Below are 230,686 nucleotides of genomic sequence, written 5' to 3'. Positions count from 1 at the left end.
ATTCCTCCGCCACCGTGAAGATGCCCGGATGCGCGCCATAGACCGCGCGGTTCATCGACTGGAGGAAGGACGCCGCCTCCCAATTCTCCCGGCCCCCTTCGGCATTGGGGATCCACTCGCCCGGCTGCCGGCTGTAATCGCGGTACAGCATGGACGCGACGGCATCGACGCGCAGCCCGTCGACGTGAAACCGCTCGGCCCAGAACAGCGCATTGTTGACGAGGAAGGCCGACACCTCGCGCCGGCCGAAATTGTAGATCGCCGTGTTCCAGTCGGGATGGAAGCCCAGCCGCGGATCCTCATGCTCGTACAGCGCGGTGCCGTCGAAATGGATCAGGCCGAATGCGTCCATCGGAAAATGCGCCGGCACCCAGTCCAGCAACACGCCCAGCCCCGCGCGATGGGCGCCATCCACGAACCGGGCAAAACCCTCGACGTCGCCGAACCGCGCCGACGGCGCATACAGGCCCGTCGTCTGATATCCCCATGACGGATCATAAGGATGTTCGGAAATCGGCATGAACTCGATGTGGGTGAACCCCATGTCGACGACATAGGGGATCAGCCGGTCTGCCAGCGCGTCCCAGGTCAGGAACCAGCCATTCTCGTCCCGGTCCCACGACCCGGCATGCACCTCGTAGATGCTGATCGGCACGCGGCGCGGATCGACCTGCGCCCAATGCGCGACATGGTCCGCGTCGCCCCATTCATGGGTCAGCGGGGTCGCGGTGATCGATGCGGTGCCGGGGCGCAATTCCGTGCGAAAGGCGTAGGGGTCGGCCTTCAGCGGCTGCAACTGCCCATCCGGGCCGACGATCTCGAACTTGTAATGCCGCCCCTCGGCGATGTCGGGGATGAATATCTCCCACACGCCGACGTCCGCGCGCCGCCGCATGACATGGCGCTTGCCGTCCCAGTCGTTGAAGTCGCCGACCACGGAGACACGCTGCGCATTGGGCGCCCAGACGGCGAAATGCACGCCCGATGCACCTTCATGCTCAATCAGATGCGCGCCCATCTTGTCGTGCAGGCGGAAATGCGTCCCCTGCGCGATCAGCAAATCGTCGACGGGACCCAGCACGGGGCCAAAGGTATAAGGGTCGGTCACCCACCATTCGGCGCCCCCGCCCTGCGCATGATAGCGCAGTGGCTGCGGCTCGCCGGCGATCACGCCCTCGAACAGCCCGCGCTCATCGACACGAACCAGCGCGCCGAGCGCCGTCTCCGACAGCGTCTGCGCCTCGACCCGCTCGGCCCCTGGGATCAGCGCGCGGGCAAAGGTCCCGGTCGGGCCGGCATAGACGCCCAGCAGCGAGAAAGGGTCATCGTGGCGCCCAGCGAGCAAGGCGGCGATCGCGCTGGGCGGCGGCTTCACATCACGTTCCAGATGTCGCGCGCATATTCGCCGATCGTCCGATCGGACGAAAACCAGCCGACATTCGCCACGTTGCGGATCGCCGACGCCTGCCATCCGCCGCGGTCGATCCAGCGGGCATCCACCGCGCGCTGCGCCGCCGCATAGGCATCGAAATCGGCCGTCACCATGAACCAGTCATGGTCGTAGAGGCCGCTCATCAGGTCGCGGTATCGGCCAGGATCGTCGGGCGAGAACACGCCGGAGGCGATCGCGTTGATCGCCTGCGACAGCTCCCGGCTGTTCTCGATGATAGACCGCGGCGAATAGCCCGCGCGTCGCGTTTCGGCGACCTCGTCGGCCGTCAGGCCGAAGATGACGATATTGTCGTCGCCCACCCGGTCCTTGATCTCGATATTGGCGCCGTCCAGCGTGCCGATCGTGATTGCGCCGTTGAGCGCGAATTTCATGTTCCCCGTCCCCGACGCTTCCATCCCGGCGGTGGAGATCTGTTCGGACAGGTCGGCGGCGGGAATGATCCGCTCCGCCAGGCTGACATTGTAATTGGGGATGAAGCCGACCTTCAGCAGCCCGCCCACGGCGGGATCGCTGTTGATCCGCTTGGCGACGTCATTGGCCAGTTTGATGATCAGCTTGGCGTTGTGATAGCTCGACGCCGCCTTGCCGCCGAACAACTTCACCCGCGGCACCCAGTCGCGCTCCGGATGGCTGCGGATCTGGTCGTACAGCGCCACCGTCTCGATGATGTTCAGCAACTGCCGCTTATATTCGTGGATCCGTTTGACCTGGACGTCGAACAGCGCATCGGGGTCAACCCGCAGCCCCTGATCTTCCCTGAGATAATTCGACAGATCCACCTTGTTGGAACGCTTCACTTCACCAAAACGCTCCCGAAACGAGGCGTCGTTCGCAAAAGATTCTAATAACTTGAGTTGCTCGGCATCGTCGCAGAACGCCGGTCCGATCGCATCGCGGATCAGGGACGTCAGGCGCGGGTTGCACTCCATCAGCCAGCGGCGCGGCGTGATGCCGTTGGTCTTGTTGTTGATCCGGTCCGGGTACAGGCGGTGCAGGTCGGCGAACACCGTCTGCTTCATCAGCTCGGTGTGCAGCGCGGCGACGCCATTGACGCTGTGGCTGCCGACAAAGGCGAGGTTGGCCATCCGGATGCGCCGCTCGCCATTCTCGTCGATAAGGCTGATCGCGGCGATCGCCCCGCCGTCAGCCGCCCCGCTTCGCGCCGCCTCGCGCAGCACCTGCGCATTGATCGCATAGACGATCTGCATGTGCCGCGGCAGCAGCCGCTCGAACAGCGGCAGGGGCCAGCTTTCCAGCGCCTCGGGCAGCAGGGTGTGGTTGGTGTAGCCGAACGTCCGCCGGGCGATATCCCACGCCTCGTCAAAATCGAGTTCGTGATGGTCGAGCAACAAGCGCATCAGTTCGGCGACCGAGATCGCCGGGTGCGTGTCGTTGAGCTGGATCGCCGCCTTCTCCGGCAGCAGGCGAATGTCCCCGAAATATTGCATGTGCCGGCGGACGACGTCCTGGATCGAGGCGGAGGAGAAGAAATACTCCTGCCGCAGCCGCAATTCCTGGCCGGCGGCACTGGCGTCCGACGGGTAGAGGACCCGCACCAGCGCCTCTGCCCGCACCTGCCCTGCAAGCGCCCCGGCATGATCGCCGGCGTTGAACGCGTCCAGCCGGATGGGATCGAAGGCGCGCGCGCTCCACAGCCGCAGCGTGTTCACCCTTTTCCCGCGCCAGCCGACCACCGGCGTATCGAAGGCGACCGCCTCCACCGCTTCCGCCGGGTTCCAGTCGACACGCCCGGCGGCATTGCTGGTTACCTCGCCGCCGAAGCCGATGAAATAGGCGCTCTCGCGCCGCTCGAACTCCCAGGGATTGCCATGGGTCAGCCAGGTTTCGGGAAGCTCGACCTGCCAGCCATCGTCGATGCGCTGGCGGAACATGCCGTTCACATATCGGATGCCATAGCCATAAGCGGACAGCTCCAGCGTCGCCATGCTCTCCATGAAGCACGCCGCCAGCCGCCCCAGACCGCCATTGCCCAGCGCAGCGTCCGGCTCGATCTCCTCGATCTCGTCCAAGTCCACGCCCAGCGACGCGAGCGCCGCCTTCACCTCGGCATTGCGGCCAAGGTTGGACAGCGCGTCGCGCAGCAGCCGCCCGATCAGGAACTCAAGGCTAAGGTAATAGACCCGCTTGGCGCCGCTCGCGTGCGCCGCGCGGGTCGATTCCATCCATTTGTCGATGATCTCGTCGCGCAGCGTCAGGATGGTGGCGTCCAGCCAGTCGTGCTTGCGCGCGGCGCGCTCATCCTTGCCGATGCGATGGATCAGCGTGTCGACGATCCGGTTCGCCAGCGGCGAACGGTCAACGGCGGGCGAAGCTGCGGCGTCGGTCATCAACCACGAAGCTTAGCGCCGGCGCGCGTAGAGTCACGCGCCATGCTGCAGTGCAGCTTGTCTCACATCAGACGGTGAAGCTCTCGCCGCACCCGCAGGCGCCCTTCGCATTGGGGTTGTTGAACACGAAGCCCGCGGTGAAATCGTCCTCGACCCAGTCCATCGTCGATCCGATGAGATACAGGATCGATCCGCCATCGACATACAGCGTGCCGCCGGGCGTCTCGATCTTCTCGTCGAACGGCTTGGCTTCAGTCACATAATCAACCGAATAGGCAAGGCCGGAACAGCCGCGCCGCGGTGTCGACAGCTTCACGCCGATCGCTCCCTCCGGCGCCTTGGCCATCAGCGAGGCGACCCGCGCCTTCGCCGTGTCGGTCAGGATCAGCGCCGCGGGGCGCTCACGAACAGCCGTCGCCATCACAACATCCCCAGTTCGAGCCGTGCCTCGTCGGACATCTTGGCCGGGTCCCACGGCGGATCCCAGACGAGGTTCACGTCGACGATCGACACGCCCGGCACCGATCCGACGCGCAGCTCGACCTCGGCCGGCATCGATTCGGCGACCGGGCAATGCGGCGTCGTCAGCGTCATGGTGACCACGGCATGCCCGCCATCGGTCACCTCGACATTGTAGATGAGGCCCAGCTCATAGATGTTCACCGGGATCTCGGGATCGTAGATTTCCTTCAGCGCATCGATGATCGCCTCATACAATGCGCCGCCCGGTTCATGTCCCGCGTCACCCTGCGGCTTTTGCGCAAGGAACCCGTCGAGATAGTCGCGCTGGCGACCACCCGTCTCCACCGGCGTTTCCACCGCATCCTCGACGCGCGCGCGGGGCGGCTTCGTCTCGGCTTCCACTTCCTCGATCCGGATCGGCTCGCTCATCCGAAAATCCTCGTTACTCTTTCTATGCCCCTGGCCAGCGCCTCGACGTCGGCCGGGCCGTTATAGACACCGAAGCTCGCCCGGGCGGTCGCCTCGACGCCCAGCGTCTCCATCAGCGGCTGCGCACAATGATGGCCGGCGCGGATCGCGACCTTCGCCTCGTCCAAGATGGTGCCGATGTCATGCGGATGCACCCCCTCCATCGCGAAGGAGACGATCCCGGCGCTATCCTCCGGCCCGAACAGCCGCACCGAATTGATCGCCGACAGCGCCTCGCGCGTCTGGCGCACCAAAGCGGTCTCATGCGCATGGATGCGGTCAAGCCCGATGCCCTCGACATAGTCGATCGCGGCATGAAGCCCCAGCACACCCACGATATGCGGCGTCCCGGCCTCGAACCGCGTCGGCGGCGGGGCATAGGTCGTCTTCGCGAAGGTCACGCGGTCGATCATCGACCCGCCCCCCTGATAAGGCGGCATCGCGTCGAGCAGTTCCGCCCGGCCCCACAACACGCCAAGCCCGGTCGGCCCGTACAGCTTGTGCGCCGAGAAGACGTAGAAATCGCAATCGAGCTCAGCGACGTCGACCGGCAGCCGCGGCACCGCCTGGCACCCGTCGATCAGGATCTTCGCGCCAACACCATGCGCCAGCGCCGCGGCACGCTTCGCATCCAGCACCGATCCCAGCACATTCGACACATGGCCCAGCGCGACCAGCTTGTGCGCCGGCGTCAGCATCGCCGCCATCGCGTCGAGGTCGATGCGATGGTCCGCGGTCAGCGGCACCACGTCGATCGCCGCGCCGACCCGCTCGGCGACCATCTGCCACGGCACGATGTTGGAATGATGCTCCAGCGCCGACAGCAGGATGCGGTCGCCCGCCTTCAACTGTGTCCCGGCCCAGCATTGCGCGACGAGGTTGATCGCCTCCGTCGCGCCGCGAACGAACGCCACTTCCTCTTCCGCGCCGCCGATGAAGGCCGCCACGCGCCGCCGCGCCGCCTCATAAGCGAGCGTCATGTCCGCCGAGCGCTGGTACACGCCGCGGTGAACCGTCGCATAGGTCGTGTCATAGCCGCGCGTGATCGCATCGATCACCGGCCGCGGCTTCTGCGCCGTCGCGGCCGTATCGAGATACGCCCAGCCCGCGGGGACCGCCGGAAAGTCGGCCAGCACGTCGAGCGGACGGGCAGCGTCGAGGATGGTGTCCGCCCGGGTCACTGAAGCGCCGCCTCGAGCCACGCATCGGCATCCGCCTCGAACGCCGCGCGCACCGTCTCGTCGCCGATCCGCTCCAGCGCATCGGCCACAAACGCCCGCGTCAGGATCGCGTCGGCACGCGCCCGCGGAATGCCGCGGCTTTGCATATAGAACAGCGCGCGCGCATCGAGCTCGCCCACCGTGGCGCCATGTGCGCACTTCACATCGCCGGCGAAAATCTCCAGCTCGGGCTTCAGGTTCACCGTGGCGGTGCGATCGAGCAGCAGGCCGCGCAGGCTCTGCTCGCCGTCGGTCTTCTGCGCATGACGCGCCACCTCGACCGCCGCCGCCAGGCTCACCTGCGATCGATCCGCCGCCACCGCACGCCACACCTGGCGCGACGAGCCATTGGGATGCGCATGGTTCACGCGCACCGCACATTCCTGCTTCTGATCGGCCGAGGTCAGCAGCGCGCCGCCATATTCGGCGAAGGCACCATCGCCCGCCATGGTCAGCTGCGCGTCGATCCGGCTGCCCTGCCCGCCAGCGCCGAGGAACACGGTGACGAGGCTCGCCGCCTCACCGATCTCCGCCGCCTCGCGCAGCGACACGAAGCCCGCCGGCTGAAGCAGCCGCACCGATCGCATCAGCCGCGCGCCCTTGCCCAGCCGTGTGCGGGTGAAGCGGTTCTGCCAGCCCGCACCAACGAACGTCTCCACCACCTCGGCCGCCGCGTCATCGGCGAGGATGATCTCGGCCGGCACATGATTCTGCTGCCCGGTGGCGACATGGACGATCTGCACCGGATCGGCAGCCGCCTGCGCATCGAGGCGGAGCGACCAACCGGTGCCGTTGGCGCGACGACCCAGCGGGTGATCGTCGGCAGTCAGCGCGCCGATCGCCACGCGATGAAGGTCGCTGCGCCCCTCATCGAGCACGCCGTCAACGAACAGCAGCTTCGCGCCCGGCAGATCGAGGAAATCGGCCTCCGGCGCCGCGATCGGTGCCAGCGCCGCTGCCGCCGCCAGCCCGCCGAGGTCGGCCCAGCGCCACGCCTCTTCTCGGGCCGAGGGCAGATCAAGCACGGCGTCGCTCACGCCGCGATCTCCGCATAACCCTCACGCTCGAGCTGATGCGCGAGCTTCGCGCCGCCCGAACGGGTGATGCGACCATCGGCAAGGACGTGAACGAAGTCCGGCTTCACGTAATCGAGGAGGCGCTGATAATGGGTGATCAGCAGCACGGCCTTTTCGGGCTTGCGCATGATGCGGTTGATGCCGTCGCCCACGATCCGCAGCGCGTCGATGTCGAGGCCGCTGTCGGTCTCGTCGAGGATCGCGAACTTGGGATCGATGATGCCCATCTGCACCATCTCGTTGCGCTTCTTCTCACCGCCCGAGAAGCCGACGTTGACCGGACGCTTCAGCATCTCCTGGTCGAGGCCGAGCGCATCGGCCTGCGCCCGCGCCAGCTTCAGGAACTCGCCGCCCGACAGCGGCTTCTCATTCCGGCCGGCGCGCTGGGCGTTCAGGCTCTCGCGCAGGAACTGGACGTTCGACACGCCCGGGATCTCGACCGGATACTGAAAGCCGAGGAACAGCCCCGCCGCGGCGCGCTCATGCGGCTCCAGTTCGAGCAGGTCGATCCCGTCAAAGGTCACGCTGCCCTCGGTCACTTCATAGCCTGGCCGACCGCCCAGAACATAACCGAGCGTCGATTTGCCCGCGCCGTTCGGCCCCATGATCGCGTGGATTTCACCCGCATTCACGGAGAGGTTGAGTCCCTTGAGGATCGGCTTGCCGTCGATCTCGGCGTGGAGGTTTTCGATTCTGAGCATGGTCATTCCGAAATGAAGGCGGTCGGAGCGGCCGACCCGAAAAGGTGAGTGACGGAAGCGCCAGTCATCCGACCGAGCCCTCGAGACTGATGCCGAGCAGCTTCTGCGCCTCGACGGCGAATTCCATCGGCAGCTGCTGAAGCACCTCGCGCGCGAAGCCGTTGACGATCAGCGCCACGGCGGCTTCCTGATCCAGGCCGCGGCTCATCGCATAGAACAGCTGGTCCTCGCTGATCTTCGACGTCGTCGCCTCATGCTCGATCTGCGCGCTAGGGTTGCGCACCTCGATATAAGGCACGGTGTGCGCGCCGCACTGGTCGCCCAGCAGCAGGCTGTCGCACTGGGTGAAGTTGCGCACGCCCTCCGCGGTCGGCGCGACGCGCACCAGCCCGCGATAGGTGTTGTCCGAACGCCCCGCGCTGATCCCCTTCGAGACGATGGTCGACCGGGTGTCCTTGCCGAGGTGGATCATCTTGGTGCCGGTGTCCGCCTGCTGGCGATTGTTGGTCACCGCGACAGAGTAGAACTCGCCGACGCTGCCATCGCCCAGCAGCACGCAGCTCGGGTATTTCCACGTCACCGCGCTTCCCGTTTCGACCTGGGTCCAGCTGACCTTGCTGTTCTTGCCTTGGCACAGCGCGCGCTTGGTGACGAAATTGTAGATACCGCCAAGGCCATTCTCGTCGCCCGGGTACCAGTTCTGCACCGTCGAATATTTGATCTCGGCATCATCCAGCGCGACCAGTTCGACCACCGCGGCGTGCAGCTGGTTCTCGTCGCGCATCGGGGCCGTGCAACCTTCGAGGTACGACACGTACGCGCCCTTGTCGGCGACGATCAGCGTGCGCTCGAACTGGCCGGTATTCTCGGCATTGATGCGGAAATAGGTGCTGAGCTCCATCGGGCAGCGCACGCCCTCCGGAATGTACACGAACGTCCCGTCGGAAAAGACCGCGCTGTTCAGTGTCGCGAAGTAATTGTCATGCTGCGGCACGACCTTGCCCAGCCACTTCTTCACCAGCTCGGGATATTCGCGGATCGCTTCCGAAATCGACAGGAAGATGACGCCCGCCGCCTTCAGCTCCTCGCGAAACGTGGTCGCGACGGAGACGCTGTCGAACACCGCGTCGACCGCGACCTTGCGCGCGCCCTCGACCCCGGCGAGCACTTCCTGCTCGGCGATCGGGATGCCCAGCTTCTCATAGGTGCGGCGGATTTCCGGATCGAGCTCGTCCAAAGACGCAATCGTCTTCTTCTGCTTGGGCTCCGCGTAATAATAGGCGTCCTGATAGTCGATCGGCGGGATGTTGAGCTTTGCCCAATCCGGCGATTCCATCGTCAGCCATTTGCGGAATGCCTTCAGCCGCCAGTGGAGCATCCACTCGGGCTCGCCCTTCTTGGCGGAGATATAGCGAACGGTGTCTTCGTTCAGCCCCTTGGGCGCGAAATCCTGCTCCACCTCGGTGGCGAAGCCCCATTCGTACTTCTTGGATACCGCGGCGAGCGCCTCGGCGTTCTTGGTGGCCATGTCAGGCGTCCACTTTCATGTCGGTCATTGCGCGTCCGCCGGCAGCGCCGGTGACGATCGGAGTAGTGGCGGCAAGCTGGGTGAGCGTGATGCCGGCAAGCGCGCCACGCACCGCATTGTTCACAACCGCCCAATGCGGCTTCACGCGGCAACTGCCGTCGAGCACGCAATCATGCTGCGCCGTATCGACGCAGGTGGTGAGCGCGATCGGCCCCTCCACCGCCTCGATGATATCGGCCAGCGTGATCGCCGCCGGGGGCCGCGACAGGCGGAAGCCGCCACCCGTGCCGCGCGTGCTTTCAATCAGTCCGGCGGACGAGAGCCGGCTCACCAGCTTCTGCGCGGTCGGCAGCGGCACGCCCGTCTCCTGCGCCAGGCTGGTCGCATTGACGCGCGCCAGCCCGCCGCAATGGCGCGCCGCAGCCGTCATCATGACGACAGCATAATCGGCAAGGCTGGACAGACGCATATTGCGAGCGGTTCTCAAATCAGACTAAATCGTTCTGATTGCCAGATGGGCTTCCGTGACGCGGAAATCAACCGGCGATTTTGCACCCGCGAAGAGCATTCACGCCCTTGATCTCGCGGGTGGTTCGGGGGCACCGCCCGGCCATGAGCTTTCCGATGCGCCCCGCCCTGTTCGCCCTCGACGCCGAACGCGCCCATCGCCTGACCATACGGTCTCTCGCGCTGTGGGGCCGGCTGGGCGCGCCCGGCGGCCGATCCGTATCCGATAATAGGCTGGCGACCCGCGTGGCGGGGCTGGATTTCGCCAACCCGCTCGGCCTCGCGGCCGGCGTGGACAAGGATGGCGAGGCGGTGACGGGGCTCCACGCGCTCGGCTTCGGCGCGGTCGAGGTCGGCACGCTCACCCCTCTGCCCCAGCCCGGCAACCCAAAGCCCCGCCTCTTCCGCCTGGTGGAGGATGAGGCCGTGATCAACCGAATGGGTTTCAACAACGGCGGGCTCGATGCCGCGCTGAAGCGCTTGCCGGCGCAGCGTGCTGGCGTGCTCGGCCTCAATGTCGGCGCCAACAAGGACGCTGCGGATCGCGTCGCCGATTATGTGGCCGGCGTCTCGGCCGCGGCGCGCGTTGCCGATTATGTCACGATCAACGTCAGTTCGCCCAACACCCCCGGGCTGCGCGATCTCCAGCATGGCAGCGCGCTGCGCGACCTCCTCGCCGCGACCCGCGCCGCCGCCGGCACTCTCCCCCTCTTCCTCAAGGTCGCGCCTGATCTCGACCATGCCGCGATCGACGATATTGCCGCCGCGGTCATCGACCACCGGCTCGATGCGCTCATCATCGGCAACACCACTATCTCTCGCCCCGCGCTGGTCTCGCCGAACGCCGGGGAAGCGGGCGGCCTGTCGGGCGCTCCACTGGCCGCGCTCGCCCGTCAGAAGCTCGCCGAGTTCCGCACCGCCACCGGCGGCGCCATCCCGCTCATCGCCGTCGGTGGCATCGGCAGCGGGGCCGAGGCCTATGCCCGGATCCGCGCCGGCGCCAGCCTGGTGCAGCTCTACAGCGCGATGGTCTATGCCGGTCCCGGCCTGCTGGTGCGCATCCTCAAAGACCTCGCCGCGCTGCTCGGGCGCGATGGCTATGGCTCGATAACCGAGGCTGTCGGCGCCGGTTGACGCCGCCGCCGCCGCCGATAGGGTCGCGCGCCATGAAGAAAATGCTGGCGCTTGCTGCGCTGATCGCTCCCGTTCCCGCGCTTGCCCAAGGAATGGTGACCTCCGCCGATCCCCGTGCGACCGAAGCCGGAAGGGAGATCCTGCGGGCCGGTGGCTCGGCCTCTGATGCTGCCCTCGCCATGATGCTCGCGCTGACCGTCGTTGAGCCGCAGTCGAGCGGTATCGGCGGCGGTGGCTTCCTGCTGCACCAATCGGCCAAGGGCCCACTGGAGACGATCGACGGACGCGAAAAGGCGCCGATGGCCGCCACGCCCGATCGGTTCCTCGGTTCCGACGGCAAGCCGATCCCCTTCGTTCAGGCATTCCCGGGCGGTAAGTCCGTGGGCGTGCCCGGCAACATTCGCCTGGCGGCGCTCGCCAGCAAGAAATGGGGCAAGCTGCCGTGGAAGGCGCTGTTCGCACCGGCGATCCGGCTCGCCGAGAACGGCTATACCGTGACCCGCCCGATGGCTGCCGCCAGCACCAATCTCACGCCGATGTGGAGTGGTGGCAGCACCGCTGTTGCCGGGCCGGAGGGTGGCACCTCCACCGGCGTCGCTGATTCAACCGGCCGCTTCCCGCAGATCGCCGCCATGTATTCGCGCAACGGCAAGCCGCTAGCGGAGGGCGAGACGATCAAGAATCCGACGCTCGCCAAGCTGCTGCGAAAAATCGCGGCGGAAGGCCCCGACGCCTTCTACACTGGCGAGAATGCCAAGGCGCTGCTGACCGCGGTGACCACCTCGAAGGTCGCGCCCGGCGACATGACTGCCGCCGATCTTACCGCCTATGAGGCAAAGGAACGCGCCCCGGTGTGCGGCACCTATCGCAGCTACAAGGTGTGCGGCATGGGCCCACCCTCGTCGGGCGCCACCACGGTGCTTCAGATCCTGGGCATGCTGGAACGCTTCGATCTGGCGAAGCTGGGCAAGGATTCGCCCGAATCCTGGCACCTGATCGCTGAGGCGATGCAGCTCGCCTATGCGGATCGTGAGAAATACCTCGGCGACGCCGACTTCGTCGACGTGCCGGTCGCTGGCCTGATCGACAAAGGCTATATCGCACAGCGTTCCGGGTTGATCTCGCCGGCGCGCGCGCTCGGCCGCTACGAGCCGGGCACGCCGCCGGGTGCCCAGCCGCGGACCCTGGGCAGCCAGCCCAACGAACATGGCACGACCCATTTCATCGCCGTCGACGGCAAGGGCGATGTCGCGACGATGACCTCGACGATCGAAATGCCTTTTGGCAGTCAGCTGATGGCGAACGGCTTCGTTCTGAACAACGAGCTTACCGACTTCAGTCTCGCGCCCGAAAAGGACGGCGCACCCGTCGCCAACCGCGTGGAACCCGGCAAGCGGCCGCTGTCGTCCATGTCGCCGACGATCGTCTATGACCAGAGCGGCGCGCCCGTGTTCACCGTCGGCGCCGCCGGCGGCAAGACGATCATCATGCAGGTCGCCAAGGCGATCATCGCGCATTTCGACTGGAAACTGCCGGTGCGCGATGCGCTGGGCCTGGGCCTCGTTTTCTTCAACAATGACGGCATCGTGCTCGAACAGGGCACAATTCTCGCGCCGATGAAGCCGGCGCTGGAGGCTAAGGGCCACAAGGTGTCGGTCGCCCGCCTGGGGCTGAAAGCCAATGCCGCGGAAAGGACGGCGTCCGGCTGGGTCGGCGCGGCCGATCCGCGCGGGGTTGGCAATGCGCTTAGCGAATAGCTAGCGGGGGCGTAAGGAACGGCGAGGAAGAGGATCCCAATGCGCCAGCTTGAGCATTTCCCCAATCTCGTCACGATGTTCTTCACGCGCGCCGCCGAGCTAGGCGACGCCCCCTTTCTCTGGGCAAAGCACAGCGGCAGCTGGCAGGCGATCTCGTGGAGGCAGGCGGCCGAACAGGTCGCCAGCCTTGCGACCGCACTCAGGTCGCTAGGCTTGAAGCCGGGTGAGCGCGTGATGCTGGTCAGCGAGAACCGGCCGGAATGGTGCATCAGCGATCTCGGCATCATGGCCGCCGGCTGCATCACCGTGCCCACCTACACGACCAACACCGAACGCGATCATGCCCATGTGATCGAGAATTCCGGCGCACGCGCCGTGATCGTGTCGAACCAGAAGCTCGCCGACACCCTGTTAAAGGCGGTGCTGCGCACCACCCATGTCGAAACCGTCATCGCGCTGGACCATCTGCGCCCGCGCCCGCTGGGCGTCCGCAGTTGCCACTGGGCGGACCTGATCGAGGAGCATCGCGCGGATCCCGACATCGTCGCAGCGCAGGCGAACTTCACCCGCGCCGACACCGCCTGCATCATCTACACCTCGGGCACCGGCGGCGCCCCGCGCGGCGTGATGCAGCATCACGGCGCGATCCTGCACAACATCGCCGGTTGCGCTGATGTCATCTCGGAGGATCTCGGCTGGGGCGACGAGGTGTTCCTGTCGTTCCTGCCGCTCAGCCACGCCTATGAGCATACCGGCGGGCAGATGCTGCCGATCGCGATGGGCGGCCAGATCTATTACGCCGAAAGCCTGGAGAAGCTTGCCGCCAACATGGAGGAGGTGAGCCCGACGATCATGTTCGTCGTGCCACGATTGTTCGAGGTGCTGCGCGCCCGGATCACCCGCGCCATCGAAAAGCAGGGCGGCATGTCGCAGCGGTTGCTGAACGCTGCGTTGAAGGTCGGCGCGCGGCGCGCCGCGGGCACCCTGCGGCTGCGCGATCGCCCGACGGCGCTGATCGTCGATCGCATCTTCAAGCCGCGCATTGCGGCCAAGTTCGGCGGCCGTATGAAGGCGATGGTCTCGGGCGGCGCGCCCCTGACGCCGGAGGTCGGCATCTTCTTCCAGTCGCTCGGCGTCACCTTCCTGCAAGGCTATGGCCAGACGGAGGCAGGACCGGTCGTCTCCTGCAACCGGCCCAAGGTGGGCGTCACGGTCGACAGTGTCGGCCCGCCCCTCCCCCATACCGAAGTGCGCATCGCCGAAGACGGCGAGATCCTGGTCCGCGGCGAACTGGTGATGCACGGCTATTGGCGCAACCCGACCGAGACCGAGCGGGTGCTCCGGGACGGCTGGCTGCACACCGGTGACATCGGCGTCATCGACGAAGCGGGGCGCATCAAGATCACGGACCGCAAGAAGGACCTGATCATCAACGACAAGGGCGACAATATCGCCCCGCAAAAGGTCGAAGGGATGCTGACCCTTCAGCCGGAGATCATGCAGGCGATGATCGCCGGCGATCGCAAGCCGCACATGGTGGCGGTGATCGTGCCAGATCCTGAATGGATGCAGGAATTCTGCGCGACGACCAACACGCGTTGCAACCTGCCCTCACTCTCCAAGGATCCGGACTTCCGCGCGCTCGTCGGCGCAGCGGTGGAGCGGACCAACAAGGAGCTTTCGGTCATCGAACGCGTGCGGCGCTTCATCATCGCGGATGAGCCGTTCAGCATCGAGAACGAACAGCTGACGCCCAGCCTGAAGATCCGCCGCCACATCCTGCGTCAGGTCTATGGCGAGCGGCTGGACGCCCTTTACAAGGGCTGATCAAGCAAGAGCCGCTCCGCTGTCCGGCTGCCGGAGCAGCAGGGCGCTGATTGGTCGCCCCGCCCCGTGGAACGGGGCAACCAATCGGATCAGGCAGCCTTCTTCAAATGCCGCCGGCCGAGCAGCTCGGCGATCTGCACCGCGTTCAGCGCCGCGCCCTTGCGCAGGTTGTCGCTGACGCACCACAGCGCCAGGCCATTTTCCACCGTGGAATCGTCGCGCACGCGACTGATATAGGTAGCATATTCACCCACGCATTCGATCGGGGTGACGTATCCACCGTCCTCACGCTTGTCGACGAGCATGACGCCCGGCGCCTCGCGCAGGATGCGCTGCGCGTCCTCGGCCGACAGCTCCTTCTCGAACTCGATGTTGATCGCTTCCGAATGGCCGACGAACACCGGCACGCGCACACAGGTGGCGGTCACCTTGATCTTCGGATCCATGATCTTCTTGGTCTCGACCACCATCTTCCACTCTTCCTTGGTGGAGCCATCCTCAAGGAAGCTGTCGATGTGCGGAATGACGTTGAAGGCGATCTGCTTGGTAAACTTCTTGGGCTCCGCCTGGTCCCCGACGAAGATGTTGCGGCTCTGCTCGAACAGCTCGTCCATGCCCTGCTTGCCCGCACCCGACACCGACTGGTAGGTCGCGACCACCACGCGCTTGATCGTCGCGGCATCGTGCAGCGGCTTCAGCGCGACGACCATCTGCGCGGTCGAGCAATTCGGGTTGGCGATGATGTTCTTCGCGCGATAGCCGTCGATTGCCTCCGGGTTCACCTCCGGCACGATTAACGGCACGTCGGGGTCCATCCGATACAGCGACGAATTGTCGATCACCGTGCAGCCCGCCGCAGCGAATTTGGGGGCATAAACCTCGGTCGCCTCGCTGCCGATCGCGAACAGCGCCATGTCCCAGCCGGTCGGATCGAAATGCTCGATGTTCTGCACCTTGAGCATCTTGCCGGTGTCGCCAAATTCGATCTGCTCGCCGACGGAGCGCGATGACGCCAGCAGCGCCACCTCATCCGCCGGAAACTCGCGGTCGGCGAGGATGTTGACCATCTCTCGTCCCACATTGCCAGTCGCCCCAGCAACAACCACCCGGTAACCCATTACAACCGTCCTTCATTCACGTCGGCGGGCGCCTTACGCCCGCGCGACACATTGTGCCAACGAAGCTTTACTTCACGCCACTTTTCTTCACGTGGCGATCAAGGAAGTCGAGCATCATCGTCCAGGGATGGATCTCCCGCGCCGCGCCATGCGCCTTGCCGGGATACAGCATCATCTCGAACGGGCGGTTCGCCGCCTGCATCTTCGCCGCAAACGCCGTGGCGTTGTCGAGGAAGACGTTGTCATCCGCCATACCATGCATCAGCAGCAACGGATCGCTGATCTGCGTCGCGTCAGGCAAGGCGCTCGCCGCGGTATAGGCTGCCGCATCGCGCGTCGGATCACCCATATAGCGCTCGGTATAATGCGTGTCATACAACGCCCAATCGGTGACCGGCGCACCGGAAATGCCCGCCGCGAACACGCCAGGGTGCTGCTGCATCATCTTCAGCGTCAGATAGCCGCCGTAGGACCAGCCATAGATGGCGATCTTCGCCGGATCGACAAACGGCAGCGTCTTCAGATAGGCCGCGCCGGCGAGCTGATCGTCCACCTCCACGCTGCCCATCGCATGCCAGATCGCATCCTCGAACTTCTTGCCGCGGTTGTCGGAGCCGCGATTGTCGATCTGGAACACGATCCAGCCCTGCTGCACCAGGAACTGGCGCAGCGGCATGTTGCCCGGCCAGTCGCGTGAGACATCCTGGCTGCCCGGTCCGCCATAATGCATGAAGAAGACCGGATAGCGCTTCCCCTTTTGCAGCGCCGGGGTGATCATCTGCCAGTGCAGCGTCGTGCCGTCATCGGCCTTGATCGTGCCGAACTGCGTCGGACGATGCAGCGGCAGATACGGCGCATAGGGATGGTCCCCCGTCACCGCATTCTCGTTGACCCAGGCGATCCGCTTGCCGTTTGCGTCCGCCAGATACGTCTGGCGCGGCTGCGTGGGATTGGAGCGGCTGATGATGAAGCGCGTGCCGGTGCTGTCGGCCGTGGCGCCGCTCAGGGTCCAGCCCGGCTCGGTCAGCCGGATGATCGCACCCGGCGCAGTCATGTTCACCGAATACAAATGCCGTTCCAGCACGCCGTCGCGATTGCCGGTGAACACAAGGCGACCGGATGCCTCGTCCATAGCCACCAGCGCATCGACCACCCAGTCGCCGGAGGTCAGCTGGGTCCACTTGCCATCCTTCCAGCGGTACAGATGGCCGAAGCCGTCCCGTTCCGAGCGCCAGATGAGGCTGCCGTCCTTCAGCGGGCGGTAGGCATCGGACAGATTGACCCAACTCTTCTCGCCCGACCGCTCGGTGAACATCAAGCGCGACTGGCCGGTCGCGGGATCGACCACCAGCATGTCCAGCGTCCTTTGGTCACGCGACTGGCGCTGGACCAGCAGCGCCGACCCGTCCGGCGTCCAGTCGACCCGCGCCAGGTAGATGTCGCGGTCCGGCCCCAGATCCACCTTCACCTGCCCCGAACCATCAGGCTTCATGATGAACAGATCCACCAGCACGTTTGGCGTGCCGGCCGCGGGATAACGCTGTTCGTAGATGCTGGTCCCCGTCGCGCCGATCGAGGCGCGGGTGAAGACGCGCACCGGTGCCTCGTCGAACCGCTCGACCGCGATCAGTCGATCATCGGGCGACCACCAATAGCCGGTCCGACGATGCATCTCCTCCTGCGCGACGAACTCCGCCTCACCGAAGTGAACCGTGCCGCCGCCCTCGGTGGTGATGGCGCGCGCAACACCATTCGCGTCCCCGACCCACAGGTTCTGGTCACGCACGAAGCTGACGAAACCGCCCCGCGGCGACACGACCGGGTTCAGCGCCCCCTTGGATCCGTCCAGCTTGCGCACGTTGCCGTCCAGCGTCGCGACGAACAGCTCGCCATCCACCGGCACCAGGATCGACTTCCCGTCGGGCGCCCAGCCGTAATCGAGGATGCCGGTCTTGCCCGTCTTGGAGCGATCCCGCTCGCGCTGCATCTTCTCGGCCTCGGACAATTCCGCGCCGCTGCCGATCCGCTTCGAATCGACCAGCATCCGCCACTGGCCCGTGCGCGTATCCATCGCCCACAGGTCGAAGCGGTTTCGCTCATCCTCGCGGGGCCGCACCGACGTCAGCAGCGTACCGTCGGGCGACAGGCGCAGCGCCTGCGGTTGCCCGCCACCCAGGTCGGGGCTCGCAAACACTCGCTCCAACGTCAGCGGCATGCCCTTCTTCACCGGCTCACCCACAGCGGTCGCCGCATATAACGCCAGTCCCACGCCGGCCGCCGCCATCCATATCCGCATTCATTCTTCCCGCTCGATTGTTCCCAGCGGGTTAGCCGCCCGCGCCGCGCAGCGCAAAGTCCGTAGCGCCCTCACTGGCTAAGCCACCGCCGCTTGCTCTACAGCCATGTCATGCGTCTGAAGAATCGCGACGAGGAGCTTCACCTGCGTCGACGCAGCGGCCTGCCCGATTGGGCGAGCCTGGGCCTGCGTATCCTGCTCGCGTTTCTGCTCGTCGGCATCGCACTCGTCGGCCACTGGCTCGATCGCGAGGGGCTGCGCGACAATATCGACGGCCACATCAGCTTCATCGACCTTCTGTATTTCACCATGATCACGGTGACGACGGTCGGCTATGGCGATATCGTTCCGGTGACCAACAGCGCTCGGCTGTTCGACACCTTCGTCGTCACGCCAATCCGCCTGTTCGTCTGGTTGATCTTCCTGGGGACGGCCTATGACTTCCTTCTTCGGCGCACATGGTATCGGTGGCGCATGAAGGTCATCCAGCGCCGGCTCACCGGCCATGTCGTCATCGCCGGCTACGGCACGAGCGGAACGGAGGCGCTGCGCGAACTGCAGCGGCGCGGATGCGATCCGGCGAACATCGTCGTCATCGACCGTGACGAGCGCGCGCTGGCCGATGCCGAACAATGCGGCGCTGTCGTCCTTGATGGTGATGCCACCCGCGACAAGACGCTGGAAATCGCCCACGTGGCGCAGGCGTCCACCCTCATGGTCTCAGCCGGGCGGGACGACACCACGATCCTGATCGTGCTGACCGCGCGCCGTTTGTCGGAAAATGTGCGCATCAGCGCGGTGGTCCGGTCCGACGACAATGAGCCGCTCGCGCGGCAGGCGGGCGCGGATGTCGTGATCAATCCGGCGAGCTTCGCCGGGCTGCTCCTCGCGGGCTCCACCAACGGGCCGCATGTGGCGGAATATCTGACCGATCTCGCCGCCGCGCACGGCCGGGTTGCGCTGCGCGAACGGGATGCGACGCCCGAGGACGTCGGACGACCGCTCAGCGCGCTCACGACCGGCCTTGGCGTTCGCATGTTCCGCAAGGGCGAATGCATCGGTTTCGACCAGCGCGAGGCGGAGAACATACAGCTTGGCGACCGGATCGTGGAGATCGTTCGCGGAACAGGGCAGAGCTGAGTTAGAGCGCACGGCCCTGCCCTCCGGCGGCCGCTCCAACAAAAAAGGCGCCGGCAGATTGCTGCCGACGCCTTCCTTGAACGTGTTCCGAACCGCTTATTCGGCGGCCTCGGCCTTCGCCGGACGATTGTCGCGACGCTCGGCGATACGCGCCGACTTACCCGTACGACCACGCAAGTAGTACAGCTTCGCACGACGCACGGCGCCCTTGCGGACGACCTCGATCGAATCGATGTTCGGCGAGTAGAGCGGGAAGACGCGCTCGACGCCCTCACCGAAGGAGATCTTGCGAACGGTGAACGAGGAACCCATGCCCTTGTTCGACCGCGCGATGCACACGCCTTCGTAGTTCTGGACGCGGGTACGCTCACCCTCGACCACCTTCACGCCGACCTTCAGCGTATCGCCAGGGCGGAATTCCGGGATCTTCTTGTTCGCGGTCAGCTTCGCGATCTGCTCGGCCTCGAGCTGCTGGATCAGGTTCATCTCAACTTTTTCCCACATCGTCGCCGCGCGCCAGAGGGCGGTTGACCCGAGCACCGACGTGGCGCTCCCACAGGTCCGGCCGCCGTAGCCGTGTATCTTCCTCCGCCCGGCGCTGGCGCCAAGCGGCAATTTTCGCATGATCCCCCGATCGCAGCACTTCAGGGATCGTGCGCCCTTCCCATTCAACAGGTCGGGTATAATGCGGATATTCGAGCAGGCCACTTTCGTGGCTTTCCTCGACCTCGCTTGAAGCGGCGCCCATTACGCCGGGAAGCAGCCGAACGCAAGCATCCAGCAGCACCAGCGCCGCCGTCTCACCGCCGGAGAGGACATAGTCGCCGATCGACACTTCCTCTATCTCGCGGCCTTCAAACAGGCGTTCGTCAAACCCCTCGAACCGCCCGCACAGCACCACGGCGCCTGGCCCCGCCGCCAGTTTGCGCACCCGCGCCTGGGTCAGTGGCTTGCCGCGCGGCGTCATCGCCAGCACCGGCCGCCCCTGCCCCTGCGCGTCCACGGCCGCGGCCAGGATGTCGACCCGCAGCACCATGCCAGCGCCACCCCCCGCCGGCGTATCGTCGACGGTGCGATGGCGATCGGTGGTGAAATCCCGGATGTTGACGGCGTCGAGCGACCATCGCCCCTCCGCCAGCGCCCGGCCGGCAATGGCAAAGCCAAGCGGCCCGGGAAACATCTCGGGATACAGCGTCAGGACGGTCGCATGAAAGGTCACTTGGCGGCGGTAAAGCTCAACACCTGAAGACTCAACGCCGGTGTCGGCGCGCGCTGTACCCGTCCCGCGACATTGCCGTTGGCGCACGCCCAGGTGAAGGTTCCCTCCATTGCCGAGATCGGCTCGATCGCGGCATCGGTACGACATGCGCCAACCTGCTTCTTCAGCTCGGCAATATCCTTGCGCCGGCGGTTGAGATCACGATCGGGCACGACATTGTTGGCCAGCGGCGCCCGCGCCGGATCCCCGCTGCGCCACACGTCACGCATGATGTCATAGGCCCGCGCCAGATCGGGCGATACCGGCACCGTACGCTCCTCGGCCAGCCCCGCCTGCCGCAGCGCATAGAGCGTCTGCGATACGGGCAGGCCAGGCCCGGCATACGTGCGATTGGCGAAGGCGAACACACCAACGCCAGCATCCGGCAGCAGCATCACGATCGAACCATAGCCGGGGTAGCCGCCCGAATGGGTCACGATGCGCCCCACGTCGCAGTCGTTCATCACCTGCCAGCCCATGCCATAGGCGCTCGCAACCCGGCATGGGCGGCCTGACGCGCCGGGCCGCTCCACCGTGTTGACGAAGTTCGACCCCTCGACGATCTCGCGCACCGTCGCACGCTTGATCGGCCCCTTGTCGGGATCGTCGCGTGCCGGCCACGCCGACAGCAGGAACGCCACCCAGCGCCAGTAATCGTTGGCGGTCGTATGTACGCCGCCCATCGCACCGAAAGCGCCATCGGCCATGTCCGGCTCACGCACCCAGGCATTGTCCTGCCAGCGATAGCCCAGGGCACGCAGGTCCTGCGGCCCGTTCAGCACGTCATAGCCGGTCGATGTCATGCCCAGCGGGGTCATGATGCTGCTACGGATATAATCCTGATACCGCTGCCCGGAGACGTTGCTGACGATCCGCCCCAGCGTCGCATAGCCAAGGTTGGAATATTCCATGCGCAGACCCGGCGCCTGCGCCAGCGGCACGCCGGCCTTCAGCATCGCGGTGAAGGCGGGCTCCGACAATGGCTGCTGCCGGTCGCCCCAGGGATTATCCTCCACCAACCCCGCCGTGTGATGCAGCAGGTCCGCCACCCGCGTCCGCCGGCTGTCAGCGGTTGGATAGCGCCAGTTGCGCAGTTCGGGCACGTATCGCTCCGCCGGCGCGTCGAGCGACACGCGCTCCTCGTCGCGCAGCTTCAGGATCGCCATGGCGGTGAACGCCTTGGACATGGACGCAATGCGGAACCTGCTGTCGGCGGTCACCGGCTTCTTGCTGGCGATATCCTGAACGCCCAGGCCCCGGACCAGCACCAGCTTGCCGTCCTTCACAACGCCATAGACTAGACCCGGCACATGCGCGTTCTTCATCCAGCTGTCGAAGAAGCCCGTGATCTGCGGCTCAATCGCCTCGATCGACGTGGCCGCCGCAGGCTTCGCCTCAGGCGTCGTCGTCGCGGATACGGCGTTGTTCTGCGCTGCTGCGGCCACTGGCAGCGTCAGGAACAAGGCCGCAGAAAGCGCGCGGATCTTCATCGTCATCCCCCCGGTTAGTTGCCGAAGCGATACCGCACCCCCGCGCCGCGTCAATCGCCGAGCCAGGGAACCAGAAAGCGACCAATGCGCTCGGCAGGCCATGCACGACTGCGTCATCATCGGCGGCGGCCCGGCAGGTCTGACCGCCGCCATCTACCTCTCCCGCTTCCACCTCGACATCGCCCTGTACGACAGCGGCGAGAGCCGGGCCGCGCTGATCCCCTGCACGCACAATCACGCCGGCTTTCCCGGCGGGATCAGCGGCAAGGATCTGCTCGCCCGCATGCGGCAGCAAGCCGCCTCGTTCGGCGTTCGCTCGCACGACTCAAAGGTCACCGCGGTTGAGCCGGTGGACGACCATTTCGTCGTGCGTACAGGGGAAACGACCGTGGAGGCATGCACCGTCCTTCTCGCCACCGGCGTGGTGAACAACCGGCCAAGGATAGAGGCGGCGTTGCACGACGAGGCGCTGCAGCGAGGCCTCCTCCGCTACTGCCCGATCTGCGACGGCTATGAAGTGACCGACAAGCGCGTCGGGGTCATCGGTACCGGCACGCATGGGATGCGCGAGGCGCTGTTCCTCCGCGGCTATACGCGCGATGTCACGCTGATCGCTCCCGATGCCGAACACATGCTCGACGACGCTTGTGCCGATGCGCTGGACGCCGCCGGGGTGACGCGGGTGGATGGTCCGTGCGGCCATTACGCGATCGAGGGCGACCAGCTCGCCTTCGACACCGCCCACGGTCGCCTCCGCTTCGACAGCGTCTATCCGGCGCTTGGCTCACAGATCCGCTCGGAACTTGCGCTGGGTGCCGGCGCACGCGGCACCGACGATGGCTGTATCGTCACCGACGAACATCAGCGCACCACCATTCCCGGCCTCTATGCGGCCGGGGACGTGGTGAAGGGGCTGGATCAGATCAGCCACGCCATGGGTCAGGCCGGCGTGGCAGCAACCACGATCCGCAACGAACTCAGCGAGCGCCGCCCTCTCCGCAGATAAGGAAACGCCGCCTCATTCCCGGGAATGAGACGGCGCCTGTCGCATCACTTCGCTGGCGTTTTCGGCAGCACCTTCAGCGTCCAGTCCTTCTCCGGCCGCAGATATTTGGCGGCGGTTGCCTGCAACGTCTGGGGGGTGATGCCCATGTAATCGCTCACCAGCGTGCGCGCGCCGTTCAGCCGATTGGGGTCATAGGCGCCGCCGTTCACCAGCAGCAGCCAAAACTGGTTCCCCGACGATGCGCGCGCCAGATACTGCATCATCGGCCCGACCGCGCGGCGCAGCTCGTCCTCGCTGACCGGCGTTGACACCAGCTCCGCCGCAATCTCGCGGCTCAGCTTGTAGAACAGGTCGACATTCTCCGGCGCTACCTGGCCGACTGCGATCATACGCCCGCCCGACGTAAGCCCCATCGGCCACTGGCTGACCGCACTGGGGCTGTAGCTCGCGCCGGCCACCGACCGCAGACGATCGAACAGGCGATCACCGAAGATTGCAGACAGGATGTCGAGGCGTCGGCTCTCCGCGATACCCGCGCTGCCGCCACCGGTCGGCCAGGCGATCACCGCCGCCGCCTGCGTGTCCGCGCCCTCATGGGTAAGCGTCACGGGCACGTCATTGTGCGCCGGGAAAGCCGCGCCGGGCGACAACGCCGGCGCTTCCGTGCGGGCCTTCAGCGCGCCGAACGTTTTGGCGACGGCGGCAATGGCCTCGTCACCTGTCACGTCGCCGAACACATCGACCTCGATCGGGCCGGTGGCCAGAAGCGGCTCCCACAGCTTGCGGAACCCCTCCGGCGTCAGAGCATCGATCTCCTCGCGCGTCGGCGGGCCCCAGCGCGGATCGCCATTGCGCAACAGCCGCTCCAGATCGCGGGACAGCACGCCGTCCGGCGACGAATTGAACCCGGCATAGCCCGCCACCGCAGCGGCCTTGGCGCGCAGAACCGGCGCTGCATCCCAGCGCGGCGCCGCCAGCTTGGCCGCCATCAACGCCAGATTGTCGGCATAGTCGCCCGGGGTCGTCATGGCGCTCATGACGAATGCATCGTCAGTGATATCGAAATCCAGCCCCATGCGGCGGCCCGTGGTCAGGGCGTCGAGGTCGCTCTGGTTCCACTTGCCGATCCCGCCAGGAATGAGCGCGCTATCCGCCGCCCAGGCCGCCGTCGGCTTGTCAGCTGGGAGCGCACTATATCCGCGGCCAAAGCGGACCCGCAGGTATACGCGACCCGTCTCGGATGCATTCGGGTACATCAGCATCCGCACACCGTTGGAGAAGGTCACCTTCTCGATCCCGGGGTCCGCAATCGTCTCGCGCGCCGTCACGTTGCCCGGCTTGCCCAGCTTCGGCAGGTCCTTGAAATCGACCTTCGACTGACGATCCCGCCGTCCGGCCAGCTTCGACACGTCCGCCGTCAGCGCCGACGCCAGCTTCGCGGCCGCACCGGGGTCCGCCATGCGCGTGTTGACGATGGCGCGCTGCGCGTCGCCCTTGAACACACGCTGGGTGGACTCAAGCACGCCAGCCGCGGAGAACATCCCCTTCTTCTTGGCGTCGAGGAAGATGTTGTACGATTCCTGCGGCCCGGCCACCGTCTCGCGGATGTCGAGCGCCTGGACCATGTCGTCGGCCTGCTTGGCGCCGGCTTCGACCCGTGCGGTCTCCACCTCATTGCGCATCGCGCCTTCGAACTCTGCGGTCTCGCGGTCGACGTCGGCCTGGCTCGGCGCATTGGCCATCGCGTCGGCAATCACCGCCCGCACGTCCTTCAGCGCCGCTTCCCAATCGTCGCCGATCGGCACGATGCTGACGAAGGTGCCGTTGGTGGATCGCGCCACATCCTCCAGGTTCACGCTCGCCTGCAGGAAGCTGCCACCGGCGCGTGCGCGATCCTCCAGCCGCCGGTTGATGACCCGCATCGCCACCAGGTCCACCAGCCGCTTCTGGTTGAAGATGATCGTATCGTCCTGATAGGTCCACGGACGCAGCGTGGCGCTGATCACCAGCGGCGGCAGCGACGGCTCGTTGATCGCCGCGGTCGGCGTCGCCTTCGGATCAGGCTTGCCGAAGTCGGGGTCCGCCGGATCAGGGCCAACACCCTTCCAGCCGCCGAAGTTCTTCACCACCAGACGGGCGGCGACTGCCGGGTCGATGTCACCAGAAATGATCACCACCGTCCGCGCAGGGCGATACCAGCGCTGGTGGAATGCTTGCACGCTGGCCGGCGTCGCCGCTTCCAACGTCTTCACATTGCCGATTGGTGAGCGGTCGGCCAGCGGCTGCCCGGCAAAGAACAAGGCATTGCGCGCGTCCGACAGGCGCACCTGCGGTCCCGGCGCCTCGCGCTGCTCGGCCAGCACCGCCGGCCGCTCGGCGGCCAGCCCCTGCGCATTGATGCCCGGTTCGGACATCATCCCGGCAAAGATCTTGAGACTCTCGTCGAGGTTCGCCTCGGTCGCGGCCGGTAGGTCGAGCTTGTAGACCGTCTGGGTCGGCGTGGTCTGCGCGTTCGAATCCGACCCGAAGGTCGCGCCGAACCGCTGCCACACCCGCTTCGCCTCGCCGTCGGGCACGTATTTGGATCCGCGGAACGAGAGATGCTCAATTAGATGCGCGTAGCCGCGTTCCTCATCGGTCTCGTTCAGTGATCCGGCATCAATGCGCACCCGCACTGCAACCTGTCCCGGGGGCACGCCATTCTTGCGGACGGCATAACGCAGGCCGTTGGGCAGCGCGCCAAAGTTCCACGCCGGGTCGGGCGGAATGTCCGATCCTTTGAACAGCCAGGGCGAGGTATCGACCCTTACCGTTGCAGGATCGATGATCGTCCCCTGCACAGGCGCGGCAGTGGCCGCCACTGCCCGGCTAGCGCTGGCAGCTGCCTTCTGCGCTGCCTGCTGTCCGATGGCCGGAACGGCCGCCAACGCGACAAGGGAACCAACGGCGAACGGCGCAGCAAGCGCGCGCGAAAATGCGGTCATGCGGCTGCTTCTAGCTTGCCCGACACGCTGCCGCCACACCCCCCGGCGATCTTTCGATCACCCTTTCCTCGCCATGTTTTGGACCTGATCCGCCCCTAGTCGGTCACCATGAACGTCCTGGCCTGCTGCGCGCACGCCAATATCAGAAGACGGATAGGCATCGTGAACACCATCTCTCCCGCCCGCAACTCCCTGGCACCTGACAAACGAGCAATTGCGCCGGTGCTGGTCCCGGATGTCTGCGCGATCTCGGGCGCGCCCGCCCCCTCGGCGGAGATGAAGGCTGATCCGAACCGTCCCTTGATCATCCGGGTGGGCAAGCATCTTCGCGGCGTCTTCGACCGGCTGATCGCCTCGTCATCTTTGGTCTCGAACGATCCCGTGCTCGACGTGCGCACCTTCCCCTGGACGCAGCTGCTGCGTGACAATTGGGACGCGATCCGCGCAGAGGCGATCGAGGTCGCGCTGCGCGGTCAGGCCGCGCCCAGCCTCGCCACCATCTCGCCCGACCACCGGTCGATCGCACGGGTGAACATGTGGCGGTCGTTCTTCATCTGGGGCTACGGCTATCGCATCGACGAGAACGCCGACCGCTGCCCCACCACTGCCCGCCTCGTCGAGCAGATCCCCGGCCTGAACAGCGCCTTCTTCTCGATCCTGGCGCCCGGCACACACATTCCCGCGCACCGCGGCGTTTCGAAGGGGCTGATCACCTGCCACCTCGGCCTGATCGTGCCCGATGACGGCGACGTGCGCATGCGCGTCGACAACCGCATCGTGCGTTGGCGCGAGGGCGAAACCCTAGTGTTCGACGACACCTATGATCACGAAGTGTGGAACGAGACCAGCGGCACCCGCGTGGTGCTTCTCGTTCAGTTCGAACGGCCGCTGCGCAATCCCGGCAAGTGGCTGGCGGATTTCTTCCTCGGCTTCGTGCGCCGCTCCGCCTTTGTGCAGGAGGCCCGCAACAACATCTCAATGTGGAATGCGGCGGTGAAGCAGATGGACGTCTGATCGCCGCCGGCTAACCCGCCCGTATCAGGCGTCGGCGAACGCCGCTGCGATCACCAGCCGCTTGTCATCCCATTCCGGAACCGCCTGCGGCGTCATCGGCACCATGAAACGCTTGCCGGTCGGGCGTTCGACCTCGATCACATCGCCGGCGCCGAAATTCTCGACCGAAACGACGAGGCCCAGCGTCTCGCCAGCGTCGGATACCGCTGGCAGGCCGATCAGGTCGGCATGATAATATTCACCCTCTTCCAACGGCGGCAAGGCGGCGCGCGGAACCGACAGTTCCAGCCCGCGCAATCCTTCCGCGGCCGTGCGGTCTTTCACTTCCGCAAACCGAGCGATCGTTCCGCGCACGCTTTTCAGCGTCAGCGCGCCATTGTTGAAGGAGGTATAGCTGGCAAGATCATCGGCGAAGAGCTTGAGCTTCACTTCGCCGCCGATGCCGTGCGCCCCCGTGATGACCGCCAGGACGACCTGCGGTTCACCCGTTGGGGGAGCCTTCGCCGCCTGTTGGGGCGTCGTCTGCGCCTTCGGCGGGCTCACTCGCAGAGACTCCTTCGTTGCTGGCGACCTGTTCGTCGTCATCGCTTGCGGTCCTGGGGTCTGGCGCGTGAGGCTTGGGGTCTACAGTCATGGCACGTTCCTTTCGCTGCCGAAGGAAAACGCGCCATGACCCGATTTGATGCTTACTGCTCGGCCGTCGCGTCGGCGACCTTCTCGGCCTCTGCGGTCGGCGTCTCCGTCGCTGCGTCGACTTCCGCGGCCATCACGGCCTCGGTCTCTGCCTGCGACGCTTCCTCAGCGGCCTTCAGCTTCTCGGCACGCTCCTCGGCGCGCTCCTTGGCCTTCTCGCCCGGCTCGGCCTTCTTCGGGTTGTTGCGGGCTGCACGCTCGCGAACGCCGGCGAGGTCGAGGAAGCGGGCGACACGATCAGTCGGCTGCGCGCCATTGCTCAGCCAGTGCTTCGCACGCTCCGCGTTCAGCACGACGCGCTTCTCGTCGTCCTTGGCGAGCAGCGGGTTGTAGTTGCCGATCTTCTCGATGAAGCGGCCGTCACGCGGGCTGCGCGCATCGGCCACGACGATGCGATAGTACGGACGCTTCTTGGAGCCGCCACGCGACAGGCGAATGCTGAGTGCCATTGTAGTCTTCCTTGCCTTCTGATTTCACGCCCCCGCGCCGGCGGGGACCTTTGTTGATCATCGTGCCCCAGCGGGGCGGTTGCTTACTTCTTGAACTTCGGAAATCCGGGCGGCAGGCCGCCCGCACCACCCGGCAGACCAGGGAGCCCGCCGCCGGCCTTGCCCAGCATGTCGCCAAGCTCCGGCCCGCCCAGCGCGTTGCCGATACCGGCCATGCCGCCGCCAGGGCCACCCTTGCCCAGCATCGCCAGCATGCCCTTGATACCGCCCATCTTGCGGATCTTCTTCATCGCGGTGGACATTTCCTGGTGCATCTTCAGCAGCTTGTTCACGTCCTGAACGGTCGTGCCGCTGCCCTTGGCGATACGAATCTTACGCTTGGCGTTGATCAGTTCGGGCTTCGATCGCTCCTTCGGCGTCATCGACGTGATCATCGCGTCCATGCGCAGCAGAATGCGTTCGTCGACCGCGCCGTTGGCCATCGCCTGCTGCGCCTTCTTCATGCCGGGCATCATGCCGGCGAGCGCGCCAAGCCCGCCCATGCGGCGCATCTGCGCCAGCTGGCCGCGCAGGTCGTCCATGTCGAACTGGCCCTTGGCCAGCTTCGCCGCCATGCGCTCGGCGTCTTCCTGCTGGATCGACTCCGCCGCCTTCTCAACGAGGCTGACGACATCGCCCATGCCCAGGATTCGGCCAGCGACACGCTCGGCATGGAACGCCTCGAGCGCGTCCATCTTTTCGCCGACGCCGGCAAACTTGATTGGCTTGCCGGTGACGGCGCGCATCGAAAGCGCCGCACCGCCGCGCGCATCACCGTCCATCCGGGTAAGCACGACGCCGGTCAGCGGCACCTGCGCCGAGAAGCTCTGCGCGACATTGACGGCGTCCTGGCCGGTCAGCGAATCGACGACGAGCAGGATTTCCTGCGGCGTGGCGATTTCCGCCACTGCCTTCATCTCGTCCATCAACGCCTGGTCGACGTGGAGACGACCGGCGGTGTCGAGCATCAGCACGTCGAAGCCCTGCAGCTTCGCCGCCTGAAGCGCGCGGCGGGCGATATCGACCGGCTGCTGCCCGGCCACGATCGGCAGCGTCTGCACCTCGATCTGCTTGCCCAGCGTCGCCAGCTGTTCCTGCGCCGCCGGGCGATTGACGTCGAGCGACGCCATCAGCACCTTCTTGCGATCGCGGCCCGCCTTGCCGCCCGACAGGCGCTTGGCGATCTTCGCGGTCGTGGTCGTCTTGCCCGACCCCTGCAGGCCGACCATCATCACCACCGCCGGCGGCGTGACGTCGATCTTCAGCTCGGCCGCTTCGGGATCGTCGCCGCCGAGCATCGCGACCAGCGCGTCATTGACGATCTTGACGACCTGCTGCCCCGGAGTCACCGAGCGCAGCACGTTCTGGCCGATCGCCTTTTCGGTGGCCTCTTCGACGAACTGCCGCGCGACCGGCAGCGCGACGTCAGCCTCCAGCAACGCGATGCGCACTTCGCGCATGGCCTGCCGGACATCGGCCTCGGTCAGCGCGCCGCGGCCGCGAAGACGGTCGAATACACCGCCAAGACGGTCGCTCAGGCTGTCGAACATCGCGTCAAAACTCCTTTCTTCCGCCCAAACGCAAAAGCGCCGGCGGGCGAAACCTCGCCGGCCAGCGTGCACCACAATGGGCGCTTGTCTTCAGCGTTCAACTCGGAACGTTGCACGGCCTGTACGGCAAACGGCGCCTCAGGGCAAGCATCGGGCAGTTAACAAATTATACATGGCCCCGCCGCATCATGGGGCGAGATGGAAGACTCGGCGCCCCCCGCCCAGGTCTCGCATGGTTCTGCTGAACCGCGCGCTACCCCTGCAGGCCGTATCACGATCGCCGCGATCGGGCTGTTCGTGGCGCTGCTCGGTGCGACGGCCGCCACCCTTCTGCAGCGCAGGTTCGGCGGCGCGGTCGACGAATTGATGGTCCTCGCGCTTCTCCTGAACGTCGCGCTCATTCTTCTCGGGTGGCACCGCCATCGCCAGATCACTCAGCTGGTCGGGCAGCGGCTGGCGAACAGCGCTCGTACCCGTCTGACGCCGACCAGCGATCCGCTGACCGGCCTGCTCAATCGTCGCGCATTGACGGAGCAGGGCAGCGCCATGCTGCTCGATGCGTCGCGCAGGCACCGCGCCACCGCGCTCCTGCTGGTCGATCTCGATCGCTTTCGCGCGGTGAACGAACTCCATGGCCACGCCACGGGTGACAAGCTGCTCGCCCGCGTTGCCAGCCAGATCCAGGCCGAGCTGCCACCTTTCGCACTGGCCGGACGGCTCGGCGGGGACGAATTCGTCTGCGCCTTCGTCTTCGATCCGCGCGATCCCAATACCGTACAGCGTATAGCCGAGCGCCTCGTCAGCCACCTCGCGCAGCCGATCGAGATCGACGGCGCGGGCATTCAGATCACGGCTACCATCGGCCTTGCACGGTCGGACGTGGAGCGTGGCTCGATCGACGCGCTGACGCGCGCGGCCGAAATCGCGATGTGCGCCGCCAAGGAAGCCGGGCGAAACCGCGTCGGCTGGTTCGATCCGGCGATGGCGCGTGCGCTGCAGGCGCGCAACGAACTGGAACAGGCGCTGCGCGACGCCATTCCGGCGGGCCAGATCATCCCCTATCTCGAACAGCAGATCGACCTCGCCACCGGCCAGTTGTTCGGGTTCGAAGTGCTCGCCCGCTGGGACCACCCGGTCCACGGCATCATCCCGCCAGACCGGTTCATCACCATCGCCGAACAGACCGGCATGATCGCCGACCTGTCGCTGGCCGTGATGCGTCAGGCGTTCCATGCCGCGCGCGACTGGGATCCCTCGCTCAGCCTGTCGATCAACATCTCGCCCGCGCAGTTGCGCGACGCCTGGCTGCCGCAGAAGATCATCAAGCTCCTGCTCGAAACCGGCTTCCCCGCGCATCGGCTGGAGATCGAGATCACCGAAGGCGCGCTGTTCGAAAACCTGCCGCTCGCTCAGTCGATCGTCGGCAGCCTCAAGAACCAGGGCATCCGCGTCGCGCTGGATGATTTCGGCACTGGCCATTCCAGCCTCGGCCACCTGCGCGCGCTGCCGTTCGACCGGATCAAGATCGACCGGAGCGTGGTGAAGGCGGTCGCCAGCGACAGCGACAGCGCCGCTGTGGTCAGCGCCATCGCCGGCCTTGGCTCCAGCCTGAACCTGCCGGTAACCGCAGAAGGCGTCGAGGACATCGAGACGGAGGGCTGGCTGCGCAACCTCGGCTGCGCACGCGGCCAGGGCTATCTCTACGGGCGGCCGATGAACTCGGCCAACACGCGCAGGCTCCTGGCGGAGCGGCGCCTCCTTGCCCCCGGCGCGCCGCTGCTCGATCCCGATCACCGCCTCGCCGGCTGACCCCTCAATTCGTCGGCGCTCGCCGGCGATAGCTCAGCGCCTCCGCCACATGGATGCGTCCCACGGTGTCGGAACCCGTCATGTCGGCAATCGTCCGGGCGACGCGCAGGATGCGGGTATAGCCGCGCGCTGACAGCCGCATCGTCTCCGCCGCCTGCGCCAGCAGTGCACGTCCCGCCGCATCCGGCGCGCAGAACGCCTCCAGCACATCGCCATCGGCTTCCGCATTCGTCCGTATGCCGCGGTCGCGATATCGCTCCTGCTGGATCGCCCGCACCTGCGCCACGCGGGCGGCGACCTGCGCCGACCCCTCCACTGGCGGCGGCAGCATCAGGTCGGCGGCGCTCACCGCCTGCACTTCGACATGCAGGTCGATCCGGTCCAGCAAGGGGCCCGATACCTTTGCCTGGTAATCGGCGGCGCATTTCGGCGCCCCGGCGCAGGCCAGCCCGGCGTCACCCAGATAGCCGCAGCGGCAGGGATTCATCGCCGCCACCAACTGCACACGCGCCGGAAAGGTCACATGCGCGTTGGCGCGCGCCACGCTGACCGTGCCGGACTCGAGCGGCTGGCGCAGCGAGTCGAGCACCGCGCGCTGGAACTCGGGCAGCTCGTCGAGGAACAAGACCCCCAGGTGCGCCATGCTCACCTCGCCCGGCCGCACCTTCAGCCCGCCGCCGGTAAGCGCCGCCATCGAGGCTGAATGATGCGGTGCGCGGAAGGGTCGGGTGCGGGTTAGCCGCCCGTTCTCCAACACCCCCGCCACCGATTGCACCATCGACACTTCCAGCGCCTCGGCTGGATCGAGCGAAGGCAGGATGCCCGGCAGACAGGACGCCATCAGCGACTTGCCGGCACCCGGCGGTCCGACCATCAGCAGGTTGTGTCCGCCCGCCGCTGCGATCTCCAGCGCGCGCTTGGCCGTCTCCTGCCCCCGCACCTGCCGCAGGTCCGGCCCCTCACCACCAGCGACGACCTCACCCGGCGCCGGGGCCGAGAGCAACCCGTGGCCCTTCAGGTGATTGATCAGCGATAGCAGGTCGGGCGCGGCCAGCACCTCGATCGAACTCGCCCAGGCGGCTTCGGCGCCCTGCGCGGCCGGGCAGATCAATCCACGCCCCAGTTCCGCGGCATGCAACGCGGCCAGCAGCACCCCAGGTGACGCGGCGATCCGTCCGTCCAGCGTCAACTCACCGACGATGACATAATCCGCCAGCGCCTCGGCATCGACCACGCCCATCGCAGCCAACAGCCCCAGCGCGATGGGAAGGTCGAAATGCGATCCTTCTTTCGGTAGGTCGGCCGGCGACAGGTTCACCGCGATCCGCTTGGGCGGCATGGCAAGCCCCATGGCGGCAATCGCGCCGCGCACGCGCTCGCGACTTTCGCCGACTGCCTTGTCGCCCAGCCCGACCAGATTGAACGCCGGCAGGCCAGCTATCAGTTGCACCTGAACCTCGACCGCGCGCGCCTCCAGCCCCAGATACGCCACCGTCGCGACGATCGCCGCCATGCATCCCCCGCCCCCGTTATGACATTGTTCATAGCCGCTTTGTCAGCGCTGCAAACCATTCATCACCGTCTTGTCTTCGCAACACACCGGAGCCACATGCGCCGCATGCGTGATCGCCACCCTGCCATGAGGATCCTGCAGCTCTCGCTCGGCGGCGTGCTGCTCGTGGGCGCGGCGGCGATGGGGCCGTTGCCGGGGCCGGGCGGCATCTTCCTGTTCGCCGGCGGCATGATCCTGATCCTCCGCAACTCGCGCCGCGCGCAGGTGCGCTGGGCCCGTGCCAAACGTCGCTGGCCACGCGTCGGCAACATCGCGGACCGGGCAATGCGCCGCCGCAGTGCGCTGCGCCGCCGCGCGCGGGATCGCGTGATCGGCTCGCGTTGACTTACCCGTCACCTTCACCTATGCGGCGCCATGTTCGGGCTGCCCCTCGTGGCGGCCCTTCTTTTTCAGATTCGGGAATGAGCAATGAAGCGGACCTTTCAGCCGAGCAACCTGGTGCGGGCACGCCGTCACGGCTTCCGTGCGCGGATGGCGACGGTCGGCGGCCGCGCCGTGATTCGGGCGCGTCGCGCGCGCGGTCGCAAGAAGCTGTCGGCCTAACGGCCGGTCAGCCTCGCGCAGGCGACTCGATCATTCAGACGCTTACCCGCCGCCGGGATTTCCTGGCGGCGAACGCGGGCGAGCGCGCACCCATGCCCGGCTTCGTGCTGCTGGTGCGCCCCCGCAATGATGGCGACGCGACGATCCGCGTTGGCTATACCGTCACCAAGAAAATCGGCAACGCGGTGGTGCGCAACCGGATGAAACGCCGGCTGCGGGCGCTCGCGCGTGAGCTGCTGCCGTCAGATGGCGTGCCGGGTGCAGATCATGTCCTGATCGGCCGTATGGGCGGAATCGAGCGTGATTATGCCAGCCTGCGTGCCGAATTCGGCAAGGCGCTGCGAAAGACGGCTACGCGTGTCCGCGGCAAGGTGCCGGGATGATCGCCCGCCTGCTGATCCTGGTGGCTCGGCTATGGCAACTCGGCCCGTCGCTCATCCTGCCACCAACCTGTCGTTACCAGCCAAGCTGTTCGGCCTATGCAATCGAGGCCTTGCGCCGCTATGGCGCAGCACGAGGCAGCTGGCTCGCGGCAAAGCGCATCGCGCGATGTCATCCGTGGGGCGGGCACGGCTATGATCCAGTCCCATGATGGATTGGGCCCTAAGGGAATAAGGCGCTCGTGAACAAAGAGAACAAGAACTTCGTGCTGTTCGCGGTCATCGCGGCGCTGATCCTGTTCGGCTGGCCGGTGGTGCAGAACCGCTTCTTCCCGACCGCCAATCCGCCGGTGACGAAGATCGAGGACGGCAAGACCGAGGTTCTGCCGAACAAGAACGCCGATCCGACGGCCGATACGCCGGCCGCCAATCGCGACCGCGCCGTCGTGCTGCGCGAAACGCCGCGGGTGCAGATCGACACGCCGACCATGCACGGCTCGATCAACCTGAAGGGCGCGCGGATCGACGATCTCGTGCTGAAGAATTACAAGGTTACGGTGGCGAAGGATTCGCCGCCGGTGCGCCTGCTGTCGCCAGCGGGCGCGCCCGAGGCATATTTCGCTGCGTTTGGCTGGCGTGACGACGGCCTCTCGCCGCCGTCCGCCGACACGGTCTGGACCGCCTCGTCCAACCTCCTTGCCCCCGGAAAGCCGGTCACGCTGACCGCCACCAACGACAAGGGCCAGCGCTTCACGATCGAGCTGACCGTCGACGACGGCTATATGTTCGGGATCAAGCAGACGGTCGCCAATGCAGGCACCGGCGCCGTTCCGGTCGCCGCCTACGGCCTGGTCAACCGCGCCGGCGTGTCGAAGGATCCGGACAGCTGGACGATCCACGTCGGCCCTATGTCGGTCCACAACGACAAGGCCGACTATGACGTCGATTTCAAGGATCTGGACGAAGCGCCGCAGCGCTTCTCCACCACCGGCGGCTGGCTCGGCTTTGCCGACAAATACTGGCTGACCGCGCTGATCCCGGATCAGGTGCGTCCCTTCGACGGCCAGTTCCGCGCCGGTGCCAACAAGGCCTATCAGGGCGATTACACCACCAACGCCCAGCTGCTGCCCCCGGGCCGCCAGATCACCCAGACGAGCCGCTTCTTCGCCGGCGCGAAGGAAGTTCGCCTGCTCGATCATTACACCGACAAGGAAGGCGTCACCCGGTTCGACTATGCACTCGACTGGGGCTGGTTCCGCGTCGTTGAGAAGCCGATCTTCTACTATCTCGACTGGCTGTTCCGCCATGTCGGCAACTTCGGCGTCGCGATCATCCTGCTGACGCTGACGATCCGCCTGCTCATGTTCCCGATCGCGCAGCGCCAGTTCGCGTCGATGGCCAACATGCGCGCCGTCCAGCCGAAGATGAAGGCCATCCAGGAGCGCTTCAAAGACGACAAGCCGCGGATGCAGCAGGAGATCATGGCGCTGTACAAGACGGAGAAGGTCAATCCGCTCGCCGGTTGCCTTCCCACCCTGTTGCAGATCCCGATCTTCTACGCGCTGTACAAGATGCTGATGCTGACGATCGAAATGCGGCATCAGCCGTTCGTCGGCTGGATCAAGGATCTGTCCGCGCCCGATCCGCTGACCCCCGTCAACCTATTTGGCCTGCTCGCCTTCACCCCGCCGTCATTCCTGGCGATCGGCGTGATCCCGATCCTGCTCGGCATCAGCATGTACTTCCAGTTCAAGCTGAACCCGGCGCCGATGGATGACGCACAGAAGCAGATCTTCGCGCTGATGCCGTGGGTACTGATGTTCGTGATGGCGCCGTTCGCGGTCGGCCTCCAGGTCTACTGGATCACCTCCAACGTCCTCACCATCCTGCAGCAGAAGCTGCTCTACGCCCGCCATCCGGGCCTGAAGGAAGCACCGTCGAAATGAGCCAGTCCCCCTCCGACACCGGCAATACGCCCGGCGATATGCCGGTGCCGGAGGTGGCAGGCCATCTCGCGCCCGACGTCAGCGAAGCGGCAAGCCGCTCCGCCGAGGAGATCGAGACCGCGCGAAAGATCTTCGCCGGCCGGATCGAGTTTCTGAAGTCAGCCCCCGCGCTTCAGTTCCTGCCCGATCCGCTGGTGCCCGAAGTCGCTTTTGCCGGTCGCTCCAACGTGGGCAAATCGTCGCTCATCAATGCGCTGACCGGGCGCAAGACGCTGGCGCGCACCTCGGTCACGCCGGGGCGAACGCAGGAGCTGAACTTCTTCGATATCGGCGATCCGCTGCTGTTCCGCCTCGTCGACATGCCCGGCTACGGCTTTGCCAAGGCGCCCAAGGACATCGTCAAGAAATGGCGCTTCCTGGTGAACGACTTCCTGCGCGGGCGTCAGGTGCTGAAGCGCGCGCTGGTGCTGATCGACGCGCGCCACGGCGTGAAGGACGTCGATCGCGAGATCCTGGAGATGCTCGACAAGGCGGCCGTCAGCTACCGCATGGTGCTGACCAAGGCGGACAAGATCAAGGCGAGCGAGCTTGCCGAGGTCACGGAACGCACCGTCGCTGAGGCACGCAAGCGCCCCGCCGCGCATCCGGAGATCATCGCCACCTCCGCCGAGAAGGGCATGGGCATCCCCGAACTGCGCGCCGCGGTGATCGAGGCGATCGGCTGACCGATCGCCCCCACCTGCACCCTCAGGCGATCGCTGCGACCTGATACAGGAAATCGGCGAACACGGCGGTCGCCGCATCATAGCCCATCACCTTCGGATTGGTGCTTTCGATCAGCAGATATTCGTCAGGAGCATGGGCGCCATTGCCATGCCCCAGCCCGAACTGTCCCGCGGGTAGCGACACGGGTGCGCCGGTGAAGATGTAGCCGGGCCAGCTTCCTGCGAGCCGCGGATAGACCGTCGTCTTCACCCCTGCCCGCTCGCACGTCGCGCGTTCGGCCTTGATCAGCGCCGAGTCCTCCGCCGTCTCGGTCGGGTCGTAGCCACCACCCACCTTGACGGCGATGTCCTTGAACCCGCGCTTGTCCAGATGCGCGCGCACCTTGGCGACGCAATCGGCATAGGTCTGGTTGGGCACCAACCGGAAATCGAGCTTCGCCGTCGCCCTGGCCGGCAGGATCGTCTTGCCGCCTGGGCCGGTATAGCCCGCGACCAGCCCCTCGATATTGACCGTCGGCATCGCCGCCAGCCGCTCCAGCGTCGCCTGCCAGCTCTCCTCGCCGATCCACTTCTTCACCCCGGCCTGCCGCAACGCATCAGCCGAGTCGCTCACCCGCGCGTTCTCCGCGATCAGCGCCTTCTCGCGCGCGGTCAGCGGGCGAACCTTGTCGAACCAGCCGTCGATCGTCGGCGTATTCCCGTCCTCGGACACCAAGGTGTCGAGCGCCTTGACCAGCCGCCACGCCGGCGCGTCGATGATCGCCTTCTGGCTGGAATGGATGTCGCGAGTAGGCCCGCGGTCCCAATTGTCGGCCGAGGCGATCAGCTCCAGTTCAACAATACCCTTGGCGCCCAGGTTGATCGTGAAGTCACCCGTCGTCGGGTCTTGCCACATCGCCGGGATGATCACGCCGCTGCATTTCTTCAGCGCCGCCAGCACCTCGGGCCGCTCGACGATCTGCTTGAAATGAGGCGAGCCGATCTCCTCCTCCCCCTCCGCCACCAGCACCAGATTAACCGGCGGCTTCACGCCGGCGCGCTTGAACGCATGAAGCGCGGCGAGCATCGCGCTTTCCGGCCCCTTCTGGTTCACCGCGCCGCGCCCGACCAGCACCTTGCCCAGCCCCGGCTTGTCGACGATCCGCCCCTCCAGCGGCGGCGAGGTCCATTCCGCCGGGTCGAACTGCTTGACGTCATACATAAAATACAGGCCCAGCGTCTTGGCCGCGCCATTGTCCATCGTGGCGAACACGCCCGGCGCGCCATCGGTGGGAACGATCGTCGCCTGCTGGAACCCGGCATCGCGCGCCATTTGCGCCATCATCGCCGCGCCCTTGTCCATGTCGCGGTTCTCCGCCGCGATCGAGGGCAGCGCGATCCACTGGCGCAGCCGCGCGATCGCTTCGTCATGGCCGGCGGTCACCGCGCGGCGGATCTTGTCCATGTCCCCGCGCTGTGCCGTTGCCGCTCCCGGCGCCAGCAACGCCGCCCCCGCCACTGCGCCGCCCAGCAGCCCGCGCCGATCCGTCTCCATAATCCCCCCTCGTTCTGTTTCGCCCGGCGAATGTTGCATGGGGTCGCGCGCGGCTCTACCCCTTGCAGCTATGAAATTGATCATCGGCAACAAGGCCTATTCCTCCTGGTCGCTGCGAGGCTGGCTCGCCTGCAAGCAGTCGGGCGTCCCGTTCGAGGAAGTCGTGGTGCCGCTCTATGATCAGGATTGGGACAAGCGCCGTGGGGGCGCAGAGTTCGCCCCGTCATCTGGCAAGGTGCCGATCCTGTGGGATGGTGACGCGGTGGTGTGGGACAGCCTCGCCATCATCGAATATCTCGCCGACAAGGTCGGCCGCGACGTGTTCTGGCCCAAGGACGATGCCGCCCGCGCCATGGCCCGCTCAATGGCGGCGGAAATGCATTCCAGCTTCGTCTCGCTGCGCCGCGAGCACAGCATGAACATCCGCCAGATCTATCCGCCCGCACCGCCATCTGCTGGCGTGGTGGCCGATCTCACCCGAATGATGGAATTGTGGGCGCAGGCCCGCGCCCGCTGGGGTGGCGATGGCGAGTTCCTGTTCGGGGAGTTCAACGCCGTCGACATCATGTTCGCGCCTGTCTGCACCCGCATCGTTACCTATTCGCTGCCGGTCGCGCGGTTCGCGCAATCCTATATCGCGGCCGTCCTCGCCCATCCGTTCATGCAGGACTGGATCGCCGGTGCGCAGGAAGAGGATTGGGTGATCGAACAGTTCGAACAGCCGGCCCGGCAATGACCGATGTTCTCGCGCTGGCGCAGGCCTTGCTCGCCTGCGAAAGCGTTACCCCTGCCCGCGGCCCGGTGTTCGACGTGCTTGAGGCGGCCTTGCGCCCGCTCGGCTTCGACGTCGATCGCTTCGTCGTCGGCGAGGCGCCCGACGGCCCGGTCGAAAACCTCCTCGCCGTCCGCGGCAGCGGCGGGCCGCACATCGCCTTTGCAGGCCACCTCGACGTGGTCCCGCCGGGTGACGGCTGGACCAGCGGCGCCTTCGAGCCGGAGGTCCGCGGCGATCTGCTCTATGGCCGCGGCGCCGTTGACATGAAGGGCGCGATCGCCGCCTTCGTCGCGGCCGCATCGCAGGTCGATGGCCTTGGCACCACCAGCCTGCTGATCACCGGCGATGAGGAAGGCCCGGCGATCTACGGCACCCGCGCGTTGATCGATCGCATGGCGACACGCGGCATCCGCCCGGACGCCTGCCTCGTGGGAGAGCCGACCTCGACGACCCGGCTCGGCGACATGATGAAGATCGGCCGGCGAGGATCGGTCAACATCTGGATCGATATCCCGGGCCGCCAGGGCCATGTCGCCTACCCGCACCTCGCCGACAATCCAATCCCGCGGCTCATCGCGGCCTTGGCCGAGATCGAGGGAATCGTGCTGGACGCGGGCACCGACTGGTTCCAGCCGTCCAATATCGAGGTGACCGATATCACCGTTGGCAACCCCTCGACCAACGTGATCCCGGCGCGCGCTACTGCCCGCCTCTCGATCCGCTTCAACGACCTGCACCGGGGCGAGGAGCTGGGGCGACGGATCACCGCCATCGTCCAGCGCCACGCACCCGACGCGATCGTCACACCCAAAGTGTCCGGAGAGGCGTTCCTGACCGAGCCCGGCGCTCTTTCGGCCACCCTCGCCACCTCGATCGAGGCCTGTACCGGGCTGGTGCCCGAACTTTCCACCTCGGGCGGCACGTCGGACGCGCGCTTCCTCGCTGCGGTCTGCCCGGTGGTGGAATTCGGCCTGCTCAACGCGACCATGCACAAGCTTGATGAGGCGGTATCGGTGGCCGACCTCCACACGCTGACCAGCATCTACGCCGACTTCCTCCAACGGAGCTTCGCCCGCTAGCGCCGACGCCCAAAACGACAAAGGCCTCCCCGGATCCGATCCGGGGAAGCCTTTGACAATGTCCGCTAAGGACGCGTGAGCGAACCGCCCTTAGGCAGCATGCTCCGCCAGAACGGTCAGGCCGTTGGCGTTCACTTCAGCAAAGCCGCCGCGAATGGCGATCGTTTCCGGCGCGGCGCCCGCGGTCTTCTGGACCAGCAGATTGCCGTCGCGGATCGTCGACATCAGCGGTGCATGGCCTTCCAGCACGCCGAAGTCGCCTTCGGTGCCGGGAACGGTGACCATGTACACGCTCTCGCTGCGGACGAGGCGTTCAGGCGTGACGAGTTCGAAGTGCAGCATTTCTTCTTCTCACTCCCTTCCACCCGGGAAGGGGCTGGGAGGACCGGGCGGTCGGGGTCGATCCTCAGATCAATCCCCGCCCTGCGGCCCTCCTGTTAGGCAGGAGGGAAACGTGCTTACGCTTCCTGCGCCAGCTTCTCGGCCTTGGCGACGACTTCGTCGATGCCGCCGACCATGTAGAAGGCTGCTTCCGGCAGGTGATCGTACTCCCCGTTCACCACCGCCTTGAAGCTGCGCACCGTGTCCTCGATCTGCACGAACTTGCCCGGGATGTTGGTGAACACCTCGGCGACGTGGAACGGCTGGCTGAGGAAACGCTGGATCTTGCGGGCGCGGCTGACGGTCAGCTTATCCTCTTCGGACAGTTCGTCCATGCCAAGGATGGCGATGATGTCCTGCAGCGACTTGTACTTCTGCAGGATCGTCTGCACGGCGCGCGCCGTCTCGTAATGCTCCTGGCCGACAACGCGCGGCTCGAGAACGCGGCTGGTCGAATCGAGCGGGTCCACCGCCGGATAGATGCCGAGTTCAGAGATCGCGCGGTTAAGCACGGTCGTCGCGTCCAAGTGGGCGAACGAGGTCGCCGGCGCCGGGTCGGTAAGGTCGTCCGCGGGGACGTACACGGCCTGCACCGAGGTGATCGAACCCTTGTTGGTCGACGTGATGCGCTCCTGCAGCGCGCCCATGTCGGTCGACAGAGTCGGCTGATAGCCCACGGCCGACGGAATACGGCCGAGCAGTGCCGACACTTCCGCGCCCGCCTGGGTGAAGCGGAAGATGTTGTCGACGAAGAACAGCACGTCCTGGCCCTCAACGTCACGGAAGTATTCCGCGATGGTCAGGCCCGACAGAGCGACGCGGGCACGCGCGCCCGGCGGCTCGTTCATCTGGCCGAACACCAGCGCCACCTTCGACCCTTCGGTCGTCGGGTTGCCGTCGGCATCCTTGGCGATAACGCTCGCGTCGAGGAACTCGTGGTACAGATCGTTGCCCTCGCGGGTACGCTCACCGACGCCCGCGAACACCGACGTGCCGCCATGGCCCTTCGCGATGTTGTTGATCAGCTCCTGGATCAGCACGGTCTTGCCGACGCCGGCGCCGCCGAACAGGCCGATCTTGCCGCCCTTTGCATAAGGCGCGAGCAGGTCGATCACCTTGATGCCGGTGACCAGGATCGAGCTTTCGGTCGACTGGTCGATGAACTCCGGTGCCTTGGCGTGGATCGGCGCGTGATGCTCCGAGTTGACCGGGCCGCGCTCGTCGATCGGCTCACCGACGACGTTCAGGATGCGGCCGAGCGTTGCCGGGCCGACCGGCACGGTGATCTGCGCGCCGGTGTCGGTCACGCTCTGGCCGCGGGTCAGGCCCTCGGTCGAATCCATCGCGATCGTGCGAACGGTGTTCTCACCCAGGTGCTGGGCGACTTCGAGCACCAGGCGCTGGCCGTTGTTGCTCGTCTCCAGCGCCGACAGGATCGCCGGCAGGTGGGTGTCGAACGTCACGTCGACCACCGCGCCGATCACCTGGCTGATGCGGCCCACATTGTTGCTGCCCGAAGTGGTCGGGCGATCCTCGAGGACGGTGGCCATCTTGCTTCTACCTTCTTCGTCGTGCCTGCGGGTGCAGGATTGTGTCGTTGGTCGTCGTGCGGGGCGTTGCGGCGGCTCAGCTAGCCGTCGGGTCGGTCCCGTTCAATATAGGGTCGCCGGGCGTGAAGGTCACGGCCAGCAACCGATCCTTGTCGGTCGTCTCGCGATCAACGGCGTAGCGCGCACCGCCCGGCACCTTACCGGTCGCGCTCGCTTCGCCATGGATCGCCTTCACCGCCTGGTCGCCACCGGCCACGCCAAGCTGGGTAAGCGCCTGGCTCATCCACTTGTCGAACTGGTCGCGCGCCTGCTGGTCGTTCGACGCAAGCGGCTCGACCAGCGTGAAGGTGACTCGCGACAGCTTCTTCTCGTCTCCGGCGGCGACGAACATCGCCATCACCGGGCTGGGCGCCGACGGATCGGTCATCGCCGTTGGCACGGCCTCTGATCGCCATTCGCCACCGACCTTCTCATATGCGCCGGGGCGAAGCCCGATGCGTGCGAAATGGTCGATCGAGCTTGCCGGATCGTCGAACACCCCTTGCCAGGTTCCCCCGGCAAGATTGGGCGAGACGAAGCTGTTGTTGTAAGCCGCCTCTGCCGTATCATTCCCGGCAGGCGCGCCGGAGCAACCCGCCAGGGCGAGCGTCGCCGCCGCCAGCAGGATGCCCGACTTCATCACAGCGCCTCGGCGCCCGAGATGATCTCGACCAGCTCGGTCGTGATCGCTGCCTGACGCGCGCGGTTGTACTGGATCGACAGCCGCTTGATCATGTCGCCGGCGTTGCGCGTCGCATTGTCCATGGCGGTCATGCGGCTGCCCTGCTCGGACGCGGCATTTTCCTGCATGGCGCGGAACACCTGAATCGCGACGTTGCGCGGCAGCAACTCGGCGAGGATCGCTTCCTCGTCGGGCTCGTACTCCACCGCCGCATCGCCATCGTTGGCGGTATCGACGGCAACCGTCGGCACCGACACCGGAATGATCTGCTGCCCGGTCGGGATCTGCACCAACGCCGACTGGAACTTGGCGTAGAACAGATGCGCGACGTCGAACTCGCCCGCCTCGAAGCGTGCGATCAGGTCATCGGCAACTTCGCGTGCCTGGTCGAAACCGAGCACCTTGTGCTGCCCGAGCTCATGATCGGCCAGGATCGCGTCCGGGTAGAAACGGCGCAGAACGCGCCCCTTCTTGCCCGCGAGATAGAAGCGGACCGTCTTGCCCTGGCTTTCGAGCTCCTCGGCCTTCTTGCGCGCGGCACGAACGATGTTCGTGTTGAACGCGCCCGCCAGGCCGCGCTCCGACGTCGCGACGACGAGCAGGTGCACCTGGTCCTTGCCGGTGCCCGCGAGCAGCTTGGGGCTGTTCTCGCTGACCGTCACCTTGGACGCGAGGCTGGACATCACCGCCTCCAGCCGCTCCGCATAGGGGCGACCGGCGATCGCCGCTTCCTGCGCACGGCGCAGCTTCGCGGCGGCGACCATCTTCATCGCCTTGGTGATCTTCTGCGTCGACTTCACCGAGCCGATGCGGATCTTGAGGGCCTTGAGGCTTGCCATTCTAGTTCTTCACCGTCCCCTCACCCGTCATGCCGCGCCTGCGCGGCCTCCCGCCTTTTCCTGCCGTGGCAGCAGCGGGACCCCGGCCAGACGCCGGGGTGACGCGATGTGTTGCCCTATCCGTTACGCGAACGTCTTGGCGAATGCGTCGAGCGCCGCGACGACCTGGCCCTTGGCCTCGTCGCCCAGGTCGCGCGTGTCGCGGATCTTCGCCAGCGTCGCGCCATGCTGGTCGCGCATGAAGGCCAGCATCGCCGCCTCGTAACGGACCACGTCCTGCACCGCGACATTGTCGAGGTAACCGTTGGTACCGGCAAAGATCGACACCGTCTGCTCCTCGAACGGCAGCGGCGAGAACTGCGGCTGCTTCAGCAGCTCGGTCAGGCGCGCACCGCGGTTCAGCAGCTTCTGCGTCGAGGCATCGAGGTCCGAACCGAACTGAGCGAACGCCGCCATCTCGCGATACTGCGCCAGCTCCAGCTTGATCGAGCCCGACACCTTCTTCATCGCCTTGGTCTGCGCGGCCGAGCCGACGCGGCTCACCGACAGACCCACGTTGATCGCCGGACGGATGCCCGCGAAAAACAGGTCGGTCTCAAGGAAGATCTGGCCGTCGGTGATCGAGATCACGTTGGTCGGGATGTAGGCCGACACGTCGCCCGCCTGCGTCTCGATGATCGGCAGCGCGGTCAGCGAGCCACCGCCATTGGCGTCGTTCATCTTCGCCGCACGCTCCAGCAGGCGCGAGTGGAGATAGAACACGTCGCCGGGATAGGCTTCACGGCCCGGCGGACGGCGCAGCAGCAGCGACATCTGACGATAAGCGACTGCCTGCTTGGAAAGGTCGTCGAACACGATCACGGCGTGCATGCCGTTGTCGCGGAAGAACTCGCCCATCGCGGTGCCGGTGTACGGCGCCAGGAACTGCAGCGGCGCCGGGTCCGAAGCGGTCGCGGCGATGATGATGGAATATTCCATCGCGCCATTCTCTTCCAGCGTGCGGACGAGCTGCGCGACGGTCGAACGCTTCTGGCCCACTGCGACATAGACGCAGTACAGCTTCTTCGATTCGTCGTCGCCCTTGTTCACTTCGCGCTGGTTGATGAACGTGTCGATCGCGATCGCCGACTTGCCGGTCTGACGGTCGCCGATGATCAGCTCGCGCTGGCCACGGCCAACCGGCACCAGTGCGTCGATCGCCTTCAGGCCGGTCTGCACCGGCTCATGCACCGACTTGCGCGGGATGATGCCCGGCGCCTTCACCTCGACCCGGCGGCGCTCGGCTGCCACGATCGGGCCCTTGCCGTCGATCGGGTTGCCCAGGCCATCGACCACGCGGCCGAGCAGGCCCTTGCCGACCGGCACGTCCACGATGGTGCCGGTACGACGAACGGTGTCGCCTTCCTTGATCTCGGCGTCCGAGCCGAAGATCACGACGCCGACGTTGTCGGCTTCGAGGTTGAGGGCCATGCCCTGCACGCCATTGGCGAACTCGACCATCTCGCCCGCCTGGACGTTGTCGAGGCCATAGATGCGCGCGATGCCGTCACCGACGCTGAGCACCTGGCCAGTCTCGCTGACCTGGGCCTCGGTGCCGAAGTTGGCGATCTGGTCCTTGATGACCTTGGAGATTTCTGCGGCGCGAATATCCATTGTTCTTAGCCCTTCATCGCGCTGGCGAGCGCATTCAAGCGGGTACGGATCGACGAATCGATCATCTGGGAACCGACGCGGACGACAAGTCCGCCAAGCAGCGCAGGATCGACCGACAGGTCGACCGACACCTCGCGGCCGACGCGCTGGCGCAGCTGCTGCTTCAGTTCGGTGACCTGATCGTCCGTCAGCGGGTGCGCGCTGGTGACGTCAGCGGTGACTTCGCCGCGATGGTGCGCGGCAAGCATGCGAAAGGCGCGAATGATCGCGGGCAGCTGCGCCAGCCGGCGATTCTGCGCCAGCACGCCCAGGAAGTTGCGCGTGACGGGATCAACGCCGAGCTCGTCGGCGGTCGCCAGCACGGCCTTTCCTGCCGCTTCGCGCGCCACGACCGGCGAGGTCGTCAACGCGTTGAAATCGTCCGACTGATCCAGTGCGGCCCGAACCTTTGCCAGGCTCGCCTCCACCGTATCGATCGTCTTCGCCTGTTCGGCGAGGTCAAACAGCGCAGTCGCATACCGACCGCCCAGGCTCGCCTGGATGCTGCCACCTAGATTACCGCTGGAACCATCCACGCGAGTCGAATCCCCGTTCGCACTAAGGTTAAACCCCCATGCGAAAACACGACGCGCTAACGGCGCCGACGCTTGGGTTGGCCGCCGCGTAGCAAAGGGGTAGCGTGGATGCAACAATCGGAAACGGAGGGATTGCGATGCTTGATGGCCCGACGGGCAAGATGATGCGCATGACGATGAGCGACGGCGCCGACATCGCGGTCTATCACGTCGCTCCCGCGGGCGAGCGGCGCGGCGGGGTCGTGCTGGTGCAGGAAATCTTTGGCGTCACCGATCACATCCGCGACATGGCCGATGATTATGCCGCCGAGGGATATGAAGTGCTCGCCCCCGCGCTGTTCGACCGCGAGCATCCGGGGTTCGAGGCGGACTATACCGGCCCCGGCTTCGAACGCGCCGTGGAGCTGGCGCGCACGCTTCACCCGTTCGACCTGTCACTGAAGGACACGCAAAGCTGCATCGACCGTCTCAAGGACCAGGGGCCGGTGTTCGTGGTCGGCTATTGCTACGGTGGCTCCGTCGCCTGGGCGGCCGCGACGAAGCTCGACGATGTGGCCGCCGCCTCGGCCTATTATGGCAGCATGATTCCCGCCTTCGCCGCGGAAGCCGCCCCACGCGTTCCCGTTATCGCGCACTTCGGCCGCTATGATCGCGGCATCCCGATGGAGGGCGTCGAGGCGACAATCGCCTGCGCGCACCCGCTCGCCGAAGTTCATGTCTATGAAGCCGGGCACGGCTTCAACTCCGACCGGCGCAAGGATTATCACGAGCCCTCGGCCGAACTCGCGCGCGACCGGACGCTGACCCTGTTCCGCGAAACCGCCGGCTGATCAGCGCCAATCAGGGGCCGCGCGCCCTGCCGCCCCGGCAGAAGGTCTGCGGCGGCCGGGCGCGCCGCTCACGGCTGCTCGGTCGTCGCTTCCGTTTTCACCTCGCCGACCGCCCGGATCTCGCTCCCCGTCTTCCCCGCTTCGATTGCGGTCAGCATGGCCAACGCCAGATTATCCTCGGGCGCGTGGGGATGATAGGCGATCGGCCGCAAGAGCCGCTTGGCCTCGGCCCACTCCTTTGCCTCGATCCGCCCCACTGCCGCGGCCATCCTGACCCCCCAATCCTGCGGTGTCAGTTCCTGCGCGCGGTACAGCCCCTTGATCGCCGACGGCGTCGGCTCGCGCGCCTGCATCTGGAAACTCAGCCAGAACCACCAGAGCGGCTCGGCATCGTCCGGATCGCTGCGGTTGGCCGCGATGATGCTGCGGCGGGCGCGGTCCCACTGCGCGGCATCCTTGACATTGCCTTGCTTCAACTGGCGCAGCAGTGCCGCGCCGCGATACATATGCGCTTGGACGGATCGGGCATCCCGCGCGATCGCCTGGTCCGCCGCCGCCACCGCCGCGTCATATTGCTCGGCATCAAAGGCCATTTCGGCCAGCCATCCCTGAACCAGCGCGTCATCGGCATATTTGGCGGCGATCGGCGCCGCCCTGGCGTACAGCTTCGCCGCCTCCGTCTTGGTGACGCCACGTATCGATCGCATCCGCAGGTCGATCATGTCCGCTTCGCCCGCTGACAAACGCCGCACACGGGCCGCCGGCAACACATTCCCATCGTACATCATGGTCATGGCCGGCATCCGCGAGCCGGCAAGGTACCGGTCCACCTCGATCGACAATGCGCCAAGGTCGCCGAATGACTGTTCGGCCGCCGCCACGCTTGGCGTGCCGCTATTCAGCAGCCTCAGATATTGCTGGAACTGCCGGTACCGCTCGGGCTTGAACGTCAGGTAATGGGTGAGCAACCAGCCACGCCCATAGAACGCGTCCTGCCGCTCGGCGCTGCCCAGCCGCGATCGCAGCGTCGAATCGAACATCTCCGGCACCCGAAAGCGCTGGCCCTGGAACAGCCCACGGGCGCGGTGCTGCGCCGGGACGCCGATCTGCGCCGAATCGTCCTTGATCCGCATCGTCGACGCGAACTCGGCGAAGCCTTCGGTGTACCAGGCGGGAAAGGCAAGGTCGTAGGACGCGAACATGAAATGGTGCGCATATTCGTGGAACAGCACCATCTGCCCGATGCCATTGTCACCGAACGACGACGCCTTGCCGCTGAACGCGATCGATCCACTCACCCGCGTTTGGTAGAAGCCTCCGACATTCTGGCATCCGCACAGCGATCGCACCTGCGAATCATCGATCAGAAAGACGGTGACCTTGCGCGACGCAATCTCGGGCTCGTCCTGCACCTTGGCGAACCGGCGCAGCCCCCAGTCGAGCCGTTCCAGCGCCTCCGACTGGCGCCGAATCATCTTCTCGCTAGTGTCCGAATACAGCACGAAGTGCCGCGACGACGCCTCCAGCCATTCGGCTGCGGCAGGCGTCGCCGCCAAGATCGCACCGCACAGTGCGGCCAGTTTCCCCCAGGTCATCCATCCCCCGTTTTCATCCCCGTTCCATGAACTTAGCGGGGATATTTGGGAAGAAAAGCGCTATTGCGACCGCCCCCAGGCCTGTACCGCCGCGCGCCGTGCCTCGACCGCTTCCGGCGTCACCGCCCGGTTCGCCGCCGACGAGCGCTCATGCTCCAGCGTCATTGCCTCGCCGAACGGCCGCGCAAAGCCATCGTCGATCAGCTTCTTGTACGCCGCGATGAAGCCTGCATCGGCAGAGGCAATGTCCGCCGCCAGCTTGCGCGCCGTCGCCAGCAGGTCACCCGCCGGCACCACGCGATTGACCAGCCCCCAGCGCTCGGCGGTCGCCGCGTCGATGAAATTGCCGCTCAGCGACAATTCCTTGGCCCGCGAAATGCCGATCAGCCGCGACAGTTTCTGGCTCAACCCCCAGCCCGGCATCACGCCGACCCGCGCATGGGTGTCGGCAAAGCGCGCATTCTCGCTCGCGATCAGGATATCGCATGCCAGCGCCACCTCGAACCCGCCGGTGATCGCCACCCCGTTGATCGCGCCGATCACCGGCTTGCGGCACAGTTCGATCGCCTTGACCGGGTTCTCGTCCGCGCCGCGCGCATTGGCGGAGCCGAGTGCGCCGGCCTGCGATCCCAGCTCCTTCAGGTCCAGCCCGGCGGTAAACGCGCGCTCGCCCGCCCCCGTCAGCACCACCGCCCGCACGTCATTGTCGGCGTCGACCTGCTTCATCACCGCGTAGAGGCGCGCCCGCAGCGCGGTCGACAGCGCGTTCATCGCCCCCGGCCGGTTCAGCGTCACCGTCGCCACGCCATCGGCCACGTCCAGCAAGACCAGATCGTCCATTCACCCTCTCCCGTTCATTGTTCTGTTTTGATCGCAAGCCATGGGATGCCTGCGTCCGCGCGGTGTCGTACATCAGGGTCATGAGCGATGCCATCGACACCGACGCCGCTTGGGCCGCCTTCGCCAGCCGCGATCGTGGCGCCGACGGCCGGTTCGTGGTCGCGGTGCGCACCACCGGCATCTATTGCCGGCCAAGCTGCCCCGCCCGGCACCCCCGGCGCGAGAATGTGTCCTTCTACCCCGCCCCCGATCAGGCGCGCGCGGCCGGCTATCGCGCCTGCATGCGCTGCCGCCCGGACGAGATCGCCCGTGATCGCCTCGCCGTCGCCCGCGCACTGACGCTGCTCGACACGGCTGAGGTTCCGCCGCCACTGGAAGAACTCGCCGCCACCGTCGGCTACGCCCCGCACCATTTCAACCGCCTGTTCAAGCGCGCGACCGGCGTGACGCCCGCCGCTTATGCGCGCGGGCTGAAGGCAAGCCGCGCCGCCGAGGCACTCGCCGCCGGCGCCTCCGTCACGACGGCCATCTACGAGGGCGGCTATTCCGCGCCGAGCCGCTTCTACGACCACGCCGCCCCACGGCTCGGCATGAGCCCCAGCGCCTGGAGCCGCGGCGGCGCCGGCGTCACGATCCGCTGGACCATCGCGGCGACCAGCCTTGGCCCACTGCTGGTCGCCGCCACCGACCGCGGCATCTGCCGCCTCGCCTTTGACACCGGGCCGGACGACCTCGACCGCCTGTTCCCCAAGGCGCAGATCATCCCCGGAGACACGACGCTCGCCCACCTCGCCCAAGAGGTCGTCGCGCTTGTCGAATCCCCCGCCCGTGACCACAACCTGCCGCTCGACGTGCGCGGCACCGCCTTTCAGGAGGCGATCTGGCAGGCATTGCGCACCATCCCGCCCGGCGAGACGCGCAGCTATGCCGATCTCGCGGCGCTCGCCGGCCGGCCCGGAGCGGTACGGGCCGCGGGAAGCGCGTGCGGCGCCAACCACGTCCCCATCCTCATCCCCTGCCACCGAGTCACCCGCAGCGACGGTGCAACTGGCGGCTACGCCTTTGGCCCCGAGCGCAAACAGGCGCTGCTTGCCCGGGAAAAAGACACCGCCACCGCCCGCGCCCCATCGCGCGACTGATCCCGCCAGACGCCCGTAATTAGGCAAATATAAAGCCTTGCCGCTTACCAATTCTCCGGTGTTAGCAGGACGGATGGCATGAGCGCTTTTGGGCGTCGTAACAACGTAGGTACGGCCGCGCGCCCCGGGTTTGGCGTGGCGCGCCCGATGCAGGGTGGCGCCCCGGCGCCCCGCCCCGATGGCGGTGACCAATTCCCCGCGCTCGACGCCTTGCCCCTCCCCGGCGAGCTTGCGGCGCCCGACATCGTCGGCACCATGCCGGGGCTCCAGATGGACGCGATGCAGCGCCTCGCCGAACGTCAGGCCACCTCGGGCGACGCCGGCAACAGCCGCATGGAAGGCTTCGAGGCGTCGATCCACAAGATCAAGGAACAGGTGCTCCCGCGCCTTCTCGAACGCGTCGATCCGGAGGCCGCGGCCACGCTCGGCAAGGATGAGCTGGCGGAGGAATTCCGCCCGATCATCGGCGAGGTGCTCGCCGAACTGAAGCTCACCCTTAACCGGCGCGAACAGTTCGCGCTGGAAAAGGTGCTGGTCGACGAGCTGCTCGGCCTCGGCCCGCTCGAGGAGCTGCTGGCCGATCCCGAAATCTCGGACATCATGGTCAACGGCCCCGACCAGACGTTCATCGAAAAGAAGGGCAAGCTCCAGCTCGCGCAGATCCAGTTCCGCGATGAGGAACATCTGTTCCAGATCGCGCAGCGCATCTGCAACTCGGTCGGTCGCCGCGTCGACCAGACGACGCCGCTCGCCGACGCGCGCCTCAAGGACGGCTCCCGCGTCAACGTGATCGTCCCGCCGCTCTCGCTTCGCGGCACCGCCATCTCGATCCGTAAATTCTCTGCCAAGCCGATCACGCTCGACATGATGGCCGGGTTCGGCTCGATGTCGCCAAAGATGGCAACCGCGCTGAAGATCGCCGGCGCCTGCCGCTTCAACATCGTCATCTCGGGCGGCACCGGCTCGGGCAAGACGACGATGCTCAACGCGCTGTCGAAGATGATCGACCCCGGCGAGCGCGTGCTGACGATCGAGGACGCGGCCGAACTCCGCCTCCAGCAGCCGCACTGGCTGCCGCTCGAAACCCGCCCCGCCAATCTTGAGGGTCAGGGCGAGATCTCGATCCGCGATCTCGTCAAGAACGCGCTGCGTATGCGCCCGGACCGTATCATTCTCGGCGAAATTCGCGGCGCCGAGTGTTTCGACATGCTCTCGGCGATGAACACCGGCCACGATGGCTCGATGTGCACGCTCCACTCCAACAGCCCGCGAGAGGCGCTGGCGCGTATGGAGAACATGGTGATGATGTCGGACATCAAGGTGCCGAAGGAGGCGATCAGCCGCCAGATCGCCGATTCGGTCGACATGATCATCCAGGTGAAGCGCCTGCGCGACGGCTCGCGCCGGGTCACCAACGTCACCGAGGTGATCGGCATGGAAGGCCCCGTGATCGTCACGCAGGAGCTCTTCAAGTTCGAATATCTGGACGAGAGCGCCGACGGGAAGATCATCGGCGAATATCGCGCCATGGGCCTTCGCCCCTATACGATCGACAAGGCCAAGCAGTTCGGCTTCGATCAGGCGTTTCTCGAGGCGTGCCTCTGATCCGCCATCGTTGATCTTTGACGACAACGAAGGGGCATCCGCCGACCGATCAGGCCGACGGATGCCCCTTTCGCATTCAGAAGCTCAGCCGCGCCGCGACCCGGATGTCGCGCCCGGCGAGCGGCACATAATCCTTGGTGAACGACGCATGGCGCCGCGCGTCCACGTCGAAGATGTTGTTCGCCGACACGATGAAGGTCGTCTCGCTCTCGCGCCCGAACGGCTTGAACGACAAGGACGCATTGACCAGCGTGAAGTCCTCGGTCGGCGTTTCGAATGCCGCGACGCGGTTCTGCGCCGTGACATGCTCCACCTCGACCCGGCCACCGAAATCGCCCGCCCGCGCGCTCAGCCCGCCCAGCACGCGCAGCGGCGGGATACGCGGCACCGGGCCACGATCGTTGGTCAGCGTCGCATTGACGTAATCGGCGACGATATTGGCATCCAGTTCGAACCCGTTGGTCCGGATCAGGTCCGCGGTCAGCTCGCCTTCGACGCCGTAATAGCGCGCCCCGGCCTGGAAATACTGGAAGATCGGCAGGCCGTCGCGCGCGCCGCCGACCGCATTTTCATAGATGTAATCGTCGAACCAGGTGGCGTAGCCGCTGACCTGGAAGCGGACCGGCCCGGTCCGCCCGCGCCCATACAGCTCCAGTCCCCAGCTCTTCTCGGTCTTGAAATTGGGGTTGCCGATTTCATACGCCTGTGTCGCGACGTGCGGCCCGTGGGAAAACAATTCCTCCGCCGACGGCGCGCGCTCGGCGCGCGATCCGTTGATCCCGATGCGCACTTCCGGCGCGACGGCATAGGACAGGCCAAGCGCGCCGGAGAAGGCGTTGAAGTTGCGGCTGACGCCAACGACCGGCGCGTCTTCTTCCGGGCCGACGCGCACTGCGCTGGATCGCACCGCCGCATGTTCGTAGCGGCCGGCGAACTCGACTTCCCAGTTACCGCGGTTGATCTCCTGCAGCGTGAAGAGGCCATATTGGTCGGTCACGTTGGGCGGAACGAACGCTTCTGCGCCCACCGCTGAGAAGTCACGCGTAAATCCCTGGAATCCGGTCACACCGCGCCAGCCGCCGCGATCCGCCTGGACCAGCTCGACACGCCCCTCGAAGGCCTGCGAGTTGAACACGGTGCCAACCTGGGCGCCCTCGAATTCGGTATGCTCATAATCAGCAAAGCCGGCGCGGACGCGGATGCGATCGAGGAAGTCGCCGCCCGCGATCACCTCGCCGCGCATGTCAGCGCGGAACTGCTTCATCGCGATCGTCACGTCGCCGTGATCATGCCCTTCCTCGCCATGATCGTGGTCGTGGTCGTGGTCGTGATCATGATCGCCGTGATCGCCGCCGCCGTGCAGGTGCGACGCCCCGGGCCGCTCCGGCACGCCATATTTGCTGTCGTAATAGCCAACGGAGAAGCCCAGGCTCCCCCCCTCGTTGATCAGCGCCAGGCCAGCGCCCAGCGTATAGGTCTCGGTCCCGCTGTTGGGCAGCCGCCCGCGCCGATTGGCCAGCGCCCGCGCCTCGGCGGCCTCCTCCATATGCCCTTCGGCCGCTTCCTCGGCGGCGATGGACAGCTGCTCGCGGCGAAGCGTCGGCGACAATTGATAGCCGCCGATGCGAAGGTCGTCGGACTTGCGATAGCTGCCATCGACATGCGCCACGATCTGCGACGACAGCGCCACGTCGACGCCTGCGCCGCCGCTCCGCTCGTTCGCCGCCGAGCCATAGGTGCCGATCGCATCGACGTGATAGCCATGTTCGGGCACGCCGCGCGGGATGCGCCGATCGATCACGTTCACCGCACCGCCGATCGCCTGGCTGCCGAACAGCATCACCGCCGGGCCGCGCAGCACCTCGATCCGCTCCGCCGTCAGCGGGTCGATCGTCACGCCATGATCGGTCGAGGTGTTGGACACGTCGAGCGACCCCAGCCCATCGGTCAGCACCCGCACGCGCTCGCCCTGGAAACCGCGCAGCACGGGGCGCGACGCGCCGGGGCTGAACGAGGTGGCGGAGACGCCCGGCTGGCGCGTCAGCGTGTCGCCGATCTGCGGCCGCAGATCGCGGACAAGTTCATCACCAGCGACAACAGATTTGCCCGCCAACAGGTTGAGATCCCGGACGAACGGCGCGCTCACGACAATGTCATTGTCGGCTTCCACATGGCCCGTCCGGGTCGGCGCACTGTCATTCCTGCCGCCTGCGGTGCCGGCGGTCGGTGCCGGCGCATCGGCCGGCTGATCAGTGGACTGGGCAAGTGCGGGGGTGGCGGCAAACGCGGTACCGGCCAGCAGAACGGCAAAGATCTTCAACGTGGTCCCTCCCTGGATCGCCCGCTCCCTAACCGCGACGTGATAACATCACAAGGGGTGATTTGCGCCATCGACGATCCGCTTGCGCGACCGGGGCAAAATTCCCAATTACCGCCGCATGACCGATCCGCAGCCGCCCGAGGATCACGCGCGCGCCGCCGATGCCACGCCCGGCCGCGGAATGATCGCGCGCGCGCCGCGTAACAGCGTGTTCCTCGGCGCCACGGTAGAGCGGTTCGGCGGCGGCGCCCCCACCCGCCACCGCGTCCGCGACCTGTCGACCGGCGGCGTCCGGCTCGATCAGGCGACGGGGTTGCAGGCGGGCGCGACGATCCTCGTCAGCGTCGGCGCGCTGCAGGCGGTCGCCGCCACCGTAGTCTGGGCACGTGACGGACAGGCCGGGATCAAGTTCGCCGAGCCGATCGATCCCGATGCCGCCCGCGCCCGCGCCGCCGTCGCGCCTCGCCCCGCGGCGTCCCCCAGCGCCGCCCCCTCAGGCGCGCCGTCCGCTGGCTGGATCCCCGCGCTCAAGAACCCCTACGGCCGCTGATCGCCCCGCATCGGCGGCTTTTTCCTGCCAAACCAAGATTTTGTTCCCAACCTCGCGTCGTTTCCCCGCGCGGCGCGTTGGAGGGCGATCAGATGGGGAGAATGATCATGGCGGACGACCGCGAAGAGCTGATCCGGCAGCGCGCCTACCGGATCTGGCAGGAGGAAGGTGAGCCCGAGGGGCGCGCCCACGATCACTGGTCGCGCGCCGAGCAGGAGCATGCGCCCGCCGCATCGGAGGAGGATGCGCTGCTCCCCGGCACTGCGGCCGACCTCCCCTTCGGCGAACCTGCCGATACCGGCGTCGAGGATCGCGCGGTGGCGGCGCCTGCATCTACCAGTCCCGCCTCCACCGAACCCGCCCCGGCGCGAAAACCACGCCGCGGCAAAGGCCTGATCAAGGCGGTGACCTGAAGCCTCGGGCGGCGCACCCGCCCCACTTCCCGGCCGCCCCTCAACGGCCACCGGCGCGTGCCCCACGCCCCTGCGGCGCGGCACGATCGGCCGCATTCGCCTGTCACTCCCGCGTCCATCACCGTCCTGCAGCGAGGCTCGCGCATTGCTTCCTTCGATCGACCGGCTCCAGCCCGGCTCTCCCCACCCGCTCGGCGCCACCTTCGATGGCCTCGGCGTCAATTTCGCTGTCTTTTCCGCCAATGCCGACGCGATCGAGCTGTGCATCTTCGATCCCGCCGGCAAGCGCGAGATCAAGCGCTTCTGGCTCCCTGAATGCACCGATGAGGTGTTCCACGGCTATCTGCCCGACGTCGAACCCGGCCTCCTCTACGGCTATCGCGCGCATGGCCGGTACGAGCCTGAGGCCGGGCACCGCTTCAATCCCAACAAGCTGCTGCTCGATCCCTATGCGCGAAAGCTCCACGGCCAGATCCGCTGGACCGACGCGCTCCACGGCTATCGCATCGGCTCCCGGCGAGAGGATCTCTCCTTCGACCGGCGCGACAGCGCCGCCGCCATGCCCAAGGCGGTGGTGGTCGACGATCATTGGGACTGGTCACGCGATCGCCGCCCCAACACGCCCTGGTCGGAAACGGTCATCTACGAGGCGCACGTCAAGGGCCTGACGAGGCTGATGGAGGAAGTGCCCGCGCGCGATCGCGGCACCTATGCGGCGCTCGGCCACCCCGCCGTCATCCGCCACCTCCAGCGGCTCGGCGTCACCGCGATCGAACTGCTCCCGATCCAGGCCTTCATCCAGGATCGCTTCCTGCAGGAAAAGGGCCTGCGCAACTATTGGGGCTATAACACGCTCGGCTTCTTCGCCCCCGAACAGGCCTATATGGCGCGCGAGCAGCAGGACGAGCTTCGCCGCGCGGTCTTCCGCCTCCACCAGGCCGGGATCGAAGTCATCATGGACGTGGTGTACAACCACACCTGCGAAGGTTCGGAAAAGGGCCCGACGCTCTCATGGCGCGGCCTCGACAACGCCAGCTACTATCGCCTCGTCGCCGACAACCCGCGCTACACGATCAACGACACCGGCACCGGCAACACGCTCAACATGAGCAAGGCGCGCGTGATCCAGATGGTCGCGGACAGCTTGCGCTATTGGGCGACCAGCTTCGGCATCGACGGCTTCCGCTTCGATCTCGGCCTCACCCTGGGGCGCGAGGCAACCGGCTTCGATCCCGGCGCCGCCTTCTTCGATGTGGTCCGGCAGGATCCGGTGCTCAGCCGGCTGAAGCTGATCGCCGAGCCCTGGGATGTCGGCCCCGGCGGCTATCAGCTCGGCCACTTCCCCCCGGGCTTCGCCGAATGGAACGACAAGTACCGCGATACGGTGCGCAGCTATTGGAAGGGCGATCCCGGCACCCGCGGCGATCTCGCCGCACGCCTGTCGGGCTCGGGCGATCTCTTCGACCGCCGTTCGCGCCGCCCTTGGGCCAGCGTCAATTTCCTCGTCGCGCATGACGGCTTCACCCTCGCCGACACGGTGATGTACGAACATCGCCACAATGAGGCGAATGGCGAGGACAATCGCGACGGCCATGACAACAATCATTCGCGCAACTGGGGCGTGGAGGGGCCGACGGACGATCCCGCGATCAACGACGCGCGCGGCCGCGTCATGCGATCGATGCTGACCACGTTGCTCGCCTCGCTCGGCACGCCGATGCTGGTCGCCGGCGACGAATTCGGCCGCACGCAGCAAGGCAACAACAACGCGTATTGCCAGGATAATGAGATCAGCTGGCTCGACTGGGCCGCCGCCGCCACGCCGGAGGGCCAGCAGCAGATCGATTTCACCGCCCGCCTGGCCGAGCTTCGCCGCCGCTACCCCGTGCTGCGCGCGCCGACCTTCCTCTATGGACAGGATTCGCCCGGCCACGGCGTCAACGATGTCGAATGGTGGGACGAACGGGGTGAGCGGCTCAGCGACGAGGATTGGCAGAACCCCGAAGGCCGCGCGCTGATGATGCGCCGCGCCGCAATGAACGACGCGGGCGAGGTGGAGGCAGTGTCGCTGCTCCTCAACGCCAGCAGCGATCCCGTCGTCTTCCACCTGCCGAAGCCCGACACGAAGCGCACGGTTCTGATCGACAGCGCCAGGCCCGATCAGGGCGAAATCGACATCGGCAGTGAATATGAGGTAGCGCCGCAGGGCGCCGTCCTCCTCAGCTGGACCAGCGCATGGGAGGATTGAACGCCTGGGGTCCGGAGCCGCTGCCCGGCGGCGCCACGCGCTTCCGCCTCTGGGCGCCCGGTGCGCCGCAGGTCGTCCTCGACTGCGATGGCACGCATCTGCCGATGACGCCGCAGGACGATGGCTGGCACGTCGCCGATCACCCCGGCGGCCCCGGCACCCGCTACCGCTTCCACATCGGCGACACGCCCGCCCCCGATCCCGCATCGCGCCGCCAGCATGGCGGGGTGCACGGCTGGAGCATCGTTCCCGATCACAGCCATGACTGGCGGGTACCCCATTGGCGCGGGCGGCCGTGGCACGAGATGGTCATCATGGAGCTTCACGCCGGCACGCTCGGCGGCTTCAGCGGCGTTACCCAGCGGCTCCCCGTCATCGCCGCGCTCGGCGTCACCGCGATCCAGCTCATGCCAATCAACGCCTTCGCCGGGGACCGCGGCTGGGGCTATGACGGCGTCCTGCCCTATGCCGTGCATGAGGCATATGGCTCCCCCGCCGAGCTGCGCACGTTGATCGACGCGGCGCACGAACTCGGCCTCAGCGTCTTTCTCGACGTCGTGTACAACCACTTCGGCCCCGACGGTAACTACCTCGGCCTCTATGCCGATCGCTTTTTCCACCGCGACGTGGCGACCCCCTGGGGCGGAGCAGTGGCGGTGGACGAGGCTCCGGTGGCGCGCTTCTTCATCGACAATGCCCTGATGTGGCTGCGCGACTATCGCTTCGACGGCCTCCGCTTCGATGCCGTCCACGCGATCGACAACCCCGCCTTCCTCGATGCCATGGCTGCCGAGATCCGCGCGTCCCTGCCCGATCGCCACGTCCATCTCGTGCTCGAGAACGAACATAATGACGCAGCCCGGCTCCACGCCGACGGCTATGACGCGCAGTGGAACGACGATTTCCACAATGTCATGCATGTCCTGCTGACGGGCGAGACCAGCGCCTATTATGCCGACTTCGCCGATCGCCCGGCGCAGCGGCTCGCCCGCGCGCTTATTGAGGGCTTCATCTATCAGGGCGAACCCTCGCCCAATCAGGACGGCCGCCCGCGCGGCACGCCTAGCGCGCACCTCCCGCCGACCCGCTTCGTCAGCTTCCTCCAGAACCACGATCAGGTCGGCAACCGCGCGCTGGGCGAGCGGCTCACCCGGCTCACCGATCCGTCAAAGCTGCGTGCCGCCACCGCGCTGATGCTGCTCGCTCCGCAGATCCCCTTGCTCTTCATGGGCGAGGAGGAGGGCAGCGACAGCCCGTTCCTCTTCTTCACCGATTTCCATGACGAACTTGCCGACACGGTTCGCGAAGGCCGCCGGCGCGAATTCGCCAAGTTTGCCGCCTTCGCCGATCCCGAAGCGCGCGAACGCATCCCCGATCCCAACGCGCCGGACACGTTCGCGCAATCCCATCCGCAACCCGGCAGCGATGCCCTCGCCTGGCGCACCTTCTACCGTGACCTGCTCGCGCTGCGCCACGAACATATCGTGCCCCATCTGCCCGGCGCGGTTGTCTTGGGCGCGCAGGTGCTGGGGGATGCGGGCGTCATCGCCCGCTGGCGTCTCGGCAACGGCAGGCAACTGACGCTCGCGATCGACCTCGCCGACGCGCCGGCGCCCTTGCCGCAGGACGCTGGATCACCCCCGATATTCACCACCGACGAACGCTTCGCCGCGTGGGTCGAATGAGCGACCTTCACGCAGCCGCTGCCGCCGCCGGGCTCAAACGCAACTGGACCGACGCCAGCGGCCGCGCGCAGCGCGTCGACGATGCGGTGCTTGAGGCGCTTCTCGCCCGTCTGGACCTGACGCCCTCCGACACCCCCTTCGTATCGGTAACGGCCGGCGCGCCCCTCTCGCTGCCCGATGCGCCCGCCGGTACTGCCGAACTGGTGCTGGAGGACGGGACCACGCGTCCGTTGACGATCGCTCCGGATGGTATCGCAGCGCCGGTCGACACGATCGGCTACCACACGCTGATCGCCGGACATCGTCGTTACACGATCGCTGTCGCCCCGCCCCGCAGCCCCCCGGTTCCCGCCCGTGGCTGGGGCGCGTCGGTACAGATCCCCGCGCTCCGCGACGACCGCGCGACCTTTTATGGCGATTACGGCACCCTCGCCGCCGCCGCAGCCGCCTTCGGCCACGCCGGTGCCGCGGCGCTCGCGATCAGCCCGACCCACGCGCTCTTTCCGGCCGATCCCAATCGCTTCAGCCCCTACGCGCCCTCCTCGCGGCTGTTCCACAATGTGATGCTGGCCGATCCGTCGCCGCTCGGGATGCCCTTCCCCGACGAACCTTCCGGCGACCTCATCGACTGGCCCGGGGCTCTCACCGATCGCCTCGCCCATCTGCGCCGCGTCTATCTGGCCGATCTGAGCCGCCACCAGGCCATCGCCGCGGCCTATGAGGCCGAACACGGCCCGGATCTCACCGCCCACGCGCTGTTCGATACCCTGCATTTTCAGTTCAGCGGCATCGGCTGGCCCGACTGGCCGACCGCCTATCACGATCCCGCCGCCCCCGCCGTCGCCCGCTTCGCCGCCGAGCATCAGGACGACATTTCCTTCTTCATCTTCCTTCAATGGCTCGCCGACCAAGGTCTTGCGAAGGCGCAGCAAAGTGCCCGCCGCGACATGTCGATCGGCCTCATCGCCGACCTCGCCGTCGGTACCGATCGCGCCGGCAGCCACGGCTGGAGCCGCCGCGCCGACCTGCTCAGCGGAGTATCGATCGGCGCGCCCCCCGATCCGCTCGGTCCCGACGGCCAGAATTGGGGTATTTCCGCGCTGGATCCCTATGCCCTCCGCCGCAGCGGCTTTGCCCCATTTATCAAGACGATACGCACGGCTCTTCGACATGCGGGCGGCCTGCGCATCGATCACGCCATCGGCCTTGACCACCTGTGGATCGTTCCCGACGGCGGCACCGCGGCGGACGGCGCCTACCTCACCATGCCCGGCGACACACTCAAGAATATCGTGGCGATCGAGGCATATCGGGCCAACGCCATCGTGATAGCGGAGGATCTCGGCACCGTCCCGGCCGGCCTGCGTGCGGACCTCTCCCGCCGCGGCATGCTCGGCATGCGCGTCCTCCCCTTTGAGCGCGACCAGCAAGGCGCCTTCATCCCTCCCTCGCGCTGGGATGCCGATGCGGTCGCCATGACCGGCACCCATGATACGCCGACGCTCGCCGGCTGGTGGGTGGGGCGAGACATCGATTGGCGCGCGCGCATCGCTGGCATGGTCGATACCGCCGCGACGTCGCACCGCGCAAATGAACGCAAGTCTCTCGTGCAGATCATTGATCTAGCGCCATTACCCGCTGCCGCGCCGGTCGATGAAATCCTGCACGCGGTAGCGGACGCCCCCGCCCCGCTCGCCATCTTCCCGCTGGAGGATCTCCTCGGCCTCGAGGAACAGCCCAACCTTCCCGGCACGATCGACCAGCACCCCAATTGGCGCCGCCGCATGCCCGGCGCGACCGACACGCTCCTCGCCCGCCCTGACGTACAGCGGCGCACCCATATGCTGTCCGAAAAGAGACCTGGATGATCCCGCGCGCCACCTATCGCCTGCAATTTCACCGCGGCTTTACCTTCGCCGATGCGGAGGCGATCGTGCCCTATCTCGACCGGCTCGGCATCAGCCACATCTACGCGTCCCCGATCACCACCGCCGCGCCCGGATCGACCCACGGCTATGACGTGGTCGACCCCACGCGCATCAATCCGGAGCTTGGCGGCGAGGCCGGCTTTCGCCGGCTCGTGGCCGCGCTTCGCGCGCGGAACATGGGCGTCATCATCGACATCGTCCCCAATCATATGGGCGTCGCCGGGGACACTAACGCATGGTGGAACGACGTCCTTCTCCGCGGCCAATCAAGCCCTTACGCCGCGATCTTCGATATCGACTGGTCCCGCCCCATCCTGCTGCCCGTGCTCGGCGGCCCGCTGGACGAGGCACTGGCGGACGGCGCCATCACGCTGGACCGTCACGACGGCCGCCACTGGCTGAGCCTCTATGGCGAACGCCGCCTCCCCTTGCGCGATGAGGATCAGGCGAGCGCCGGTCGTGAACCACTCGCAGCCTTGCTCGACCGCCAGCATTACCGCCTCGCCTCGTGGCGCACCGCCAATGACGATCTGAACTGGCGCCGCTTCTTCGCCATCAACGAACTCGCCGGCGTCCGGGTGGAGGACCCCGCGGTCTTCGCGATGACTCACGCCTTGTATTTCCGGCTGCACGATGAGGGTCTGATCGACGGCGTGCGGATCGACCATGTGGATGGGCTCACCGATCCGCTTGGTTATTGCCGCGCCCTGCGTGCCCGGCTGGGCGAGGACGCCTGGATCGTGATCGAAAAGATCCTCGGCGTCGGTGAGGTGCTGTCGCAGGATTGGGCGGTAAATGGCACCAGCGGCTATGATTTCATGGAGGATGCAGCCGCGCTGCTTCATCATCCATCCGGCGCCGCACCGCTCGCTTGCCTATGGCACGACATCAGCGGCCGGCGGCCTGATCTGGCGGCGGAGGAGCTGCTCGCCCGCCAACAACTTCTCGCCTGGCAGTTCAGCGGCCAGCTCGAACAGTGCGTCGACGCCTTTGCCGCCGTTGCCCCGGAGGGAATCACGCGCGGCATGCTGCGCCGTGCGCTGGAACGCCTGCTATGGATCTTCCCGGTATATCGCACCTACGGCCCGACACCCCCGGCAACCGACGCGGAGGTGCGCGCCAGCGTGCGCCTGCGCGTCGCGCCGCACGTACCGCCAGGCGAAATGCCGGTCGTCGATCTGGTCCTGCGCTGGCTCGCTGGCGAGGGAAATCACGCGGACCCCGTCCGCCGCTTTCAGCAGCTCTCCGCCCCGATCGCCGCCAAGGCGCTCGAGGACACCGCCTTTTACCGCTACGGCCGCCTTCTCTCCCGCAATGACGTCGGCTTCGACGCCGGACACATGGCGCTGGAGCCGTCCGCCTTTCACCTGCGCATGCAGGCCCGCGCACGCGACTGGCCAACCGCCATGCTCACCACTGCGACACACGATCACAAGCGCGGCGAGGATAGCCGCGCGCGCCTGGCGGTGCTCAGTGCGATCCCCGACCGGTGGGGTGCGATCGTCAGTGACTGGGAGGCCATCGCAGAGCCGCTGTCGCATGGCGTCGATTGCGGCGATCGCTACATGCTGTTCCAGACGTTGCTCGGCGCCTGGCCGGACAGCCTCGACGCATCGTTCGGCGGTCGCATCACCGCCTGGCAGACGAAGGCGCTGCGCGAGGCGAAGCTCCGCTCCTCGTGGGAAGCGCCGAACGAAAGCTACGAGGCGCGTTGCAACGACCTCGCGCTCACCTTGATCGACAGCCCGGCGTTCCGCGCCTCGATCACCGCCTTTCTGGCGGAGATCGCCCCCGCGGCGACCCGCAACAGCCTCGTCCAGGCCGCGCTTCGCTGCACCATGCCCGGGGTGCCCGACCTGTATCAGGGGACGGAGTTCGCCGACCTCAGCCTGGTCGATCCCGACAATCGGCGTCCGGTCGATTATGACGCGCGCATCGCGGCACTCGATCACCCACCCGCCAAGTTGCGGCTGATCGCCACCCTCCTGAACCTGCGCCGGGAGCATCCGGATGTGTTCGCCGGGGGCAGCTACGATCCTGCGAGAGTCGACGGCACCGACCGCCTGCTCGCATTCGAGCGGCGGCACGGCGATGTGATCTTCCGCTGCGCACTGGCGCTGGACGGGGGTCAGTCGACCGGCGCGATTCGCTTCCACAGCGGCGCAGAGCGCGATGTCGCATCGCTGTTCGCGGACTCACCGATCTGGTTCGAAATGGGCTGATCGGTCACGCCGCTTGCGGCACGCCGAGCGGCGACGACCGCGGCATTGGCCTGCAAATAATCCTGGACCCGCCCGCGCCCGCTGCGCAGCGCGGTGCGCAGCGTCGCCACCTCGTCCAGCCGCTGCATCGCGGCGACCAGCCGGGCGCCAGCCGGCAGTCCCTCCTCCACGGGCGCATGCGCCAGCGAGCACGAGGGCGCAATCTGCACCGTCACCTTGCCGACCAGCGGCTCCAGCTGGTCGAGGATCGCCGACAGGTGCGCCGGCTCGCCATCCCGCCCGTCGACCACGCCGAGCGACAGGACAAGGTCAAGCCGCCCGCCCCGCATCACCTGCGCCAATTGCCCGGGTGCAGCCACCAGATCGAGGTGCAGCCCCGCGACCGGCAGCCCCAGCGCCGCATCCAGATTGTCACCGATCGCACCGAAATAGCTCGCCAGCATGATCTTCGGCGCGCCTCTCCCGGCCAGCGCCCAATAGGTCGTGCGCAGCGCCGCGCGAACGGCCGGCGATGAATCCAGCACCAGCACCGGCTCGTCGATCTGCACCCAATCGGCCCCGGCGAGCTTCAATTGAAGCAGCAGCTCGGCATAGACCGGCAGCAATCGGTGCAGCAGCGACAATGGCTCGACGCCCGGCTCGCGTGACTGCGCGAGGTGCAGGAACGTCACCGGCCCGAGGATCACTGGCCGGCAGTGATACCCCAGCGCCTTGGCCTCGTTGAACGCATCCAGCACGTTGCTGGTCGAGAGACTGAAATGCTGGTCGGCCGACACTTCCGGGACGGTTCCCGGACCGTCGCTGTCAAACCATCGCGCCCGACCGGGTCCGCGCTCCACCGTCGGCAGCGCAGCCCCCTCGCCTTCAAGAAAACCACTCGCCATTGCGACATACAGGTCCAGCGACCCAGGTTCTCCGGCCGCACGGAACCGCTCAGGCACGGCGCCCAGCATAATGCTGGTATCCAGCAGCTGACCGGCAAAGGAGAAATCGTTGCAGGGGATGACTTCGATCCCCGCCTGCCGCTGCCGCTCCCAGGCGGCCGCGCGCGCGCAGCGGCCGAGATCGATCAAATCCGCCGCGCTGATCCGGCCGGCGCGATAGTCCTTCACCGCTGCCGCCACGTCGCCATGCTGCGCCTCATGCGGGAAGCCGAGGCAAGCGGCGGCTATGGTCATCGCGCGTAATCCCCCATGGTCACAAACGCCGGATCGAACCGAAACGCACGAAATGGCAAGAAAGGGTCACGGGTCGGTGACACCGATGCTGAGCGGATACGTCGCGGTCGCGCCAGACGCCCACTGGCGCGATGCCGCATGGCGGGACCAGCTATCGGGCGCCCGCCTGCGGCTCCCGCCGCTAGCGACCGACGCCGCGCCCTCAAATCGCCGCGCCGGCTCAGGACGGTTCGTCAGCCCCGTAGAACAGCTTCCCGATCTCGATCTCGGGCCGCCCCTGCGACACGCGATGCGCATTGGTGTCGCGCAGCGAATAGACGCAGCCGCAATATTCCTGCTGGTAGAAATGCTCGCGTTTGGAAATCTCGATCATCCGCGCCGCGCCGCCGCCCTTGCGCCAGTTGAACGTCCAATAGCTGAGGTCGGGATAATGCGATGCTGCGCGCTCGCCGCAATCGTTGATCTGCGCCATGTTCTTCCAGCGCGAAATGCCCAGCGACGAGGTGATGACGGGGAAGCCATTCTCATGCGCATATAGCGCGGTCCGCTCGAACCGCATGTCGAAGCACATGGTGCAACGGATGCCCCGCTCAGGCTCCTGCTCCATGCCCTTGGCGCGCTTGAACCAGTTCACCGTGTCGTAATCGGCATCGACGAACGGCACGTCATGCTTCTCCGCGAAGCGGATATTCTCCTCCTTGCGCAGGAGGTACTCTTCCTTGGGATGGATGTTCGGGTTGTAGAAAAAGATCGTGTAATCGATCCCGCTCGCCGTCATCGCTTCCATAACCTCGCCGGAACACGGCGCGCAGCAGCTGTGCAGCAGCACTTTCTTGTGGCCCTCAGGCGGGGTCAGCAGGGGGCGTTCGATCTCGGTCATGGCGCGACGATATACGGGAAGTCGCGCCGGAGGGCAAAAGCGCGATCTTCGCAAAGTTCGCAGCACCAGCAGCACGCGTCCGCCGATCTTCGCCCTTTAGGCGCGGCGCGTGGGTTGCGTCTTTGCGGATAATGCACAAATGAAGGGACCGTGATCGTACGACGCGACGCGCACGCCCGGGTTAGAGCCTCGTTCCTGTGCGCCGAGCAACGCCAGGTAGAGATTCGCCCATGAACAAAGCATTCCGCAAACAGCTTCCCGGCACGCCCCCCGGCACCAGTGTCGATTTCTTCGACACGCGCGAAGCGATCGAGGCGATCCGCCCCGGTGCCTATGACGGTCTGCCCTATGTCTCGCGCGTCCTCGCCGAGCAGCTGGTGCGCCGCTGCGATCCCGCCTTGCTCACCGATGCGCTGACCCAGATCGTGGAGCGCAAGCGCGATCTCGATTTCCCCTGGTATCCCGCCCGCGTCGTCTGCCACGACATTCTCGGCCAGACCGCGCTCGTCGACCTCGCCGGCCTGCGTGATGCGATCGCCGACAAAGGCGGTGATCCGGCCAAGGTGAACCCGGTCGTCCCGACCCAACTGATCGTCGATCACAGCCTCGCGGTGGAGCATGGCGGCTTCGATCCCCAGGCGTTCGAGAAGAACCGCGCGATCGAGGATCGCCGCAACGAGGACCGCTTCCACTTCATCGAATGGACCAAGGAGGCGTTCCAGAACGTCGACGTGATCCCCGCCGGCAACGGCATCATGCACCAGATCAATCTGGAAAAGATGTCGCCGGTGATCCAGCTGCGCGACGGCGTCGCCTTCCCCGACACCTGCGTCGGCACCGACAGCCACACGCCGCACGTCGATGCGCTTGGCGTCATCGCCATCGGCGTCGGCGGGCTCGAGGCCGAAACCGTGATGCTCGGCCGCGCGTCGATGATGCGCCTCCCCGACATCGTCGGTGTGAAGCTCACCGGCAAGCGCCAGCCCGGCATCACCGCGACCGACATCGTCCTCGCCATCACCGAATTCCTCCGCAAGGAGCGGGTCGTCGGCGCGTGGCTCGAATTCTTCGGCGACGGCGCGGAAAGCCTGACGATCGGCGATCGCGCGACCATCTCCAACATGTGCCCGGAATATGGCGCCACTGCCTCGATGTTCTACATCGATCAGCAGACGATCGACTATCTCCTCCTCACCGGGCGTGAGCCGGAGCAGGTGAAGCTGGTCGAAACCTACGCCAAGCACACGGGCCTGTGGGCCGACGCGCTGAAGACCGCGCAGTATGAGCGCGTGCTCGAATTCGACCTGTCGACCGTGGTGCGCAACCTCGCCGGCCCGTCCAACCCGCACCGCCGCCTGCCCACCTCCGCGCTGGAGGAAAGCGGCATCGCCGTCGGGCTTGAGGCTGCGCAGGAAGAGGAACGCCAGGGGCTGCTCCCGGACGGCGCGGTCATCATCGCCGCGATCACCAGCTGCACCAACACGTCGAACCCGCGCAACGTCGTAGCCGCCGGCCTCGTCGCGAAGAAGGCCAACGACCTCGGCCTCATGCGCAAGCCCTGGGTGAAGACCAGCTTCGCCCCCGGGTCGATCGTCGCGCGCCTCTATCTGGAGGAGGCCGGCCTCCTGCCAGAGCTCGAGAAGCTCGGCTTCGGCATCGTCGGCTTCGCCTGCACCACCTGCAACGGCATGTCGGGCGCGCTCGATCCGAAGATCCAGCAGGAGATCATCGATCGCGATCTGTATGCCACCGCGGTCCTCTCGGGTAACCGCAACTTCGACGGCCGCATCCATCCTTATGCCAAGCAGGCGTTCCTCGCCTCGCCGCCGCTGGTGGTTGCCTATGCGCTCGCCGGCACCGTCCGCTTCGATATCGAGCAGGACGTGCTCGGCGTCGTCGACGGCAAGGAAATCCGCCTCAAGGATCTGTGGCCGACCGACGAGGAAATCGACGCGATCGTTTCCGCGCACGTGAAGCCGGAGCAGTTCCGCAAGGTCTATGAGCCGATGTTCGGCGCCCGCGCCCGCTCGGCGGAAAAGATCAGCCCGCTTTACGACTGGCGCCCGATGTCGACCTACATCCGCCGCCCGCCTTACTGGGATACCGAGGGTGTCGGCGCGCTCGCTGCACACCCGCGCACGCTGAAGGGGATGCGTCCGCTCGCCATCCTCCCGGACAACATCACCACCGACCACCTCTCGCCCTCGAACGCGATCCTGCCCTCGTCAGCGGCGGGCGAGTATCTGGCGAAGATGGGCGTGCCGGAGGAGGACTTTAACTCCTACGCCACCCACCGTGGCGATCACCTCACCGCCATGCGCGCTACCTTCGCCAACCCGCAGCTCGTCAACGAGATGGCGGTGGTCGACGGCCAGGTGAAGCGCGGCAGCCTCGCCCGTGTCGAGCCCGACGGTGTCGTCATGCGCATGTGGGAGGCGATGGAAACCTACCACCAGCGCAAGCAGCCGCTGATCATCATCGCCGGCGCCGATTACGGCCAGGGCTCGTCGCGCGACTGGGCGGCGAAGGGCGTCCGTCTCGCCGGTGTGGAGGCGATCGTCGCCGAAGGCTTCGAGCGAATCCACCGCACCAACCTCATCGGCATGGGCGTGCTGCCGTGCGAGTTCAAACCGGGCACCACGCGACTGACGCTCGGCCTCGACGGCACCGAAACCTATGATGTCGTCGGTGAGCGTCGTCCGGGTGCCGAGCTGACGCTGGTCATCCACCGAAAGAACGGCGAGACGATCGAGGTGCCCGTCACCTGCCGCCTCGACACGGCGGAGGAAGTCTCGATCTACGAGGCCGGCGGCGTGCTGCAGCGCTTCGCGCAGGATTTCCTCGCCTCGGAAGCGGAGGCCGCTTGATGGCGGGCCAGGTCCGCATCCCCGCCACCTATATGCGTGGCGGCACCAGCAAGGGCGTGTTCTTCCGGCTGGAGGATCTGCCCGAGGCCGCCCGAGTTCCGGGGCCCGCCCGTGACAAGCTGTTCCAGCGCGTCATCGGCAGCCCCGATCCCTATGGCGCGCAGATCGACGGCATGGGCGGCGCGACGTCCAGCACCAGCAAATGCGTCATCGTCTCGCCCAGCAGCCAGCCGGATCACGACGTCGACTATCTTTACGGTCAGGTGTCGATCGACACCGACTTCGTCGACTGGTCGGGCAATTGCGGCAACCTCTCCACCGGCGCAGGCGCCTTTGCGATCCACGCCGGCTATGTCGATGCGAACCGCGCCGAAAACGGCATGTGCACGGTCCGTATCTGGCAGGCGAACATCAACAAGACGATCATCGCCCACGTACCGGTTGCCAATGGGGAAGTGCAGGAAACCGGCGATTTCGAGCTCGACGGGGTCACCTTCCCGGCGGCCGAGATCGTGCTCGAATTCATCGACCCCGCCGATGACGGCGACGAAGGCGGCTCGATGTTCCCCACTGGCAACCTCGTCGACGAACTCGACGTGCCGGAGGAAATCGTGCCCGGCGGCAAGCTCAAGGCGACGATGATCACCGCCGGCATCCCAACGATCTTCGTGCAAGCCGCCGACATCGGCTTCACCGGGACCGAGCTGCGCGAGACGATCAACAGCAATCCCGACACGCTGCGCCGGTTCGAGACGCTGCGCACGATCGGCGCGCTCAAGATGGGCCTCATCAAGTCGCCCGAGGAAGCCGCCAAGCGGCAGCACACGCCAAAGATCGCCTTTGTCGCGCCGCCGACCGACTATCCCTCCTCCAGCGGCAAGATCGTGAAGGGCGAGGATATCGACCTCCTCGTCCGCGCGCTATCGATGGGCAAGCTGCACCATGCGATGATGGGCACCGCCTCGGTCGCCATCGCCACCGCGGCCGCCGTGCCGGGAACGCTCGTCAACCAGGCGGCCGGCGGCGGTGAGCACCAGGCGGTCCGCTTCGGCCACCCTTCCGGCACCTTGCGCGTCGGCGCGGAGGCGAAGCTGGTCGACGGCCAGTGGACCGTGACGAAGGCAATCATGAGCCGAAGTGCGCGCATCCTCATGGAGGGCCATGTGCGCGTGCCGGAAGGCAGTTTCTGACACCCGCCCCGTCTCATGTCGCACGGCGTCCGTCGATGCCGGCGACCGGAACGGTAGCGCTTGTAACACGCCCGCCGCAGGGCGACCGAACAAGAAGAAAGAGGACCGAAAGAGCATGACCGACACCGCCACCGCTCCCACCTTCAAGCCGAAGAAGTCCGTGGCCCTGTCCGGCGTCACCGCCGGCAACACCGCCCTGTGCACCGTCGGACGCACCGGCAACGACCTGCATTATCGCGGCTATGACATCCTCGATTTCGCCGAGACGGCGGAGTTCGAGGAAATCGCCCACCTCCTCGTCCACGGCTGGCTGCCCAATGCGGCCGAGCTCAAGGCGTACAAGGCGAAGCTGAAGGCGCTGCGCGGCCTGCCGCTCGCCGTGAAGGAGGCGCTCGCCGCCCTCCCCGCCGCCGCTCACCCGATGGACGTGATGCGCACCGGCGTCTCGGCGCTCGGCTGCGCGCTGCCGGAGAAGGACGATCACAACGCACCGGGCGCGCGCGACATCGCCGACCGGCTGATGGCCAGCCTCGGCTCGATGCTGCTCTATTGGTATCACCTGTCGAACAACGGCGTGGAGATCGAGGTCGAGACCGACGATGAATCGATCGGCGGCCACTTCCTCCACCTGCTTCACGGCGAGAAGCCGTCCGAGAGCTGGGTGCAGGCGATGCACACCTCGCTGATCCTCTATGCCGAGCATGAGTTCAACGCCTCGACCTTCACCAGCCGCGTGATCGCCGGCACCGGGTCGGACATGCATTCGTGCATCACCGGCGCGATCGGCGCGCTGCGCGGTCCCAAGCACGGCGGTGCCAACGAAGTCGCCTTCGAGATCCAGAAGCGCTACCAGAACCCGGACGAGGCAGAGGCTGACATCCGCAAGCGGATGGAAGCCAAGGAAGTCATCATCGGCTTCGGCCACCCCGTCTATACGATCAGCGATCCGCGCAACGTCGTCATCAAGCGCGTCGCCAAGAAGCTGTCGGACGAGGCCGGCTCGACCAAGATGTACGACATCGCCGATCGCCTCGAGGCGGTGATGATGGAAGTGAAGAAGATGTTCCCGAACCTCGATTGGTTCTCGGCCGTCTCCTATCACATGATGGGCGTCCCCACCGCGATGTTCACCCCGCTGTTCGTCATCGCCCGTACGAGCGGCTGGGCGGCGCACGTCATCGAGCAGCGCGAAGACAACAAGATCATCCGCCCGTCGGCCAATTACACCGGCCCGGAAGATCTCCAGTGGGTGCCGCTGGCCGAGCGCAAGTAAGCGCCCGCTGACGAAGTGAGAGGATCGGAGGCGCGGCCAGCGTCAGAAATGGTCGCGCCAAGCTGCAAAAGCGCGAAAGCGTACCCAAATCAGACATTGAATAAACAAGGACGACCAATGCCTTACCTCCTCGCCTCCGACCTCCCCACCGAATCCGCCGGCAAGCGCTTCCGCGCCGGCCTTGAGCGTCCCGGCATCTTCCAGCTGCCCGGCGCGCACAACGGCCAGGCCGCGATCCAGGCGCGCAACGCCGGCTTCGACGGCCTGTACCTCTCGGGCGCGGCGATGACCGCCTCGATGGGCCTGCCCGATCTCGGCATCATCACCGTCGATGAAGTCGCCTTCTTCATCCGCCAGATCGTCCGTTCGTCGGGCCTGCCGCTGCTCGTCGATGGCGACACCGGCTATGGCGAAGCGCTCAACGTCATGCACATGGTCCGCACCTTCGAGGATGCCGGCGCCGGCGCTGTCCACCTCGAGGACCAGATCCTGCCGAAGAAGTGCGGCCACCTGAACGGCAAGAACCTCGTCTCGGCGATGGACATGGCGACCAAGGTTGCCGCCGCGAAGAAGGCCGCACGCGACATCGTCATCGTCGCCCGCACCGACGCCGCCGGCGTTGAGGGCTTCGACGCCGCCGTCGAGCGCGCCAAGATGTATGTCGACGCCGGCGCCGACGCAATCTTCCCCGAGGCGCTCAACACCCGCGAGATGTTCGAGAAGTTCGCCAAGGCGATGCCGAACGTGCCGCTGCTCGCCAACATGACCGAATTCGGCAAGACGCCCTTCTACACCGCGAAGGAATTCGAGGAGATGGGCTACAAGATGGTGATCTGGCCGGTTTCCAGCTTGCGCGTCGCCAACAAGGCGCAGGCAGAGCTCTACGCCTCGATCAAGGAACATGGCGGCACGCACAAGTACGTCGACCGGATGCAGACCCGTCAGGAGCTGTACGACACGATCGGCCTGCACGATTTCGAGGAACTCGACGCCAGCATCATCAAGACGGTGGTGCCGGTGATGCCGCAGGAGGGCTGATCCCTCTCGTCCACCCGGCTGGCCACGCGCCGGCCGGGCAGACACCTGCCTTTTCGCAACATCCGCAAGGCGCTAAGCTCCCCATCCGGTAACGCTGGCTCCCCGCCGGCCGCTGGATGCGAAAGGTGCAAAGGCGCACATGCGGAAGACCTTCATGGGCGTGCGGCTGCGGCGGCTGCGCGAGGAACGTCGGCTGAAGCAGGTCGAGCTCGCCCATGCGCTGGGGATCTCGACCAGCTACCTCAATCAGATCGAGCAGAACCAGCGCCCGCTCACCATGCCGGTGCTGCTGAAGATCAACGCCGTCTTCGGCATCGACGTGCAGCTTTTCTCGGAGGATGAGGAAGCGCGCCTCATCACCGAACTGCGCGACAGCCTCGCCGAGGCGCCCGAGCCGATCTCGCTCGCCGAAATCCGCGAACTCGCCACCAACATGCCTGCGGTCGCACGGACCCTGATCGGGCTCCAGCGCCGCCACCGCGAGATGATCGAACGGACCGAGGCGATGGCCGATCAGCTCGGCAACCAATGGCTTGCCGGCGGCTCGGCACGGATGCCCTTCGAACAGGTGCGCGAATTCTTCCACGCGCATAACAACCATATCGAACCGCTCGACCAGGCGGCCGAGCGCCTCTATCGCGAGGCCGGCTTCGCCCCGCGCATGGTTCATTCCGGGCTGATCGAGCGGCTCCAGCGGCTGCACGACATCCGCGTCGTCCATGCCCAGCCCGGCTCGGTGCAGCGCCGCTACGATCCCGACACCCGCATCCTCCACATTTCACCCGACCTGCGGGCCGGGCAGCAGGCGTTCCAAATGGCGACCCAGTTGGCCTTCCTTGAGGTCGGCGACCTCATCGACGATCTCGCCAGCAGCCCCGTCCTCACCGGCAGCGAGGCACGCCGCCTCGCGCGGATCGGCCTCGCCAATTACTTCGCCGGCGCGCTGCTCCTCCCCTATGCCGATTTCCTGGCCACCGCGGAGGCGCAGTCCTATGATATCGAGCGGCTGGGCCGCCATTTCGGCGTCGGGTTTGAGACGATCTGCCACCGTCTTTCGACGCTCCAGCGTCCCGAGGCGCGCGGCGTCCCCTTCTTCTTCATCCGCGTCGATCGCGCGGGCAACATCTCCAAGCGGCAGTCGGCGACCGACTTCCACTTCTCGCGCGTCGGCGGCAGCTGCCCCTTGTGGAAAGTGTATGAGGCGTTCGCCCAGCCCGGCCGCGTGCTGCGTCAGGTCGCGCAAATGCCCGATGGCCGCACGTACCTGTGGGTCGCGCGCACCGTCCGCCGCACCGCCGGCGCCTTTGGCGAACCGGGCAAGACCTTCGCCATCGCGCTCGGCTGCGACATCCGCCACGCGCATCGGCTGGTCTATTCGCGCGGTTTCGACCTCAGCGATCCGTCCGCCGCCACCCCGATCGGCGTCGCGTGCAAGGTGTGCGAGCGCACCGCCTGCCCGCAGCGCGCCTTCCCGATGATCGGCCGCGCAGTCGCCGCGGACGAGAACCGCGCCACGCTGACCCCCTATCCGGTGGCGCTTCCGGGCAGCGCCGACCCGCGCTAGCCCCGCATCGCCTCCAACGCGTCGGACAGATTGCCACCATGACGTGCCAGCAACGCCGCTGCGTCCGCCGCGGTCGCGCCGCGCGCGATCAGCACCGCGCGCCGTACATCGTCCCCGCCAGCGGCGAGTGAATCGCGCGCCGCTTCCGCCCCAACCCCGGCGATCGTCATGATCATCCGCTCCGCCCGGGCGCGCAGCTTGGCGTTGGACACGCGCATGTTGACCATCAACCCGGCATGGACCAGCCCGCGGCGCACCATGATCGTGGTCGAGAACATGTTGAGCGCCGCCTTCTGCGCCGTGCCCGCCTTCATTCGCGTCGACCCGGCGACAATCTCGCTTCCCGTATCCGCCAGGATGGCATGTTCTGCGGCGGTCAGCAGCGGCGCACCGGCATTGTTGGCGATCCCGACGGTCATCGCGCCCGCTGCCCGCGCGGCCTCGATCACCGCCAGCGTGTAGGGCGTGCGCCCGCTCGCCGCGACGCCGATCACCACGTCCTCGCGCGTCAGCGAGGCGGCGGCGACGGCGTCACGCGCCTCCTGGGGATCATCCTCCGCCCCTTCGGCGCTCTCGATCAGCGCGCGCGTGCCACCCGCCATCAGGAACAGCAGCCGCTCGCGCGGCCAGTTGTAGGTCGGGTACAGCTCCACCCCGTCCTGAACGGCCACCCGGCCCGACGTGCCCGCCCCCGCATAGATCAGCCGCCCGTGATCGCCGAGCCGCCGGGCGGCCGCATCGGCCGCGGCTGCGATCGCCGCCACCTGGTTCTTCAGCGCGGCAATCGCGGCCAACTGCCCCTCCAGCATCGCCTCGACGGCGCTCGACGCGGGCCAGCGGTCGATCGCGGTGTAACGGGGATCGGCGGTTTCGGTACTCACGATTGACGCTCCTCCGCCCAGACACCGGCAAAGCCCGCCAGCCGCAACGCCCCGTGCAATGCATCTCCCTTCGGCTCGCTCAGTCTGGCGGACGTGCGCTCGCGCAGCCACGGACGAAGATGCGGGGCAAGCCCGCCGAGCAGCGCGCAGGCGGGCGCGCCACGCGCAAAGATCGTGTCGATGAAACACTCCACATGCCCCACCGCATCGGTCACGATCAACCGCGCAATCGCATCGTCCCGCTCGGCATAGTCGATCACGATCGGCGCCAGCGCGGCGTAATCTGCCGGCCCCGCCTGATCCATCCAGGCGATCGCGCGCGGGATCGCTTCGTCGAAGCGCGCGGTGATCGCACGGGTCAGCGGCGTACGCTCGCTGCGCCCGTCCAGCGCGCGCAACGCATGGCGCATCGCCGACAGGCCCAGCGCCGCGCCGCTCCCCTCGTCTGAAATCGGAAAGCCATATCCGCCGATCGAGGAATCCTCCCCACCGACGCGAAGCTGAGCGATGCTGCCAGTGCCCAGGATCAGCGTCGCGCCGTCTCCCCCGTCATGCGCACCGATATTCGCGATTACCGCGTCGGACGTCCAGGCGACCTGGCCCAGGCCAAGCGGCATCGCCTGGAGCGCGGCCTCGCTGCCCGATCGGGATATCCCCGCGATGCCGACCCCAGCCGCCACATCGGCGCGCGCCTCGCCGGTCAGTCCCGCCGCCGCCATCGCCTGGTCGATGACCTCTTCAAGCGCGGCGCGCACCGCCTCCATGCCAAGGCGCGTGCTGGCCGGGCCGCTGTGACCCGTGCCGACCACCCGCCCGGTCGGATCCACCAACCGCGCGCGGCAATGACTGCCGCCCGCATCGATGCCGAGATACCATTTTACCATGGCGGGCAATGTGTCTCTCCCGGGGCACGAGGGCCCATTCCCTTTGACCCCGCCGGTATAACCGCCAGTGATGCAGCCCGCCTATCGGGCGTGTCGCGGGATTGACGCGAGCGCCGTCGCGTAGAACGATCCCGCCATGACGCATATCGCCGCCGCTGCGGCGCCCGACCAAGCCGACATCACCCGCGCGCCCGTCAACCGGCGCGGCATGGCGTTGTACGGGCTGCTGGGCTTTGCCGCTGGCCTGCCCTTCTACATGTTCTCCACCGTGCTCGCGCTGCGCTTGCAGGCGCATGGCGTGGCGCTGGCGGTGATCGGCTTCTTCGCCTGGGTGCAGCTTCTGCCGACGCTGAAGTTTGTCTGGGCGCCGCTGCTCGATCGCTATGCCGTACCCGGCTTCTCGCGCTTCTATGGCAAGCGGCGCGGCTGGCTGATGCTGGCGCAGCTCGGCATTTTCGCCTCGATGCTCGGCATGGCGCTGACCGCCGGCGACGGCAGCCTGGCGGTCACCGCCCTGTTCGCGGTGCTGCTCGCCTTCTGGACCACCACACTCGAAATCGCCGCCGACGCCTGGCGTATCGAGCTGTTTCCATCGCAGGACGAACAGGGGCCGATCGTCGCCGCCAACCTGTGGGGCTATCGCAGCGCGATGGTCGCGGCCGGAAGCGGCGCGCTGCTGCTCGCGGACTGGAGCGGCTGGACGCTCGCCTATCTCGCCATCGCGCTCGCCGCTTTCCTGCCCTTCCCTGTGCTCGCCGCGATGCGGGGCGCGGATGATCGCGACGTGGAGCGGGTCACCTCGCTCGCAACCGGCATCCTGGCGAGCGTTATCATCCTGGCGCTGACCACCGTGGCCACCATGGCGGTCGGCTGGGTGATCCTGCGCGCCGCGGAAGGGGCAGGCATCGACGCCGGCTCCAACGTCACCCCCTGGGTGCTCGGCCTGTGCATGTTGCCCTTCCTCGCGATGGCGGCGGCGCTCCCGCGCATCCGCCGCGCGCCGCCCACCTCTGCCTTGCGTCGCTCGGTCGCGCTCGGCCCGTTTGTCAACTTCTTCTGGCGCTTCGGCTTTGGCGCGCTGGTGCTGATGGCGTTCGTCTCGCTCTACCGAATGGGCGACGTCCTCGCGCTCAACCTGTCAAAGCCGATGATCAAGGATCTGGGCTATTCGCTCACCCAGATCGGCCGCGCGGACAGCCTCGTCGCACTGCTTTCCAGCATCGTCGGCGTCGGCCTCGCCGGCTGGCTTGTCACCCGCTGGAGCATGACATGGGCGCTGGCGGTCGGCGCGCTGCTCGCGGGCATCGGCAACTTCGCCTTCGTATGGCTGGCGCAGCAACCGGTGGATGAGGTGCTGCTCTACGTCGCGACCGGCCTTGACCAGTTCGGCAACGGCTTCGCAGGCACCGTCTTCGTCGTGTACCTGTCGCTGCTGGTCAATCCGCGCTTCGCCGGCGCGCAATATGCCTTTCTCACCGGCTTCGCCTTCATGCTCCCGCGCCTCCTCGCCGGCGCTGGCGGCACGATCGTCGGCGCGATCGGCTATGACAATTTCTTCCTTCTCTCGGGCGCGCTCAGCGTGGTGACCATCGTGTTCCTCCCCGCGCTCGCCCGCATCCATTCCCGTCCGGACGATGACGCATGATCGATACCGTTGTTGAACAAGCCTTCCGCCCAGCCGCCAAGGCCGTGGCTTCAGGGCGGATCCCCGGCGCGGCGCTGGGGCTGGTCACGGCAAGCGGCGAACGCGCTGTCCGCCTGACGGGCGCTGCGCAAAAGGTGCCGGTGGAACAGGCGCTGACCCGCGACCATTGGTTCGATCTCGCCTCGCTGACGAAGGTGATCGCCACCACCAGCTTCATCCTGCGCCTCGCCGACGAAGGGCGGATCGACCTCGATCGCCCGTTGACCGACGCGATCCCGGACCTGCGGCAATATGACGTCGCCGGCGCGCCCGAACGGCGGCTCACCTTCCGCGACTGTCTCGTCCACCGCACCTTCCTGCCCGCGGTGGAGCCGATCTACACGTACGGCGATGATCCCGCCCGCCTGCGCGCCTTCGTGCTTCAGCGCGAATGGCGCCACGGCCCGCCGGTCTATTCCGACATCAATTTCATCCTGCTGGGCATCGCGCTTGAGCGGCTGACCGGCGCCGGGATCGACGCCCTCCCGATCGGCAACGGCCTCAGCTGGGGCCCACCGCCGGGCCCTGCCGTGGCGACCGAATATTGCCAGTGGCGCGGGCGCGTCCTCGTCGGCGAGGTGCATGACGAGAATTGCTCCGCCATGGGCGGCACGATCGGCCACGCCGGCCTGTTCGGCACGATCGACGGCGTGCTCGACTTCGCGCAAGGGCTGCTCGACGGCACCGGCGCCAGCCCCGCGATGCTCGACGCGATCAGGACGCCGGTGGAGGGACATCGCACGGCGGGCTGGGAAATCCGCTTCCCCGGCTGGTCGGGCGGGCAATCCTGTTCGCCCGGTACGATCGGCCACACCGGCTTTACGGGCACCGGCCTGTGGGTCGATTTCGATCGCGGCCTCGCCTGGACCTTGCTCACCAACCGCGTCCACCCGACGCGCCACTTCGACAGCGGCATCTTCACGCTTCGCCCCGAGACGGGTGAGGCGCTGATCGACGCCTTCGACGCCGCCTGATCCCGGGTCGGATCCGGCCGGGGCTTACCGCCCCGACCACCCGATCAGTTCGCTTCCGCCACCGCCACCAGCGCCGCGTCGATCGCCTTGGTCGCGCTGACATCGCCCGGCATGTCATTGGCATAGGCCGCAAAGGTGAACGTGCGCCCGCTCGCCGTGGTCATGTAACCGGCCAGCGCGTTGGACGCGTTCAGCGTCCCCGTCTTGGCGAACAGCCGCCCGGCGAGCAGCGTCCCCTTGAAGCGGTTGGACAAGGTGCCATCGACCCCCGCCACCGGGAAGGTCTCGCGCCACGCCGGGCCCCATTTCTGCGTCGCGCCCCAGCGCAGCAGGGTCACCGTCCCGCGCGGCGTCACGCGATTGTAGTTCGACATGCCCGACCCGTCGGCAAAGTCATATTGCCATTGCGACAGCCCCGCCTGGTCGAGCACCCGGCGAACCGCGCGCTGCCCGTCCGCCACCGATCCGCTGCCCTCCACCGCGCCGACGCGCCGCAGCAGCAATTCGGTGTGAAGGTTCTGGCTCACCTTGTTGGTGTGGATCAAATCCTCGTTCAGCGGCGGCGGCGACAGCTTGGCCAGTACCTGCGGCTGCGGCGCGCGTGCCGCCGGCGCGGTGCCGCGAACGTCGGGATCATCGCCCGGCATCAACGGGCGGTGCCGCACCGCCACGTCGCCGGTCACCGTCACGCCCTGCTCGCGGAGTAGCCCGGACAGCAGCCACGCCGCGCGATGCGCTGGATCGTCCAGCCCCACCCGCATTTCGTATGGCGCCGTCCCGGCCGGGATCGTTCCGGTCAGCCGCAGCAGGTCACTGCCCGGCTGGCGTGTCGCGCTGATCGACCTTTTGCCCCCGGCCGGCACCGTGATCACCCGGTTGTCGATCGCGAAATATCCGTCGCCGGCCACGACTGCCGATCCGCCGACCGCACCCGGCGCGACCGACAGCGCCACTTCATTGTCATCGATGGTCAGCGCGGAAACGGCGGTGCCATATTTCCCGACCATGTTGTTCCAGCTCATCCCCGCCGGCCAACGCTCGTCGGGAAACGCGGTGTCGTCACCGATCACATGGCGCACCCGCCGCGTCTTCTGCGCCACGGCGGCCGCCAGATCCTTCAGGCAATCGCGCGTGCAATCCGCCGCGCTCGACAGCCGCGCATCACCCGCGCCGCTGAGGATCACGTCGCCATCCTCCAGCCGGACGCTCGCGCCCGCCGCCTCGTCGGCGCCGCTCGTCTCCAGCAAGGCAAAGGCCGCCGCCGTCGTGTACAGCTTGGTATTGGACGCCGGGACAAATCGCTCGTCCGGCCGGATCGCGACCACCTCGCGCCCTTCCTCGTCGACCACCAGCAACCCTAGCCGCGTCCCCTGTGCCGCCTGCGCGATCGCACTGGCGACCGGCGCCTCAACGGGGGGCGCAGCAGCCGCAGGACTGTGGGCGATCGCCAGCAACGGCAGCAGGACGAGCATCATTCGGCGTCAATCTCCTCTTTCAGTACCGCCAGGAACTCGCTCGCCAGCGCCGAGGGTGGCCGGTCGAGCAAGTGGATCGCATGGAGGTCGAACGTCAGCGACGGGCGCAGCGGCCGCATCGCCAAGCCGGGGCACATCCATGCTTCGGCGGTGAAGCTGTCGACCACGGTCACCCCCACGCCCGCACGCACCAGACCGGCGGCGATATAGAAGGTCCGCGCCGCGACCACCTCGGTCAGTTCCAGTCCCAGCCGGTCGAGCTCGTCGGTCAGCAGCGTCCCGATCGGGCCACTTCCGGCCAGCGAGATGAACGGGCGGTCGGTGAGCTCGGACAACTCCACCCGCGCCGGCGCGTCCGGCATGTCGGCCTCGCGATACAGCACGACCAGTTCGCCCTCGCCCAGCCAGGTGGTGTTCAGCGCCGCGCCGCGCGGCGGCTCGCTCGCGATCGCGATGTCCGCCTCGCGCTCGTACAATTTGCGCAGCAGATCGTCGTGATGGACGGTCTGCAGGTCGAAATGGACCTTGGGGTGCTTCTGCAGGAAGCGCGATACCGCCATCGGCAGCACGCCCAGCGCCAGGCTCGGCAGCGCGGAGATGCGCAGCCGCCCGCCACCACCGCTGCGCATGTTGCGCCCCGCCTCGCGCAGCGCACGGACGCGCTCCTGGATCTCGGCGACGTCGGCAAACAGGTTGCGCGCGTCCTCGGTCGGGACCAGACGCCCGCCGGTGCGCTGGAACAGGTCGAAGCCGAGCAGCGTCTCGGCGTGGCGCAGCGTCTTGGAGACGGACGGCTGCGACACGTTGAGCGCACGCGCGGCGGCGGAGACAGAGCCGTTGACGTACACGGCATGGAAGATTTCGATATGGCGCAGGTTCACCGGCAAGGTCCTACCGCTGATGCCATCACTCTACCACCCGCCCCCTGAACCTGGCTTCGTCCAGCGCCCCTTCGGCCTTCGCCACCAGCGTCGCGACGGTCAAATTGGCGGAGGCTGACGGCACGGTGCGCGTCATGTCGAGCAGCCGGTCGAACGGCAGCACCAGTCCGACGACCAGCGCGGTCTGCTCGGGCGATACGCCCACCGCCGACAGCATCGCCGCCAGCATGAACAGCGAGGCGGAGGGCACCGGCGCCGTGCCAAACGCCGCCAGCGCCCCCGTCGCCAGCATCACCACCAGCATCTGCGCATCGGGAATGATGCCCAGCGCCTGAAGCGCGAACTGACCCAGCAGCCCGACGTACATCGCCGTCCCGTCCTTGCCGATCGCCGCACCCAGCGGCAGCACCGTTGAGGCGACGGGCCGCGCAACGCCCAGATTGTCGTGCGCCACGCGCAGCGCCACAGGCAGCGTTGCGGAGGAGGATGCCGTCGAGAATGCGATCGCCAGCGCATCGACGATGCCGCGGAAGAACCGCACCACCGGCAATCGCGCGACCAGCGCGATCAGCCCCGCATGCACCACCAGCATCTGCGCCAGCGAGGCGACGATGACGCACAGCGCCAGCCAGCCAACATTGACGAACACCGCCGCGCCGTTGGCCGCCACCGCATTGGCGATCAGCGCGAAGACACCGAACGGCGTCACTTCCATCACGATCCGCACGATATGCATCAGCACCGCGGCCAGACCCTGAAGCAAGGCGACGACCGGCTTGCCCGCCTCCCCCGCCAGCACGCTGCCGATCCCCAGCAGGATGGCGGTGAAGATGATCGCCAGCATGTCGCCGCGGGCCAGCGCCTCGATGATGTTGGCCGGCACGATCGACAGCAACTGGTCGCTTGGCGACACCGCCGCGCCCAGTACGTGCGGCGCGACACCCGCCAGCGCGATCCCCTCGCCCGGCTGGACCAGCAGGCCGACCGCCATGCCCAGCGACACCGCGATCAGCGTCGTCAGCGCGAACAGCCCGATCGTGCGCCCGCCGATCGGCCCCAGCCGGCGCGGGTCGCCCAGGCCGGCAATGCCCGCGGCGATGGTGATCAGCACCACCGGCACGACCAGCATCTTGATCAGCCGGACGAACAGGTCGCCGACGATCTTCACCGCCGGCGCCGCGTCGGGCCAGAACATGCCGAGCAGCGCGCCGAGCACCAGCCCGGCCACCACCCGCTTCCACAAAGTTATCGCGAACCATCCACGCAGGATGGTCACGCGGGCGTTCCCCAGAAACCGGGCGCCGGCGGCTGCATCCAGCCGGCCTCGTCACGCACCCCGCCTTCGCGATCAGCGGCCAGCCACAAGGGCCCGTCCAGATCGACGAACGACGCGCGCTCCGCGACCAGCATCGCAGGCGCAATGCCCAGCGACGACGACACCATGCACCCCACCATCAGGCCAAACCCCATCCCCAGCGCCGCATCGGCGAGCGCCAGCGCTTCGGTCAGACCGCCCGTCTTGTCGAGCTTGATGTTGACGTAATCATAGCGGCCACGCAGCCGCGGCAGGTCCGCACGGGTATGCAGCGCCTCGTCGGCGCAGATCGGGATCCGGCTGCCCAGCCCTTCCAGCCCGGCGTCATCATCCGCCGGAACCGGCTGTTCGAGCAGGTCGACACGGTGCGCCAGCAACATGTCCTGCCATCGCGCGACATCCTCGACACGCCAGCTTTCATTGGGGTCGACGATCAGCCGCGGCAGCGGCGCCACTGCGCGCACGGCGGCCAGCTGCGCCTCCGCTTCCTCGCGGTTCAGCTTCACCTTCAGCAGCGGCACCGACGTGTGGCGCTGCGCCACCGCCGCCATCGCCTCGGGCGTGTCGATCCCGATGGTGATCGCGGAGGCCAGCGCCTCGGGCGCCCGGCATCCCGCCAGCGCCGCGACGCTCGTACCCGCGCGCTTCGCTTCAAGGTCCCACAATGCGCAATCGATCGCATTGCGCGCCGCCCCCGCCGGCATCGCCGCGGCGAGTTCCTCGCGGGAGGCGCCTGCCTCCACCAGCGCGCGCATCCCGGCAATCGCCACCAGCGATCTGTCGACCGTCTCGCCATAGCGCGGATAGGGAACACCCTCGCCGCGCCCGACCAGCTCGCCCTCGCGCACCGTGACGGTCACCACATCGGCGACCGTCTTCACCCCCCGCGAGATGCGGAACGGGGTGTGCAGCGCAAAGCCGTCGTGGCGGGCGTCAAGCGTTCGGCGCATCGGTCGCCAGCAGATGATCGATGATCGGGTCGGCACCAAAGCGGAACGGGTCGGTGCACGGCAGGCCATGCGCCTCGCTCGTCGCCGCCAGCAGGTCGCGCGCCTCGCCCTCGCCCAGCTTGGCGGTGTTCAGCGCGATCCCGACGAAGCGCACCGCCGGGCTGGTCAGCCGCGCGACGCGCAGGTTCGCGTCGATGCACTCGGCAAGGTCGACCAGCGGATAATGCGGCAGGCCGCGCATGTGCGGGCGGGTCGGATCGTGGCACATCACCAGCGCCTGCGGCTGCGCACCATGCAGCAGCCCGGTCGAGACGCCGGCGAACGCCGGGTGGAACAGCGAACCCTGCCCCTCGATCAGGTCCCAGCCATCGTCGCTGCGCGCCGGCGACAGGTCCTCGATCGCGCCCGCAATGAAATCGGCCACCACCGCGTCGAGCGGCACGCCGTCGCCGGCGATCAGGATGCCGGTCTGCCCGGTCGCCCGGAAATCGGCGGCGATCCCGCGCGCGCGCAGCGCATCGCGCAGGCACAAGGTGGTGTACATCTTGCCGACCGAACAATCGGTACCGACGGTCAGCAGCCGCTTGCCCGCCCGCTTCTTGCCGTTGCCGACCGGAAGGTCCGGCCGAGGATCGCGGATGTCGAACAGCTGCACGCCAGCGGCCTTGGCCGCCTCCACCAGCCGGGGCTCATCCTTCAGCCGCTGGTGAAGCCCGCAGGCCAGGTTCATCCCCGCCGCGATTGCGGCCAGCGCATCGGCCATCATCCACTCGGGGAAGCGTCCGCCCGCATTGGCGATGCCCAGCACCAGCGTGCGAGCGCCCGCCGCCGCCCCGGCCGCCGCGTCCATGCGCGGCAGGTCGAAACTGAACGGGCAATCGTCATGCCGCCACTCGCCGACGCAATCCTCGCGTCGGAACGTGGCGAGGCCGCGCGAGGTTTTCAGGCCGAATTCGTCGTCCGAATGGCCCAGGTACAGCAGATATGGTGCCGGAATGGTCATAGCGCAGGACGATAGATGCCGCTGACGGTGCCCCGCCAATCATGCTCGCAGCTTTGCCTATAACGCAAGGCTATTCCCCGCAATTTGCCGGGCGCGGCCGCAGCAGCGCGCGCCCCGCCGCCGCCCCGGTGACGGCTCCGTCCTTCAGCGCCAGCTTGCCGTTGACGAACAAGGCGCTGACGCCGGCACTCGGCTCGCGCGGGCGGATGTAATCGGCCCGCGGGGTATAGCCGACGGGATCGAACACCACGACATCGGCAAAGGCGCCGGGCTTCAGATAGCCACGATCCTTGATGCGATACATGTCGGCGGTCGCCCCGCTCGATCGGCGGATGAACTGCGCCAGCGTGATCACCGGCCGCTTCACGACATAATCCTGATACAGTTTGGGGAAGGTCGCATATTGCCGCGGATGCCCGTTTGATCCGTCGGAGGAGGTGACGACCCACGGCTGCTTCATGATGAGGTCGACGTCGCCCTCCGCCATGTTGAAACTCGCAACCCCAGCGCCGGCGGGATCGGTGCCCTTGGCATTGGCCACCCGCAGGATGCGGATCGCGGCATCGATCGGGTCGAGCTTCCACGCCGCCGCCATCTGCGCCAGCGTCTTGCCGGTCCAAGGCTGCCCCTGAGAGATCAGCAGCAGCGATTCCGCCCCGCCGCGCCGACGCAAATTCTCGCGCATCTCAGTCCTGATCTTCGCCATCGTCGCGGGCGTGTCGAACCGCTTGATCATCGCCTGATAGCCGCCATCAACCGCCCAGGCCGGGACCAGCGAGGCATCGACGCTCGAACCGCTCGCAAGCCAGGGATATTGATCGGCGGTCACATCCTGCCCCGCCGCACGCGCTTCCTCGATCGTGCGGATCAATTCGGGCGCTTTGCCATGCAAATCGACGCCCAGCGCCTTCAGATGCGCGAAATGCACCGGCGTCTCGGCGCGCCGCCCGATCTCGATCGCTTCCTTCGTCGAGGCGATCAGGCCGATATTATAGTTGGATTCGTCGCGCTGGTGGCTGTCGTACATGCCACCGCGCTTGCCCACCTCGGCCGCCACGGCCGCAACCTCGTCGGTCTTGGCAAAGCTCTGCGGCGGATAGAACAGCCCGGCGGACATGCCATAGGCACCCTCGCACATCGCCTTCGCCGCCAGCCTTTTTTCCTCCGCCAGCTCGGCCGGCGTCGGCGCGCGATCGGCCTTGCCCAGCACGCGCTGCCGGATCCCGCCAAAGCCGACGAACGGCACCACATTGGTCCCGATCCCGCTCGCCTCCAGCTTGCGCGCGTCATCACCCACGTCGGGCGTGCCATAGCCGTCGACCCCGATCACGATCGTCGACACGCCCTGCGCCAGCCACGGCAGGTTCAACCGCACCTTGGGATCATCGGAACGGATATAGCTGTCGGGATGGGTATGCGCGTCGATGAAGCCGGGCGCCACGATCTGCCCCTTGGCCTCCACGATCTGCCCGGCGCGCGTACCCCGGCTCGGGCCGACATAGACGATTCGGTCGCCGGCGATCTCGACGTCGCCGGTGATCGGCGGCGTCTCGGCGCCGGTATAGATCGTCCCGCCGCGGATCACGACATCGACGTTCGGCCCGCTCGCGGCGCCCAGCGCCAGCAGCGATCCGATCGCCACGCCGGCCTTCAATGCCACGCGCATCACTTGCCCTTCCCCTTCGTCGCCGGCCCCTGCGGCATCAGCGTCGACCGGCTGGCCGCCACCGCATCCACCGCCGCGCGGCTGAACGGCATCGGCTGCATCTCGCCCTTGATCCACGGCGCATACTGATCGCGATAATGCGGCGAGCGCGGGTCGTTCGACTGGCCCGGCAGGTTCAGCATCACCGATTTGTCCCAGTCGCCCACGTCGATGACATGGAGGTAGCTTGCGCCGCCACCCGTGCGCCAGCCAGGCCCGTTGCCCAGCCACCGCGCCATGACGGTGTAGCTGTCGCCGCCCGATCCCTCGCCCTCGATCGGCGGGAAGGCCGCGGCGATCGCCGGGATGCTCGACAGCGGGTGCGCGATCCGCACCTGATGCAACGTGCCCCAGCGCCACCCCGCGGGATCGCTGCCCATCAGCCGCTGCGCCTCGGCCCAGCCGCTCGCCAGCGCGGCGTCCACCATCGCCGGACGGCTCGCCGCGCGGCGCAGCAGCTCGGACGGCGCGATCTCGTCGACCAGCCCCTTGGCCTTTTCCGGCACGATCTCTGCCAGCATCCGCTTGCCCAGGTCACGCCACACGATCTCGTACAGCGCCGCCGCGCCGCTATCCCGGTCGAGCTTCGCGTCCCATCCGGACAGCATCTTCACCGCCGGCGCCGCGCCAGCGGATGGCTGCTTGGGCAGCAACGCCAGGAACTGCTTGGCCGGGGTCGACAGCGTGTCAAACTGCAACGCCACGCTGCTGGCGACCGAATGGCGCTGGTGCGAGCCAAGCACCTCGGCGACGCGTTCGTAGCGATAGGGATCGCGGAACGAGTAGGCCGGGATCTTTTCGCGCGGCCAGTCCGCCGGCAGATTGTTCTGGTTGGCGGAGGCGAACCAGCCCTTCTGCGGGTTGAACTCGCTCGGCAGCGCGCGGAAATCGCGATAGCTGTTCCAGTCATACCGCCCGTCACCCGGCACCGGCATCAGCCCGTCGCCCTTCTTGCGCTGGGGCACGAAGCCGATCACCTGCCAGCCGTGATTGCCGTCCACATCGGCATAATGGAAATTGGTCGGCGACGGGTGCAGCTTGAACGCTTCCTTCAGGCTGTTCCAATCGCGCGACAGGTTGATCGCCACCATCGCGAACGATCCGGAACCGCCCGGCTGCATCCCGATCGAGCCGAGCGCGGTCGCCCGCCCCTTGGCCGGATCGTGCATGATCACCGGCCCCTGCACGGCATAGCGCAGCACGACCTTCTGCGCCGGCCCGCCCTTGACCGGGATCACTTCCTCGACCCGCTCGAACCTTTTCCATCCGCCCTCGTGGCGATACCGCTCGGGATCCTTCGGATCGAGCTCGAGCACGAACAGGTCCTGCTGGTCGATGTGGAAGTTCGTCCGGCCAAAGGCGAAGCGATCGGTATGCCCCTGCATGATGCCCGGCAGCCCCGGTGCGCCGCCGCCAATCACGTCCAGCCCCGGCGCGGTCAGGTGCGCCACGTGCCGCGGGCCAAAGCCGCCGATGCCCAGATGCGGGTCGTTGGCCAGGATTGGGCGCCCAGTGGTGGTGCGGCTGCCCGCGATGGTCCAGGCGTTCGACCCCGCCTGCGCCCGGTCCAGATCCTCCTCCGGCTCGCGCGTCGGCGTGTCCGGCCCGAACGGCAGCCGGCCGAGCTGAAGCACGCCGAGGTCCGCGTCGCTCACCTTGGACGTATCCAGTCCCTCTGGCACCGCCAGCTTCCAAGTGGGACGGAGCGGTGCGATCACCGCGTCCAGCTCCAGCATCCCCAGCGCGGCCAGCTTCGCGCGGCGGATCTCGTCATCGGCATTGCCCATCGAACTGCCACGCGCGCGCACCAGGTCGCGGATGTCCCAGCGCAGCGGCTTGACGCCCAGGATGCGATATTCCGGCGGCAGCAGCGCGGGGTTCTTCTCCACCTCCGCGATCCGCGCGTTGATCCCCGCGATATAGCCGGCGACGGCGTCGCGCACCTCCTTGGGCACCCGCGCCAGCTCGGCGTCCAGGTCGCCGCGGTAATGGAACAGCCGCGCCACCGCATCGTGCTTGGCGAACTCGGGGCCGAACGCTTCGGCCATCCGGCCCAGTTCGCGGCGATGCGCCAGGTCGATCTGGAACAGGCGGTCGCGCGCCACGACATAGCCCTGGCCGAAGAACGCGTCCGGCTTCGTCTGCGCGCGGATATGCGGCACGCCCCAGCGGTCGTCGATGATCTCGACCGGTGCGGAAAGGCCGGCAACACGGCTGGTCCCTTGCACCGGCGCCGACTGGCCGTGGCAGGCAGCAGACACCAGCACGGTCGCCGCCGAACCAAGCAGAAATAGGCGCCGGTCGAGCATTGCTATCCTTTCCTTGTGGGTATGCCGCAGGCTAACCGCGTGAGGCGGGCCGCGTCCATGACAAGCAGGTCACGCCTTATAGCGGCCGGTTATGCGCCGCCCTAAGGCTCGCACCCATATGCCTGATCTATGGATCAACAAACACAGGTAGGCCGATCTTCCCTTGACGGCTTTCCGCTCCTACCGGCACGTTCCACCCTATCGGCGATCTGCGACAACAGCATGACGCATGCAGGTAGGCACAGGTAACAAAAGCTTTCGGGGGACGGCACGTGCGTGATATTATCTTGTCCAGAACAATGCTGACGGGAACGGCGCTGCTCGCGCTCGCTTCGGGGCTCGCGGCGCCTGCCGCTGCGCAGACGCAGCCTTCAAGCACCGCCACGGCGCAGATCGGCGATCCGGCACCCGGGACCAGCAACGACGGCAATGGCCCGGACGTCATCGTCACCGGCACGCGCATCGTCCGTGATGGCTTCCAGGCGCCCACCCCGCTGACCGTCCTGACGCAGCAGGAAATCCAGAATTCCTCGCCGTCGAACAACGTCGCCGATTTCGTCAATCAGCTGCCGTCGCTGGCGGGCTCCACCCGCCCGGCGAACTCTCGCCTCAACCTTTCCAGCGGTCAGGCCGGCATCAACGCGCTGAACCTGCGCAACCTCGGCGAAACGCGCACGCTGGTGCTGCTCGACGGCCGCCGCTCGGTCGCCTCGACCGTCACCGGGCTCGTCGACGTCAACACGATCCCGCAGGCACTGATCAAGAGCGTGGAGGTCGTCACCGGCGGCGCCTCGTCGGCCTATGGTTCGGACGCCGTCGCCGGCGTCGTCAACTTCGTCCTCGACAAGAAGTATTCGGGCCTGAAGGTCGCGATCGACAGCGGCATCACCGACAAGGGTGACGGCGGCAATTACTCGTTCAGCGTCACCGGCGGCCTCTCCTGGGGCAGCGAGGGCCGCGGCCACCTGCTGCTCAACGCAGAGCTCGCGCATCAGGACGGCATCTTCCGCGTCGATCGCGACTGGAACGCCACCGGCTACGTCCGCATCCAGAACCCGAACTGGTCCGCCAACAGCACCGAGCCGCAGTTCCTGATCCGTCGCCAGGTCGGCGCGGCGAACTCCACGCCGGGCGGCCTCATCACCGCCTCGACCGGCGCGCGCGCGAACAGCCTGCGCGGCACCTATTTCGGCTACAACGGCGCGATCGGCCAGTATCAATATGGCGCGCTGACCTTCCCGTCGCCGACCGGCACGGCCCCGCCGACGCTGACGCAGGGCGGCGACTGGCGCCTGAATGACTCGGGCCGCCGCATTGGCCTCAGCCCGGAAGACGACCGTCGCGGCATCTTCGCACGCGCCAGCTACGAAATCGCCGACGATATCGAGGTGTTCGCCGAGGGTTCGTACAACACGCAGGAAATCTTCTTCAACGCCGGCCCGAACCTGCAGACCGGCATTGCGCTGAACGCAACCGGCTGCACCACCGTGCCCGTCGGCCCCAACTGCAACGCGTTCCTCTACAACACGCTTGGCCCGGCGGCGCTGACCGGCATCACCGGTGTGACGCTCGCCACCACCGCGGCTGACCTGCCGTTCCGCGCGATCAACAACAAGCGCGAGGTGCAGCGCTACGCCATCGGCGCAGAGGGCAGCACCGAGGTGTTCGGCAGCAACGCGGTGTGGAACGTCTTCGGCCAGTACGGCCGCGCGGACCTGCGTGAACAGCTGCGCAACATCATGAACATCAGCCGGATGGCCAATGCCACCAACGCGGTGTTCGCGCCCGCCGGCAATCCGGGCAACTTCGCGACCGGCTCGATCCAGTGCGCGATCAACGTCGACAGCAATCCCAGCAACAACGACCCGAACTGCGTTCCGCTGAACCGCCTGGGCCTTGGCGTCGCCAATCCGGCCGCCTTCAACTACGTCCTCGGCGATCCGTACCGTGACGAAGTGGTCGAGCAGTACAACGCCGGCTTCAACGTCTCTGCCTCGCCGTTCCGCACCTGGGCGGGCGAGGTCAGCGTCGCGATCGGCGCCGAATATCGTGAGGAAAAGATCCGCGGCTTCGTGCCGACCGAGTTCCAGCCGATTGCGACCACCAACGCCGCCGGCAACCCCACGACGTCCAACGCCTGGTCGGTCGGCAACTACCTGCCCACCAACGGCAGCTACAATGTGAAGGAGGTTTTCCTCGAAACGGTGGTGCCGCTCGGCGCCGGTCTCGAGTTCAACGGCGCAGTCCGCGCGACCGACTATTCCACGGCTGGCTATGTCACCACGTGGAAGGCCGGCGCCACCTGGCAGCCGATCGACGACTTCCGCGTCCGTGTCACCCGCTCGCGTGACATTCGCGCACCCAACCTGAACGAACTGTATCAGGGCGGCTCCGCGAACAGCGATTCGGTCCGCAACCCGGCCTATACCGCCGACGGCGCCAATGGTCCGGCCAGCTTCGGCTACTCGGGCCTCGTCACCGGCAACCCGCGCCTGGGCGTGGAAAAGTCGGACTCGTGGAATGCCGGTGTCGTCCTGACGCCGCGCTTCATCCCCGGCTTCGCGCTGTCGGTCGATTACTTCGACATCGACATCAAGGACGGCATCACCACGTTCAGCGCGCAGGACATCGTCAACCTCTGCGACTCCGGCAATACGGCCCTGTGCGACGCGATCTCCGAGGATCCCGCGCGCTCGGTCCCGGGCCAGCCGTACCTGCTGATCCGCAGCCAGCCGTTCAACGCGGCGAGCCAGGTCGTGCGCGGCGTCGACATCGACGCATCCTACCGCCTGCCGCTCGACCGCCTGTTCGGCGACACGGACGGGAACCTCACCCTGCGCGGCGTCGCCACCCGCTATATCGACAACATCCTCGACAGCGGCGTGCCGCAGGCGGTGATCACCAACTCGGTCGGCGTGAACGGCGGCCAGTCCACCACGCCGGACTGGATCTATCGCTTCACGGCAACCTACGACACGCCGAACTTCGCGATCACGGCAACGGGTCGCGGCGTCAGCGCGGGCAAATATGTCGCCACCGGCATCGAATGCACCAGCGGGTGCCCGATCTCGACGCCGCAACAGCCGACCTATGACGTGAACCGCGTGTCGGGTGTGTTCTACGCCGATCTCAACCTGACGCAGAAGGTCCGCTTCGGCGACGCGGACGCTCAGTTCTTCGTCAACGTGACCAACCTGTTCGATCGTTGGCCGCTGTTGCTCCCGGAAACGGGCCTGGCTGCGAACAGCACCTATTCGGACCTGCTGGGTCGTCAGTTCCGCATCGGCCTGCGGATGCAGACCCGCTGATCGCAGATGCGCCGCTACGCTCCTCCGGGGGCGTGGCGGCCGCTGCTCCCAAGGCAACGCAACGTGACAGCATCACCTCCGCCAGTTCGGGGGTGATGTTTTGCATCAGGGCTTCGCCCCACCCAGCGACCGTCTCCAGGTCCAGCGTCCACCAGCGTGACCGGGCGATCCGATCCGCCACCTCGGGCGAAAAGCGCCGGCCGATCACCCGCGCGGGCACGCCGCCAACGATCGAGAACGGCGCCACGTCACGCGTGACCACTGCCCCCGCCGCGATCACCGCGCCGTCGCCGACCGATCGGCACCCGCCGACGATCGTCACGCGATCCCCGATCCACACGTCATTGCCGATGGTCAGCGGATTATCGGCCTCCGCGCCGATCGTGTCGCGCGGCACCAGCCCCAGCTTCGCATTGTAGAAGAACGGATGCTGCGTGATCCGCCCGATCGGATGGTCCCGCCGCCGCACGATCAGCCCCTGCCCGACCGAACACCATCGCCCCACCTGCGTTCCTCGCGGCAACAGGCCGGGGCGCAGGATGGGCCCATAGGAATAATCACCCACCGAAACCCCGTGCTGCCGTTGCAGCATCGCGCGCAAATGACGGGAGTGGAGCTCGCCCCCCTCCCAGCGCTTGATCAGCCGCAGGTACCAGCGATGCATCCGCCGGCCGCCGTACAAACGGCGCAGCAACATTTCGCGCAGATCCACGATCAATGCCCCCTCCCGGCCGACTGTCTGCCCCGCTGAATATCGGCCATTCGCTCCGACGCGGTGCGAGGTTGATCCGTTCCTGCGCTAACTCCTGCCGGCAGTGGCGCGGCGCGGTTAGAGACATCCCCGGATCTGCGAAGGGGGGAAGGGTCGAGCGTTCATGTCGGCACATGTCATCCCGCCCCTGTTCGGTCTGGCGACGATCTTCCTCGCCAGCACCTCGGTCGTCACCGCGCCCGATAAGCGTGAACTGATCGTCAGCACGGCGCCGCAACTGGTCGCCGCGGTACGCCAGGCACGGGGTGGGGAGCGCATCCGGCTCGCGCCGGGGCTTTACCCGCCCGTCACCCTGCAAAACATCAGTCCGGGCCGCGTGGTGACGCTCACCTCGCGCGATCCCGCCGACCCGGCGATCCTCACCGGGCTCTTCCTGCGCAACAGCGGCAATCTCACGCTCTCCGGCCTCACCCTGCGCAGCGCGGGATCACCGGTGCAGCATGGCTTCACCCTGCACCGGGTGCACGATGTGTCGCTCGATCAGGTTCGAGTCACCGGCCGCCCCGGTCCGATCGGCCGCGCGCAGGACAAGCTTCTGCTCGTCCGCGACAGCCGGGATGTCGGCATCACCCGGTCGGAATTCACCAATTCCTTTACGGCCATTTCGCTGCTCGACACGCATAACGCGACGATCACCGGCAATTACCTTCACCATCTGCGGATGGATGGCGTGCGCGGCGGCGGCAATTCGCACATCGTCATCGCCGAGAATGTGATCACCGATTTTGCCCCGGCGCCGGGCGATCACCCCGACGGCATTCAGATGTGGACCTCGCGTCAGGGCAGCGCCGCATCGAACATCACGATCCGCGGCAACATCATCGATCGCGGGGCCGGCGCTGCAATGCAGGGCATCTTCCTGCGCGATGAAAAGTCCGGCCTGCCCTATCGCGACGTCGTGATCGCCGACAACATCGTCATCGGCGCGATGTACAATGGCATTGCCGTCCTGTCGAAAAGCCCCTCGCTGGTGGTGAAGGACAATGTGGTCGCGCGCTTCCCCGATCAGAAAAGCTGGATTCGGGTTCAGGAGGGCGCTCGCCTCACCGGCAATGCCGCGCCGCTCTACCTGATCGGCACGGCCGCCCCGGTCACGCCGCCCAGCAACACGGTCATGCCGGTCACCGGCGACCGCGGCCGTTCCGCGCTGCGCCGCTGGATCAGCAACCGCTCGATGGCCGGTTATCATGCGACGTGGCGGCAACAGGCGCCCGGCCTGTGACGCGCCGCGCGCCGCCGGGATGGCAGCCCGCCAGTGACTGATCTGAACCGGCCGCTCGCGCTCCGCCGCCCTATGGTGACGCCCGCTTCCCGTGCGCGTGGGCCTCAGCGCAAGGGGCCGCTCGTCCGCGTCCACAATGGGCGGCTCGTCCGTACCGACACCGCAGTGGAGCGGCAGCCGCTCGATACACCCTTGCTGCCGACGGAGATGGCGGCAGCACCTGCGCATTCGTCGCTTGCCCGCCGGCTGATGATCATCGGCTTCATCGCCACTCTTTTCCTGCCGTCGCTCTACGATGTCGGATCGATCCGGCTCTCGCCCTCCTTGATCCTCCTGATCGTCACCTTGCCGGTAATGTTGGGCCTGTGGGCAGTCGGCCGCGCGGGGCAGCGGTCGGTGATCGACGCCCTCGTGCTGGCCTTCGCCATCTGGGCCGCCGCCACCCGCTTCCTCCTGCTCGACCCGCGCGACGCGATCGAGCCGGCCGGCGTCGTATTGTTGCAAAGCGCCGGCGCTTATTTTGCGGGCCGCGTGCTGGTGCGCGACGCACCCTCGATGCGCTACACCTTCGCGGTCGCGATCGTCGGCGTCATCCTGCTCGCCCCCTTCCTCATCTGGGAATCGGTCAGCGGAACGAAGCCGCTGCTCGATCTGGCCGGCCGCTTCGGACAGGCACTCGCACCCACCTATATGGAGGAACGCTGGGGCTTCAGCCGCGCGCAGGGCGTGTTCGAACACCCGATCCTCCTCGGCGTCTTCTGTGCAACCTTGATGGCGCCGGCAATCTACATCACCGCCGCCCGTCGCACGCTCGCGTTCCGCAGCGGCATCGCGTCGACCGTGGCCATAGCCACGCTGACCTCGCTGTCCACCGGCGCGCTGCTCAGCATGAACGTCCAGTTCGCGCTGATGACCTGGAACCTGCTGCTCCGCCGCGTCCAGCGCCGCTGGATCATCCTCATCGCCCTGTGCGTCGCCGCCTTTGTCGTGACCGACCTGCTGTCGGATCGAACACCGTTTCACCTCTTCGTCGACTACGCCACCTTCAACACCCGCAACTCCTACAACCGCATCCTGATCTGGGAATTCGGCACGGCAGACGTGATGCGCAGCCCGCTGATCGGCCACGGCACCGACGAATGGGAACGGCCGGCGTACATGAGCAACAGCATGGACAATTTCTGGCTCGTCATCGCCTACCGTTACGGGCTGGTCGGCCTCGCCCTGCTGGCGTCCGTGTTCATGCTCACATTGTTCCGCGCATCAAAGGGCGGCACAGCCGGGGACGATGAGGCGGCAATCCGCCTCGGTTACGTCTTCGCCGTCGTCGCGACGATGGTCGCCATCGTCAGCGTTCACCTGTGGAACAACAGCTACATATGGCTGATGTTCGTGCTCGGCACGGGCGGCTGGCTGGTCGAGGCCGCTCGTCCTCGGAACGAGGCCAAAGTGCGCCGGGGACAGGCCGCTCCCCCCGTTGCCGCTGGCCATTTCGCGCCACTGCCATCCTGATCCAAGGCAAGGAATCCATCACCGTGCGCTTATTGCGATCAGGATCGATCGTGCTGTTCAGCAACTGCGTGGATGTCGCCGCGGTCCTCGCGCGCAACGTCCTGCTCGCCCGCTTGCTCTCGGTGACGGAGTTCGGCCTCGCCGCCACCTTCGCCATATTGATGACGATTGTGGAAACATTTCAGAACGTTGGCCTGAACCGTCTGGTGGTGCAGGATCCCCGTGCCGGCGATCCTGCCTTCGTCTCCAACCTCCACGGCGCGCAACTCGTGGTCAGCTTCATGGCGTCCACCCTTCTCATACTGGTCGCCCTCATCTTCGCCGCGGCCACCAATACCCTCAGCCAGACCGGCGACTACCTGATCCTCACCGTCGTTCCGCTCATCAACGCCTTCACAAACCTAGATATTTTTCGAATGCAGCGCGATGGACACTTCGCCCCGCAAGCGCTGCGGTCGCTGCTCTCGCAACCCATAGGCCTGCTCGCCATCCTGCCAGCCTATTGGTTTCTCCACGATCACCGCGTCGCCCTAGCCGCCATCCTCACGCAACAGGTGAGCGCGGTCGCCCTCTCCCACGTCGGTGTCCAGCATAGCTATCGGGTCAGCTTCGACGGCACGATCGCCCGGCATGCCTTCCGCTTCGGCTGGCCGCTGGTGGTGAACGGCCTGTTGATGTTCTTCATCCTCAACGGCGACCGGATGATCGCCCTCAATAGGTTCGGCCCGGAATCCCTGGGGTGGTTCAGCGCGGCGCTGATGCTGACGATGATCCCCAGTAATCTCGCCGCCAAGTCCCTCCAGACGCTGGCGCTGCCCGCACTGGCGAAAACACAGGCAAGGCCGCAGGATCATGCACATCTCTACACCGTCCTGATCACCCTTTCCGCGCTGTTGGCAATGACCTTGACGGTGGGCGCACTGCTTCTCGGAGCGGTCGTGCTCGACCTCCTGTTCGGCGCCCGCTTTCATGCCGCGGCTGCGTACATCGTGCCGCTCGCTTGCCTGAACGCCTTGCGACTATTTCGCGCCGCGCCCGCGATTGCTGCCCTTGCCTCTGCCGAAACGCGCAGCCCGCTTTACACCAATATCGTGCGGCTCGCCGGCGTGCCGGCCGCACTGGCGATCGCCGCAACAACCGGCAGGATCGACGCCATGATCCTCGCGGGGATCGGCGCGGAACTCGCCGCTGCCTACTGTGCTGGCCTGTTCACCAACGTGCCCCATGGCCGCATGCACGATGGCTATTATGCCACGCTGGCGCTTCTTGCTGCCTCGATCACGCTCGTCCTGCTCGCACACTGTGTGAACGGCTATTATGCGCTGTTGCTCGCCGCCCCTTTCGCAATTGTCGGGCTGCGGCTCGCGGGATTGACGGCAAACCGCTCCTCAATCCTCGCTGCAATCCCTCGGCTCGGCCAGCACAAAGCGGCGGAACAAAGCAAGATCTATCCATAACGGACCAGCCCGCTTGCCGGAACCCGCCCCCAGCATCACCGATGCTGCACGGTAAAATGAGCGGAATACGATATGCGATGGTGGTCTTCCCTGTTCGGCCAGGCACAAGAGCAGGCGAGCACGCCGGAACTCGGATCGGCGCCGCACATCGAGCAGCCGGTCGCAACGCCGCGCCGCACGGCGCATGTCCTTCCCCGTTTCCGCGGCACAGCGGTCGATCGCGTCGCCCCCAGCACCAGCAGCTACGACCAGCTTCGCCTCCGGCTAAGGGCGGCCTTCACGCCCGCCCGACCCGTCATGGAGCCAACGAGGTTCGCTGGACGGGGTGAATTGCTTCGAACCGTCATACGGGCGGTGGAGGATCAATATTTGCACGTCGTGCTCTTCGGTCCGCGGGGCATCGGCAAGACATCCACGCTGCACGTCCTGTGCGGTATCGCCCGCGAATCCCGTTATCTCGTACGCTACGTATCCTGCGGTGAACGCAGCAATTTCGACGCCTTGTTCCGCGCGATCCTGGCGGACACGCCGCTGTTGTTCCACGACAGCTATGATCCCACCGCCAATGAGATCGAATCCGGCCTCAGCTTCAAGGACCTGCTCGACGATCAGCCGCTGACGGTGGATCTCGTATCCGACATCTTCGATCGGCTTGCCGGAACGAGGCTGCTTGTGGTCCTCGATGAATTCGACCGGGCGGGCGATGCCGATCTGCGCCGGTCGATCGCAGAGCTCATCAAGAACCTGTCCGACCGCGGCAGCCGTGTTCAGCTGATCATCGCGGGCGTCGCGCAGAACCTGACCGAGATCATCGAGCATGTACCCTCGATCCGGCGCAACATCCTGGGCCTGCTGCTGCCCAACATGACGCAGGACGAGATCGCCGACTTGATCAACGCTGGACAACAAGCCAGCGGGATGAGCTTCACGCCCAAGGCGCTGCAGCTCATCAGCCTGGCGGCACTGGGGCTTCCTTATCTGGCCAGCCTCATCGCCCAGCATGCCGGGTTTGCGGCGCTCGAGCGACGCTCCGACCGGGTGGATCACAATGACGTCGAACGAGGAATGGGTCAGGTGCTTGACCATCTCCAGCTACGCATCGCGCCGGGCACCAGATTGCGTGTGGACGAAGCGATACGGGACGGTCACGAGCGGGCATTGGGCAGCCTCGCGCAGGTGTCCCTGATCAACAGCTTTCGACTGCCCGTGGCGCAGATCCCGCGTGATCCGGCCGGCCAGCCGAATACGTCAGCCCTCCTGCAGCCGCTTCATGACAGATATGGCCTGATCGTTCCCGTCGTCGACGAACCAGACACTTATGTGTTCAGCGACGATGGCGTACCCCTGTTCCTGTGGGTACGACTGATGCTCGCTCATGCGCGCAGCTGCAGCGACGCCGCAACCTGACCGACCAATGCTCTCGCCAACGTAGCGCGCGTAGGCCGTCTTAGCCCAGCTTGTTCACTTTCTCCTGAAGGCGGGACAATTCCGCCTTCAGCGCGGCGATCTCATCATCCTTGCTCGCGGGCGGCGCTGCCGTCGCCGCCGGCTTGAACGCGCTGGTCGCGGCTTCGAACATCGCCATGTTGCGCTTGGCCATTTCGGCAAAGGGCGATCCGGCAAAGGCGCCCTCGACCGCCGACTTGAACTGCGCCTGGTTGCGGCGGAAGCTTTCCATCGACGCTTCCAGATAGCCGGGCACCATGGCCTGCATCGAATCGCCGTACATCGAGATCAGCTGCCGCAGGAAGTTCACTGGCAGCATCGGCTGATCGCCGCGTCCCTCCTCCTCCATGATGATCTGGGTGAGGATGCTGTGGGTGATATCCTCGTCGGTCTTGGCGTCGACGACCTTGAACTCGCGGCCGTCGCGGGTCATCGCGGCGAGATGCTCGAGCGTGATGTAGGAAGAGCTTTCGGTATTGTAGAGGCGCCGGTTGGCGTATTTTTTGATGATGATCACGCCATCTACGCTATGCTGCTTCTTCATCGCGCTGCCCCGCTAATGATGTTTTTCCGCGGTACAGCATCCCATATGGCGCTGCAACAAGTCTGACCTTTGAGACATCGGTGTCATGCTGCGCAAAAGCGGTGCAGCATGCAGAAACTTAGCTTCGCTCGATCCTTGCAAAGCCGGACCGCAGCTTGGCGGCAGGCGCGGAATTCATTCCCCGCCCTCACGGCAGCGGTTTTCGCGTGATTGCTCATGCTGCGCAGCATTACCGAGTGACCAATATGCTAAGGCCTTGCCCCGGCTCGACCCGCGTACGGCAAGGCGTCCTGAAAAGCCTCCACATGCGGCAGGCCACCAGACCCGGGCCGCCGCGGGTCAGTCCGGGCGAACGTCCAGAATCGTGATCGCATCCTCGCGTCCGTTGAACGCCACCACCTCGTCCGCAGCACCGCCGATCAATGCGCGGGCGAGCGGTGCCGAGAACGCGACCTTCCCCGCTGCCGGATCAGCCTCGTCATCACCGACGATGACGATCTCCTGCTCCTTGCCGTTGAGCCTGAAGCGGACGCGGCTGCCAAACGCCACCTCGTCCTCCGGCGGCCGCGGGGCGAGCACCGCCGTCACGCGGCGCGTATTCCAGTAGCGAAGCTCGCGCGCGATCTCGGTCGCGCGCATCTCGTCCGCGCCGGATTGTTCCTCGGTCAGCGCCGCGATCCGCTCCTCGATGAGCGCAAGGCCGCGCTCGGTGACGAGATTGGGTCCGCTGGGCAGCGGCAGTTCGAACCGCGGCTCCCGATGCTCCTCGTCGCTCTCCCGGCGAAAGGCGACGCTCACGGCTTGCCCTGAAGCGTGCGGATGATCCCGGAGAAATCGGTTCCCGCGTTGCCGCCATTGACGAACGAGGAGTACAGCTCGGTCGCGTGCGTGCCGAACGGCAGGTCGACGCCCGCCTGCTCCGCCGCCCCCATGGCGAGGCGAAGATCCTTGAGCATCAGAGCAGCGGCGAACCCGCCCTCATAATTGCGGTCGGCGGGACTCTCCGGGCCGACGCCCGGCACCGGGCAATAGGTGTTGAGCGACCAGCTCTGCGCCGTCGCCTTGCTGGCGATGTCGTAGAAAACCTGCAGGTTCAGCCCCAGCCGCTCGGCCAGCGCCAGCCCCTCGCAGGTCGCAATCATCGTACCCGCCAGGATCAAATTGTTGCACATCTTCACGGCCTGTCCCGCGCCGCTGTCGCCGGCATGGATGACCGCTTTGCCCATCGCTTCCAGATAGAGCTGCGCCTCTTCGAACCCCTTTGCGGTGCCGCCGACCATGAACGTCAGCGTGCCGCCATTGGCGGCGGCAATCCCGCCCGATACGGGCGCATCGACGGCCTCAAGCCCGCGTGTCGCCGCCGCCGCGGCCAGCTCGCGCGCGGTTGCGACGTCGATGGTGGAACAGTCGATCAGAACGGCCGACGGCGCCGCATTGCTGAACACGGCCTCCTTGTACGTCGCGGCGACATGGGCGCCAGCGGGGAGCATGGTGATGACGGCCTCCGCGCCGACCACGGCCTCTGCCGCGCTCTGAACGGGCAGGCACCCCGCCTGCTTCGCCCGATTGAGCGCTTCGGCATCGAGGTCAAAGGCGCGCACATCATGGCCGGCTTTGGCCAGGTTCGCGGCCATGCCGCCGCCCATGTTGCCCAGGCCAATGAATGCAACGCGTGCCATATTCTTCTCCTTAGCGCCGCGCCGCTGCGGCAGGCGCCTTGTCCCGCGGAGCTGAGATCACCCGCCCCGCTGTTCAATGGTGGTTCGTGCGGATGAGCCGGCGGGGGCTCAGCGCCCCTTCCAGACCCCCTGCCGCTTCTCGACGAAAGCGGCCATGCCCTCGGCCTTGTCCTCGGTCGCGGTCAGGATCTGGAACAGTCGACGCTCGGTCAGGATGCCCTGCGCCAGCCCGGTCTCGAAGGCCGTGTTGACCATTTCCTTGTTCACCATCGCGGCCATCGGCGGCATCGAGGCGATCAGTTCCGCGGTCTTCAGCGTCTCTTCAAGGAGCGAGGCGAGCGGCACCACTTTGGCGACGAGGCCCGAGCGTTCCGCTTCGGCAGCATCCATCATTCGGCCGGTGAGGCACATTTCCATCGCCTTGGCCTTGCCGATCGCACGCGTCAGCCGCTGCGAGCCGCCCATGCCCGGCGCAACGCCAAGCTTGATCTCGGGCTGGCCGAACTTCGCCGTGTCGGCCGCGTAGATGAAGTCCGCCATCATCGCGAGCTCGCACCCGCCGCCCAGCGCAAAGCCGTTGACCGCCGCGATCCACGGCTTGCGCGTCGCCACGACGCCGGTCTGCCAGCCGGCGAAAAAGTCCTGCAGGAAGAAATCGGCTGCGGCCATGTCGGCCATCTGCTTGATGTCCGCGCCGGCGGCGAACGCCTTCTCGCCCGATCCGGTGAGGACGAGGCAACGCTGGCTGTCGTCCTTGTCATACGCACCGAACGCCGCCGACAGATCGGCGAGCACATCACTGTTCAGCGCATTCAGCGACTGCGGGCGATTGAGCGTGACGAGCGTGACGGCACCGCGCTGCTCGACGAGGATGTTGGCGTAGTCGGTCATCATTCTCTCCCCATCCCTCGCCGCGGCACTGCCAGCGGCGAAGGGTTCATTGGTCAATCGTGCGGCGTCCACGCCTCGGCATCGGGCAGCGGTGCGAAGATCTGGTCGATCACATGATCGCTGACGCCTTCAGGTGTCGCCGGATCCCATTTCGGCGCATTGTCCCTGTCGACGATCACCGCGCGGACACCTTCGAGGAAGTCGTGGCGCTGCACCACGCGCGCGCCGACGGCATATTCCTGGCGCATCTCGTCGGCAAAGCTCGCCATCCCCTTGCCGTCCTTCAGCAGCTTCAGGCTGACCTTCATCGTCTGCGGCGACTTGGTCTTCAGCGTCGCGAGCGTCGCGGCGGCGAACTCACCGCCATCCGCCTCCAGCGCGGCGTAGATGTCCTCGAGCTTGTCCGATGCGAACAGCCGGTCGATCTCGGCGCGCTTGTCGAGCAGCGCCGCCGGCCCCGGCTCGGCGGACAGCGTATCCAGCGCCTCAACGATCGCGCCGGGATCGGCAGCGATGCGGCGCTTGGCCTCCTCGACCTGATCCGCCGGCAGGTAGTGCGTGGCGAGGCCCAGCGCGAAGGTCTCCGCGCCGTCGAGCCGGTGGCCGGTCAGCGCCAGATATTGTCCGATCCGCCCCGGAAGGCGCGACAGATACCAGCCGCCACCGACATCGGGGAACAGGCCGATGCCGGTTTCGGGCATGGCGAACTTCGTGTTCTCGGTCGCCACGCGATAGCGGCATGGCTGCGAAATGCCGACGCCGCCGCCCATGGTGATGCCGTCCATGAAGGCGACCGTTGCCTTCACATAGGTGAACAGGCGGTGGTTCATGCGATATTCGGTGTGGAAGAATTCGCGCGCCTCCGCGCCGTCCTTCGCGCCGCTTTCGGCGAGCATGCGGATGTCGCCGCCGGCGCAGAAGCCGCGGCCTTCCGCGTGATCGATGATGATCGCCCGGACGCCGTCGTCACCGCGCCATGCCTCCAGCGCGTCGAGCACGGCGACGCACATCGGGGTGGTGAGCGCGTGGATCGCCTTCGGACGGTTCAGCCGGATGCGGCCGATCGGCCCGTCGACAAAGGTGAGAACGTCACTGGTCATCCGCAAAATTCCCGAAACTTGTGCGTGTGAGAGAGAAGATAAAGACGTTCGTTTCGCCGGCGATCCTATCTTCTCTCCCACGTACCGCGTGTAGGACAGTTACTGGCGCGTCAGCTCACGCCCCACGATCATCCGCATCACCTGGTTGGTGCCCTCCAGGATCGAATGGACGCGCAGGTCACGCCAGAAACGCTCGATCGGATAATCCATCAGATAGCCATAGCCGCCGTGCAGTTGCAGCGCGCGATCGACCACCGACGAACCGGTGTCGGTCGCCAGTCGCTTGGCCATCGCGGCAAAGCGCGTCTTGTCGGGCGCGTTGGCCGTCACCTTCGCGGCGGCGACGTAGAGCAGGTAGCGCGCCGCCTGAAGCTCGGTATCCATGTCAGCGAGCGTGAACTGGGTGTTCTGGAAATCGGCGATGCGCTGGCCGAACTGCTGGCGATCCTTGGTGTAGGCGATCGCCTCGTCGAGGCAGCGCTGCGCGCCACCGAGCGAACATGCGCCGATGTTGAGGCGGCCGCCGTCGAGGCCCATCATGGCGAAGCGGAAGCCCTCGCCCTCCTGCCCGACGCGGTTCGCCACCGGGACCTTCACATTGTCGAACAATACCTGCCGGGTCGGCTGCGCATGCCAGCCGAGCTTGCGCTCATTCGCGCCGAAGGAGACGCCCGGCATGTCCTTGTTGATGACGAGGCAGGAAATGCCCTTGGGGCCATCGGCGCCGGTGCGCACCATCGTCACATAGACTTCATTCTCACCCGCGCCGGAAATGAACTGCTTCGATCCGTTGACGATATAATGGTCGCCCTCCAGCCGCGCGCTGGTCTTCAGCGCCGCCGCGTCGGAGCCGGAACCCGGCTCCGTCAGGCAATAGCTCGCCATCTTGTCCATGGTGACGAGGCTGGGCAGATAGCGGCCCTTCAGGTCATCGGAGCCGAAGCGGTCGATCATCCACGATGCCATGTTGTGGATCGAGATGAAGGCGCTGGTGGCCGGGCAGCCATAGGCCATCGCCTCCATGATCAGCGCGGCTTCCAATCGGCCGAGATTGATCCCGCCGCTTTCCTCGCTGACATAGATCGCCGCAAAGCCAAGCTCCGCCGCGGCCTTGATCGTGTCGCGCGGGAAGATGTGCTTTTCGTCCCATTCGGCAGCGAACGGGGTGATGCGGTCCGCGGTGAAGCGGCGCGCGAGATCCTGAATCTCGCGCTGGTCGTCGGTAAGATCAAACTGGTCAGTCATTTTCCGGCTCTAGCGAAAGACAACGGTGCGTGCACCATTGCGCAGGACGCGGCGCTCCGCGATCCAGCGAACAGCCCGCGCGAGCACCTGCGCCTCGATATCGCGCCCGATGCCGATCAGTTCCTCCACGGTCGCACGATGGTCGACACGCTCCGCCGCCTGTTCGATGATCGGCCCTTCATCGAGGTCGGTGGTGACGTAATGCGCCGTCGCACCGATCAGCTTCACCCCGCGCGCATGCGCCTGATGATAGGGCTTGGCCCCCTTGAAGCTCGGCAGGAAGCTGTGGTGGATGTTGACGCAGCGCCCGGCGACCTTGGCCACCAGGTCCGCCGACAGGATCTGCATGTAACGCGCCAGCACCAGCAGCTCGGCCCCGCTCCGCTCGAACAGGTCGAACAGCGCCTGTTCCTGCTCCGCGCGGTTGGCGGCCGATACCGGCAGGTGATGGAACGGCAGGCCATGCCATTCGGCCAGCCCCTGCAGCGTCGTGTGGTTGGACACCACGCCGACCGGCTCGATCGGCAGCGCGCCGATCGACCAGCGGTGCAGCAGGTCGTTCAGGCAGTGCGAGGTGTTGGAACAGGCGATCAGCACCTTGGGGCGATGATCGGCCGGCACCAGCGTCCAGTCGAACCCGAACCGCGCCGCGACGCGCGACAGCCCCTTTCGGCAGTCCGGCCCGCGAAACACCAGCCGCATAAAGAAGCGGCCGCTCTCAAGATCGGCATATTGCTGGCTGTCGAGGATGAAGCCGTCCGCCTCCGCCACGCAGCCGGCGACCGCGGCCACGATCCCGCCGCGGTCCTCGCAGGAAAAGGTCAGGATCCAGCCTGTCGCGCTTCCCCCGCTCATGCGCCGCACCGCGTATATTGCAGCTTGCGACCATCGACGAGGCGCGTCAGCGTGACGCCATCCTCACCGAGGATCAGCGGTGTTTCCTGCGTCCACTCCTGCCCCTCGCCGGTGAAGGTCAGCGTCACGCGGACTTCCGTCGGGGAGATCGCCTGAAGACCACGCACCGCGGCGCGCGATTCGTAGAAGGTCAGGAGGTCCGGCGCGATCACCATCAGCCCGGCGTTGTTCCCGGCCGTGCCCGTGCAATCCTCCGCCGTCAGGCCCCAGCGCCCGATGAAGGGCTGGGACAGACGGTTCACCGGCGGCTTGATCTCGACGGGAACGATCGCAGCGATATTGTCGACCGCCACGATGTTCTCCGCCGCTTCCAGCGCATTGTTGCGGATCTCCTCGACCGGCGTGCCGCAGGCGGCGAGTGACGCCGCGGCTGCGGCAGCAAACAGGAAGTTACGCGCCAAGGTACCTCAGCCCATCGTCGGGATGACGAACGCATCCTGCACGCGCGACGGGCCGCCGTCCTCGCTGCCGCGCGGCAGGTCAGCGGAGCCGTCCGGCCAGCGCTGAGTCACGGTCTTCACCTTGGTCCAGAACTTCACGCCTTCCATGCCGTGCTGGTTGGTGTCGCCATAGGCGGACCTCTTCCAACCGCCGAAGGTGTGATAGGCGACCGGCACCGGGATCGGCACGTTGATGCCCACCATGCCGACATTGACGCGCGCCGCAAACTCGCGCGCGGCATGGCCGTTGCGGGTGAAGATCGCGACGCCATTGCCGTATTGATGATCGCTCGGCAGGCGAAGCGCGGTCTCGAAGTCGGGCGCGCGGACGATCTGCAGCACCGGGCCGAAGATCTCTTCCTGATAGGCCTTCATCTGCGGCGTCACGCGGTCGAACAGCGACGGGCCGACGAAGAACCCGTCCTCATGCCCCTGCAGCGTGAAGCCACGCCCGTCGACGACCAGCTCCGCGCCCTCGTCGACGCCCGTCTGGATCCACTGTTCGACGCGCTGCTTGTGCGCGGCGTTGATCACCGGGCCGTAATGCGCCTCGGCATCGGTCGACACGCCGACACGCAGCTTCTCGATCGCGGGGATCAGCTTCTCGCGCAGCGCATCGGCGGTCTTGTCGCCGATCGGCACCACCACCGGGAGCGCCATGCAGCGTTCGCCAGCCGAGCCGAATGCCGCGCCCGACAGGTCGGCGACCACCTGGTCGAGGTCAGCGTCGGGCATGACGATGCCGTGGTTCTTCGCGCCGCCCATCGCCTGCACGCGCTTGCCCGCCGCGACACCGCGCCGATAGACGTAATGCGCGATGTCGGACGATCCGACGAAGCTGACCGCGCCGATCGCCGGATGATCGAGGATCGCGTCGACCATCTCCTTGTCGCCGTTGACGACCTGGAAGATGCCCTCCGGCATCCCCGCCTCGCGCATCAGTTCGGCAAGGCGCACCGGCACCGACGGGTCACGCTCCGACGGCTTCAGGATGAAGGCATTGCCGCAGGCGGTGGCGACCGCACCCATCCACAAGGGGATCATCGCCGGGAAGTTGAACGGCGTGATGCCGGCACCGATGCCGATCGGCTGGCGCATCGAATAGACGTCGATGCCCGGCCCCGCGCCCTGGGTGAACTCACCCTTCAGCACATGCGGGATGCCGCAGGCGAATTCGACCACTTCCAGCCCGCGCTGAATGTCGCCCTTGGAATCGGCGATCACCTTGCCGTGCTCGGACGAGAGGAGGTGCGCCAGCTCGTCCATGTTCGCCTCGACCAGCGCCTTGAACGCGAACATCACGCGCGCCCGGCGTTGCGGGTTGGTCGCGGCCCAGGCCGGCTGCGCTGCCTCGGCAGCCGCGACGGCCCGATCGAGATCGGCCTGCGTGCCCAGCGTCACCTGCGCCTGCACGCGCCCGGTATTGGGGTCGAACACCTCCGACACGCGCCCGCCGGCGCCACCCTGATGGCCGACGATGTGATGGTCGATGACGCGCATGATACTCTCCGTTGTTCTGTCGGGCCTTTAGCGTCGGCGCCTCCGCACCGACAACCCATCGCTTGCAATCTGGACGCGCCGCCGGCCGGTCAGGCAGGCGCGGAATCGCGCACCACTTCCGGCAGGATCGCGTCGAGCAGCAGCATCCCCTGCTCGTTCACCGTCAGGCGACTGCCGTCGAGCCGGATCAGCTCGGGCAGCCGAGCGATCGCGGCAAGATCGACGATGTCGGCCATGTCCCGCCCGGCGAGCGCCGCGATCCGCGCCAGATCCACGCCTTCGCGCAGCCGCAGCCCCATCAGCAACGCTTCCGACGCCTGCGTCGCGGGGGCGAGCGGCTCCTCCGCCTCCATCCCGTGCCCGTTGCGCTCGATCGCGGTCAGCCAGTTCTCCGGCTTCTTGCGCCGCACGGTGGCGAGCCCCTGCCGCCGGCCATGCGCGCCGGGGCCGACGCCGGCATAGGTCTGGTAGCGCCAATAGGCCAGATTGTGCCGGCTCTCCGCACCCGGCCGGGCATGGTTGCTGATCTCGTATGCCGGCAGGCCCGCCGCCGCCGTGATCGCGCGCGTCATCTCGAACAGGTCCGCCGCGTCGTCACCATCAGGGATCGTCAGCCGCCCCGCCGCCGCCTCGGTGGCAAAGCGCGTGCCGGGCTCGATCGTCAGCTGGTACAGCGACAGATGCTCGGTCCCGAACGACAAGGCACGGCGAAGCTCCGCCTCCCATTGCGCCAGCGTCTGCTCGGGCCGGGCATAGATCAGGTCGAAGCTGACGCGCGGGAACACCGATTGCGCGATGTCGAGCGCGCCCAGCCCCTCCGCCACGTCATGCGCGCGGCCAAGAAAGTGAAGCGCCGCATCGTCCAGCGCCTGCAGGCCCAGCGACACGCGGTTGATCCCCGCCACCGCCAGATCGGCGAAGCACGCCGCCTCGACCGATGACGGATTCGCCTCCAGCGTGATCTCGATCCCCTCGTCGAACCCCCAATGCCGCTCCGCCGCGTCCAGCAACGCGGCGACGGTCGCCGGCGGCATCAGCGAGGGCGTGCCCCCGCCAAAGAAGATCGAGCGCAGCTTGCGCCCCGGCAGCACCGCGGCCTCATGCGCAAGGTCGATCAGCAGCGCCTCGCGCCACTTCTCCTGGTCGACGGAGGCGCGCACATGGCTGTTGAAGTCGCAATAGGGGCATTTGGAGACGCAGAACGGCCAATGAATGTAGAGCGCCAGGGCATTGTCGAAGGGCATGGTGCCGCCGATATGGCCGCGATGCTCCTCCGACGCCACCTCGCCGCGCTCGTTCTTTTTCTTTCCGGCTGCCTTTTTCTTTCCGGCTGCGCGCAAGGCCCCGAACGGGTGTATGAGGAAAAGGTATCGCAGGCGCCCGCCCCCCGTGGCGGCGCATTGCTGAGGCAGGTCATGCTCTCCGCGCACAATCGCGCGCGGGCCGAGGTTGGCGTCCCGCCGCTCACCTGGGATCCGGCGCTGGCCGCATCGGCCAGTCGCTATGCCCGTGAACTGGCGCGCACCCGCCGCTTCGCCCACGCCAGGCAGCCGCAGGGCCCGACGCGTGAGGGGGAAAATCTGTGGACCGGCACGCGCGGCGCCTATCGCTTCGACGAAATGTCCGGGCATTGGGTGGCCGAGCAGCGCTATTTCGTGAACGGCGTCACGCCCGCGTTCAGCCGCACGGGCAAGTGGCGTGACGTGTCGCATTATACCCAGATCATCTGGCGCAACACGACGCGCGTCGGCTGCGCGATCGCGTCCAACCAGCGCGACGATTATCTGGTTTGCCGGTACAGCCCACCCGGCAATGTGGTGGGCCAGCGCACGCTCTGACGCGCGCCGGCCCGCCACTGTCAGAAAACGGCGGCAACCATCTGGCGGAACGCATCGGCGCGGTGGCTGATGGCGTGCTTCGCCTCTTCCTCCATCTCGCCGAAGGTCAGGTCATGGCCGTCGGGCAGGAACATCGGATCATAGCCAAACCCCTTGGTCCCGCGCGGCGGCCAGACGAGCGTGCCGTCGACGCGCCCCTCGAACCATTCGACATGGCCGTCGGGCCAGGCCAGCGCCAGCGCGCAGACAAAATGCGCGTCGCGCGGCGCATCCTCGATCTCCGACACGCGCGCGTGGACTCGGCGCATCGCCTCGCCGAAATCCTTCGTCTCGCCCGCCCAGCGCGCGGAGAAGATCCCCGGCTCGCCGTTCAGCGCATCGACGCAGATGCCGCTGTCATCGGCCAGCGCCGGAAGGCCCGACAGGTCGGCCGCCGCCTGCGCCTTCAGCTCGGCATTCATGACGAATGTCGTGCCGGTCTCTTCCGGCTCGGGGAGGTCGAGCTCGGCGGCCGACACCACTTCCAGGCCGTGCCCTGCCAGCAGGGCCGCGATCTCGCGCACCTTGCCGGGATTGTGGCTGGCGATCACCAGCTTGCCGGGCTGCAGCTTGCGGATCGCCTGCGGCTCGTTCCCCTCGCCGCTCATGCGCCGATCGCCCGATCCTGCGCGGCGAAGATCTCGTTGCAACCGATCCGGGCCAGCCGCAGCAGGCGCAGCAGCGCTTCCTCGTCATAGGTCGCATGTTCGGCGGTCGCCTGCGCTTCCGCGATATGCCCGTTCTGCAGCAGCACGAAATTGGCGTCCGCGTCCGCGTTCGAATCCTCGTCATAATCGAGGTCGAGCACCGGCTGCCCCTGGAAGATGCCGCAGCTCACCGCCGCGACCTTCTGGGAAATCGGGTCCTTCTCGATCTTGCCCGCCGCCATCAGGCTGTTCACCGCCATGCGCAGCGCGACCCACGCGCCGGAAATGGACGCCGTGCGCGTGCCGCCATCGGCCTGGATCACGTCGCAATCCAGCACGATCTGCCGCTCGCCGAGCGCCTGCATGTCGGTGACGGCGCGCAGCGAACGGCCGATCAGCCGCTGGATTTCCTGCGTCCGGCCGGACTGCTTGCCCTTGGCCGCCTCGCGGCTGCCGCGGGTGTGGGTGGCGCGCGGCAACATGCCATATTCCGCCGTCACCCAGCCCTGGCCCTTGCCGCGAAGGAACGGCGGCACGCGCTCCTCGACGCTGGCGGTGACCAGCACCTTGGTGTCGCCGAAACCGATCAGCACCGACCCTTCGGCATGACGGGTGAAGTTCGGCTCGATGGTGATGGCGCGCATCTGGTCGGGCGCACGGCCGCTGGGACGCATGATCATTATTCTCCGCAGATCATCCGACACCATCTGCATGGGCGCTGGTTTCCGGGAGGAAGGCGACCATCGGCAAATGTCATCAGGATGTTGATGTGCAACCGCGGTAGCCGCTTGGCAATTGTCGCGCCAGCCTGTCTTCCCTAGATTTGCGTTGTGAGTGCATCCCCTCCCATCGCCGAATTGTCGGATCGTGCGCGCGACATCTTTCGCCGCGTGGTCGACGGCTATCTCCACAGCGGCCAGCCGGTCGGGTCGAAGACGCTGGCGCAGGCCGGGCTCAACCTCTCGCCCGCCTCCATCCGCAGCGTGCTGGCGCAACTCGAGGAGGTCGGGCTGCTGGCCGCGCCGCATACCTCGGCCGGGCGGATGCCGACCGATCTTGGACTGCGCCTGTTCGTCGACGGCATGATGCAGGCGCTGGAGCCATCGGCCGAGGAGCGCGCGACGATCGAGGCGCGCGCCGGCCTCGGCGGCCCGGTGGAAGAGGCGCTGGCGGCGACCACCGCCGCCCTGTCGGGGCTGTCGGCTTGCGCCGGGCTGGTCATGGTGCCGAAGCGGGAACAGGTACTGCGCTCGATCGGCTTCGTGCCGCTGTCCCATGGTCAAGCGCTGGCGGTCCTCGTCAGTGAGGATGGCGCGGTCGAGAACCGCGTCGTCGACCTGCCCCCGGGCGTCGGGCCAGCCGCGCTGATCGAGGCGGGCAATTACATGTCCGCCACGCTGTCGGGGCTGACGCTGGCGGCGGCGCGGGCGCGGATCGACCAGGAACTGGCGCGGGACCGCGCGGCGCTCGACAGCGCGGCCCGCACCCTGATCGAACGCGGCATCGCGGTGTGGAGCGAAGACGGCGAACGCCGGCCGGTGCTGATCGTGCGCGGCCAAGGCCGGCTGCTCGACGATGCCGCCGCCGCCGATCTCGACCGGGTGCGCGACCTGCTCGACGATCTCGACGGCAAGCAGGAAATCGCCGCGCTGCTCGATTCCGCTCGCGCGGGCGATGCGACCCGCATCTTCATCGGCGCGGAGAACAAGCTTTTCGCGCTGTCCGGCTCCTCGGTGATCGCAAAGCCCTTCCGTGGCAGCGACGGGCGCGTGGTCGGCGTGGTGGGGGTGATTGGCCCCACGCGGTTGAACTACGCCCGCGTCGTGCCCATGGTGGATTTTACGGCAGCAACGCTCGCTCGCCTGATGGGTTGAGCAGCCAGATGATGACAGGGAAACAATGACCGACACGCAAAGCAACACGCCGGCCGAAGATCTGCGCGAGGAAACCGCTGCGGAGGCACCGGAAGTCGCCGAGCATGATCGCACGGCGGAACTGGAGAACCAGCTGGCGGAGGCGAAGCAGCAGACGCTGTACGCGCAGGCCGAGATCCAGAACGTGCGCCGCCGTGCCGAAAAGGACGTGGCCGATGCCCGCGCCTATGCCGCGACCAACTTCGCGCGCGACGTGCTGAGCGTGAACGACAACCTCGAACGCGCTTTGTCGTCGATCCCCGCCGAATTGCGCGAGGATGAGCGGGTGAAAGGGCTGATCGCCGGGATCGAGGCGACCGGGCGTGAACTGGTCAACGTGTTCCAGCGCAACGGCCTGACCCGGATCGAGGCGATGGGCCAGCCGCTCGACCCCAACCGGCACCAGGCGATGATCGAAGTGCCTTCGGACGCGGAGCCGGGCACGATCGTGCAGGAAATGCAGTCGGGCTGGATGATCCGCGACCGGCTGCTGCGCCCCTCGCTTGTCGGCGTCGCCAAGAAGCCGGCCTGAGCTCCCGGCCCCCGCGGCCTGCCCGCCGTCAGGCGGGCCGCTACCGGCTGGTGCCCTGCCGCACCGCCATGCCGTCGACCAGATTGGCCAACATCAATGGCGCGCGCTCGCGCACGCCCGCCGCAATTTCCTTCAGCCACGCCTGATCGCGTGACGCCGCGGCTCGGGTCGCGGCAATCGCCTCGGCCGCGCTGACCAGCTCGAACCGCACCGCCTCGCCGGGGGGCAGCTGGGCGAGCGCATCGATATCCGGCTCTATCACCACCGCGATGCGCGGGTAGCCGCCCGTCGTCTGATGGTCGGCAGTCAGCAGGCTGACCCGCCCCTCGCCATCAACCTGCAGCGCGCCGCGCACCGCCGGCCCGCTCGGCATGTCGATCCGCAGCGGCTGGAGCGCCGGCCCGTCGAGTCCCCGCCCCATGCGATCGAAGCGGCTCGTCGCGACAAAGCTGGCCGACGTCAGCAGCGCGAGCGCCTGCTGGCCAAAATGATCCTGCTGGGGGCCGAGCACCGCGCGAAAAAGGCCGCGCACAGGCCGATCCGGCGCCGCCGGCAACATCGCAAAGGCCAGGTTTTCGCGCGCCTCGGTGATTTCCACCACGTCGCCCGCGCCCAGCCGCCCGCCGCCCAGCGCGGCGATCAGATGCGTCGACTGGCTGCCGAGCCACGACGGCGCCTGCAGCGTTCCGGCGAAGGCAACATAGCCCCAGCACGCCTGCTCGACCCGCACGACGCATGTCGCCCCCTGCGGCAGCGTTAAGCGGCTCCATCCCCCAAGATCGACCCCGTTGACGGTGGCCCGCGCAGCGCCAGTGACCACCATGGCCGCCGCGCCCTCCTCGCACACGAACGTCAGGCCGCCGGGCGCGACTTCGATGCCGCTGGTACTGCCTCCGCACGCCGCCATCCCAGCGGCAAAGGCGCGCCGGTCGACCGGTCCCGAGGGCGGCACGCCGAAGCGGCGCCAGCCGGGCCGGCCGCCATCCTGCACACTGGTCATCGGGCCGGCATCAACGATCCTGAGACGCGCCCGGCTCACCCGAACATATCCCCATGAACCCGCGTGAAGCGCACGCGATCGCCGGGGTCGAACAGGAACGGGCGCTCGGCATCGGCATCCAGCACGCGCAACGACGTGCGCCCGATCACCCACCAGCCGGTCGGCATCGGCAGCGTCGTGATCAGGCATTGGGCGCCCGCGATCATGACGCTTCCCACCGGATAGCCGCGTACCGCAGCCGGCTTGCGCGGCAGGTGAATCGCATCGGGCACCCCGCCGAGATAAGCGTATCCCGGCGCGAAGCCGTACATATACACCCGATAGTCGCCCGCCAGATGCTGCTCGATCAGCGCCTCCGGCGTAATTTGCAGCGCCTCCGCCGCCGCCACGAGGTCGGGTGCCGCCTCCCCATCATAGCAGACCGGCACGTCATGGACGCGAGGTGCTGCCGTCAGCCTTTCTGCGTTCGTCACCAGCCGGAGTGCATGGCGCCCCACCGCTTCGTGGTCCGTCACCAGCGGATCGAACACCAGCAGGAGGCTGGCGTACGCCGGCACCGTCTCGCACAGGCCCACCGGCGGGTCGGCCTGCACGGCCTGATCGAGCGCCACGACATGCGAGTAGACCGCATCGTCGATAGTTTCGCCGAAATCGACCAGCAGCGCCGCCGCACCTGCCGGCCGGAGCACCGGGCTCGTCATGCGTCGTGCACGAAGGAGGTGATAGCGATGCCGTGTTCGCTCAGCGCCGTGCGGATCGATCGCGCCATGTCGACCGCGGAGGGATTGTCGCCGTGCACGCAGATCGAATCCGCCTGTAGCGGGACCTGCCCGCCATCGACGGTGAGCATGGCGCCGGTTTCGAGGAAGCGCAGCAGGCGATCGGTCGCCTCCGCCGGATCGTGAATGATCGCGCCGGGTTGATCGCGCGGCACCAGCAGGCCCGCCGCGGTGTAGCCGCGATCGGCGTAGATCTCGCGGTACACCGTCATTCCGAGCGCCCGGGCCGCCAGCTCAAGCTGCGTGCCCGCGATGGCGAGGATGCCGAGCTGCGGATCGATTGCCTGAACCGATCGCGCGATGGCATCGGCCGCGTCGCGCTCCACCGCCGCGACATTGGCGAGCGCGCCATGCGGCTTCACGTAGCGGACGCGATGCCGAGCGAGCGCGCCGATCGCCACCAGCGATCCTACCTGCGCGGCGACGAAGCGGCCGATCTCCTCAGGCGGCGCGATCAGCCGACGACGCCCAAAGCCGGCCATGTCGGGATAACTCGGATGCGCGCCGACCACGACCCGCCGATCGCGGGCCATCTCCAGCGTGCGGAACATCGTCTCCGGGTCGCTCGCATGGCCGCCACAGGCGACATTGGCACTGGTGACGAGCGACAGCATCGCCGCATCATCGCCCATCGTCCAGGGGCCGAAACCCTCCCCCAGATCGGCATTCAGATCAATCGTCCGCACCGCGCCTGCTTACGCGTCCGGCGCCGGATTGTCGAAGCCGCGTGGTTCAGAGTGACTGGCCGTCGTCGATGTCGATCACCGACCCGGTCACCATCGCGCTCGCGTCCGAGGCGAAATACAGCAGCTGGGGGTCGAGGACGTCGATCGGCATGAAGCGGCGGCGATGCCAGCCCGCGACCTGCCGGGCGCCGCCCTCGGTCTCGAACCAGTCGCCGGCGATCTCGGTCTGGATATAGCCGGGCTGAAGCACGTTCACGTTGATGCCCAGCCGCACCCATTCGCGCGCCAGATTGCGGCCGAGATGCGCGACGGCCGCCTTCGACGCGGCATAGGCGCTGTCGCCATGGCCGGTGACGTGCGCGGTGATCGACCCGATCAGCACGATGCGGCCGCGGCCACTCTCACGCGAGCCGGCGGCGATCATCCGCCGCGCCCCCTCTCGCGCGGTCAGCAGCACGCCGGTGAAATTGGTATCGATCGTCTGGCGCAGCTTGTCCGCGGGGATGTCGATCGCGCGGCCACCATTGGCAACACCGGCATTGGCGACAACCGTGTCGATCGCGCCGAAATGCGCTTCGGCGGCATCATAAGCGGCGGTGATGGAGGCTTCATCCAGGACATCGATGGCGACCGGCAAGGCACGATCCCCGAGCCGGTCGGCAAGGTCGCGCACCCGATCGACACGGCGCGCGCCGATCACGACCCGCGCACCCGCAGCAACGAAGATTTCAGCGAAGTGAGCGCCCAGGCCCGACGATGCGCCGGTAATCAGCGCGGTGCGCCCCGTGAGATCGAAACTCATCTCGCCCCTCCTGACGCCCATCATGGCGCCAGTCCGGCGAAGCGGGCTTTTAGCTGGTGACCCCTACGGGACTCGAACCCGTGTTTCAGCCGTGAAAGGGCCGCGTCCTAACCACTAGACGAAGGGGCCAGCGAGGGGGCTGCTAGAGGGGCCAAAGCCGGCTGTCAACGCCCCGATGCATCAATCTGCCCATGCAGCATCATCAATATGCAATTCTGCGGCAGGCCGCTGCGCCCAGTCATCCACCTTGGCGCGCCCGGCGAGCCACAAGCGACGGTGCGAGGGCGCGCCGAGCAATGCGGCGCCGAGCGCGGTATCCGCCGCGCGGAACGCCATCGCCTTCAGGCTGCGCCCGTCATCCCCGGCGACGATCGCACGGACATGGCCGTTACCGACGACATCGACGCGTACCGGGCGGACGCGGCCGATGGCGACACGCGGGCTCGGCCACCCGGCGCCATAGGGCCCGCCCGCCTCCAGCGCATGGACCAGGTCGGGCGTCACCCCGCCGGGGGCGTGAACCGAATCAACCAGCAGCGCGCGGTCAGCCACGGCCGCGGCGATCCGGTCGCGCAGCAATTCTTCGAGGAAGTCGGCAAAGGCCGGAATCTGGTCCGCCGCAATCGTCAGCCCGGCTGCCATGGCGTGGCCGCCGCCAGCGACGATCAGCCCGGCCTCCTTCGCTGCGTGGATGGCCTGCCCCAGATCGACGCCGGTGATCGAGCGTCCGGAGCCCTTGCCGACGCCGTTCTCGTCGATGGCGATGACGATCGCTGGCTGACCCAGTTTCTCCTTCAGGCGGCCAGCGACGATGCCGATGACGCCGGGGTGCCAGCCGACACCGGCGACGACGGTCATGCTGCGGCCCGCGGCGCACATCGTCTCGGCCTCTGCCTGGACCGCGGCCTCGATCGCGCGGCGCTCCTCGTTCAGCCGGTCAAGCTCAGCGGCGATCGCGCGCGCCTCCGCCGGATCGTTGGTGGTGAGCAAGCGCACGCCAAGATCTGCTCGCCCCACCCGGCCACCCGCGTTGATGCGCGGTCCGAGGGCAAAGCCAAGATCGGTCGCGGTCGGTGCGCGGGTCAGCCGCGATGCCTCGATCAGCGCGGCGAGGCCGATGTTGCGCCTGCCGGCCATGACCTTCAGCCCCTGCGCGACGAACGCCCGGTTCAGCCCTCGCAATTGCGCGACATCGGCGACGGTGCCCAATGCGACGAGATCGAGCAGGTCGAGCAGCCGCGGCTCTGCGCGGGCGGCGAAATAGCCGCGCCCGCGCAGAACGCGGAGCAGCGCTGCACCGAGGAGGAAGGCGACGCCGACCGCTGCCAGATGGCCGTGTGCGGCCCCTTCCCCTTCATCGAGGCGGTTGGGGTTCACCACGGCATGCGCCAGCGGCAGCTCGCTCGAACATTGGTGATGATCGACGACGATCACATCCACCGGGACAGCGTGGGCGGCAGCAAGCGCGTCAAACGCCTGCGCGCCGCAATCCACCGTCACGATCAGCGACGCGCCTTCGTGCGCCAGCCGGGTCATGGCCGCGACGGTCGGGCCATATCCCTCCGTCATCCGGTCGGGAATATAGACCCGCGCCTCGACACCAAGCTGACGCAGGAGGAGGAGCATCAGCGCCGAGGAGGTCGCGCCATCCACGTCATAATCGCCGAAGATGGCGATGCTCTCGCCGCGCTCGACCGCGTCAGCCAGCCGCATTGCCGCCGTGTCCATGTCGCGGAAGATCGACGGGTCGGGCATGAACGCGCGGATCGAGGGCGCGCGATGATCATCGAGCGCCTCGGGCGGACACCCCCGCGCCAGCAGCAGCTGGGTGACGAGATCGGTGGGGGCAAGATCCTCCGCCGCGGTCGCGCGCCAGCGCCACGGCTGGCCCAGGATCGAGCGTTCGACACCCAGCACATGTCTCATGACGTCACGCCGCCGGGGTCCAGGGCGCTTCGCGGAACCATTTGGTGATGATGTACTTCACGCCCTCCGACACCGACGTCCCCTCGTGCAGGGTCGCGGTGTTGGGGCTGCCATCGGGGTTCATGTTGTTCCAGGCGAGCAGCGTGCCCCGCTTTGGCTTCACGCGCACGCCGGCCTGTGGAAACCATGTCGCGCCGCCCTCGTCGACGTCGTTGAGGAAGATCATCGCGGTCCACACGCGCTGCCCGCCGGACGCCTTCATAGACGGCCAGTAGCTTTCGCCCTCGTGAAAATAATCGTGATGCGCCTTGAAATACTGACCGGGGGCGTAGCGTTGCCCCTGCATCGTCTCGCCCCAGGCAGGGTCAATGCCCAGCAGGTTGGCGAGGCCCACGTCGATCGGCTCGATATCGGGCGCGCGGCGGTTCATGTCGCAGCTTTCCGACGTGCGGAACGAGCTGTCGCCACTGTCCGACAACAAGGTCGAGGGGCGCCGATTAGCGTCGATCATCGCGACCAGCCGCTTGCACGTCGCAACGTCCAGATAGTTCGGAATCTTCCACGCCGCCGCTTGCTCGCTGGGCAGCCGGATCGATCGGGGGTCCGCATCAAGCCGTGCTGCCACCGCAGCGCCGATCGCGGCGCGGTGAGCGGAAGGATGACCGGGTACGCTGGTGATCGCCATGACGTCTATTTGCGCGCCAGTCCGGCGATAGCAAGACGAAGGTCGGTCGGGGATCGGCGACACGCCTTCGAACAGCGGGCCGAACGGAACGGGTGGGGAGCTTCTGTTGCCCGGCGCTCCCCGTGCCGCTGGAATCCGCTTCTGTTGCCCGGTGCGGTCCAACCGCGCTATTTTGGTTTAACCTTAGGCCGTTAAGCCGTCAGGTTACGCCGCAATCGCGAGTGCTTCGTTATCGTTGGCACTTGTGTATGGGCCGTCACGGTGGTCCCATTCCGAGCAAAAACCAGCGCTTTTCAACACACGTCGATCCTGGTTCGGCCCCGTCAACGTCCCTGCTGAAAGCAGAAGCGATGGTGGAGCCGCCGGGTACTGCCCCCGGGTCCGCTGTGCCTATTCTTCGCCGGCGTTTATCGCCATAGCCGCGGGGCAAGCCCCGCGAGCCCGACCCATATAGGATGGCGGACAGAAAGTTGGAAGGGCTAGAAAGTTGGCCGGCGCGCCTTCCAGTCGCCATAATGCGGGTGCATATAACAGGGTATCATGCTTACCCAGCGTTCCCGTTACGGCCTCCGCTCGATGATCTTCCTCGCGACGACACCGGCCGGCGGCCCGCCCGTGCCGATGAACCGCATCGCCGTAGAGGCGAATGTGCCGCGCAAGTTTCTTGAGCTGATCCTCGCCGATCTGCGCGATGCCGGGTTGCTGCACAGCCATCGTGGCAAGATGGGCGGGTACATGCTCGCCCGGCCAGCACACCTCATCTCCCTGGGCGAGATCATCCGCGTGATCGAAGGGCCGCTCGCGCTGGTGCCCTGCGTGAGCCGCACCGCTTATCGCCCCTGCAAGGACTGCAAGAGCGAGGCGGACTGCGCCATCCGGCACGCGATGGCGCGGGTTCGCGACGAAACCGCACGGATCCTCGACGGCACCAGCCTGGCCGACGCGACGGCAGAGGAGATGGCCGCGGCCTGAGCAGGCTGCGGCCGCCCCCGGCGATCATGCAGGGGGACGCGCCTTCAGTTCGTCGCGGATCTCGCGAAGAAGCGCGATTTCAGCCGCTTCTGCCTTCGGCTCCTCGGCCGCCTGCGCCTTTTCCTTCTCGAACATGGCCATCGCGCGGTTCACCGTCCGCAGCAGCATGAAGATGATGAAGGCGACGATCAGGAAATTGACCGCCTGCGTGACGAAGGCGCCATAGCCGATCAGCGGCACGCCGGCCTGCTTCAGCGCGACATAATCGGTGGAGCCAGCGAGGTTCGGCGGAATCTTGCCCAGCGGTATGAAATAGCTCGAGAAATCGAGCCCGCCGAAGATCCGGCCGATGATCGGCATCAATACGTCTTCGGTCAGGGAGGTGACGATCTTCCCGAATGCGGCGCCGATGATCACCGCTACGGCGAGATCCAGCACGTTGCCCCGCGCGATGAACGCCCGGAATTCCTTGAGCATGGCTCATCCCTTCATCGTTTCCGCGACGATATCGGGGCATTGCCCTATCGCCAAGAGCGCACACCGTCCTATATTGATCATACAGTGTTTTCTTGGAGACCCACGCCCATGACGTTCCGTCCCCTGCTTCTTGTCGCTGTTTCCGCGAGCCTCGCCGGCTGCGGCATCAACAGCGTGCCCACCGCGGAGGAGAATGCCAAGGCGCGCTGGGCTGATGTGCAGAACCAGTATCAGCGCCGCGCCGATCTGATCCCCAACCTGGTGTCAACCGTGAAGGCGGCCGGCGCGCAGGAGAAGGAGATCCTGACCGAAGTGACCCAGGCCCGCGCCTCGGCCAACCAGATCCAGGTCTCGCCCGAGGAGCTGAGCGATCCGACCAAGATGCAGGCATATCAGCGCGCGCAGGCCGGCCTGACGCTGTCGCTGCAGCGGCTGCAGGAAGCGTATCCGGAGCTGAAGAGCCAGGGCAATTACACCACCCTGATGAGCCAGCTCGAGGGCACCGAGAACCGGATCACGATCGCGCGCAACGACTACAACACCGCGGTGCAGGAATATAACACCAGGATCCGCACCTTCCCGGATGCGATCGGCGCAAAGATCTTCTACGGCGCGAAGCCGATGGTGCCGTTCGCCGCGACGACGCCGGGCGCGGAGACAGCCCCCAAGGTCGATTTCGGGGCCTGATCACCGAATGACCATCTCCGTCCCCGTTCGTTGGAATGCCGGATCGTTCGTCGCAGGTGTCGCTGCCAGCACCGGCGGATTGACCCCGTTGGTGCTGCGCGCCTGGATCGTCCGGCTGCTTGCCGCGATGATGATGGTGCTGGCGTTCGTCGCCAGCCCGTCATCGGCGCAGACCTTCCCGAAGTTCACCGGGTTCGTCGTCGATGCCGCGAACGTCCTGCCACCCCAGGTGGAGGCGGACCTGACCACCAAGCTCGACGCGCTTCAGCGTGACACGAAGCGGCAGCTGGTGGTGGTCACGGTACCTAGCCTCGAGAATTATCCGGTCGAGGAATATGGCTACAAGCTGGGACGCGAATGGGGCGTCGGCCTGAAGGATGTCGACAATGGCGCCATCCTTCTCGTCGCGCCGAACGAGCGCAAGGTGCGCATCGAGGTCGGTTACGGGCTGGAACCCTTCATCACCGATGCACTGTCGAGCGTGATCATCAACCAGGCAATCCTCCCGCGCTTCAAGGCGGGTGACCTGCCGGGCGGCATCGCGGCGGGCACCGATGCGCTGGTGACTCAGCTGCGCTCCTCGCCCGAGGAGGCGCAGGCGCGGCTCGATGCGGCGGTGAAGCAGTTCGATCAGGCCAACAAGGCGCAGCGCACCGGCGGCGACGGCGTGCCGATCGGCATCGTCTTCTGGGGCATGGTCGCGCTCTTCGTCTTTCTGTCGGTCGCGCGTCGTCGCGGCGGTGGCGGCAAGCGCTATCGCGGCGATGGCAGCGGCGCTCTCCCGGTCGTGCTCTGGTCGATCGCCAACGAGATTGGCCGAGAGGCCGGCCGTGGCGGCTGGGGCGGTGGCTCCGGCGGCGGCGATTGGGGTGGCGGCGGTGGCGGCTGGGGTGGCGGCGGCTTCGGCGGCGGCGGCGGTGGCGGCTTCGGCGGCGGCGGCGCCTCGGGGGATTGGTAATGCATCTGAGCCCCGAAGATCATGCGGCGGTAACCGCCGCGGTTAAGGCTGCCGAAGCGAATACGAGCGGTGAGATCGTCACGATCGTCGCCGGCCGGTCGGACAGCTATGTCGACATCGGCGTCCACTATGCCGCGCTCGCCATGCTGCTGGTGCTGGCGGTACTGGCGACCTTTCCGGAATGGGTCGATCACCTCCACGCGCTGATCCGCGATCCCTGGACCGATCATGTCTCCACCGGTGCGGCGCTCACCATTGCGACCGCGCTGGCGGCGCTGGCCTTTGTTGCGGTTCGGCTGATCCTGACGGCTGCGCCGCTTCGGATCGCGCTGACGCCGCGCGCGACCAAGGCGCGCCGCGTGCGCCGCCGGGCGCTGGCGCTGTTTCGCGCCTCCGCGGAGCATCGCACGATGGCGGCCACCGGCGTGCTCCTGTACCTGAGCCTCGCCGAGCATCGCGCGGAGATCATCGCGGACGTCGGTATCCACGAGCGTGTGTCGCCCGACGTCTGGGGCCATGCGATGGCGGCGCTGATTGCTGGCGTGAAGGACGGCCGCGCCGGCGAGGGCATGGCCGCGGCGGTCGAGGAGATCGGCGTCGTGCTGGCCGAGCATTTCCCCCGCAGCGGCAGCAATCCGAATGAGCTGCCCGACCGCCTGATCGAGCTCTGACGATGGCAGATGAACCGCCCGCCACCATGTGGGAAGGCCGCTTCATCAAGGTGCTGAAGCAGGGGCCGTGGGAATATGCCGCGCGGTCAGGCGACATGCAGGCCGCGGTCATCCTGGCGATCACCGACGCAGACGAGATCGTTCTGGTCGAGCAGTACCGCGTCCCCCTCGGCCGCCGCTGTCTTGAGCTTCCCGCCGGCCTGGTGGGTGACACCGATGCGGGCGAGGATGTGGCGGATGCCGCCGTGCGCGAGCTGGAGGAAGAAACCGGCTACCGCGCCGGTGCGATCGACATCATCGGTGAGTTCAACTCATCGCCCGGCATGGTCAGCGAGGGCTTCACGCTGGTGCGCGCGGGCAACCTTAGCAAGGTGGGTGATGGCGGCGGCGACGAGCATGAGCAGATCACCGTCCATCTCGTGCCGCTGGCCGAGGTGAAATTCTTCGTCGACGCCAAGCGCGCAGAAGGCGTCGCGATGGACGTGAAATTGCTCCTGCTGCTGGGCGATCAGCTTCTGCGCTGACGCAGCGGTCGCTGGCGGGGCGAAGCATCTCCCCCCTTCCCCGCCCTGCGGCGTCAGTCTATCTCACCGCGCATGCGCAAACACATCTTGATCGTGCTTGGCCTGATCGTCCTGGTGGCGGTGGGCATTTTCGCCTGGCTGAGCTGGCCCGACAAGGCGCGGCTCGATGTGCAGGAGGTGACCGGGCAGCGTCCAAACATCACCGCGCCGCGCAGTCAGATCATCCCGACCGTCAAGGTTGCCGATGCGATCGGCTGGCCGGCGGGTGCGAAGCCGACGCCGGCGGCGGGCCTTAAGGTCGAGCGTTTCGCCGACAATCTCGATCACCCCCGCTGGATGTATCGCCTGCCCAATGGCGACATTCTGGTGGCAGAGACCAACTCTCCGCCGCGCGGGCGCAGCTTCGTCGATCGTGTCATGCGGTACCTGATGGGGCGTGCGGGCGCGGGCGTACCGTCGGCCAACCGCATCACGTTGCTGCGGGATGAGAATGGCGACGGCCGCGTTGATTTCCGGTCGGAATTCATGACCGGCCTGAAATCGCCCTTCGGCATGACGCTGTTCGACGGGCATCTGTACATCGCCAACACCGATGCGCTGGTGCGCGTGCCCTATGAGGAAGGCGCCACCAAGATCACCGCCACACCGGAAGTCGTGGTGAAGCTGCCGGGCGGGGAAAACCATTGGGCGCGCAACGTCATCCCGGCGGAGGACGGCCGCACGTTGTACGTGTCGGTGGGGTCGGCCTCCAACGTCGCCGAAAAGGGCCTCGATCTGGAGCGTCGTCGCGCGGTGATCCTGCAGGTGTGGCCGAAGGAAAAGACCTCGCGCATCTATGCCGCAGGCCTGCGCAACGCCAATGGCATGGCGATCAATCCGCAGTCGAACCAGCTGTGGACCGTGGTCAACGAGCGCGACATGCTCGGCTCCGACATCGTCCCCGACTATCTGACCGCCGTCGAGCTCGGCGACCATTTCGGGTGGCCGTGGTATTATTGGGGCGGCTATCCGGACAAGCGCGTGGAGCCGGGCAACCCGCAGCTTCAGCAATATTCAAAGCGCCCCGACTATGCGCTGGGGCCGCACGTCGCGGCGCTGGGCCTCACCTTCGCAGGTGACGTGAAGCTGGGTCAGCGGTTCAACTATGGCGCGTTCATTGGCGAACATGGTTCGTGGAACCGCGTGCCGCCGTCTGGCTACAAGGTCGTCTTCGTGCCCTTTACCGACAAGGGCTGGCCGGTGCCCGGCTCCAAGCCCGTCGACGTGCTGACGGGCTTCCTCGACGCGGACGGCAAGGCGATGGGCCGCCCGGTGGGGGTCATCGGCGATCGTACCGGCGCCATGCTGGTCGCGGACGATGTCGGCAACGTCATCTGGCGCGTTACGCCGGCGGACGCACCGGCGGCGCGCTGAGGCTTCGGTGACGCGATGGAGTGCCGCTGATCGCGGCCCCCATCCGGCGGGCAAATTCGCCTGCTGTAACAATGCTGCGCAAGACAGGAGCGGTGACGCGAGCTAACGGGGCGCCATGATCCGTCGACTCGTTCCTGCCTTCGCTGCTCTGACCGCCCTCGCCGGTTGCGCCTATCCCGAGACGCCGCCGGCCCTCCCCTCCGCAACCGCGCCGGCTGGTGTGACAAGCGCCGCCATCGAAATGCAGCGGGCACCCGTCACGATCCTCATCTCGATCGACGGTTTTCATCCCGATTATCTGAAGCGTGGTCTGACGCCGAACCTGTCACGTCTCGCGGCGGGGGGCGTGACGGGGCCGATGCGCCCGTCTTTCCCCTCCAAGACCTTTCCCAATCACTGGACCATCGTCACCGGCGTTCGTCCCGACCGGCATGGCATCGCCGCCAACATGATGGAGGACCCCAGCCGCCCGGGTGAGGTCTTCACCATGGCGAGCGACGATCCCTTCTGGTGGAACGCCGTGCCGCCGATCTGGGTGACCGCGGAAGAGGCTGGCATCCCGACCGCCTCGATGTTCTGGCCCGGCTCGAACGTCGCCTGGGGCGGCGCGCGCGCGACAGCCTGGCCGAACGATATTACCGGCGGCACCCGGCCCTATGACTGGCAAGCCTTCAGCCAGCAGCTTCCCGGCGACAATCGCGTGCGTCAGGTGATCGACTGGATGCGTCGTCCGGCCGCCAGCCGCCCGCGCTTCGTCACCACCTATTTCGACGTGGTCGATACGGAAGGACATCGCAACGGGCCGAGCTCACCAAGCGTGAACACCGCGCTTGCCGAGGTGGATCGCCAGATCGGCGCCTTGGTGGAGGGCCTTGCCGAGCTGGGGCAGCCGGCCAACCTCATCATCGTATCCGACCACGGCATGTCGCAGACGTCGAGCGAGCGGGTCGTGGCGCTCGACCGCATCGTTCCCGCCACCGACGCGCGCGTTGTCGAAAGCGGCCCCTATGCGACCTTCGCGCCGCTGCCCGGCCGCGATGCCGCCGTCGCGGCGGCGTTGCTCAAGCCCCACGCCCATATGGAATGCTGGCGCAAGGAGGCGATTCCGGCCCGGTTCCGTTATGGCCAGAACGTCCGCGTTCCTGCGTTCCTGTGCCTCGCCGAGGACGGCTGGGAGCTTCAGAAGACGGCACCGACCATGACGTACACGCGCGGCAACCACGGCTTTGACCCTTATGCGCCCAGCATGCAGGCGCTGTTCATCGCCAACGGCCCCGCGTTCGCCCTAGGGAAGAAGGTCGGCGCCTTTGACAATGTCGCCGTTGCCCCCCTGCTTCGTACATTGCTCGGCCTGCCCGCCGACCCTACGCTGGACGGCACGGATGCGGTGTTCCGCCCGGTGCTACGGCGCAGATAGGAGAGGCAATGCAATATTTCGAAGACATCGAGGTCGGTGCGCGGGCAAGTTTCGGCAATTACAAGGTAACGCGCGAGGAGGTCGTCGACTTCGCATCGCGCTACGACCCGCAGCCCTTTCACCTGTCCGACGACGCCGCCGCCCAGACGCATTTCGGGCGGCTGTCCGCCAGCGGGTGGCACACCTGCGCGATGGTGATGTCGATGATCGTGGAGAACGGGAAGCGCCACCCTTCTGCCGGGCTGGGTTCGCCGGGGATCGACGAGCTTCGCTGGGTCAAGCCGGTCTATCCCGGGGATACGCTTCGCTGCGAGACCGAGGTGATCGAAAAGCGCCAGTCGCAGTCGCGGCCCGAGATGGGCATTTTCAAAAGCCGGATGAGCGTCTTCAATCAGGACGACGTCGTGGTCATGACCATGGTGTCGAACGGCCTGATTGCCACGCGACCGGCGACCTAGCTGACCATCACCAATGCCTGCCGCGCGCGCCGTTCAGCGCGCGGGCGGGATCACTGTGGGCGGGTGACGGGCCGGTCGGCGCTGCGCCCTGGCCCACCCCGGTTGCCGAAGCCACCCGGCCGGGGGCCTTGCGGACGACCGGCACCGGGCTGGCGACCGGGGTTCTGCGGACGATTATATCCCGGAGTGTTCCAGGGATTTGGCCGCTGACCCGGGGCGGCGCCGGGCGGGCGCGGCCGCCCCGGACGCACGGCATCGGGATTGCCCGGGCGACCCGCACCCCAGTTCGGCCGCCCGGGGCGGTCGGGACGATTGAAGCCACCCCAATCGGGTCGACGATTGGGCTGGTTCCAGCCAGGCCTGCTCTGCCAATAGCGTCGCTGCGCATTGTTCCAGCGCCGCGGGCGACGGTACTGATCGTACACATAGACGCCGGTGCCGGGATAATAGAAATTGTCGTACCAGCCGAAGGTGCCGCCCAGCCCGACGCCATAGGGTGCACCGCCGTAATAATAGGGGTCCCCGTAATAGGGATCGCCATAATAGCCCGAGCCGTAGCCGAGGCCGACGCCACTATAGCCATAGCCGTCGGTACAGGCACTCGAGGCGAAACCAAGGGCCGAGATGATGGCGATCAGCCCTGCACGCTGCCAGTTCATGGCATCCTCCTACAACGGCGGAGAAGCGGCTGATACGCGCCGCCAATTCATCGACAACGACAAGCGGTCGGCGAAGTTCCTAATGGCCCTCGAAGGCGACCAGGGCATGCACATCAACCCCGTCCTTCCGTAGCGCGTCGGCGCCGCCCAGCTCGGGCAGGTCAACGAGGAATTGTGCCTGGACGACCCGGGCCCCCGCCTTGCGCAACAAGCGAACGGCCGCGCGTGCCGTCCCGCCGGTGGCGATCAGATCGTCGACCAGCAGCACGCGTGCGTCGGGGGCACAGGCGTCGGCGTGCATCGCGATCCGATCCTGCCCGTATTCCAGGGCATAATCCTCCGCGATCGTGGCACCCGGCAGCTTGCCGTCCTTGCGGATCAGGAGCACGCCCGCATTCAATCGATCGGCGAGCGCACCGGCGAACAGAAAGCCCCGCGCCTCGACCCCGGCGACCAGATCAACCGGACCGGGAGCTGCCGCTGCCATCCGCCCGACGCAGCTCGAAAAGCCGCAACGATCCAGCAGCAGCGTGGTCACGTCACGAAACTGGATACCCGGCTTCGGGAAGTCCGGGATGGTCCGGATCAGCGCCTTCAGATCGGCATTATCGGCGTTTGCCGCTGCGACATGGCGGCTGGCCGCGCTGATCTCAGGGCTCTCGTTCGTGCTCATGCGGCGGGTCATGCGCTCGCACCGAAGCGACCGCAAGCCGCACAACAAAAAAGCCCCGGCCGCGAATGGCGACCGGGGCTTTCTCGCTATCGATCCCGGCCGGCGTGCCCGGGATCGTTCTGGTTCAGCTCAGTGCTTAACCCCGCGCCAGACGTTCTGGTACGCGCCCCAGGTCAGGAACACGAAGATCGCGAGGAAGATGATCGCGGCAAATCCTGCGGCGTGACGCGATTCCAGGTTCGGCTCCGCGGTCCAGGCGAGGAATGCCGACACGTCCTTCGACATCTGCTCCTTGGTCGCCGGCGTGCCGTCCTCGTAGGTCACCTGCCCGTCGGCCGTGATGGGCGGCGGCATCGCGATGTTCAGGTTCGCGAAGTACGGGTTGTAGTGAAGGCCCTGCGGCGTCTTCGCGTCCGGGAACTTACGCAGCAACTCTGCCGGCTGGTTCTGATAGCCGTCCAGCAGCGACGCAACGTAATTGGCGCCATCATGACGAGCCTTGGTGATCAGGGACAGATCAGGCGGCAGCGCATTGTTGTTGGCCGCACGCGCCGCGACCTCGTTCGGGTACGGGCTCGGGATACGGTCAGACGGGATGTTCTTCCGCGTCATCGCTTCGCCCGTGTCCGGGTTCACGCTCGGCTGCTCGATCGGCCACGCCTGGGCAAGCGCCTTCACCTGGCCCTCGCTGTAGCCGAGCTGCTCGAAGTCGCGGAACGAGACATACTTCAGGCTGTGGCAGGCGGCGCAAACCTCCTGGTAGACCTTGAGGCCACGCTGCAGCTGCTGCTTGTCGAACTTGCCGAACAGGCCAGCGGAGGAGAGCCCCGCATCCTTGGGATGGAGGTGGAACTCATGTTCGGCGGTCTCCGGTGCCGGATCACTGATCGCGGTGGAAACCGTCCCGAACAGCGCGATACCGAGCACGAAGACGAATCCCGCGCCGATCAGGAGTGCGATGGTACGAACCATTTTCTTTCAATTCCCCCGTATCGGCTCAGTGTGCCAGCGCGGTCTGTGCAGGCGAGGTTCCGCCATGCTTGGCAAGCACCGCCTCGGTGATCGAATTCGGCAGCGGGCGCGGACGCTCCGAGCGCGAGACGATCGGCAGGATGATCAGGAAGTGCGCGAAGTAATAAGCCGTCGCGATCTGACCGATGATGACGTTGCGAGCATTCGCTTCCGCGCCACCGATATAGCCCAGGACCAGCACGTCGATTGCGAGCACGGCCAGGAACCAGCGGTACGTCGGACGATAGTTGGCCGAACGAACCGGCGAGCTGTCGAGCCACGGCAGGAAGAACAGCAGCAGGATCGAGCCGAACATCGCCAGCACGCCCCACAGCTTGCCCGTCAGGATGAAGTCCGCGGTGAAGCTCTTCAGGATCGCGTAGAACGGCAGGAAGTACCATTCCGGAACGATGTGCGCCGGCGTCGAGAGCGGGTTCGCCTCGATGTAATTGTCCGGGTGACCCAGCATGTTCGGCGAGAAGAAGATCAGCGCCGCGAAGACCAGGAAGAACACGGCAACGCCGACGCCGTCCTTGGCCGTGTAATACGGGTGGAACGGAACGGTGTCCTGCTCACCCTTCACGTCGACGCCGGTCGGGTTGTTCGAACCCGGGATGTGCAGCGCCCAGATGTGCAGGATGATGACGCCCGCGATGACGAACGGCAGCAGATAGTGCAGCGAGAAGAACCGGTTCAGCGCAGCATTATCCGGCGCATAGCCGCCCAGCAGCAGCACGCGGATCGGCTCACCGACCAAGGGAATGGCCGAGAAGAAGCCGGTGATCACCTGCGCGCCCCAGAAGCTCATCTGGCCCCACGGCAGCACGTAGCCCATGAAGGCGGTCGCCATCATGAGAAGGAAGATCACGACACCCAGCAGCCACACCATTTCGCGCGGCGCCTTGTACGACCCGTAATACAGGCCGCGGGCAATGTGGATGTAGACCACGGCGAGGAACATCGAGGCGCCGTTGGCATGCGCATAGCGCAGGAACCAGCCGCCGTTGACGTCGCGCATGATGCTTTCGACCGAGCCGAAGGCGACCAGGCTGTTAGGCGCATAATGCATCGCCAACACGATGCCCGTCACGATCTGGCACACCAGCGCCAGGCCGGCGAGCACGCCGAAGTTCCAGAAATAGTTGAGGTTGCGCGGCACCGGATAACCGGCGCCAACAGCGTTGTAGACGAGGCGCGGCAGCGGCAGCTTCTCGTCCATCCACCGCATCAGCGGCTGCTTTGGCTCATAATGCTTGGCCCAGGGAAAGCTCATCTGTGTGCTACCTCAACCGACCGTCACGACGGTGTCGGACGTGAATTCATATTCGGGAACGACGAGGTTCGTCGGTGCGGGACCGGAGCGGATGCGGCCGGCAGTGTCATAGGCAGAGCCGTGACACGGGCAGAAATAGCCGCCGAACGGCCCCTTGTTCTCGCCCTCGCCCGCACCCAGCGGCACGCAGCCCAGGTGGGTGCACACGCCCAGGGTGATCAGCCAGTTCTTCTTGCCCGACTTGGTGCGTTCCTCCAGCGTCTGCGGATCGCGCAGATCGCTCACCGGAACGGCATCGGCCTCGGCAATTTCCTTCGGCGTCAGATTGCGCACGAACAGCGGCTGCTTGCGGAACGTCGACTTGATCGACTGACCCGGCTCGATCTTGCTGATGTCGATCTCAGTCGTCGACAAAGCCAGCACGTCGCCCGACGGGTTCATCTGGTTGATCAGCGGCAGGACGATAACGCCCGCGCCGACGCCAGCCCATGCAACAGCCGCGATATTGATGAAATCTCTACGACGGGGATCGTGCCCGTCTTCCGCTTCAGGCGTTGGGTAATCGCCCGGAGTAATTGTGTTGTCAGCCGTCGCCATTCACCAACCCTTGTCCAACCGGCCCCGGCGGGGAACGCGCATTTGGAAAGAGCCTCCCCGACGCCCGCCTTTTTTCCCCATCGCCCCGCGGGGTCGGCGGGTTGATAGCTTCGCACCCTGCGCCTGCCAATGGTGATTTTGCGATCATTCACCGGCGCTTCATCATGGCGGCACGGCTCACCATTGCTAAAGCATTGCCATGCGACTTGCGCTTTACGAACCGGACATCGCCGGCAACGTGGGAACGATCCTGCGCACCGCCGCCTGCTTTGGCGTTCCCGTCGACCTCATCGAACCAATGGGTTTTCCCTGGAGTGACAAGGCGTTACGCCGCTCCGGCATGGACTATCTTCCGGCCGGACAGGTCACGCGGCATGTCGATTGGGCGACGTTCAACAAGGAGCGTGATGGCCGGCTGGTGCTTGCCAGCACGCGCGGCGCGACCGACCTGTGGGACGCCCGTTTTGAACAGTCGGATATCCTGCTTTTCGGCAGCGAAAGCGCTGGCGTACCCGACGACGTGCATGCTTGTGCCGATCTGGCGGTGCGGATTCCCCTGTTTTCGGGCATGCGATCGCTCAATGTCGCAGTCAGCGCGGGAATCATCCTTGCCGAGGCGCTGCGCCAGCTCAGGCATGCTGAGGCGCCTGCCCGGTAGGACATTCTGGCACCTCGACACCCGATCCACCCTGTCTCTAAAGGCGCGGTCATGCTGACGCTCGATCCAGAACAGACCGCCGCTCGCCAATGGTTCGAGCATCTCCGCGACCAGATCTGCGCCGCATTCGAGGCGATCGAGCGCGAGGCAGGATCGGAGGCCAGCTTCACCTACACGCCGTGGGATCGTCACGACCCATCGGGCGAGCCGGGCGGCGGCGGCGTTCGCGGGGTAATGAAGGGCCGCGTGTTCGAGAAGGTCGGCGTGAACGTGTCCACCGTCGGCGGGACGTTCGAGAGCGAGTTCGGCAAGACGATCCATGGTGCGGGCGATGATCCGCGGTTCTTCGCGACCGGCATCAGCCTGGTGGCGCACATGGCGAACCCGCATGTGCCGGCGGTTCACATGAACACCCGCTTCCTCGTCACCACCAAGCGGTGGTTCGGCGGCGGCGCGGATCTCAACCCGCCGCTGCCAATCAGCGAGGACACCGAGGACTTCCACGCGGCGCTGAAGACGGCGTGCGACGCGCACGATCCGGATCATTACCCGCGGTTCAAGAAATGGGCGGACGATTATTTCTACATCCCGCACCGGAAGGTTCATCGCGGTGTCGGCGGCATCTTCTACGACCATCTGGAAGGCGCGTTCGCCGACAATTTCGCATTCACGCAGGATGTCGGCAGTGCCTTTCTCGACATTTACCCGAAAATCGTGCGGCGGCGCATGAACATGCCCTTCACCGATGCGGAGATGGCAGCGCGCAACGAATGGCGCGGGCGCTATGCCGAGTTCAACCTCGTCTATGACCGCGGGACGCTGTTCGGCCTCAAGACGGGCGGCAACATCGACGCGATTCTGATGAGCCTGCCACCGGTCGCCACATGGGGCTGACGCCCGTTCCTGATGACCAACTGGCCACCGTCGTCACGACGCTGGAGATGACGACGCGGCCGCCGCTACGGCCGCTGCCCTCGTCTCCCCTGCGACTCTTTCGCTGGCGGCAACCGGGCGCCGACGCCTACCGAATCCTGTTCCGCCGGGTTGGCGCGCCCTGGCTGTGGTTTTCGCGGCTGGTGATGGACGACGCCACGCTGCTGCCGATCATCCGGGACCCGCGGATCGAACTCTATCCGGTGATGGATTCGATGGGGATCGAGATCGGTTTCGTCGAACTCGACTTTCGTCAGCCGTCGGTTGGCGAGATTTCCTATTTCGGATTGGTCCCGGAACTGACCGGGCGTGGCCACGGCCGCTGGCTGATGGCGGAGGCGCTGCTGCGCGCCTGGCGGCCGGGGATCGAACGGCTCACGGTGAATACCTGCACGCTCGATCACCCGTCAGCGCTCAATTTCTACCGCGCGCAGGGCTTTGTCCCGATCCGGCGAACGGTGGAGACGTTTGCCGATCCGCGGGTCGCCGGGCTGCTCCCCGCGGACGTCGCGCCTCACATCCCGCTGTTGACCCCGCGGCGATAGACCACCGTTCCCACCATCAGGATCGCGATATTGTAGATCGTGGTCGCGGCGGTCAGCAATATTGCCACCATGGCGATCAGGAACGGGTTCTCATGCTCCGGCTGACGCAGCCAGGTGTCGAGCGGGAACAGCGGGCGAACGATGATCCACTGCGCCAGAAACAGCGACACGACCGCGCCCAGGATCGCCCAGGCAGGCTTGGCAGTGAGACGCCAGCTACGACCGATGGCGCGCGCCGCGCTTAGCTCAGGCGCCGCAGCCAGCGCCGGCAGCGCCGCGATCAAGCGCGCCTGAAAATAGAGACCCGGAAAGACGAACAGCCACAATCCCAGCCCGACGGGAATGGCGATGAGCAGGTTGAGCAGCACGAATCGCCACAGGCGTCGGACGGCGGCGCCAAGGCTGCCGATCACTGTCAGCCGGTCCGGCGACAACAGCAACAATGCGATTGTCGCCAGGCCGATCATCCCGATCAGGTCCGCCAGCACGTAGAAAAAGGCGTTGCTGTTGCCCCAGGCGGATACGGCGTTGATCCACTGCTCCATGGCAGCTTCATCACCGCGCTCGGTCGGCAGTGCCGGCAGCGGGTCGCACAGCAGCTGGACCGCCAGCGCCGGCAGGAAGATGAGCGGCCCGGCAATGCGCAGGATGAGGTCCGCATCGCGGCGGAACACCCGCCAGGCGTTGGCCAGCAGGTTCATGAAAGTAGGGGTCACGCAGCGTCCTTAACATCACGCGCGGCAAGGTAGAACTGGCCGGAAAAAACCGACTGGATGATCCCGAAAAGCGCCGTAAGGGCCGCCGTCGTGATCGCCACCGCCAGCGCCACCAGGCCAGGGTGATCCGGCCCCACGATCAATCGCGTGATCAGCCCGGCCACGTTGGTGGCGGCCACCACCGCGACGAGGCAGACGATGCCGAACAGGATCAGCACGCCGATCAGCTTCCATGTGCTCCCGCGCGTCAGCTCGAAACTGCGGCGGATCGCGCCCAGGCCGCGGCGTTCGTTCACGATTACCGCCAGCAGCGGCACGAAGCGCGCGGTCACCCAGAACATCAGGGCGAAGAACAGGATGAAGTACAGCCCGGCGGCGGCCGCCACCCCGAGGTTCAGATTGGCCTGCGCCTGCCCAAGCTGCGCCCGAGTCACGTCCAGCCCCGCCGCCACCATCAGCAGAACGCCGGGCATCACGATCAGCAACGCCGCCAGCGTCAGGAGAAGGACGATCCCGATTGCCGGCCCAAGGCGCTGGATGCCCAGCGCGGCCGCGCGCGGACGATCGACGTTAGGATCGGTGGCAACCGCCGTAATCGCCAGCGTGCCAACGGTCGCGAGCAGCGACACCATCAACGACAGGATCGCGGTTCCGCTACCCGGCTGGCCGGGGGTCTCGGCCATGGCATCGACGCTCGCCTGCACGACGGTGGGCGCGAACAGGAACACCAATGCAAGTGACAACAGAATACCGAGCCGTCCGGCGATGACCGCCTTTGTGCGGTCCCACACCGTTCCCATGCTGATCATCAATCGACTCTGCTGCTGTTGCGACGGGTGGACGCTACTCGATCGGACGAATGGTTGCCAATCGCCGTGCCCGGTCGCATCTGCTCCAGTGCGATGGACATCAACGATCTCGAATGGCGGGTGACGCCGGGGCTGACCGACTATTCTGCGGCACTGAAGGAGATGGAAGCGCGGGCGGCCGCTGTCGCTGCGGGCGAGGCGCGCGAGCTTGTCTGGCTGCTCGAACATCCCCCCGTCTATACGGCCGGGACCAGCGCGTCCGCCGACGAGTTGCTCGACGCGCGCTTTCCCGTCGTCGATGCCGGCCGCGGCGGCCGCTACACCTATCATGGGCCTGGACAGCGGATCGGCTATCTCGTCCTGAACCTGGCGGAGCGTGGGCGCGACGTGCGCTGTTTCGTCCACGCACTGGAAGGATGGATCATCGCCGCTTTGGCGGAGATGGACATTCCCGCATTTCGCGCCGAGGGCCGGATCGGGATCTGGACCCAGGACGCGCAGGGCCGGGAAGCGAAGATCGGCGCGATCGGCGTGCGCGTGCGCCGCTGGGTGACGATGCACGGCTTCTCCGTGAACCTTTCGCCCGATCTGTCGCACTTCACGGGGATTGTGCCCTGCGGCATCGCCGACTATCCCGTGACCAGCGCCGCGGCGTTGGGGGCCAGCCATGATATTGAAACCTTTGATGCTGCGCTGGCGTTGACGAGCCGCGCTTTCCTCGAAAGTCTAACTTGTTCGCGTAAAATCGAGACTTGAGGGGGCGGCGTTCTCTGACTAATATCCAGTCTGATTTGGGTATTAAGGATCCGTCCGCCGTCCAAATCCTTTATCTAGGGAGCTATCCATGCGTGCTATCTCGAAGATCCTGACCGGTTCGGCCATCGCGGCTGCAGCGCTCGCCGTGTCGGCTTGCGGTTCCAAGACCGAAACCAACGTCGACAACACCACCATCACTGATCTGAACGCCACCGAGGGCATGGACACCATGACCGACAACATGACGGCGGTTGACGGCGCGATGAACGACGGCATGCTGGCGAACGACACGATGCTGTCGAACGACATGATGATGATGAACGGCACGAACGCGATGTAATCATCGCGTCTCTGACGTGATTTGATGGGCCGCCTGGGCAACCGGGCGGCCTTTCTGATTCGCGCCTCACAAATTCGACCGGCCGTGCATGATCTGTGTTGGAGGTTCGATCCAAAAGGCGTAAGAATCCCGCGCGTTGCGAGTTGCGGGAGTGGTATCAATGGTTGGGTTGCGGGTCTTCGGTGCGAGCGTGGTCATGGCCGCGCTGGTCGCGTCGGCGCCGGCGTCGGCGCAGTTTTTCATGAAGTCCAAGGACCTTTCCGGTCAGGCTGTCCGGGGGGATGAGCCGGGCATTGCGCAGGCACTGCCGGGCGCGACCGAGAAGGAGGTCCGCGCGGCCCTCACCTGGACGCTGCGTGCCGGCATGAATGTCGCCGCGCTTCAGTGCCAGTTCGAACCGACGTTGCTAACGGTCGAGAATTACAACGCAATCCTGCTCGACCATCGGGCCGAGCTGAAGGATTCGTACGATACGGTTTACGACTACTTCAAGCGCACGCACAAGACGCCAAAGGCTGCGCAAACGGCGTTCGACCAGTTCGGCACCAAGACGTATTCGAGCTTCAACGCGATCGCGGCGCAGTACAACTTCTGCCAGACCGCCGGTTCGATCGGCCGTGCGCTGATCTATGCGCCGCGCGGCAGCTTCGCTGCGGTCGCGCAGGAGCGGATGCGCGAGATGCGCAATAGCCTGTCGCCTTGGGGTGAGCAGCAGTTCCCCCGCTCCTTCTATGCGGAATCACGCGTCCCGCGGCTCGACAAGGTCTGCTGGTCAAAGAAGGGCGAGTGGCAGACGAAGAAGTGCGGCTCGCTCGATTTCCCGCCGCCGGTGGCCGCAGTGAGCCTCGCGCAGCGGTAAGCCTCAGGCTTTGCCAGGATCTGGACGGCGCCGCAGCGATGCGGCGCCGTTTTCATTCGGCAGCTCCGATTGACGATCACACCGGTACGAAGGCGTTCTGGCTGCGGTCCTTGCGCACCTTGGCACCGTCGAACACGGTTCCGTTCATCGCGATCCAGACGCCTGGCGGCGCCACCTGCGCGGTGGCGAATGCCATGCCGAGATTGAAGGCCGCGTCGCTCTCCGCAAAGCGCGCCGGCGACAATGCGCCGACCAGTACGACCGTTTTCCCTTCGAGCCCGCTCAGCGCCTGCGCCGTCTCGGTCATCGTGTCGGTGCCATGCGTGATGACGATCCGGTCCTCCGGCGCGTGTGTGACGGCGTAGCGAATGGCGGCGCGATCCTCATCGGTCAGTTCCAGGCTGTCCTTGCGCATCAGGCCGACAATGCGGTGGGGCAGCGTCACGCGCGCGGTGTGGAGCAGCCGGTCCACCACCGTGTCGCCGATCTGATAGGTGCTCAGCGCATCGAAATAGAGCTTGTCGATGGTTCCGCCGGTGGTGAGGATCAGCACTTGAGTCACGGGCAACACTCCGCCGTTCTGTTAACGAGCAGCGCCATGACCCAAGTTGCCGGCGATCGAAAGGCCCCGCGTCCCGGCGACCGATATCACGCGGCGACGCGCGCCCGCGGTGGCGCCGGGTTGGAAAACTCCATGCTGTCGTCCACCGATCCGAACCGCAAGGCCATGACATCAAGGGCGTAATTCTGATTCAGCCGCCACGGCTTGCGGTTGCCCTGCTTGGGCAGTTGGTCTGCCACCCGCTGGATGTAGCCCGACGAAAAATCGACGAAGGGCTCGACGCCCACCGGCTCGGCGCCGATGCGCGGAGTGGCCTGCCGCATCCCCCGCTTCTTCATCGTGTTGAGGACGCGGCACAGGTACATGGCGACCAGATCCGCCTTCAACGTCCAGGATGCATTGGTGTAGCCGAACGTGAAGGCGAGGTTGGGAATGTCGGAGAACATCATCCCCTTGTACTGCAGCGCCGCGGACAGATCCTTGGTCTCCCCGTCAACGACCGGCGCGATGCCGCTGAGCAGCTTCACCTCCAGCCCTGTCGCCGTCACGATGACGTCCGCCGGCAGCGTGCGACCGGACTGCAATTTGATCCCGTCCTGCGTGAACCGTTCGATCGTGTCGGTCACGACCTCCGCCTTGCCCGCCTTGATCGTGTCGAACAGGTCGGCGTCAGGCACCAGGCACAACCGCTGGTCCCAGGGATTGTAGCGCGGCGTGAAATGGGTTGCGACGTCGTAATCAGGCCCGAGATGCTCGCGCACCTGATCGAGCAGCTTCTGCTTCACCTTTTCCGGCTTCTTGCGGGTCATGCGGTAGAAGACCATGCCGAACAGCACGTTCTTCCACCGCGTGATGCCGTAGGCGGCATGTTGCGGTAGCTTCGCGCGCAGCCAATTGGCCATGGAATCCTGCGCCGGCCGCGACACGACATAGGTCGGCGATCGCTGCAACATCGTCACGCTGGCCGCACGTTTCGCCATCTCCGGCACTAGCGTTACCGCCGTCGCACCGCTGCCGACCACGACTACGCGCTTGCCGCTGTAGTCCAGGTCTTCGGGCCAGAATTGCGGGTGGACGATCGTCCCCGCGAAGTCTTCCTGCCCGGCAAACTGCGGCGCGTGCCCACGCTCATAATCATAATAGCCGGAGCACATGTGCAGGAAGTTGGCGGTGAAGCTTACCGGTCCCTCCGGCGTTTCCGCGGTCACCGTCCAGCACGCATCGGGGGTGGACCAGGACATGCCGGTCACGCGATGATTGAACCGGATGCGGCGATCGATGCCGCCTTCCCGTGCCGTATCCTCGATATATTCGCGGATCGACGGGCCGTCGGCGATCGCCTTCGCCTTGGTCCACGGCCGGAAGTTGTAGCCCAGCGTGTGCATGTCGCTGTCGGAGCGGATGCCGGGATACCGGAACAGGTCCCACGTCCCGCCCATCGCCGCGCGCGCCTCAAGGATCAGATAGGATCGGTTCGGGCAACGCCGCTGCAGGTGATGCGCGGCGCCTACGCCGGACAGTCCGGCCCCCACGATGATGACGTCGACGTGTTCGGTCATGGCCGATCCTCTCCTTGTGCCCGAGCGTACCGCAACACGCCGGGCGGGGAAAGGACCAGACTTACTCGCGTGTCAGTAAGTGGCGGCCACCAGATCGCTGATGATCCGTTGGCCGCCGCCTCCCTCAATAATCCTTAGAGTAGCGCAGCTGCGCATTCGATCCGCCGAACGATCCCGCCTGGGTCAGCAGGCTGAGCGAACGGCTGAGCGCAATGGTCAACTGCGTGGCGGTGAAGCCGCGGGCATCCGTGACGATCTCGATATAGATATCGTCGGTCAGATACTTTCCGGCGGCAAGCGCCGTGCCGCGCCCAGCCGCATCGTCCGCGCCGAGGATGCGCAGGCGATCGAAGCCCGTGGCCGACCGAAGCTTGCCCAGCGGGTTCAGCCCGCCTCCCGACCCGCGCAGCGAGTTGAGTGCGGATGCGAGTTGCAGCGCCTCGATCGCCGACAGATTCTCCGGGTTGGTGCCGAACAGCAACCGGCTCAGCACCTCGTCCTGCGGCAGCGAGGGCGTGGAGGAGAAGGTGATCTGCGGCCGCTGGCCCGTGCCGGCGATGTTGATGGCGAAGGTAACGCCGTCGTTCACCGTGGTCGCGCGTATATCGATATCCGGGTCGGTCATCGCCCCGCCGCGGAAGCGGACCCGGCCCTGTTCCAGGTCGAAGCGCTTGCCGGCGAAGGAATAGGTGCCGCGCACCAGATCCAGCCCGCCGGTGATCAGCGGCGCCGCGGACGTGCCGCCCACCTTGATGTCGGCCTCCCACTCGCTTTCCAGCCCCATGCCGGAGACGAACAGCTGGTTGTCGGCGCGAATGCGGATATCGAGGCGGAACAGCCCCATGGACTGCGGTTCCGCCGCCGCCGGCCGATCGGTGATCCGCGCCGGACGAATGTCGCTCTTGCGGCGAACGCCCGTCAGCTCGGGCACTTCCGCCCACCCCTGGCGGATGATCTGGTAGCGCGCCTCGGGGATGGTGAGATCCGCCTTGATCAGCCCGCCGCCACGCCCGTTGGTCACCGACAGAGTGCCGGTGGCGGTCGCACCCAGCGAATCCGACCGGGCGAGCCGTGCGTCGTTCAGCTGGGCATCGATCTGCATCGGATACCCCTGATCCGCCGCCAGGCTAACATAACCCTGCGCGCGCACGGTTCCGTCGCCCGCCCGCCCCGTCAGGCTGTCGAGCTGCAGCCGGTCGTTATTGAACCGCGCGCGGATCGCCATGTTCGACAGGCGCGTACCGTAGGTTTCATTGTCATAGGTCAGATTGTCGGCGCGGATCAGGCCGTTCAGCTGCGGCGCCGAAACACGGCCGCCGAAGTCCGCGGCGACGACGATCGGCCCGGTCAGCTGCTGGTGCGCGAGGCCGCTCAGGCTGAATAGCACGCCCGACGGGCCATTGTAGCGGATGCCGCCGCTCAGCGGGGCGGCCATCAGGCGCGATGCCCAGGATCCGCCGGTGCCGAGCGGTCGCAGGAACGCCTGCAGCCGGCCGACTGTTGTCGAACCGCGATTGATCAGCGCACGCGCCTCGGCGCCGCTTCCCGACAGCCGGCCGGCAAAGACGACGTCCACCGGTTCCGACACCGTGGCAAGGCTGGACCGCTGGAAGCCGGTGATCGTCATCCGGGCATCCGCCTGCGGGAAGGCGTCGGCGCTCGCCTGGGCGAAGTCCAGGCTGCCGGTCGCCTTTCCGCCAAGGCCGAGATTCGGGACCAGCGCATTGGCGATCGACAGGTCGAGACTGTCGAGACGCATCTGCGCGCTGAGCCCGTCACCATAGGAGCCCGCAATGCGCAAACGACCCTGGTCAAAGATGATCTGGGTCGGCGCCAGCCGGTACACGCCCGCATTGTTGGTGATGCGCGCCGGGTTGCCGGTGCGGAAGTTGATGTTGTTGGCCTGTCCCTGCAACGCGACGAGATAGTTGTCGGGCGACAGACGGGCGTTAGCGGCCAGTCGGAACGGTACGCTGTTGGACCCGGTGAACAGGGCCTGTGCCGTCCCCTTGCCGCCGGCATAATTCACCTTCACGCGGCCGCTCTCGATCACCGTTGGGCCATAGCGCAGGTCCGCAACCTGGGCGTCCGCGATCACTTGGGGCTGATCGTAGAGGACGACATTGGCCTTCACGATCGCGCGGCCGATGACGAAGTCGACGTCGCCGGGGAAGCGGGCCGCATTGGCGCGCGCGTCGATCGCAGCCGTCTGATAGCGTCCCTGCCCGCCCAACTGGACGGTGCCTCGCGTGCCCGAGCCGGCAAACTGCACGCGGCCGGCGAACGGCCCCGCCGCGGTCTGCACCACGCGTCCGGCGAAATTGACCCCGGCAAAGATGACCCGGCGGATGTCGATCGCCAGCTGCGATCCCGGCGTGACCAAGACGTCGGCATTGAACGGACCATAGGTGGTCCCGCCCGTCGCGGTCACGGCATAGGCGCCGTTGCGGCCGACGATACGCGCGTTGAGGTCGGCAAGGCCGATCCCGACGCCGGGGCGCGGCGCGCGCAGGTTCACCACCGGCGCGGCGGCGCTTCCGCTGACCCGCGCGAACAGCGGGCCATATTGGTTGGAATAGGCGTCGGCCGACACCGCGACCGCACCGGTATTCAGGTCATAACGCCCCTCGCCCCGCGTCACGCGGAACAGCGGCGCCGTCAGCTTCATGTTGCGGAAGGTGACGATTCCGTCGGTATCATAGCCGAAGTTCGTGAAGGCGACGGCGTTGCCGCCGAGGAAGCTGCGCGCGCCGTCGTTGAAGATCTGGCGCGTTTGCACGCCCACGCGACCGACGATCCCGAACCCGCCATTGGGCTTTGTCACCAATTCGGCATCGGTCGTCAGGTTGAGGATGCCGACACTCTCGACCCGGAAATTGTTGACCCGGCCCTTGAGCGCGCCCGTGTACCGGCCGGTTTCCATATTGGCGGCGATGATCGCGGTCGCATCGATCGTGTCGGAGCGGATGCGCAGATTGTCGGAGAGGATCTGCGGCATGTCGATCGCGATATCGCCATCTAGCCGGACGTTAGTCGTAAGGCCACCCAGTGCAGGGTTCAGCCCGGAAATGCGCCGCGCACGACCATGGACGGGCACCAGGATGCGATCCGCATCCACCCGTGCCAGCCCCTCGGCATACAGGTTCTCGACCGTGGTTTCGGCAAAGCCCAGCGTGGTCGCACGCAGCTTATAGTCCACCGTTGGCGTCGCGAAGGCGCCGTTCAGCACTACTCGTGCCAGCACGTCCCGACCACGCAGATTGGGGGCGATGGCGCCCGGCGTCAGCAGCTTGGCATCGACCGCGAAATTGCCGAAGCGGCTGTTCGCCAGGTCGACGATGCCGCCGCCGTCCACCGCCAGCGCGCTGGAGCGCAGCTTGAACCGGGTATCCGCACGCCGCTCGGCGAGCGTCGAATCGATTGCTACGTCCAGCTGCGGCGCGGTCAGTCGCTCGACCGGCCCTTCAAGATACAGCCCCGGCCGGGTCGTGCCGCGCACCTCGATATGCCCGTCGCGGGCCGACAGGTTGAGATCCGCCAGACGCCCGCCGCCGAGCGTCGCGTTCAACTTGCCCTGCCACGACTTCCAGCTGCCGCGACCGTCGATCGTGGCGGTAAGCGGCGCCTTGGTACCGGCCAGGCCGGAAACGAGGCCGCCAGCGGGCGCGAACAGGCGCGCGTCTATCGTTAGCTTGTTGTCGTCGGGAACCGCATCCAGCCGTAGGCGAAGCGTATCGCCACCGGCCACGCCCGGTCCCCGCAGCGCCCCGGCATCCACCGTCAGCTGGGCACGCCGATCGGCGATATGCGCCGACCCGTCGATCCGCGCGATGTGCCGCCGACCGGCCACCGGCGGCTCCATGACGAAGCGAGCCACGCGCAGCCGATCGATATCGATGTCGAGATCGGGCAGCAGTGGCGCGTTCGGGTCGCTCGGCTGCGGGATCAGTTCGGGATTGCGCGCCATCGTGATGAGCTCGCTCTGCAGGCTCTTCACGTTCACGTGATTGTTGAGGAACGCGAACGGCCGCCAGTCCACGTCAAGGCGCGGCGACACAATGAACACGCCCTTCGGATCGCTTACGCGAACATCGGTCAGCACCATCCGCCCGTACAACGACCCGTCGATCCGGCCGACCTTGATGTTGAGGCCGCCAGCCGTCGTGTAATTGCCCAGCTGGTTGGCGACGAAGCGCCGCCCGGGATCGGTGTTGATGCCGAAGACGATCGCCAGCAGCAGCAGCACCAGCGCCGCCAGTGCGATGCCGATCCATTTGACGACGCGCTGCCAGAGCGGACGACGCTCGATGATTACCTCGGTGGTGGGCGCTGTGTTGTCCTCGACCATCAGAATGCCTGCCCGATCGAGACGTACAGCGCGACCTTGGGATCGCCCGGCCGCGGATTGAGCGGGGTGGCGACGTCGACGCGCAAGGGTCCGAAATTGGTGTAGAAGCGCCCGCCGATGCCCGCGCCGAACCGCAGGTCAGACGCATTGGGGAACGTGCTTTCATAGGCATTGCCGGCGTCGATGAACGGCACGATGCCGAAATTGCCGAACCGGTAGCGCGCCTCCAGCGAGAATTCGTTGATGCTTCGTCCCCCAACCGGGCGCAGATCGGCGAGGTTGATCTCACCGTCGTCGTTTGGCTTCAGCGACGATACCGGCTCGAGCGGCCCGAGACGCTGATAGCCGTAGCCGCGGACCGATCCGCCGCCGCCACCATAATAGCGCCGCGACGGCGCCAGATCATCGCGCGAGATGCCGAAGATCGATCCCGCCCGCGCGCGGCCCGCGATCACCAGGCTGTCGGTGACCGGGTAATAAGCTGTCGCCTCCAGCATGGTGCGCGCATAGGGCCGCACCTGCCCATGCACTGATGCCTCCGGGCTGACATTCAGCTTGAGGCGGAAGCCGCGGGTGGGGTTGAGCAGGTCGTTCGACCGATCCCACACGGTCTGCATCGGGATCGCCGCGATGCCATAAGTGCGGCGCACGCGCTCGTTCAGGTCGAAGTCGAAGACACTCTCGTTGGTCGCGATCAGCTCGCCGCCGAACGCGTAGGTGAATTGCTTCTGCCACAATGGCGTCGATTCATATGCCCACCGCGCGAAGAGCGAACCGGTGTAGGAATCGAATGCATCGTAATTGGAATGGCTGGCGGTGATGCCGGTGAAGAAGCTGCGATCGCGGCGCCCGGCATTCTGCCGCCGGAACGTGGCCGCCGCGCCCTGTTGCTGCGTGCCCGCCACTGCCGCGAGGATCAAGGCGCCCTCCGGCGGGAACAGGTTGCGATGCGTCCAGCCGCCTTCCAGTTTGACGCCCTCACCCGTGCCGTAACCAGCACTGCCGGCCAGGCTGCGCCACGGCCCCTTGGTCTGGCGGACCATCATGTCGATCTGCTCGGTTCCCTCCGGGCCCGGCCGTCCGGTTCGCACCGGTTCGACGCTGATCGTGTCGAACAGGCCGGTCGCGATCAGCGCCTCGCGCAGATCGTCGCGCAGCCGCTGGTCGTACAATTCGCCCTGCTTGAACCGCGGGAAGATGCTGAGATGGTCGAGGTCGAAGACGTTATCGCCCTCGGTCTGCACCACGCCGAAGGACGATCGCGGCCCGGTATCCACCGGCAGCGTATAATCGCCCGTCATCGTCTCGTCGTCGAGCAGGATGTCGCGCTCTCCTACCTCCACGAACGGATAGCCCCGCTGCGGCAGCACGAGCGAGACATTTGCCTCTGCCCCCTGCACGCGCGCGGCCTCGATCGGGTCGCCGGTCTTCAGGGGCAATTGCTCGCGCACCAGATTGGGCGGCACCGTCGGGTTCGCGACCACGGTGATGGTGCCGAGCTTGAATATCGGTCCCGGCGTCGCGGTCAGGACCACGCGAAGACGGCCCGGTTCGTTGGGGATCGTCTCCAGCACCATCGACGCGGTGCCATCATAATAGCCGAGCGACTTCATCAGCCGGACGGCAAGCTGTTCGTCCTCGCGCCCGCGCGCATTTACCTGCGTCGCATTGGCCGCCTTGCCGCCGCCTTCGCGCAATGCAGACAGCGAATTGAACTCATCCTCCAATCCGATGTCATTCAACCCGCGGACCACCGTCTCATACCGGACCTCGGGTGCATCGCTGTCCGTGACGTCCGCGGCGGTCTGCAGCGGCACCGTGTCGGTCGCGCTGAGCGGCGGCAACGGCTGGTTCAGCGCCGGGTCCTCGGGTGCGGGCGGCGGGATGGTGGCGCTTCCATCGATCGGCGCGGCAGACGATCCGTCGGGCAACGGCTGCACGGTCTGCGGCGGCATCGGCTCGAGCGGCGCATTGATATCGCCGGAGAGCGACGGGAGCGCGGCGTCGAATGCGGCATCGGGCACGATGGGCTCGTTCCCTTGCGCATTCTGCGGCGCCGTCGCTGATTTGGGTGCGTCAGGTCCAGTTGCAGGGGCGGTCCCCGGCTTTGCCATCTGCCCGCTCGCTGCCGCTGAAGATGCAGCAACCAGCGCAACCGCGAGCCACCGATGACAACCCGAATTGAACCGCACAAACGCCCCTTCTCAGCCTCGGGACGTCCGATTTTTCGAATCCCCCCGCATGGCCCAACGCTTTGTTGAACGATAAGTTTCCGCACCGTAACCGGTGCGACAAGTTGCGACATGTTCAGGGTGGCAACCCCGCTTGAAAGCGATTACGCGACAGGCTTAACGATGCCACTGGGCTGCCGCACCGGAGCGGCCGCTTTCTGCGGAGATCATGGTCAATGTATCGAGCGAAAGTTCGTGCACTCGCGTGTGCCCGGTCGGCTAATGATCTGACGAGCAAGCAGGATTGATGCGGTTGATAGAGGTGCGAACGCTCGCGTTGGTCAGCGCGGTGGCTCTGGCGGCGTGCAGCAGCGGCGGCGACACCGGCAATCAGGGCGCCGGAACCCAGGGCAAGGCCGCGGGCAAGGGTGACGGCGGGCAACCGCCGCAGGTTGGCTATGTCGTGGTCCAGCAGACCCGTGTCCCGCTGATGACCGAACTGCCTGGCCGGACCTTCGCCTACCAAAGCTCCGAGGTGCGCCCTCAGGTTAGCGGCGTCATCCAGAAGCGGTTGTTCAAGGAGGGCTCCCTGGTGCGGCAGGGGCAGCCGCTCTACCAGATCGATCCGAGCCTGTACCGCGCGGCCGTGAACGAGGCATCGGCCGCGGTGCAAAGCGCGCAGGCGACGGCGGCCGCCGCACGTGTGCGTGCCGAACGCTTCCGTCCGCTGGCGGAGATCGAGGCAGTCAGCAAGCAGGATTATACCGACGCGGTCGCAACCCAGCGTCAGGCGGAGGCGAGCATCGCGCAGAACCGCGCCCAGCTGGAAACGGCGCGCGTCAACCTGCGCTTTACCACCGTTCCCGCCCCGATCACCGGCCGGATCGGCCGGTCGCTGTTCACCGTCGGTGCGCTGGTGACCACCAGCCAGGCGGACCCGCTGGCGACGATCCAGCAGCTCGACCCGATCTATGTCGATATCCAGCAATCCGCGGCCGACCTGTTGCGGCTGCGCCGGCAACTCGCCAGCGGCGGCGCATTGCCGGCCAGCGCCGCCGTCCGCCTGAAGCTGGAAGATGGCAGCGATTATGGTCGCACCGGCTTTGTCGAATTCTCCGAAGTGGTGGTCGATCAGCAGACCGGCACCGTGACGATGCGCGCCCGCTTCCCCAATCCGGACGGGCTGCTGCTGCCGGGCATGTTCGTGCGTGCCGTGTTCGCTCAAGCGATCGAGGCCAACGCGTTTCTCGTGCCGCAGCAAGCCGTCGCGCGCGATCCGCAGGGCAATGCGACCGTGTGGGTCGTTGATGCCAACAACAAGGCCGTGCAGCGCACGGTGCAGACCGTCCGCGCCGATGGCGCGAACTGGATCGTGACCGGCGGGCTCAACCCCGGCGATCGCGTCATCACGCAGGGCACCGCCCGCCTGAGTCCCAACAGCACGGTACGTCCTGTCCCCGCCTCGGCGCCGCAGCAGCCCAAGCCCCCCACGCCCGAACAGCTGAAGCAACAGCAGAAGGCGAAGGGCGGCTGAGATGTCGCGCATCTTCATTGACCGTCCGATCTTTGCCTGGGTTCTTGCCATCATCGTCATGATGGCGGGTGCCGGTGCGATCATGGGCCTTCCCATCGCGCAATATCCCGACGTGGCGCCGCCGCAGGTGTCGATCCGCGCCACCTATCCCGGCGCGAATGCGGAGACGATCGAGAACTCGGTCACGCAGATCCTGGAGCAGCAGCTGACGGGAATCGACGGCCTGCTCTACTTCGCCTCGTCGTCCAGCTCGCGCGGCTCGGTGTCGATCACCGCGACGTTCGAAAAGGGCACCGATCCCGATATCGCGCAGGTCCAGGTCCAGAACTCGATTCAGCAGGCGCTGACCCGCCTGCCGGCGCAGGTGCAGCAGCAGGGCGTCACCGTGCGAAAGTCCAACCCGGACTTCCTGATGATCGCCGGCGTCTATGACGAGAGCGACCGGATGACCAACCGGGACGTCTCCGACCTGATGACCTCGACGCTGCAGGACCCGCTGGGCCGTGTGCAGGGCGTCGGCGACACCAATGTCTTCGGCTCGCAATATGCGATGCGCATCTGGCTCGATCCGGCGAAGCTCGCGAGCTTCCAGCTGATGCCGGGCGACGTGGTGAGCGCGATCCAGACGCAGAATACCGAAGTTGCGGCGGGCGAGATCGGCGGACAGCCGATGCCGTCCGACCAGATGCTGAACGCGACGGTCACCGCTCAGTCGCGCCTCCAGACGCCGCAGCAATTCCGCGACATCATCCTCAAGACGCTGCCATCGGGCGCCACCGTGCGCGTCGGCGATGTGGCGCGGGTGGAGCTCGGCTCCGAAAACTACAATGCCAGCAGCCGGATCAACGGCCATCCGGGCGCCGGCATCGCCATCCTGCTCGCGCCGGGCGCCGACGCGCTGACCACCGCGGAACTGGTGAAGGCGGAGATCGCGCGCATCGCGAAAACCTATCCGCCCAACATCAAGGTCGCCTACGCCAACGATTCGACGGACTTCATCAAGCTGTCGATCGACGAAGTGGTGAAGACGCTGATCGAGGCGATCATCCTCGTCGTCATCGTCATGTTCGTCTTCCTGCAGAGCTGGCGCGCGACGCTGATCCCGACGATTGCGGTGCCGGTCGTGTTGCTTGGCACCTTCGCGGTCTTCTATCTGGCGGGCTTCTCGATCAACACGCTGACCCTGTTCGGGCTGGTGCTGGCGATCGGTCTGCTCGTCGATGACGCGATCGTGGTCGTGGAGAATGTCGAGCGTCTGCTTGAGGAAAATCCCGACATGACGCCGCGTGAAGCGACGATCGAGTCGATGAACGAGATCACCGTTGCGCTGATCGCGATCGCGTTGGTGCTCTCCGCGGTGTTCCTGCCGATGGCGTTCTTCGGCGGGTCGACCGGCGTGATCTACCGCCAGTTCTCGCTGACCATCATCTCGGCAATGGTGCTGTCGGTCGCCGTGGCGATCGTCCTGTCGCCCGCGCTCACTGCAACGCTGCTGAAGCAGCGCCACAAGAAGGATGAGGACCGCCGCGAAGGTCGCTTCGCGCGCCATTTCGGCTGGGTCAGCGACCGGCTCGACCGCGCGAGCCACTGGTTCAACACCAGTTTCGAGCGCGCGACCGAGCGATATGTCGCTGCCACCCGCCGCGTCATCGATCGCAAGTGGCTGTTCGTCGGCATCTACCTGGTGATCGTCGCACTGCTCGCCGTGCTGTTCCTTCGCCTTCCCACCGGCTTCTTGCCGACCGAGGATCAGGGCGGCACGCAGGTGCAGTTCCGCCTGCCCGCCGGCGCGACCCGCGCCCGCACCGAGGAAGTGCAGAAGGCAGTCGAGCATTATTTCCAGGAGTATGAGAAGAATAACGTCCGCACGATGCTGACCGTCGCCGGCGGCGGCGGTGGCGGCGCTTCCGGGCAGAATACCGGTCAGGGCTTCATCTCGCTCACGGACTGGGCGGACCGCAAGGGCAAGGAAAACTCGGCCGACGCGATCGTCGCGCGTGCCGCAGCCGCCTTCCGCGCGTTCCGCGATGCGCAGGTGTTCGCGCTGGTCCCGCCCGCGATCCGTGGCCTTGGCCAGTCCGAGGGCTTCACCATGGAGCTTCAGAATACCGGCGGCCTCAGCACCAAGGAATTTGCCGCGGCGCGCGACAAGCTGCTGGCGATGGCCAATGCCGATCCGAAGCTGTCGGGCGTGCGCCTGTCCGAACTGCCGGATATCGGCACGCTGCGCGTCAACACCGATCCGCAGCGCATCGCAGCGCTCGGCCTGTCGCAGACCGACGTCAACACGACGCTGTCGACCGCCTGGGGCGGCCGCTACGTCAACGACTTCGTCGATCGTGGCCGCGTGAAGCGCGTGTTCGTGCAGGGCGATGCGCCCTATCGCGACAATCCCGATTCGCTGAACCAATGGTTCGTGCGCGGCGCGAACGGGCAGATGGCGCCCTTCTCCAGCTTCGCGTCGACCAGCTGGTCGCAGGCGCCAACGACCGTGTCACGCTTCAACGGCATCCAGTCGTTCGAATTCCAGGGTTCGGCGGCGCAGGGTGGCAGCTCGGGTGACGCAATGGCGCGGATCGAGGAACTCGCGCGACAGATCCCGGGAACCAGCGTAGCCTGGGCCGGCATCTCCTATCAGGAACGCCTGTCGGCGGGCCAGGCCCCGCTGCTCTACGGCCTGTCGATCATCGTGGTGTTCCTGTGCCTCGCCGCTTTGTACGAAAGCTGGTCGATCCCGCTGGCGGTGCTGCTCGTCATCCCGGTCGGGTTGATCGGCGCAGTTGCCTTCGTCACGCTGCGCGGCCTCACGAACGACGTGTACCTCCAGATCGGCCTGCTCACGACCATGGGGCTCGCGGCGAAGAACGCCATCCTGATGATCGAATTTGCCGAGCAGGAAGAGAAAAAGGGCGCGCGCGTCATCGAAGCGGCGCTGACCGCAGCGCGCATCCGCCTTCGCCCGATCCTGATGACCAGCCTCGCCTTCATCTTCGGCGTGCTACCGCTTGCCATTTCCACCGGCGCTGGCGCGAACAGCCGCATTGCCATCGGCACGGCGGTGATCGGCGGCATGTTCACCGCGACGGTGCTGGCGATCTTCTACATCCCGTTGTTCTTCGTGCTGGTGCGTCGCGGCTTCCGTGACGGCATGGCAAAGCTGCGCGGCGAGGAACCCGGCCACCGCCCGCCTGAAGACAATAATGTGCCCCCCAAGGGCACACCGCAGCTGGAGCAATCGTGATGCGCCTCCTCCTGCCGCTTCTGCTCGGCACCGCGCTCACCGGATGCAGCATGGCGCCCAAATATGTGCGACCCGACCTTCCGGTCCCGGCGTCGTGGCCGACGGGCGACGCCTATCTGCAGCAGAGCGAGGCCGCGCTGCCCAGCGTCACCTATCGTGACATCTTCCGCGACCCACGGGTGCAGCGTCTCATCGACCAGGCGCTCGCGAACAATCGCGATCTTCGCGCCAGCGTCGCCAATATCGAGGCAGCGCGTGCGCAATACCGCATCCAACGTGCGGAGCTGTTCCCGCAGGTGGACACCGGCGCCACCATCACCCGGCGCGAGATCGGCCGGCAGGCGGCGGGCGGCAATTTCGCCGTCGGCGGCACCACTTATCAGGCAACATTGGGAACGAGCGCGTTCGAACTGGATCTGTTCGGCCGTGTCCGCTCGCTCAGCGACGCCGCGCTCGCGCGTTATTTCGGTCAGGAGGCCGCCGCGCGTGCCGTCCGCCTGACGCTGACCGGCGATGTTGCCAGCGCCTGGCTTACCTATGCGGCGGACCAGAGCCTGCTGAAGATCGCGCAGAACACCGCCGCAGCCGCGCGGCGATCGGTAGACCTCACCCGCGCGCGCGTGTCGGGCGGCATCGCGCCGCGCACCGACCTGCGCCAGGCGGAGCAGATCCTCGCCACGGCGGAGGCCAATATCGCCAGCCAGCGCACCGCGCTGGCGCAGGATATCAACGCACTGCAACTCCTCGTCGGCGCGCCGATCGACCCGACGCTTCTGCCCGCCTCGATCGAGGAAGCCGCCGGCACAGTGGCAGAGCTGCCGGCCGGGCTCGACAGCCAGGTCCTGCTGCGCCGGCCCGACGTGGTGCAGGCCGAATATGATCTGCGCGCCGCCAACGCCGAAATTGGCGCTGCGCGCGCCGCGCTGTTCCCGCGCATCTCGCTGACCGGGCTGTTCAGCTTTGCCAGCACGGCGCTCTCCTCGCTGATCAGCAGTGACGCGTTGACCAAGACCGCGACCGGCAACATCGCCTATCCAATCTTTGCCGGCGGCGCGGCACGGGCCGGCGTGGCGCAGACCCGCGCGCAGCAGCAGGCCGCGCTTGCCCGATACGAAGGGACGATCCAGACCGCGTTCCGCGAAGTTGCCGATGCGCTCGCCCGCCGCGGCACCATCAGTGATGAACTCGCCGCGACCGAGCGGTTCGCCGCCGCCGCGCAAGACACCTACCAGCTGTCGAATGCGCGCTATCGCGGCGGGGTGGAGCCGTTCCTGACCACGCTGGACGCGCAGCGCTCTCTCTACGCAGCGCAGCAGCAGCTGGTGCAGACCCGCCTGATCCGCGCGACGAATTTGGTGACGCTCTACCGCACGCTCGGCGGCGATTCGCAGCTCGCGGTCAACGCGGCGGGCGCCGTCCCTGCCCCGGCCCTGGTGGGCTCATCCGCGCTGAACCCGCAGTGACCGGCACGTAATCCTCACCATATAGTCAGGATTATGCGGCCGCGCGGCAGAACCTTGTCCGGTTCTGTCCGTTGTTCGCGGACGCGGAGGAGACGCACACGATGGCCAATGATGCGGCGGATACGGTGGTGGCGCCGCCCTCCCCGCTGTTGGCGCTCACCGAATTGCCCCGCGCGCTGCTGGAGTTCGGCATGCTGCCCTGGGCCGCCCCGGCGCTCGCCAGCGTCCCGCATGGCGACGGTCATCCCGTCCTCGTCATCCCCGGCTTCAACGCCTCGGACAAGTCGACGCGAATCCTGCGCTTCTACCTTCGCCGGCTCGGCTATGACGTTCACGGCTGGGACCTCGGGCGCAACCGGGGCCCGCGTTCGATCGGATCGGAGGGCGAGAAGCTGATCGCCCGGCTCGAGGCGATCCACGCTGCCGAGGGGCGCAGCGTCAGCGTCGTCGGCTGGAGCCTGGGCGGGATCATGGCCCGCGTGATCGCCCACCGTCGCCCGGCCATGGTGCGGCAGGTCATCACCCTCGGCGCGCCGTTCTCTGGCACGCCGCGATCGACGCGGGTGTGGCGGATCTACGAATATCTGTCGGGGCACAAGATCGATGACCCGGTGGCTCTTGGCTATATGGGCGAGGCCGCGCAGCAGCTGACCGTCCCGTCCACCGCGATCTGGAGCCGCGACGACGGCATCGTGCCCTGGGCCAATTGCGTCGAGCCGCATTGCGCCACCACCGACAATATCGAGATCTTTGGCAGCCACTTCGGCATGCCGGTCAATCCTGCCGTCCTCTATGCGGTGGCCGACCGGCTCGCCCAGCCGGAGGACGATTGGAAGCCGTTCGATCGGCGCGGCCTGCTACGCGCCATGGCGTACCCTACCGTCGGCCACGCCTGATCCCGCGCATCTTACGGGATCGATTGTCCGCGCCAGATCACCGGCGCGGACAATCGAACGCGTTAGCGATCAGTCCGCCTTGCGAGCGGTCTGTCCTGATTGGGTCGGGCCATAGAGCGCCGCATTGAACAGGAACTTGAACGACGGATAGGGCTGGCCGCGCTGCGTCACTTCATTGGCGAGCAGGTAAACCCGGCCCTGCCCCAGTGTCCCGTCGATCACGGTGGCCGTGCCGTTCAGTGCCTTCTGCCCCCAGGCCCAGCCAGACCGCAGCGGATCGTCGCTGGCGAACCACGCCACCCGCCGCACACCCGCCTGCCCCGGCACCGCGGCATAGGTCGGATTGTTGTTGTAGAAGATGTCGAGCGACTCGGGGAGGCCGTACGCCAGCGGGTCGCTGGGATCGACCTTTGCCTGCAACACTGAACCCGGCACATAGAATTTGGTGCTCGGCAGTGGCACGCGCTTGCCCGATGCATCGACACTGGTCAGCGCATTGTAGACAGGCAGCCCCATCTCGGCCCCGAGACGTGTTGCGCCGCCGACTGCGATCACGGTACCGCCCGCCTTGGCGAAGGCAGCGATCTGCGGCACCGTCTTCTCGCTGGTGATATGACCCAGGGTAGCGCGCCATTCGGCCGGCAGGTCGGCGGCATCCGGCTGCTTCTGTGGCGGCCGCCCCTCGCGTCCCAGCACGTCCGACTGGAACACCAGCACGTCATATTTTGCGTTCAGTCCGCTCTTGTCGAGCTCCTGCGGATAGACCCGCGTGTAGGGGAATTCGTACTTCTCGAAGATCCAGCGGTTCCAGCCCGACGCCATCGAGCCGCCATAATGGTCCACCAGCCCGATCCGCACCGGCTTCAGCTTCACCGCGTCGCCCGCAGGCTTGGCGGTAACGGCATGCGCATCGATCCCCAGCGTCCTGACCGCACCATCGACGATGCCGCTCGCAGCGCCGCCCGCCGGGATCCACAAGGCGCCCGGGGCCAGCTGCTCGCCGCCAATGGTCACACCCTGGTTCAGCCAGTACACCGGCACTCCGGCCTTCAGCAGCCGATTGGTCAGGATGAAGCTGTTGTTGGTCGCATGGCTGACGACATAACCCGCCCCACCGTCGCCGATCACGCGCCCGGCCGGCGGAGTCTGGATCACATCGGTGACTTGCGGGAAATGCTGCGGCGCGCCGTCGAGCAGGCGATCGAACGTGACGTTCATCTGATACGCCAGCGTGTAGCCGGTGATGTCATACGGCCGGATCGGCGGCCCGCCCGGATAGGCGAAGTCCTGCGGATGGTCCTGCGGCTCAAACATGTCGAGCACGTGCGGGCGAAACGCCTGGTCGGACCGCACAATGTACGAGCCGGCGGCATAGCGTTTGCCGCCATAGCTGAACGGCTTGTCCGCCCGTTCCACCTCGACCCCGGTCTTGATCAGCGAGTTGAGGAAATCCACCGTGGTGGGCAGATCCGCCTGCTTGTCGACCGGCAGCACGAACGCGCGCGGCGCGCGATATTGTGGATCGCGCAGGATCGTCTGGTACAGCGTGGAGGGCACGATATCGCGCGTGTTATACCCGGCCAGATCGTCTAGCGCGCTACCGCCGCTCTCCTTCTTCAGCCGCTCCGCCGCCGCCTTGACCGCGTCGATCCGCTTGGGCGTGACAACCCAGCTATCCTCGCTACCCTTCTGGATCTGGTTTCGACCCATGACGTAGCGGTTGAACAGCACCGTCTCGCGGTTGCGCGAGGCATAGTCGAGGATCGCCCGCGACATTTCCTTCACGTAATCGATCGACTGCTGGAAGTGCCATTTCTGCGGCGCGATCGTCATCACGCCATCGGATGTGGCGAGCTGCTTCGCCGGCACGAGCGGGATTTCCATCGGCGTCGGGCTGCCGATGATCTCGGTCAGGATGCCGATTTGATTGTGGAAATAGCCGACCGTGCGGACGCCGCCGTTGAACCAGGTCGAATAGGGTGCGCCCGATCGCGAGACTGACCCGCCCTTCCCCTGCGCCACCAGTCGCGCATGCATCGCCGTACCCACGGCATCCGTCTGGTTGATGACCAGCGGCTCGTTGTTGAAATTGTACGGATCGCGGAAGGGCGGGATGAACACCACCGTGCCAACCGGCCCGGTCTGATGCTGGTTATAGAGGATCTGGGGGAACCACTCGCGATAGGCCGCGCGGTTCATGTTGGTAGTCTCGGGCTGGTGCGAGGCGTAGCTGTCGCGGTTGTTATCGTGCCCGACGTACTTCTGGTAAAGCACGGGGATCGTGTTCGTGCTGCGTTTCGCCTTGTCCGCGGGGCGCATGTACCAGTCGGCAACGAGGTCCAGCCCGTCCGGGTTGGCGAACACATAGAGCCCGATCGTGTCGTTCAGGATGCGCATCGTCTCGGGGTCAGTCCGCGTCAGCATTTCGTGGATCAGCTGAACGTGGCTTTGCGCGTTGACGACTTCGGTCGCATGCAGCCCGGCGTCGATCCACACGACGGCCTTGCCCTGGTCGGCCAGCGCTTTCGCCTGATCGTCGGTCAGCCCCTTGGCCAGCGCGAGCTGCTGCGCAATGCCGCGATAACGATCAAGGTTGCGGATGTTCTCTGGCGACGAGATGATCGCCATATATTGTTCGCGACCCTCGGCGGTCTTGCCGATGCTCACCAGCTTCATCCGGTCACTTTCCTGTGACACCTTCTGAAGCCACTCGCTGATCTGCTTGTAATTGGCGAGGAAATAGTCGGAGCCCGGCTTTGCCTTGAGCACCGCGACCGGGTCGGTCACGGTCCGCGACTGGGCGGTTGCCGCGCCGCTGGCGAAAACGATCGACAGCCCTGTGGCTGCCAGCATCAATGCGCGCATCGTGATCTGCTCCCCCTGTTTACTTCGCCCCCGCAAGCATCAGCAATGTGGCGAGGCTCACCGCCATGCTGTCCACGTCCTTTGGCTTGTCGACCACCATCGCCTCTTCCAGCGAATGCGCCCGCATCGTCTGGAAGCCGGATCCCAGCGTCACCGCCGGGATGCCAAGGCTCATCGGAATGTTGGAATCGGTCGATCCCGCGCCATAGCTGGGCGTGAAGCCCGCTGCCCTGGTGACGGCGGTCGCGATCTGGACGATGTCGGTCGACGACGCCGTGGTGCCGACCGGCCGGTCACCGACCTGCTTCGCCTCATAGGTGATCTTGCCCTTGGCGGTGGGCCGCGCGGCGTTCTCCGCCGCTACTGCGCCCGGCAACATGGCGAGGAAGTTCTTCTCCACCGTGTCCAGTTCGGCCTTGCCGACCGACCGCATGTCCACCGTCATCGCGGTCGAAAACGGGATCGAATTGACCGAGGTGCCACCTTCCAGCAGGCCGACATTGTACACGGTGCGCGGTTCCGCCGGCACCTTCATCTTGCCGAACTCGACCATGGCATTGGCCATGGCATAGGCGGGGTTCACCAGGCCGAAATCGCCCATCGAATGGCCGCCCGGCCCCGAGAATGTCACCTTGTAGCGCTTCGATCCGACCCCCGCATTGGTGATGCGCCCCGCGCGCCCCGGCTCCAGCGAGATGAAGTAGCCGATTCGATCCTTCAGCGGCCCCTTGGTGAACAGATAGCGCGTGCCGCGCAGATCGCCCGGCCCTTCCTCGCCGACATTGCCCATGAAGACGATGTCCGACTTGGTGGTGAACTTCGCCTCGTTCATCGCGCGGATGAACGCCAGCAGCACCGGCAGGCTCGACGTGTCATCGCCGATGCCCGGCGCGTAGAGCATGTTGCCTTCACGCCGCACCTTCACGTTGGTGCCTTCGGGGAACACCGTATCAAGGTGCGCGGTGATGACGATCAGCGGCCCGCCGCCGGTGCCCTTGCGGGTGCCGTACACATTGCCTTCCGCGTCGGTGGTCAGGTCGGTCAGCCCTTCGGCGCGCAGCATCTCCAGGAATGCGGCGGCGCGCTTGGCTTCCTTGAAGGGCGGCGCTTCAATCTCGGTCAGCGTGATGACATCCGCCACGACGCGATCGTGATCGGCGGCAAGCTTGGCCTTGGCGGCGGCGAACTTGGGGCTGGACAGGAACTGCTTGGCTGCTGCGTCCCGGTTCTGCGCGACTGCCGCTGCCGGCGCCATCGCGCTCGCCAGCAATGCCAAGGTCAACAGCGTCTTCATTCATGCCCCCTCGTTGCGATGTACCGCCGGCGATCGCGGCGACCACCATGTCGCCGGTACCGCCAAGTCGGCACCATGTGCGTCGCGCCGCTCTTGCAGTCACGATCGCCTGTTCACCGCATGCTACTCACGAAAGTGGCGGGGACGAGTGCCAATCGCGTCAGGGAACTGATTGATTGTTCAACGTCGCATAACCGCAGGCTAAGCGCCTCGCCCCCACTCACCCCGCGCATACGCGACCGTGCGCTCGGCAAGAACGTCGGTGGCGTCGATCAGCGGCACGGGAAGCTCGCCGTCGGCGATCACCAGCGGCACTTCGGTACAGCCGGCGATGATAATCTCTGCGCCCTGATCCAGCAGGTGGTGCGCCGTTGCGCGTACCCCAGCCGTGCCCACATCAAGCTCGCCCCGCTTGATTTGCCAGATCGCGTCCATGAACGCTGCCCGTGCCGCATCGTCGGGTGTGACAGCGGTGAGCCCAGCCGCATCCAGCGCGCGTTCGTACAGCTTCGCCTCCGCCGCGCCAGCGACGGCAAGGACGCCGATCCGCCGCGCCTCGGGATGGCGGCGACGGACGGCGGCCACTGCCTCGTCGATCAGGTGAACGAAGGGCAGCGGCGTGGCGGCGCGCACCGCATCGGCAAAGGCGTGCGCGGCGTTGCATGGCATCGCCAGCACGCCCGCCCCCGCCGCCGCCAACCCGCGCGCCATCGCGGCGAGCGCCGGGGCCGGCGACGGACCGGTGCCCGCGATCGCGGCATTGCGATCGGGCAGCGCGGGATTGCTGTCGGCAATCACCCGCACATTGTCCTGCTCCCGCGCTGCGCCGCGTTGCGAGTGGCGCAGGACCTTCGCCATGAAATCGATCGTCGCGGCGGGGCCCATGCCCCCCAGCACGCCGATCGCCAGCGGGTGGTCGGTCATCAGAAGGCAGCGTCGCCGGTAAACAGCGGCTGGTATGCATAGAGCGCGGGCGAGCCACCGGTGTGAACAAAGAGCACGCGCTCATCCGCATGGATCTCGCCGGAACGGACCATGCCGATCAGCCCCGCCGCCGCCTTCCCGGTATAAACCGGATCCAGCAGCACCCCTTCGAGCGAGGCGAACAGGCGTACCGCCTCGACCATCTCCTCGGTCGGCAGCGAATAGCCGGGCCCGACCCATTCGTCGCGGCATTCGATCTCGTCCGGCGTGATCTCGGGAACGACCCCGGCCAGCGCGGCAACCTCCCGCGCCAGGCGAAGCACATTCGCCTCCTGCTCCGCGCGGGGACGCCGCACGTTGACGCCCGTCACCGGGATGCCCGCGCTGTTGCCGATCAGGCCGGCGACGATCCCCGCATGGGTACCGGCGCTGCCGCTCGCCACGACGATCCGGTCAAACGCGACGCCATCGGCAAACGACTGCTGAAGGATTTCCTCGGCGCAGGCGACATAGCCGAGCGCGCCCAGCGGGTTGGAGCCGCCACCGGGGATGATGTAGCCGCGCCGCCCCTCGGCCGCGAGGTCGCCGGCGATCTTCTCCATCGCGGCCTGAAGATCATCGCCCAGCGCGACCACCGTCACGGCCTCGACGCCGAGCAGGTCGAACAGTAAATTGTTGCCCGACGCGGTCTTGTCATAGCTGTCCGGCACACGCTGCTCGAGCACGAGGCGGCATTTCAGCCCCTCGCGAACCGCGGCGGCCAGCGTCAGGCGGCAATGGTTGCTCTGCACTGCGCCGACCGTGATCAGCGTATCCGCGCCCTGCGCCAGCGCATCCGCAACCAGGAATTCGAGCTTGCGGGTCTTGTTGCCCCCACCGGTCAGGCCGAGCAGGTCGTCACGCTTGATGAAGAGCTCCGGCCCGGCGAGCGCCTTGGTCAGATGCGGCATGGGCTCGATCGGGGTTGCGCCGGGCGTGTAGCGCCGGCGCGCGAAACGCGCGAGATTCATGATGGTCGGCTCCGATCCTGCTGGTCGGGGCGTTCAACGCCCGGACGACCCTTTGGTGTTCCACGATCGTCCAGCGCCGTCTCCGGCCGTCATCGGGACTGGATCGATCTCCTGCACCGCAGTTCACACAGCAGGCCGTTGTTCGACAAGCTTTCAGTGTTGGCGGGCACCCATAGCATTTCGGCAATCATCCCGCTCGGCGCTCGGCCCCTGCGCCTCGATCATCCCCGCCATGAGGTCGGTGAAGCTGCGCGCGACCCGCGACAGCGGATGCGCGGAGAGATGCTGGACCGACAGGCCAAAGGTCACGGCCGGTTCGACGGGGCGGAAATGCAGGTCGTCACCGACAAAGGCCTGAGCGGTGAACTGGTCGACGATCGCAACCCCCGATCCACTCCGCGCCAGCGCCGCCGCGATATAGACGGACTTCACCTGGATCGCGGGTGTGCTCTTCAGCGTGCCGGCCATGACAGGTGCAATCAGGTCGCCGATCGACACGCTCGGCGCGAGCCCGATCAGTTCCTGGCTGCGCAGAAGATCGATCGGTATCGCACTTAAATCACGGTCAAACATGCCCTCGACGAACAGCGCGCCGACGCACCCCTGCCCGAGCGAGAAGGCAGCGATCTCGGGGTCACCTACCGCATGGTGACCAATCACGAAGTCGCACTCGCGCGACATCAGCGCCGCGCGGAATTCGTCATGGTGGATCGCCGACACCTCAAAGGTCACACGCGGCCACTTCTGCCGAAAGACCGAGATCGCGCGCGGCAGCTTCGCCAGCGCCAGCGAGGGAAGCACACCGATCCGGATATGCCCCTCCGACGGCGAGCGCAGGTTGCGCGCCGCCCGCTGGAAGGTGTCGATCCGGCTGTGCAGATCGTCCACCTCGCGAAACAGGATATGCGCTTCCTCGGTCGGGGTCAGCCGGCCGCGCACCAGGGTGAACAACCGGAAGCCGAGCCGGCTTTCGGCATGCTTCACGATCTTGCTGACCGATGGCTGGGATACATTCAGCAGACGCGACGCACCGCTGATCGATCCCACGGAATAGACGGCGTGAAACACCTCGATGTGGCGCAGGTTCATGACGCTCCCCGGTTGATCTTGCTCTCGTCCCTGCTGCGGCGTTTTATGGTTATGAAGGAACGTTATCAGATCGAGCAGCGTTTTCGCCAGACCTCTGGCGACCTCGAACATAACTTTTTGTTCTAACCTGCTTATGCCTTTTGCATGTGTCCGACCACAATCGGCACGTCCCATGGCATCAATGAAACAGCGGCACCCCGCGGCCCGGGCAATCGCCGCAGCTTCCGCCCCGTTGCGCCCGGCGGCGTTTGGCGCTTAGCGTCACGGCATGGCTACACGCGTGCTACGATGGTTGCTGAAGGCGGCGTTCTGGTTCGTCGCCCTGTCGGTGTTGCTGGTCGTCGCGCTCCGCTTCGTGCCGCCGCCGTTCACCTTCACGATGCTCGGCGATCTCCTGGCCGGCCGCTCCGTCACCAAGCAATGGATGCCGCTCGATCGGATCGATCCCGACATGGCGCGGGCCGCGATCGCCGGGGAGGACGCCAAATTCTGCAGCCATCACGGCTTCGACCTGGAGGCGATTGCCGGCGCCGCCTATCGCAACGCGCAAGGAGGCCGGATTCGCGGGGGCTCCACAATCAGCCAGCAGACGGCGAAGAACGTCTTCCTCTTCCAGGGCGGCGGCTACATCCGCAAGGCGTTCGAGGCATGGTTCACCCTCCTGATCGAGGCGATCTGGGGCAAGCGGCGGATCATGGAGGTCTATCTCAACGTCGCGGAAACCGGCATCGGCACCTATGGCGCCGAGGCGGGCGCGCAGCGCTATTTCAATCACTCGGCGAGCAAGCTGACGCCGACCGAGGCGGCCCGCATCGCCGCGGTACTGCCCTTGCCGAAGAAGCGCGAGGCTGTCGCGCCCAGCGGCTTTGTCCGCCGCCACGGCAATACGATCGCTCGCTACGTCGGCGTGGTCCGCCGGCAGGGGCTGGACGCCTGTATCCGGCCGCCCAACCCCTGATCGACGAAATTACTTGGTAGCGCCCTCGATCGCGGCACCAGCCTTGTCGGCCGTGTCGCCGACGCTCTTGGCGGCCGAGCTGATCGCCCGGGTTTCCATATTGTCGTTCTTCGACTGATTGAACAGGAAGAAGGCGGCAACCACGACCGCCAGCAGCACGGCAAGCCCGATCAGCATGCCGCCACCGCCCCCACGCCGCTCGATGATCGTCGTATTCGGCGTGGAGGTCTCGGTCACACGTTCGTCGGTCATGTGTTTCTCCATCATTACTGATGAAGCGCAACGTTGACCGATCAATTGTTGTTCCAGCGCTGCAATGAAGCGCGCCGCGGCTACATCATCAGAACGGCAGCTTGAAGCCCGGCGGCAGCGGCAGGCCGCTCGTCATCTTCGCCATTTCCTGTGACGACACGGCATCTGCCTTGGTGCGCGCATCGTTGAACGCTGCGGCGACCAGATCTTCCAGCATCTGCTTCTCGCTCGGCACGATCAGCGAATCGTCGATCGATACTGACAGGATGCGACCCTTGGCACTCGCCTTGATCTTCACCAGGCCGCCCCCGGAAACACCCTCGACCTCGATCTTGTCGAGCGTGTTCTGCGCCTCGTCCATCTGCTTCTGGACATTCTCTGCCGCGCTCTGCGCTGCGGCGAGAAGCTCGTTGATATCCTTCACGCGCTATTCCTCTTGTTAGGCCAATCGATAAGTTCGGCGTCCGGAAACGCCTCCATTGCCGCCTGCACGATGGGCGAGGCGAGCACCGCCTGGCGTTCCGCCTCCGCGACGGCGTCCTGCGCCTCCTTCAGCGTTGGCTCACCCGGCGCATCAAGCAGGCTGAGCTTCCACGCGACACCTGTGATTGTCCGCAGCGCCGCCGCCGTTTCCGACAATGTATCGGCGGCGATCGGCCGAGTGCCGCTCAGCACAATCTCCGGCGGCTGGTAGCTGACGATCCGCGCCCCATGTGCCAGCCGCACGGCCAGCAGATGATGGCCATGCACCTCCATCTGCTCGACAAGGGCGGCAAAGGTCTCGGGCATCGCGGGCGCGGCGGGTTCCTCTACCACCGCGACCGGCGCCGGCGCGGGTGCGGGTGCGGCCGCGCTGGCAGACTGCGGCGAGGTGGCGGCAGGGCCCTCCCCCTTGGTGATCGCGCGGGCAAGCTCGCCCGGGTCGGGCAAGGACCGGGCATGGATCACCCGCAGCAGCGTCATTTCCGCCGCCTCGATCGGCAACGCGGCGCGCGCCACCTCGTCATGCCCCTTCAGCAGCAATTGCCAAAGGCGGTGGAGCAGCGGGAAGGATAACGCCTCCGCCCATTCGCGATAGGCCGCGCGCTCCTCGGCGGGCTGTGCCGGGTCCTCGGCCGTCCCGACCTTGGTCAGCGTGATGCCGTGCACCGCCTCCAGCAGCGCACGCAGCACGCCGGTGGGATCGACGCCGTAATCATATTGCCGCCGCAGCGCGGCCAGCGCCCCCGGCGCATCGCCGGCGAGCAGCAGCGCCAACAGGTCGCGCACCGCGCCGCGGTCGGACAGCCCCAGCATCTCGCGCACCGCGGCGGCGGATACGCCGCTGCCCTCGGTATCGGCATGGGCGATCGCCTGGTCCAGGATCGACAGGCCGTCGCGCGCCGATCCCTCCGCCGCCCGCGCGATCAGCGCCAGCGCCTCGGGCTCGGCCGACACGCCTTCCTGCGTGCTCACCGCGGCGAAATGCTCAGCCAGCTTCTCCGCCGGGATGCGGCGCAGGTCGAACCTTTGGCATCGCGACAGGACAGTGACCGGCACCTTGTTCACCTCGGTCGTGGCGAACAGGAATTTCACATGCCCCGGCGGCTCCTCCAGCGTCTTGAGCAACCCGTTGAAGGCCGCCTTGGACAGCATGTGGACTTCGTCGATGATGTAGATCTTGTAGCGCGCCGACACCGCGGCATAGCGCGACGCCTCGATGATCTCGCGGATGTCGTCGATGCCGGTATGGCTCGCCGCGTCCATCTCGATCACGTCGATATGCCGGCCTTCCGCGATCGCGCGGCACGGCTCGCACACGCCGCAGGGATCGATCGTTGGCCCGCCGGTGCCATCGGGGCCGATGCAGTTCAGCGCCTTGGCGATCAGCCGCGCGGTCGACGTCTTGCCGACACCACGCACCCCGGTGAGCAGAAAGGCATGGGCGATGCGGTCACGCCGGATCGCGTTCTCCAGCGTCCGCACCATCGCTTCCTGGCCGATCAGCGCCTGAAACGTCTGCGGGCGATATTTACGCGCCAGCACGCGATACGCTTCCCCACCACGCGTTGGCTGCGAGGGTTCGTCCAGGCCGAGAAGAGAGTCGCTCATCGCCGCCTATCTAGTGTCGCAGGCCGCGCTTGTCGAAGGGGCTGTTTGCCGATTGGCGAGGGGGAGCGCTGCGTCGCGCTGCGCACTGCGGTGGGAGCCGGAACGACCCGCAGCGAAATCGTTGTGGCTGCTTCCGTCAGGATCTGACCAGGTTGGCGACGACTACGTCCGCCCGACTCCCGGGGCGCCATATGGCCGAGCAATGCGCGGTGTTCAAGTGCGCGCGATACGCGCCGTCAGGCCGTCCATCGCATCGTCCAGCACGATCTGGCACGACAGCCGGCTGGTGCGCGTCGCACCGGGCGCCAGATCGAGCATATCCTCCTCTTCCTCGCTCGCTGGGGGCAAGCGATCGAAGTCGGTCGCGTCGATGATGACATGGCAGGTCGCGCAGGCCATCTGCCCCTCGCACGTCCCTTCCAGTGGCATGCCGATCCGCTGGCCCACGTCGAGCAGCCGCTCCCCGGCCGCCGCATCGGTGTCGATCGCCCGGCCATCCTCGTCGATGAAACGGATCTTCATGCCATCATCAGCTGCGCGTCGGCAGCCGCGACGATCGCATCCAGCCCGGCGCGAAGGTCCGCCTCGGTGGTGTAGCGGCCAAAGCCCAGCCGGATGGACGACCGCGCATCGGCATCGAGCAGCCCGATCGCCTTCAGCACATGGCTGGTCCGCCCCGAACCGCTGGCGCACGCCGATCCGGCCGAAAAGGCGACGTCACGGCAATCGCTCATCAACCGCGCCACATCCAGGCCGCGGCGACGGACGTTGAGATTGCCGCAATAGCGGTGCTCCGCCGATCCGTTGATCGTCCAGCCGCTCAGCCGCTCGGTGGCGAGTGCCCACAGCCGTTCGACATGCGTGGCATCCGCCTCGTACCGCTCGCCCATCAGCCGCGCTGCCACGCCAAATCCGACGCACAGCGCCGGGCTCAGCGTGCCGGAGCGGCCACCCTCCTGGTCGCCGCCATGCAGCAGCGGCTCGATCGACACGCCGTCGCGCACCCACAAGGCGCCGATCCCCTTGGGTCCGTGGATCTTGTGCGCGGAAATCGCCACCAGGTCGCATTCCTCCGGGATGGCGATGCGGCCATATCCCTGCACCGCGTCGCACAGCACCAACGTGCCATGCCGCTTCGCCGCGCGTACCAGTTCCGGCAGCGGCTGGATCACGCCGATCTCATTGTTGACCAGCATCGCAGCCAGCACGCCCGCGCCCTGCCCCAGTACGCGATGCGCCACCCACAGGTCGATGCGTCCATCGGGGCGCACCGGCAACACGGTCAGCTCGCGTCCGCGCGCCTGCTCGGCGCGGGCCGTGTCCAGCACCGCGGCATGTTCGCTGGCGATGGTGATCAGCGAACCCGACGTGCCCTTCAGTGCCCAGTTCAGCGCCTCTGTCGCCCCGCTGGTGAAGATCACGCGCCCGCCCGGCGGCAGCAATTGCGCCACCTGTTCGCGCGCCACCTCGACCGCCGCTCGCGCCGCGCGACCCAGCCGGCTCGGCGAATGGGGATTGGCGAACTGATCGCGCAGCCACGGCACCATCGCCTCGAACGCTTCGGGGGCAAGCGGCGTCGTCGCCTGATAATCGAGGTAGATCACGCCGCCAGCACCCGCGCGCCGCGCGCCATGTCACGCCAGGCCGAAATGAACCGCTGGACGGCCGATCTGTCCGTGGTGCGGCCAAAGCTTACCCGAATGACCTCGCGGCAGGCCTCTTCCGACCACCCCATGGCGCGCAGCACATGGCTCGGCTTCAGGCTGCCGCTCGCGCACGCGCTCCCCGCCGACACCGAAATGCCCGCCATGTCGAGGCGGATCAGCTGCGCGTTGGCGCTCATGCCGGCCAGCCGGTAACTGCCGATCGCCGGATGACGCGGCGCGTTTTTCGCCACCACTTCACCGCCCGATCGCATGATGGCGTCATCAAGAATAGCACGCAACTCCTTGTGATCCGGCTCATTCTCGCCGAGTGCTGCGGCATAGCCCAGCACCCCGGGCACATTCTCCGTCCCCGCGCGATAGCCCCGTTCCTGCCCGCCGGTGGGCTGGAGCGTCGCCAGATCGCGGATCAGAAGCGCCCCCACCCCCGGCGGCCCGCCCCGCTTGTGCGCGGACACTGCGATGAAATCCGCATGTGCCGACAGCGCATCCGACGCCGGCATCTGCGCTGCATCGACCAGCAACAGCCCGCCAGCGGCGTGCACGATCTCCGCAATCTCGGCGATCGGCTGGATCACGCCAGTCTCGCTATTGCACCACTGGATGCAGGTGATCGGCCGCCCCCGCGCGCGGTCGCTGCTCCAGCAAGCATGCCCCCGCAGCGCCGCCACATCGACAAGCCCGTGCGCCGTCACCGGCAGCACATGGGCCTGCTCGCCCGCCGCGCGCATCACTGCGTCATGCTCGACCGCGGAAATGAAGCGTGGTCCGGCAACCGCCCGGCCAAGCGCGATGGCCAGCGATTCACTCGCCCCGCTCGTCAACAGCACCTCATGCTGCCAGCCATAGGCGGTGCCGATCGCACGCCGCGCTTCCTCAAGCGCGGCACGCGCCGCGCGTCCCTCGGCATGGGGCGACGACGGGTTGGCCCATAGCGCCACGCCCCGCGCCATCGCCTCACGCGCGGCAGGGGTGATAGCGGTGGTTGCAGCATGGTCCAGATAGAGGCGCTCGGGCAAAACTCGTTCCATATTCCGATGCATCCCCTATATAGTGCGGCGTTCATGGCGCCACACCCGGCGCCCTCCACAGACAAGAGTAACGATGCCTGAAGTGATCTTTCCTGGCCCCGAGGGCCGCCTCGAGGGACGTTTTGCACCCGCCCCGAAGCCGCGCGCACCGGTGGCGATGATTCTGCATCCGCACCCTACCGCCGGCGGCACGATGAACAACCACATCGTCCAGGCGCTCTACAAGACCTTTCAGCGTCGCGGCTTCGCTACCCTGCGCTTCAACTTCCGCGGCGTCGGCAAGAGCCAGGGCACGTTCGACAATGGCGTCGGCGAGCTTTCCGACGCTGCCAGCGCGCTGGATTGGGTGCAGAGCTTCCACCCCGAGGCGCAGACGACCTGGATCGCGGGCTTCAGCTTCGGTGCCTGGATCGGCATGCAGCTGCTGATGCGCCGTCCGGAAATCCGCGGCTTCATCTCGATCGCCCCGCCGGCCAATCTCTACGACTTCACCTTCCTCGCCCCGTGCCCCTCGTCGGGCATCATCATCCAGGGCGCCGAGGATGAAGTGGCGACCCCGCCGGCCACGCAGAAGCTGGTCGACAAGCTGCGCACCCAGAAGCACATCACCATCCATCACGATGTGATCCCGGGCGCCAACCACTTCTTCGAGCATGAGATGGACGACCTGATGAAGTCGGTCGATGGCTATCTCGACATGCGGCTCGACCCCAACTGCCCGATCAAGTAATCGGTGTGGCAGCGAGCGGCACCGCGCCGCTCGCTGCACCCATCGCGCTGTGACGCGTCATAGCGTCCAAATTGCGACATTGCCGAACAGCACCAGCGCCATGATGATCAGCAGCCAGCCACGCTTCGGATCGCGGCGGGACCGAATCATCCAGCCTCCGCCCAGGACACAGGCGAAAGCCGCGAGAATCGCGATCGCGGGGGCTGCATTGGCAATGGCGTCCATGATGTCCTTCTGACTGTGATGTAATTGCCGGCCGCCCGCGCTGGCCGTGTCTGCATATTGATCAGGCGCCGCCTACAGCGTGTCGCGCGTTAGCCGCCGGCGAGCACCCGCGCATAAGCGGCCGTATCCACGTTGCCGCCTGACAGGATCACCAACGTGCCCGGCTCGGCCGCGACCTTCCCGGCGAGCAGGGCAGCCAGGGCAACCGCGCCGCCCGGCTCCACTACCAGCCGCAGCTTCTCGGCTGCCCAGCGCTGTGCGGCCGCAACCTGTTCCTCGCTCACCGCCACGCCCTGCGCATCGCGACGCGCCAACACGTCAAAGGTCAGCGACGCCACCTGTTTGGTCATCAACGCATCGCACGCCGTCGTCGGCGGCGAATCCTCGACCGGCAGTATCCAGCTCGCCTCCAGGCTGCGGCGCATGTCGTCCCACCCCTCGGGCTCCGCCACGGTAATGGCCGCCTCGGGAAGCGCCAGCGCCAGGCCGGCGGCCAGGCCACCGCCACCGCATGGCGCCAGGACGCGCGTGGGTGCGCCCAGCCCGGCCGCCTCCATCTGGGCCGCGGCCTCGATCCCGGCGCTGCCCTGCCCCTCGATGATCCACGGATCATCGAAGCTGGGGACGAGCGTGGCGCCGCGCGCCTCGGCCAGCGATGCGGCTATCTGCTCACGCGACTCGGCGTGGCGGTCATAGCGGACAACCTCGGCACCCAGCGCCAGCGTGCCCTCGACCTTCGCGCGTGGCGCGTCAGACGGCATGACGACGCTCGCCGGCATACCCAGGCGCCGCGCCGCCCAGGCGATTCCCTGCGCATGGTTGCCGCTCGAAAATGCCACCACGCCGCGCGCCCGCGCCGCATGGTCCATCGCGGTCAGCCTGTGCCACGCGCCGCGGATCTTGAACGCACCGATCGGCTGCAGCGATTCTGCCTTGAACGCGACCGGGATCCCCTTGATCTCGCTCACGAATAAGGGGGTCGGGGGCAGGATCGCAGCGATCTTCGCCGCAGCGTCGCGGACGCCTGCACGGGTGGGCTGTCGCAAAATGGTCACGGGCCACCCTTTGCCGGGAAACACTACCCCGGAAAAGGTCTTTACATATGGGGTCTCTAAACCTAACTCGCGCCTCCGCTGCCCCATGGGACTTCCACCGCAAGGCAGTGATTTCGTCAACTGAAGACCGGGGGGCCCGCCTCCCTGGCATTGGAGGTCCCTTGAATTGCACCAGGATCATCGCGCGCTGGGGCTAGCGCCCCTCTCGACCGTTGCCTGCAACTCCGTTTCGGGCGCCATCGACATCGCACAGGGCAAGCCGGTCGAGCCGGTCACGCTCGTGCGTCCGCACGCCGCGGCACGCGCCGCCCGGTTCTTCGTAGAGAAGTTCCCGGGTCGCTCGATGTATGCCGTGAAGGCGAATCCGTCGCCCGAGCTCATCCAGATCCTCTGGGAGAACGGCATCACGCATTTCGACGTCGCCTCGATCGGCGAAGTGCGCATGGTTGCCCGCACGGTGCCGGAGGCCACCTTGTGCTTCATGCACCCGGTGAAGGCCGAGGAGGCCATTGCCGAGGCGTACTTCAAGCACGGTGTCCGCACGTTCAGCCTCGATTCGCTCGAAGAGCTCGACAAGATCATGCGCGCGACGCGCAATGCGGCCGACCTGACGCTCTGCGTCCGGCTACGCGTGTCGTCCGAGCATTCGAAGCTCAGCCTCGCGTCGAAGTTCGGCGTGGCGCCGCAGGATGCCAAGCCGCTGCTGTTCGCCGCGCGCCAGGCGGCCGACGCGCTCGGCATCTGCTTCCACGTCGGCAGCCAGGCGATGACGCCGGAGGCTTATTCGGATGCGATGGAGCGGGTGCGCGGCGCAATCGTCGATGCGGCGGTGACGGTCGACGTGATCGACGTTGGTGGTGGGTTCCCGTCGTCCTACCCGGGCATGGAGCCGCCGCCGCTCGAGCTCTATTTCGAGACGATCCACCGCGCCTTTGAAAGCCTGCCGATCAGCTACTCGGCGGAGCTGTGGGCGGAGCCGGGTCGTGCGTTGTGCGCCGAATACAGCAGCGTCGTCGTGCGCGTCGAAAAGCGCCGCGGCAGCGAGCTGTACATCAACGACGGCGCCTATGGCGCGCTGTTCGATGCCGCACACATCGACTGGCGCTTCCCGGTGACGCTGCTGCGCGAGCCGCAGTCCACCGTGCGCGATCATCCCTTCTCCTTCTACGGCCCGACCTGCGACGATCTCGATCACATGGCCGGTCCGTTCCTGCTGCCGGCGGATGTCGAAGCAGGCGATTACATCGAGATCGGGATGCTCGGCGCCTATGGCTCGGCGATGCGCACGGCCTTCAACGGCTTCGGATCGGACGAGACGGTGATCGTCGAGGACGAGCCAATGGTGTCGCTCTACGCCGAGGTGGAACGCGAAGCTGCGTCCAACGTCGTAAAGCTGTAACCGACCGATTACATTGAGATAGACGGCGGCGCTCGCAGGGGCGCCGTCGTTCTTACGGGTTAACGCGTCCCCTTCCGAACGACGTGTGCCATCATGCGAGAAGCACCCATGACTGACACCCTCACGAAGACCGCGGCGGCAAACGCGCCGATCAACGACACCCGCAAGGCGGAATTGCTGTCGAAGCAGGTCAAGCACATCGACATCAAGTCGTTCGATGCGCGCCCGATCGTCGACGCGATGAGCGACATGAGCTTCACTAGCCGCGACCTCGGCCGCGCGACGAAGATCTACAACGAGATGCTGGCCGACAAGGACTGCACCGTGTGCCTGGTGATCGCGGGATCGACCAGCGCAGGCGGCTGCATGGACCTGTATGCCGATCTGGTGCGCAACAACATGGTCGACGTGATCGTCGCCACCGGCGCCACCATCGTCGACATGGATTTCTTCGAAGGTCTTGGCCACAAGCACTATCAGGCGCTTGAAATCCCTGATGATGATACGCTGCGCTCGCTCTACATCGACCGCATCTACGACACGTATATCGACGAGGAGCAGCTGCAGGACTGCGACTTCACGATCAACAAGATCGCGAACGAGCTGGAGCCCAAGGCCTATTCCTCGCGCGCCTTCATCCGCGAGATGGGCAAGTATCTCGTCGAGCACGGCAAGAAGGATAACAGCCTCGTCAAGCTCGCCTATGAGCATGACGTGCCGATCTTCTGCCCGGCGTTCGTCGACTCGTCGGCCGGCTTCGGCCTCGTCAAGCATCAGGTCGACCGCGCCAAGGAAGGCAAGCCGTACATGATGATCGACGCGGTCGCGGACTTCCGTGAGCTGACCGAGATCAAGATCAAGGCGGGCACCACCGGCCTCCTCATGATCGGCGGCGGCGTGCCGAAGAACTTCATCCAGGACACCGTCGTCTGCGCCGAGATCCTCGGCCACGAGGATGTCGAGGTGCACAAGTACGCCGTGCAGATCACCGTCGCCGACGTGCGCGACGGCGCCTGCTCCTCCTCGACGCTGCAGGAAGCGGCTTCGTGGGGCAAGGTGAACACCGGCATCGAGCAGATGGTGTTCGCGGAAGCCGGCTCGGTGATGCCGCTGCTGGCGTCCGACGCCTATCACCGCGGCTACTGGAAGGATCGCGCAAAGCGCGGCTGGGCGAAGCTGTTCGCCTGACCGGCTTGACGTGACGAAGGGCCCGCGCCCCGCCCTGCCTCATCAGAGGCAGCGGCGTGGCGCGGGCCTTTTGCTTGTTAACCCTCCCCGACCGCAACAGCGTCGCATCGGCGCATTGTCCGGGCAGGCGTGACGCTGACAAGCCGCGCACCGGGCCTGCTCGCCGGCCGCGCCGGCATGCACCTCAATCTGGCTGGCGAAGCATCGACCAGAAGCGTGGCCCGTTCCCCGGTACGTGCCAGTCATCGACAATATCGAAGCCGAGGGCGCGGTAGAAACCAAGGTTCCGCTCGGTCGCTGTCTCGAGATAGGCGGGCAGGCGCCCGGCCGCGCGGGACAGCCCCGCCCGCACCACGGCAGCGCCCAGACCCTTGCCCTGCGCGGCTGGATCACAGCCGGCAATGTGAAGGTACCAGAAGTCACCCGCCGGCATGTGCGCCTCGACCGCGTGCGAAACCTTCAGGGCGCGTGGAATGTTCGCCCCCAGCGCACGCCATAGCGGCCACGCCTGCCGCAGCATGGCGACCGCGCCGGTCGTGGCCTTGCCCGGGCCGCGCCACAGCGTCGCGGCCTCGCCCCCTGCCGTGACGACCCGCATCCCCGCCGCATCCGCATCGAACAGGATCGCGAACAATCGCGGCAGCCGACGCGCGCGCTCCGCCGGATCGGGAAAGATCCAGCTCATCGCCGGATCATCCGCGAACGCGCGCGCCAGCATCTCGGCAACCCGCGCCCGGTCAGCCCGGCCGGCATTGCGCATGCCGCTCACCCTCGATCTTCCAAAGGAACCGCAAAAGCCAAGGTCCAGACCATTGCCATCCCCTCCCCTCCTTTTCACCACTCCGGCCGCCGCGCAGCCACCGACAACGAAAAAGGGCGCCGATCGCTCGGCGCCCTTCGTCATTCAGCGGTGCGTCACGAGGCTTACGCCGCGTCGCTGCCGGCCTTTTTCTTTTCGGCATAGACGCGGATCGGTTCCTTGCGGCCGTCCACCACGTCCTTGTCGATCATCACCTCGTCCACCGATTCCATGCCCGGCAGGTCGAACATGGTGTCGAGCAGGATGCCCTCCAGGATCGATCGCAGGCCGCGCGCGCCGGTCTTTCGCTCGATCGCCTTCTTGGCGACCGTGACGAGCGCGTCGTCGGTGAAGCCCAGCTTCACTTCCTCCATCTCGAACAGCTTCTGGTACTGCTTGACCAGCGCGTTCTTCGGCTCGCTCAGGATCTTCACCAGCGCCGTCACGTCCAGGTCCTCGAGCGTCGCGATCACCGGCAGACGGCCGACGAACTCGGGGATCAGGCCGAACTTCAGCAGATCCTCCGGCTCGGTCTGGCGAAGGACTTCACCCGTGCGCTTTTCCTCCGGCGCCGCGACATAGGCGCCAAAGCCGATCGACTTGCCCTGCAAGCGGTCGCCGATGATCTTCTCGAGGCCCGAGAAGGCGCCGCCGCAGATGAACAGGATGTTCGTCGTGTCGACCTGCAGGAACTCCTGCTGCGGATGCTTGCGCCCGCCCTGCGGCGGAACGGACGCGGTGGTCCCTTCCATCAGCTTGAGCAGCGCCTGCTGCACGCCCTCGCCCGACACGTCGCGCGTGATCGACGGGTTCTCGGCCTTGCGGCTGATCTTGTCGATCTCGTCGATGTAGACGATGCCGCGCTGCGCCCGCTCGACGTTATAGTCGGACGCCTGGAGCAGCTTCAGGATGATGTTCTCGACGTCCTCGCCGACATAGCCCGCCTCGGTCAGCGTCGTCGCATCGGCCATGGTGAACGGCACGTCGAGGATGCGCGCCAGCGTCTGCGCCAGCAGCGTCTTGCCGCAGCCGGTGGGGCCGACGAGCAGGATGTTCGACTTGGCAAGTTCGACATCCGCACCCTTGGCGCCGTGGTTCAGCCGCTTGTAGTGGTTGTGCACCGCTACCGACAGCACGCGCTTGGCCTGCTTCTGCCCGATCACATAATCGTCGAGGACGTCGCAGATTTCCTGCGGGGTCGGCACGCCGCCGTCCTTCTTGGACACAAGCGCCGACTTGGTTTCCTCGCGGATGATATCGTTGCACAGCTCCACGCACTCGTCGCAGATGAACACGGTCGGTCCTGCGATGAGCTTGCGAACCTCGTGCTGCGACTTGCCGCAGAAGGAGCAATAGAGCGTGCTCTTCGAGTCACCGCCGCTGAGCTTGGTCATTCAATCACATCCTTTGCCGGCCGGGCATGGTAACCCGGCCAGTCATGATCCGGCAATGCCGGAAAGAGGGCCAACGCCGATCAGGCGGCGGCAGCCGTATCTTCGGCCGGGGCAGGCCGCTTGTCGAACACCTCGTCGATCAGGCCGAATTCCTTGGCCTCATCCGAGCTCATGAACTTGTCACGATCCATCGCGCGCTCGATCACCTCGATCGGCTGGCCGGTGTACTTGGCGTACAACTCGTTCATCCGGTGCCGGATGCGCAGGATTTCGCGCGCCTGGATCTCGATGTCGCTGGCCATGCCCTGTGCACCGCCCGACGGCTGGTGGATCATGATCCGCGCATTGGTCAGCGCGACCCGCATCCCCGGCTCGCCCGCCGACAGCAGGAAACTGCCCATCGACGCGGCCTGACCGATGCACACGGTGCCGACGCGCGGCCGGATGTACTGCATGGTGTCGTGGATCGCCATGCCCGCCGTGACGACGCCGCCCGGCGAGTTGATGTACATGAAGATGTCCTTCTTCGGATTCTCCGACTCAAGGAACAGCAGCTGCGCCGTGATCAGGCTTGCCATGCCATCTTCAACGCCGCCGGTGACGAACACGATGCGCTCGCGCAGCAGGCGGCTGAAGATATCAAAGGACCGCTCGCCACGGTTCGACTGTTCGATGACGATCGGCACGAGACCTGCCTGCGTCTGCTGCATGCCGACGCCGGCGCGCGCAAGGGCGCCTGCAAAGTCGCCGGTCTCGAACGGGTTGTGCATGGAAGGCTCTCTCTTGTTCTTTCAGGATGACCTATGTCGCGCGCGGCAGCGGCGACTTCAAGACCTGCCGCTCAGTCCTGGCGGCCGCGAAACGTATAGGTCAGGGACAGGCCACCGGACCATTGATTGCGTGAGCCGTAGCGCCGCACGATTGGCGACCGGCTCGCATCGTCGACGAGCCGCTCGTATTTGCCATAAACGTAGATGCCCCATTGCGGCGTCAACTGCTTGAGGAAACCGGCGTTCCCGCCCACTGCCTGGATCCCGCCCCCGGGGCGGAACGCCGTCAACCCGGACGTGGCGACGGATTCCACCGGGACGCCGAAATAGGCACGCTGGTACTTGCCGTTGGAATAGGTGACCCGCGGCCCGATCGCGAACAGCCAGTCGTCGCGGTCGCGCGCGACATAATCGACGCTGGCGACACCGATCAGCCCCTTGTGCCCACCAATCCCTTGGCGCAGCTCGAGGCGGGCGCGCAGCGGCTCGGCGATGGTATATTGCGCGAACAGGCCCGGCTCCACGGTAAAGCCCACGCCACGCACGCCCGGCACGTCGCGCGTCCGGCGGGACCCCTCGAAACTCAGCGTCGGGCCGACGGAAAACCTTTCAGTATCGAAGACGGAGATGCTGGCGCTCTCGTCCGCCGCCTCGAAGATGAACGGCGTGTCTCCACGCGCCCGGCTGATATCCAGGAACGGCCGCAGCACCACGCCCTTGTAGCCGGGATATCGGGGGACAAGCTGGGGGCCCGCCGCGATCCTGGTCCGCCGTGGCTCGTCCTGCGCGGCAACGCCTGTCGCCCCTGTCGTGCCAAGGACGAAAAGGGCCGCTGAACGGCCGAGGAGCGACATCGCCATGCAGTGAGACTAGATCAGTCTGTCGGCCCTGACCAGCGTTCCCGGCGCAGGATACGCAAGATACGCCAATCGCCGTACCTCGCGGCGGCCACGGACCACCGTATCCAGGATCAGCCCGGCAAATCCGGCGAGCGCCGCCAGGATCGTCAGTCCGGTCACGAGGATCGCCGTCGGGAAGCGCGGCACCAGCCCGGTCTGTGCATAGGTAACCGCCAGCGGGACGGCCAGGATGATCGCGAGCAGCAACAGTGCGGCCCCGACGTAGCCGAAGAACCACAAGGGGCGCTCGATCCGATACAGGGTCGCGATCGTGCCCAGGATGCGCCAGCCATCGCGATAGGTGCTCAGCTTCGACACCGAGCCTTCCGGGCGCGCAAAATAAGGCGTTTCCACCTCGCCCACCGGCATCTTCAGCTCCAGCGCGTGCACCGAAATCTCGGTCTCGATCTCGAACCCGACCGACAGCACCGGGAAGCTCTTGACGAAGCGGCGCGAGAACACCCGATATCCGCTGAGGATATCGGTGAAGCTGCGCCCGAACAGGCGAGTCAGCATCCCGGTCAGCATCGCATTGCCGAACCGATGTCCGCGTCGATACGCCTCGGTCGCTTCACCGATGCGGCTGCCGACCACCATGTCGAGCTGCTCGTCGAGCATCCGCTCGATCAGCAACGGCGCGGAGGCCGCATCATAGGTCGCGTCGCCATCCGCCATCACGTAGATGTCGGCATCGACGTCGGCGAACATGCGGCGCACCACGGCGCCCTTCCCCTGCACGCGCTCGGTCCGCACGATCGCGCCCGCCGCCCGCGCGACCGCCGCGGTTCGGTCGTGCGAGTTGTTGTCATAGACGTAGATCGCCGCGCCCGGCAGCGCAGCGCGAAAGCCAGCGATCGTCTGCGCAATCGCTGCTTCCTCATTGTAGCAAGGAAGCAGGACGGCAATCCTCAGCTCCGTCTCGCGCACCATAGCTCCATTCACGCCGCCCAGATCTCCGATCGCGATGTTCTGTAACAAAAAAGAGCGTCCCCCTGAAAAATCAGGGAGACGCCCTTCACTATCCGAAACGAATTAAGATCAGCCTTCGGTCTTGGGCGCCTTCTTGGCAGCGGCCTTCTTCGGCTTGGCCGGTGCTTCCGCTTCGCTCTCGGCATCAGCGGCAGCCGCCTTCTTCTTCGGCGCTGCCTTCTTGGCCGGCGCTGCGGCCTCGTCGGTCGCCTCGTCCTCGGCCGGTGCTGCCGCGGCCTTCTTCTTCGGCGCCGCCTTCTTGGCCGGCTTCACCTCGTCGCCCTCGTCACCCTCGGCAGCGGCCTCGTCACCCTCGGCAGCGGCCTCGTCAGCCTTCTTCTTGGCCGCGGCCTTCTTCTGCTTGGGCTTGTGGTTGTCGTGATCGTGGTGATGCGTGCCGGTCGCGAAACCGTCCTCGCTCTCGATCGCGGCTTCCAGTTCCTCGCGCGTGGTCTCGCGCTCGGTCACCTCAGCCTTGTCGAACAGGAAGTCGACGACCTTGTCCTCGTACAGCGGCGCACGCAGCTGGGCAGCAGCCATCGGCTCCTGCTGGATGTACTGGATGAAGCGCTGCTGGTCCTCGCCGCGATACTGCTGCGCGGCCTGCGCTATCAGGCGGTTCATTTCCTGCTGCGTGACTTCGACGCCGTTGGCCTGGCCGATCTCGCTCAGCAGCAGGCCGAGACGGACGCGGCGCTCGGCGATCTTGCGATAATCGTCGCGCTCCTTCTCCATCTCTTCCATTGCCGCCTTCGGATCCGGCTCATGGGTCGCCTCATGCTCGAGCTGCGCCCAGATTTGCTGGAACTCGGCCTCGACCATCGACGGCGGCACTTCGAAATCGTGGCCGGCGGCGAGCTGATCGAGCAGCTTGCGCTTCATGTGGGTGCGGGTCAGGTTGCCCAGCTCGCTCTCGATCTGGCCACGGACCAGGCCGCGCAGCTGCTCCAGGCTCTCGAGGCCCAGGTTCTTGGCGAGGTCCTCGTCGACGGTCGCTTCGCCAGCGACCTTCACCGACTTCACGGTCAGGTCGAACGTGGCGTCCTGTCCGGCCAGTTCCTTTGCCTGGTAATCCTCCGGGAAGGTCACCTTGATCTGGCGCTCCTCGCCGGCCTTCACGCCGACGGTCGCATCCTCGAAGCCCGGGATCAGGCGACCCGAGCCAAGCTCGATCGCCATGTCGGTGCCGGTGCCACCTTCGAAGGCGACGCCGTCCATGGTCTTGCCGACGAAATCGACGGTGACGAGGTCACCCATCTTCGCGGCATAGCCTTCCTCGGCGTCTTCCCACTTCTTGGTCTGGTCGGCGAACTTCTGCAGCTGCTCGTCGATCACGGCGTCGTCGGCCGGAACGGTCAGCTTCTCGAGCTTCAGCCCCTCGATCGCCGGCGCCGGCACCTGCGGCAGCACTTCCAGCTCGACGGTCAGCTCGGCGTCCTTGCCTGGCTCATAGCCGTCGGCCAGCTGGACGGAGGGCTGGATCGCCGGACGCAGCTGCTTCTCAGCCAGCAGCGTCTGGATGCCTTCCTGGATCGACGTGTTGAGCGCGTCCTGCAGCAGCGCCGGGCCGTGCATCTTGCGCACGATGTTCGCCGGAACCTTGCCGGGGCGGAAACCGGGCATACGGACCTGCGGTGCGACTCGTGCCAGCTCCGCATCAACGCGCGCCTCGATGTCCTTGGCCGCGATGGTCAGCGTGTAGGCGCGCTTCAGGCCCTCGTTCAACGTCTCGACAGTCTGCATCTTCGTGCCTTCAACTGAAATTTCGTGGATGGTGCCTGTCCGCGGGCACGCCGCGGATAAACTGGTGCGGGCGAAGGGACTCGAACCCCCACATCTTGCGATACTGGAACCTAAATCCAGCGCGTCTACCAGTTCCGCCACGCCCGCATTTAGGCACCGCCGGTCGCGGGCCTCTATACCGGGTGGAGCCGATCGGCAAGCGGCGCGAGCAACCACGCAGCGCGATCGCGCGTTGAAAGCGTGAAGAGGACCCAGAACATGGCCACCACGCCCCCGCCCGAAACACCCGTTCAGCCCACCCAGCCGGCTCAGCCCGCGGCCCCGCCGCCGGAAGTGACGCCGCCCGCGCCCGACATCGATCTGCCGGCACCGGGCGCCCCTGCGAACGATCCTGCCCCCGCCAACCCGAGTATCTGACGTGACCGACAATCGCAGCAACGACCCGCTGATCGACAGCCTGCCCGAAGATGAACCGGAAGCCGCGCCGGACAGCCCGCCTGCCGCGCAGGACGATCTTGCCCGCACCGACATCGAGGGGCAAACCGCGATCCGCAACGAAGCGGTCGATGAAGGCGCCATTGCGGAGCCGCACGACGCTCCCGCCCGCTTCAGCGAAACCGACAGCCCTGATGACAGCCGGCACGATCCCCGCGTGAACTAGCGCGGGCAGCCGGCGCCCGGACAGCCGCTTCGACCAGAGCCGCAGCTACTGGTCGAAGTCGCTCTTGCTCGCGTCCGTGCCATGAAGCTGCGCCCACAGTTTCTGCGTCCCCGCTTCCTGCGCGCGATTCACATATTGAGAGGCGACCAGCCATCCCTTGATCGGCCGCAGCGGCAGGACCGTGCCCAGCGCCATGATCGGAACCGACGTGAACAGATGGACCCAGCCGGGCGGATCAAAAGCGACCTGCAACCACACGATGAATGCCGTCAGCGGCAAGGCCACGATGCAGAGAGAGAAGAACGCCGGCCCATCATCGGGCGCAGCAAAGCGGTAATCGAGGCCGCAGTTCTCGCATCGATCCGTGATCTTCAGCCATGACTGGAACATGTGACCTTTGCCGCAACGCGGACAAAGGCCTTTCCACCCGCTCTTCAGGATCCAGCGGAATTTGTCTCCGTCGGACTGGGCTTCGCTTTCGATAGCTTGCTTCTCCATCATGCTCAGCAGGTAGGGATACGGCCATCAAGCCGGGATTGGACATAATGTCCACCTCGCCCGCACCTTTCCTGAACCTCGCTGAAGAAACCGGCGCTGGCCCCGGCGTCATTCACGGCCGGGCACGCTGCTTTGCTGAATCGTCGCATCTGGCGTCTGGCTGACCCTCGGCGCTTCGTTGCCGCGATCTGCCGAGAACAGCCGCAGGGCATCCGGCAGCCGCCGCGGGACCTTGCCCGCCCGGCTCGCCTCGATCGCCTTGATCGATTGGAGAAGATCGCGCTGTTCGAACGGTTTGTAGAGGCAGCCGACACCGACCAGCTCCGCCTCCGGCGGGCAGTCGCCGGTGACGAACAGCGAGGGAATGCCGCGTTCGCCCGCGGCTCGCGCAACATCAATGCCGCTGCCGTCTGCCAACCGAACGTCGACCAGCACGAGATGGATGTCGTGTCCGGCCTGCAGTGTGGCCACCGCATCGGAAACACGATCCACGGTGGCGACGATCTCGAAATCCTGCTCGCTCAACAGATGCTCGGTGTCGAAGGCGACAAGTGGCTCGTCCTCGACGAGGAGGAGACGGATGATCGACCGTTTGCGCTTCCTGAAGATCATACGACCGATCCGCGCCTGTCCCTCTTTCCCATGGCAGGAATAACGCGCCGGGTGACGGCTGGTCGCAAATATTTTCGCGCTGCGACATGAACCGCGGTAATAGCGCTCCATGCCGACAGAAAAGCGTGACGGGCCGTTGACCGGACCCGGCAAGAGCCATGACCAGAAATCGACGACCCGAGCGCCGGAGCCCGCCCGCATCGCCAAGCTGCTGGCGCGCGCCGGCGTCGCGTCGCGTCGTGAGATCGAACGGATGATCGCGGAGGGCCGCGTCGCGCTGGACGGTGTCACGCTCGACACGCCGGCGACCCTGCTTGCCTCGCTCGACGGGGTGACGGTGGATGGCAACCCTGTTGCCGCGCCGGAGGCGGCCCGCCTATTCCTGTTCCACAAGCCGGCAGGGCTTCTCACGACCGAGCGCGATCCCGCCGGGCGCCCGACGATCTACGATCGCTTGCCGAAGGGGCTGCCGCGCCTGATGCCGGTCGGCCGTCTGGATCTCAACACCGAAGGGCTGCTGCTGATGACCACCGATGGTGGGCTGAAGCGGCTCCTGGAACTTCCCGCCACCGGCGTCGAGCGCGCCTATCGCGCCCGCGCCTACGGCCAGATAAGCCAGCCGCAGCTGGAGGAGCTGATCCACGGCATCGAGATCGGGGGCGTCCGCTACGGCCCGATCGACGCCAATATCGAACGCCGCACCGGCGCGAACCTCTGGATCGAACTGGTGCTGAAGGAGGGCAAGAATCGTGAGGTCCGGCGTGTGCTAGAGCATCTGGGACTGCAGGTCAGCCGCCTGATCCGCACCCGCTACGGCCCGTTCGTCCTCGGTGATCTTGCCCCCGGCCAGATCGGCGAGGTTCGCCGTCACGACGTCGAGAGCTTCAGCGCGGAGCCGACGCGCCGCGAACTGCCGCAACCCGCGCGCCGCCGCGCGGTCGAGCCGGTGTTGCCCCCGGCTGACGCCATCCCCGCGCCGGAGCGGCCCGCCGACAAGAAACTAGCGCAGCGGACGCGGCCCGGCGCTGCGAAGAAGGAACCACGCCGCCGCGCCGACGGCTCTGTCGCCAGTCGCGCCGGCACGGCGCGCAACGAGCGCGCACGCACCTTCCGCGCCGAACAGGCTCCTGCGGAACGGCCGGCGCGTGGCGCGAGCGCGGATACCGACCGCGCTGCCGGTCGCTCGGCCGATCGCAGCAGCCGCCCCGCCCGCGGCGCTTCCGCCCCGCGCGGCTCGGCAAAGCCACGCGTCGATCGTCCCGACGGGCCACCGCGCAACGCCGGCCCCGCACGTCCCGGCGGCGGACGGCCGCGGTCACCGGGCGCTGGCTCTGCTCGCCCCGGCGCATCGCGCTCGGGCCCGCCCCGCCCGCGGGGGAAGCGCTGATGCGGATCATCGCAGGCGAATGGCGCGGCCGACCGCTCGTCGCGCCCAAGGGCGATTCGACCCGTCCCACCGGGGACCGCACGCGCGAGGCATTGTTCTCGATGCTGGCGAGCCGCCTCGGTAGCTTCGACGGGTTGGCCGTCGCGGATCTGTTCGCCGGATCGGGCGCGCTGGGGCTGGAGGCGCTATCGCGCGGTGCGGCCTCCTGCCTGTTCGTGGAGCAGGATCGTGCCGCGCTCGACGCATTGCGCGCCAATATTGCCGCGCTCAAGGCGAGCGGGGCGGAGGTCCGCGCCGGCAGCGCGCTGGCACTCGGCCCGACGGCAAAGCCGCTCGACCTCATCATGATGGACCCGCCCTATGGCACCGGCGCCGGGGCGGTGGCACTCGACAAGCTCGGCCGGCTCGGCTGGGCCGGCCCGGCGACGTGGATCTCGATCGAGACCGCCAAGCAGGAGGACGTCGAGGTGAAAGGTTTCGTCGTCGACGCCGAACGCGTCTACGGCAAGGCAAAGATCACGCTGCTGCGCGCCGCCTGAGGCAGCGAACTTACGGCTCCAGCACGACGGCGTGGGTGCGCGGCCGCGGCCTCGTAGCGACCAGGGCCACCAGGCTCAGCGCGGCGGCCACGCTGCCGTACCATCCGACCGCGGACAGGCCGACATTCTCCGCCAGCGCCTGGGCGAACAGCGGCGTCAGGCCGCCGCCCAGCACGCCCGCCACGTTGAACGCCATCGACGCCCCGGTGTAGCGGACCCGTGGCGGGAACAGGCCGGGCAGCCACGCGCCCAGCGGGCCGTACACGAACCCCATAAGCAGCAGCGCCAGCGCCAGGAAGGCGAACACCAGCACCAGCGACCCCGCGCCCATCATCGGCCCCAGCAGGAAACCGGCGAACACCACCGCGACGCACCCGCCCGCTAGCACCCGCCGCTCGTCGAACTTCTTGTCTGCCAGCCAGGCGGAGGCATAGATCCCCACCGCCATGAACAGGATGGCGCCCAATTGCACCAGCAGCATGGACTGCATCGAATAGCCCAGCGTCTTGGTACCGTAGCCCAGCGCAAAGGCCGTCGCGATATAGTAGAGCGCGAAGCAGGCGATCGCGCCGACGGTCCCGGCCAGCGTGGCCAGACCGTGGTGGCGCAGCAATTCGGCGAACGGCACCGCCGGTGGCGGCGCTTCCTCCAGCGCCGCGGCGAACTCGGCCGTTTCGGTCAGCTTCAGCCGGATCCACAGCCCCAGCCCGACCAGCAACGCGCTGACCAGGAACGGAATACGCCAGCCCCAGTCGCGGAACTGCTCGGGCGTCAGCCACAGGCCCAACAGCAGGAACAGGCCATTCGCCGCGATGAATCCCGCCGGCGCGCCCATCTGGGGGGCGCAACCGAACCGAGCGCGCCAGCCCGGCGGCGCATTCTCCACCGCCAGCAACGCCGCCCCGCCCCATTCGCCGCCAAGGCCAAATCCCTGGCCGAACCGCAGGAGGCACAGGATGAACGGCGCCCACCATCCCGCCTGCGCATAGGTCGGAAGAAAGGCGATCAGCGTCGTCGACAGCCCCATCGTCAGCAGGCTGGCGACCAACGTCGACTTGCGGCCGATACGATCGCCGAAATGCCCGAAGAAGGCCGCACCCACCGGCCGCGCGAAGAACGCCACCGCCAGGGTGGCGAAGCTCGCCATCTGCTGCATCCCCGGCTCCGCGACCGGGAAGAATATCTGGCCGAACACCAGGCTCGCCGCCGTCGCGTAGATGTAGAAATCGTAGAATTCGACGCCGGTGCCGACGAAGCTCGCCAGAAGAACGCGGCGCGACGAATTGCCGCCGGAGACGATGGTGCTCATGCCTCCCTCTCCCTCCACGCCGCGCCCGCGTCAACACGGCCGCCGTGCAACAACTTTGTCCCTACGCGACACAATTGCGCAACATTCGCGCTGTAGACGCTGCCCTGTCGGTCCAGCCCCCTATCTGACACCGACAGCCGCTGGCCTCTGGTCGCGGCACTCCCTGAACTGCGGGGCAGTCGTTCGTTAGCGGCTGCCCCTTCTTTTTTGCCCGTTTCAGCCCAGCCGCCAGCGCTTCAGCTGCGCCAGCACGTCGCCGGCGATCTGATCCTGCGAAAAATCGGTCAGGTCACGGAAACGTGGATCACTGTTGGTCTGCGCCGCAAGCGTCCAGGTCACGCTGCGGCGGCCCTCCGGCGCCTCCAGCGCGGTATAGGCCGCAAGCGGGCGGGCACGCGGAAACAATCGATAGACGAAGCGCCGCTCGGGCTCCGATCCGACTGTCAGCACGACCTCACCGTCCTCCACGTCCAGTCGGCATTCGCTGGGCATGTCCTGCTGGAGCGCATCATAGACGGAACGCAGCGCCGGCTCCCCCTGTTGCTCCAGCTGGCGCATGATCTCGCCGCGCCGCGCCGGAACGAACAATCGCTTCAGCCGCTCGCTGACAGGCGCGGCCTCATCAGCCAGCGTGATCCCTTCCAGATCGGCATTCGCCTGCCGCACCAGCCCGAACGCCAGCAGCAGCATGATGAAGCAGAAGGGCAGCGCAGCCATCAGCGTCGCCGCCTGCAATCCGCCCAGACCGCCCGCGACCAGCAGCAACGTCGCTGTCACACCCAGCAGCACACACCAATAGACCCGCTGCCAGCGCGGCGTTTCTTCCGCACCGCCCGACGTCAGCGTATCGATCACCAGCGCGCCCGAATCCGCCGAGGTGACGAAGAACACACCGACCAGGATGATCGCCAGCGTCGACGTAAAGCCGGCGGCCGGCAGATATTCCAGGAACTTGAACAGCGCCGTGGACAGGTTCGCCTGGACCGCATCGGCAATGCCGCCCGATGCTGCGCCAAGATCAAGCGCGATCGCCGTATTGCCGAATACCGTCATCCAGACGAAGGTGAAGGCGGTAGGAACGAACAGCACACCGGTGACGAACTCGCGCATCGTCCGCCCACGCGAAATACGCGCGATGAACATGCCGACAAACGGCGACCAGGCGATCCACCACGCCCAATAGAACAGTGTCCAGTCCGCCATCCAGGCGCGCGGTTCATAGGCGTACAGCGTGAAGGTGCGCTTCACGAAATGGTCGAGATACAGGCCAAAATTCTGGATCAGCGCACGCAGCAGGAAAAGCGTCGGGCCGACCGCCAGCACGAAAAGCATCAGCAGCACGGCGAGCACCAGGTTCAGTTCCGACAGTCGCCGCACACCCCGGTCCGCGCCGCTCAGCACTGACAGCGTCGCTGCGCCCATGACAATCAGGATCACCACCAGCTTGGTCGCGGTGGTGTCCGGCACGCCGTAATTATAGGCCAGCCCCGACGTCATCTGCGACACGCCAAATCCCAGCGACGTCGCAATGCCGAAAACGGTGCCGCACACTGCGAAGATGTCGATCACATCGCCCAGCGGGCCGTTGATCCTTTTACCCAGGATCGGTGCCAGGCCGGACCGCAGCGTCAGCGGCATCCCCTTGCGATAGGTGAAGAACGCCAGGCTCAACCCCACCAGCGCATAAATCGCCCAGGCATGGACGCCATAATGGTGGAACGTGATGGCCATCGCCTCGCGCGCCGCGAGGATCGTGCCGCTCTCCACCTCGGGCGGCGAGATGTAATGCTGGATCGGCTCGGCCACCGCGAAATACATCAGGCCGATGCCCATGCCCGCGGCGAACAGCATCGCCAGCCACGAGACATAAGGGAAGTCCGGCTCGGCATCGTCCGGCCCCAGCTTCAGCTTGCCGGCGGGCCCGAAGCCCAGGATCAGCGCCACGACCAGGAACACGGCGACCGACGCGATGTAGAACCAGCCGAACGTATCGATCGTCCACGCCTGCGCTGCCTTGAACGCCACGTCCGCGCGGCCGGGCATCAGCAATGTCACTGTCAGCAAGGCGACGACGATCGCCGACGCCCCCCAGAACACGCGCGGCACGATTTGAGCTTTGATCATCAGGGCGGCTGAACGCACCAGGGGCGCGTTTGGATCATCCAGATCATTGATGCCGATCAGGGCATCGGACGTCTCCCTGATTGCCACGCTTTTTGAACGGGCATAGGGCGGCACCCGAATTGTGATTGCCGGAGCTGTTTGCGAGTGATGAGGGAGGAACCAGCCGCGTTCCGTCGCCGCCTTGGGGTCGGCGCATTGGCGCTGGGGATGCTGGTGTCCCCGGCCCAGGCCTTTGCCCAGGCGAAAACGCCCACCGTCGAGGACCTCCAGCATCAGATCGACGAGCTGAAGGCGCAGATTCGCGTGCTGACCCAAAATCAGCGCGCCGCCGCGCCGTCCACGTCCGCCAACCAGCCTGCCGCCAACCAGTCCGCCGCCACCATTGCTCCTGCGCCCGCGACGACGAATCAGGCGCCCGCGCCAGACGCGCAGGTAGCGGCCACCGCGCCTGCCACCCCCGCGTCCCCGGCACAGACTGCCACCCCGGCCGCTACGCCCACCGCCGCTCCGCCGGTAGCGCTCGCGGCCGCCAACCCGCCGGCCGACAAGCCGTGGTACGAACGGATCAACGTGCGCGGCTATACGCAGCTGCGCCTCAACGAGATCATCTCGGGCGACGCCACCGCCCCGGACGGCGTGTCACGGCTGCGGTCACCCGGCGACGGCGGCATTACCGACGAAGGCAATTTCACCTTCCGCCGTATCCGCCTCGTCTTTTCGGGCGATCTGTCCGATTCGATATCCTTCTACTTCCAGCCCGATTTCGCCGTCGCGGTCAGCAACCAGTCCGCGGGCGAGCGTCGCGAGGGGTTCGCCCAGCTGCGTGATGCCTATGTCGACTGGTCGCCATGGGCCGATCGCCGCTTCCGCTTTCGCTTCGGCCAGCAGAAGGTGCCATTTGGCTGGGAGAATCTGCAGTCGTCGTCCAACCGGCTGACGCTCGACCGTTCGGACGGGATCAACAGTGCCATCCCCGGCGAACGCGATCTGGGCGTGACCGCATTTTTCACGCCGGCCGCGGTGCAGCGGATCTGGGATCGGCTGGAGGATGACGGGCAGAAGCTGTTCGGCAATTACGGCGCCTTCGGTTTCGGCCTGTATAACGGTCAGGGCGTCAACCGGCCGGAACGCAACAATGACCTGATGAGCGTCGCCATGGCGACCTGGCCGTTCGAGCTTGACGGCCTGGGCACCACCTTCGCCGGCCAGGTACTCGAAGTGGGCGCGTCCGGGATGCGCAACCGTGTCCGCCCCGAAATCCGCACCGGCGGCGTCAGCGACGCCAGCTTCCGTGACGATCGGGTCGGCGTTCACCTGATCCTCTACCCCCAGCCGTTCGGCCTCCAGGCGGAATGGAACTGGGGCCGCGGCCCGGAATATGATCCCTTGCTGGGGACGATCCGCACCCGCTCCCTCAGCGGCGGCTACGTCCAGGCGATGGGCCGGGTTCGCCAGAGCCCGCTCGGCCCCTTCATGCCCTATGTTCGCTGGCAGACGTATCGCGGCGGGTGGAAGGCGATCGTCAACGCGCCCCGACTGGAAACGGACGAGATCGAGCTGGGCATTGAATTCCAGCCGATCGAGGAACTGGAGCTGACGCTCGCCTATGCCGATATGACGCGGCGCGAGGCAGACGAGCGCCGCTTCGGCCGGGCGGAGGGCGATGTCATCCGCGCGCAGCTACAGTGGAATTATTGACGGCCGCGTCAGTTCGCGATCGTCAGTCGAGCGGGATGGCGCCCGTCATCCAGGTTGCGTCGGCGCCATAGCCGGCCACCTTTGCCGCCAGCGCATCGGATGCCGCCGCCTCCGTGAACCCCAGCGTGCGCCAATAGGTCGCGGCGCCGCCCACCGCGATCAGCTCGGCGCGCCCAATGCCCTGCCCCGCGGCGCACATGAAGGCCGCTTCCATCAGCGCCCGTCCGGCCGACAGCCCGCGCGCGTCAGGGGAGACGGCCATGTCGTGGATGAACAGCACGTCGACCTGCGGCGGCTCGGCGAGCACGGCTCCCACCGGCGGCGGCGACCCCTCCGGCCAGCCATGCGCCAGCACATAGCCCGCCATCGTGTCGCCCTGCATCGCGACGAAGCAGCACGAACTCGCCAGTCTCACCCTGCTGCCGAAGGCGGCTTCGTCCTCCAGCAGGAACGCGGGAAAGCAGACCGCCTGAATGGCAAGCGCCGCCGGCACGTCGCTCTCGGCGAAGCGGCGGATGGTCAGTGAAGAGGCCTGTGACATCATCGCTCCACTTTCGCCGACGACCGTTCAACCGGCAACAGCCGCACGCAGCTCCTGCGCGCCCCGGCGGCGTCAGTCCATGCCGGGATAGGCGTTGAACGCCGGCAGGTCGGCGATGCCCGGCGCCCAGCCCAGCCGCTCCTTTACCATGATCTGTGCGCCGGGCGGCAGCCGTTCCGGGTCGTCGAGCGTACCGGACTGGATATCGACGATGCCCGGCAAGGTCTCCGGGTTGCGATAGAACAGCCCCGTCCCGCAGGCGCTGCAAAACTCCCGCGTCCCGTGCCGCGACGAATGATAGCACGTCGTCGCGCCTTCGACGGTCAGTTGATCCTCCTGCCACGCGATCCACCCGACCATCGGCGCGCCCGACCAGCGCCGGCAATCCTCGCAATGGCAGATCGCATGATGCTGCGGCTCACCTTCGGCTGCCCATGTGACCGCCCCGCAATGACAGCGTCCCGTCGCGCTCATCACCCTTCTCCCAATCGTTTCACCTTTGTTCTCATGCATTGCGCTGTCGCGCAACCCTGCCTACGTGGCACCCGTGACCGAATTGTCGACGCAGAGCCAAGCCAGCGAGCCGCCCTATCTTTCCGGCCTGAATCCGCCGCAACGCGAGGCCGTGCTTACCACCGACGGGCCCGTCCTCGTCCTCGCCGGTGCCGGCACCGGCAAGACGGCGGCGCTGACCGCGCGCCTCGCCCATCTGCTCTACACCCGCCGCGCCTATCCCAGCGAGATCCTGTCGGTGACCTTCACCAACAAGGCGGCGCGCGAAATGCGCGAGCGGGTTGGCCGCCTCGTCGGCGATGCGGTGGAGGGGATGCCATGGCTCGGCACCTTCCACGCGATCGGCGCAAAGATGCTTCGCCGTCATGCCGAACTGGTGGGCCTGCAGAACAATTTTACCATCCTCGACACTGACGATCAGCTGCGTCTGCTGAAGCAGCTCGTCCTTGCTGCCGATATCGATGAGAAGCGCTTCCCCGCGCGCAGTCTCGCCGGCCTTATCGACGAATGGAAGAACAAGGGGCTCACCCCGCGCGAAATCGACGCTGGCGAAAGCGAGCGTTACGCCAACGGTCGCGGCGGCGAACTCTACGAGCAATATCAGGCCCGCCTGCGCGCAGTGAACGCCTGCGACTTCGGCGATCTGCTGCTCCACGTGCTCACCATCCTGAAGAACAATCGCGAGGTGCTGGAGCTGTATCAGCAGCGCTTCCGCTACATCATGGTGGACGAATATCAGGACACCAATGCCGTCCAGTACCTGTGGCTGCGGCTGCTCGCGCAGGAACGCCGCAACATCTGCTGCGTCGGTGACGATGACCAATCGATCTATTCCTGGCGCGGCGCGCAGGTCGAAAACATCCTGAAGTTCGAAAAGGACTTCCCCGGCGCCAAGGTCATCCGGCTGGAGCAGAACTACCGCTCCACGCCGCACATCCTGGGCGCCGCCGGCGGCGTGATCGGCAACAACACGGGGCGGCTCGGCAAGCAGCTGTGGACCGAGCTCGACGTCGGCGAAAAGGTCCGCGTCGTCGGCGTATGGGACGGGCCTGAGGAGGCGCGCCGCGTCGGCGACGAGATCGAGGCGTGCCAGCGTGCGGGCAAGAGCCTGGACGACATGGCGATCCTGGTCCGCGCACAGCACCAGACGCGCGAGTTCGAAGACCGCTTCATCGCCATCGGCCTGCCCTATCGCATCGTCGGCGGCTTCCGCTTCTACGAGCGGCAGGAAATCCGCGATGCACTCGCGTACCTGCGCATCGTCAACCAGCCGGCGGACGATCTCGCCTTCGAACGCATCGTCAACACGCCCAAGCGCGGCCTTGGCGACAAGGCGATCGCCAAGCTCCACCAGCTTGCCCGCGCGGAGAACCTCCCGCTCAGCTTCGCCGCCGCGCGTATCCTCGACACCGACGAACTAACCCCGCAGGCGCGCCGTGCGCTGGGCAATTTCGTCGGTGACATCGCGCGCTGGCGCGACATGGCGCGCGATCTTCCGCACCCCGAACTCGCCCGACAGATCCTCGACGAATCCGGCTACACCGCCATGTGGCAGGCGGAAAAGTCCGCCGAGGCCGCGGGCCGGCTGGAAAACCTAAGCGAACTCGTCCGAGCGATGGAGGAATATGAAAGCCTCGGCGCTTTCCTCGAACACGTCAGCCTCGTCATGGACAATGAAGGCTTGCGGGAGGATCCCAAGGTCACGATCATGACGATCCACGCCGCCAAGGGCCTCGAATATGACACCGTCTTCCTGGTCGGCTGGGAAGAAGGCCTGTTCCCCTCGCAGCGCTCGCTCGATGAAACCGGCACCCGCGGGCTCGAGGAGGAACGCCGCCTCGCCTATGTCGCGATCACCCGCGCGCGCCGCCAGGCCACGATCCTCCACGCCGCCAATCGCCGCATCTATGGCCAGTGGACCAGCTCCATCCCTTCGCGCTTCGTCGCGGAGCTGCCCGACGATCACGTGGAAACCGAAACCACCATGTCGGGCGGCGAAAGCCTGTGGCGCGCCAACTGGTCGGAACGCGCCGACCCCTTTGCCGACGTCGGGCGCGGCACCGGCCGCGGCCCGGGCTGGCAGCGCGCGGCGGGGACGCTCGGCGGAAAGCCCGGCGGCGACTGGCAAAGCCGCACCTTTTCGCGCGAACCGTCGCGCGTGGTCGAAAGTCGCACGCCGGCGGTCAGCCTCGGCAACAAGGGGCGCACCGACCTGTCGGTTGGCCTGCGCGTCTTCCACGAGAAGTTCGGCTACGGCACGATCGAGGAGATCGAGGGCAACAAGCTCGAGATCGAGTTCGAGAAGGCCGGCCGCAAGCGCGTCATGGACAGCTTCGTCACCATCCCCTGAGCCTCAGTGCTATTTACCTGCCGAGTTGATGCCGCAATAGTCCGGCCATGGCCCTTCCGCGTGCTGATGCCGACCAACTCGCCCGTCAGGGGCTCGATGCCCTGCGCAATCGCGACGGCGCCCGCGCCCGCGCCATCTTTGATCGGCTGGCGGTGGAGGCCCCGGCCGACGTGCCGCGTCCGTGGTTGCCGCTCGCCCAGGCCTGCCGACTGATCGGGGACGCCCCGGCTGAGACGGAGGCGCTGCAGGCGCTGCTCAGGGAACAGCCTCGCAACCTCGCCGGGCTGTTGCTGATGGGGGATCGCAAGCGGCTCGATAGCGACGATCGCGCCGCAACCGTCTTCTACACCGCGGCGCTCAATCAGGCCGCGGCCATGCGTGAGGTTCCGGCCTCGCTCCACCCGCTGCTGCGCCAGGCGGAAGCGTTCAAGCAGGAAAGCGCCGTGCGCTTCGCCGGCCATGTCGAGGCGGCCGTGGGCGCGCTTTACGCCGGCCGCGTCGCCCAATCGGTCGACCTGCTGCTCGGCCGCCGCGAACTTCACCTGCAACAACCCTCGATGTTCTATTTCGAAGGGCTGCCGCAGCGCCCCTTCTACCGCCGAGACGAGTTCGACTGGGTCGCCGAACTGGAGGCCGCCACACCCGCCATCCGTGCCGAACTGGAAGCCGTTACCGAGGACTTTCGCCCCTATGTGGAGGGTGATCCCAACCGCCCGCTCCCCAACAACCCCCTGCTCGACGATCCGGCATGGAGCGCGCTGCATCTGTGGCGCGGCGGGGAGATCGTGGCGGAGAACGCCGATCGCTTTCCCGTCACCATGGCGGCGCTGGCTAAGCTGCCCATTCCGCGCATTGCCGGCCGCTCACCAATGGCGCTGTTCTCGAGGCTGACGCCCGGCGCGCATATCCAGCCGCATCACGGCCTGCTCAACACCCGCCTGATCTGCCATCTGCCGATCATTGCCCCGCCCGGCTGCGCGCTGCGCGTTGGCGCCGACACGCACGAATGGCGCGAGGGTGAGCTCGTGACCTTCGACGATTCCTTTGAGCATGAGGCATGGAATCGCGGCACGTCGACCCGCACGGTCCTGCTGTTCGAGATCTGGAAGCCGGAAATCGCGCCCGACGAGCGCGCCGACCTGACCCGGCTGTTCGAGGCGATCGACGCTTATGGCCCGCCGATGGTTGATCAGGGCTGACGGCAGCTGCGCACGGCCCCGCTCGCCCGCAGCGCCCACCAGATGATCAGTGGTTGGAGCAGCAGGCGCACCACATGATATCCGATCGGCAGCCCCGTTCCGCTCGACAGGTCGTTCCACGCATGCTGCATGTTCGCCGGCCACACGCAAAGCGCATAGGCCGCCAGCGCCCATCCCGCCGCGCGCCGGTACCGCGGCGTCACAAGGGCCGCCGCGCCTGCCAGCTCGGCGAGCCCGGTTGCCAGCACCACCAGCCGCGGCGCCGGCACGAACTTCGGCACGATCCGCACCATCGCATCGATGAACAGCAGATGCCCGATCCCCGCCGTCAGATAGAAGGCGATCAGCAGCCAGCGTGCCACGCGTCTGCCGCCGCTCTCCCGGTCCATCATCGATCCTCCTGACCAACGGAACGATACGCCGATGCAACCGTATCCGCCTTGCCCTCTATGTGGGGCGCTTGCGGGCGCCCGGTTTTCAGGATTGGGAGAGGATCGCGACATGTCGTTCCGTCACATCGCCGTCACCATGGCTGCCGCCGCGGCGGCGGTGGCAACCCCCGCACTCGCGCAAACCGCCGCTGATGACGCGCGCTTCCGCGCCGCGCAGGAACGGTTCGAGCGCGAGCTGGAAACCTTCCGCAGCGAATATGATCGCTACCAGTCGGTGCGCCGGGTGCCGGGATCCGGCTATCGCACCGCGCCGGCCGACCCCCGGTACGACGACCCGCAATGGCGCGATGAGGGCGATTATGATCCCAGCCGCTATTATAGCTCCGGCAACCAGGAACGCGCGCTCGGCCCCAACGACCGGGTCTATACCGGATCGGACGGCCGCTATTACTGCCGCCGGTCGGACGGGACGACCGGGCTGATCGTCGGCGGCGCGCTGGGCGGCGTGCTGGGCAATGTCATCGATGGCGGCCGCAGCCGCACGGTCGGAACGCTGCTGGGTGGCGCGGCCGGGGCACTCGCCGGGCGCGCTGTGGATCGCAGCAATCAGCAGATCCGCTGCCGCTGACGAACGGATCGTCGCGGCGCTGCGAGTCAGCAGTCGACGGCCAGCAGCGTCACCCCTTCGTAGCGCTCTTCCTTGGGATTGAAGAGCTCGCTCGGCGTGAAGCGCCGCGGCGTGACCCGCATCCCGCCCAGGCCAACGATCTTGAACGCGCCGATCTTCGGCTCGCGCGGCGGCTTGCCGTCGCGCTCCAGCGTCACCGCGTCGAGGTAGAATTCACCGTGCTTGGTGTAAACGATGTGCGGCGCCAGCGTCACGTCGCCGCGATTATAGGTCGCGGCGAGTGCCTGCTGCTTGACGATAGCCTCGAACACGACGGGCATGGTGGCCGGCGGCGGCGACGGTGCGACCTGATCCTGGTCGGTATTCAGCTTCATGTTCAACGGCAATATCCACACTGCTGCACCGCAGCAACATTCGTTTTCTGCAACTCTGCGTAACCTGTTTGCACCCGTAGATGCGGCTGCTCACTCCTGCTCGGGCATCAGCTTGCGCGCAAAATAGGTCATCTGCAGCGCCTGCAGTCGCGCACCCTGCGCAATGTCGGCATCACCCGAATGGCCACCCGCCGTGTCCTCGTAGAACAGGTACGGCAAGCCATATTCGCGCATCCTCGCCGCGAACTTGCGGGCATGCTGCGGCCCGACCCGATCGTCCTTGGTCGTCGTCCAGATATAGGGTTCGGGATAACGCCCACCGCGGCGCAGCGCATGATAAGGCGAGATCCGCTCGAGGAACGCGCGCTCCTCGGGGACGCTGACCGAGCCATATTCGTCCACCCACGACGCGCCCGCCGCAATTCCTTCGTAGCGCAGCATGTCGAGCAGCGGCACCTGGATCGTCACCGCACCCCACAATTCGGGGTGCTGCGTCATCTCGACACCCATCAGCAGGCCGCCGTTGGACCCGCCATAGATGCCGAGCCGCGAGGCACTGGTGATCCCGCGCGCAAACAGGTCGCGCGCGATATTGGCGAAATCGTCATAGATCAGCTGGCGACGCGTCTTGCGCCCTGCCTCATGCCATGACGGGCCGAACTCCCCGCCGCCGCGGATGTTGGCCAGGACAAATGCCCCGCCCCGCTCCAGCCACAGCTTGCCGGTGATGCCCGAATAATAAGGCGTGTTCGATACCGCGAAGCCGCCATAGGCCGTCATCAGCGTCGGCGTGCTGCCGTTGAGCGGGGTGTCCGCCCGGCGAACGACGAAATACGGGATCTTGGTGCCGTCAGACGAGGGCGCCTCGTGCTGCTCCACCACCAGCCCGGTGGCATCGAAGCGCGCGGGCGCCGACTTGACCGTCGCTGGCGCCGCATCGCTCGCCGCGTTGAATGACATCAGCAGCGTTGGCGTGGTGAAACCCGACACCGCCAGATAGGCTTCGTCACTCGCGATATCGCTGGCCACCAGATCGACCGACAGATTGTCGGGCAGCTTGAGGCTGCGGCTGCTCCACCCGTCCCCGGACGGCGTGAACACCATCGCGCGGCCACGCACATTGTCATAGATCGCCGCAACCACCGCATTGCGCGTCACGCGCACATTGCCCCGGTCGACCGCTTGCCGTTCCGCCGGCGCGAAGATCACCGTCGGCGTGCCCGTTCCCGCCATCGCGTCCTTCAGCGGCAAGGAGGCAAGGGCCCCCTCCGGCACCGCGCCCCACGGCTCGCTCGTGCGGAAGATCAGCCGTCCCTTGACCAGCCCGATCGCCTCCACCTTCTCCGGAATGGCGATCTTCTTCGCGGTCTTGCCGTCCCACAGCAATGTCTCGGAGGTGAAGAAGGTCTTGGCGCGCGTGATCACCACCGCGCGGTTGCCGTCGCCGTCGACCATCACCGATGGAAACACGCCCAGGTCATCTTTGGTCCCGCGGTACAGCTCGCGCGCCTCGCTCAGCGGCTGGCCCCGCTTCAGGATCTTGACCACGAACGGATAGCCGGACTTCGTCAGCGATCCGGTACCCCAGTCGCGCGACACGATCAGCGTGTTCTCGTCGATCCAGTCGGCATTCTGCTTCGACGTCGGCAATGCAAAGCCGTCCTTGACGAACCGCCCGTCGACCAGGTCGAACTCGCGCAGCGACGTGGCGTCCTCGCCCCCCTCGCTCAGCGTGATGAGGCAGCGGCGCTCGCCCGGTTCGAGGCAGACGACCCCCTTCCAGACCCACTTCTTGCCTTCCGCCTGCGACAGCGCGTCGACATCGATCAGCGTCTGCCAGCGCGGCGTTGCGGTGGCGTACTCCTTGGCGCTCGTCCAGCGCCAGATGCCCTGCGGGTGCTTCTGGTCACGCCAGAAGTTGAAGATCCGGTCGCCCAGCATCTGCGGCATCGCGATCCGGTCCTCGGCGGAGGCGATGGCCAACGCCTCGTCATAGAAGGTGCGATAGCGCGGGTCGTTCTCCAGGCGGGCAAGCGTCCGGGCATTTTCCGCCTCTACCCATGCCAGTGCCCGCTTGCCGTCCTTGTCCTCAAGCCAGATATACGGATCTTCAGTCATCGATGCGATTTGGGCGGCGCTTTGCGGTGCTGCAAGCGCTCCAAGTGCGATAGCCACAAGATGTTGCAATGCGGGACCTGTCTTCATCGGGCGTCGACATACTGTCTCCTGCCGATCGAACAACCCTGAGCTGGCGCTGATCCAACGCTTTAGCGTACGCCCCGCGGCACCCCGCAATCGCCGGCTTGTCCACGACCATCATCCGCGTATGACCGCCGCAATGTCCGATGGCCTTCCGCTTCCCCGCCGCCTGTTCGCGATCGGCGCGCTTGGTTGCGGGTCTGCGCTGGTGATCATCGACGGCGGCATCGCCAACGTCGCCTTGCCGACGATCGCGCGCGATCTGCGGGTGGCGTCCAGCGCCGTGGTGTCGATCGTCACCGTTTATCAGGTCACGCTGGTCATGCTCCTCCTGCCATTTTCGGGGATGGCGGAGCGTATCGGGCTCAAGCGGACCTACCAGGGCGGGCAGATCATCTTCACCCTGTCGACCCTGCTCTGCTTCTTTGCCGAGAGCTTCCCGTTCCTCCTCATCGTGCGGACGATGCAGGCGATCGGCGCGGCTGGCGTGCTCAGCGTGTCGTCAGCGCTGATCCGTCACACCTATCCCGCCCGGCAGCTTGGCCGTGGGCTCGGGATCAATGCTGTCATCGTTACCAGCGCCGCCGCCGCGGCGCCCACGGTTGGCGGCCTGGTGCTCGCCGTCGCGCCTTGGCCGTGGGTCTTCGCCTGCACCATCCCGCTCGCGATCGTCAGCCTGATCCTCGGTCGCTGGCTTCCCGATCCCCCGCCGCGCCTCACCAGGCTCGATCTTGCCGGTGCAATCATGTGCGCGGCGATGTTCGGCCTCGTCATCGGCGGCGCGGAAAGCTTCGTCCACGGCGACAGTCCGGTGGTCAGCGCGGCGGTCGTCGCCGCCGGCGCGACCATCGGCTGGTTCTTCGTGCGGCGCGAACTGGGCATCACCGCGCCGATCCTCCCCGTCGATCTGCTCGCCCGCCCGATCATTGCGCTGTCCGCGATCGGCAGCCTCACCGCGTTCATGGCGTCAATGACGGTGCTGGTCTCCACGCCCTTCCGTCTGGCCGCGCTGGGTTTCACCCCCGCGCAGATCGGCACCTGCATCGCCCCCTGGCCGCTCACCAACATGGTCGTCGCACCGCTCTCCGGCGCATTGTCCGATCGTATCCCTGCGGGCATCCTGGGGGGCATCGGCATGGCGGTCTCGCTCATCGCGCTGGTGCTCCTCGCGACCATGCCGGCCGACGCGGGGATGCTCGACGTGGCGTGGCGCATGGCGTTGTGCGGATCGGGATTCGGCCTGTACCTGCCGCCCAATTCGCGGCTCGTGGTCGGCTCCGCGCCGCACCATCGCGCTGCCGCCGCCGGCGGCCTCATATCCACCCTTCGCCTGACGGGGCAGACAATCGGCGCCACGCTGGTCGCCGCGCTTCTCGCCGCGGGTGTCGGGACGGGTGCCGTCCCGCCGCTGGTGGCCGCCGGGCTCGCGCTCATCGCCGGGCTGTGCAGCATCGCCCGGCTGCGCCCCTCGGTAAGCAGCCCCGCCGGCTTTGAAACTCCTGCCGAGGCACCAACGCTCCGCCCCTCGCGCTGACCGGAACGCGGCTCGCATCCGCTCGTTCACGGCAAGGCACTAACCGGAGTTAATCATGCCCTACGTCAAGACACGTGATGGAGCCGACATCTTCGTGAAGGATTGGGGCGAGGGTCGTCCCGTCGTGCTGATCCACGGCTGGCCGCTGTCCGCCGACAGCTGGGATCCCCAGGCACTGGCGCTGGCGGAGGCCGGCTATCGCGTCATCTCCTATGACAGGCGCGGCTTCGGCCGGTCGAGCCAGCCGTGGACGGGTTATGACTATGACACGCTGACCGACGATCTGGCCGACGTGATGAAGGCGGCTGGCGTCGAACAGGATGCGACGCTGGTCGGCTTCTCGATGGGCGGCGGAGAGGTCGCACGCTACATGAGCCGCCATGACGGCCGCGGCGTCAATTCGGCCGTGCTCGTCGGGTCGGTCGTACCGTATATGCTGAAGACGGAAGACAATCCGCACGGTGTGCCGGAACATCAACTTCTCGGGATCGCCGCCGGCATCCAGGAAGACCGCCCCAACTTCTTCCACAATTTCTTCAAGGACTTCTTCGGCGTCGGCTATGTGACCAGCCCGGTCAGCCAGCCGATGCTCGACTGGGCCTGGCGGCTTGCGATGCAGGCGTCGCTGCGTTCGACGCTGGAATGCGCCAAGAGCTTCAGCTTCACCGATTTCCGCCCCGACCTGCCGGCGTTCCGCGTACCCACGCTGGTGATCCACGGCACAGGCGACAAGACGGTGCCGATCGACGCCACCGGTCGCGCCGCCGCCGCCGGCATCGCGGCCAGCCAGCTGGTCGAATATGACGGCGCGCCCCACGGGCTGTTCGCCACCGAAAGCGAGCGCCTGACGGAGGATCTGCTGACCTTCCTCAGCCGCTGACCGCTGGCTCATGAAAAAAGGGGCGGTGGAGGTTTCGTCCTCCACCGCCCCTTTTCGATTCCGGGATGGCGATCAGATGTGCAGCGCGCGGCCGTAGGCGCTCAGCACCGATTCATGCATCGCCTCGCTGATCGTCGGGTGCGGGAACACCGTCTCCATCAGTTCCGCCTCGGTCGTCTCCATCGTCTTGCCAATCGTGTAGCCCTGGATCATCTCGGTCACTTCGGCGCCAATCATGTGCGCGCCCAGCAGTTCGCCGGTCTTGGCATCGAACACCGTCTTCACGAAGCCTTCCGGCTCGCCCAGCGCGATCGCCTTGCCGTTCCCGATGAAGGGGAAGTTGCCAACCTTCACCTCATAGCCGGCATCCTTCGCCTTCGCCTCGGTCAGCCCGACGCTGGCGATCTGCGGCCGGCAATAGGTGCAGCCCGGGATGTTGCGCGGGTCCATCGCATGCGGGTGCCCGCCAGCAATCGCCTCGGCCGCGATCACGCCCTCATGGCTCGCCTTGTGCGCCAGCCACGGCGGCGCGGTGATGTCGCCGATCGCCCAGACGCCCGAAACGTTGGTGCGGCACATCGCATCGGTCTTCAGGAAGCCGCGCTCGTCCATCTCGACGCCCATTTCCTTCAGGCCGATGTCTGCGGTGTTCGGCACGATCCCGACCGCCACGATCACATGGCTGAATTCGGCGGTCACTTCCTTGCCCGATGCGTCCTTCAGCTTGGCGGTCACGCCCTTGTCGCTGACGTCCAGCGCGCTGACCCCGGCGGAGGTCATGATCGTCATGCCCTGCTTCTTCAGCGACTTTTCCAGATGCGCGGAAATGTCTGCATCCTCCACCGGCACCAGCCGGTCGAGCATCTCGACGACCGTCACGTCCGCGCCCATGTCGTTGTAGAAGCTCGCGAACTCGATCCCGATCGCGCCCGATCCGATGACCAGCAGCTTGCTCGGCATCTCGCTCGGCGTCATCGCGTGGCGATAGGTCCAGATCCGCTTGCCATCGGCCTTGGCGAACGGCAGGTCGCGCGCCCGCGCGCCGGTGGCGACGATGATGTTCTTATACCCGATCTCGGTCGCCTTGCCGTCCTCGGCCGCGACGGTCAGCTTGTTCTTCCCCGTCAGCTTGCCCGTGCCCATGTGGACGGCAATCTTGTTCTTCTTCATCAGGTGCGTGACGCCCTGGTTGAGCTGCTTGGCAACGCCGCGCGACCGCTTCACCACCGCGTCCAGGTCAGCGACGATGCCATCCGCCTTCAGGCCGTAATCCTTGGCATGGCCCATCAGGTGAAACACCTCGGCCGACCGCAGCAGCGCCTTGGTCGGGATGCAGCCCCAGTTGAGGCAGATCCCACCCAGCAGTTCACGCTCGACGATCGCGACCTTCAGCCCCAGCTGCGCGGCGCGGATCGCAGCGACATAGCCGCCCGGCCCCGAGCCGAGGACGACGAGATCATAAGTGTCTGCCACTTTTCAGTTCCTTGGTTTGCGCGCGGCCTTCATCACCGCCGGCACGCTCATCGCCAGCAATGCCAGCATCACCGCCCAGCTCACCGGCTCCAGCGAGTCGGCGCCCTGCGGATAGGACCAGATCGCCGCGCGAAAGACCGCCTGCGTCGCCACCAGCGCGATTGCCAGATAGATCAGCTCGACGGCCGCCGCGCGGTTCATCTCAGGCCAGCATGCCCAGCGGATTTTCGCACAGCGCCTTGAACGCCTGCATCAGTTCGGCACCATCCGAACCATCGATCGCACGGTGGTCGAAGCTGCCGGTCGCGCTCATCACGGTCGCGATGCCCAGCGCATCGCCGATGACGTACGGGCGCTTCTCGCCTGCGCCGACCGCCAGGATCATGCCCTGCGGCGGATTAATCACCGCCTCGAACTGCTTGATCCCGTACATGCCCATGTTGCTCAGCGACGCGGTGCCGCCGGTGAATTCCTCCGGCTTCAGCTTCTTGTCGCGCGCACGCGCGGCCAGATCCTTCATCCGCGTCGAAATCGACGACAGCGACGCGGTATCGGCCTCGGTGATCACCGGCGTGATCAGCCCTTCCGGCGTCGACACCGCGACCGAGATGTCGGCGCGCTTGAACGTGACCAACTCGTTCGGCGTGTACATCACGTTGCACTTGGGCACCTGCACCAGCGCCGCGGCCAGCGCCTTGATCATCAGGTCGTTGACGGACAGCTTCACGCCGCGCGCGCCCAGGCTCTCGTTCAGCTCGGCCCGCAGCTTCAGCAGCTTGTCGAGGCGCACGTCCACGGTGAGGTAGATGTGCGGCACCTGCTGCTTCGACTCGGTCAGGCGGCGCGCAATCGTCTTGCGCATGTTGCTGAGCTTGGTCGTCTCATGCGGGATGTCGGGGATCTGGGCCGGGGCAGGTGCAGCGGCCGGCGCGGCGGTTGGCGCGCTGGCGGCCTGCGAAGGCGCAGCCGCGGCCGCCGGCTGCGCGCCTTCCACATCGGCCTTTACGATCCGGCCGTTCGGCCCCGATCCCGCCAACGTCGCCAGGTCCACGCCCTTCTCGGCGGCGATGCGGCGCGCCAGTGGGCTGGCCTTCACGCGCTCGCCATCGCGGCGCGGCGCGGCAGCGGCCTGCGGCTGTGCTGATGCCTGGACCAAAGCCTGGGCCTCAGCGGCCGGCCGCTTGTTCTCGGGGTTTTCTGCGGACACCTTCTCGCCGGTTTCGCGATCGACCGGTGCGTCGACCTGCTCCTTCTTCGGCGCCGGGGCGGCGGTCTCGGCGGCAGCGTCCTTCTTCGCCGGCGCGCTTTCCTCACCCTCACCGTCGAGCAGCATGATGACCGTGCCGACCTTCACGCCATCGGTACCCTCGGGAACCACCAGCTTGCCGACGACGCCCTCGTCGACGGCCTCGAACTCCATCGTCGCCTTGTCGGTCTCGATTTCGGCCATGAGGTCGCCCGCCTTGACGGAGTCGCCCTCCTTCACCAGCCATTTCGCCAGCGTGCCTTCCTCCATCGTGGGGGAGAGCGCGGGCATTTTGATCTCGATCGACATGAAGGTCCTCAGCGGTTCCTGGCGGGGCGCCCGTCTCTTGCGCCGAGGCCTTGCGCGGTCAACCCCGCAGGCGGATAAGTGACGCCTTACAGGGGCGAAGACAATATAATGCGCATCTATCTGACCGTGATTGATGAAACCCCGGAGGCAGAGATCGCGCTTCGCTTCTCCGCCCGGCGCGCCGTGAAGACCGGCGGCGGCGTGGAAATCCTCGCCTTGGTCGAACAGCAGGAGTTCATCGCCTTTGGCGGCGTGCAGGCCACGATCGAGGATGAGGCGCGCCGCCATGCGGAGGGGCTGGTGGCCAAGGCCGCCGGTACCTTGCTGGAAGAATCTGGCCTTCGCCCCTCCATCACCGTGCGGCAGGGCGATGGTCCCAAGATCATCCGGGAGCTGCTGGCCGCCAATCGCGAAGTCGCCGCGCTGGTGCTTGGCGCGGCCGCCGACGGGCCGCCCGGACCGCTCGTCACCCACTTCGCAGGTCAGGCGGGCACGCTGCCGGTACCGCTGATGATCATCCCCGGCAATCTCGATCGCGAGGCAATCGACCGGCTGAGCTGATCCACCCGCGTCGCCCCTGCGAGACCCGGCGGCGCGGGCGTCAATCTCAGCGGCGCCCCTGGCTTGGCGACGTGGTGGTGGTCGTCGTCGTCACCGGCTGCCCCTGCACCGTGATCGTCGTGATGCTCGTCCCCGGATAATAATAGCCGTTGGCATAATAGCCGGGCGTCGGCGTCGTGGTGGTCGTGCTGAGCACCCGCGTGCCCGGTGCCGCCGTCACCACGACGGGGGCCGCACCCGTTACCTGCTGCACGGGGGCCGCACCCGTTACCTGCTGCACGGGGGGCGCCGGCGCACGCGGTGCCACGGCCGGAGGATATCCACCGGTCGCCGCCAAATAGCCTGCTCCCGGAACCGGATAGTCCGCGCCGTAGCGCGGCGCCGGCGCGCGATAGGGTTCCGCAGGCTGACCAGCGCCCGCGACCTGCCCTGCGCCAACGCTCGTCACCGTCCGCTGCGCCGGGGCGGGTCCGGGTGTGCGTGCTGCCGCTCGGCGCGGTGCGTCATAGGGCGCACCCTGCGACGACGGGCGGGCCGGTGGCGGTGGCGGTGGCGGTGGCGGGGCGGCATAGGCCAATCGGTCATATCCCGGCATCGCGCCGACATCGGCATAATCGACCAGCACATCGTCAAACTGGTCCCAATCGACGCCGCCGATCGTGTCGTGCACCGATCCGCGCGCATCGATCATCACCGCGTCGTCATAATAACGCGACCAGACATAGCCCTCCGGCGGCCGCGGCAAGCCATAGGTGGCCCAGTCGTTCACCCGCCAATCGGGCGACAGCCAATAGGTCGGCAAGGCCCAGCCCCGCAGCGGCCGGCGATAGGCGTCCCAGCCGCCCGGCGCGCGATGCCCGGCCCACCAGCGTCCCTCGGACCGCTCGCCCCAGCGCGACGGCGACGTGACCGCGGCCTGCGACGCGCCGGCGTCACGCCGCGCCTCGGCCGAGCGGCGGCTTCCCGGGGGCGGCGGCACACGCGGGCCGCTCGGTCGCTCGGCGGCTGCAGCGCGCAGGTCGGGGCGATCGGGACTGCCAGCCGCCGCGCTCGTCGCGATCGACAGGATCGCCGCCGTCGCCAAGAGTGCGCGCATCGTCCATTCTCCCAGAACTCATTCAACCGGCAAGGCAACTGCCGACGCTCGTCAGGAAGAATGATATCAAAATGGATAAGGACTAGCCACAACGGCCAATGTCCCGGAATGATGCATCCGGAACAGGCACCGTGGCGCGACCATCGTTCGTATCAGGCGATCCGCGGCGCCAGTAACGCGACGATCGCCTCGCATCCTCGCGCATCCTGCGCGTCGAACCGCCCGGGAATGGGGCTGTCGAGGTCAAGGACGCCGACCAGTCGGCCCTCATGAATAATCGGGACCACCAGTTCCGACGCGCTTGCCGCATCACAGGCGATATGGCCCGGAAAGGCGTGGACATCGGCCACCAGCTGCGTCTCGCGCGTCGCGGCCGCGGCGCCGCACACCCCCGCGCCGACCGCGATACGGATGCACGCCGGCTTGCCTTGGAACGGCCCCAGCACCAGCGTGTCGTCCACCATGCGGTAGAAGCCGGACCAGTTCAGGTCGGGCAGATATTGCCACAGCAGCGCCGCGGCATTGGCCATGTTGGCGATCGCGTCCGGCTCGTCGGCGGTCAGCGCGTCCAGCGCCGACAGGATGTCACGGTAAAGCTCGGCCTTGTCGCCGGCTGCAATGTCGAACTGATACATGGCGCGCGATGTAGTCGCCCGCGCCGCATCGCGCGAGGGCCTTCCTTCATGCGCCGCTTACCATTGTTGCGCTATTGGGGTGGCATGATCGCCGATTCCATCGTTGCCGCTGCCGGCCGCGCCGAGCCCCGCCCGGCGTCCGCCGTGTCGCATGGCGTCGGGCTTGCCGGGCTCGCCGGGGTGATCGTCTGGATCGCGATTGCCCGCGCCTATGGCATGGACGGGCCCTATGCCGCGCTGGTCAACCTGCTCGCCTGCGGCATCCCGATGATCGTCTGGTCGATCTTCGTCGACAAGGTTCATCGCCGTTCGTCGACCGGGATCGACTGGGCAGCGGCGCGGCCGTGGCGCGACACCATCGACGTCAGCCTTGTCAAACTGGCCGGCCTTTGGGCGACCTGGGCGGGCATCGCGCTCATCTACGCCACCTGTCGCTTTTACTGGGAGGGCAATTTCGCCTTCGCCATGTGGTGCCTCGGCACCGCCGCCCCCGCCCTCTTCCTGCTGTCGATCCCCTATGTCTTGTGGCTCGACCGCTATCTGGTCGAGCCGCGCGATGGCGCCTGGGCGCTCGGCGCATGGCTCACCAACACTGCTCGGCCGGAACCGGACGTGATCTACGGCCACCTGCGCGCCTGGGGGGTGAAGGCCTTCTTCCTGGCATTCATGCTCGCCATCGTGCCGCCCGGTTTTGCCGAGTTCATCCAGACGCCGACCTTCGGCATCCTCGCGGATCCGGTGCGCCTCGCCAATTGGCTCATCACCTTCATGTTCGTGATCGACGTGGCGTTCGCGACGGTCGGCTACATCCTCACCATGCGGCCGCTCGACGCGCATATCCGCAGCGCGAATCCCTATGCCGCCGGCTGGGCCGCGGCGCTGATCTGCTATCCCCCCTTCATCCTGATGGATGCCGGCGGCCCGCTCGATTATCACCCCGGCACCGCCGACTGGACCTATTGGCTTCAGGGATATCCCGTCCTGCTGGCGCTCGTCGGCGCGCTGCTGGTGCTGCTCACCGGCATCTACGCCTGGGCGACGGTCGCCTTCGGCCTGCGCTTCTCCAACCTGACGCACCGCGGCATCCTGACGCATGGTCCCTACGCCTGGTCACGCCACCCGGCCTATCTGACCAAAAACCTGTTCTGGTGGGTCTCGACGATCCCGCTGCTCTCGACCGGCTCGCTGGCCGACGCGGCGCGTGCCACGCTGATCCTCGCGGCGGTCAGCGGCGTCTATTACTGGCGTGCCCGGACGGAGGAGCGGCACCTGTCGGCCGACCCCGCCTATCAGGAATATAGCGCCTGGATGAGCCGCAACGCGCCGGTGCCGCGCTTCTTCCGCTGGATCGGCGGGCGCTGACGTTCAGCCGCGCACCTGCCCCGTCCCCACGCCGACCCATTTGTAGGTCGTCAGCCCCTCCAGCGCGACCGGCCCGCGCGCATGAAGCCGGCCGGTCGCGATGCCGATCTCGGCGCCCAGCCCGAACTCGCCGCCGTCGGCGAACTGCGTCGACGCATTCCACAGCACGATCGCGGAGTCGACTTCGGCCAGGAACTGCTCTGCCACCGCCTCGTCCGACGCGACGATCGCATCGGTATGGTGCGAACTGTGCCGGGCGATATGCGCCAGCGCGCCCTCAAGCCCATCGACCATCGCGACCGAACAGATCGCGTCGAGATATTCGGTGTCCCAATCCTCCTCGGTCGCCGGGACAACATCGGCAACCGACGCGATCCGCTCGTCGCCCCGCACCTCGCACCCCGCCGCCGCCAGCGCGGCGATCAGCGCACCCGGCTCGGGGTAGCCAGCGTCGATCAGCAACGTCTCGGTCGCCCCGCAAATGCCGGTGCGCCGCATCTTCGCATCGACCACGATCCGGGTTGCCATCACCGGATCGGCGGATCGGTGGATGAACAGGTGGTTGATCCCGTCGAGATGCGCCAGAACCGGCACCCGCGCCTCCGCCTGGACGCGTGCGACCAGGCTTTTTCCGCCGCGCGGCACGATCATGTCGATCAACCCGTCCGCCGCCAGCATCGCGCCCACCGCCGCGCGATCGGTCGTGGCGACACGCTGCACCGCATCGGCCGGCAGACCGCCCGCCGCCAGCCCCTCGCAGAAGGCCTGATGGATCGCGGCATTGCTGTCACGCGCCTCCGATCCCCCGCGCAACAACACGGCATTGCCCGACATCACGCACAGCGCCGCGGCATCGGCGGTCACGTTGGGCCGGCTTTCGTAGATGATGCCGATCACCCCGATCGGTACGCGCACGCGCGACAGGCGCAGCCCGTTGGGGCGTGTTGCCGTGTCGATGATCTGGCCGACAGGATCGGGCAGCCCGGCCACCGCTTCGACCGCATCCGCCATCGCCGCGACTCGCGCCGGGTCCAGCCGCAGACGATCCAGCATCGCCCCCGACAGCCCCGCCGCCTCCGCTCGCGCAACGTCCTGTCGATTGGCGTGCAGAATGTCTTCGGACGCCGCTCGCAGCGCCTGCCCGACCTGACGCACGCCGGCGCGCCGCTCCTCCGTGCTGGTGCGCGACAGCACGCGCTGCGCCGCGCGCGCTTTGGTGGCGAGGTCGGCGATCAGGGCAGACGGGGACAACGGATCCAGCATGGCCGCCATCTACCATGCCAGGGCGTTGCGGACGAGTAGCTGTGGTCCCCCAGATCAGCGCGCAGCTCCCGCCTTCGGCATTGTGGCAGCGATACAGGCATTCGCCCGCATCCCAGCAACGCCAGCACCCCCGCGCCCTCGCCCGTCACCTGACGCTAGACGCGCCTTTCCAGCCCCTGTGATGCCGCGCCTGCCCGCACTATATCGCAACCCATGTGGCAGACGCTCGATCGACGGCAGATGCTGGCTGTGCTGGGCGCGGGAGCCGCGGCAACGGCACTCGGCGCCTGCCGCGCCTCACCCGCCGCCGCGGAAAGCTTCCCCGTCCGCTTCAGCGACGAACAATGGCGCCAGCGCCTGTCGCCCGCGGCCTATCGCGTGCTGCGGCAGGAGGCGACCGAGCGTCCCTTCTCCAGCCCGCTGGATCGCGAGAAGCGCGCCGGTATCTTTCGTTGTGGGGGTTGCGGCCAGCCGCTGTTTTCCTCGCGGACCAAATTCGACAGCGGCACCGGCTGGCCCAGCTTCTATGCGCCGCTGCGCCATGCGGTGGGAACGCGGCGGGATTTCTCGCTCGGCATCCCGCGGACGGAGGTGCATTGCGCCCGCTGCGGCGGCCACCTTGGTCACGTCTTCGACGATGGCCCGCCGCCGACGGGGAAGCGCTATTGCATGAACGGGGTCGCGCTACAGTTTCGCGCCGCCTGATAGGCGCCGCAGGCGGTCAGGAACGGGCGCTCTGGCACCCCGCCCGGGATCAGTCCGAAACCGAAACGCCGCCGCTGACCGGCACCGATGCGGCCGATGCGATCGCCAGATTGGCCAGCCGCGTCTCGTCGGCACCCTCGCCCTTGCCGGCCTGGATCACCGGCGCACCGGCAACGCCATCGGCATAGATGAAGCCGTTGGTCGGATAGTCGGACGTGCCAAGGCCGCCATTGGGCGCATACCACACCTTGACCATGCTCCAGTCACCGGCCGGGGACACGTCGATCGCGCGCACATCGCGCTCGATCTTGCCACGGCGCGACCAATTGGCGTGGGTCAGGCGCACTTCGCGATCGCTGACGACCTGGCTGACCATCGCGACATGGCCGACGCGCATGCGGCGGGTCGACTGGAAGGAAAGCACCGCGCCGACCTTGGGCGTATTGCCGCGCTCGTAACGGCCGGCAGCCTGGCCCCACCAGGTATTGGCGTTGCCGTGGATCTGAATGCCAGAGATCTCACGGGCATAAGGTGCGCACTGCCAGAACTGTGCATTGGCTGCGGTCGCGGTCATCAGGCCGCACGACACCACCAGCGCCAAACGCGCCGTCAAAGACTTGAAATTCACTGCGACCCCCCGGCCAAACCGACGTTCGTTGCAGTCCAGCTACGGGGGGTTCCGCTGAATACCAATAGTTGCGGGAACCAATTCCGATGAACGGTGTTGCGGCGCCGACGAACAGCAAAACTACTCGTATTTTAACCATCCGGCGGCGGCCGCCCGCCGCTTCTCACGCTTCCGCAGGCTGAAGAACCGCCGTTTCCGCCTGCATTTACTCCGATTGGATTCGACGCAGAAAGAAGAGCCCCCGGGATGATCCCGAGGGCTCCTCCACCTCATCGCTGGCGCAGGTGCTTACGGCACCGGGTCGATCCGTTCCGCGTCCAGCGCCTGCATCCGGAGCGCCTCCAGCCGCGCGGTATGCTCCGCCCGCCCGAAGGGGAAGGCGCGGTAGGTGAACGCCGCGATCAGCGCGAGCACCGTGGCGCAGATGATGTAGATAATCGTCAGGCGATCCAGCACCGCGACCGGCACCTGCCCCGGCACCGCCTTCGCCGGGAAGTTCGCCGCCGCCAGGATCAGTCCGGTGGCAAAGATCCCCACGCCGCTGGTGCACTTCTGGATGAAGAAGCTGCCCGCGAAGAACACGCCCTCGGAACGTCGCCCGGTGCGTTGCTCGGAATCCTCCACCACATCGGCCATCATCGATGCCCCCAGGATGTGCGCCGTCACGCTCGCCGCCGTCCCCGCCGCCAGCATGCCGAACAGCAGCGGCAGCATCATCGGGTTCTCCGGCCCCGGGAACATGCCGGCCAGCCGCAGCCAATAAGGCGTGGTCCCGATGATGATCGCCAGGATCGCTGCGGTCGACGCCGCCTTGGGCTTGCTCGTCACCGCCCCGATCCGCGGCGCGACGACAAACGCCACCAGCACGCCGCCGAACAACACCATGCTCAGCGGCACGAAGGTCGGCACCGTCAGCCCCAGGAAGCTGACCGTCGTGAACCCCCACACATAGGTGTAGAGATAGTTGGAGATCGCGTAGGTGATGCCCTGGTTGGTGAACACGAACAGCCCGGCGATCATCAGGATCACGAACGCCTTGTTGTTCAGCGTCTGGAACAGGTCGGCGAAATTCTGCTTCAGCGTCTGCTTCTCGATCACCGGCGACGGAAGGTTCGGGATCTCGCGATGGGTGCCCATCGCCGACGTCAGGATGGCGATCCCCATGAAGATCGCGCCGGCGACGGCAAATCCCTTGTACCCCGCGGGATTGAGCAGGCCGTTGGGATATTCCGGCGTCGGCGACAGGAACACCCAATAGGCCGCGATCAGCATCACCAGCCCGCCGGCCCAGCCGAACAGGTAGCGATAGGCCATGATCCGCGTCCGCTCGTCATAATCGGCGCTCAGCTCCGCGGCCATCGCCTGGCTTGGCACTTCATACGCGCTGACAGCGCTACGCACGAGCACGGCGACCGCGAACAGCCAGCCGAGCGTCGCCGCCTGCGACGATTGCGGCGGGTTCCACAGCAGGATCCAGCCCAGCATGATCGGCAGCGCCGATCCGTACAGCCACGGATGCCGCCGTCCCCAGCGCGTACGCGTGCGATCGGACAGGAAGCCGATCGTGGGATCGACAAAGGCGTCGATGATCAGCGCTAGCATGATGACGAAGCCGACCGTCGCGGCCGGCACCCCGATCACCTGGTTGTAGAACAGCAGGAGGAACGTGCCGAAGCCCGAATCCTTCACGCCATAGGCCGCGGCGCCGAAGCCATAGCTGGCCATCGTTCCCGGGCGCAGGCGACGCGCCGGCGCCGGACTGGGCACCGCGACGGTGGCGGTACTCGCGATTGTGGCGTTCATTGAAATGCCTCCAGCGCCGCGAACAGCCCGGGCTGTTCGGGATCCCAGCTTTGCCGTGTGCCGATGGTGATGCCGCCATCGACGACCAGATGTGTGCCCGTGACGAACCCGGCCTCGTCGCTCAGCAGGAATGCGACCGCCGCGGCGATATCCTCCGGCCGCCCCGCCCGCTTCACCGGCTGCGCGTGCGCGGCCACCTGCGCGATCGCCTGGTTCGCCAGCTCCAGCTTGTCGGCCGGCACGTTCAGGTGCCGGGTGAAGATGTTGGTGGTGATGAAGCCGGGGATTACCGCGTTGACGCGGATATTGTCCTTGGCAAGGTCCGCGGCCGCCAGCTTCGACAGGTGCAGCACCCCGGCCTTGGCGGTGGAATAAGCGATCGGCGCATAGCCGGTGCCCAGGGCAGAGACGCTTGAGGTGTTGACGATCGCCCCGCCGCCGCGCTTCGCCATCAGCGGCGCGGCATATCGGATGCCCAGCGCCACCGATCGCAGCAGCAATGATTGGGTGCGGTCCCAGCCATCGGCCGGCATTTCGTCGATCTTTTCCGGCGCGCCGCCGGCGCCGGCATTGTTGAACAGGACGTCCAGCTCGCCCGGCGCCTCGATCAGCGCCTTGATGTCACCCTCCTCGGTGACGTCGCATCGTCGGAAATGGATCTTGCCGTTGGATGTGCTCGCCAGCTCCTCGCCACCTTCCTCGTCGATGTCGCCGATCCAGACCTCGGCTCCTTCTTCCGCCAGCCGCAGCGCAGTCGCACGTCCGATGCCGGACGCGCCGCCTGTCACCACGGCACGCTTACCCGAAAAGCGCATCCTCTCGTCCTGTCTTTCTGTTTTCGGCAGCATAGTATGGCGCTGCCCTTCGTCAATCATAACCTGTTCGAAAAAGCGGTAGGCCGCTTGCCGTCTTTCGGCGCGCTCGCTAGCCCCACCGCAAACGAGGAGGGATCACGATGAGCCTGAACAATCTATTCAGCCTGGAGGGGCGCACCGCGCTGGTCACCGGCGGCAGCCGCGGCATCGGCAAGATCATTGCCAAGGCGTTCATCGAACAGGGCGCGAAGGTCTATATCTCGTCGCGCAAGGCGGCAGCGTGCGAGGAAACGGCGGCCGAGCTCGGCCCCAACTGCATCCCGCTGCCGATGGACGTCTCGACGGTCGACGGCTGCCGCGCGCTGGCCAAGGCGCTGGCCGAGCGGGAGGACCATCTCGACGTCCTGGTGAACAATGCCGGCGCGGCCTGGGGCGTGCCGTTCGAGGAGTTCCCGGAGGCCGGCTGGGACAAGGTCATGGACCTGAACGTCAAGTCGCCCTTCTTTCTCACGCAGTCGCTGCATGAGTTGCTGAAGGTGAAGGCCAGCCATGACGCCCCGTCAAAGGTGATCAACATCACCTCGATCGACGGACTGCGCCTCAATCCGTGGGATACCTACAGCTATCACGCCTCCAAGGCGGCGCTGATCTATCTGACGAAGCGGATGGCGGCGCGGCTGATCAAGGACGGCATCATCGTCACCAGCCTCGCCCCCGGCGCCTTCGCCAGCGAGATGAACCGCGCCGCGCGCGACCATGGCGACACGGTCGCAAAGGGCATTCCGATGCGCCGGATCGGCAATTTCGATGACATGGCCGGCGCCGCGATCTTCCTCGCCAGCCGCGCCAGCGATTATGTGGTCGGCGATACGCTCGTCGTCGACGGGGGTCTGGTCAACGCGTCGCTCGGCACCAGCATCGACGCCTGAACGGTCCTCGATTGCCCAAAGGACGGGGCGGATGGCTCGGCCACCCGCCCCGTTTTCTTACCAGAAGATGTTCTGGATTACGTCGACCACCTCGCCGGTGTAGACGTCCACCAGCAGCGCATCATTGTAATAGCGCACCCAGCGGAAATCGTCATACGCCTCCGGCAGGCGATAGGCCCAGGGATCGTTGATCCAGTAGCTTTGCGCGAACAGCCCGGCGGTCAGGACCGCACCGATGCCAAACGGGCGATACCCCTGGTTCCAGCCATAGGGCGCATAATAGCGCGGCAGGCGGAAGGCGTTGCGGTTGCTGTTGCGCCAGCGTGCCCAGTCATAGCGGCTGTCGCGCCGCCAGTCGCGGTTCCACCCGCCCCGATCCCGATTGCGGTCCCAGTTGCGGTCCCAATTTCGATCGTTGCGATACCCACGGTCGAAATTCCCCGCCCGCCAGCTGTTGCGCTGCCATCCGTCGCGATCATCACGGCCGCGCTGGCCATCCCAGCGGCGCTGCTCGTTCCACTGGGCACGGCGGGCGGAATCGCGGGCCTGGTCATTCCAGTCCGCGCCGCTGCGTGCCCAGTTACGCTGCGCCTCCGCCTGGCGGTTGCGCTGCCACGCCTCGCGGTTGCGCTGCCACGCCTCGCGGTCACGTCCCGCATTGCGGTCCGGACGGATTTGCTCCGGACGCGGCGCCTGCGCGCCCTGCTGCGGACGGATCGGCCGGTAATTGCGTGTCGGCGCCTGCTGCTGCGCACGCTGCCAGGCGTCCGCCCGCCCGCCATCGGGCCGCGCGGGGCGCTGGGCCGGTGCGGGACGCTGCGCCGGGGCCGGCCGCTCCGCGCGCTGACGCCCGCCGCCACCGGGCTGGCCACCCTGCCGCTGCTGCCAGCTGCCGCCAGGCTGCCCGCCCTGGCGACCCTGCCAGCCGCCGCCCGACTGCGGGCGTTCGGCACGCCGCCCGCGATCGCCGCCGCGGTCGCCGCCACGATCCTGCGCGGTCGCGATACCCGGAACCAGCGCCGCGGCCGCCATCAGTGCCGCCATGAACTTCCTGGCCATCTTTGATTACTCCATCGCCGGCACACTTCGCCGGCCCTGCCTATGACGGACCATTAGGCGAGCCGTGGCGAATACCGGCTGAATGCAGCAGACAGCATTATGAAAGGATTGGCGCCGCCCGCGCCGTTACATGGCAATGACTGGCGGGGCGGCCCTGCGCACAGGCGCAACGCCCCGCCCGACCCTGTCAGGCAACGCCCGCCAGCGCCTTTGCCTTGGCATAATCCGCCTTGCCGTTGGGCGCTCGGAGCGACTGGTCGGTGGCGATGATCGTCTTGGGCAGCTTGTACCCCGCCAGCCGCTGGCGCAGCACGTCGCGCGCCGCATCCTCGTCGAAGCCGGTCGACTGCACCACCGCCGCCACCGCCTGCCCCCATTTCGGATCGGGCACGCCGAACACCAGCGCGTCCTCCACCTTCGGGCACAGCTTCAGCGCCTCCTCGACTTCCTCGGGGAAGATCTTCTCGCCGGCCGAATTGATGCAGGCGGAGCCACGGCCGAGCAGGATGACGCTGCCATCCTCCGCAACCTGCGCATAATCGCCCGACACGGTGTAGCGCACCCCGTCGATCAGCCGGAACGTGCGCGCGCTCTTCTCCGGGTCCTTGTGATATTCCACCGGATTGGGCGGCCCCAGCACGACCTTGCCGGTGACGCCCGACCCCGGCACCACATCCTTGTCGTCATCGTCGAGCACGCGGCACCGCGGGCCGACCACGAACTTGGCCGTCTCGACCGTCCCGTCCTTGGTGGTCAGCGACACGCCCATGCCGATTGCCTCGGAGGAGCTGAAATTGTCCTGGCACGTCGCCTCGGGCATGTGCCGGATCAGCCCGTCCTTCACGCCCTGCGTCCACATCACGCCCGACGAGTTGATCAGCCGCATCGCCGACACGTCCCACCGGCCGGGCTCGGCGTCGAGCGCCTCCAGGATAGGCCGTGCAAAGGCGTCGCCCACCACCACCAGCCGGTTCGCCTGCCAGCGGTGGATCGCGTCCAGCGCCTCTTCCGGCTGGAAACTGCGGCTCGGCAGCGTCGCGACGAACCCGCCCGCGAGCAGCGAGCCATAGGACGTCAGCAGCCCAGTCCCGTGCATCAGCGGCGGGCCGCAGACGGTGCGCGGATAATCGGGGTTCGCCGCCGCCATCGCGGCCGCCTCCTCGACCGTCGTCGGCACCGGCAGCCCCGCCGCCGCCGCCGCACCATGCGCGATCGCGTTCAGGTCGGCATGGCTCCACACCACGCCCTTCGGCATCCCCGTGGTGCCCCCGGTATAGATGAAGAACCGGTCCTGCGGATCGCGCGCGATTTGCACCGGCGCGCCATCGCCGGCGACCAGATCCTCGAACGCCTCCGCGAAGGGCGGCAAACTGCCGGGATCGCCGCCGATCTCGACATAGCTGCGCACATGCGGCGAGCGGTCCACCACATCGGCCACGCAATCACGCAGCCGCGCATCATAGACCAGCACCGTCGCGTCGCTGTCGGCGAGGATGTACGCCAGCTCCTCCGCGACATAGCGGTAGTTGACGTTGACGTGAGTCCCCCGCGCCTTCCAGCACGCCATCAGCGCGACCAGATAATCGGCCGAATTATAGGCGTAGAAGGCGAAGCGGTCGCCCGGCTTCAGCCCGCGGTCGATCAGCGCGCGCGCCAGGTTGTTCGACTGGACCCGCAGCCCGTCCCAGTCGATCACCTGCTCGCCATGGGCCAGCGCCACCCGGTCACCCGGCACTGCGGCTTCCACCGCCTCGATCAGGTCACCGAAGTTGAAGCTCATGCCGCCTGCTCCGAAGGGGCCGGCGCTGTCTCGGCGGGCTTCGTCTTGCCCCAATATTCGTCGCGCAGCAGCCGCTTGTAGAGCTTGCCCGTGTCATGCCGCGGCAACTCGGCGCGGAAATCCCACCGCCGCGGGCATTTGACGTGACTGAGGTTCGCGCGGGCGAACTCCGCCAGCTCGCTCGCCAATGCTTCCTCATCCGCGCCCGGATCCTTGGGCTGGATCACCGCGACCACCTGCTCGCCCATCTCCTCGTGCGGCGCCCCGATCACCGCGACATCCGCCACCTTGGGGTGCGTGATCAGCAGGTTCTCGATCTCGGCCGGATAGATGTTCACCCCGCCCGAAATGATCATGAAGCTCTTGCGATCGGTGAGGTAGAGATACCCCTCCTCGTCCATCCAGCCCACATCACCCAGCGTGGTCCAGCCCTTGGCGTTGGTGCTGTCCTTCGTCTTCTCGGGATCGTTGTGATAGCTGAAGGGCGCCGCCCCCGTCGGGTTCAGGTCCGTCACCGGCGCCTCGAAATAGATCGTGCCCTCGGTCCGCGGCGGCACTTCATTGCCGTCCTCGTCGCAGATGTGGGTGATCGTGGTCAGGTTGCGCCCGACCGATCCCTTGTGCGTCAGCCACTCGGGCGACAGGATGTTGTGGAAACCATTGCCCTCGGTCCCGGCATAATATTCGCCGATGATCGGGCCCCACCATTCGATCATCGCCTCCTTGACCGGGATCGGGCACGGCGCGGCGGCATGCCACACCGCCTTCAACGAGGAGACGTCGTACTTCCGCCGCACGTCCTCGGGCAGCTTCAGCATACGGATGAAGTGCGTCGGCACCCATTGCGCATGGGTCACCTTGTACGTCTCGATCGCTTCCAGCGCCTTTTCGGGATCGTAGCGTTCCATCACCACCACGGTGCCGCCCAGCTGCTGCACCGCCATCGACCAGCGCAGCGGCGCGGCGTGATACAGCGGCGCGGGCGACAGATAGACCATGTCCGGGTTGAAGCCGTACAGCCCCTGCCCGATCATCATCAGCGGGGAGACATTCTCGCCATAGGGCTCTTCGGGCAATGCGAAGCGCACGCCCTTGGGCTTGCCGGTCGTGCCGGAGGAATACAGCATGATCTGCCCCGGCGACGGATCGGCGATCGGCGTGGTCGGCTGGCTGGCGCAGGCCTCTTCCCAGCTCTGATAACCCTCGATCGTACCGTCGACCATGTAATGGACCAGATCGCCGATCAGCGGCAGCACGGCCTCCGCACAGGCGGCGCACCCCTTGGACGCGATGAACACGCGGCAGTCGCCGTCACGGACGATATATTCCGCCTCGCCGGCCATCAGCTTGGACGAGATGCAGGTGAGATAGACGCCGGCGCGCTCGGCCGCCCAGGCGACCTCGAAATAGCGCGGCGAATTGTCCATCATCATCGCCATCGCGTCGCCCCGCTTCAGGCCCAGCGATCGGATCAGATGCGCACCCTGGTTCGCGCGCGCATCGAGCTGGGCGAAAGTGACCGTCTCGCCGGTCCCCGCCATCACATAGGCGGCTTTGTCGGGCGTGGCGGCGGCATGTTTGTACGGGTGCGTCATCATTCTCTCCGCCGCGGCGGGCGCTCTCGGCCCGCTCGCGGTCTTGCTTCTGCTGTGATCAGGCGGCCAGGCGTTCGACGATGATCGCCGGCGCCATGCCACCTGCGGCACACATGGTGACCAGGCCATAGCGCTTTTCCTGGCGCTCCAGCTCGTCGACGATGGTGCCGATCAGGATCGATCCGGTCGCGCCGATCGGGTGGCCGAGCGCAATCGAACCGCCGTTCACGTTCACCTTGTCACGCGGCAGTTCGAGGTCGCGGATGAACTTCTCGGAAACCACCGCGAAGGCCTCGTTGATTTCCCAGAGGTCGATGTCCTCCTTCGTGAGGCCCGCCTTCTCCAGCACCTTCTTCGCCGCCGGCACCGGCGCGTTCAGCATCAGCGTGGGATCATCGCCGACGTTCGCCATCGCCACGATCCGCGCGCGCGGCTTCCAGCCCATCTTCTCGGCATATTCCTTGGACGCGAGCAGCACTGCCGCCGCGCCGTCGACCACGCCCGACGAATTGCCGGCATGGTGGAAATGCTGGATCTCCAGGTCCGGATACTTGCGGTTGATCTGCTTGCGGAACGTGTCGCCCGCCTTGTTGTACGGCATGTCGGCCAGCGCCGCGAAGGACGGCTTCAGGCTGGCGAGCCCTTCCGCCGTGGTCTGCGGACGCGGGAATTCGTCATGGTCGAGGACCACATTGCCCTCGTCGTCCAGCACCGGCACGATCGACTTGTTGAACCGGCCCTCGGCGATCGCCTTGGCGGCCTTCTGCTGGCTTTCCAGGCCGGCATTGTCGAGCTGCTCGCGGGTGAAGCCTTCCATGCTGGCGATCGCGTCGCCGCAAATGCCCTGGTGCGACTGCGGGTGGCTCAGGTTCAGCCGCTCGTTGCCCGAGCCCATGCCCAGCGGCGGCTTGCCGCTTTCCATGTCCTCCTGGCTCATCGCCGCGGTCAGGCTCATCATCTCGGTGCCGCCGGCGATGACGAGGTCTTCCATGCCGCTCATGATCTGCGCCGCAGCGAAGTTCACCGCGGTGATGCCGCCGCCGCAGAACCGGTCCAGCGTGGTGCCCGACGCCTTGACGTCATAGCCCGCGTCCAGCGCCGCCATGCGGCCCATGTCCCCGCCCTGCTTGCCGCGCTGCGAGCTGGTCGACCAGATGATGTCGTCCACCTCGGCGGTGTTCAGGTTGTTGCGCTCCTTCAGCGCCTTCAGCACGGTGGCGGCGAGATGCTGCGGGTGCATGTGCGCCAGCGCGCCCTTGCCCTGCTTCCCGATCCCGCGCGGCGTACGGACGGCGTCGATGATGTAAGCGTCGGCCATTGCTTCCAAACCTCTCCAAGAATCTCACCCCGACCGGCCCTTTACCGGCGCGGATTTCCGGCATAACCTTCGTTATGGTAGACAGGATGTCAAGCGTGCCGCCCGCCGCTTCAGCACCGGTGGTTGCGCCGCGCTCAACCGATCTCACGCCACGCGATTGGCTGGAGGCGGGTCAGTCGCTGCTGCGCCGCGGCGGGCTGCGCGCGCTCAAGCTGCGCCCCTTGGCGGAGGAGCTGAAGGTCTCGACCGGCAGCTTCTATCACCATTTCCGCGACTTCGATGATTACCAGGGGAAGCTCGCGGCCTATTTCGCGGAGGATCAGGTCAGCGATCTCATCGCCGCGCTCGAACGCGCCACGCCCGAACCGATCGACCGCATCCGGCTGCTCGGGCAGACGGTGCGCCGGCGCGGCTCGTCGCGAATCGCGGTGGCGATGCGCGCCTGGGCGGAAAGCGACCCGCGCGCCCGTGTCGCGGTGGAACGCCATGACGAACTGATGCTCGATTTCCTCGCCCGGAACCTCATGGCCACTGGCTTCAGCCGCGAGGAGGCGGAGATACGCGCCTACGGCCTCATCACCCTCGGCCTCAGCAAGGTGCACGCCCCGCACCTCGAGATGTCGAGCCTGTTCGAATCCCTGCTCGACATCCTGGTGGCGCGTCCGTGAGGGCATTGGTCGTCTCACAGCTTTCGCCTGACCTGTCGGGCACCGCGCTTCGTGACGTGCCCGATCCCGTGGCCACGCCGGGCAAGGTGCTGATCCGCGTCAAAGCCGCGGCGCTGAACTTCCCCGACCTGTTGATGACCCGCGGCGAATATCAGCTGAAACCACCGCTCCCCTTCGCCCCCGGCATGGAGGTGGCAGGAGAGGTCATCGACGGCGACGGCTTCACCCCGGGCGACGCAGTCGTCGCCGGCACGCGGCTCGGCGGCTTTGCCGATATGGTTCTGGTCGATGCCGCAGCGGTCCGTCCCAAGCCGCCGCACCTCTCCTTTGCGCAGGCCGCCGGCGTCGGCGCTGCCTATCTCACCGCTTATGTCGCGCTCGTCCGGCTGGCGAAGGTACAGGCGGGCGAATGGGTGCTCGTCCACGGGGCGACCGGCGGCGTCGGGTTGGCGGCGGTCGATCTCGCCAAGGGGCTCGGCGCGCGCGTCATCGCCACCTCCCGCTCGCCCGAGAAGCTCGCCGTGCTGGCGGAGGAATATGGCGTCGACGCCACCCTCCCCGCGCCCGGTTTTCGCGACGCGGTGAAGGAACTCACCGGCGGCGGCGCTGACGTGATCTACGATCCCGTGGGCGGCGACGTATTCGACGAATCGGTCCGCTCGATCGCCTTTGGCGGCCGGCTGTGCGTGGTCGGCTTCACCTCGGGCCGCATCGCCAGCGTCTCCACCAACATGCCGCTGATCAAGGGCTTCTCCGTCATCGGCGTGCGCGCCGGCGAATATGGCCGGCAATTCCCCGACAAGGGCCGCGAGAACCAGGAAGCGATCTGGGCGCTCGCCAGCGAAGGCCGCATCCGCCCGCGCGTCCATGCCGAATATCCGCTGGCCGACTGGCGCGCCGCGTTCGACGCGATGGCGCGCAGCGACATGGTGGGAAAGATCGTCCTCGTGCCCTGAACGGGCCACGTCCGGGCTGGCATCGCCACCGCGACTTCAATAGCATCATCAAGCCAACAAGAATCCCGCCCAACGGGATCGCAGAACAGAAAAAAGTGGAGAGGCAAGATGCCCGGTTTCGATTACGTCATCATCGGCGGGGGTTCGGCCGGCTGCGCGCTGGCGGCACGGCTCAGTGAGGATCCCGCGGTCAGTGTCTGCCTGCTCGAGGCGGGCGGCCCCAACAAGGAATTGCTGGTCAGGATGCCGGCCGGGGTCGGCAGCCTGATCAAGGCCAAGGGCAAGCACAATTGGGGCTTCTGGACCGAGCCCGAACCGCATCTCGACAACCGCCGTCTGTGGTGGCCGCGCGGCAAGGGGCTGGGCGGCTCCTCCTCGATCAACGGCATGGTCTACACCCGCGGCCATCCGCAGGATTTCGATGAATGGCGCCAGATGGGGCTGACCGGCTGGTCCTGGTCCGACGTCCTGCCCTATTTCCGCAAGCTGGAGGGGCATCACCGCGGCGGCGAGCATCACGGCGCGGACGGCCCGCTCACTGTCTCGCCGGGTGAGAGCGACAGCCCGTTCCACGACGCGCTGGTCGACGCCGGGGTGCAGGCCGGCTACCGCTCGTGCGACAATTTCAACGGCGCCGACCAGGAAGGCTTCGGCCGCTACGACCTGACGATCGCCAATGGCCAGCGCTGGTCCACCGCCGCCGCCTATCTGCGCCCGGTGCAGCACCGCAAGAACCTGACCGTCATCACCGACGCGCGCACCACCGGCATCGTCGTCGCGGGCGGCCGGGCGGTCGCGGTCACCTACCTCCACGGCAGCCAGCCCGAGCGGGTCGAGGTCGCGGGCGAGGCGATCCTGTGCGCCGGCGCGGTGCAGAGCCCGCAGATCCTCCAGCTCTCCGGCATCGGCAACGCCGCGCAGCTGCGCGAGGTCGGCGTAGGCCCGGTGCACGACCTCCCCGGCGTCGGCGAGAATCTGCAGGACCATCTCGACATCATCATGAGCTGGCACAGCAAGGGCCTGCTCACCGCCTACTCACAGACCAAGGGGCTGGGCCAGCTTCGCGTCGGCCTCGAATATCTCCTGCGCGGCACCGGCCTCGGGCGTCAGCAGTTCCTCGAATCCGGCGCCTTCCTCTGCTCGCGCGAGGGGCTGTCGCGCCCCGACGTGCAGATCCACGGCGTGCTCGCGATCATGAAGGATCACGGCAAGACGCGCATCAAATCGGACGGCTTCTCGCTCCATTTGTGCCAGCTGCGCCCGGAGAGCCGCGGCCGCATCACCATCGGCTCGGATGATCCGACCGCCGATCCGCTGATCTACGCCAATTATCTCGCCAGCGAGGTCGACCGCCGAGTCATGCGCGATTGCGTCCATATGGGGCGCGAAATCGCCTATCAGGCGGCGCTCGATCCCTATCGCGGCGCCGAATACGCGCCCGGCCGCGACGTCCAGACCGACGACCAGATCGACGCCTGGATCCGCGCCAATGCCGAAACGATCTACCACCCCGTCGGCACGTGCAAGATGGGCACCGATGGCGATCCGATGGCGGTGGTCGATGAGAAACTGCGCGTGCGCGGCCTCACTGGCCTTCGCGTGGTCGACGCTTCGGTCATGCCGACGCTGGTGGGATCGAACACCAATGCACCGACGATCATGATCGCGGAAAAGGCCGCCGACATGATCCGCGGCGTGGAGCGGCCGGCCGCGCTCGCGGCCTGACCGATCGGCCGCTCCCCGGATCATGTCCGGGGAGCGGCCAGTCTCGTCAGCGCATCAGTTTCGTCAGCGCATCAGCGCCGCGACACCCGGCAGCTCGCGCCCTTCCATCCATTCCAGGAACGCGCCGCCCGCGGTCGAGACGAAAGTGAACTCGTCCGCCACGCCGGCATGGTTCAGCGCCGCCACCGTATCGCCGCCGCCGGCGACCGATACCAGGCTGCCGTCGACCGTCAGCGCCGCCGCCGTCTTGGCCAGCGCGACCGTCGCCGCATCGAACGGCGGCGTCTCGAACGCGCCCAGCGGCCCGTTCCACACCAGGGTGCGGCAATTCTTCAGCACGTCCCCCAGCGCCTCGACCGCGGCGGGCCCGACGTCGAGGATCATCTCGTCCGCGGCCACCTCATGCACGTTTACCGTGCGCGTCGGCGGGTTCGGCTTGAACTCCTTCGCGACCACCACGTCATAGGGCAAATGCACGGTGCAGCCGGCGCGATCGGCCGCTTCCATGATCTCGTCGGCGGTGCCGGTCAGGTCATGCTCGCACAGGCTCTTGCCGACATTGACGCCGCGCGCCGCCAGGAAGGTGTTGGCCATCCCGCCGCCGATGATCAGGTGATCGACCTTGCCCACGAGGTGCTTCAGCACCGCGAGCTTAGTCGACACCTTGGCCCCGCCGACCACCGCGGCCACCGGATGCTCCGGCTCGCCCAGCGCCTTTTGCAACGCGTCCAGCTCCGCCTCCATCGCCCGCCCGGCATAGGCCGGCAGCTTGTGCGCCAGCCCCTCGGTCGAGGCGTGCGCACGGTGCGCCGCCGAAAAGGCGTCGTTGACGTAGATGTCGCCCAGCGCGGCAAAGCGATCGACCACCGCCGGATCGTTCTTTTCCTCGCCGCCGAAGAAGCGCGTATTCTCCAGCACCGCGATATCGCCCGGCTGGAGCATCGCGACATTCGCCGCATCGCCTTCCCAGTCGATATAGCGCACCGGGCGGCCCAGCACCGCCTCATAGGGCTTCACGATCTGCGCCAGCGACAATTCGGGGCTCGGCACGCCCTTGGGACGGCCGAAATGCGCCAGGATCAGCACGATCGCGCCCTTGTCGGCCAGCTCGCTGACCGTCGCCACGGTGGCGCGCAGCCGCGTGTCGTCGGTCACCTGCCCGTCAGCGAAGGGAACGTTCAGGTCCTCGCGGACGAGTACGCGCTTTCCGCGGATGTCACCGATATCGTCGAGCGTCCGGAATGACTTGGCCATGATTCCTCGATCCTGATTGCATCACCGACGGCAATATGGCCGCCCTTTATCACCATCGCGCACGCACCGCCGCGCCAATCGGGGGTCAGCGCCGCGCGCAACCCGTCGGCCAGCGCTTCCATCCGTTCGCACGGATCGCATTCGCGCGTGATCTCCAGGATCACGTCCGCGCCGATCCGCACCCGGCAGCCCGCCGTCTGCGGCAGGTCGAACCCGTCGACCAGCAGGTTCGCGCGCCGTTCTTCCCAGCCGATGGCGTGCGCGACTTCCGCCATCGCCCGGTCCCAGTCGCCGCGCTCGATCAGGGTGATCTGCCGCTTGTACGGCTTGCCCTTCATCGCGCCGCGAAAATCACCGACGATGCCGCCCTCGGGCGTCACCTCGGCATTGGTCAACACCTCCATGGGTGCTCGCGATCGCGCATGGCGCGCGATTCCAACAAGGATCCCGTTTGCCATGCGCGTATCGCGTGACCACCCCGGCGTGGCGCCGGGGCGGCCCGACGGATCAGCCCAGCTTCGCCATCAGGGTCGCGGTGTCGACCATGCGGTTCGAGAAGCCCCATTCATTGTCGTACCAGCTGACCACGCGGACCAGCTTGCCGTCGATCACTGCCGTCTCCAGGCTATCGACGGTCGACGAATAAGGCGTGTGAACGATGTCGATCGACACCAGCGGCTCGTCGGAGAAGTGCAGCACGCCCTCCATCGGGCCTTCCGCCGCCGCCTTCAGCAGCGCGTTGACTTCCTCGACGCTGGTGTCGCGCTTCGGCGTGAAGGTCAGGTCGACCAGGCTGCCGTCCGGCACCGGCACGCGGATCGCCGAACCGTCCAGCTTGCCCTTCAGCTCCGGCAGCACCTCGCCCACCGCGCGCGCCGCGCCCGTGGTGGTCGGGATCATGCTCATCGCCGCGGCGCGTGCGCGGCGCAGGTCCGGGTGGATCTGGTCGAGGATCTTCTGGTCGTTGGTATAGGCGTGAACGGTGGTCATCAGGCCACGCTCGATGCCGATGGCATCGTTCAGCACCTTGGCGACCGGCGCCAGGCAGTTGGTGGTGCACGATGCGTTGGACACGATCGTGTGGCCGGCCTCCAGCTTGTCATGGTTGACGCCATACACGACGGTAAGGTCGACATGCTTGCCGGGGGCGGAGATCAGCACCTTCTTGGCGCCTGCCGCAATGTGCTTTTCGCACGATGCGCGATCGGTGAAGAAGCCGGTGCATTCCAGCACCAGGTCGACGCCCAGTTCCTTGTGCGGCAGGTTCGCCGGGTCGCGCTCCGCGGTCACGCGGATGTGCTTGCCGTCGATGACCAGGTCGTTGCCGACCGCCTCGACGGTGCCCGGATACTTGCCGTGAACGCTGTCACGGCTGAACAGCCATGCGTTGGACTTGGCATCGGCGAGATCGTTGATCGCCACCAGTTCGAGATCGCTGCCGCCGCGCTCCAGCATCGCACGTGCCACCAAGCGTCCGATGCGGCCGAAGCCGTTGATCGCAACCTTCGTCATAATGCCGACTCACCTCTCGTTCAGATTTTGGCGCGCTGTCGCAAGAGAAGCATGATGCGTCAACCGGACGGCCGCCAGCTGTGGGTTACGCGCACAAGCCCGGGGGTTGCCGTTGCGGCACCGCGATCCTAATCCGGTCCCATGACACAAAGCGACGCTGTGACGCGGATTCATGCCGCGATCAGGCGCATCGAGGCGGCCATGGACAGCCGTGAGCAGCAGACCGAGACATTGCGCAAGCGGCACGCCGCCTTGCGTGGCGAGGTCGCGCAGGCGGTCGCCGCGATCGACGCACTGGTCGCCGCGCAGGACGCCACTGATCAGGACAGCACTGGCGATACCGCGCCGGAGGGCGATCGCTGATGGCGCGCGTATCCCTCGACATCGGCGGCACGCGCTGGACGGTCAACACCCGAGAGGGCGGCGAGGCGGAGGTGCAGCGCCTCGGCCGGATCGTGGCGGAACGCTGGCCGCAGGCGCTGCGCGCGGCCGGCGACGGCGGCATCCCGCAGGCGCTGCTCCTCACCGCGCTGATGCTCGCCGACGAGGTGAGCGAGGCGCAGGCGCAGCTCGCCGATCAGGCCACCCGGCTGGAGGCACAATCCGTCCAGATCGAGGAGCAATCGGCGCTGCTCGATGCGCAGGCGTCGCAGCTGGAGGAACAATCCGCCCTGCTCGATGCGCAAACCGCGCAGTTCAACGATCAGGCGGCGCAGCTGGCGACGCCGTCCGTTCCATCCGACAGCGCGCAGGCCGAGGCGGTCGACCTCGATACGCTCGTCGCAATCGCCGAACGGTTGGAAGGATTGGCGGAGGCCCTTGAGCAACCCGCCCCGAATGACTAGTTTGGTCGTGACGGGTACTGCCCGGTACGAGCCTAGACTTATCCCTGAGGCTATTCATCATCCATGGGGGCTGTCCCTGCCCGGGCCCTGGCCCGACGCACATGGTCCCCACCTGACGTACTGGGCGTCAGTGGATATCCCGGCAAACGGCCATGGCGGTCCCGTCACCCGCCCCCGTGCATCATGAACGACGCGCCGCTGGACAAGCAGGCGCTGCGCCGCGCCGCCCGATCTGCGCGCCAGGCGCTCGGCCCTCATCCGCCGATCATCGCACCGCCACCGCCCTTCACCGCGTTGCTCGCGCCGGGAATGATCGTCGCCAGCTATGTGCCCGTCGGCAGCGAGGCGGATCCCACCGCTCTGGTCAGCGCGGCGCGCGCGGCGGGATGCCGGATCGCGCTGCCGCATGTGATTGATCGCGAAACACCGCTGCGCTTCCTCGAATGGCAGCATGACGCGCCGCTCGCGACCGGCCCGTTCCGCCTTCGCCAGCCCGACGCCGATGCGCCCGAACGGGTGCCCGACCTGATCCTCACACCATTGGTCGCGTTCGATCGGACGCTCGCCCGGCTCGGCCAGGGTGCCGGCCATTACGATCGCGCCTTTGCCGCCTACCCGAATGCGCACCGCATCGGGGTTGCCTTTTCGGTGCAGGAGGTCGAACGGCTCCCGGTCGATCCGTGGGACGTCCCGCTCCACGCGATCATCACCGAACAGGAATGGATCACCTCATGACGCCGTCCTGGCGCAAGCCGGTGGGGATGCTCGCCATCCTCCTTCTCATCACCGTCTGGTGCGCGCTGATCGTCAGCCTTTCTGGCACCGTCGGCGAGTGGCATGCGCTGGTGCAGGCGCTGTTCTACGTGGTGGCCGGCATCATCTGGATCGCGCCGCTCAAGCCGTTGCTGCGCTGGATGGAAACCGGCCGCTGGCGCTGACCTGATCACCGCGGGGCGGTTCTTCCCGACTGCTGGCCATGCTCGGGCGATCGCTGGCCGAATTTAGTCGGAGACAGGCCGGCCTTCGCCGACTTCAGCGCTTTATGTTCCGTCTTTGTTCCGCTATATCGTGGTTCGGACCATCATGCGCAAACCACGCTCCCATCGCGGCGCGACCATCAACCCGGTCAGCGATCGCTTCAACCTCGCCGCGCGAGAGGCCGACGGCGACTGGCTCGACATGCGCGACATGATCGACGGCCCGCCCCCACCCGTCCGCACCACCGTCCAGCAACTGTCGGCCAAGACGATCATTTCACACAATAAAAGCCCCGATATCCCGTTCGATCGCAGCATCAATCCCTATGTCGGCTGCGAACACGGCTGCATCTATTGTTTCGCCCGTCCCACCCATGCCTTCCATGATCTATCGCCCGGCATCGATTTCGAAACCAAACTCTTCGCCAAACCTGACGCATCCCGCCTGCTTCGCGAGGAACTTGCCAAACCCTCCTACCGCTGCGCCCCCATTGCGCTGGGCACCAACACCGATCCCTATCAGCCGATCGAGGCGCACTGGCAGATCATGCGCGGCATCATCGAGGTGCTTTCGGCCTGCAGTCATCCGCTTGTAATCACGACCAAATCTGACCGCGTGGTGCGCGACATCGACCTGCTCGCCCTCATGGCCGAGCGCAATCTGGTCAGCGTCGCCATCTCCGTCACTTCGCTCGATCCACGGATCGCCATGACGATCGAACCTCGTGCGCCGCATCCCGAACGCCGCCTCGCCGCGGTCACGAAGCTGACCACCGCAGGCATTCCCACCTACGTCAACATGGCCCCCGTTATCCCCGCCATCACCGATCATGAGGTGGAGACGATCGTCGCGCGTGCCGCAGCGGCTGGCGCGCTGGATGTGTCGTTCATCCCCGTGCGGCTGCCTTGGGAGGTCGCTCCGCTGTTCCGCGCGTGGCTCGACGAACACTTCCCCGATCGCGCGGCCAAGGTGATGGCGACGATCGCCTCGCTGCGTGGTGGCAGGGACAATGACCCCGCCTTCTTCTCACGAATGCGAGGCCAAGGTCCGTGGGCAGACCTCCTCCGAACCCGCTTCGACATCGCCCGGCGGCGGCACGGCATCGTCCGTCGCGCCGAGCGCCTTGGGCTCAGGACCGACCTGTTCCGACCACCGCTGGGCGCCCAGGGCGAGTTGTTCGGCTGAGCGTCGCTACCAATCAAAACCGTGCGGAGCCGCTCACGAAAATTGTTGCCCGGTCGGGATCCCCGCTGAACCGATCCGCAACCCCAAGCCGCAGCTCCACGGGGGATGTCGAGTGTGCGGCTCCGATCACGGGCTAGCGCATATTCCGCCGCGCTCATGAACATGCCCCGGATCGACCGTATATGAACTCTCGGTCATGTTCGGCCGGTCGGGACTGATCTCCGGCATTGCCTCGAGCGGGGTTGGTTGGAACAGCGAGCAGACCGGCTGGGTCCCGCTTACCGCCCCTCCGCTGGCAGTTCCGCGCCGCCAGCAGCGAGGAGGAGCGCGGCGAGGAACATCAGCCGACCAGCGAGAGCCGGGTCTCGGATTGGCGCAGGGTCACGGTGCTGACGCCTGGCAGTTCCTCGATCCTGTGCACCAGTTCAAGGTCGAGGAGAAAGTCCCGCCCGAGCAGCACCGTCGCCTCGCCACTGCCCACAGCCTCGCCGACGGGCGCGCGCAGGAGCACTTCGCCGCGGGCGCCGCGTTGATGTTCCAGCACGGCGGCCAAGGCGGGCAAGGCAGCCGCGGAGGTTACCGCCACTTCAATGACAAACCGCGCCTGCGAGGCGAGCGTCTCGAATGGCTGCAGCCGCTTCACCGTCACCCGCGGTGTTTCCTCGCCCGGTCGCCGGTCAAGCTCGACCGTGGCAAGGCCACAGCCCCCCGCCCGCGCTGCCTCTTCAAGATCGGCCGCCACCGCATCGTCGAAGCAGGTCGCAACGAACTGGCCGCTCTGGTCGCTCAGCGTCGCCATCAGATAGCGCTTCCCGCGCGCCGACGTTCGCCACCGCGCGTCCTCGATCAGTACGGCCATGGTCGCGCCCGCGCGGGTGCCATCATCCGGGATCGCCAGTTCCGCCAGCGCGGTATAGAGCCGCGCACCGTGCGATTTCGCCAGATGGGCGTGCCGGTCGACGGGATGCGCCGAGAAGTAGAAGCCGAACGCCTCCTTCTCCTGCTCCATCCGTTCCGACATGCTCCAGCGGGCTGACGTGGGCAGCTTGATCGCATCTCCGGCAGGTTCGGCATCGCCGAACAACCCACCCTGCCCGCTGATCCGCGCATCGTGCGTGCGCGCCGCGACAGCAAGGATCGTCTCCGCAACCGCGTGAACACCGGCACGGTTCGGTTCGATCGCGTCAAACGCGCCCGCGGCGGCGAGCGTTTCCAGCTGCCGCTTGTTGATCAGCCGCGGATCGACGCGGTGCGCCAGGTCGTCCAGCCGGGTGAACGCGCCGCCGGTGTCACGCTCCGCGACCAACCGCTCCATCGCGCCCTCGCCAACCGATTTCAGCGCCGCCAGCGCATACCGCACCGCGGGGCCGTCATCATCCACCTCCACGTCGAAGTCCGCCTGACTGTGGTTGATGTCAGGCGGCAGCACCCTCACCTGCATCCGGCGCATATCGTCACAGAAGATCGCCAGCTTGTCCGTCTGATGAATGTCATACGCCATCAACGCGGCGAAGAATTCGTGCGGGTAATGCGCCTTCAGCCACGCCGTCTGGTACGCGAGCAGGGCGTAGGCCGCCGCGTGACTCTTGTTGAAGCCATAGCCGGCGAACTTGTCGATCAAGTCGAACAGGGCGTTCGCGCGGTCCGCGGGGATCTGGTTGTGGTTTGCGCAGCCTTCGACGAAGGTCGCGCGCTGCGCGTCCATCTCCGCCTTGATCTTCTTGCCCATGGCGCGGCGCAGCAGATCGGCGCCGCCGAGCGAGTAACCGGCCAGCACCTGCGCGGCCTGCATGACCTGTTCCTGATAGACGAAGATCCCGTAGGTTTCGGCCAGGATCGGCTCCAGCAGCGGATGCGGATAGTCGATCGCCTCCGTGCCCTGCTTGCGTCGGCCGAAGGACGGGATGTTGTCCATCGGGCCCGGGCGGTAGAGCGACACGAGCGCGATGATGTCGCCGAAGTTCGTCGGTCGGACGGCCGACAGCGTGCGCCGCATCCCTTCCGATTCCAGCTGGAACACACCGACGGTGTCGCCCTTCTGCAGCAGCGCGTAGACCGCCTCGTCATCCCAGGACAGCGCATCCAGATCGACATGGATGCCGCGCTTCTGAAGCAATTGCACCGCGCGCTTCAGCACCGACAAGGTCTTCAGGCCTAGGAAGTCGAACTTCACCAGTCCCGCGCCCTCGACATATTTCATGTCGAACTGGGTGACTGGCATGTCCGATCGCGGATCGCGGTAGAGCGGCACCAGCTGCGAGAGGGGGCGGTCGCCGATCACCACACCCGCGGCGTGCGTCGACGAATGTCGCGGCAAGCCTTCAAGCTGCATCGCCAAGTCGAGGAGGTGCCGGACCTGATTGTCGTTGGCATATTCCCGGTGCAGTTCCGCCACCCCGTCGATCGCCCGCTTCAGCGTCCAGGGATCGGTCGGATGGTTGGGGACCAGCTTGGCGAGGCGATCGACCTGGCCATAGCTCATCTGCAGCACGCGGCCGGTGTCCTTTAGCACGGCGCGGGCCTTCAGCTTACCGAAGGTGATGATCTGCGCCACCTGATCGCGGCCGTACTTCTCCTGCACGTACCGGATTACTTCGCCGCGCCGCGTTTCGCAGAAATCGATGTCGAAGTCCGGCATCGAGACGCGTTCCGGGTTGAGGAAACGTTCGAACAGCAGCCCGAGCTGAAGCGGATCAAGATCGGTGATCGTCAGCGCCCAGGCGACAACCGAGCCTGCGCCCGAACCGCGCCCAGGACCCACGGGAATGTCGTTCGACTTTGCCCATTGGATGAAGTCGGCAACGATCAGGAAATAGCCCGGAAACCCCATCTGAATGATGACGTCGAGCTCGAAGTCGAGCCGCTTGCGGTAACTCTCCTGCCACCCGTCCTCGAGCGGTTCGGTGGCCAATTCCGCGATTCGCTTCAGGCGCGCGTCGAGGCCGGCGTGCGACCGTTCGCGCAGCATCGCCGCCTCGCCCTCGCGGTCGCCGGCGAGGCTGGGGAGGATCGGCTTGCGCTTTGGCGCCGCGACGGCGCAGCGCTGCGCGACCACCAGCGTGTTCGCGATCGCCTCCGGCAGATCGGCGAACAGCGCCTTCATCTCCTCCGCCGGCTTCATCCAGGCGTCGGGCGAACTGCGCGGACGATCCTCGCTTTCGACATAGGTCGAATGGGCGATGCACAACATGGCGTCATGCGCCGGCCCGAACCCCTGCTCGGCGAAGCAGCATGGGTTGGTGGCGACGAGTGGCAGGTCCTTGTCATAAGCAAGGTCGATCAGCGCCGCCTCGGCGCGCTCCTCCACCTCATTGCCGCGCCGGCTGATCTCGACATACAGCCGGTCGCCGAACAGCGCGGCCAGCTGGTCGGCATAGGCGAGTGCACGTGCCGGCTGATCCTCGGCGAACAGCCGCGCCAGCGCTCCCTCGCCGCCAGCGGTCAGCGCGATCAGGCCGTCGGTGAAGCGCGCGAGCGTCGCCAGGTCGACGTGCGGCGCCAGATCGATCGGGCGATCGAGGTGCGCGCGGCTCACAAGTTCACAAAGATTGTCGTAACCGCGCTCGTTTTGGGCGTAGAGCGCCAGCCAGTCGACCATCGGCGCCACGCCCTCCGGCCGGTCCGGGCGCGCCACGCCCAGCATGGTGCCGATGACCGGCTGCACGCCCTCTCCAAAGGCCGCGTCGGAAAAGGCCATGGCCGCGTACAGCCCGTTGCGATCGGTGAGCGCGGCGGCGGGGAAGCCGCGCTTGGCGGCCCGCTTGGCAATTTCCTTCGGCTCGATCGCCCCGTCGAGCATGGTGTAGGAGGAGAAGATGCGAAGCGGAACGAACCCGGAATGCGGCATCGCCTGAGGCTACCGTAATTGTCCTGATTCGACCAGCGGAACCGCAGATGGCACTGTGCGCTTTCATCGACGCGCAGGATCAGGAGCATCCAGCCATGACCGACACTCGGCAACGCGAAACGTTCCTTGGCAACACTGGCAGAGTGGGGGGCGGCTGGGGCTGGCTCGTCGCCTATGGCGTGGTGTCCACCCTGCTGGGCATTTCCGCCCTTGTCTGGCCCTTCCCGGCGACATTCGCCGCGACGATGGTGATCGCCTTCGCCTTCATCGTCTCGGGCGTGTTCTCGCTGATCGCCGGCATACGCGGCACGGGATCGGACAGCCGGGTCTATTCGATCCTGCTGGGCCTGCTGTCGCTCGTCGCAGGTGGCATCATGGTGGTGCAGCCGCTGACCGGCGCCATTTCACTGACCGTGGTGGTCGCCGCCTGGCTGATGGTGCGCGGCGTGATGGAGATCGTGTTCGGCGTTCGCGTGCGGCGGCAACGCTGGCTGATGATCGCGCTGGGGATCGTCAACATCCTGCTGGCCATGCTGATCGTGGCGACGGTGCCCATGTCGGCGCTGACGCTGCCCGGGTTCATCCTGGGGATCAGCTTCCTGCTCGGCGGGATCACCGCGATCATGGCCGGTATCGATCATCGCAGCAACGCATCGGCCTTCACCTTTCCCGGGTAAAGAGCCGAGCGGAGCGCCGCGTCAGAGCAGCTTCTCGATATCGCGCCGGATGTCCTCCGGCTTGGTGGTGGGCGCATAACGATGCACCACCGCCCCATCGCGATCGACCAGGAACTTGGTGAAATTCCACTTGATCGCCTTGGAGCCGAGCACGCCGGGCGCCTCCGCCTTCAGCCGCTCGAACAGGGGATCGGCGTTGGGGCCGTTGACCTCGATCTTCGCGAACACGGGGAAGGTCACGTCATAGGTGAGTGAGCAGAAGTTCGCGATCTCCGCGGCATCGCCCGGCTCCTGCGCGCCGAACTGGTTGCAGGGAAAGGCCAGCACCTCGAACCCGCGCGCCGCATAGTCGCGATGCAGCGCCTCCAGCCCCTCATATTGCGGGGTGAAGCCGCATTTGGAGGCCGTGTTGACGATCAGCAGCACCTTGCCACGGTAATCAGCCAGTGATGCCATGCCGCCCTCGGCGGTCTTCACCTCGAAATCGGTGATCGCAGCCATCAGCCCCTCTCCCTGTTCACCGCCGGCATGCCCGGCCAGCGTCTCTCAATACGGCGCGCAACTCAAGCAGGCTCGATCACCCCTTCGTGCAGCCGCACGACACGGTCCATCCGGCCGGCTAGCCGTTCGTTGTGGGTCGCAATCAGCGCCGCCGATCCTTCCTCGCGCACGAGCCGCAGGAATTCGCCCAGCACGCGATCGGCGGTATGTTCGTCGAGATTGCCGGTCGGCTCGTCAGCGAGGATCAGGGCCGGGCGGTTGGCCAGCGCCCGCGCCACCGCGACACGCTGCTGCTCGCCGCCCGACAATTGGCTGGGACGGTGCGTCAGCCGGTGGCCGAGCCCCAGCGCAGTCAGCAGCGCAGCGGCACGATCGTTCGCAGCCTCCGTCGTGGCACCATGGATCAGCTGCGGCAGGACGACATTCTCAACCGCGTTGAAATCGGGCAGCAGGTGATGAAACTGGTAGACGAAGCCCAGCCGGTCGCGCCGCACCTGCGTGCGCCCGTTGGCGTCGAGCCGTGCGGCCTCCTCGCCGGCAATGCGGATCGACCCGTCGAAGCCACCCTCGAGCAGTCCGACCGCCTGCAGCAGCGTGGACTTGCCCGAACCGGAGGGCCCGAGCAGCGCGACGATCTCCCCCGGCGCGACCGCCAGGTTGACGCCGCGAAGCACCTCGATCGTCTCACCGCCCTGGGTGAAGCTGCGCGACAGCCCCTCGGTTTGCAGGACGGCGGTCATCGGCCCATCACTCATAACGCAGTACCTGGACAGGATCGGTGCTTGCCGCCTTGTACGCCGGATAGACGGTGGCAAGCAGCGTCATCAGCGCCGTGATCAGCACGATGGCGACAATCTCCACCGGGTCGGGCTTTGACGGCAATTCGGTGAGGTAGCGGATCGATGGATCCCACAATTCCTGGCCCGTGACGAACTGCACGAAATTCACCACCGCCTGACGATAGAACAGGAACAACGCGCCCAGGACCAGGCCCGCGATGATGCCAAGCGCACCGATCGTCACGCCCACGGTCATGAAGATGCGCATCATCGCGCCGCGTGTCGCGCCCATCGTGCGCAGGATGGCAATGTCGCGGGTCTTCGCGCGCACCAGCATGATCAGCGAGGAGGCGATGTTGAACGCCGCGACCAGGATGATGATGCACAGCACCACGAACATCGCGATCCGCTCCACCGCCAGCGCCTCGAACAATTGGGCATTCATCTGGCGCCAATCGCTGATCACGGCGAAGCGGCTGACCTTCTCCGCCAGCGGCGCCAGGATCTGCCCGACCCGATCGGCGTCGACCGTTTCCAGCTCGATCATCCCCACCGCGTCGCCGAGCAGCAGCAGCGTCTGCGCATCCTCCATCGGCATGATCACATAGGCCTTGTCGAAATCGTACACGCCGATCTCGAACACCGCCGACACGGTGTAATTGACGTAGCGCGGCACGGTGCCGAACGGGGTTGTCTGGCCCGCCGGGTTGATCAGCGTGATCTCCGAGCCCACCGTGGCGCCAAGCGATTCCGCCAGCCGCGACCCGATCGCGACGCGCCCCGCACCAGGCGTGAGCGAACTGAGCGTGCCGGTGATGACCTTGCTGCCGATCGTCGTGTTGGAGCGGATGTCCTGAACGCGCATCCCGCGTACCAGGACCGCCTCCACGCGCCCGTTATAGGTCGACATCAACGGCTGCTCGACCAGCGGCACGGCGCTGACGATACCCGGGGTCGCATCAGCCTCCCGGATGACCTCCCGCCAGTCGGTCAGCCGCCCGCCGACGCCCTGCACCACCGCATGGCCGTTCAAGCCGACAATCTTGTCGAAAAGTTCGGCCCGAAAGCCATTCATGACGCTCATCACGATCACGAGCGCCGCGACACCCAGCATCACCGCGCCGAGGCTGAACCCAGCCACGAGGACAATGAAGCGTTCACCGCGCCCGGGAAGCAGATAGCGCCGCGCGATCATTCGTTCGTAGCGCGACAGGATCATGTCCCGCGCTGTATCGGCGCGGGCCGGCACTGGCAATGTTGCTGTTGCGGAATCATCACACGCCCCGATCAATCTGTTTAGCTGCGGTTCATTTTCGTGGACGCGCCACCAAGGAGCACGTAGCAACGAGCCACTGGCACACAGGCAAAGGCCGTGGTTCGGGGAAGCTTTCTGCCCCGCCTCCCAGTTGAGGCGCGCGGGCGGTAGCACAAGGGGGCTGACGAGCAATCGTCACGCAGGCGCCCGGATCGGAAACGATCCGGGCGTTTTCCTTTTGAGAGATCCGCGCGTGATCGCTGCAGATAAAATCAACTTATCCTGATCTATATCGTTGTTCGCCATGGTACCGCGGTTACGGTGAACGACATGAGCAGCAACGCCGCCATCCTGGCCATCGACCTACTGAATACCTTTGATTTCAATGGCGGAGACGCCCTGAAGCACGCTGTTGCCGCAATGATGGAACCGGTTACCTCGCTTCGACGCCAGGCGGCCGAAGCAAAGGTCCCCGTCATCTTCGTCAATGACAATTATGGCCGCTGGCACGATGAACCGCATCAACTGATCGCGCATGTCGCGGACAGCAAGGGCGGCGACCTGCTCGACGAGCTGGGGCCGCACCCCGACGATTACTTCGTCATCAAGCCCGAATCCTCCGGCTTTTATGCCACCACCCTGCCCGCCCTGCTGCCGCGGCTGGGCGTGTCGCGGCTCGTCCTGATCGGCGTGGCGGCGGATATCTGCGTCCTTTTCACCGCAGCCGACGCGCACATGCGCGAATATGACCTGTGGGTTCCGCGCGACGCGGTCGCCTCGCAGCATGAGGAGCGCGCGCATTGGGCGCTGGAGATGATGGAAAACGGGATGAGCGCCGAGACTCGCCCCACCAGCGAGCTGTCGCTCGCGCAATGGCTTGCCAGCGAACCCAAGGTGCAGCCGGGCGGTCGCCGCTGACCAATCGACCGGGCTGGCGGAACCGGGCCGCTGCTGCCAGACTTTGCAGTGCATGAGCCGGCTATCCCCCGATGACGACGACGCGCGTTTCATCCGCCGCCTGTTCCTGACGCTTGGCGTCATCGCGCTGGCAGCCACGCTGTACTTCATCGGGGATCTGATGATCCTCGCCTTTGGATCGGTCCTCGGCGCGATCGTCATTCACGCGATCGCCGAGATCTACAATGAACGGCTACGCATACCGGCCCGGCCCGCCCTGGTCGCTGCGATCCTCACCGTGCTGGCGCTGATCGTCTTTCTGGGCTGGCTGTTCGGGGTGGAGTTCCGCACGCAGGTCAACGTGCTGGTGACCCGCCTGCCCGGCATCCTGGAAGAGATCGGTGATCAGCTGTCGATTTCGCCGGTCGGGGCCAAGGTGGTGGACGCGGTGCGCGCCGCCTTTGCGGGCAGCCGCGTGGCGCAGGACATCGGTGGCCTTGCCGAAGGGGCGGGCCAACTGGCGATCAACGCGCTCCTGGTCCTGGTCGGCGCGATCTTCTTCGCGGTCGATCCCAAGGTGTACGAGCGCGGCTTTCTGCTGCTGATGCCGCCCTCCAAGCGCGCCGTCGTGGAGGACGCGCTGGGCGACACGGCATCGACGCTGCGCCTGTGGCTGCGCGCGCAACTGATCCAGATGACGAGCATGGGGGTGCTCGTCGGACTCGGCCTGTGGTGGCTGGAGGTGCCGTCCGCCGCGGCGCTGGGGCTGTTGTCGGGGCTGAGCGAGTTTATCCCCTATGTCGGCCCGGTGGCGGCGATGATCCCGGCGCTCGGCCTGGCGGCGACCCAGTCCGTCAGCCATGTGCTTTGGGCACTGGGTGTCTTTGCCGCAGTGCGGGTGATCCAGACCAACTTCATCACCCCCTTTGTCACCAGCCGCGTGGTGGCCATCCCTCCGGCGATTACCTTGTTCTCGGTGCTGGCGATCGGGGCGGTGTTCGGATTGTTCGGCCTGTTCTTTTCGGCCGCGCTGCTGGTCGTGATCTATACGTTGATCCGCAGCCTCTATCTGCGCGACACACTGGGCGAGGACATCCCCCGCAGCCGGCATCGCACCTTGTTCGATTCAGCCGGCAATGAACGCGACTCGCCGGAAAAGCTGGATTAATGTCTTATTTACCTTTTGCGTTCAGATGTTGAATGGTTAATGGATCGCTTGGGGTGTGTCGCTCAGCCACACGCTCGCAAACGGGGGACTGACGTATGCGCGTGCTGTTGATCGAGGACGAGCCGACGACCGCCAAGGCCATCGACCTGATGCTTTCTGCGGAAGGCTTCAACGTCTATTCTACGGATCTGGGCGAAGAGGGTTTGGACCTCGGAAAGCTCTACGATTACGACATCATCCTTCTCGACCTGAACCTGCCGGACATGCACGGCTATGACGTGCTGAAGAAGCTGCGCGTGGCGCGGGTGTCTACGCCGGTGCTGATCCTGTCGGGCGTGAACGAGATGGACTCCAAGATCCGCAGCTTCGGCTTCGGCGCGGACGACTATGTGACCAAGCCGTTCCACCGCGAGGAACTGGTGGCGCGCATCCATGCCGTGATCCGCCGCTCCAAGGGCCATTCGCAGTCGGTGATCAAGACCGGCAAGCTGTCGGTGAACCTCGATGCCAAGACCGTCGAGGTCGACGGCGCGCGCGTCCACCTGACGGGCAAGGAATATGCGATGCTGGAGCTGCTGTCGCTCCGCAAGGGCACCACGCTGACCAAGGAGATGTTCCTCAACCATCTCTATGGCGGCATGGACGAGCCCGAACTCAAGATCATCGACGTCTTCATCTGCAAGCTGCGCAAGAAGCTCAGCATGGCGTGCGAGGGCGAAAATTACATCGAAACCGTCTGGGGCCGCGGCTACGTGCTGCGCGAACTGGACGAGGTGCCCGCCAAGGTCGCCTGACGCTTCCCATTCGTGGGGAAAGAGGCCGCGGCGTCGGGGGGCGCCGCGGCTTTTCTTTTGGCTCGCCCGTCAGCCCGCCTGCTCGCGCCGCTTTGCCACCAGCCGCAGCAGGTGATCGCGCAATGCAGCCGTGTTCGCCGCCCATGTGAACCGCGCCGCATGAGCGCGCACCTCGTCCGCTGGCAGGGATGCGGCG

The 230,686-nt window shown here is 66.6% G+C and carries 205 protein-coding genes, 2 tRNA genes, 2 other RNA genes and 1 pseudogene (2 of these 210 cut by a window edge); 87 read left to right on the top strand and 123 right to left on the bottom strand.

Translation table 11 applies throughout. The features are described from left to right. The 9 genes from glgB to CA236_RS03285 form a co-directional block, all read right to left on the bottom strand. On the bottom strand, positions 1-1,375 hold the 5' portion of the coding sequence (gene glgB, locus CA236_RS03325; protein WP_125944519.1) for a 1,4-alpha-glucan branching protein GlgB. The gene continues 779 nt to the left of window position 1, outside the view; the window shows 1,375 of its 2,154 coding nt (coding positions 1-1,375); its start codon is at positions 1,373-1,375; its stop codon lies off the left edge, out of view. After that, positions 1,372-3,801, bottom strand: coding sequence for a glycogen/starch/alpha-glucan phosphorylase (locus CA236_RS03320; RefSeq protein ID WP_125944518.1), 2,430 nt, complete (start codon positions 3,799-3,801; stop codon positions 1,372-1,374). The genes glgB and CA236_RS03320 overlap by 4 nt, the downstream gene beginning before the upstream one ends. Before the next feature lie 67 nt (positions 3,802-3,868). Next, positions 3,869-4,222 (bottom strand): iron-sulfur cluster assembly accessory protein, encoded by a 354-nt coding sequence (locus tag CA236_RS03315; protein WP_046410255.1) that lies wholly within the window; start codon positions 4,220-4,222, stop codon positions 3,869-3,871. Then, entirely contained in the window at positions 4,222-4,692 is a 471-nt protein-coding gene (locus CA236_RS03310) for an SUF system Fe-S cluster assembly protein (RefSeq protein ID WP_125944517.1), read from the bottom strand. The genes CA236_RS03315 and CA236_RS03310 overlap by 1 nt, the downstream gene beginning before the upstream one ends. After that, a complete protein-coding gene (locus CA236_RS03305) occupies positions 4,689-5,912 on the bottom strand; it encodes a cysteine desulfurase (RefSeq protein WP_241212499.1) in 1,224 nt (407 codons plus the stop codon). The genes CA236_RS03310 and CA236_RS03305 overlap by 4 nt, the downstream gene beginning before the upstream one ends. Further along, complete coding sequence (locus CA236_RS03300; RefSeq protein WP_125944516.1) at positions 5,909-6,988, bottom strand: SufD family Fe-S cluster assembly protein; 1,080 nt, start codon at positions 6,986-6,988, stop codon at positions 5,909-5,911. Before CA236_RS03300 ends, CA236_RS03305 begins: the two co-directional genes overlap by 4 nt. Further along, positions 6,985-7,728: a Fe-S cluster assembly ATPase SufC gene (gene sufC / locus CA236_RS03295; protein ID WP_125944598.1), complete on the bottom strand. Its 744-nt coding sequence runs from the start codon at positions 7,726-7,728 to the stop codon at positions 6,985-6,987. Before sufC ends, CA236_RS03300 begins: the two co-directional genes overlap by 4 nt. Before the next feature lie 64 nt (positions 7,729-7,792). Further along, positions 7,793-9,256 carry a Fe-S cluster assembly protein SufB gene (gene sufB / locus CA236_RS03290; protein WP_125944515.1) on the bottom strand — a complete coding sequence of 488 codons (1,464 nt, stop codon included), beginning with the start codon at positions 9,254-9,256 and terminating at the stop codon, positions 7,793-7,795. 1 nt (position 9,257) lies between these two features. Continuing rightward, positions 9,258-9,725: an SUF system Fe-S cluster assembly regulator gene (locus CA236_RS03285; RefSeq protein ID WP_125944514.1), complete on the bottom strand. Its 468-nt coding sequence runs from the start codon at positions 9,723-9,725 to the stop codon at positions 9,258-9,260. A 143-nt stretch (positions 9,726-9,868) separates the two neighbouring features. On the opposite strand from CA236_RS03285, the gene CA236_RS03280 reads away from it, so the two are divergent. From CA236_RS03280 to CA236_RS03270, 3 genes are read left to right on the top strand one after another with little or no spacing between them, the layout of a single operon-like run. Beyond that, a complete protein-coding gene (locus CA236_RS03280; RefSeq protein ID WP_125944513.1) occupies positions 9,869-10,897 on the top strand; it encodes a quinone-dependent dihydroorotate dehydrogenase in 1,029 nt (342 codons plus the stop codon). A 41-nt stretch (positions 10,898-10,938) separates the two neighbouring features. Next, the gene (locus tag CA236_RS03275) at positions 10,939-12,654 is read left to right on the top strand and encodes a gamma-glutamyltransferase family protein (protein ID WP_241212512.1); all 1,716 of its coding nucleotides are present in this window, start codon (positions 10,939-10,941) and stop codon (positions 12,652-12,654) included. 39 nt (positions 12,655-12,693) lie between these two features. Next, positions 12,694-14,481, top strand: a complete 1,788-nt coding sequence (locus CA236_RS03270) for a long-chain fatty acid--CoA ligase (RefSeq protein WP_125944512.1) — start codon at positions 12,694-12,696, stop codon at positions 14,479-14,481. 89 nt (positions 14,482-14,570) lie between these two features. On the opposite strand, the gene CA236_RS03265 is transcribed toward CA236_RS03270, so the two are convergent. Next, a complete protein-coding gene (locus tag CA236_RS03265; RefSeq protein WP_125944511.1) occupies positions 14,571-15,599 on the bottom strand; it encodes an aspartate-semialdehyde dehydrogenase in 1,029 nt (342 codons plus the stop codon). Positions 15,600-15,666: 67 nt separating this feature from the next. Continuing rightward, complete coding sequence (locus CA236_RS03260; protein ID WP_125944510.1) at positions 15,667-17,895, bottom strand: DPP IV N-terminal domain-containing protein; 2,229 nt, start codon at positions 17,893-17,895, stop codon at positions 15,667-15,669. A gap of 111 nt (positions 17,896-18,006) precedes the next feature. On the opposite strand from CA236_RS03260, the gene CA236_RS03255 reads away from it, so the two are divergent. After that, positions 18,007-19,035, top strand: a complete 1,029-nt coding sequence (locus CA236_RS03255) for a potassium channel family protein (RefSeq protein WP_125944509.1) — start codon at positions 18,007-18,009, stop codon at positions 19,033-19,035. Between the two features lie 96 nt (positions 19,036-19,131). On the opposite strand, the gene rplS is transcribed toward CA236_RS03255, so the two are convergent. From rplS to CA236_RS03240, 3 genes are read right to left on the bottom strand one after another with little or no spacing between them, the layout of a single operon-like run. After that, complete coding sequence (gene rplS, locus CA236_RS03250; protein WP_046410233.1) at positions 19,132-19,521, bottom strand: 50S ribosomal protein L19; 390 nt, start codon at positions 19,519-19,521, stop codon at positions 19,132-19,134. Between the two features lies 1 nt (position 19,522). Then, positions 19,523-20,254, bottom strand: a complete 732-nt coding sequence (trmD, locus tag CA236_RS03245; RefSeq protein WP_125944508.1) for a tRNA (guanosine(37)-N1)-methyltransferase TrmD — start codon at positions 20,252-20,254, stop codon at positions 19,523-19,525. Then, entirely contained in the window at positions 20,251-21,783 is a 1,533-nt protein-coding gene (locus CA236_RS03240) for a beta-lactamase family protein (protein ID WP_241212498.1), read from the bottom strand. The genes trmD and CA236_RS03240 overlap by 4 nt, the downstream gene beginning before the upstream one ends. 100 nt (positions 21,784-21,883) lie before the next feature. Between CA236_RS03240 and CA236_RS03235 the strand changes: the two genes are divergently transcribed. Continuing rightward, positions 21,884-22,789 (top strand): NAD(P)/FAD-dependent oxidoreductase, encoded by a 906-nt coding sequence (locus CA236_RS03235; protein WP_046410230.1) that lies wholly within the window; start codon positions 21,884-21,886, stop codon positions 22,787-22,789. A 44-nt stretch (positions 22,790-22,833) separates the two neighbouring features. On the opposite strand, the gene CA236_RS03230 is transcribed toward CA236_RS03235, so the two are convergent. Continuing rightward, the gene (locus CA236_RS03230) at positions 22,834-25,773 is read right to left on the bottom strand and encodes an insulinase family protein (RefSeq protein ID WP_125944506.1); all 2,940 of its coding nucleotides are present in this window, start codon (positions 25,771-25,773) and stop codon (positions 22,834-22,836) included. Positions 25,774-25,935: 162 nt separating this feature from the next. Between CA236_RS03230 and CA236_RS03225 the strand changes: the two genes are divergently transcribed. Beyond that, the gene (locus CA236_RS03225) at positions 25,936-26,787 is read left to right on the top strand and encodes an aspartyl/asparaginyl beta-hydroxylase domain-containing protein (protein WP_241212497.1); all 852 of its coding nucleotides are present in this window, start codon (positions 25,936-25,938) and stop codon (positions 26,785-26,787) included. Positions 26,788-26,811: 24 nt separating this feature from the next. Here the strand turns inward: CA236_RS03225 and rimM are convergent, their stop codons facing one another. From rimM to ffh, 3 genes are all read right to left on the bottom strand, one after another. Next, complete coding sequence (gene rimM, locus CA236_RS03220) at positions 26,812-27,255, bottom strand: ribosome maturation factor RimM (protein WP_241212511.1); 444 nt, start codon at positions 27,253-27,255, stop codon at positions 26,812-26,814. A gap of 218 nt (positions 27,256-27,473) precedes the next feature. Then, the gene (gene rpsP / locus CA236_RS03215) at positions 27,474-27,929 is read right to left on the bottom strand and encodes a 30S ribosomal protein S16 (RefSeq protein WP_125944504.1); all 456 of its coding nucleotides are present in this window, start codon (positions 27,927-27,929) and stop codon (positions 27,474-27,476) included. Positions 27,930-28,012: 83 nt separating this feature from the next. Then, positions 28,013-29,518, bottom strand: coding sequence for a signal recognition particle protein (ffh, locus tag CA236_RS03210; RefSeq protein ID WP_046410221.1), 1,506 nt, complete (start codon positions 29,516-29,518; stop codon positions 28,013-28,015). Positions 29,519-29,716: 198 nt separating this feature from the next. Here ffh and CA236_RS03205 point away from each other — a divergent pair, with 198 nt between their 5' ends. Beyond that, the gene (locus tag CA236_RS03205) at positions 29,717-31,327 is read left to right on the top strand and encodes an EAL domain-containing protein (RefSeq protein WP_125944503.1); all 1,611 of its coding nucleotides are present in this window, start codon (positions 29,717-29,719) and stop codon (positions 31,325-31,327) included. Positions 31,328-31,331: 4 nt separating this feature from the next. On the opposite strand, the gene CA236_RS03200 is transcribed toward CA236_RS03205, so the two are convergent. Beyond that, positions 31,332-32,840, bottom strand: coding sequence for a YifB family Mg chelatase-like AAA ATPase (locus CA236_RS03200; protein ID WP_125944502.1), 1,509 nt, complete (start codon positions 32,838-32,840; stop codon positions 31,332-31,334). 126 nt (positions 32,841-32,966) lie between these two features. Here CA236_RS03200 and CA236_RS03195 point away from each other — a divergent pair, with 126 nt between their 5' ends. From CA236_RS03195 to yihA, 6 genes are all read left to right on the top strand, one after another. After that, entirely contained in the window at positions 32,967-33,224 is a 258-nt protein-coding gene (locus CA236_RS03195; protein ID WP_125944595.1) for a hypothetical protein, read from the top strand. A gap of 84 nt (positions 33,225-33,308) precedes the next feature. Then, positions 33,309-33,443, top strand: coding sequence for a 50S ribosomal protein L34 (gene rpmH / locus CA236_RS03190; RefSeq protein ID WP_028056723.1), 135 nt, complete (start codon positions 33,309-33,311; stop codon positions 33,441-33,443). Positions 33,444-33,475: 32 nt separating this feature from the next. Continuing rightward, a complete protein-coding gene (gene rnpA / locus CA236_RS03185) occupies positions 33,476-33,826 on the top strand; it encodes a ribonuclease P protein component (RefSeq protein WP_082103228.1) in 351 nt (116 codons plus the stop codon). Beyond that, positions 33,823-34,035, top strand: coding sequence for a membrane protein insertion efficiency factor YidD (gene yidD / locus CA236_RS03180; protein ID WP_082103069.1), 213 nt, complete (start codon positions 33,823-33,825; stop codon positions 34,033-34,035). The genes rnpA and yidD overlap by 4 nt, the downstream gene beginning before the upstream one ends. Positions 34,036-34,065: 30 nt before the next feature. After that, on the top strand, positions 34,066-35,769 hold the full coding sequence (yidC, locus tag CA236_RS03175) for a membrane protein insertase YidC (protein WP_046410215.1): 1,704 nt from the start codon (positions 34,066-34,068) through the stop codon (positions 35,767-35,769). Next, a complete protein-coding gene (gene yihA, locus CA236_RS03170; RefSeq protein ID WP_241212496.1) occupies positions 35,766-36,494 on the top strand; it encodes a ribosome biogenesis GTP-binding protein YihA/YsxC in 729 nt (242 codons plus the stop codon). Before yidC ends, yihA begins: the two co-directional genes overlap by 4 nt. Before the next feature lie 22 nt (positions 36,495-36,516). Here yihA and CA236_RS03165 read toward each other — a convergent pair whose 3' ends face one another. Further along, positions 36,517-38,028, bottom strand: a complete 1,512-nt coding sequence (locus tag CA236_RS03165; RefSeq protein ID WP_125944501.1) for a M20/M25/M40 family metallo-hydrolase — start codon at positions 38,026-38,028, stop codon at positions 36,517-36,519. Between the two features lie 70 nt (positions 38,029-38,098). On the opposite strand from CA236_RS03165, the gene CA236_RS03160 reads away from it, so the two are divergent. Beyond that, positions 38,099-38,764, top strand: coding sequence for a glutathione S-transferase family protein (locus tag CA236_RS03160; RefSeq protein ID WP_046410213.1), 666 nt, complete (start codon positions 38,099-38,101; stop codon positions 38,762-38,764). Further along, a complete protein-coding gene (gene dapE / locus CA236_RS03155) occupies positions 38,761-39,882 on the top strand; it encodes a succinyl-diaminopimelate desuccinylase (protein WP_125944500.1) in 1,122 nt (373 codons plus the stop codon). Before CA236_RS03160 ends, dapE begins: the two co-directional genes overlap by 4 nt. A 90-nt stretch (positions 39,883-39,972) precedes the next feature. Here dapE and CA236_RS03150 read toward each other — a convergent pair whose 3' ends face one another. From CA236_RS03150 to CA236_RS03125, 6 genes are all read right to left on the bottom strand, one after another. Then, positions 39,973-40,224 carry an ATP synthase F1 subunit epsilon gene (locus tag CA236_RS03150; RefSeq protein WP_046410211.1) on the bottom strand — a complete coding sequence of 84 codons (252 nt, stop codon included), beginning with the start codon at positions 40,222-40,224 and terminating at the stop codon, positions 39,973-39,975. A 116-nt stretch (positions 40,225-40,340) separates the two neighbouring features. After that, entirely contained in the window at positions 40,341-41,813 is a 1,473-nt protein-coding gene (gene atpD / locus CA236_RS03145) for a F0F1 ATP synthase subunit beta (protein ID WP_125944499.1), read from the bottom strand. Between the two features lie 76 nt (positions 41,814-41,889). Beyond that, positions 41,890-42,492, bottom strand: coding sequence for a hypothetical protein (locus CA236_RS03140; RefSeq protein ID WP_125944498.1), 603 nt, complete (start codon positions 42,490-42,492; stop codon positions 41,890-41,892). Next, positions 42,492-43,373, bottom strand: a complete 882-nt coding sequence (locus CA236_RS03135; protein WP_125944497.1) for a F0F1 ATP synthase subunit gamma — start codon at positions 43,371-43,373, stop codon at positions 42,492-42,494. The genes CA236_RS03140 and CA236_RS03135 overlap by 1 nt, the downstream gene beginning before the upstream one ends. Before the next feature lie 123 nt (positions 43,374-43,496). Next, positions 43,497-45,026 (bottom strand): F0F1 ATP synthase subunit alpha, encoded by a 1,530-nt coding sequence (gene atpA, locus CA236_RS03130; RefSeq protein WP_046410204.1) that lies wholly within the window; start codon positions 45,024-45,026, stop codon positions 43,497-43,499. 5 nt (positions 45,027-45,031) lie between these two features. Beyond that, positions 45,032-45,601: a F0F1 ATP synthase subunit delta gene (locus tag CA236_RS03125; RefSeq protein ID WP_125944496.1), complete on the bottom strand. Its 570-nt coding sequence runs from the start codon at positions 45,599-45,601 to the stop codon at positions 45,032-45,034. Between the two features lie 137 nt (positions 45,602-45,738). On the opposite strand from CA236_RS03125, the gene CA236_RS03120 reads away from it, so the two are divergent. Next, entirely contained in the window at positions 45,739-46,431 is a 693-nt protein-coding gene (locus tag CA236_RS03120; RefSeq protein WP_125944495.1) for a dienelactone hydrolase family protein, read from the top strand. 68 nt (positions 46,432-46,499) lie between these two features. Here CA236_RS03120 and CA236_RS03115 read toward each other — a convergent pair whose 3' ends face one another. Together CA236_RS03115 and CA236_RS03110 are read right to left on the bottom strand one after the other, a co-directional pair. Then, positions 46,500-48,026 carry a hypothetical protein gene (locus CA236_RS03115; RefSeq protein WP_125944494.1) on the bottom strand — a complete coding sequence of 509 codons (1,527 nt, stop codon included), beginning with the start codon at positions 48,024-48,026 and terminating at the stop codon, positions 46,500-46,502. A 60-nt stretch (positions 48,027-48,086) separates the two neighbouring features. Continuing rightward, entirely contained in the window at positions 48,087-48,866 is a 780-nt protein-coding gene (locus CA236_RS03110; RefSeq protein WP_125944493.1) for an enoyl-CoA hydratase, read from the bottom strand. 80 nt (positions 48,867-48,946) lie between these two features. On the opposite strand from CA236_RS03110, the gene ada reads away from it, so the two are divergent. Both ada and CA236_RS03100 read left to right on the top strand, forming a co-directional pair. Then, complete coding sequence (gene ada / locus CA236_RS03105; protein ID WP_125944492.1) at positions 48,947-50,005, top strand: bifunctional DNA-binding transcriptional regulator/O6-methylguanine-DNA methyltransferase Ada; 1,059 nt, start codon at positions 48,947-48,949, stop codon at positions 50,003-50,005. Positions 50,006-50,083: 78 nt separating this feature from the next. Beyond that, positions 50,084-51,610, top strand: coding sequence for a CpaF family protein (locus tag CA236_RS03100; RefSeq protein WP_046410196.1), 1,527 nt, complete (start codon positions 50,084-50,086; stop codon positions 51,608-51,610). 76 nt (positions 51,611-51,686) lie between these two features. Here CA236_RS03100 and CA236_RS03095 read toward each other — a convergent pair whose 3' ends face one another. Continuing rightward, on the bottom strand, positions 51,687-53,930 hold the full coding sequence (locus CA236_RS03095; RefSeq protein ID WP_125944491.1) for a TonB-dependent receptor: 2,244 nt from the start codon (positions 53,928-53,930) through the stop codon (positions 51,687-51,689). Between the two features lie 118 nt (positions 53,931-54,048). On the opposite strand from CA236_RS03095, the gene CA236_RS03090 reads away from it, so the two are divergent. The 6 genes from CA236_RS03090 to treY all read left to right on the top strand — a co-directional run bounded on the left by CA236_RS03090 (position 54,049) and on the right by treY (position 62,976). Next, positions 54,049-54,480: a PilZ domain-containing protein gene (locus tag CA236_RS03090; RefSeq protein WP_125944490.1), complete on the top strand. Its 432-nt coding sequence runs from the start codon at positions 54,049-54,051 to the stop codon at positions 54,478-54,480. Positions 54,481-54,587: 107 nt separating this feature from the next. Continuing rightward, on the top strand, positions 54,588-54,893 hold the full coding sequence (locus CA236_RS03085; protein WP_125944489.1) for a DUF2934 domain-containing protein: 306 nt from the start codon (positions 54,588-54,590) through the stop codon (positions 54,891-54,893). A 145-nt stretch (positions 54,894-55,038) separates the two neighbouring features. After that, positions 55,039-57,141 (top strand): glycogen debranching protein GlgX, encoded by a 2,103-nt coding sequence (gene glgX, locus CA236_RS03080; RefSeq protein ID WP_164518836.1) that lies wholly within the window; start codon positions 55,039-55,041, stop codon positions 57,139-57,141. Beyond that, positions 57,129-58,826, top strand: coding sequence for a malto-oligosyltrehalose trehalohydrolase (treZ, locus tag CA236_RS03075; protein ID WP_125944487.1), 1,698 nt, complete (start codon positions 57,129-57,131; stop codon positions 58,824-58,826). The genes glgX and treZ overlap by 13 nt, the downstream gene beginning before the upstream one ends. Beyond that, positions 58,823-60,694 (top strand): 4-alpha-glucanotransferase, encoded by a 1,872-nt coding sequence (gene malQ / locus CA236_RS03070; protein ID WP_125944486.1) that lies wholly within the window; start codon positions 58,823-58,825, stop codon positions 60,692-60,694. The genes treZ and malQ overlap by 4 nt, the downstream gene beginning before the upstream one ends. Next, positions 60,691-62,976 carry a malto-oligosyltrehalose synthase gene (treY, locus tag CA236_RS03065; RefSeq protein ID WP_125944485.1) on the top strand — a complete coding sequence of 762 codons (2,286 nt, stop codon included), beginning with the start codon at positions 60,691-60,693 and terminating at the stop codon, positions 62,974-62,976. Before malQ ends, treY begins: the two co-directional genes overlap by 4 nt. On the opposite strand, the gene CA236_RS03060 is transcribed toward treY, so the two are convergent. Beyond that, positions 62,883-64,154 carry a hypothetical protein gene (locus CA236_RS03060; protein ID WP_125944484.1) on the bottom strand — a complete coding sequence of 424 codons (1,272 nt, stop codon included), beginning with the start codon at positions 64,152-64,154 and terminating at the stop codon, positions 62,883-62,885. The two genes, treY and CA236_RS03060, sit on opposite strands and share 94 nt — an antisense overlap. Positions 64,155-64,374: 220 nt before the next feature. Then, positions 64,375-65,034, bottom strand: a complete 660-nt coding sequence (locus CA236_RS03055; RefSeq protein WP_125944483.1) for an epoxyqueuosine reductase QueH — start codon at positions 65,032-65,034, stop codon at positions 64,375-64,377. A 230-nt stretch (positions 65,035-65,264) separates the two neighbouring features. Here CA236_RS03055 and acnD point away from each other — a divergent pair, with 230 nt between their 5' ends. The 5 genes from acnD to CA236_RS03030 all read left to right on the top strand — a co-directional run bounded on the left by acnD (position 65,265) and on the right by CA236_RS03030 (position 72,966). Then, entirely contained in the window at positions 65,265-67,901 is a 2,637-nt protein-coding gene (acnD, locus tag CA236_RS03050) for a Fe/S-dependent 2-methylisocitrate dehydratase AcnD (RefSeq protein ID WP_125944482.1), read from the top strand. Then, the gene (gene prpF / locus CA236_RS03045; RefSeq protein WP_125944481.1) at positions 67,901-69,091 is read left to right on the top strand and encodes a 2-methylaconitate cis-trans isomerase PrpF; all 1,191 of its coding nucleotides are present in this window, start codon (positions 67,901-67,903) and stop codon (positions 69,089-69,091) included. The genes acnD and prpF overlap by 1 nt, the downstream gene beginning before the upstream one ends. 115 nt (positions 69,092-69,206) lie before the next feature. After that, positions 69,207-70,364 carry a 2-methylcitrate synthase gene (gene prpC, locus CA236_RS03040; RefSeq protein ID WP_046410180.1) on the top strand — a complete coding sequence of 386 codons (1,158 nt, stop codon included), beginning with the start codon at positions 69,207-69,209 and terminating at the stop codon, positions 70,362-70,364. 117 nt (positions 70,365-70,481) lie between these two features. Further along, entirely contained in the window at positions 70,482-71,402 is a 921-nt protein-coding gene (gene prpB, locus CA236_RS03035) for a methylisocitrate lyase (RefSeq protein ID WP_046410178.1), read from the top strand. 139 nt (positions 71,403-71,541) lie between these two features. Beyond that, entirely contained in the window at positions 71,542-72,966 is a 1,425-nt protein-coding gene (locus CA236_RS03030; RefSeq protein WP_125944480.1) for a short-chain fatty acyl-CoA regulator family protein, read from the top strand. Here CA236_RS03030 and CA236_RS03025 read toward each other — a convergent pair. Together CA236_RS03025 and CA236_RS03020 are read right to left on the bottom strand one after the other, a co-directional pair. Further along, positions 72,963-73,847, bottom strand: a complete 885-nt coding sequence (locus CA236_RS03025) for an N-acetylmuramic acid 6-phosphate etherase (RefSeq protein WP_206430496.1) — start codon at positions 73,845-73,847, stop codon at positions 72,963-72,965. The two genes, CA236_RS03030 and CA236_RS03025, sit on opposite strands and share 4 nt — an antisense overlap. Continuing rightward, entirely contained in the window at positions 73,844-74,731 is an 888-nt protein-coding gene (locus CA236_RS03020; RefSeq protein ID WP_125944594.1) for a BadF/BadG/BcrA/BcrD ATPase family protein, read from the bottom strand. Before CA236_RS03020 ends, CA236_RS03025 begins: the two co-directional genes overlap by 4 nt. 136 nt (positions 74,732-74,867) lie before the next feature. Between CA236_RS03020 and CA236_RS03015 the strand changes: the two genes are divergently transcribed. Both CA236_RS03015 and CA236_RS03010 read left to right on the top strand, forming a co-directional pair. Further along, positions 74,868-76,376, top strand: a complete 1,509-nt coding sequence (locus tag CA236_RS03015) for a permease (protein WP_231621975.1) — start codon at positions 74,868-74,870, stop codon at positions 76,374-76,376. Then, positions 76,373-77,389 (top strand): serine hydrolase domain-containing protein, encoded by a 1,017-nt coding sequence (locus CA236_RS03010; protein WP_125944479.1) that lies wholly within the window; start codon positions 76,373-76,375, stop codon positions 77,387-77,389. The genes CA236_RS03015 and CA236_RS03010 overlap by 4 nt, the downstream gene beginning before the upstream one ends. A 44-nt stretch (positions 77,390-77,433) precedes the next feature. Here the strand turns inward: CA236_RS03010 and dacB are convergent, their stop codons facing one another. The 7 genes from dacB to CA236_RS02975 all read right to left on the bottom strand — a co-directional run bounded on the left by dacB (position 77,434) and on the right by CA236_RS02975 (position 87,027). Then, positions 77,434-78,864, bottom strand: a complete 1,431-nt coding sequence (dacB, locus tag CA236_RS03005) for a D-alanyl-D-alanine carboxypeptidase/D-alanyl-D-alanine-endopeptidase (protein ID WP_346962759.1) — start codon at positions 78,862-78,864, stop codon at positions 77,434-77,436. Beyond that, positions 78,861-79,745 (bottom strand): LysR substrate-binding domain-containing protein, encoded by an 885-nt coding sequence (locus CA236_RS03000; protein ID WP_046410172.1) that lies wholly within the window; start codon positions 79,743-79,745, stop codon positions 78,861-78,863. Before CA236_RS03000 ends, dacB begins: the two co-directional genes overlap by 4 nt. A 25-nt stretch (positions 79,746-79,770) precedes the next feature. Next, complete coding sequence (locus CA236_RS02995) at positions 79,771-81,021, bottom strand: dicarboxylate/amino acid:cation symporter (protein WP_125944478.1); 1,251 nt, start codon at positions 81,019-81,021, stop codon at positions 79,771-79,773. After that, positions 81,018-82,010, bottom strand: a complete 993-nt coding sequence (dgcA, locus tag CA236_RS02990; RefSeq protein WP_125944477.1) for an N-acetyl-D-Glu racemase DgcA — start codon at positions 82,008-82,010, stop codon at positions 81,018-81,020. The genes CA236_RS02995 and dgcA overlap by 4 nt, the downstream gene beginning before the upstream one ends. Continuing rightward, positions 81,994-83,013 (bottom strand): N-acetyltransferase DgcN, encoded by a 1,020-nt coding sequence (gene dgcN / locus CA236_RS02985; RefSeq protein ID WP_125944476.1) that lies wholly within the window; start codon positions 83,011-83,013, stop codon positions 81,994-81,996. The genes dgcA and dgcN overlap by 17 nt, the downstream gene beginning before the upstream one ends. A gap of 70 nt (positions 83,014-83,083) precedes the next feature. Further along, positions 83,084-84,679 carry an amidohydrolase family protein gene (locus CA236_RS02980; protein ID WP_125944475.1) on the bottom strand — a complete coding sequence of 532 codons (1,596 nt, stop codon included), beginning with the start codon at positions 84,677-84,679 and terminating at the stop codon, positions 83,084-83,086. Continuing rightward, entirely contained in the window at positions 84,679-87,027 is a 2,349-nt protein-coding gene (locus tag CA236_RS02975) for a penicillin acylase family protein (protein WP_125944474.1), read from the bottom strand. The genes CA236_RS02980 and CA236_RS02975 overlap by 1 nt, the downstream gene beginning before the upstream one ends. 272 nt (positions 87,028-87,299) lie before the next feature. On the opposite strand from CA236_RS02975, the gene CA236_RS02970 reads away from it, so the two are divergent. The 5 genes from CA236_RS02970 to CA236_RS02945 all read left to right on the top strand — a co-directional run bounded on the left by CA236_RS02970 (position 87,300) and on the right by CA236_RS02945 (position 96,705). Beyond that, entirely contained in the window at positions 87,300-90,335 is a 3,036-nt protein-coding gene (locus tag CA236_RS02970; protein WP_241212495.1) for a TonB-dependent receptor, read from the top strand. Positions 90,336-91,210: 875 nt separating this feature from the next. Continuing rightward, complete coding sequence (locus CA236_RS02960; protein WP_046410163.1) at positions 91,211-92,329, top strand: right-handed parallel beta-helix repeat-containing protein; 1,119 nt, start codon at positions 91,211-91,213, stop codon at positions 92,327-92,329. A gap of 33 nt (positions 92,330-92,362) precedes the next feature. Further along, entirely contained in the window at positions 92,363-93,841 is a 1,479-nt protein-coding gene (locus CA236_RS02955; protein ID WP_164518835.1) for an O-antigen ligase family protein, read from the top strand. 50 nt (positions 93,842-93,891) lie between these two features. Beyond that, positions 93,892-95,298, top strand: a complete 1,407-nt coding sequence (locus CA236_RS02950; protein ID WP_164518834.1) for an oligosaccharide flippase family protein — start codon at positions 93,892-93,894, stop codon at positions 95,296-95,298. A 72-nt stretch (positions 95,299-95,370) separates the two neighbouring features. Further along, positions 95,371-96,705 carry an AAA family ATPase gene (locus CA236_RS02945; protein ID WP_125944471.1) on the top strand — a complete coding sequence of 445 codons (1,335 nt, stop codon included), beginning with the start codon at positions 95,371-95,373 and terminating at the stop codon, positions 96,703-96,705. Positions 96,706-96,745: 40 nt separating this feature from the next. Here CA236_RS02945 and phaR read toward each other — a convergent pair whose 3' ends face one another. The 10 genes from phaR to hemW form a co-directional block, all read right to left on the bottom strand. Continuing rightward, complete coding sequence (phaR, locus tag CA236_RS02940; RefSeq protein WP_046410158.1) at positions 96,746-97,288, bottom strand: polyhydroxyalkanoate synthesis repressor PhaR; 543 nt, start codon at positions 97,286-97,288, stop codon at positions 96,746-96,748. Positions 97,289-97,627: 339 nt separating this feature from the next. Next, on the bottom strand, positions 97,628-98,086 hold the full coding sequence (locus tag CA236_RS02935) for a GreA/GreB family elongation factor (RefSeq protein ID WP_125944470.1): 459 nt from the start codon (positions 98,084-98,086) through the stop codon (positions 97,628-97,630). Next, the gene (gene mmsB / locus CA236_RS02930) at positions 98,083-99,000 is read right to left on the bottom strand and encodes a 3-hydroxyisobutyrate dehydrogenase (protein WP_277600059.1); all 918 of its coding nucleotides are present in this window, start codon (positions 98,998-99,000) and stop codon (positions 98,083-98,085) included. The genes CA236_RS02935 and mmsB overlap by 4 nt, the downstream gene beginning before the upstream one ends. A 75-nt stretch (positions 99,001-99,075) precedes the next feature. Then, positions 99,076-99,858, bottom strand: a complete 783-nt coding sequence (locus CA236_RS02925) for an enoyl-CoA hydratase-related protein (RefSeq protein ID WP_046411653.1) — start codon at positions 99,856-99,858, stop codon at positions 99,076-99,078. 53 nt (positions 99,859-99,911) lie between these two features. Continuing rightward, the gene (locus CA236_RS02920) at positions 99,912-100,958 is read right to left on the bottom strand and encodes an enoyl-CoA hydratase/isomerase family protein (RefSeq protein WP_125944468.1); all 1,047 of its coding nucleotides are present in this window, start codon (positions 100,956-100,958) and stop codon (positions 99,912-99,914) included. Positions 100,959-101,057: 99 nt separating this feature from the next. Further along, positions 101,058-102,203 (bottom strand): acyl-CoA dehydrogenase family protein, encoded by a 1,146-nt coding sequence (locus CA236_RS02915; protein WP_125944467.1) that lies wholly within the window; start codon positions 102,201-102,203, stop codon positions 101,058-101,060. Positions 102,204-102,212: 9 nt separating this feature from the next. Beyond that, the gene (purU, locus tag CA236_RS02910; RefSeq protein ID WP_125944466.1) at positions 102,213-103,058 is read right to left on the bottom strand and encodes a formyltetrahydrofolate deformylase; all 846 of its coding nucleotides are present in this window, start codon (positions 103,056-103,058) and stop codon (positions 102,213-102,215) included. Then, positions 103,055-103,519, bottom strand: a complete 465-nt coding sequence (locus CA236_RS02905; RefSeq protein ID WP_125944465.1) for a hypothetical protein — start codon at positions 103,517-103,519, stop codon at positions 103,055-103,057. The genes purU and CA236_RS02905 overlap by 4 nt, the downstream gene beginning before the upstream one ends. 6 nt (positions 103,520-103,525) lie before the next feature. Continuing rightward, positions 103,526-105,058, bottom strand: coding sequence for a CoA-acylating methylmalonate-semialdehyde dehydrogenase (locus CA236_RS02900; RefSeq protein WP_125944464.1), 1,533 nt, complete (start codon positions 105,056-105,058; stop codon positions 103,526-103,528). 89 nt (positions 105,059-105,147) lie between these two features. Then, on the bottom strand, positions 105,148-106,302 hold the full coding sequence (gene hemW, locus CA236_RS02895) for a radical SAM family heme chaperone HemW (protein WP_125944590.1): 1,155 nt from the start codon (positions 106,300-106,302) through the stop codon (positions 105,148-105,150). 171 nt (positions 106,303-106,473) lie between these two features. On the opposite strand from hemW, the gene CA236_RS02890 reads away from it, so the two are divergent. After that, the gene (locus CA236_RS02890; RefSeq protein WP_346962758.1) at positions 106,474-106,896 is read left to right on the top strand and encodes a CAP domain-containing protein; all 423 of its coding nucleotides are present in this window, start codon (positions 106,474-106,476) and stop codon (positions 106,894-106,896) included. A 20-nt stretch (positions 106,897-106,916) separates the two neighbouring features. Here CA236_RS02890 and rdgB read toward each other — a convergent pair whose 3' ends face one another. Beyond that, positions 106,917-107,543 carry an RdgB/HAM1 family non-canonical purine NTP pyrophosphatase gene (gene rdgB / locus CA236_RS02885; protein WP_125944462.1) on the bottom strand — a complete coding sequence of 209 codons (627 nt, stop codon included), beginning with the start codon at positions 107,541-107,543 and terminating at the stop codon, positions 106,917-106,919. Then, positions 107,540-108,256, bottom strand: coding sequence for a ribonuclease PH (gene rph, locus CA236_RS02880; protein WP_046411647.1), 717 nt, complete (start codon positions 108,254-108,256; stop codon positions 107,540-107,542). The genes rdgB and rph overlap by 4 nt, the downstream gene beginning before the upstream one ends. Before the next feature lie 156 nt (positions 108,257-108,412). Here rph and hrcA point away from each other — a divergent pair, with 156 nt between their 5' ends. Further along, positions 108,413-109,456, top strand: a complete 1,044-nt coding sequence (gene hrcA / locus CA236_RS02875; protein ID WP_206430495.1) for a heat-inducible transcriptional repressor HrcA — start codon at positions 108,413-108,415, stop codon at positions 109,454-109,456. Positions 109,457-109,481: 25 nt separating this feature from the next. Further along, the gene (gene grpE / locus CA236_RS02870; protein WP_125944461.1) at positions 109,482-110,027 is read left to right on the top strand and encodes a nucleotide exchange factor GrpE; all 546 of its coding nucleotides are present in this window, start codon (positions 109,482-109,484) and stop codon (positions 110,025-110,027) included. A 40-nt stretch (positions 110,028-110,067) separates the two neighbouring features. On the opposite strand, the gene CA236_RS02865 is transcribed toward grpE, so the two are convergent. The 8 genes from CA236_RS02865 to ssrA all read right to left on the bottom strand — a co-directional run bounded on the left by CA236_RS02865 (position 110,068) and on the right by ssrA (position 116,385). Beyond that, positions 110,068-111,066, bottom strand: a complete 999-nt coding sequence (locus CA236_RS02865; RefSeq protein ID WP_125944460.1) for an allophanate hydrolase — start codon at positions 111,064-111,066, stop codon at positions 110,068-110,070. After that, positions 111,063-111,728 (bottom strand): allophanate hydrolase subunit 1, encoded by a 666-nt coding sequence (locus CA236_RS02860; RefSeq protein WP_125944459.1) that lies wholly within the window; start codon positions 111,726-111,728, stop codon positions 111,063-111,065. The genes CA236_RS02865 and CA236_RS02860 overlap by 4 nt, the downstream gene beginning before the upstream one ends. Continuing rightward, positions 111,725-112,492 (bottom strand): 5-oxoprolinase subunit PxpA, encoded by a 768-nt coding sequence (locus tag CA236_RS02855; RefSeq protein ID WP_125944458.1) that lies wholly within the window; start codon positions 112,490-112,492, stop codon positions 111,725-111,727. Before CA236_RS02855 ends, CA236_RS02860 begins: the two co-directional genes overlap by 4 nt. A 46-nt stretch (positions 112,493-112,538) precedes the next feature. After that, on the bottom strand, positions 112,539-113,294 hold the full coding sequence (locus CA236_RS02850; protein ID WP_046410139.1) for an SDR family NAD(P)-dependent oxidoreductase: 756 nt from the start codon (positions 113,292-113,294) through the stop codon (positions 112,539-112,541). Positions 113,295-113,348: 54 nt separating this feature from the next. Next, a tRNA-Glu gene (locus CA236_RS02845) sits at positions 113,349-113,423 on the bottom strand. A gap of 51 nt (positions 113,424-113,474) precedes the next feature. Then, positions 113,475-115,220, bottom strand: coding sequence for a single-stranded-DNA-specific exonuclease RecJ (gene recJ / locus CA236_RS02840; protein ID WP_125944457.1), 1,746 nt, complete (start codon positions 115,218-115,220; stop codon positions 113,475-113,477). 4 nt (positions 115,221-115,224) lie between these two features. Further along, positions 115,225-115,905 (bottom strand): 2OG-Fe(II) oxygenase, encoded by a 681-nt coding sequence (locus CA236_RS02835; protein WP_046410137.1) that lies wholly within the window; start codon positions 115,903-115,905, stop codon positions 115,225-115,227. A 91-nt stretch (positions 115,906-115,996) separates the two neighbouring features. After that, positions 115,997-116,385, bottom strand: a transfer-messenger RNA (tmRNA) gene (gene ssrA, locus CA236_RS02830). A gap of 60 nt (positions 116,386-116,445) precedes the next feature. On the opposite strand from ssrA, the gene CA236_RS02825 reads away from it, so the two are divergent. After that, positions 116,446-116,877, top strand: a complete 432-nt coding sequence (locus CA236_RS02825) for an Rrf2 family transcriptional regulator (protein ID WP_046410136.1) — start codon at positions 116,446-116,448, stop codon at positions 116,875-116,877. 24 nt (positions 116,878-116,901) lie between these two features. On the opposite strand, the gene mscL is transcribed toward CA236_RS02825, so the two are convergent. Beyond that, complete coding sequence (gene mscL / locus CA236_RS02820) at positions 116,902-117,354, bottom strand: large conductance mechanosensitive channel protein MscL (protein WP_125944456.1); 453 nt, start codon at positions 117,352-117,354, stop codon at positions 116,902-116,904. Positions 117,355-117,462: 108 nt separating this feature from the next. Between mscL and CA236_RS02815 the strand changes: the two genes are divergently transcribed. From CA236_RS02815 to CA236_RS02785, 7 genes are all read left to right on the top strand, one after another. After that, entirely contained in the window at positions 117,463-118,041 is a 579-nt protein-coding gene (locus CA236_RS02815; protein ID WP_046410133.1) for a LemA family protein, read from the top strand. A gap of 7 nt (positions 118,042-118,048) precedes the next feature. After that, positions 118,049-118,999, top strand: a complete 951-nt coding sequence (locus tag CA236_RS02810) for a TPM domain-containing protein (protein ID WP_125944455.1) — start codon at positions 118,049-118,051, stop codon at positions 118,997-118,999. Further along, positions 118,999-119,670, top strand: a complete 672-nt coding sequence (locus CA236_RS02805) for a hypothetical protein (RefSeq protein WP_186313920.1) — start codon at positions 118,999-119,001, stop codon at positions 119,668-119,670. The genes CA236_RS02810 and CA236_RS02805 overlap by 1 nt, the downstream gene beginning before the upstream one ends. Positions 119,671-119,672: 2 nt before the next feature. Beyond that, on the top strand, positions 119,673-120,194 hold the full coding sequence (locus tag CA236_RS02800; RefSeq protein WP_046410130.1) for an NUDIX hydrolase: 522 nt from the start codon (positions 119,673-119,675) through the stop codon (positions 120,192-120,194). 72 nt (positions 120,195-120,266) lie between these two features. Beyond that, complete coding sequence (locus tag CA236_RS02795; protein WP_046410128.1) at positions 120,267-121,607, top strand: sorbosone dehydrogenase family protein; 1,341 nt, start codon at positions 120,267-120,269, stop codon at positions 121,605-121,607. Positions 121,608-121,722: 115 nt separating this feature from the next. After that, positions 121,723-123,024, top strand: coding sequence for an ectonucleotide pyrophosphatase/phosphodiesterase (locus CA236_RS02790; RefSeq protein WP_125944453.1), 1,302 nt, complete (start codon positions 121,723-121,725; stop codon positions 123,022-123,024). Between the two features lie 8 nt (positions 123,025-123,032). Further along, entirely contained in the window at positions 123,033-123,482 is a 450-nt protein-coding gene (locus CA236_RS02785; protein ID WP_046410125.1) for a MaoC family dehydratase, read from the top strand. Positions 123,483-123,532: 50 nt separating this feature from the next. Here the strand turns inward: CA236_RS02785 and CA236_RS02780 are convergent, their stop codons facing one another. The 5 genes from CA236_RS02780 to petA all read right to left on the bottom strand — a co-directional run bounded on the left by CA236_RS02780 (position 123,533) and on the right by petA (position 127,695). Beyond that, the gene (locus tag CA236_RS02780) at positions 123,533-124,141 is read right to left on the bottom strand and encodes a hypothetical protein (RefSeq protein WP_125944452.1); all 609 of its coding nucleotides are present in this window, start codon (positions 124,139-124,141) and stop codon (positions 123,533-123,535) included. A 79-nt stretch (positions 124,142-124,220) separates the two neighbouring features. Next, a complete protein-coding gene (locus tag CA236_RS02775; RefSeq protein WP_082103223.1) occupies positions 124,221-124,814 on the bottom strand; it encodes an adenine phosphoribosyltransferase in 594 nt (197 codons plus the stop codon). Between the two features lie 129 nt (positions 124,815-124,943). Further along, positions 124,944-125,786: a cytochrome c1 gene (locus CA236_RS02770; RefSeq protein ID WP_046410122.1), complete on the bottom strand. Its 843-nt coding sequence runs from the start codon at positions 125,784-125,786 to the stop codon at positions 124,944-124,946. A 25-nt stretch (positions 125,787-125,811) separates the two neighbouring features. Then, positions 125,812-127,098: a cytochrome b N-terminal domain-containing protein gene (locus tag CA236_RS02765; protein ID WP_046410121.1), complete on the bottom strand. Its 1,287-nt coding sequence runs from the start codon at positions 127,096-127,098 to the stop codon at positions 125,812-125,814. A 12-nt stretch (positions 127,099-127,110) separates the two neighbouring features. Then, complete coding sequence (gene petA / locus CA236_RS02760; RefSeq protein ID WP_046410119.1) at positions 127,111-127,695, bottom strand: ubiquinol-cytochrome c reductase iron-sulfur subunit; 585 nt, start codon at positions 127,693-127,695, stop codon at positions 127,111-127,113. A gap of 199 nt (positions 127,696-127,894) precedes the next feature. On the opposite strand from petA, the gene CA236_RS02755 reads away from it, so the two are divergent. The 3 genes from CA236_RS02755 to CA236_RS02745 are packed head-to-tail and all read left to right on the top strand — an operon-like array spanning position 127,895 to position 129,831. Next, entirely contained in the window at positions 127,895-128,353 is a 459-nt protein-coding gene (locus CA236_RS02755) for a tRNA (cytidine(34)-2'-O)-methyltransferase (protein WP_125944451.1), read from the top strand. A 51-nt stretch (positions 128,354-128,404) separates the two neighbouring features. After that, positions 128,405-129,247, top strand: coding sequence for an oxygen-dependent coproporphyrinogen oxidase (hemF, locus tag CA236_RS02750; protein ID WP_046410116.1), 843 nt, complete (start codon positions 128,405-128,407; stop codon positions 129,245-129,247). Beyond that, positions 129,238-129,831 carry a GNAT family N-acetyltransferase gene (locus tag CA236_RS02745; RefSeq protein WP_046410115.1) on the top strand — a complete coding sequence of 198 codons (594 nt, stop codon included), beginning with the start codon at positions 129,238-129,240 and terminating at the stop codon, positions 129,829-129,831. The genes hemF and CA236_RS02745 overlap by 10 nt, the downstream gene beginning before the upstream one ends. Here the strand turns inward: CA236_RS02745 and CA236_RS02740 are convergent. Next, positions 129,801-130,547: a hypothetical protein gene (locus tag CA236_RS02740; RefSeq protein WP_125944450.1), complete on the bottom strand. Its 747-nt coding sequence runs from the start codon at positions 130,545-130,547 to the stop codon at positions 129,801-129,803. The genes CA236_RS02745 and CA236_RS02740 overlap by 31 nt on opposite strands. Continuing rightward, positions 130,544-131,356, bottom strand: coding sequence for a glycerophosphoryl diester phosphodiesterase membrane domain-containing protein (locus tag CA236_RS02735; RefSeq protein WP_046410111.1), 813 nt, complete (start codon positions 131,354-131,356; stop codon positions 130,544-130,546). The genes CA236_RS02740 and CA236_RS02735 overlap by 4 nt, the downstream gene beginning before the upstream one ends. 93 nt (positions 131,357-131,449) lie before the next feature. Here CA236_RS02735 and lipB point away from each other — a divergent pair, with 93 nt between their 5' ends. The 3 genes from lipB to CA236_RS02720 all read left to right on the top strand — a co-directional run bounded on the left by lipB (position 131,450) and on the right by CA236_RS02720 (position 133,311). After that, a complete protein-coding gene (gene lipB, locus CA236_RS02730; RefSeq protein WP_082103057.1) occupies positions 131,450-132,112 on the top strand; it encodes a lipoyl(octanoyl) transferase LipB in 663 nt (220 codons plus the stop codon). Positions 132,113-132,200: 88 nt separating this feature from the next. Continuing rightward, entirely contained in the window at positions 132,201-132,452 is a 252-nt protein-coding gene (locus CA236_RS02725) for a hypothetical protein (RefSeq protein ID WP_046410108.1), read from the top strand. A 160-nt stretch (positions 132,453-132,612) separates the two neighbouring features. Continuing rightward, positions 132,613-133,311, top strand: coding sequence for a hypothetical protein (locus tag CA236_RS02720; protein WP_125944449.1), 699 nt, complete (start codon positions 132,613-132,615; stop codon positions 133,309-133,311). Positions 133,312-133,387: 76 nt separating this feature from the next. Here CA236_RS02720 and CA236_RS02715 read toward each other — a convergent pair whose 3' ends face one another. The 4 genes from CA236_RS02715 to CA236_RS02700 all read right to left on the bottom strand — a co-directional run bounded on the left by CA236_RS02715 (position 133,388) and on the right by CA236_RS02700 (position 141,894). Next, positions 133,388-133,879: an asparaginase domain-containing protein gene (locus tag CA236_RS02715; protein ID WP_125944448.1), complete on the bottom strand. Its 492-nt coding sequence runs from the start codon at positions 133,877-133,879 to the stop codon at positions 133,388-133,390. Between the two features lie 80 nt (positions 133,880-133,959). After that, the gene (locus CA236_RS02710) at positions 133,960-135,432 is read right to left on the bottom strand and encodes an NAD(P)/FAD-dependent oxidoreductase (protein ID WP_125944447.1); all 1,473 of its coding nucleotides are present in this window, start codon (positions 135,430-135,432) and stop codon (positions 133,960-133,962) included. A gap of 124 nt (positions 135,433-135,556) precedes the next feature. Then, complete coding sequence (locus CA236_RS02705) at positions 135,557-139,780, bottom strand: translocation/assembly module TamB domain-containing protein (RefSeq protein WP_125944446.1); 4,224 nt, start codon at positions 139,778-139,780, stop codon at positions 135,557-135,559. After that, positions 139,780-141,894 (bottom strand): BamA/TamA family outer membrane protein, encoded by a 2,115-nt coding sequence (locus tag CA236_RS02700; RefSeq protein WP_125944445.1) that lies wholly within the window; start codon positions 141,892-141,894, stop codon positions 139,780-139,782. Before CA236_RS02700 ends, CA236_RS02705 begins: the two co-directional genes overlap by 1 nt. A gap of 364 nt (positions 141,895-142,258) precedes the next feature. Here CA236_RS02700 and CA236_RS02695 point away from each other — a divergent pair, with 364 nt between their 5' ends. The 4 genes from CA236_RS02695 (at position 142,259) to CA236_RS02680 (ending at position 149,085) form a co-directional block, all read left to right on the top strand. Further along, a complete protein-coding gene (locus CA236_RS02695) occupies positions 142,259-143,485 on the top strand; it encodes an efflux RND transporter periplasmic adaptor subunit (RefSeq protein ID WP_125944444.1) in 1,227 nt (408 codons plus the stop codon). A gap of 1 nt (position 143,486) precedes the next feature. Next, complete coding sequence (locus tag CA236_RS02690) at positions 143,487-146,726, top strand: multidrug efflux RND transporter permease subunit (RefSeq protein WP_125944443.1); 3,240 nt, start codon at positions 143,487-143,489, stop codon at positions 146,724-146,726. Beyond that, on the top strand, positions 146,726-148,189 hold the full coding sequence (locus CA236_RS02685; RefSeq protein WP_206430494.1) for an efflux transporter outer membrane subunit: 1,464 nt from the start codon (positions 146,726-146,728) through the stop codon (positions 148,187-148,189). Before CA236_RS02690 ends, CA236_RS02685 begins: the two co-directional genes overlap by 1 nt. Positions 148,190-148,290: 101 nt before the next feature. Then, complete coding sequence (locus CA236_RS02680) at positions 148,291-149,085, top strand: hypothetical protein (RefSeq protein ID WP_046411637.1); 795 nt, start codon at positions 148,291-148,293, stop codon at positions 149,083-149,085. Between the two features lie 69 nt (positions 149,086-149,154). Here the strand turns inward: CA236_RS02680 and CA236_RS19315 are convergent, their stop codons facing one another. From CA236_RS19315 to CA236_RS02655, 5 genes are all read right to left on the bottom strand, one after another. Beyond that, a complete protein-coding gene (locus CA236_RS19315; RefSeq protein WP_125944441.1) occupies positions 149,155-151,950 on the bottom strand; it encodes a M14 metallopeptidase family protein in 2,796 nt (931 codons plus the stop codon). Positions 151,951-151,969: 19 nt separating this feature from the next. Beyond that, positions 151,970-153,244, bottom strand: a complete 1,275-nt coding sequence (locus tag CA236_RS02670) for a M20/M25/M40 family metallo-hydrolase (protein ID WP_125944440.1) — start codon at positions 153,242-153,244, stop codon at positions 151,970-151,972. A 201-nt stretch (positions 153,245-153,445) separates the two neighbouring features. Beyond that, the gene (locus CA236_RS02665) at positions 153,446-154,168 is read right to left on the bottom strand and encodes an amino acid racemase (RefSeq protein ID WP_046410093.1); all 723 of its coding nucleotides are present in this window, start codon (positions 154,166-154,168) and stop codon (positions 153,446-153,448) included. Next, positions 154,168-155,178 carry a D-cysteine desulfhydrase gene (locus CA236_RS02660; RefSeq protein WP_125944439.1) on the bottom strand — a complete coding sequence of 337 codons (1,011 nt, stop codon included), beginning with the start codon at positions 155,176-155,178 and terminating at the stop codon, positions 154,168-154,170. The genes CA236_RS02665 and CA236_RS02660 overlap by 1 nt, the downstream gene beginning before the upstream one ends. A 153-nt stretch (positions 155,179-155,331) precedes the next feature. Then, positions 155,332-156,441, bottom strand: coding sequence for a LysR family transcriptional regulator (locus CA236_RS02655; protein WP_125944438.1), 1,110 nt, complete (start codon positions 156,439-156,441; stop codon positions 155,332-155,334). A 94-nt stretch (positions 156,442-156,535) separates the two neighbouring features. Between CA236_RS02655 and mtgA the strand changes: the two genes are divergently transcribed. Next, a complete protein-coding gene (gene mtgA / locus CA236_RS02650) occupies positions 156,536-157,225 on the top strand; it encodes a monofunctional biosynthetic peptidoglycan transglycosylase (protein ID WP_125944437.1) in 690 nt (229 codons plus the stop codon). A gap of 9 nt (positions 157,226-157,234) precedes the next feature. On the opposite strand, the gene CA236_RS02645 is transcribed toward mtgA, so the two are convergent. From CA236_RS02645 to CA236_RS02615, 7 genes are all read right to left on the bottom strand, one after another. After that, complete coding sequence (locus CA236_RS02645) at positions 157,235-157,477, bottom strand: hypothetical protein (RefSeq protein ID WP_046411634.1); 243 nt, start codon at positions 157,475-157,477, stop codon at positions 157,235-157,237. Positions 157,478-157,565: 88 nt separating this feature from the next. After that, complete coding sequence (locus tag CA236_RS02640) at positions 157,566-157,901, bottom strand: YbaB/EbfC family nucleoid-associated protein (RefSeq protein WP_046410087.1); 336 nt, start codon at positions 157,899-157,901, stop codon at positions 157,566-157,568. Then, positions 157,898-159,568: a DNA polymerase III subunit gamma/tau gene (locus CA236_RS02635; RefSeq protein WP_125944436.1), complete on the bottom strand. Its 1,671-nt coding sequence runs from the start codon at positions 159,566-159,568 to the stop codon at positions 157,898-157,900. The genes CA236_RS02640 and CA236_RS02635 overlap by 4 nt, the downstream gene beginning before the upstream one ends. Before the next feature lie 86 nt (positions 159,569-159,654). Further along, an RNA gene (gene ffs / locus CA236_RS02630) (signal recognition particle sRNA small type) lies at positions 159,655-159,752 on the bottom strand. A 29-nt stretch (positions 159,753-159,781) separates the two neighbouring features. Next, positions 159,782-160,090, bottom strand: coding sequence for a 2Fe-2S iron-sulfur cluster-binding protein (locus CA236_RS02625; protein WP_125944435.1), 309 nt, complete (start codon positions 160,088-160,090; stop codon positions 159,782-159,784). Next, positions 160,087-161,172 carry a cysteine desulfurase family protein gene (locus CA236_RS02620; RefSeq protein ID WP_125944434.1) on the bottom strand — a complete coding sequence of 362 codons (1,086 nt, stop codon included), beginning with the start codon at positions 161,170-161,172 and terminating at the stop codon, positions 160,087-160,089. The genes CA236_RS02625 and CA236_RS02620 overlap by 4 nt, the downstream gene beginning before the upstream one ends. Then, entirely contained in the window at positions 161,169-162,263 is a 1,095-nt protein-coding gene (locus CA236_RS02615) for an aminotransferase class V-fold PLP-dependent enzyme (RefSeq protein WP_125944433.1), read from the bottom strand. The genes CA236_RS02620 and CA236_RS02615 overlap by 4 nt, the downstream gene beginning before the upstream one ends. 73 nt (positions 162,264-162,336) lie before the next feature. Between CA236_RS02615 and CA236_RS02610 the strand changes: the two genes are divergently transcribed. Continuing rightward, positions 162,337-162,993 (top strand): alpha/beta hydrolase, encoded by a 657-nt coding sequence (locus CA236_RS02610; protein WP_046410080.1) that lies wholly within the window; start codon positions 162,337-162,339, stop codon positions 162,991-162,993. Positions 162,994-163,050: 57 nt separating this feature from the next. On the opposite strand, the gene CA236_RS18680 is transcribed toward CA236_RS02610, so the two are convergent. Together CA236_RS18680 and CA236_RS02605 are read right to left on the bottom strand one after the other, a co-directional pair. Beyond that, positions 163,051-163,218, bottom strand: coding sequence for a hypothetical protein (locus CA236_RS18680; RefSeq protein WP_164518828.1), 168 nt, complete (start codon positions 163,216-163,218; stop codon positions 163,051-163,053). Between the two features lie 89 nt (positions 163,219-163,307). Beyond that, positions 163,308-164,273: a pyridoxal-phosphate dependent enzyme gene (locus CA236_RS02605; protein ID WP_241212492.1), complete on the bottom strand. Its 966-nt coding sequence runs from the start codon at positions 164,271-164,273 to the stop codon at positions 163,308-163,310. Positions 164,274-164,439: 166 nt separating this feature from the next. Between CA236_RS02605 and CA236_RS02600 the strand changes: the two genes are divergently transcribed. Both CA236_RS02600 and CA236_RS02595 read left to right on the top strand, forming a co-directional pair. After that, entirely contained in the window at positions 164,440-165,672 is a 1,233-nt protein-coding gene (locus CA236_RS02600; protein ID WP_046410076.1) for a type III PLP-dependent enzyme, read from the top strand. A 108-nt stretch (positions 165,673-165,780) separates the two neighbouring features. Next, a complete protein-coding gene (locus tag CA236_RS02595) occupies positions 165,781-166,860 on the top strand; it encodes a deoxyhypusine synthase (RefSeq protein WP_125944431.1) in 1,080 nt (359 codons plus the stop codon). 184 nt (positions 166,861-167,044) lie between these two features. Here the strand turns inward: CA236_RS02595 and CA236_RS02590 are convergent, their stop codons facing one another. The 7 genes from CA236_RS02590 to CA236_RS02560 form a co-directional block, all read right to left on the bottom strand. Further along, positions 167,045-167,620 carry a GNAT family N-acetyltransferase gene (locus CA236_RS02590; RefSeq protein ID WP_241212509.1) on the bottom strand — a complete coding sequence of 192 codons (576 nt, stop codon included), beginning with the start codon at positions 167,618-167,620 and terminating at the stop codon, positions 167,045-167,047. A 164-nt stretch (positions 167,621-167,784) separates the two neighbouring features. Next, on the bottom strand, positions 167,785-169,053 hold the full coding sequence (gene clpX, locus CA236_RS02585; protein WP_046410073.1) for an ATP-dependent Clp protease ATP-binding subunit ClpX: 1,269 nt from the start codon (positions 169,051-169,053) through the stop codon (positions 167,785-167,787). A gap of 80 nt (positions 169,054-169,133) precedes the next feature. After that, positions 169,134-169,823, bottom strand: a complete 690-nt coding sequence (clpP, locus tag CA236_RS02580) for an ATP-dependent Clp endopeptidase proteolytic subunit ClpP (protein WP_046410072.1) — start codon at positions 169,821-169,823, stop codon at positions 169,134-169,136. Between the two features lie 71 nt (positions 169,824-169,894). Beyond that, the gene (locus CA236_RS02575) at positions 169,895-170,683 is read right to left on the bottom strand and encodes a MipA/OmpV family protein (protein WP_046410071.1); all 789 of its coding nucleotides are present in this window, start codon (positions 170,681-170,683) and stop codon (positions 169,895-169,897) included. 9 nt (positions 170,684-170,692) lie between these two features. After that, a complete protein-coding gene (locus CA236_RS02570) occupies positions 170,693-171,652 on the bottom strand; it encodes a glycosyltransferase family 2 protein (protein WP_046410070.1) in 960 nt (319 codons plus the stop codon). Positions 171,653-171,760: 108 nt separating this feature from the next. Then, positions 171,761-173,434: a trigger factor gene (tig, locus tag CA236_RS02565; RefSeq protein ID WP_125944430.1), complete on the bottom strand. Its 1,674-nt coding sequence runs from the start codon at positions 173,432-173,434 to the stop codon at positions 171,761-171,763. 62 nt (positions 173,435-173,496) lie between these two features. Beyond that, positions 173,497-173,581: transfer RNA gene (locus CA236_RS02560), tRNA-Leu, on the bottom strand. A gap of 111 nt (positions 173,582-173,692) precedes the next feature. On the opposite strand from CA236_RS02560, the gene CA236_RS18675 reads away from it, so the two are divergent. Together CA236_RS18675 and CA236_RS02555 are read left to right on the top strand one after the other, a co-directional pair. Continuing rightward, complete coding sequence (locus CA236_RS18675) at positions 173,693-173,851, top strand: hypothetical protein (RefSeq protein ID WP_164518833.1); 159 nt, start codon at positions 173,693-173,695, stop codon at positions 173,849-173,851. Between the two features lies 1 nt (position 173,852). Then, positions 173,853-174,095, top strand: a complete 243-nt coding sequence (locus CA236_RS02555; RefSeq protein WP_046410067.1) for a hypothetical protein — start codon at positions 173,853-173,855, stop codon at positions 174,093-174,095. Positions 174,096-174,140: 45 nt separating this feature from the next. On the opposite strand, the gene CA236_RS02550 is transcribed toward CA236_RS02555, so the two are convergent. Further along, positions 174,141-174,596 (bottom strand): DUF983 domain-containing protein, encoded by a 456-nt coding sequence (locus tag CA236_RS02550; RefSeq protein ID WP_241212491.1) that lies wholly within the window; start codon positions 174,594-174,596, stop codon positions 174,141-174,143. A gap of 105 nt (positions 174,597-174,701) precedes the next feature. Then, entirely contained in the window at positions 174,702-175,358 is a 657-nt protein-coding gene (locus CA236_RS02545) for a response regulator (protein WP_346962757.1), read from the bottom strand. A gap of 34 nt (positions 175,359-175,392) precedes the next feature. On the opposite strand from CA236_RS02545, the pseudogene CA236_RS19310 reads away from it, so the two are divergent. Next, positions 175,393-176,082, top strand: a pseudogene (locus CA236_RS19310) (pseudouridine synthase); the annotation flags it as partial. A 509-nt stretch (positions 176,083-176,591) separates the two neighbouring features. Continuing rightward, positions 176,592-177,131, top strand: a complete 540-nt coding sequence (rsmD, locus tag CA236_RS02535) for a 16S rRNA (guanine(966)-N(2))-methyltransferase RsmD (protein WP_046407606.1) — start codon at positions 176,592-176,594, stop codon at positions 177,129-177,131. A gap of 10 nt (positions 177,132-177,141) precedes the next feature. Here the strand turns inward: rsmD and CA236_RS02530 are convergent, their stop codons facing one another. Beyond that, positions 177,142-178,440 carry an MFS transporter gene (locus CA236_RS02530; protein WP_125944428.1) on the bottom strand — a complete coding sequence of 433 codons (1,299 nt, stop codon included), beginning with the start codon at positions 178,438-178,440 and terminating at the stop codon, positions 177,142-177,144. A gap of 216 nt (positions 178,441-178,656) precedes the next feature. After that, positions 178,657-180,564 (bottom strand): BCCT family transporter, encoded by a 1,908-nt coding sequence (locus CA236_RS02525; protein ID WP_125944427.1) that lies wholly within the window; start codon positions 180,562-180,564, stop codon positions 178,657-178,659. A gap of 147 nt (positions 180,565-180,711) precedes the next feature. Between CA236_RS02525 and CA236_RS02520 the strand changes: the two genes are divergently transcribed. Beyond that, positions 180,712-182,262 carry a porin gene (locus tag CA236_RS02520; protein WP_125944426.1) on the top strand — a complete coding sequence of 517 codons (1,551 nt, stop codon included), beginning with the start codon at positions 180,712-180,714 and terminating at the stop codon, positions 182,260-182,262. 22 nt (positions 182,263-182,284) lie between these two features. Here the strand turns inward: CA236_RS02520 and CA236_RS02515 are convergent, their stop codons facing one another. Then, positions 182,285-182,803, bottom strand: coding sequence for a GNAT family N-acetyltransferase (locus tag CA236_RS02515; RefSeq protein ID WP_241212490.1), 519 nt, complete (start codon positions 182,801-182,803; stop codon positions 182,285-182,287). 72 nt (positions 182,804-182,875) lie between these two features. Beyond that, positions 182,876-183,277 (bottom strand): GFA family protein, encoded by a 402-nt coding sequence (locus CA236_RS02510; protein ID WP_125944424.1) that lies wholly within the window; start codon positions 183,275-183,277, stop codon positions 182,876-182,878. An 82-nt stretch (positions 183,278-183,359) separates the two neighbouring features. Between CA236_RS02510 and CA236_RS02505 the strand changes: the two genes are divergently transcribed. After that, a complete protein-coding gene (locus CA236_RS02505; protein WP_186314007.1) occupies positions 183,360-185,666 on the top strand; it encodes a UvrD-helicase domain-containing protein in 2,307 nt (768 codons plus the stop codon). Positions 185,667-185,713: 47 nt separating this feature from the next. Further along, entirely contained in the window at positions 185,714-186,865 is a 1,152-nt protein-coding gene (locus CA236_RS02500) for an aspartyl/asparaginyl beta-hydroxylase domain-containing protein (RefSeq protein ID WP_125944422.1), read from the top strand. Here the strand turns inward: CA236_RS02500 and CA236_RS02495 are convergent. Beyond that, complete coding sequence (locus tag CA236_RS02495; protein WP_046407627.1) at positions 186,856-187,254, bottom strand: DoxX family protein; 399 nt, start codon at positions 187,252-187,254, stop codon at positions 186,856-186,858. The two genes, CA236_RS02500 and CA236_RS02495, sit on opposite strands and share 10 nt — an antisense overlap. Before the next feature lie 112 nt (positions 187,255-187,366). Between CA236_RS02495 and CA236_RS02490 the strand changes: the two genes are divergently transcribed. Further along, positions 187,367-187,885, top strand: coding sequence for a glycine zipper 2TM domain-containing protein (locus CA236_RS02490; protein WP_125944421.1), 519 nt, complete (start codon positions 187,367-187,369; stop codon positions 187,883-187,885). A 26-nt stretch (positions 187,886-187,911) separates the two neighbouring features. On the opposite strand, the gene CA236_RS02485 is transcribed toward CA236_RS02490, so the two are convergent. Together CA236_RS02485 and CA236_RS02480 are read right to left on the bottom strand one after the other, a co-directional pair. Continuing rightward, complete coding sequence (locus tag CA236_RS02485) at positions 187,912-188,259, bottom strand: hypothetical protein (protein ID WP_241212508.1); 348 nt, start codon at positions 188,257-188,259, stop codon at positions 187,912-187,914. A 90-nt stretch (positions 188,260-188,349) separates the two neighbouring features. After that, the gene (locus tag CA236_RS02480; RefSeq protein ID WP_241212488.1) at positions 188,350-190,377 is read right to left on the bottom strand and encodes a prolyl oligopeptidase family serine peptidase; all 2,028 of its coding nucleotides are present in this window, start codon (positions 190,375-190,377) and stop codon (positions 188,350-188,352) included. Positions 190,378-190,597: 220 nt separating this feature from the next. Between CA236_RS02480 and CA236_RS02475 the strand changes: the two genes are divergently transcribed. Next, on the top strand, positions 190,598-191,992 hold the full coding sequence (locus tag CA236_RS02475) for an MFS transporter (RefSeq protein WP_125944419.1): 1,395 nt from the start codon (positions 190,598-190,600) through the stop codon (positions 191,990-191,992). Between the two features lie 55 nt (positions 191,993-192,047). Then, a complete protein-coding gene (locus tag CA236_RS02470) occupies positions 192,048-192,872 on the top strand; it encodes an alpha/beta hydrolase (RefSeq protein WP_125944418.1) in 825 nt (274 codons plus the stop codon). A gap of 72 nt (positions 192,873-192,944) precedes the next feature. Here the strand turns inward: CA236_RS02470 and lpdA are convergent, their stop codons facing one another. Genes lpdA through CA236_RS02455 form a run of 3 tightly spaced genes read right to left on the bottom strand, consistent with a single transcriptional unit; the run spans position 192,945 to position 195,900 of the window. Next, positions 192,945-194,345 (bottom strand): dihydrolipoyl dehydrogenase, encoded by a 1,401-nt coding sequence (gene lpdA / locus CA236_RS02465; RefSeq protein ID WP_125944417.1) that lies wholly within the window; start codon positions 194,343-194,345, stop codon positions 192,945-192,947. Between the two features lie 3 nt (positions 194,346-194,348). Then, positions 194,349-194,546, bottom strand: coding sequence for a hypothetical protein (locus CA236_RS02460; protein ID WP_125944416.1), 198 nt, complete (start codon positions 194,544-194,546; stop codon positions 194,349-194,351). A 1-nt stretch (position 194,547) separates the two neighbouring features. Further along, the gene (locus tag CA236_RS02455) at positions 194,548-195,900 is read right to left on the bottom strand and encodes a pyruvate dehydrogenase complex dihydrolipoamide acetyltransferase (protein ID WP_125944415.1); all 1,353 of its coding nucleotides are present in this window, start codon (positions 195,898-195,900) and stop codon (positions 194,548-194,550) included. Between the two features lie 108 nt (positions 195,901-196,008). Here CA236_RS02455 and CA236_RS02450 point away from each other — a divergent pair, with 108 nt between their 5' ends. Then, entirely contained in the window at positions 196,009-196,461 is a 453-nt protein-coding gene (locus CA236_RS02450) for a universal stress protein (RefSeq protein WP_125944414.1), read from the top strand. A 46-nt stretch (positions 196,462-196,507) separates the two neighbouring features. Here the strand turns inward: CA236_RS02450 and CA236_RS18925 are convergent, their stop codons facing one another. Together CA236_RS18925 and CA236_RS02440 are read right to left on the bottom strand one after the other, a co-directional pair. Further along, entirely contained in the window at positions 196,508-197,557 is a 1,050-nt protein-coding gene (locus tag CA236_RS18925; RefSeq protein WP_206430493.1) for an RcnB family protein, read from the bottom strand. Positions 197,558-197,709: 152 nt separating this feature from the next. Continuing rightward, the gene (locus CA236_RS02440) at positions 197,710-198,192 is read right to left on the bottom strand and encodes a GAF domain-containing protein (protein ID WP_046407582.1); all 483 of its coding nucleotides are present in this window, start codon (positions 198,190-198,192) and stop codon (positions 197,710-197,712) included. An 84-nt stretch (positions 198,193-198,276) separates the two neighbouring features. Between CA236_RS02440 and CA236_RS02435 the strand changes: the two genes are divergently transcribed. Continuing rightward, the gene (locus CA236_RS02435) at positions 198,277-199,554 is read left to right on the top strand and encodes an isoprenylcysteine carboxylmethyltransferase family protein (RefSeq protein WP_046407580.1); all 1,278 of its coding nucleotides are present in this window, start codon (positions 198,277-198,279) and stop codon (positions 199,552-199,554) included. A 3-nt stretch (positions 199,555-199,557) separates the two neighbouring features. Here CA236_RS02435 and CA236_RS02430 read toward each other — a convergent pair whose 3' ends face one another. After that, positions 199,558-200,817 (bottom strand): glutamate-5-semialdehyde dehydrogenase, encoded by a 1,260-nt coding sequence (locus tag CA236_RS02430; RefSeq protein WP_046407621.1) that lies wholly within the window; start codon positions 200,815-200,817, stop codon positions 199,558-199,560. 213 nt (positions 200,818-201,030) lie between these two features. Between CA236_RS02430 and msrB the strand changes: the two genes are divergently transcribed. Then, the gene (gene msrB, locus CA236_RS02425; RefSeq protein WP_125944413.1) at positions 201,031-201,522 is read left to right on the top strand and encodes a peptide-methionine (R)-S-oxide reductase MsrB; all 492 of its coding nucleotides are present in this window, start codon (positions 201,031-201,033) and stop codon (positions 201,520-201,522) included. A 49-nt stretch (positions 201,523-201,571) separates the two neighbouring features. On the opposite strand, the gene CA236_RS02420 is transcribed toward msrB, so the two are convergent. From CA236_RS02420 to CA236_RS02410, 3 genes are all read right to left on the bottom strand, one after another. Continuing rightward, a complete protein-coding gene (locus CA236_RS02420) occupies positions 201,572-202,096 on the bottom strand; it encodes a CHAP domain-containing protein (protein ID WP_197075346.1) in 525 nt (174 codons plus the stop codon). Between the two features lie 342 nt (positions 202,097-202,438). Then, a complete protein-coding gene (locus CA236_RS02415) occupies positions 202,439-203,953 on the bottom strand; it encodes an MFS transporter (protein ID WP_241212487.1) in 1,515 nt (504 codons plus the stop codon). Then, complete coding sequence (locus CA236_RS02410) at positions 203,950-204,768, bottom strand: SDR family NAD(P)-dependent oxidoreductase (RefSeq protein WP_125944412.1); 819 nt, start codon at positions 204,766-204,768, stop codon at positions 203,950-203,952. The genes CA236_RS02415 and CA236_RS02410 overlap by 4 nt, the downstream gene beginning before the upstream one ends. Positions 204,769-204,908: 140 nt before the next feature. Between CA236_RS02410 and CA236_RS02405 the strand changes: the two genes are divergently transcribed. Beyond that, a complete protein-coding gene (locus CA236_RS02405) occupies positions 204,909-205,697 on the top strand; it encodes an SDR family oxidoreductase (RefSeq protein WP_046407573.1) in 789 nt (262 codons plus the stop codon). Positions 205,698-205,754: 57 nt separating this feature from the next. On the opposite strand, the gene CA236_RS02400 is transcribed toward CA236_RS02405, so the two are convergent. The 4 genes from CA236_RS02400 to CA236_RS02385 all read right to left on the bottom strand — a co-directional run bounded on the left by CA236_RS02400 (position 205,755) and on the right by CA236_RS02385 (position 211,449). Then, positions 205,755-206,756 (bottom strand): RcnB family protein, encoded by a 1,002-nt coding sequence (locus tag CA236_RS02400; RefSeq protein WP_125944411.1) that lies wholly within the window; start codon positions 206,754-206,756, stop codon positions 205,755-205,757. A 187-nt stretch (positions 206,757-206,943) separates the two neighbouring features. Next, positions 206,944-208,536, bottom strand: coding sequence for an AMP-binding protein (locus tag CA236_RS02395; protein ID WP_125944410.1), 1,593 nt, complete (start codon positions 208,534-208,536; stop codon positions 206,944-206,946). Then, positions 208,533-210,131, bottom strand: a complete 1,599-nt coding sequence (locus CA236_RS02390; protein ID WP_125944584.1) for an acyl-CoA synthetase — start codon at positions 210,129-210,131, stop codon at positions 208,533-208,535. The genes CA236_RS02395 and CA236_RS02390 overlap by 4 nt, the downstream gene beginning before the upstream one ends. A 58-nt stretch (positions 210,132-210,189) precedes the next feature. Then, positions 210,190-211,449, bottom strand: a complete 1,260-nt coding sequence (locus CA236_RS02385) for an acetyl-CoA C-acetyltransferase (protein WP_046407569.1) — start codon at positions 211,447-211,449, stop codon at positions 210,190-210,192. An 86-nt stretch (positions 211,450-211,535) separates the two neighbouring features. Here CA236_RS02385 and CA236_RS02380 point away from each other — a divergent pair, with 86 nt between their 5' ends. The 3 genes from CA236_RS02380 to CA236_RS02370 all read left to right on the top strand — a co-directional run bounded on the left by CA236_RS02380 (position 211,536) and on the right by CA236_RS02370 (position 214,798). Next, positions 211,536-212,117 carry a TetR/AcrR family transcriptional regulator gene (locus CA236_RS02380; protein ID WP_046407568.1) on the top strand — a complete coding sequence of 194 codons (582 nt, stop codon included), beginning with the start codon at positions 211,536-211,538 and terminating at the stop codon, positions 212,115-212,117. After that, complete coding sequence (locus tag CA236_RS02375) at positions 212,114-213,073, top strand: NADPH:quinone oxidoreductase family protein (protein WP_125944409.1); 960 nt, start codon at positions 212,114-212,116, stop codon at positions 213,071-213,073. The genes CA236_RS02380 and CA236_RS02375 overlap by 4 nt, the downstream gene beginning before the upstream one ends. Positions 213,074-213,181: 108 nt before the next feature. Then, complete coding sequence (locus CA236_RS02370; protein ID WP_125944408.1) at positions 213,182-214,798, top strand: choline dehydrogenase; 1,617 nt, start codon at positions 213,182-213,184, stop codon at positions 214,796-214,798. A 63-nt stretch (positions 214,799-214,861) separates the two neighbouring features. On the opposite strand, the gene CA236_RS02365 is transcribed toward CA236_RS02370, so the two are convergent. From CA236_RS02365 to gap, 3 genes are all read right to left on the bottom strand, one after another. Continuing rightward, positions 214,862-216,052: a phosphoglycerate kinase gene (locus CA236_RS02365; protein ID WP_125944407.1), complete on the bottom strand. Its 1,191-nt coding sequence runs from the start codon at positions 216,050-216,052 to the stop codon at positions 214,862-214,864. Next, the gene (locus CA236_RS02360; RefSeq protein ID WP_222119823.1) at positions 215,977-216,456 is read right to left on the bottom strand and encodes an MOSC domain-containing protein; all 480 of its coding nucleotides are present in this window, start codon (positions 216,454-216,456) and stop codon (positions 215,977-215,979) included. The genes CA236_RS02365 and CA236_RS02360 overlap by 76 nt, the downstream gene beginning before the upstream one ends. A gap of 103 nt (positions 216,457-216,559) precedes the next feature. Continuing rightward, on the bottom strand, positions 216,560-217,567 hold the full coding sequence (gap, locus tag CA236_RS02355) for a type I glyceraldehyde-3-phosphate dehydrogenase (RefSeq protein WP_125944405.1): 1,008 nt from the start codon (positions 217,565-217,567) through the stop codon (positions 216,560-216,562). A 156-nt stretch (positions 217,568-217,723) separates the two neighbouring features. Between gap and CA236_RS02350 the strand changes: the two genes are divergently transcribed. From CA236_RS02350 to CA236_RS02330, 5 genes are all read left to right on the top strand, one after another. Next, on the top strand, positions 217,724-217,927 hold the full coding sequence (locus CA236_RS02350; RefSeq protein WP_164518832.1) for a hypothetical protein: 204 nt from the start codon (positions 217,724-217,726) through the stop codon (positions 217,925-217,927). Beyond that, a complete protein-coding gene (zapA, locus tag CA236_RS02345; RefSeq protein WP_125944403.1) occupies positions 217,927-218,409 on the top strand; it encodes a cell division protein ZapA in 483 nt (160 codons plus the stop codon). Before CA236_RS02350 ends, zapA begins: the two co-directional genes overlap by 1 nt. Before the next feature lie 183 nt (positions 218,410-218,592). After that, a complete protein-coding gene (locus CA236_RS02340) occupies positions 218,593-219,144 on the top strand; it encodes a 5-formyltetrahydrofolate cyclo-ligase (RefSeq protein ID WP_125944402.1) in 552 nt (183 codons plus the stop codon). Further along, on the top strand, positions 219,141-219,347 hold the full coding sequence (locus CA236_RS02335; RefSeq protein ID WP_046407552.1) for a DUF2842 domain-containing protein: 207 nt from the start codon (positions 219,141-219,143) through the stop codon (positions 219,345-219,347). The genes CA236_RS02340 and CA236_RS02335 overlap by 4 nt, the downstream gene beginning before the upstream one ends. Positions 219,348-219,492: 145 nt before the next feature. Further along, complete coding sequence (locus CA236_RS02330; protein ID WP_125944583.1) at positions 219,493-220,572, top strand: PA0069 family radical SAM protein; 1,080 nt, start codon at positions 219,493-219,495, stop codon at positions 220,570-220,572. A gap of 340 nt (positions 220,573-220,912) precedes the next feature. Here the strand turns inward: CA236_RS02330 and dnaE are convergent, their stop codons facing one another. Continuing rightward, on the bottom strand, positions 220,913-224,419 hold the full coding sequence (gene dnaE, locus CA236_RS02325) for a DNA polymerase III subunit alpha (protein WP_125944401.1): 3,507 nt from the start codon (positions 224,417-224,419) through the stop codon (positions 220,913-220,915). Between the two features lie 95 nt (positions 224,420-224,514). On the opposite strand from dnaE, the gene CA236_RS02320 reads away from it, so the two are divergent. After that, positions 224,515-225,096, top strand: coding sequence for an HdeD family acid-resistance protein (locus tag CA236_RS02320; RefSeq protein WP_125944400.1), 582 nt, complete (start codon positions 224,515-224,517; stop codon positions 225,094-225,096). Between the two features lie 21 nt (positions 225,097-225,117). Here CA236_RS02320 and CA236_RS02315 read toward each other — a convergent pair whose 3' ends face one another. The 3 genes from CA236_RS02315 to CA236_RS02305 all read right to left on the bottom strand — a co-directional run bounded on the left by CA236_RS02315 (position 225,118) and on the right by CA236_RS02305 (position 227,595). Next, positions 225,118-225,597: a glutathione peroxidase gene (locus CA236_RS02315; RefSeq protein WP_125944399.1), complete on the bottom strand. Its 480-nt coding sequence runs from the start codon at positions 225,595-225,597 to the stop codon at positions 225,118-225,120. 62 nt (positions 225,598-225,659) lie between these two features. Then, positions 225,660-226,337, bottom strand: a complete 678-nt coding sequence (locus CA236_RS02310; protein ID WP_046407547.1) for an ABC transporter ATP-binding protein — start codon at positions 226,335-226,337, stop codon at positions 225,660-225,662. A 7-nt stretch (positions 226,338-226,344) separates the two neighbouring features. Continuing rightward, positions 226,345-227,595 carry a lipoprotein-releasing ABC transporter permease subunit gene (locus CA236_RS02305; protein WP_125944398.1) on the bottom strand — a complete coding sequence of 417 codons (1,251 nt, stop codon included), beginning with the start codon at positions 227,593-227,595 and terminating at the stop codon, positions 226,345-226,347. A 366-nt stretch (positions 227,596-227,961) separates the two neighbouring features. Between CA236_RS02305 and CA236_RS02300 the strand changes: the two genes are divergently transcribed. From CA236_RS02300 to CA236_RS02290, 3 genes are all read left to right on the top strand, one after another. Further along, positions 227,962-228,549, top strand: a complete 588-nt coding sequence (locus tag CA236_RS02300) for an isochorismatase family cysteine hydrolase (RefSeq protein ID WP_125944397.1) — start codon at positions 227,962-227,964, stop codon at positions 228,547-228,549. A 52-nt stretch (positions 228,550-228,601) separates the two neighbouring features. Next, positions 228,602-229,696 carry an AI-2E family transporter gene (locus CA236_RS02295; RefSeq protein WP_125944396.1) on the top strand — a complete coding sequence of 365 codons (1,095 nt, stop codon included), beginning with the start codon at positions 228,602-228,604 and terminating at the stop codon, positions 229,694-229,696. Positions 229,697-229,791: 95 nt separating this feature from the next. Further along, entirely contained in the window at positions 229,792-230,490 is a 699-nt protein-coding gene (locus CA236_RS02290) for a response regulator transcription factor (protein WP_046407544.1), read from the top strand. A 69-nt stretch (positions 230,491-230,559) separates the two neighbouring features. Here CA236_RS02290 and CA236_RS02285 read toward each other — a convergent pair whose 3' ends face one another. Then, positions 230,560-230,686 carry the 3' portion of a glycosyltransferase gene (locus CA236_RS02285; protein WP_125944395.1) on the bottom strand. 1,058 nt of this gene lie beyond the right edge of the window, so 127 of the gene's 1,185 nt are visible here — the last part of the coding sequence; its start codon lies beyond the right edge, outside the window — the gene reads right to left on this strand; the stop codon is at positions 230,560-230,562.

Origin of the sequence: Sphingomonas sp. ABOLG (assembly GCF_003950435.1) — a bacterium.
Taxonomy (GTDB): domain Bacteria; phylum Pseudomonadota; class Alphaproteobacteria; order Sphingomonadales; family Sphingomonadaceae; genus Sphingomonas; species Sphingomonas panaciterrae.
The sequence above is the reverse complement of the archived record's forward strand: the minus strand, read 5'-3'. Positions and strand labels throughout refer to the sequence as shown.

Bases quoted from the DNA above. Each gene is read 5' to 3' on its own strand.
- CA236_RS03320 (WP_125944518.1), bottom strand. From the start codon at position 3,801: ATGACCGACGCCGCAGCTTCGCCCGCCGTTGACCGTTCGCCGCTGGCG.
- CA236_RS03315 (WP_046410255.1), bottom strand. From the start codon at position 4,222: ATGGCGACGGCTGTTCGTGAGCGCCCCGCGGCGCTGATCCTGACCGAC.
- CA236_RS03310 (WP_125944517.1), bottom strand. From the start codon at position 4,692: ATGAGCGAGCCGATCCGGATCGAGGAAGTGGAAGCCGAGACGAAGCCG.
- sufC (WP_125944598.1), bottom strand. From the start codon at position 7,728: ATGCTCAGAATCGAAAACCTCCACGCCGAGATCGACGGCAAGCCGATC.
- sufB (WP_125944515.1), bottom strand. From the start codon at position 9,256: ATGGCCACCAAGAACGCCGAGGCGCTCGCCGCGGTATCCAAGAAGTAC.
- CA236_RS03285 (WP_125944514.1), bottom strand. From the start codon at position 9,725: ATGCGTCTGTCCAGCCTTGCCGATTATGCTGTCGTCATGATGACGGCT.
- CA236_RS03280 (WP_125944513.1), top strand. From the start codon at position 9,869: ATGAGCTTTCCGATGCGCCCCGCCCTGTTCGCCCTCGACGCCGAACGC.
- CA236_RS03275 (WP_241212512.1), top strand. From the start codon at position 10,939: ATGCTGGCGCTTGCTGCGCTGATCGCTCCCGTTCCCGCGCTTGCCCAA.
- CA236_RS03270 (WP_125944512.1), top strand. From the start codon at position 12,694: ATGCGCCAGCTTGAGCATTTCCCCAATCTCGTCACGATGTTCTTCACG.
- CA236_RS03265 (WP_125944511.1), bottom strand. From the start codon at position 15,599: ATGGGTTACCGGGTGGTTGTTGCTGGGGCGACTGGCAATGTGGGACGA.
- CA236_RS03260 (WP_125944510.1), bottom strand. From the start codon at position 17,895: ATGCGGATATGGATGGCGGCGGCCGGCGTGGGACTGGCGTTATATGCG.
- CA236_RS03255 (WP_125944509.1), top strand. From the start codon at position 18,007: ATGCGTCTGAAGAATCGCGACGAGGAGCTTCACCTGCGTCGACGCAGC.
- rplS (WP_046410233.1), bottom strand. From the start codon at position 19,521: ATGAACCTGATCCAGCAGCTCGAGGCCGAGCAGATCGCGAAGCTGACC.
- CA236_RS03240 (WP_241212498.1), bottom strand. From the start codon at position 21,783: ATGAAGATCCGCGCGCTTTCTGCGGCCTTGTTCCTGACGCTGCCAGTG.
- CA236_RS03235 (WP_046410230.1), top strand. From the start codon at position 21,884: ATGCACGACTGCGTCATCATCGGCGGCGGCCCGGCAGGTCTGACCGCC.
- CA236_RS03230 (WP_125944506.1), bottom strand. From the start codon at position 25,773: ATGACCGCATTTTCGCGCGCGCTTGCTGCGCCGTTCGCCGTTGGTTCC.
- rpsP (WP_125944504.1), bottom strand. From the start codon at position 27,929: ATGGCACTCAGCATTCGCCTGTCGCGTGGCGGCTCCAAGAAGCGTCCG.
- ffh (WP_046410221.1), bottom strand. From the start codon at position 29,518: ATGTTCGACAGCCTGAGCGACCGTCTTGGCGGTGTATTCGACCGTCTT.
- CA236_RS03205 (WP_125944503.1), top strand. From the start codon at position 29,717: ATGGAAGACTCGGCGCCCCCCGCCCAGGTCTCGCATGGTTCTGCTGAA.
- CA236_RS03200 (WP_125944502.1), bottom strand. From the start codon at position 32,840: ATGGCGGCGATCGTCGCGACGGTGGCGTATCTGGGGCTGGAGGCGCGC.
- CA236_RS03195 (WP_125944595.1), top strand. From the start codon at position 32,967: ATGAGGATCCTGCAGCTCTCGCTCGGCGGCGTGCTGCTCGTGGGCGCG.
- rpmH (WP_028056723.1), top strand. From the start codon at position 33,309: ATGAAGCGGACCTTTCAGCCGAGCAACCTGGTGCGGGCACGCCGTCAC.
- yidD (WP_082103069.1), top strand. From the start codon at position 33,823: ATGATCGCCCGCCTGCTGATCCTGGTGGCTCGGCTATGGCAACTCGGC.
- yihA (WP_241212496.1), top strand. From the start codon at position 35,766: ATGAGCCAGTCCCCCTCCGACACCGGCAATACGCCCGGCGATATGCCG.
- CA236_RS03165 (WP_125944501.1), bottom strand. From the start codon at position 38,028: ATGGAGACGGATCGGCGCGGGCTGCTGGGCGGCGCAGTGGCGGGGGCG.
- CA236_RS03160 (WP_046410213.1), top strand. From the start codon at position 38,099: ATGAAATTGATCATCGGCAACAAGGCCTATTCCTCCTGGTCGCTGCGA.
- dapE (WP_125944500.1), top strand. From the start codon at position 38,761: ATGACCGATGTTCTCGCGCTGGCGCAGGCCTTGCTCGCCTGCGAAAGC.
- CA236_RS03150 (WP_046410211.1), bottom strand. From the start codon at position 40,224: ATGCTGCACTTCGAACTCGTCACGCCTGAACGCCTCGTCCGCAGCGAG.
- atpD (WP_125944499.1), bottom strand. From the start codon at position 41,813: ATGGCCACCGTCCTCGAGGATCGCCCGACCACTTCGGGCAGCAACAAT.
- CA236_RS03140 (WP_125944498.1), bottom strand. From the start codon at position 42,492: ATGAAGTCGGGCATCCTGCTGGCGGCGGCGACGCTCGCCCTGGCGGGT.
- CA236_RS03135 (WP_125944497.1), bottom strand. From the start codon at position 43,373: ATGGCAAGCCTCAAGGCCCTCAAGATCCGCATCGGCTCGGTGAAGTCG.
- atpA (WP_046410204.1), bottom strand. From the start codon at position 45,026: ATGGATATTCGCGCCGCAGAAATCTCCAAGGTCATCAAGGACCAGATC.
- CA236_RS03120 (WP_125944495.1), top strand. From the start codon at position 45,739: ATGCTTGATGGCCCGACGGGCAAGATGATGCGCATGACGATGAGCGAC.
- CA236_RS03115 (WP_125944494.1), bottom strand. From the start codon at position 48,026: ATGACCTGGGGGAAACTGGCCGCACTGTGCGGTGCGATCTTGGCGGCG.
- CA236_RS03110 (WP_125944493.1), bottom strand. From the start codon at position 48,866: ATGGACGATCTGGTCTTGCTGGACGTGGCCGATGGCGTGGCGACGGTG.
- ada (WP_125944492.1), top strand. From the start codon at position 48,947: ATGAGCGATGCCATCGACACCGACGCCGCTTGGGCCGCCTTCGCCAGC.
- CA236_RS03100 (WP_046410196.1), top strand. From the start codon at position 50,084: ATGAGCGCTTTTGGGCGTCGTAACAACGTAGGTACGGCCGCGCGCCCC.
- CA236_RS03090 (WP_125944490.1), top strand. From the start codon at position 54,049: ATGACCGATCCGCAGCCGCCCGAGGATCACGCGCGCGCCGCCGATGCC.
- CA236_RS03085 (WP_125944489.1), top strand. From the start codon at position 54,588: ATGGCGGACGACCGCGAAGAGCTGATCCGGCAGCGCGCCTACCGGATC.
- treZ (WP_125944487.1), top strand. From the start codon at position 57,129: ATGGGAGGATTGAACGCCTGGGGTCCGGAGCCGCTGCCCGGCGGCGCC.
- malQ (WP_125944486.1), top strand. From the start codon at position 58,823: ATGAGCGACCTTCACGCAGCCGCTGCCGCCGCCGGGCTCAAACGCAAC.
- treY (WP_125944485.1), top strand. From the start codon at position 60,691: ATGATCCCGCGCGCCACCTATCGCCTGCAATTTCACCGCGGCTTTACC.
- CA236_RS03060 (WP_125944484.1), bottom strand. From the start codon at position 64,154: ATGACCATAGCCGCCGCTTGCCTCGGCTTCCCGCATGAGGCGCAGCAT.
- CA236_RS03055 (WP_125944483.1), bottom strand. From the start codon at position 65,034: ATGACCGAGATCGAACGCCCCCTGCTGACCCCGCCTGAGGGCCACAAG.
- acnD (WP_125944482.1), top strand. From the start codon at position 65,265: ATGAACAAAGCATTCCGCAAACAGCTTCCCGGCACGCCCCCCGGCACC.
- prpF (WP_125944481.1), top strand. From the start codon at position 67,901: ATGGCGGGCCAGGTCCGCATCCCCGCCACCTATATGCGTGGCGGCACC.
- prpC (WP_046410180.1), top strand. From the start codon at position 69,207: ATGACCGACACCGCCACCGCTCCCACCTTCAAGCCGAAGAAGTCCGTG.
- prpB (WP_046410178.1), top strand. From the start codon at position 70,482: ATGCCTTACCTCCTCGCCTCCGACCTCCCCACCGAATCCGCCGGCAAG.
- CA236_RS03030 (WP_125944480.1), top strand. From the start codon at position 71,542: ATGCGGAAGACCTTCATGGGCGTGCGGCTGCGGCGGCTGCGCGAGGAA.
- CA236_RS03020 (WP_125944594.1), bottom strand. From the start codon at position 74,731: ATGGTAAAATGGTATCTCGGCATCGATGCGGGCGGCAGTCATTGCCGC.
- CA236_RS03015 (WP_231621975.1), top strand. From the start codon at position 74,868: ATGACGCATATCGCCGCCGCTGCGGCGCCCGACCAAGCCGACATCACC.
- CA236_RS03010 (WP_125944479.1), top strand. From the start codon at position 76,373: ATGATCGATACCGTTGTTGAACAAGCCTTCCGCCCAGCCGCCAAGGCC.
- dacB (WP_346962759.1), bottom strand. From the start codon at position 78,864: ATGATGCTCGTCCTGCTGCCGTTGCTGGCGATCGCCCACAGTCCTGCG.
- dgcA (WP_125944477.1), bottom strand. From the start codon at position 82,010: ATGCGCCGAACGCTTGACGCCCGCCACGACGGCTTTGCGCTGCACACC.
- dgcN (WP_125944476.1), bottom strand. From the start codon at position 83,013: ATGACCATTCCGGCACCATATCTGCTGTACCTGGGCCATTCGGACGAC.
- CA236_RS02980 (WP_125944475.1), bottom strand. From the start codon at position 84,679: ATGCGCGTGGCATTGAAGGCCGGCGTGGCGATCGGATCGCTGCTGGCG.
- CA236_RS02975 (WP_125944474.1), bottom strand. From the start codon at position 87,027: ATGCTCGACCGGCGCCTATTTCTGCTTGGTTCGGCGGCGACCGTGCTG.
- CA236_RS02960 (WP_046410163.1), top strand. From the start codon at position 91,211: ATGTCGGCACATGTCATCCCGCCCCTGTTCGGTCTGGCGACGATCTTC.
- CA236_RS02945 (WP_125944471.1), top strand. From the start codon at position 95,371: ATGCGATGGTGGTCTTCCCTGTTCGGCCAGGCACAAGAGCAGGCGAGC.
- phaR (WP_046410158.1), bottom strand. From the start codon at position 97,288: ATGAAGAAGCAGCATAGCGTAGATGGCGTGATCATCATCAAAAAATAC.
- CA236_RS02925 (WP_046411653.1), bottom strand. From the start codon at position 99,858: ATGACCGACTACGCCAACATCCTCGTCGAGCAGCGCGGTGCCGTCACG.
- CA236_RS02920 (WP_125944468.1), bottom strand. From the start codon at position 100,958: ATGACCAGTGACGTTCTCACCTTTGTCGACGGGCCGATCGGCCGCATC.
- CA236_RS02915 (WP_125944467.1), bottom strand. From the start codon at position 102,203: ATGACTGACCAGTTTGATCTTACCGACGACCAGCGCGAGATTCAGGAT.
- purU (WP_125944466.1), bottom strand. From the start codon at position 103,058: ATGAGCGGGGGAAGCGCGACAGGCTGGATCCTGACCTTTTCCTGCGAG.
- CA236_RS02900 (WP_125944464.1), bottom strand. From the start codon at position 105,058: ATGCGCGTCATCGACCATCACATCGTCGGCCATCAGGGTGGCGCCGGC.
- hemW (WP_125944590.1), bottom strand. From the start codon at position 106,302: ATGCCCTTCGACAATGCCCTGGCGCTCTACATTCATTGGCCGTTCTGC.
- CA236_RS02890 (WP_346962758.1), top strand. From the start codon at position 106,474: ATGCTCTCCGCGCACAATCGCGCGCGGGCCGAGGTTGGCGTCCCGCCG.
- rdgB (WP_125944462.1), bottom strand. From the start codon at position 107,543: ATGAGCGGCGAGGGGAACGAGCCGCAGGCGATCCGCAAGCTGCAGCCC.
- rph (WP_046411647.1), bottom strand. From the start codon at position 108,256: ATGCGTCCCAGCGGCCGTGCGCCCGACCAGATGCGCGCCATCACCATC.
- grpE (WP_125944461.1), top strand. From the start codon at position 109,482: ATGACCGACACGCAAAGCAACACGCCGGCCGAAGATCTGCGCGAGGAA.
- CA236_RS02860 (WP_125944459.1), bottom strand. From the start codon at position 111,728: ATGACGAGCCCGGTGCTCCGGCCGGCAGGTGCGGCGGCGCTGCTGGTC.
- CA236_RS02850 (WP_046410139.1), bottom strand. From the start codon at position 113,294: ATGAGTTTCGATCTCACGGGGCGCACCGCGCTGATTACCGGCGCATCG.
- recJ (WP_125944457.1), bottom strand. From the start codon at position 115,220: ATGAGACATGTGCTGGGTGTCGAACGCTCGATCCTGGGCCAGCCGTGG.
- CA236_RS02835 (WP_046410137.1), bottom strand. From the start codon at position 115,905: ATGGCGATCACCAGCGTACCCGGTCATCCTTCCGCTCACCGCGCCGCG.
- CA236_RS02825 (WP_046410136.1), top strand. From the start codon at position 116,446: ATGCTTACCCAGCGTTCCCGTTACGGCCTCCGCTCGATGATCTTCCTC.
- mscL (WP_125944456.1), bottom strand. From the start codon at position 117,354: ATGCTCAAGGAATTCCGGGCGTTCATCGCGCGGGGCAACGTGCTGGAT.
- CA236_RS02815 (WP_046410133.1), top strand. From the start codon at position 117,463: ATGACGTTCCGTCCCCTGCTTCTTGTCGCTGTTTCCGCGAGCCTCGCC.
- CA236_RS02810 (WP_125944455.1), top strand. From the start codon at position 118,049: ATGACCATCTCCGTCCCCGTTCGTTGGAATGCCGGATCGTTCGTCGCA.
- CA236_RS02805 (WP_186313920.1), top strand. From the start codon at position 118,999: ATGCATCTGAGCCCCGAAGATCATGCGGCGGTAACCGCCGCGGTTAAG.
- CA236_RS02800 (WP_046410130.1), top strand. From the start codon at position 119,673: ATGGCAGATGAACCGCCCGCCACCATGTGGGAAGGCCGCTTCATCAAG.
- CA236_RS02795 (WP_046410128.1), top strand. From the start codon at position 120,267: ATGCGCAAACACATCTTGATCGTGCTTGGCCTGATCGTCCTGGTGGCG.
- CA236_RS02790 (WP_125944453.1), top strand. From the start codon at position 121,723: ATGATCCGTCGACTCGTTCCTGCCTTCGCTGCTCTGACCGCCCTCGCC.
- CA236_RS02785 (WP_046410125.1), top strand. From the start codon at position 123,033: ATGCAATATTTCGAAGACATCGAGGTCGGTGCGCGGGCAAGTTTCGGC.
- CA236_RS02780 (WP_125944452.1), bottom strand. From the start codon at position 124,141: ATGAACTGGCAGCGTGCAGGGCTGATCGCCATCATCTCGGCCCTTGGT.
- CA236_RS02775 (WP_082103223.1), bottom strand. From the start codon at position 124,814: ATGAGCACGAACGAGAGCCCTGAGATCAGCGCGGCCAGCCGCCATGTC.
- CA236_RS02770 (WP_046410122.1), bottom strand. From the start codon at position 125,786: ATGGTTCGTACCATCGCACTCCTGATCGGCGCGGGATTCGTCTTCGTG.
- CA236_RS02765 (WP_046410121.1), bottom strand. From the start codon at position 127,098: ATGAGCTTTCCCTGGGCCAAGCATTATGAGCCAAAGCAGCCGCTGATG.
- petA (WP_046410119.1), bottom strand. From the start codon at position 127,695: ATGGCGACGGCTGACAACACAATTACTCCGGGCGATTACCCAACGCCT.
- CA236_RS02755 (WP_125944451.1), top strand. From the start codon at position 127,895: ATGCGACTTGCGCTTTACGAACCGGACATCGCCGGCAACGTGGGAACG.
- hemF (WP_046410116.1), top strand. From the start codon at position 128,405: ATGCTGACGCTCGATCCAGAACAGACCGCCGCTCGCCAATGGTTCGAG.
- CA236_RS02745 (WP_046410115.1), top strand. From the start codon at position 129,238: ATGGGGCTGACGCCCGTTCCTGATGACCAACTGGCCACCGTCGTCACG.
- CA236_RS02735 (WP_046410111.1), bottom strand. From the start codon at position 131,356: ATGATCAGCATGGGAACGGTGTGGGACCGCACAAAGGCGGTCATCGCC.
- lipB (WP_082103057.1), top strand. From the start codon at position 131,450: ATGGACATCAACGATCTCGAATGGCGGGTGACGCCGGGGCTGACCGAC.
- CA236_RS02725 (WP_046410108.1), top strand. From the start codon at position 132,201: ATGCGTGCTATCTCGAAGATCCTGACCGGTTCGGCCATCGCGGCTGCA.
- CA236_RS02720 (WP_125944449.1), top strand. From the start codon at position 132,613: ATGGTTGGGTTGCGGGTCTTCGGTGCGAGCGTGGTCATGGCCGCGCTG.
- CA236_RS02710 (WP_125944447.1), bottom strand. From the start codon at position 135,432: ATGACCGAACACGTCGACGTCATCATCGTGGGGGCCGGACTGTCCGGC.
- CA236_RS02705 (WP_125944446.1), bottom strand. From the start codon at position 139,780: ATGGTCGAGGACAACACAGCGCCCACCACCGAGGTAATCATCGAGCGT.
- CA236_RS02700 (WP_125944445.1), bottom strand. From the start codon at position 141,894: ATGGCAAAGCCGGGGACCGCCCCTGCAACTGGACCTGACGCACCCAAA.
- CA236_RS02695 (WP_125944444.1), top strand. From the start codon at position 142,259: ATGCGGTTGATAGAGGTGCGAACGCTCGCGTTGGTCAGCGCGGTGGCT.
- CA236_RS02690 (WP_125944443.1), top strand. From the start codon at position 143,487: ATGTCGCGCATCTTCATTGACCGTCCGATCTTTGCCTGGGTTCTTGCC.
- CA236_RS02685 (WP_206430494.1), top strand. From the start codon at position 146,726: ATGCGCCTCCTCCTGCCGCTTCTGCTCGGCACCGCGCTCACCGGATGC.
- CA236_RS02680 (WP_046411637.1), top strand. From the start codon at position 148,291: ATGGCCAATGATGCGGCGGATACGGTGGTGGCGCCGCCCTCCCCGCTG.
- CA236_RS19315 (WP_125944441.1), bottom strand. From the start codon at position 151,950: ATGCGCGCATTGATGCTGGCAGCCACAGGGCTGTCGATCGTTTTCGCC.
- CA236_RS02670 (WP_125944440.1), bottom strand. From the start codon at position 153,244: ATGAAGACGCTGTTGACCTTGGCATTGCTGGCGAGCGCGATGGCGCCG.
- CA236_RS02665 (WP_046410093.1), bottom strand. From the start codon at position 154,168: ATGACCGACCACCCGCTGGCGATCGGCGTGCTGGGGGGCATGGGCCCC.
- CA236_RS02660 (WP_125944439.1), bottom strand. From the start codon at position 155,178: ATGAATCTCGCGCGTTTCGCGCGCCGGCGCTACACGCCCGGCGCAACC.
- CA236_RS02655 (WP_125944438.1), bottom strand. From the start codon at position 156,441: ATGGGACGTGCCGATTGTGGTCGGACACATGCAAAAGGCATAAGCAGG.
- mtgA (WP_125944437.1), top strand. From the start codon at position 156,536: ATGGCTACACGCGTGCTACGATGGTTGCTGAAGGCGGCGTTCTGGTTC.
- CA236_RS02645 (WP_046411634.1), bottom strand. From the start codon at position 157,477: ATGACCGACGAACGTGTGACCGAGACCTCCACGCCGAATACGACGATC.
- CA236_RS02635 (WP_125944436.1), bottom strand. From the start codon at position 159,568: ATGAGCGACTCTCTTCTCGGCCTGGACGAACCCTCGCAGCCAACGCGT.
- CA236_RS02625 (WP_125944435.1), bottom strand. From the start codon at position 160,090: ATGAAGATCCGTTTCATCGACGAGGATGGCCGGGCGATCGACACCGAT.
- CA236_RS02615 (WP_125944433.1), bottom strand. From the start codon at position 162,263: ATGGAACGAGTTTTGCCCGAGCGCCTCTATCTGGACCATGCTGCAACC.
- CA236_RS02610 (WP_046410080.1), top strand. From the start codon at position 162,337: ATGCCTGAAGTGATCTTTCCTGGCCCCGAGGGCCGCCTCGAGGGACGT.
- CA236_RS18680 (WP_164518828.1), bottom strand. From the start codon at position 163,218: ATGGACGCCATTGCCAATGCAGCCCCCGCGATCGCGATTCTCGCGGCT.
- CA236_RS02595 (WP_125944431.1), top strand. From the start codon at position 165,781: ATGACTGACACCCTCACGAAGACCGCGGCGGCAAACGCGCCGATCAAC.
- CA236_RS02590 (WP_241212509.1), bottom strand. From the start codon at position 167,620: ATGCGCAATGCCGGCCGGGCTGACCGGGCGCGGGTTGCCGAGATGCTG.
- clpX (WP_046410073.1), bottom strand. From the start codon at position 169,053: ATGACCAAGCTCAGCGGCGGTGACTCGAAGAGCACGCTCTATTGCTCC.
- clpP (WP_046410072.1), bottom strand. From the start codon at position 169,823: ATGCACAACCCGTTCGAGACCGGCGACTTTGCAGGCGCCCTTGCGCGC.
- CA236_RS02575 (WP_046410071.1), bottom strand. From the start codon at position 170,683: ATGGCGATGTCGCTCCTCGGCCGTTCAGCGGCCCTTTTCGTCCTTGGC.
- CA236_RS02570 (WP_046410070.1), bottom strand. From the start codon at position 171,652: ATGGTGCGCGAGACGGAGCTGAGGATTGCCGTCCTGCTTCCTTGCTAC.
- tig (WP_125944430.1), bottom strand. From the start codon at position 173,434: ATGCAGACTGTCGAGACGTTGAACGAGGGCCTGAAGCGCGCCTACACG.
- CA236_RS18675 (WP_164518833.1), top strand. From the start codon at position 173,693: ATGGCCACCACGCCCCCGCCCGAAACACCCGTTCAGCCCACCCAGCCG.
- CA236_RS02550 (WP_241212491.1), bottom strand. From the start codon at position 174,596: ATGATGGAGAAGCAAGCTATCGAAAGCGAAGCCCAGTCCGACGGAGAC.
- rsmD (WP_046407606.1), top strand. From the start codon at position 176,592: ATGCGGATCATCGCAGGCGAATGGCGCGGCCGACCGCTCGTCGCGCCC.
- CA236_RS02530 (WP_125944428.1), bottom strand. From the start codon at position 178,440: ATGAGCACCATCGTCTCCGGCGGCAATTCGTCGCGCCGCGTTCTTCTG.
- CA236_RS02525 (WP_125944427.1), bottom strand. From the start codon at position 180,564: ATGATCAAAGCTCAAATCGTGCCGCGCGTGTTCTGGGGGGCGTCGGCG.
- CA236_RS02520 (WP_125944426.1), top strand. From the start codon at position 180,712: ATGAGGGAGGAACCAGCCGCGTTCCGTCGCCGCCTTGGGGTCGGCGCA.
- CA236_RS02515 (WP_241212490.1), bottom strand. From the start codon at position 182,803: ATGTCACAGGCCTCTTCACTGACCATCCGCCGCTTCGCCGAGAGCGAC.
- CA236_RS02510 (WP_125944424.1), bottom strand. From the start codon at position 183,277: ATGAGCGCGACGGGACGCTGTCATTGCGGGGCGGTCACATGGGCAGCC.
- CA236_RS02500 (WP_125944422.1), top strand. From the start codon at position 185,714: ATGGCCCTTCCGCGTGCTGATGCCGACCAACTCGCCCGTCAGGGGCTC.
- CA236_RS02495 (WP_046407627.1), bottom strand. From the start codon at position 187,254: ATGGACCGGGAGAGCGGCGGCAGACGCGTGGCACGCTGGCTGCTGATC.
- CA236_RS02490 (WP_125944421.1), top strand. From the start codon at position 187,367: ATGTCGTTCCGTCACATCGCCGTCACCATGGCTGCCGCCGCGGCGGCG.
- CA236_RS02485 (WP_241212508.1), bottom strand. From the start codon at position 188,259: ATGAAGCTGAATACCGACCAGGATCAGGTCGCACCGTCGCCGCCGCCG.
- CA236_RS02480 (WP_241212488.1), bottom strand. From the start codon at position 190,377: ATGACTGAAGATCCGTATATCTGGCTTGAGGACAAGGACGGCAAGCGG.
- CA236_RS02475 (WP_125944419.1), top strand. From the start codon at position 190,598: ATGTCCGATGGCCTTCCGCTTCCCCGCCGCCTGTTCGCGATCGGCGCG.
- CA236_RS02470 (WP_125944418.1), top strand. From the start codon at position 192,048: ATGCCCTACGTCAAGACACGTGATGGAGCCGACATCTTCGTGAAGGAT.
- CA236_RS02460 (WP_125944416.1), bottom strand. From the start codon at position 194,546: ATGAACCGCGCGGCGGCCGTCGAGCTGATCTATCTGGCAATCGCGCTG.
- CA236_RS02455 (WP_125944415.1), bottom strand. From the start codon at position 195,900: ATGTCGATCGAGATCAAAATGCCCGCGCTCTCCCCCACGATGGAGGAA.
- CA236_RS02450 (WP_125944414.1), top strand. From the start codon at position 196,009: ATGCGCATCTATCTGACCGTGATTGATGAAACCCCGGAGGCAGAGATC.
- CA236_RS18925 (WP_206430493.1), bottom strand. From the start codon at position 197,557: ATGCGCGCACTCTTGGCGACGGCGGCGATCCTGTCGATCGCGACGAGC.
- CA236_RS02440 (WP_046407582.1), bottom strand. From the start codon at position 198,192: ATGTATCAGTTCGACATTGCAGCCGGCGACAAGGCCGAGCTTTACCGT.
- CA236_RS02435 (WP_046407580.1), top strand. From the start codon at position 198,277: ATGATCGCCGATTCCATCGTTGCCGCTGCCGGCCGCGCCGAGCCCCGC.
- CA236_RS02430 (WP_046407621.1), bottom strand. From the start codon at position 200,817: ATGCTGGATCCGTTGTCCCCGTCTGCCCTGATCGCCGACCTCGCCACC.
- msrB (WP_125944413.1), top strand. From the start codon at position 201,031: ATGTGGCAGACGCTCGATCGACGGCAGATGCTGGCTGTGCTGGGCGCG.
- CA236_RS02420 (WP_197075346.1), bottom strand. From the start codon at position 202,096: ATGACCGCGACCGCAGCCAATGCACAGTTCTGGCAGTGCGCACCTTAT.
- CA236_RS02415 (WP_241212487.1), bottom strand. From the start codon at position 203,953: ATGAACGCCACAATCGCGAGTACCGCCACCGTCGCGGTGCCCAGTCCG.
- CA236_RS02410 (WP_125944412.1), bottom strand. From the start codon at position 204,768: ATGCGCTTTTCGGGTAAGCGTGCCGTGGTGACAGGCGGCGCGTCCGGC.
- CA236_RS02405 (WP_046407573.1), top strand. From the start codon at position 204,909: ATGAGCCTGAACAATCTATTCAGCCTGGAGGGGCGCACCGCGCTGGTC.
- CA236_RS02400 (WP_125944411.1), bottom strand. From the start codon at position 206,756: ATGGCCAGGAAGTTCATGGCGGCACTGATGGCGGCCGCGGCGCTGGTT.
- CA236_RS02395 (WP_125944410.1), bottom strand. From the start codon at position 208,536: ATGAGCTTCAACTTCGGTGACCTGATCGAGGCGGTGGAAGCCGCAGTG.
- CA236_RS02390 (WP_125944584.1), bottom strand. From the start codon at position 210,131: ATGACGCACCCGTACAAACATGCCGCCGCCACGCCCGACAAAGCCGCC.
- CA236_RS02385 (WP_046407569.1), bottom strand. From the start codon at position 211,449: ATGGCCGACGCTTACATCATCGACGCCGTCCGTACGCCGCGCGGGATC.
- CA236_RS02380 (WP_046407568.1), top strand. From the start codon at position 211,536: ATGTCAAGCGTGCCGCCCGCCGCTTCAGCACCGGTGGTTGCGCCGCGC.
- CA236_RS02370 (WP_125944408.1), top strand. From the start codon at position 213,182: ATGCCCGGTTTCGATTACGTCATCATCGGCGGGGGTTCGGCCGGCTGC.
- CA236_RS02365 (WP_125944407.1), bottom strand. From the start codon at position 216,052: ATGGCCAAGTCATTCCGGACGCTCGACGATATCGGTGACATCCGCGGA.
- CA236_RS02360 (WP_222119823.1), bottom strand. From the start codon at position 216,456: ATGGAGGTGTTGACCAATGCCGAGGTGACGCCCGAGGGCGGCATCGTC.
- zapA (WP_125944403.1), top strand. From the start codon at position 217,927: ATGGCGCGCGTATCCCTCGACATCGGCGGCACGCGCTGGACGGTCAAC.
- CA236_RS02340 (WP_125944402.1), top strand. From the start codon at position 218,593: ATGAACGACGCGCCGCTGGACAAGCAGGCGCTGCGCCGCGCCGCCCGA.
- CA236_RS02335 (WP_046407552.1), top strand. From the start codon at position 219,141: ATGACGCCGTCCTGGCGCAAGCCGGTGGGGATGCTCGCCATCCTCCTT.
- CA236_RS02330 (WP_125944583.1), top strand. From the start codon at position 219,493: ATGCGCAAACCACGCTCCCATCGCGGCGCGACCATCAACCCGGTCAGC.
- dnaE (WP_125944401.1), bottom strand. From the start codon at position 224,419: ATGCCGCATTCCGGGTTCGTTCCGCTTCGCATCTTCTCCTCCTACACC.
- CA236_RS02320 (WP_125944400.1), top strand. From the start codon at position 224,515: ATGACCGACACTCGGCAACGCGAAACGTTCCTTGGCAACACTGGCAGA.
- CA236_RS02315 (WP_125944399.1), bottom strand. From the start codon at position 225,597: ATGGCTGCGATCACCGATTTCGAGGTGAAGACCGCCGAGGGCGGCATG.
- CA236_RS02310 (WP_046407547.1), bottom strand. From the start codon at position 226,337: ATGACCGCCGTCCTGCAAACCGAGGGGCTGTCGCGCAGCTTCACCCAG.
- CA236_RS02305 (WP_125944398.1), bottom strand. From the start codon at position 227,595: ATGATCCTGTCGCGCTACGAACGAATGATCGCGCGGCGCTATCTGCTT.
- CA236_RS02300 (WP_125944397.1), top strand. From the start codon at position 227,962: ATGAGCAGCAACGCCGCCATCCTGGCCATCGACCTACTGAATACCTTT.
- CA236_RS02295 (WP_125944396.1), top strand. From the start codon at position 228,602: ATGAGCCGGCTATCCCCCGATGACGACGACGCGCGTTTCATCCGCCGC.
- CA236_RS02290 (WP_046407544.1), top strand. From the start codon at position 229,792: ATGCGCGTGCTGTTGATCGAGGACGAGCCGACGACCGCCAAGGCCATC.